The organism is Microbacterium sp. PRC9 (genome assembly GCF_031844125.1).
In the GTDB taxonomy this organism is placed as follows: domain Bacteria; phylum Actinomycetota; class Actinomycetes; order Actinomycetales; family Microbacteriaceae; genus Microbacterium.
Window position 1 is genome coordinate 277311 of the sequence record NZ_JAUZUR010000002.1, and the last position, 227683, is coordinate 504993.

208 protein-coding genes, 4 tRNA genes and 1 pseudogene (2 of these 213 only partly in view) are annotated in these 227683 nt (G+C 69.7%); 110 read left to right on the forward strand and 103 right to left on the reverse strand.

What is annotated here, in order from left to right:
• On the reverse strand, positions 1-1795 hold the 5' portion of the coding sequence (locus Q9R33_RS04895; RefSeq protein WP_311293042.1) for a transglycosylase domain-containing protein. Its footprint begins 1028 nt before the window's first position; only the first 1795 of its 2823 coding nucleotides appear in the window; its start codon is at positions 1793-1795; its stop codon lies off the left edge, out of view.
• 109 nt (positions 1796-1904) lie between these two features.
• Here Q9R33_RS04895 and Q9R33_RS04900 point away from each other — a divergent pair, with 109 nt between their 5' ends.
• Positions 1905-2120 (forward strand): hypothetical protein, encoded by a 216-nt coding sequence (locus Q9R33_RS04900; protein WP_045298026.1) that lies wholly within the window; start codon positions 1905-1907, stop codon positions 2118-2120.
• 2 nt (positions 2121-2122) lie between these two features.
• On the forward strand, positions 2123-2590 hold the full coding sequence (locus tag Q9R33_RS04905; protein WP_311293043.1) for a RidA family protein: 468 nt from the start codon (positions 2123-2125) through the stop codon (positions 2588-2590).
• A gap of 120 nt (positions 2591-2710) precedes the next feature.
• Here Q9R33_RS04905 and acs read toward each other — a convergent pair whose 3' ends face one another.
• Positions 2711-4702, reverse strand: coding sequence for an acetate--CoA ligase (acs, locus tag Q9R33_RS04910; RefSeq protein ID WP_311293044.1), 1992 nt, complete (start codon positions 4700-4702; stop codon positions 2711-2713).
• Between the two features lie 648 nt (positions 4703-5350).
• Between acs and Q9R33_RS04915 the strand changes: the two genes are divergently transcribed.
• The 9 genes and pseudogenes from Q9R33_RS04915 (at position 5351) to Q9R33_RS04955 (ending at position 14629) form a co-directional block, all read left to right on the forward strand.
• Complete coding sequence (locus tag Q9R33_RS04915; protein ID WP_311293045.1) at positions 5351-6325, forward strand: TadA family conjugal transfer-associated ATPase; 975 nt, start codon at positions 5351-5353, stop codon at positions 6323-6325.
• Positions 6310-7365: a type II secretion system F family protein gene (locus tag Q9R33_RS04920; RefSeq protein ID WP_311293046.1), complete on the forward strand. Its 1056-nt coding sequence runs from the start codon at positions 6310-6312 to the stop codon at positions 7363-7365. Before Q9R33_RS04915 ends, Q9R33_RS04920 begins: the two co-directional genes overlap by 16 nt.
• Positions 7366-7451: 86 nt before the next feature.
• A complete protein-coding gene (locus Q9R33_RS04925) occupies positions 7452-7694 on the forward strand; it encodes a DUF4244 domain-containing protein (protein ID WP_310245374.1) in 243 nt (80 codons plus the stop codon).
• Complete coding sequence (locus Q9R33_RS04930) at positions 7694-8026, forward strand: TadE family type IV pilus minor pilin (protein WP_056369393.1); 333 nt, start codon at positions 7694-7696, stop codon at positions 8024-8026. The genes Q9R33_RS04925 and Q9R33_RS04930 overlap by 1 nt, the downstream gene beginning before the upstream one ends.
• 46 nt (positions 8027-8072) lie before the next feature.
• Positions 8073-8390, forward strand: a complete 318-nt coding sequence (locus tag Q9R33_RS04935) for a hypothetical protein (protein WP_056369395.1) — start codon at positions 8073-8075, stop codon at positions 8388-8390.
• 67 nt (positions 8391-8457) lie between these two features.
• Positions 8458-11172, forward strand: a pseudogene (gene topA / locus Q9R33_RS04940) (type I DNA topoisomerase); the annotation flags it as partial.
• 38 nt (positions 11173-11210) lie between these two features.
• Positions 11211-11831, forward strand: coding sequence for a dTMP kinase (tmk, locus tag Q9R33_RS04945; protein ID WP_311293047.1), 621 nt, complete (start codon positions 11211-11213; stop codon positions 11829-11831).
• Positions 11832-11888: 57 nt separating this feature from the next.
• Positions 11889-13073: a DNA polymerase III subunit delta' gene (locus Q9R33_RS04950; protein ID WP_311293048.1), complete on the forward strand. Its 1185-nt coding sequence runs from the start codon at positions 11889-11891 to the stop codon at positions 13071-13073.
• Positions 13070-14629: an alpha/beta hydrolase gene (locus tag Q9R33_RS04955; protein ID WP_311293049.1), complete on the forward strand. Its 1560-nt coding sequence runs from the start codon at positions 13070-13072 to the stop codon at positions 14627-14629. The genes Q9R33_RS04950 and Q9R33_RS04955 overlap by 4 nt, the downstream gene beginning before the upstream one ends.
• Before the next feature lie 75 nt (positions 14630-14704).
• Here Q9R33_RS04955 and Q9R33_RS04960 read toward each other — a convergent pair whose 3' ends face one another.
• The 3 genes from Q9R33_RS04960 to Q9R33_RS04970 all read right to left on the reverse strand — a co-directional run bounded on the left by Q9R33_RS04960 (position 14705) and on the right by Q9R33_RS04970 (position 17385).
• Positions 14705-15364 carry a methionine ABC transporter permease gene (locus Q9R33_RS04960; RefSeq protein ID WP_082497028.1) on the reverse strand — a complete coding sequence of 220 codons (660 nt, stop codon included), beginning with the start codon at positions 15362-15364 and terminating at the stop codon, positions 14705-14707.
• Entirely contained in the window at positions 15357-16394 is a 1038-nt protein-coding gene (locus Q9R33_RS04965) for an ATP-binding cassette domain-containing protein (RefSeq protein WP_310245392.1), read from the reverse strand. Before Q9R33_RS04965 ends, Q9R33_RS04960 begins: the two co-directional genes overlap by 8 nt.
• An 88-nt stretch (positions 16395-16482) precedes the next feature.
• The gene (locus Q9R33_RS04970; RefSeq protein WP_311293050.1) at positions 16483-17385 is read right to left on the reverse strand and encodes a MetQ/NlpA family ABC transporter substrate-binding protein; all 903 of its coding nucleotides are present in this window, start codon (positions 17383-17385) and stop codon (positions 16483-16485) included.
• Between the two features lie 258 nt (positions 17386-17643).
• Between Q9R33_RS04970 and Q9R33_RS04975 the strand changes: the two genes are divergently transcribed.
• Positions 17644-17719: transfer RNA gene (locus Q9R33_RS04975), tRNA-Thr, on the forward strand.
• A 144-nt stretch (positions 17720-17863) separates the two neighbouring features.
• On the opposite strand, the gene Q9R33_RS04980 is transcribed toward Q9R33_RS04975, so the two are convergent.
• Positions 17864-18571, reverse strand: a complete 708-nt coding sequence (locus Q9R33_RS04980) for a hydroxyacid dehydrogenase (RefSeq protein WP_311293051.1) — start codon at positions 18569-18571, stop codon at positions 17864-17866.
• Between the two features lie 18 nt (positions 18572-18589).
• On the opposite strand from Q9R33_RS04980, the gene Q9R33_RS04985 reads away from it, so the two are divergent.
• Together Q9R33_RS04985 and Q9R33_RS04990 are read left to right on the forward strand one after the other, a co-directional pair.
• A complete protein-coding gene (locus Q9R33_RS04985; RefSeq protein WP_311293052.1) occupies positions 18590-18730 on the forward strand; it encodes a twin-arginine translocase TatA/TatE family subunit in 141 nt (46 codons plus the stop codon).
• A 102-nt stretch (positions 18731-18832) separates the two neighbouring features.
• Positions 18833-19228 carry a hypothetical protein gene (locus tag Q9R33_RS04990; protein WP_056369423.1) on the forward strand — a complete coding sequence of 132 codons (396 nt, stop codon included), beginning with the start codon at positions 18833-18835 and terminating at the stop codon, positions 19226-19228.
• 27 nt (positions 19229-19255) lie between these two features.
• Here the strand turns inward: Q9R33_RS04990 and Q9R33_RS04995 are convergent, their stop codons facing one another.
• Positions 19256-20212, reverse strand: coding sequence for an EamA family transporter (locus Q9R33_RS04995; protein ID WP_311293053.1), 957 nt, complete (start codon positions 20210-20212; stop codon positions 19256-19258).
• A gap of 94 nt (positions 20213-20306) precedes the next feature.
• Between Q9R33_RS04995 and Q9R33_RS05000 the strand changes: the two genes are divergently transcribed.
• The 5 genes from Q9R33_RS05000 to Q9R33_RS05020 are packed head-to-tail and all read left to right on the forward strand — an operon-like array spanning position 20307 to position 24670.
• The gene (locus Q9R33_RS05000) at positions 20307-22652 is read left to right on the forward strand and encodes an MMPL family transporter (RefSeq protein ID WP_311293054.1); all 2346 of its coding nucleotides are present in this window, start codon (positions 20307-20309) and stop codon (positions 22650-22652) included.
• On the forward strand, positions 22649-23239 hold the full coding sequence (locus tag Q9R33_RS05005) for an isochorismatase family protein (protein WP_310245410.1): 591 nt from the start codon (positions 22649-22651) through the stop codon (positions 23237-23239). Before Q9R33_RS05000 ends, Q9R33_RS05005 begins: the two co-directional genes overlap by 4 nt.
• Complete coding sequence (locus tag Q9R33_RS05010) at positions 23232-23897, forward strand: DNA alkylation repair protein (protein ID WP_200919485.1); 666 nt, start codon at positions 23232-23234, stop codon at positions 23895-23897. Before Q9R33_RS05005 ends, Q9R33_RS05010 begins: the two co-directional genes overlap by 8 nt.
• Positions 23898-23924: 27 nt before the next feature.
• Positions 23925-24371 carry a GNAT family N-acetyltransferase gene (locus Q9R33_RS05015; RefSeq protein WP_056369435.1) on the forward strand — a complete coding sequence of 149 codons (447 nt, stop codon included), beginning with the start codon at positions 23925-23927 and terminating at the stop codon, positions 24369-24371.
• Positions 24368-24670, forward strand: coding sequence for a hypothetical protein (locus tag Q9R33_RS05020; protein WP_056369437.1), 303 nt, complete (start codon positions 24368-24370; stop codon positions 24668-24670). The genes Q9R33_RS05015 and Q9R33_RS05020 overlap by 4 nt, the downstream gene beginning before the upstream one ends.
• A 22-nt stretch (positions 24671-24692) precedes the next feature.
• On the opposite strand, the gene Q9R33_RS05025 is transcribed toward Q9R33_RS05020, so the two are convergent.
• From Q9R33_RS05025 to Q9R33_RS05045, 5 genes are read right to left on the reverse strand one after another with little or no spacing between them, the layout of a single operon-like run.
• Entirely contained in the window at positions 24693-25919 is a 1227-nt protein-coding gene (locus Q9R33_RS05025; RefSeq protein WP_045298044.1) for a NarK/NasA family nitrate transporter, read from the reverse strand.
• Positions 25916-26704, reverse strand: coding sequence for a respiratory nitrate reductase subunit gamma (gene narI / locus Q9R33_RS05030; RefSeq protein WP_056369439.1), 789 nt, complete (start codon positions 26702-26704; stop codon positions 25916-25918). Before narI ends, Q9R33_RS05025 begins: the two co-directional genes overlap by 4 nt.
• Entirely contained in the window at positions 26704-27327 is a 624-nt protein-coding gene (narJ, locus tag Q9R33_RS05035) for a nitrate reductase molybdenum cofactor assembly chaperone (protein WP_045298048.1), read from the reverse strand. The genes narI and narJ overlap by 1 nt, the downstream gene beginning before the upstream one ends.
• A complete protein-coding gene (gene narH / locus Q9R33_RS05040) occupies positions 27324-29015 on the reverse strand; it encodes a nitrate reductase subunit beta (protein ID WP_056369443.1) in 1692 nt (563 codons plus the stop codon). Before narH ends, narJ begins: the two co-directional genes overlap by 4 nt.
• Positions 29015-32722: a nitrate reductase subunit alpha gene (locus tag Q9R33_RS05045; protein WP_311293055.1), complete on the reverse strand. Its 3708-nt coding sequence runs from the start codon at positions 32720-32722 to the stop codon at positions 29015-29017. The genes narH and Q9R33_RS05045 overlap by 1 nt, the downstream gene beginning before the upstream one ends.
• Positions 32723-33238: 516 nt before the next feature.
• Here Q9R33_RS05045 and Q9R33_RS05050 point away from each other — a divergent pair.
• Positions 33239-33703, forward strand: coding sequence for a hypothetical protein (locus Q9R33_RS05050; protein WP_311293056.1), 465 nt, complete (start codon positions 33239-33241; stop codon positions 33701-33703).
• Positions 33704-33708: 5 nt separating this feature from the next.
• Here Q9R33_RS05050 and Q9R33_RS05055 read toward each other — a convergent pair whose 3' ends face one another.
• Together Q9R33_RS05055 and Q9R33_RS05060 are read right to left on the reverse strand one after the other, a co-directional pair.
• Positions 33709-35139: a serine/threonine-protein kinase gene (locus tag Q9R33_RS05055; RefSeq protein ID WP_311293057.1), complete on the reverse strand. Its 1431-nt coding sequence runs from the start codon at positions 35137-35139 to the stop codon at positions 33709-33711.
• Positions 35140-35338: 199 nt separating this feature from the next.
• On the reverse strand, positions 35339-36007 hold the full coding sequence (locus Q9R33_RS05060; RefSeq protein ID WP_311293058.1) for a fasciclin domain-containing protein: 669 nt from the start codon (positions 36005-36007) through the stop codon (positions 35339-35341).
• Between the two features lie 347 nt (positions 36008-36354).
• Between Q9R33_RS05060 and sigK the strand changes: the two genes are divergently transcribed.
• From sigK to Q9R33_RS05095, 7 genes are all read left to right on the forward strand, one after another.
• Complete coding sequence (gene sigK, locus Q9R33_RS05065; protein ID WP_200919486.1) at positions 36355-36957, forward strand: ECF RNA polymerase sigma factor SigK; 603 nt, start codon at positions 36355-36357, stop codon at positions 36955-36957.
• Entirely contained in the window at positions 36957-37790 is an 834-nt protein-coding gene (locus Q9R33_RS05070; RefSeq protein ID WP_311293257.1) for an anti-sigma factor, read from the forward strand. The genes sigK and Q9R33_RS05070 overlap by 1 nt, the downstream gene beginning before the upstream one ends.
• A 153-nt stretch (positions 37791-37943) precedes the next feature.
• The gene (locus Q9R33_RS05075; RefSeq protein WP_310246216.1) at positions 37944-38291 is read left to right on the forward strand and encodes a helix-turn-helix transcriptional regulator; all 348 of its coding nucleotides are present in this window, start codon (positions 37944-37946) and stop codon (positions 38289-38291) included.
• Between the two features lie 59 nt (positions 38292-38350).
• A complete protein-coding gene (locus tag Q9R33_RS05080; protein WP_056369457.1) occupies positions 38351-38758 on the forward strand; it encodes a VOC family protein in 408 nt (135 codons plus the stop codon).
• An 82-nt stretch (positions 38759-38840) separates the two neighbouring features.
• Complete coding sequence (locus tag Q9R33_RS05085; protein WP_311293059.1) at positions 38841-39479, forward strand: DNA-directed RNA polymerase subunit beta; 639 nt, start codon at positions 38841-38843, stop codon at positions 39477-39479.
• A gap of 289 nt (positions 39480-39768) precedes the next feature.
• Positions 39769-40596, forward strand: coding sequence for a DUF559 domain-containing protein (locus tag Q9R33_RS05090; RefSeq protein ID WP_310245441.1), 828 nt, complete (start codon positions 39769-39771; stop codon positions 40594-40596).
• A gap of 446 nt (positions 40597-41042) precedes the next feature.
• Positions 41043-41930, forward strand: a complete 888-nt coding sequence (locus Q9R33_RS05095; RefSeq protein ID WP_311293061.1) for an aminodeoxychorismate lyase — start codon at positions 41043-41045, stop codon at positions 41928-41930.
• 9 nt (positions 41931-41939) lie between these two features.
• Here Q9R33_RS05095 and Q9R33_RS05100 read toward each other — a convergent pair whose 3' ends face one another.
• Positions 41940-42392: a hypothetical protein gene (locus Q9R33_RS05100; RefSeq protein WP_056369462.1), complete on the reverse strand. Its 453-nt coding sequence runs from the start codon at positions 42390-42392 to the stop codon at positions 41940-41942.
• A gap of 69 nt (positions 42393-42461) precedes the next feature.
• Between Q9R33_RS05100 and Q9R33_RS05105 the strand changes: the two genes are divergently transcribed.
• Entirely contained in the window at positions 42462-43010 is a 549-nt protein-coding gene (locus tag Q9R33_RS05105) for a TetR family transcriptional regulator (protein WP_311293062.1), read from the forward strand.
• Positions 43011-43064: 54 nt separating this feature from the next.
• Here the strand turns inward: Q9R33_RS05105 and pstB are convergent, their stop codons facing one another.
• The 4 genes from pstB to pstS all read right to left on the reverse strand — a co-directional run bounded on the left by pstB (position 43065) and on the right by pstS (position 47119).
• Positions 43065-43844 (reverse strand): phosphate ABC transporter ATP-binding protein PstB, encoded by a 780-nt coding sequence (pstB, locus tag Q9R33_RS05110; RefSeq protein ID WP_045298071.1) that lies wholly within the window; start codon positions 43842-43844, stop codon positions 43065-43067.
• Positions 43845-43876: 32 nt separating this feature from the next.
• Positions 43877-44986, reverse strand: coding sequence for a phosphate ABC transporter permease PstA (pstA, locus tag Q9R33_RS05115; RefSeq protein WP_082497030.1), 1110 nt, complete (start codon positions 44984-44986; stop codon positions 43877-43879).
• Between the two features lies 1 nt (position 44987).
• Positions 44988-45932, reverse strand: coding sequence for a phosphate ABC transporter permease subunit PstC (pstC, locus tag Q9R33_RS05120; RefSeq protein WP_056369466.1), 945 nt, complete (start codon positions 45930-45932; stop codon positions 44988-44990).
• 74 nt (positions 45933-46006) lie between these two features.
• A complete protein-coding gene (gene pstS, locus Q9R33_RS05125; RefSeq protein ID WP_056369469.1) occupies positions 46007-47119 on the reverse strand; it encodes a phosphate ABC transporter substrate-binding protein PstS in 1113 nt (370 codons plus the stop codon).
• 239 nt (positions 47120-47358) lie between these two features.
• On the opposite strand from pstS, the gene Q9R33_RS05130 reads away from it, so the two are divergent.
• From Q9R33_RS05130 to Q9R33_RS05140, 3 genes are read left to right on the forward strand one after another with little or no spacing between them, the layout of a single operon-like run.
• Positions 47359-48147 (forward strand): hypothetical protein, encoded by a 789-nt coding sequence (locus Q9R33_RS05130; RefSeq protein ID WP_311293063.1) that lies wholly within the window; start codon positions 47359-47361, stop codon positions 48145-48147.
• Position 48148: 1 nt separating this feature from the next.
• On the forward strand, positions 48149-52093 hold the full coding sequence (locus Q9R33_RS05135; RefSeq protein WP_311293064.1) for a Pls/PosA family non-ribosomal peptide synthetase: 3945 nt from the start codon (positions 48149-48151) through the stop codon (positions 52091-52093).
• Entirely contained in the window at positions 52090-53424 is a 1335-nt protein-coding gene (locus Q9R33_RS05140; protein ID WP_311293065.1) for a M1 family metallopeptidase, read from the forward strand. Before Q9R33_RS05135 ends, Q9R33_RS05140 begins: the two co-directional genes overlap by 4 nt.
• Here Q9R33_RS05140 and Q9R33_RS05145 read toward each other — a convergent pair.
• The 4 genes from Q9R33_RS05145 to Q9R33_RS05160 all read right to left on the reverse strand — a co-directional run bounded on the left by Q9R33_RS05145 (position 53399) and on the right by Q9R33_RS05160 (position 57813).
• On the reverse strand, positions 53399-53941 hold the full coding sequence (locus tag Q9R33_RS05145) for a hypothetical protein (RefSeq protein ID WP_056369475.1): 543 nt from the start codon (positions 53939-53941) through the stop codon (positions 53399-53401). The genes Q9R33_RS05140 and Q9R33_RS05145 overlap by 26 nt on opposite strands.
• On the reverse strand, positions 53941-54879 hold the full coding sequence (locus Q9R33_RS05150) for an NUDIX domain-containing protein (RefSeq protein ID WP_056369476.1): 939 nt from the start codon (positions 54877-54879) through the stop codon (positions 53941-53943). Before Q9R33_RS05150 ends, Q9R33_RS05145 begins: the two co-directional genes overlap by 1 nt.
• Complete coding sequence (locus tag Q9R33_RS05155) at positions 54876-57038, reverse strand: RNA degradosome polyphosphate kinase (protein ID WP_056369478.1); 2163 nt, start codon at positions 57036-57038, stop codon at positions 54876-54878. Before Q9R33_RS05155 ends, Q9R33_RS05150 begins: the two co-directional genes overlap by 4 nt.
• Before the next feature lie 76 nt (positions 57039-57114).
• Positions 57115-57813 carry a response regulator transcription factor gene (locus tag Q9R33_RS05160; protein ID WP_045298087.1) on the reverse strand — a complete coding sequence of 233 codons (699 nt, stop codon included), beginning with the start codon at positions 57811-57813 and terminating at the stop codon, positions 57115-57117.
• Between the two features lie 151 nt (positions 57814-57964).
• On the opposite strand from Q9R33_RS05160, the gene Q9R33_RS05165 reads away from it, so the two are divergent.
• The 4 genes from Q9R33_RS05165 (at position 57965) to Q9R33_RS05180 (ending at position 61223) form a co-directional block, all read left to right on the forward strand.
• Positions 57965-58255, forward strand: a complete 291-nt coding sequence (locus Q9R33_RS05165) for a hypothetical protein (RefSeq protein WP_310292522.1) — start codon at positions 57965-57967, stop codon at positions 58253-58255.
• Between the two features lie 135 nt (positions 58256-58390).
• A complete protein-coding gene (locus tag Q9R33_RS05170) occupies positions 58391-58993 on the forward strand; it encodes an FABP family protein (RefSeq protein ID WP_311293066.1) in 603 nt (200 codons plus the stop codon).
• On the forward strand, positions 58993-60099 hold the full coding sequence (locus Q9R33_RS05175; RefSeq protein WP_311293067.1) for a glycine cleavage T C-terminal barrel domain-containing protein: 1107 nt from the start codon (positions 58993-58995) through the stop codon (positions 60097-60099). Before Q9R33_RS05170 ends, Q9R33_RS05175 begins: the two co-directional genes overlap by 1 nt.
• A gap of 11 nt (positions 60100-60110) precedes the next feature.
• Positions 60111-61223, forward strand: a complete 1113-nt coding sequence (locus Q9R33_RS05180) for an aromatic acid exporter family protein (RefSeq protein WP_200919487.1) — start codon at positions 60111-60113, stop codon at positions 61221-61223.
• A gap of 18 nt (positions 61224-61241) precedes the next feature.
• On the opposite strand, the gene Q9R33_RS05185 is transcribed toward Q9R33_RS05180, so the two are convergent.
• The gene (locus Q9R33_RS05185) at positions 61242-62060 is read right to left on the reverse strand and encodes a class I SAM-dependent methyltransferase (protein ID WP_311293068.1); all 819 of its coding nucleotides are present in this window, start codon (positions 62058-62060) and stop codon (positions 61242-61244) included.
• A 70-nt stretch (positions 62061-62130) separates the two neighbouring features.
• Here Q9R33_RS05185 and Q9R33_RS05190 point away from each other — a divergent pair, with 70 nt between their 5' ends.
• On the forward strand, positions 62131-62880 hold the full coding sequence (locus tag Q9R33_RS05190; protein ID WP_056369484.1) for a phosphoglyceromutase: 750 nt from the start codon (positions 62131-62133) through the stop codon (positions 62878-62880).
• 106 nt (positions 62881-62986) lie between these two features.
• On the opposite strand, the gene phoU is transcribed toward Q9R33_RS05190, so the two are convergent.
• Entirely contained in the window at positions 62987-63667 is a 681-nt protein-coding gene (gene phoU, locus Q9R33_RS05195; RefSeq protein ID WP_045298109.1) for a phosphate signaling complex protein PhoU, read from the reverse strand.
• Between the two features lie 165 nt (positions 63668-63832).
• Here phoU and Q9R33_RS05200 point away from each other — a divergent pair, with 165 nt between their 5' ends.
• Positions 63833-65287 carry an ATP-binding protein gene (locus Q9R33_RS05200; protein WP_311293069.1) on the forward strand — a complete coding sequence of 485 codons (1455 nt, stop codon included), beginning with the start codon at positions 63833-63835 and terminating at the stop codon, positions 65285-65287.
• Positions 65284-65967 carry a response regulator transcription factor gene (locus tag Q9R33_RS05205; RefSeq protein WP_056369486.1) on the forward strand — a complete coding sequence of 228 codons (684 nt, stop codon included), beginning with the start codon at positions 65284-65286 and terminating at the stop codon, positions 65965-65967. The genes Q9R33_RS05200 and Q9R33_RS05205 overlap by 4 nt, the downstream gene beginning before the upstream one ends.
• Positions 65968-66030: 63 nt before the next feature.
• Here Q9R33_RS05205 and Q9R33_RS05210 read toward each other — a convergent pair whose 3' ends face one another.
• On the reverse strand, positions 66031-66498 hold the full coding sequence (locus Q9R33_RS05210; protein ID WP_157549650.1) for a DNA modification methylase: 468 nt from the start codon (positions 66496-66498) through the stop codon (positions 66031-66033).
• Positions 66499-66643: 145 nt separating this feature from the next.
• Between Q9R33_RS05210 and Q9R33_RS05215 the strand changes: the two genes are divergently transcribed.
• Together Q9R33_RS05215 and ispD are read left to right on the forward strand one after the other, a co-directional pair.
• Positions 66644-67126: a CarD family transcriptional regulator gene (locus Q9R33_RS05215; protein ID WP_045298114.1), complete on the forward strand. Its 483-nt coding sequence runs from the start codon at positions 66644-66646 to the stop codon at positions 67124-67126.
• Between the two features lie 106 nt (positions 67127-67232).
• Positions 67233-68435, forward strand: coding sequence for a 2-C-methyl-D-erythritol 4-phosphate cytidylyltransferase (gene ispD, locus Q9R33_RS05220; RefSeq protein WP_311293070.1), 1203 nt, complete (start codon positions 67233-67235; stop codon positions 68433-68435).
• Between the two features lie 21 nt (positions 68436-68456).
• Here ispD and Q9R33_RS05225 read toward each other — a convergent pair whose 3' ends face one another.
• On the reverse strand, positions 68457-68924 hold the full coding sequence (locus tag Q9R33_RS05225; RefSeq protein ID WP_311293071.1) for a GNAT family N-acetyltransferase: 468 nt from the start codon (positions 68922-68924) through the stop codon (positions 68457-68459).
• A gap of 58 nt (positions 68925-68982) precedes the next feature.
• The gene (locus tag Q9R33_RS05230) at positions 68983-69912 is read right to left on the reverse strand and encodes an EamA family transporter (RefSeq protein WP_310245488.1); all 930 of its coding nucleotides are present in this window, start codon (positions 69910-69912) and stop codon (positions 68983-68985) included.
• 96 nt (positions 69913-70008) lie between these two features.
• On the opposite strand from Q9R33_RS05230, the gene cysS reads away from it, so the two are divergent.
• The 3 genes from cysS (at position 70009) to Q9R33_RS05245 (ending at position 73215) form a co-directional block, all read left to right on the forward strand.
• Positions 70009-71454, forward strand: coding sequence for a cysteine--tRNA ligase (gene cysS / locus Q9R33_RS05235; RefSeq protein ID WP_311293072.1), 1446 nt, complete (start codon positions 70009-70011; stop codon positions 71452-71454).
• Between the two features lie 29 nt (positions 71455-71483).
• Positions 71484-72476, forward strand: a complete 993-nt coding sequence (gene rlmB, locus Q9R33_RS05240) for a 23S rRNA (guanosine(2251)-2'-O)-methyltransferase RlmB (RefSeq protein WP_056369500.1) — start codon at positions 71484-71486, stop codon at positions 72474-72476.
• 97 nt (positions 72477-72573) lie between these two features.
• Positions 72574-73215, forward strand: a complete 642-nt coding sequence (locus Q9R33_RS05245) for an NAD(P)H-binding protein (RefSeq protein ID WP_310245497.1) — start codon at positions 72574-72576, stop codon at positions 73213-73215.
• Between the two features lie 73 nt (positions 73216-73288).
• On the opposite strand, the gene Q9R33_RS05250 is transcribed toward Q9R33_RS05245, so the two are convergent.
• Both Q9R33_RS05250 and Q9R33_RS05255 read right to left on the reverse strand, forming a co-directional pair.
• A complete protein-coding gene (locus Q9R33_RS05250; protein WP_311293073.1) occupies positions 73289-74596 on the reverse strand; it encodes a DUF4032 domain-containing protein in 1308 nt (435 codons plus the stop codon).
• Positions 74597-74669: 73 nt separating this feature from the next.
• Positions 74670-75773, reverse strand: coding sequence for an ABC transporter ATP-binding protein (locus tag Q9R33_RS05255; RefSeq protein ID WP_056369505.1), 1104 nt, complete (start codon positions 75771-75773; stop codon positions 74670-74672).
• Between the two features lie 240 nt (positions 75774-76013).
• Between Q9R33_RS05255 and Q9R33_RS05260 the strand changes: the two genes are divergently transcribed.
• From Q9R33_RS05260 to pucL, 11 genes are all read left to right on the forward strand, one after another.
• Complete coding sequence (locus tag Q9R33_RS05260; RefSeq protein WP_056369507.1) at positions 76014-76955, forward strand: thioredoxin domain-containing protein; 942 nt, start codon at positions 76014-76016, stop codon at positions 76953-76955.
• A 38-nt stretch (positions 76956-76993) separates the two neighbouring features.
• Positions 76994-77069 (forward strand) — tRNA-Thr (locus Q9R33_RS05265).
• Positions 77070-77136: 67 nt separating this feature from the next.
• Positions 77137-78093 carry a DMT family transporter gene (locus Q9R33_RS05270; protein ID WP_396654066.1) on the forward strand — a complete coding sequence of 319 codons (957 nt, stop codon included), beginning with the start codon at positions 77137-77139 and terminating at the stop codon, positions 78091-78093.
• Between the two features lie 132 nt (positions 78094-78225).
• Positions 78226-79497, forward strand: a complete 1272-nt coding sequence (locus tag Q9R33_RS05275; RefSeq protein WP_311293258.1) for a DUF6986 family protein — start codon at positions 78226-78228, stop codon at positions 79495-79497.
• A complete protein-coding gene (locus Q9R33_RS05280; protein ID WP_311293075.1) occupies positions 79494-80306 on the forward strand; it encodes a bifunctional allantoicase/(S)-ureidoglycine aminohydrolase in 813 nt (270 codons plus the stop codon). The genes Q9R33_RS05275 and Q9R33_RS05280 overlap by 4 nt, the downstream gene beginning before the upstream one ends.
• Positions 80307-80318: 12 nt before the next feature.
• Positions 80319-81668, forward strand: a complete 1350-nt coding sequence (gene allB, locus Q9R33_RS05285; RefSeq protein WP_311293076.1) for an allantoinase AllB — start codon at positions 80319-80321, stop codon at positions 81666-81668.
• Positions 81669-81725: 57 nt separating this feature from the next.
• On the forward strand, positions 81726-82640 hold the full coding sequence (locus Q9R33_RS05290) for an aldolase/citrate lyase family protein (protein WP_310245507.1): 915 nt from the start codon (positions 81726-81728) through the stop codon (positions 82638-82640).
• Between the two features lie 41 nt (positions 82641-82681).
• Positions 82682-83152 carry a thioredoxin-dependent thiol peroxidase gene (gene bcp / locus Q9R33_RS05295; RefSeq protein ID WP_056369953.1) on the forward strand — a complete coding sequence of 157 codons (471 nt, stop codon included), beginning with the start codon at positions 82682-82684 and terminating at the stop codon, positions 83150-83152.
• Between the two features lie 29 nt (positions 83153-83181).
• Positions 83182-83679: a 2-oxo-4-hydroxy-4-carboxy-5-ureidoimidazoline decarboxylase gene (gene uraD, locus Q9R33_RS05300; RefSeq protein WP_311293077.1), complete on the forward strand. Its 498-nt coding sequence runs from the start codon at positions 83182-83184 to the stop codon at positions 83677-83679.
• Positions 83676-84002 carry a hydroxyisourate hydrolase gene (gene uraH / locus Q9R33_RS05305; protein WP_056369518.1) on the forward strand — a complete coding sequence of 109 codons (327 nt, stop codon included), beginning with the start codon at positions 83676-83678 and terminating at the stop codon, positions 84000-84002. The genes uraD and uraH overlap by 4 nt, the downstream gene beginning before the upstream one ends.
• Position 84003: 1 nt before the next feature.
• On the forward strand, positions 84004-84903 hold the full coding sequence (gene pucL / locus Q9R33_RS05310) for a factor-independent urate hydroxylase (protein WP_311293078.1): 900 nt from the start codon (positions 84004-84006) through the stop codon (positions 84901-84903).
• Positions 84904-84941: 38 nt separating this feature from the next.
• On the opposite strand, the gene Q9R33_RS05315 is transcribed toward pucL, so the two are convergent.
• Positions 84942-85487 carry a nitroreductase family protein gene (locus Q9R33_RS05315; RefSeq protein ID WP_310245519.1) on the reverse strand — a complete coding sequence of 182 codons (546 nt, stop codon included), beginning with the start codon at positions 85485-85487 and terminating at the stop codon, positions 84942-84944.
• Positions 85487-85897 carry a peptide-methionine (R)-S-oxide reductase MsrB gene (msrB, locus tag Q9R33_RS05320; protein ID WP_056369522.1) on the reverse strand — a complete coding sequence of 137 codons (411 nt, stop codon included), beginning with the start codon at positions 85895-85897 and terminating at the stop codon, positions 85487-85489. The genes Q9R33_RS05315 and msrB overlap by 1 nt, the downstream gene beginning before the upstream one ends.
• Positions 85898-86095: 198 nt before the next feature.
• Here msrB and Q9R33_RS05325 point away from each other — a divergent pair, with 198 nt between their 5' ends.
• The 5 genes from Q9R33_RS05325 (at position 86096) to groL (ending at position 90150) form a co-directional block, all read left to right on the forward strand.
• Positions 86096-87115: a DUF2332 domain-containing protein gene (locus Q9R33_RS05325; protein ID WP_311293079.1), complete on the forward strand. Its 1020-nt coding sequence runs from the start codon at positions 86096-86098 to the stop codon at positions 87113-87115.
• Between the two features lie 9 nt (positions 87116-87124).
• A complete protein-coding gene (locus Q9R33_RS05330) occupies positions 87125-87373 on the forward strand; it encodes a DUF3263 domain-containing protein (protein WP_056369526.1) in 249 nt (82 codons plus the stop codon).
• 68 nt (positions 87374-87441) lie between these two features.
• Entirely contained in the window at positions 87442-88011 is a 570-nt protein-coding gene (locus tag Q9R33_RS05335) for a LytR C-terminal domain-containing protein (RefSeq protein WP_056369528.1), read from the forward strand.
• A gap of 130 nt (positions 88012-88141) precedes the next feature.
• Positions 88142-88342, forward strand: coding sequence for a cold-shock protein (locus Q9R33_RS05340; protein ID WP_045298154.1), 201 nt, complete (start codon positions 88142-88144; stop codon positions 88340-88342).
• A gap of 188 nt (positions 88343-88530) precedes the next feature.
• Complete coding sequence (groL, locus tag Q9R33_RS05345; RefSeq protein WP_045298156.1) at positions 88531-90150, forward strand: chaperonin GroEL; 1620 nt, start codon at positions 88531-88533, stop codon at positions 90148-90150.
• A 79-nt stretch (positions 90151-90229) separates the two neighbouring features.
• Here groL and Q9R33_RS05350 read toward each other — a convergent pair whose 3' ends face one another.
• From Q9R33_RS05350 to Q9R33_RS05365, 4 genes are all read right to left on the reverse strand, one after another.
• On the reverse strand, positions 90230-90517 hold the full coding sequence (locus Q9R33_RS05350) for a WXG100 family type VII secretion target (RefSeq protein WP_056369530.1): 288 nt from the start codon (positions 90515-90517) through the stop codon (positions 90230-90232).
• Between the two features lie 138 nt (positions 90518-90655).
• Complete coding sequence (locus tag Q9R33_RS05355; RefSeq protein WP_396654069.1) at positions 90656-92320, reverse strand: sensor histidine kinase; 1665 nt, start codon at positions 92318-92320, stop codon at positions 90656-90658.
• 133 nt (positions 92321-92453) lie between these two features.
• Complete coding sequence (locus Q9R33_RS05360) at positions 92454-93146, reverse strand: response regulator transcription factor (protein ID WP_045298162.1); 693 nt, start codon at positions 93144-93146, stop codon at positions 92454-92456.
• A 64-nt stretch (positions 93147-93210) separates the two neighbouring features.
• Positions 93211-93903 (reverse strand): transcriptional regulator, encoded by a 693-nt coding sequence (locus Q9R33_RS05365; protein WP_311293080.1) that lies wholly within the window; start codon positions 93901-93903, stop codon positions 93211-93213.
• Between the two features lie 102 nt (positions 93904-94005).
• On the opposite strand from Q9R33_RS05365, the gene folE reads away from it, so the two are divergent.
• The 5 genes from folE (at position 94006) to Q9R33_RS05390 (ending at position 98021) form a co-directional block, all read left to right on the forward strand.
• Complete coding sequence (gene folE, locus Q9R33_RS05370) at positions 94006-94608, forward strand: GTP cyclohydrolase I (RefSeq protein WP_235560224.1); 603 nt, start codon at positions 94006-94008, stop codon at positions 94606-94608.
• Positions 94609-94636: 28 nt separating this feature from the next.
• Complete coding sequence (locus Q9R33_RS05375) at positions 94637-95857, forward strand: FAD-dependent oxidoreductase (RefSeq protein WP_311293081.1); 1221 nt, start codon at positions 94637-94639, stop codon at positions 95855-95857.
• A complete protein-coding gene (gene folP, locus Q9R33_RS05380; RefSeq protein ID WP_396654067.1) occupies positions 95854-96762 on the forward strand; it encodes a dihydropteroate synthase in 909 nt (302 codons plus the stop codon). The genes Q9R33_RS05375 and folP overlap by 4 nt, the downstream gene beginning before the upstream one ends.
• Entirely contained in the window at positions 96762-97469 is a 708-nt protein-coding gene (locus Q9R33_RS05385) for a pyrimidine reductase family protein (protein WP_311293082.1), read from the forward strand. Before folP ends, Q9R33_RS05385 begins: the two co-directional genes overlap by 1 nt.
• An 81-nt stretch (positions 97470-97550) precedes the next feature.
• Positions 97551-98021 (forward strand): SRPBCC domain-containing protein, encoded by a 471-nt coding sequence (locus Q9R33_RS05390; RefSeq protein ID WP_056369962.1) that lies wholly within the window; start codon positions 97551-97553, stop codon positions 98019-98021.
• Positions 98022-98037: 16 nt separating this feature from the next.
• Here Q9R33_RS05390 and Q9R33_RS05395 read toward each other — a convergent pair whose 3' ends face one another.
• Positions 98038-98586, reverse strand: coding sequence for a TetR/AcrR family transcriptional regulator (locus tag Q9R33_RS05395; protein ID WP_056369540.1), 549 nt, complete (start codon positions 98584-98586; stop codon positions 98038-98040).
• A 203-nt stretch (positions 98587-98789) separates the two neighbouring features.
• Here Q9R33_RS05395 and Q9R33_RS05400 point away from each other — a divergent pair, with 203 nt between their 5' ends.
• Positions 98790-100601 (forward strand): bifunctional metallophosphatase/5'-nucleotidase, encoded by a 1812-nt coding sequence (locus tag Q9R33_RS05400; RefSeq protein WP_311293083.1) that lies wholly within the window; start codon positions 98790-98792, stop codon positions 100599-100601.
• Between the two features lie 57 nt (positions 100602-100658).
• Here the strand turns inward: Q9R33_RS05400 and Q9R33_RS05405 are convergent, their stop codons facing one another.
• Genes Q9R33_RS05405 through Q9R33_RS05415 form a run of 3 tightly spaced genes read right to left on the reverse strand, consistent with a single transcriptional unit; the run spans position 100659 to position 104356 of the window.
• Positions 100659-102314: a DNA repair helicase XPB gene (locus Q9R33_RS05405; RefSeq protein ID WP_311293084.1), complete on the reverse strand. Its 1656-nt coding sequence runs from the start codon at positions 102312-102314 to the stop codon at positions 100659-100661.
• A gap of 45 nt (positions 102315-102359) precedes the next feature.
• Entirely contained in the window at positions 102360-104087 is a 1728-nt protein-coding gene (locus Q9R33_RS05410) for a helicase-associated domain-containing protein (RefSeq protein ID WP_311293085.1), read from the reverse strand.
• Between the two features lie 5 nt (positions 104088-104092).
• The gene (locus Q9R33_RS05415) at positions 104093-104356 is read right to left on the reverse strand and encodes a hypothetical protein (protein ID WP_056369548.1); all 264 of its coding nucleotides are present in this window, start codon (positions 104354-104356) and stop codon (positions 104093-104095) included.
• 196 nt (positions 104357-104552) lie between these two features.
• Here Q9R33_RS05415 and Q9R33_RS05420 point away from each other — a divergent pair, with 196 nt between their 5' ends.
• The 3 genes from Q9R33_RS05420 to Q9R33_RS05430 all read left to right on the forward strand — a co-directional run bounded on the left by Q9R33_RS05420 (position 104553) and on the right by Q9R33_RS05430 (position 106632).
• Positions 104553-104936: a cold-shock protein gene (locus Q9R33_RS05420; protein ID WP_056369550.1), complete on the forward strand. Its 384-nt coding sequence runs from the start codon at positions 104553-104555 to the stop codon at positions 104934-104936.
• Entirely contained in the window at positions 104920-105807 is an 888-nt protein-coding gene (locus tag Q9R33_RS05425; protein WP_310245546.1) for a DUF3027 domain-containing protein, read from the forward strand. Before Q9R33_RS05420 ends, Q9R33_RS05425 begins: the two co-directional genes overlap by 17 nt.
• Positions 105808-105957: 150 nt before the next feature.
• Positions 105958-106632, forward strand: a complete 675-nt coding sequence (locus tag Q9R33_RS05430) for a TetR/AcrR family transcriptional regulator (RefSeq protein WP_056369566.1) — start codon at positions 105958-105960, stop codon at positions 106630-106632.
• Here the strand turns inward: Q9R33_RS05430 and serC are convergent.
• Complete coding sequence (serC, locus tag Q9R33_RS05435; protein WP_311293086.1) at positions 106608-107723, reverse strand: phosphoserine transaminase; 1116 nt, start codon at positions 107721-107723, stop codon at positions 106608-106610. The two genes, Q9R33_RS05430 and serC, sit on opposite strands and share 25 nt — an antisense overlap.
• A gap of 268 nt (positions 107724-107991) precedes the next feature.
• Between serC and Q9R33_RS05440 the strand changes: the two genes are divergently transcribed.
• The 4 genes from Q9R33_RS05440 (at position 107992) to Q9R33_RS05455 (ending at position 111979) form a co-directional block, all read left to right on the forward strand.
• On the forward strand, positions 107992-108825 hold the full coding sequence (locus tag Q9R33_RS05440) for a DUF559 domain-containing protein (RefSeq protein WP_310245551.1): 834 nt from the start codon (positions 107992-107994) through the stop codon (positions 108823-108825).
• A gap of 358 nt (positions 108826-109183) precedes the next feature.
• Positions 109184-109885 (forward strand): metal-dependent transcriptional regulator, encoded by a 702-nt coding sequence (locus Q9R33_RS05445; protein ID WP_056369572.1) that lies wholly within the window; start codon positions 109184-109186, stop codon positions 109883-109885.
• Positions 109886-110198: 313 nt separating this feature from the next.
• Positions 110199-111116, forward strand: a complete 918-nt coding sequence (locus Q9R33_RS05450; RefSeq protein WP_311293087.1) for a M23 family metallopeptidase — start codon at positions 110199-110201, stop codon at positions 111114-111116.
• A 365-nt stretch (positions 111117-111481) separates the two neighbouring features.
• Complete coding sequence (locus Q9R33_RS05455) at positions 111482-111979, forward strand: HNH endonuclease (RefSeq protein ID WP_056369577.1); 498 nt, start codon at positions 111482-111484, stop codon at positions 111977-111979.
• A 12-nt stretch (positions 111980-111991) separates the two neighbouring features.
• On the opposite strand, the gene Q9R33_RS05460 is transcribed toward Q9R33_RS05455, so the two are convergent.
• Both Q9R33_RS05460 and Q9R33_RS05465 read right to left on the reverse strand, forming a co-directional pair.
• Positions 111992-112393 (reverse strand): hypothetical protein, encoded by a 402-nt coding sequence (locus Q9R33_RS05460; protein WP_311293088.1) that lies wholly within the window; start codon positions 112391-112393, stop codon positions 111992-111994.
• A gap of 102 nt (positions 112394-112495) precedes the next feature.
• Positions 112496-113020 carry a MarR family transcriptional regulator gene (locus Q9R33_RS05465; RefSeq protein WP_310245560.1) on the reverse strand — a complete coding sequence of 175 codons (525 nt, stop codon included), beginning with the start codon at positions 113018-113020 and terminating at the stop codon, positions 112496-112498.
• Between the two features lie 40 nt (positions 113021-113060).
• Here Q9R33_RS05465 and Q9R33_RS05470 point away from each other — a divergent pair, with 40 nt between their 5' ends.
• The 4 genes from Q9R33_RS05470 (at position 113061) to Q9R33_RS05485 (ending at position 120133) form a co-directional block, all read left to right on the forward strand.
• Positions 113061-113960 (forward strand): EamA family transporter, encoded by a 900-nt coding sequence (locus Q9R33_RS05470; protein ID WP_310245561.1) that lies wholly within the window; start codon positions 113061-113063, stop codon positions 113958-113960.
• 70 nt (positions 113961-114030) lie between these two features.
• Positions 114031-114852 carry a hypothetical protein gene (locus tag Q9R33_RS05475; protein WP_310245565.1) on the forward strand — a complete coding sequence of 274 codons (822 nt, stop codon included), beginning with the start codon at positions 114031-114033 and terminating at the stop codon, positions 114850-114852.
• Between the two features lies 1 nt (position 114853).
• Positions 114854-116560 carry a DNA polymerase Y family protein gene (locus tag Q9R33_RS05480; protein WP_310245568.1) on the forward strand — a complete coding sequence of 569 codons (1707 nt, stop codon included), beginning with the start codon at positions 114854-114856 and terminating at the stop codon, positions 116558-116560.
• A gap of 126 nt (positions 116561-116686) precedes the next feature.
• The gene (locus Q9R33_RS05485) at positions 116687-120133 is read left to right on the forward strand and encodes an error-prone DNA polymerase (RefSeq protein ID WP_310245570.1); all 3447 of its coding nucleotides are present in this window, start codon (positions 116687-116689) and stop codon (positions 120131-120133) included.
• A 55-nt stretch (positions 120134-120188) separates the two neighbouring features.
• Here the strand turns inward: Q9R33_RS05485 and Q9R33_RS05490 are convergent, their stop codons facing one another.
• On the reverse strand, positions 120189-120515 hold the full coding sequence (locus Q9R33_RS05490; protein WP_310245573.1) for a hypothetical protein: 327 nt from the start codon (positions 120513-120515) through the stop codon (positions 120189-120191).
• Between the two features lie 76 nt (positions 120516-120591).
• A complete protein-coding gene (locus Q9R33_RS05495) occupies positions 120592-122325 on the reverse strand; it encodes an FAD-dependent oxidoreductase (RefSeq protein WP_311293089.1) in 1734 nt (577 codons plus the stop codon).
• 77 nt (positions 122326-122402) lie between these two features.
• Here Q9R33_RS05495 and Q9R33_RS05500 point away from each other — a divergent pair, with 77 nt between their 5' ends.
• Positions 122403-123326, forward strand: coding sequence for a LysR substrate-binding domain-containing protein (locus Q9R33_RS05500; protein WP_311293090.1), 924 nt, complete (start codon positions 122403-122405; stop codon positions 123324-123326).
• Positions 123327-123342: 16 nt separating this feature from the next.
• Here Q9R33_RS05500 and Q9R33_RS05505 read toward each other — a convergent pair whose 3' ends face one another.
• Together Q9R33_RS05505 and Q9R33_RS05510 are read right to left on the reverse strand one after the other, a co-directional pair.
• On the reverse strand, positions 123343-123918 hold the full coding sequence (locus Q9R33_RS05505; RefSeq protein WP_056369591.1) for a hypothetical protein: 576 nt from the start codon (positions 123916-123918) through the stop codon (positions 123343-123345).
• 463 nt (positions 123919-124381) lie between these two features.
• A complete protein-coding gene (locus tag Q9R33_RS05510; RefSeq protein WP_311293091.1) occupies positions 124382-124708 on the reverse strand; it encodes a hypothetical protein in 327 nt (108 codons plus the stop codon).
• A 267-nt stretch (positions 124709-124975) separates the two neighbouring features.
• Here Q9R33_RS05510 and Q9R33_RS05515 point away from each other — a divergent pair, with 267 nt between their 5' ends.
• From Q9R33_RS05515 to Q9R33_RS05525, 3 genes are all read left to right on the forward strand, one after another.
• The gene (locus tag Q9R33_RS05515) at positions 124976-125716 is read left to right on the forward strand and encodes an EAL domain-containing protein (protein ID WP_056369595.1); all 741 of its coding nucleotides are present in this window, start codon (positions 124976-124978) and stop codon (positions 125714-125716) included.
• Positions 125717-126259: 543 nt separating this feature from the next.
• Positions 126260-126958 carry a GAF and ANTAR domain-containing protein gene (locus Q9R33_RS05520; protein ID WP_311293092.1) on the forward strand — a complete coding sequence of 233 codons (699 nt, stop codon included), beginning with the start codon at positions 126260-126262 and terminating at the stop codon, positions 126956-126958.
• Between the two features lie 22 nt (positions 126959-126980).
• The gene (locus Q9R33_RS05525) at positions 126981-127694 is read left to right on the forward strand and encodes a GAF and ANTAR domain-containing protein (protein ID WP_311293093.1); all 714 of its coding nucleotides are present in this window, start codon (positions 126981-126983) and stop codon (positions 127692-127694) included.
• Positions 127695-127715: 21 nt separating this feature from the next.
• On the opposite strand, the gene Q9R33_RS05530 is transcribed toward Q9R33_RS05525, so the two are convergent.
• From Q9R33_RS05530 to Q9R33_RS05550, 5 genes are all read right to left on the reverse strand, one after another.
• A complete protein-coding gene (locus Q9R33_RS05530) occupies positions 127716-128816 on the reverse strand; it encodes an acyl-CoA desaturase (RefSeq protein ID WP_311293094.1) in 1101 nt (366 codons plus the stop codon).
• A gap of 142 nt (positions 128817-128958) precedes the next feature.
• Positions 128959-130416, reverse strand: a complete 1458-nt coding sequence (locus tag Q9R33_RS05535; protein WP_311293095.1) for a glycosylase — start codon at positions 130414-130416, stop codon at positions 128959-128961.
• Positions 130413-131426 carry a glycosyltransferase gene (locus Q9R33_RS05540; protein WP_311293096.1) on the reverse strand — a complete coding sequence of 338 codons (1014 nt, stop codon included), beginning with the start codon at positions 131424-131426 and terminating at the stop codon, positions 130413-130415. Before Q9R33_RS05540 ends, Q9R33_RS05535 begins: the two co-directional genes overlap by 4 nt.
• Positions 131426-132556 (reverse strand): glycosyltransferase, encoded by a 1131-nt coding sequence (locus Q9R33_RS05545; protein WP_311293097.1) that lies wholly within the window; start codon positions 132554-132556, stop codon positions 131426-131428. The genes Q9R33_RS05540 and Q9R33_RS05545 overlap by 1 nt, the downstream gene beginning before the upstream one ends.
• Before the next feature lie 173 nt (positions 132557-132729).
• Positions 132730-133722 (reverse strand): glycosyltransferase family 4 protein, encoded by a 993-nt coding sequence (locus tag Q9R33_RS05550; RefSeq protein WP_311293098.1) that lies wholly within the window; start codon positions 133720-133722, stop codon positions 132730-132732.
• 246 nt (positions 133723-133968) lie between these two features.
• Here Q9R33_RS05550 and Q9R33_RS05555 point away from each other — a divergent pair, with 246 nt between their 5' ends.
• Both Q9R33_RS05555 and Q9R33_RS05560 read left to right on the forward strand, forming a co-directional pair.
• Complete coding sequence (locus Q9R33_RS05555; protein WP_310245619.1) at positions 133969-134247, forward strand: hypothetical protein; 279 nt, start codon at positions 133969-133971, stop codon at positions 134245-134247.
• A gap of 200 nt (positions 134248-134447) precedes the next feature.
• Complete coding sequence (locus Q9R33_RS05560) at positions 134448-135044, forward strand: TetR/AcrR family transcriptional regulator (RefSeq protein ID WP_310245622.1); 597 nt, start codon at positions 134448-134450, stop codon at positions 135042-135044.
• 49 nt (positions 135045-135093) lie between these two features.
• Here the strand turns inward: Q9R33_RS05560 and Q9R33_RS05565 are convergent, their stop codons facing one another.
• Positions 135094-135810 (reverse strand): SDR family oxidoreductase, encoded by a 717-nt coding sequence (locus Q9R33_RS05565; RefSeq protein ID WP_310245624.1) that lies wholly within the window; start codon positions 135808-135810, stop codon positions 135094-135096.
• Between the two features lie 51 nt (positions 135811-135861).
• The gene (locus Q9R33_RS05570) at positions 135862-136857 is read right to left on the reverse strand and encodes an NADP-dependent oxidoreductase (RefSeq protein ID WP_310245627.1); all 996 of its coding nucleotides are present in this window, start codon (positions 136855-136857) and stop codon (positions 135862-135864) included.
• Between the two features lie 166 nt (positions 136858-137023).
• Here Q9R33_RS05570 and Q9R33_RS05575 point away from each other — a divergent pair, with 166 nt between their 5' ends.
• From Q9R33_RS05575 to Q9R33_RS05585, 3 genes are all read left to right on the forward strand, one after another.
• A complete protein-coding gene (locus Q9R33_RS05575) occupies positions 137024-137875 on the forward strand; it encodes a histidine phosphatase family protein (protein ID WP_310245629.1) in 852 nt (283 codons plus the stop codon).
• The gene (locus tag Q9R33_RS05580) at positions 137859-138713 is read left to right on the forward strand and encodes an NAD(P)H-hydrate dehydratase (RefSeq protein WP_310245631.1); all 855 of its coding nucleotides are present in this window, start codon (positions 137859-137861) and stop codon (positions 138711-138713) included. The genes Q9R33_RS05575 and Q9R33_RS05580 overlap by 17 nt, the downstream gene beginning before the upstream one ends.
• A gap of 405 nt (positions 138714-139118) precedes the next feature.
• The gene (locus Q9R33_RS05585; protein WP_310245634.1) at positions 139119-140429 is read left to right on the forward strand and encodes a GGDEF domain-containing protein; all 1311 of its coding nucleotides are present in this window, start codon (positions 139119-139121) and stop codon (positions 140427-140429) included.
• Between the two features lie 189 nt (positions 140430-140618).
• On the opposite strand, the gene Q9R33_RS05590 is transcribed toward Q9R33_RS05585, so the two are convergent.
• The 5 genes from Q9R33_RS05590 to Q9R33_RS05610 all read right to left on the reverse strand — a co-directional run bounded on the left by Q9R33_RS05590 (position 140619) and on the right by Q9R33_RS05610 (position 146347).
• Positions 140619-141341: a glycosyltransferase gene (locus Q9R33_RS05590; protein ID WP_235560229.1), complete on the reverse strand. Its 723-nt coding sequence runs from the start codon at positions 141339-141341 to the stop codon at positions 140619-140621.
• Positions 141338-142720 carry a bifunctional PIG-L family deacetylase/class I SAM-dependent methyltransferase gene (locus Q9R33_RS05595; RefSeq protein ID WP_056369623.1) on the reverse strand — a complete coding sequence of 461 codons (1383 nt, stop codon included), beginning with the start codon at positions 142718-142720 and terminating at the stop codon, positions 141338-141340. The genes Q9R33_RS05590 and Q9R33_RS05595 overlap by 4 nt, the downstream gene beginning before the upstream one ends.
• Entirely contained in the window at positions 142717-143727 is a 1011-nt protein-coding gene (locus tag Q9R33_RS05600; protein WP_311293100.1) for an acyl-CoA dehydrogenase, read from the reverse strand. The genes Q9R33_RS05595 and Q9R33_RS05600 overlap by 4 nt, the downstream gene beginning before the upstream one ends.
• Before the next feature lie 303 nt (positions 143728-144030).
• The gene (locus tag Q9R33_RS05605) at positions 144031-144519 is read right to left on the reverse strand and encodes a GNAT family N-acetyltransferase (RefSeq protein WP_045298365.1); all 489 of its coding nucleotides are present in this window, start codon (positions 144517-144519) and stop codon (positions 144031-144033) included.
• 469 nt (positions 144520-144988) lie between these two features.
• On the reverse strand, positions 144989-146347 hold the full coding sequence (locus Q9R33_RS05610; RefSeq protein WP_311293101.1) for a cytochrome P450: 1359 nt from the start codon (positions 146345-146347) through the stop codon (positions 144989-144991).
• 162 nt (positions 146348-146509) lie between these two features.
• Between Q9R33_RS05610 and Q9R33_RS05615 the strand changes: the two genes are divergently transcribed.
• Positions 146510-146965 carry an SRPBCC family protein gene (locus Q9R33_RS05615; protein ID WP_311293262.1) on the forward strand — a complete coding sequence of 152 codons (456 nt, stop codon included), beginning with the start codon at positions 146510-146512 and terminating at the stop codon, positions 146963-146965.
• Between the two features lie 27 nt (positions 146966-146992).
• The gene (locus Q9R33_RS05620) at positions 146993-147721 is read left to right on the forward strand and encodes a DUF72 domain-containing protein (RefSeq protein ID WP_311293102.1); all 729 of its coding nucleotides are present in this window, start codon (positions 146993-146995) and stop codon (positions 147719-147721) included.
• A gap of 173 nt (positions 147722-147894) precedes the next feature.
• Here Q9R33_RS05620 and Q9R33_RS05625 read toward each other — a convergent pair whose 3' ends face one another.
• Positions 147895-148020, reverse strand: a complete 126-nt coding sequence (locus Q9R33_RS05625) for a hypothetical protein (RefSeq protein ID WP_268776129.1) — start codon at positions 148018-148020, stop codon at positions 147895-147897.
• Positions 148021-148473: 453 nt separating this feature from the next.
• Between Q9R33_RS05625 and Q9R33_RS05630 the strand changes: the two genes are divergently transcribed.
• Positions 148474-149052 carry a DUF998 domain-containing protein gene (locus tag Q9R33_RS05630; RefSeq protein WP_311293103.1) on the forward strand — a complete coding sequence of 193 codons (579 nt, stop codon included), beginning with the start codon at positions 148474-148476 and terminating at the stop codon, positions 149050-149052.
• A 763-nt stretch (positions 149053-149815) separates the two neighbouring features.
• Here Q9R33_RS05630 and Q9R33_RS05635 read toward each other — a convergent pair.
• Complete coding sequence (locus Q9R33_RS05635) at positions 149816-150355, reverse strand: hypothetical protein (protein ID WP_311293104.1); 540 nt, start codon at positions 150353-150355, stop codon at positions 149816-149818.
• Positions 150356-150579: 224 nt separating this feature from the next.
• On the opposite strand from Q9R33_RS05635, the gene Q9R33_RS05640 reads away from it, so the two are divergent.
• A complete protein-coding gene (locus Q9R33_RS05640) occupies positions 150580-150759 on the forward strand; it encodes a helix-turn-helix domain-containing protein (RefSeq protein WP_311293105.1) in 180 nt (59 codons plus the stop codon).
• 595 nt (positions 150760-151354) lie between these two features.
• On the opposite strand, the gene Q9R33_RS05645 is transcribed toward Q9R33_RS05640, so the two are convergent.
• The 11 genes from Q9R33_RS05645 to vsr form a co-directional block, all read right to left on the reverse strand.
• A complete protein-coding gene (locus tag Q9R33_RS05645) occupies positions 151355-153703 on the reverse strand; it encodes a hypothetical protein (protein WP_311293106.1) in 2349 nt (782 codons plus the stop codon).
• On the reverse strand, positions 153690-155759 hold the full coding sequence (locus Q9R33_RS05650; protein ID WP_311293107.1) for a hypothetical protein: 2070 nt from the start codon (positions 155757-155759) through the stop codon (positions 153690-153692). The genes Q9R33_RS05645 and Q9R33_RS05650 overlap by 14 nt, the downstream gene beginning before the upstream one ends.
• 157 nt (positions 155760-155916) lie before the next feature.
• Positions 155917-156231 (reverse strand): DUF5663 domain-containing protein, encoded by a 315-nt coding sequence (locus Q9R33_RS05655; RefSeq protein ID WP_311293108.1) that lies wholly within the window; start codon positions 156229-156231, stop codon positions 155917-155919.
• Positions 156232-156906: 675 nt separating this feature from the next.
• Positions 156907-160326, reverse strand: a complete 3420-nt coding sequence (locus Q9R33_RS05660; RefSeq protein WP_311293109.1) for a DEAD/DEAH box helicase — start codon at positions 160324-160326, stop codon at positions 156907-156909.
• Between the two features lie 71 nt (positions 160327-160397).
• On the reverse strand, positions 160398-161306 hold the full coding sequence (locus Q9R33_RS05665; protein ID WP_311293110.1) for a hypothetical protein: 909 nt from the start codon (positions 161304-161306) through the stop codon (positions 160398-160400).
• 221 nt (positions 161307-161527) lie between these two features.
• A complete protein-coding gene (locus Q9R33_RS05670; protein ID WP_311293111.1) occupies positions 161528-164269 on the reverse strand; it encodes an AAA family ATPase in 2742 nt (913 codons plus the stop codon).
• Positions 164270-164585: 316 nt separating this feature from the next.
• Complete coding sequence (locus tag Q9R33_RS05675; protein WP_311293112.1) at positions 164586-165308, reverse strand: hypothetical protein; 723 nt, start codon at positions 165306-165308, stop codon at positions 164586-164588.
• Complete coding sequence (locus Q9R33_RS05680) at positions 165305-166546, reverse strand: hypothetical protein (RefSeq protein WP_311293113.1); 1242 nt, start codon at positions 166544-166546, stop codon at positions 165305-165307. The genes Q9R33_RS05675 and Q9R33_RS05680 overlap by 4 nt, the downstream gene beginning before the upstream one ends.
• On the reverse strand, positions 166536-168824 hold the full coding sequence (locus tag Q9R33_RS05685; RefSeq protein WP_311293114.1) for an ATP-binding protein: 2289 nt from the start codon (positions 168822-168824) through the stop codon (positions 166536-166538). The genes Q9R33_RS05680 and Q9R33_RS05685 overlap by 11 nt, the downstream gene beginning before the upstream one ends.
• Before the next feature lie 111 nt (positions 168825-168935).
• A complete protein-coding gene (locus Q9R33_RS05690; RefSeq protein WP_311293115.1) occupies positions 168936-170483 on the reverse strand; it encodes an Eco57I restriction-modification methylase domain-containing protein in 1548 nt (515 codons plus the stop codon).
• A 58-nt stretch (positions 170484-170541) separates the two neighbouring features.
• Positions 170542-172239, reverse strand: coding sequence for a DNA mismatch endonuclease Vsr (gene vsr / locus Q9R33_RS05695; protein WP_311293116.1), 1698 nt, complete (start codon positions 172237-172239; stop codon positions 170542-170544).
• A gap of 83 nt (positions 172240-172322) precedes the next feature.
• Between vsr and Q9R33_RS05700 the strand changes: the two genes are divergently transcribed.
• Both Q9R33_RS05700 and Q9R33_RS05705 read left to right on the forward strand, forming a co-directional pair.
• Complete coding sequence (locus tag Q9R33_RS05700; RefSeq protein ID WP_311293117.1) at positions 172323-173375, forward strand: hypothetical protein; 1053 nt, start codon at positions 172323-172325, stop codon at positions 173373-173375.
• Between the two features lie 576 nt (positions 173376-173951).
• The gene (locus Q9R33_RS05705; RefSeq protein ID WP_311293118.1) at positions 173952-175082 is read left to right on the forward strand and encodes a tyrosine-type recombinase/integrase; all 1131 of its coding nucleotides are present in this window, start codon (positions 173952-173954) and stop codon (positions 175080-175082) included.
• A gap of 209 nt (positions 175083-175291) precedes the next feature.
• On the opposite strand, the gene Q9R33_RS05710 is transcribed toward Q9R33_RS05705, so the two are convergent.
• Positions 175292-175363 (reverse strand) — tRNA-Arg (locus Q9R33_RS05710).
• 135 nt (positions 175364-175498) lie between these two features.
• Here Q9R33_RS05710 and Q9R33_RS05715 point away from each other — a divergent pair.
• From Q9R33_RS05715 to Q9R33_RS05725, 3 genes are read left to right on the forward strand one after another with little or no spacing between them, the layout of a single operon-like run.
• A complete protein-coding gene (locus Q9R33_RS05715; protein WP_310245681.1) occupies positions 175499-176302 on the forward strand; it encodes an N-formylglutamate amidohydrolase in 804 nt (267 codons plus the stop codon).
• Positions 176299-177513, forward strand: coding sequence for a tyrosine/phenylalanine carboxypeptidase domain-containing protein (locus Q9R33_RS05720; protein ID WP_311293119.1), 1215 nt, complete (start codon positions 176299-176301; stop codon positions 177511-177513). The genes Q9R33_RS05715 and Q9R33_RS05720 overlap by 4 nt, the downstream gene beginning before the upstream one ends.
• A 23-nt stretch (positions 177514-177536) precedes the next feature.
• Positions 177537-178580, forward strand: a complete 1044-nt coding sequence (locus tag Q9R33_RS05725) for a glutathione synthetase (RefSeq protein ID WP_056369691.1) — start codon at positions 177537-177539, stop codon at positions 178578-178580.
• 68 nt (positions 178581-178648) lie between these two features.
• Here the strand turns inward: Q9R33_RS05725 and Q9R33_RS05730 are convergent, their stop codons facing one another.
• The 6 genes from Q9R33_RS05730 to Q9R33_RS05755 form a co-directional block, all read right to left on the reverse strand.
• Positions 178649-178930: a hypothetical protein gene (locus tag Q9R33_RS05730; protein WP_056369693.1), complete on the reverse strand. Its 282-nt coding sequence runs from the start codon at positions 178928-178930 to the stop codon at positions 178649-178651.
• A gap of 152 nt (positions 178931-179082) precedes the next feature.
• On the reverse strand, positions 179083-180837 hold the full coding sequence (locus Q9R33_RS05735; protein ID WP_311293120.1) for a carbohydrate-binding domain-containing protein: 1755 nt from the start codon (positions 180835-180837) through the stop codon (positions 179083-179085).
• Complete coding sequence (locus Q9R33_RS05740) at positions 180789-181646, reverse strand: polyphosphate polymerase domain-containing protein (RefSeq protein ID WP_311293121.1); 858 nt, start codon at positions 181644-181646, stop codon at positions 180789-180791. The genes Q9R33_RS05735 and Q9R33_RS05740 overlap by 49 nt, the downstream gene beginning before the upstream one ends.
• Positions 181643-182263 (reverse strand): DUF4956 domain-containing protein, encoded by a 621-nt coding sequence (locus tag Q9R33_RS05745; RefSeq protein ID WP_311293122.1) that lies wholly within the window; start codon positions 182261-182263, stop codon positions 181643-181645. The genes Q9R33_RS05740 and Q9R33_RS05745 overlap by 4 nt, the downstream gene beginning before the upstream one ends.
• A complete protein-coding gene (locus tag Q9R33_RS05750; RefSeq protein ID WP_311293123.1) occupies positions 182260-183414 on the reverse strand; it encodes a bifunctional glycosyltransferase family 2/GtrA family protein in 1155 nt (384 codons plus the stop codon). The genes Q9R33_RS05745 and Q9R33_RS05750 overlap by 4 nt, the downstream gene beginning before the upstream one ends.
• A 4-nt stretch (positions 183415-183418) precedes the next feature.
• On the reverse strand, positions 183419-184411 hold the full coding sequence (locus Q9R33_RS05755; protein ID WP_311293124.1) for a phosphodiester glycosidase family protein: 993 nt from the start codon (positions 184409-184411) through the stop codon (positions 183419-183421).
• Positions 184412-184697: 286 nt separating this feature from the next.
• On the opposite strand from Q9R33_RS05755, the gene Q9R33_RS05760 reads away from it, so the two are divergent.
• Entirely contained in the window at positions 184698-186245 is a 1548-nt protein-coding gene (locus Q9R33_RS05760; RefSeq protein ID WP_311293125.1) for a Re/Si-specific NAD(P)(+) transhydrogenase subunit alpha, read from the forward strand.
• Positions 186242-187657 carry a Re/Si-specific NAD(P)(+) transhydrogenase subunit beta gene (pntB, locus tag Q9R33_RS05765; protein WP_056369703.1) on the forward strand — a complete coding sequence of 472 codons (1416 nt, stop codon included), beginning with the start codon at positions 186242-186244 and terminating at the stop codon, positions 187655-187657. The genes Q9R33_RS05760 and pntB overlap by 4 nt, the downstream gene beginning before the upstream one ends.
• Positions 187658-187702: 45 nt before the next feature.
• On the opposite strand, the gene Q9R33_RS05770 is transcribed toward pntB, so the two are convergent.
• The 3 genes from Q9R33_RS05770 to Q9R33_RS05780 all read right to left on the reverse strand — a co-directional run bounded on the left by Q9R33_RS05770 (position 187703) and on the right by Q9R33_RS05780 (position 189943).
• Positions 187703-188056 carry an Lsr2 family protein gene (locus tag Q9R33_RS05770; protein WP_056369705.1) on the reverse strand — a complete coding sequence of 118 codons (354 nt, stop codon included), beginning with the start codon at positions 188054-188056 and terminating at the stop codon, positions 187703-187705.
• Positions 188057-188229: 173 nt separating this feature from the next.
• The gene (locus Q9R33_RS05775; protein ID WP_311293263.1) at positions 188230-189093 is read right to left on the reverse strand and encodes a LuxR C-terminal-related transcriptional regulator; all 864 of its coding nucleotides are present in this window, start codon (positions 189091-189093) and stop codon (positions 188230-188232) included.
• 253 nt (positions 189094-189346) lie between these two features.
• A complete protein-coding gene (locus Q9R33_RS05780; RefSeq protein ID WP_310245702.1) occupies positions 189347-189943 on the reverse strand; it encodes a methylated-DNA--[protein]-cysteine S-methyltransferase in 597 nt (198 codons plus the stop codon).
• Positions 189944-190154: 211 nt separating this feature from the next.
• On the opposite strand from Q9R33_RS05780, the gene Q9R33_RS05785 reads away from it, so the two are divergent.
• Together Q9R33_RS05785 and Q9R33_RS05790 are read left to right on the forward strand one after the other, a co-directional pair.
• On the forward strand, positions 190155-193901 hold the full coding sequence (locus Q9R33_RS05785) for an AAA family ATPase (protein WP_396654070.1): 3747 nt from the start codon (positions 190155-190157) through the stop codon (positions 193899-193901).
• Positions 193888-194103, forward strand: a complete 216-nt coding sequence (locus Q9R33_RS05790; RefSeq protein WP_056369710.1) for a hypothetical protein — start codon at positions 193888-193890, stop codon at positions 194101-194103. The genes Q9R33_RS05785 and Q9R33_RS05790 overlap by 14 nt, the downstream gene beginning before the upstream one ends.
• On the opposite strand, the gene mscL is transcribed toward Q9R33_RS05790, so the two are convergent.
• Genes mscL through Q9R33_RS05805 form a run of 3 tightly spaced genes read right to left on the reverse strand, consistent with a single transcriptional unit; the run spans position 194097 to position 195487 of the window.
• A complete protein-coding gene (gene mscL / locus Q9R33_RS05795; protein ID WP_056369712.1) occupies positions 194097-194522 on the reverse strand; it encodes a large conductance mechanosensitive channel protein MscL in 426 nt (141 codons plus the stop codon). The genes Q9R33_RS05790 and mscL overlap by 7 nt on opposite strands.
• Positions 194523-194565: 43 nt before the next feature.
• On the reverse strand, positions 194566-194871 hold the full coding sequence (locus Q9R33_RS05800) for an FmdB family zinc ribbon protein (RefSeq protein ID WP_056369715.1): 306 nt from the start codon (positions 194869-194871) through the stop codon (positions 194566-194568).
• Positions 194872-194890: 19 nt separating this feature from the next.
• A complete protein-coding gene (locus tag Q9R33_RS05805) occupies positions 194891-195487 on the reverse strand; it encodes a 5-formyltetrahydrofolate cyclo-ligase (protein ID WP_056369717.1) in 597 nt (198 codons plus the stop codon).
• Between the two features lie 80 nt (positions 195488-195567).
• Between Q9R33_RS05805 and galU the strand changes: the two genes are divergently transcribed.
• The 5 genes from galU to Q9R33_RS05830 all read left to right on the forward strand — a co-directional run bounded on the left by galU (position 195568) and on the right by Q9R33_RS05830 (position 199585).
• Complete coding sequence (gene galU / locus Q9R33_RS05810; RefSeq protein WP_056369719.1) at positions 195568-196455, forward strand: UTP--glucose-1-phosphate uridylyltransferase GalU; 888 nt, start codon at positions 195568-195570, stop codon at positions 196453-196455.
• A gap of 23 nt (positions 196456-196478) precedes the next feature.
• Positions 196479-197108 carry a GNAT family N-acetyltransferase gene (locus tag Q9R33_RS05815; RefSeq protein WP_056369721.1) on the forward strand — a complete coding sequence of 210 codons (630 nt, stop codon included), beginning with the start codon at positions 196479-196481 and terminating at the stop codon, positions 197106-197108.
• A 137-nt stretch (positions 197109-197245) separates the two neighbouring features.
• Positions 197246-198271, forward strand: a complete 1026-nt coding sequence (locus tag Q9R33_RS05820; RefSeq protein ID WP_311293127.1) for a large exoprotein — start codon at positions 197246-197248, stop codon at positions 198269-198271.
• Between the two features lie 66 nt (positions 198272-198337).
• Positions 198338-198410, forward strand: a tRNA-Ala gene (locus Q9R33_RS05825).
• Between the two features lie 83 nt (positions 198411-198493).
• The gene (locus tag Q9R33_RS05830; protein WP_268776131.1) at positions 198494-199585 is read left to right on the forward strand and encodes a serine hydrolase; all 1092 of its coding nucleotides are present in this window, start codon (positions 198494-198496) and stop codon (positions 199583-199585) included.
• Positions 199586-199651: 66 nt separating this feature from the next.
• On the opposite strand, the gene Q9R33_RS05835 is transcribed toward Q9R33_RS05830, so the two are convergent.
• The 6 genes from Q9R33_RS05835 to hemE form a co-directional block, all read right to left on the reverse strand.
• Positions 199652-200986 (reverse strand): glutamate-1-semialdehyde 2,1-aminomutase, encoded by a 1335-nt coding sequence (locus Q9R33_RS05835; RefSeq protein WP_311293128.1) that lies wholly within the window; start codon positions 200984-200986, stop codon positions 199652-199654.
• The gene (gene hemB / locus Q9R33_RS05840; RefSeq protein ID WP_311293129.1) at positions 200983-201960 is read right to left on the reverse strand and encodes a porphobilinogen synthase; all 978 of its coding nucleotides are present in this window, start codon (positions 201958-201960) and stop codon (positions 200983-200985) included. The genes Q9R33_RS05835 and hemB overlap by 4 nt, the downstream gene beginning before the upstream one ends.
• Entirely contained in the window at positions 201957-202874 is a 918-nt protein-coding gene (gene hemC / locus Q9R33_RS05845) for a hydroxymethylbilane synthase (RefSeq protein WP_310245727.1), read from the reverse strand. Before hemC ends, hemB begins: the two co-directional genes overlap by 4 nt.
• Positions 202871-203554 (reverse strand): hydrogen peroxide-dependent heme synthase, encoded by a 684-nt coding sequence (hemQ, locus tag Q9R33_RS05850; RefSeq protein ID WP_311293130.1) that lies wholly within the window; start codon positions 203552-203554, stop codon positions 202871-202873. The genes hemC and hemQ overlap by 4 nt, the downstream gene beginning before the upstream one ends.
• Before the next feature lie 340 nt (positions 203555-203894).
• Positions 203895-205097, reverse strand: coding sequence for an FAD-dependent oxidoreductase (locus tag Q9R33_RS05855; RefSeq protein WP_311293131.1), 1203 nt, complete (start codon positions 205095-205097; stop codon positions 203895-203897).
• Positions 205090-206148 (reverse strand): uroporphyrinogen decarboxylase, encoded by a 1059-nt coding sequence (gene hemE, locus Q9R33_RS05860; RefSeq protein WP_311293132.1) that lies wholly within the window; start codon positions 206146-206148, stop codon positions 205090-205092. The genes Q9R33_RS05855 and hemE overlap by 8 nt, the downstream gene beginning before the upstream one ends.
• 17 nt (positions 206149-206165) lie before the next feature.
• Here hemE and Q9R33_RS05865 point away from each other — a divergent pair, with 17 nt between their 5' ends.
• The gene (locus tag Q9R33_RS05865) at positions 206166-207410 is read left to right on the forward strand and encodes a glutamyl-tRNA reductase (protein WP_311293133.1); all 1245 of its coding nucleotides are present in this window, start codon (positions 206166-206168) and stop codon (positions 207408-207410) included.
• Between the two features lie 137 nt (positions 207411-207547).
• On the opposite strand, the gene Q9R33_RS05870 is transcribed toward Q9R33_RS05865, so the two are convergent.
• The 3 genes from Q9R33_RS05870 to Q9R33_RS05880 all read right to left on the reverse strand — a co-directional run bounded on the left by Q9R33_RS05870 (position 207548) and on the right by Q9R33_RS05880 (position 211286).
• Positions 207548-208360 (reverse strand): ZIP family zinc transporter, encoded by an 813-nt coding sequence (locus Q9R33_RS05870; protein ID WP_310245737.1) that lies wholly within the window; start codon positions 208358-208360, stop codon positions 207548-207550.
• Positions 208361-208439: 79 nt separating this feature from the next.
• Positions 208440-210032 carry an AMP-binding protein gene (locus tag Q9R33_RS05875; RefSeq protein ID WP_311293134.1) on the reverse strand — a complete coding sequence of 531 codons (1593 nt, stop codon included), beginning with the start codon at positions 210030-210032 and terminating at the stop codon, positions 208440-208442.
• 177 nt (positions 210033-210209) lie between these two features.
• Positions 210210-211286: a Glu/Leu/Phe/Val dehydrogenase dimerization domain-containing protein gene (locus Q9R33_RS05880; protein ID WP_311293135.1), complete on the reverse strand. Its 1077-nt coding sequence runs from the start codon at positions 211284-211286 to the stop codon at positions 210210-210212.
• A 192-nt stretch (positions 211287-211478) separates the two neighbouring features.
• Here Q9R33_RS05880 and Q9R33_RS05885 point away from each other — a divergent pair, with 192 nt between their 5' ends.
• Positions 211479-212276, forward strand: coding sequence for a methyltransferase domain-containing protein (locus tag Q9R33_RS05885; protein ID WP_311293136.1), 798 nt, complete (start codon positions 211479-211481; stop codon positions 212274-212276).
• 15 nt (positions 212277-212291) lie between these two features.
• Complete coding sequence (locus tag Q9R33_RS05890) at positions 212292-212768, forward strand: YbaK/EbsC family protein (RefSeq protein WP_311293264.1); 477 nt, start codon at positions 212292-212294, stop codon at positions 212766-212768.
• Positions 212769-212941: 173 nt separating this feature from the next.
• Here the strand turns inward: Q9R33_RS05890 and Q9R33_RS05895 are convergent, their stop codons facing one another.
• Entirely contained in the window at positions 212942-213694 is a 753-nt protein-coding gene (locus Q9R33_RS05895) for an IclR family transcriptional regulator (protein ID WP_311293137.1), read from the reverse strand.
• An 88-nt stretch (positions 213695-213782) separates the two neighbouring features.
• Here Q9R33_RS05895 and hutH point away from each other — a divergent pair, with 88 nt between their 5' ends.
• The 3 genes from hutH to hutI are packed head-to-tail and all read left to right on the forward strand — an operon-like array spanning position 213783 to position 218377.
• Positions 213783-215354 (forward strand): histidine ammonia-lyase, encoded by a 1572-nt coding sequence (gene hutH / locus Q9R33_RS05900; RefSeq protein ID WP_311293138.1) that lies wholly within the window; start codon positions 213783-213785, stop codon positions 215352-215354.
• A 2-nt stretch (positions 215355-215356) separates the two neighbouring features.
• Positions 215357-217090, forward strand: a complete 1734-nt coding sequence (locus Q9R33_RS05905; protein WP_311293139.1) for a urocanate hydratase — start codon at positions 215357-215359, stop codon at positions 217088-217090.
• A 12-nt stretch (positions 217091-217102) separates the two neighbouring features.
• Positions 217103-218377, forward strand: a complete 1275-nt coding sequence (gene hutI, locus Q9R33_RS05910; RefSeq protein ID WP_311293140.1) for an imidazolonepropionase — start codon at positions 217103-217105, stop codon at positions 218375-218377.
• Positions 218378-218426: 49 nt separating this feature from the next.
• Here hutI and Q9R33_RS05915 read toward each other — a convergent pair whose 3' ends face one another.
• From Q9R33_RS05915 to Q9R33_RS05945, 7 genes are all read right to left on the reverse strand, one after another.
• Positions 218427-220805 carry a LamG-like jellyroll fold domain-containing protein gene (locus Q9R33_RS05915; protein WP_311293141.1) on the reverse strand — a complete coding sequence of 793 codons (2379 nt, stop codon included), beginning with the start codon at positions 220803-220805 and terminating at the stop codon, positions 218427-218429.
• Between the two features lie 173 nt (positions 220806-220978).
• Positions 220979-221449, reverse strand: a complete 471-nt coding sequence (locus Q9R33_RS05920) for a histidine phosphatase family protein (RefSeq protein WP_310245762.1) — start codon at positions 221447-221449, stop codon at positions 220979-220981.
• The gene (locus Q9R33_RS05925; RefSeq protein WP_311293142.1) at positions 221446-222342 is read right to left on the reverse strand and encodes an agmatinase family protein; all 897 of its coding nucleotides are present in this window, start codon (positions 222340-222342) and stop codon (positions 221446-221448) included. Before Q9R33_RS05925 ends, Q9R33_RS05920 begins: the two co-directional genes overlap by 4 nt.
• Positions 222343-222362: 20 nt before the next feature.
• Positions 222363-222713, reverse strand: coding sequence for a gamma-glutamylcyclotransferase family protein (locus Q9R33_RS05930; protein WP_056369990.1), 351 nt, complete (start codon positions 222711-222713; stop codon positions 222363-222365).
• A 74-nt stretch (positions 222714-222787) separates the two neighbouring features.
• Complete coding sequence (locus tag Q9R33_RS05935; RefSeq protein WP_311293143.1) at positions 222788-224056, reverse strand: DUF445 domain-containing protein; 1269 nt, start codon at positions 224054-224056, stop codon at positions 222788-222790.
• Positions 224057-224059: 3 nt separating this feature from the next.
• Positions 224060-225232: an acyl-CoA dehydrogenase family protein gene (locus tag Q9R33_RS05940; protein WP_311293144.1), complete on the reverse strand. Its 1173-nt coding sequence runs from the start codon at positions 225230-225232 to the stop codon at positions 224060-224062.
• A gap of 42 nt (positions 225233-225274) precedes the next feature.
• Positions 225275-226033: an alpha/beta hydrolase gene (locus Q9R33_RS05945; protein ID WP_311293145.1), complete on the reverse strand. Its 759-nt coding sequence runs from the start codon at positions 226031-226033 to the stop codon at positions 225275-225277.
• Positions 226034-226100: 67 nt separating this feature from the next.
• On the opposite strand from Q9R33_RS05945, the gene Q9R33_RS05950 reads away from it, so the two are divergent.
• The gene (locus Q9R33_RS05950; protein WP_056369763.1) at positions 226101-226505 is read left to right on the forward strand and encodes a hypothetical protein; all 405 of its coding nucleotides are present in this window, start codon (positions 226101-226103) and stop codon (positions 226503-226505) included.
• A gap of 43 nt (positions 226506-226548) precedes the next feature.
• Here Q9R33_RS05950 and Q9R33_RS05955 read toward each other — a convergent pair whose 3' ends face one another.
• On the reverse strand, positions 226549-227683 hold the 3' portion of the coding sequence (locus Q9R33_RS05955) for an MFS transporter (RefSeq protein ID WP_056369765.1). Its footprint extends 74 nt past the window's final position; only the last 1135 of its 1209 coding nucleotides appear in the window; the start codon falls outside the window, past its right edge; the stop codon is at positions 226549-226551.

Sequence of the window (227683 nt, forward strand, 5' to 3'; positions counted from 1 at the left end):
CGATGTCGCAGTAGTCGAGCTTCTCTGCCATCGCCAGGTATCCAGTGTTCAGTGACGACGCCGTGAACTGCATCGGCGTGCCCATGCGGCCACGGTCGCCCCCGAAGTTGCCCGTGGGTTTGGTGGCGCCAGTCGCGGAGGTCTGGCCGCAGTAGGTCATCTTCTTGAAGACGCGGAGCGTGCCATTGAGCGTCTCGTTGACCGACTTGCCCTTCTCGAGCCAGTCGAGGAGTGTGAAGAGCTTGAATGTCGACCCGGCGCTGAAGCCCTTCGAGTTGCCGTAAGTCTGATCACCCGCGTAAACCTGCGCGGAATAGTTCCAGTCGTCGGAGTTTGCCGCGTCTTCGCTGAACTGGGTGTTCTGCGCCATCGAGAGCACGCGGCCACTGCCCGCCTCGATGCTCACGGTGGTCGATCCGAATCGTCCGGTGTTGGGAAGGGTGGTTCCCTGTCGCATCTCGATGTACGACGGCGCGTAGGTGGCCATCGCCTGCTCGGCCGGACCCTGCACACGCGGGTCGAGAGTCGTGTAGACGTTGAGCCCGCCGCGCTGGAGCGTGTCGCGGCGCGCGTCGGGGGTTTCGCCGAAGGCGGCGTCGTTGAGGATCACGTACTTGACGTACTGGCAGAAGTACGCCGCGCCGCCCGCATTGGCACAGCCGGTCTTCGGCTCGACGACGTCGGGGCTGATCGGCCACACGGCGGCCTCGACGTACTGCTCGCGTGTGATCTTGCCGTCGTCCAGCATGCGGCTCAGCACGTAGAGCTGGCGCACCTTGGTCGAGGTGTAGCCGTCCGCCGCGGCGAGCTTCTGCTCTTCGGTGATCTCACCGGACGCCACGAGGCTGTCGAGTACACCGAGCTTCGCGCCCTCGTCGATCACGCCGTCGGGGGCCTTGTTGAACGACGTGCCGTCGGAGGCGAAGATCGATCCGCCCGGCCTGTCGATGCGGTAGTTGTTCGGGTTCTGCACCATGCCGGCGAGCGTCGCCGCCTGCGCGACGGTGAGGTTCGCCGCGGTGGTGTTGAAGTAGTGGCGCGCCGCGGCCTCGATGCCGTAGGTGATGCCGCCGAAGTTCGCGATGTTCATGTACCCGAGCAGAATGTCGTTCTTCGAGTACTTCTGCTCGAGCGCGATGGCGTAGCGCATCTCCTGCAGCTTGCGGCTGTAGCCCTCGCTGCCCTCGGCCGTGGTCGCGTCGACCCAGCACTGGCGAAGCGCCTGCTCGCTGGTGAGCTTGACCTTGTCCTGGCCGGTCGCCTCGTCGAGAACGCGATTGCCGTCCTTGTCGGTCTCGTAGACCGTCTCGGCGTTCTGCTCGCACTTCTGGATCAGCACGTTCTTGACGTACTGCTGACTGACTGACGAGCCACCCTGGGTCTCGCCCCCGCCCTGGGCGTTCGACAGGAGCGCGCGTGTCGTTCCGATGAGGTCGATACCGCCGTGCTGGTAGTAGCGCGGGTCCTCGCTGGAGAGGAGCGCGTCGTACATGACCGGGTTGATCTGGTCGAAGTTGACCGGGGTGCGGTCCTGCTCCAGGAACTGGGTCATCAACTGCGGCTGCCCTGTGGCGGGGTCGGTGTAGTAGAAGTTGCTCGGAAGCATGAGCTTGTCGATCTCGAGGACGCTCGGGAGATTGTCGAACATCGTGATCGCGCGCTCGGCCGCGGTGCTCGTGAGCGCGACCGCGGGGGTGACGGTCGCCGCAATGAGGACACCGGCTGCGGCACTGAGGCCGACGAGCCCGGCGAGTCCGCCGAGCACACCGGTGGCCGTGCGTTTGGTATCAGGCATAGGGTTGATCGTAAGGGAGATACCTGGGCGATCCATCAAGGACGCACAGCTGACCGGGGTGTTTCCCAGCCTTCACCAGCCGTCCCTTCCCCCTACTCGAGGAGTCGCGATGACGACGTGGGAGTATCTCACCACGCCCCTTCTGATCCACAACACCGCCGCGATCCTCAACAACTGGGGCAAGCAGGGCTGGGAGCTCGTGCAGGTCGTGCAGGGCCCCGAAGGCGGTCTGGTGGCCTACTTCAAGCGCCCGTCCGGCGGCGGTCAGCAGAACGCGGGACTGGATGCTGCGGCCCAGGCCGCGAAGCAGTTCGAGGAGGCGTGAGCATGAGTGTGAGCGCCCGCCTCGCCGAGCTCGGCATCGACCTTCCCGACGTCGTGCCGCCGGTCGCCGCCTATGTGCCCGCGAAGGCGCACGGCGACCTCGTCTACACCGCCGGCCAGTTGCCGATGATCGCAGGCGCCCTGCCGGCGACCGGCAAGGTCGGCGAGGGCCAGGGCCTCGTGCCCGCCTCCGATGCGAAGGGCTACGCGCGCCAGAGCGCGCTCAATGCGATCGCCGCCGCCGCGGCCGCTGTTGGCGGGGTGGACCGACTCACCGGCGTCCTCAAGGTCACCGGATTCGTGGCATCCGTCCCCGAGTTCACCGGCCAGCCCGGCGTCATCAACGGCGCGAGCGAGCTGCTGGGCGAGGTCTTCGGCGACGCCGGCAAGCACGCCCGTTCGGCCGTCGGCGTGCCGGTGCTGCCGCTGGACGCCCCCGTCGAGGTCGAGGTCGTCTTCTCGTACGCCTGACGGTCTATTCGCTCGTTGAGCGAGCGAAGCGAGTCGAAACGCCCCTGACCTTGCGCAAGGTCAGGGGCGTTTCGACTTCGGGCGCCAGATCGCCCTTCGCTCAACGAGCGGGGGACTTCGCTACTTGACCTGCGCGGAGATCACCGACATCACGGCCGTGTCGGCGAGGGTGGTCGTATCGCCGACCTCTCGGCCCTCGGCGACGTCGCGCAGCAGGCGACGCATGATCTTGCCGGAGCGGGTCTTGGGCAGCTCGCCCACGATGTAGACGTCGCGGGGACGCGCGATCGGGCCGATCTGCTCGCCGACCCACAGGCGCAGGTTCTGCGCCAGCCCGTCGGGGGAGTGCGCGTCGAGGTACGACTGCTTGATGATGACGAACGCGACGACCGCCTGGCCGGTGGTCTCGTCGGAGGCGCCGACGACGGCCGCCTCGGCGACGGCCTCGTTTCCGACCAGGGCCGACTCGATCTCGGTGGTCGACAGGCGGTGACCCGATACGTTCATGACGTCGTCGACACGCCCCAGCAGCCACACGTCGCCGTCGTCGTCGAGGCGCGCGCCGTCGCCCGCGAAGTAGTAGCCCTGCTTCTGGAACTTCTCCCAGTAGGTCTCGACGAAGCGCTCCGGGTCGCCCCAGATGCCGCGGAGCATCGACGGCCACGGGTCCGTGACGACGAGGAGCCCGCCGTTGCCGTTGCCGACGTGCGTGCCGTCCTCGTCGACGACGTCGATCGAGATGCCGGGGAGGGGCACCTGCGCCGAGCCGGGCTTGGTCTCGGTGACGCCCGGCAGCGCCGACACCATGATCGAGCCGGTCTCGGTCTGCCACCACGTGTCGACGATCGGCGCGGTCTTGCCGCCGATGATCTTGCGGTACCACATCCACGCCTCGGGGTTGATGGGCTCGCCCACCGACCCGAGGAGGCGCAGCGATGACAGGTCGAACTGCTTCGGGATCGCACGGCCGAGCTTCATGAACGAGCGGATCGCGGTGGGCGCCGTGTAGAGCACTGTGACCCCGTACTTCTGCACGATCTCCCACCAGCGGCCGGGGTGGGGGGCATCCGGCGTGCCCTCGTAGAGCACCTGCGTCGCACCGTTCGCGAGCGGGCCGTATGTGACGTAGCTGTGCCCGGTGATCCACCCGATGTCGGCGGTGCACCAGTAGACGTCGGTCTCGGGGTGGAGGTCGTGCACGACCTTGTTGGTGAACGCGGACTGCGTGAGGTAGCCGCCGGAGGTGTGGAGGATGCCCTTGGGCTTGCCGGTCGTGCCCGACGTGTAGAGGATGAACAGCGGGTTCTCGGCGGGGAAGGCCTGCGCCTCGTGCTCGGCCGAGGCCTGCGGCACGACCTCGTGCCACCAGAGGTCGCGGCCGTCGTTCCAGTCCACCTCGTTCTCGCCGCGCTTGACGACGAGCACGTGCTCGACGGACTCCTGCACCCCTGCGCCGCGGTCGGCGAGGGCGAGGTCGACGGCGGGCTTCAGCGGCGAGACCTTGCCCTTCCGGTAGCCGCCGTCGGCGGTGATCACGAGTTTCGCGCCGGCATCGTCGATGCGGGAGCGCAGGCTGTCGGCCGAGAACCCGCCGAACACGACGGAGTGGATGGCGCCGATGCGTGCGACCGCGAGCATCGAGGCGACGGCCTCGGGGATCATCGGCAGGTAGATCGCCACGCGGTCCCCCTGGCCGATGCCGAGTCCCTCGAGAACGTTGGCGAGGCGCTTGACCTCGTCGGTGAGCTCGGCGTAGGTGACACGGCGCTCGTCGCCAGGCTCACCCTCCCAGAGCAGCGCCACCCGGTCGCCGTTGCCGGCCTCGACGTGACGGTCGAGGCAGTTGTAGGCGACGTTCAGCTCGCCGTCGGCGAACCACTGTGCGAACGGCGGGTTCGACCAGTCGAGCACTTCGGTGAACGGCTTGTGCCAGTGGAGGTCGCGGGCCTGGTCGGCCCAGAAGCCGAGGCGGTCCGCCTTCGCCGCTTCATACAGCTCCGCCGTCGCGATGGCGTTGTCGGCGAACTCGGCGGTGGGCGCGAAGCGCCGATCCTCGTTCAGCAGGTGATCGATCTGGCTGCTGGCTTGCGTGACAGGGGTCTGTTCGCTCATGGGAGCGCGCTCCTTTGCGGGCTGGGTCGAGGCCGAGGGGTGTCGGCGAGTCTGCCAGGAAATGTACCCACCACCGCCGGAACCGACTACCCCCGATAGTAGGTGGCCCCGCATACATCGATCCCGACCGATATATCAGTGAGAATCCTCTCCTTTTCGTTTTGTCAGGACCCCTACCTCGCCTATGCTGACCGTTGGCCGAACATCGATTCTGGCATTGCGGCTCCCGACGTCACCCCCCGAATTCGGGGCCGCGCTTGGCGGCATCCCATTCCCCCCATGGGATGCCGCCTCTCCTCATTGGGAGCGGTCTCTCGATTCGTCGGCTCCTCCCCAACCCGTGGCGTCGCGCGGCTCTCCACGGATGACCGGTTGTGTTCGCCGGGTGGGACACCGCATTCGTAGCGTCGGAGCATGTCCGCACCGTTCGTCGTCCGTCCCCGTTCCAGGGCTGCGGGTGCACCCGCTGCGAAGGACCGATGGGATGCTGCGGCCCGGCCCGTGTCGTCCGCCCCGACGACGTTGGTGGCCACGGCTGAGACAGCGCCACGCGCCGCGGCGCCTGCGCGTTCGCCGGCTCCGCCTGGCGCCGGCGGGGCATGGGTTCCGCGGCGTGCCGGTGCGGCCGAAGTTCCGCGTGGCGAACCGGTGCACGCCTCCAGGCCCCCGCGAGCGCCGGCCGAGCGGCACCCGGTCCTCGCACCCTTCACCGCCTATCTCGACGACCCGGGGGTCACGGACCTCTTCGTCAACGGAGCGGCAGGCCTGTTCGTCGATCGCGGAGCCGGGGTGGAGCCGGCACGCGAGTGGCGCGCCACGGAAGAAGAGGTGCGCGACCTCGCCGTCGCGCTCATCGGTCTGGGCGGGAGGCATATCGACGACGCGTCGCCGTGCGTCGATGTGCGCTTGGAGGACGGCATCCGCGTGCATGCCGTGCTGCCGCCGATCGCCCCCGAGGGCACGGTCCTGTCGATCCGCGTGCCGCGCCTGGGCGTCGCGACGCTCGAGGAGCTCCAGCAGACCGGGATGTTCGACGAGGCAGTCCGCGACCGCCTGCGGGAGTCGATCGCCGGGCGCACGAATCTCCTGGTCTCGGGCGCCGCCGGCGCCGGCAAGACCACGCTGCTCGCGGCGCTTCTCGCGGAGGCGCCTGCGCACGAGCGCATCGTGACGATCGAGGATGTCGCGGAGCTGCGGATCGCGCACCCGCACCATGTGCGCCTCGAGGCGCGTCAGCCCAACATCGAGGGCACCGGCGGAGTCGGGCTCGCTCGTCTGGTGCGTGAGGCCCTGCGGATGCGCCCCGACCGTCTCGTGGTCGGGGAGTGCCGCGGCGACGAGGTGCGGGAGCTGCTGTCGGCGCTGAACACCGGTCATGACGGCGGAGCCGGCACCGTGCACGCGAACGGACTCCACGACGTGCCGGCACGCCTCGAGGCTCTCGGTGCGCCCGCAGGGCTCGACGACCACGCGCTCGCGCGGCAGGCAGCCAGCGCGATCGGACTCGTCGTGCACGTGGAGCGAGACACGGACGGCTCGCGGCGCATCGCCGGAGTCGGTCGCCCCGTCGTCGGCGGCGACGGGCGTCTCGCCATCGAGGAGGAGCGATGGGGAGCGCGGTGATGCAGGTGACGGGTGCGAAGGGCGCACGGGCATCCGCCCCGGCAGCGGCGTCGCCTCGAGCCCTGGTGCTGTCCCGGGTTCGCTCGTCCCCCCGACCCCCCACGTCGTCAGCCGACATCGCGGAGACCGTGCTGCGGCTGGCAGTGCTGCTGCAGGCCGGGGTCGCGCCTGCCCGCGCCTGGGAGCATCTCGCCCGCGCCGGCGACCCGGGGGCCCGGCACGTCGCCTCGGCGGTCGACCGAGGGGTGCCGCTGCCCGAGGCGATCGCCACCGCGGGCACCGGCGCGTGGCGGGAGGTCGGCGTCGCGTGCCAGGTCGCGCTCGTCGTGGGTTCACCGCTCGCCGAGTGCCTGCGCGGACTCGCTGCCGCGCTGCGCGACGCGCAGGAGGCGGCCGACGAGGTGCGGGTCACGCTCGCCGAGCCTGCGGGCACGGCCCGGCTCATGAGCTGGCTTCCGCTCGTCGCCGTGGGGTTGGGTGCGGCGCTCGGCTTCGACACCTTCGGCACCCTGTTCGCGAACCCTCTGGGGCTGGCATGCCTCGGCGCCGGTGCGGTGCTCATCCTCGCCGCGCACCGATGGACGAAGCGGCTCGTGCGCATTGCCGCGAGCCCGGACCGCGCGCCCGGTCTCGACGCCGAGCTGATGGCGATCGCGCTGAGCGGCGGGGTGTCCATCGACCGCGCGCGGGCGGTCGTCCGGGACGCACGTCGAGCCGGAACCATGGAGGAGAGCACCGATCCGGGCGGCGAGTCCGGGGCCGCCGCGGCGAACCCGGAAGGAGACGCGCCGGGCGCATCCGATGACGTCGACGCCGTGCTCGCGCTCTCGCGGACCGCAGGCGTGCCCGCCGTCGAGCTGCTGCGGGCTTCCGCCGCGCACGCCCGGCATCGCGCCCGTGTCGAGGCCCGGCTTCGTGCCGCGCGGCTCTCCTCGCGGCTGCTCATCCCACTGGGCGTGTGCACACTGCCCGCATTCCTCCTCCTCGGGGTCGCGCCCATGCTGCTCAGCGTCATGTCGACGATGTCGGTCTCGCTGTGACGGCCCCTCCTCGCGACCGCGACGCCGCGCCGCGTCTTCGCGCCCAGACCGTGCCCGCACCCACGAATCCATCGAACGGAGAACCCATGTCCCTGTCCCGAACCGACCTCGTCGTGCCCCGTCTCACGCGTCGCCGCGCCGAACGCCTGTTCGCACCGCGCGACGTCGACCGCACGTGGGAGGACGAGACTGGCGCCGCGACCGCCGAGTACGCCATCGCGACGATGGCAGCGGTCGCCTTCGCCGGCCTGCTCGTCGTCATCATGCGGTCGGATGAGGTGCGCACCATCCTCACCGACCTCGTGCGACGCGCGCTCACGGTGGCGTGATGCGGCCGCGGCTGGGCGACGATCGCGGTGCGGTCGTCGCCGAGTTCGCGGTCGCGCTCCCCGCCGTCGCGCTCGTCCTGCTCGTCGGGGTCGGGATCCTCGCGGGCGCGTCGCGGCAGGTGCGGCTTCAGGACGCGGTGGCGGATGCCGCGCGCCTGAGCGCCCGCGGCGAGTCCGAGCAGCGCGTGCGCGACGCCGTCGCGACGACGGTGGCGGAGGCATCCGTCGACATCACCGCTCAGGGGGATCTCGTGTGCGTGGCGGCATCCGCTCCGGCGCTGTTCGGAGTGCGGGTGACGGCGGCTGGATGTGCGTTGGCAGGCGGCCTGTGAACGCGCCGGACGGCGCCCTCGCGCCGCCGGCGCGCGGGCCGGGCTGATGGCGGGGACGACAGCGGCGGTCGGGATCGTCGGTGCGGCAGCCATCCTCGCGGCGGCGCTCGCCGGTGCCGGCGCTGCGGCGGTCGCGAGTCAGCGACTGGCTTCAGCGGCCGACGCCGGTGCGCTCGCCGCGGCGGACGCGGCCTCCGGCGCGGTGCCCGGCGTCCCCTGCGAGCGTGCGGCCGAGGTCGCGGGCACGTTCGGCGGCGCCATCGAGGCCTGCGAGCTCGACGAGCTGATCGCGACGGTGACCGTCTCGATGCGCCTCGGGCCGGTCACCGCGCAGGCCTCCGCACGAGCTGGGCCGCCTCCCTGATCACGTCTCACAGCCCCTGCACCGAGAAGTGGCGTGTATGGTTTGCGTCGAAGAAAGGACGCCCCCGTTGGCAGAAGGCAAGAAGCTCGTCATCGTCGAGTCACCGACGAAGATGAAGTCGATCCAGGGGTACCTCGGCGATGGCTACGAGGTGCTCAGCTCGGTCGGGCACATCCGCGACCTGGCGGACAAGAAGAGCATCCCCGCCGACAAGAAGGAGGCGTACGGGAAGTATTCGATCGACATCGACAACGGCTTCGACCCGTACTACGTCGAGAGCGAGCGCGGCAAGAAGACCGTCGCCGAGCTCAAGCGTGCGCTGAAGGGGGCGGACGAGCTCCTGCTCGCCACCGATGAAGACCGCGAGGGCGAAGCCATCGCGTGGCACCTGCTGCAGACGCTCAAGCCCAAGGTCCCCGTCAAGCGCATGGTCTTCCACGAGATCACCAAGGACGCCATCCAGGCCGCCGTCGGCAACACCCGCGAGCTCGACCTCGCGCTCGTCGACGCGCAGGAGACCCGCCGCATCCTCGACCGCCTCTACGGCTGGGACGTCAGCCCCGTGCTCTGGTACAAGGTGCAGCAGGGCACGTCCGCCGGCCGTGTCCAGTCGGCCGCGACGCGCCTGGTCGTCGACCGCGAGCGCGAGCGCATGGCGTTCGTGTCTGCTTCGTACTGGGACATCGAGGCGCTGGCCGCGCCGAACCGCCCGCAGGGCATCGACGAGTCCTTCTCGACGCGCCTCGCCCGCGTCGACGGTGCGGTGCTCGCCCGCGGCACCGACTTCGACGACCGCGGTGAGCTGAAGAAGGCCGTCCTCGTCCTCGACGAGGCACAGGTGCGCGAACTCGCCGCCGCGATCGAGGCGGCGGCCGAGGCGTCCGTCACCGCCCTCGAGTCCAAGCCCGGAACCCGCAGCCCGAAGCCGCCCTTCACGACCTCGACCCTCCAGCAGGAGGCCGGTCGCAAGCTCTCGATGAGCGCCAAGCACGCCATGGGCGTCGCGCAGCGTCTCTACGAGAAGGGGTACATCACTTATATGCGCACCGACTCGACGGCGCTGTCGACGCAGGCCGTGCAGGCCGCGCGCGAGCAGGCGGTCAAGATGTACGGCGACAAGTCGGTGCCGCCGAACCCCCGCTCGTACCGCAACAACAGCAAGAACGCGCAGGAGGCGCACGAGGCGATCCGCCCGTCGGGCGAGACGTTCCGCACGCCGTCCGAGGTGTCCGGCCAGCTCGATCGCGACGAACTGCGCCTGTACGACCTCATCTGGAAGCGCACGATGGCCAGCCAGATGTCGGACGCGAAGTACGAGACCACCACCGTGACCCTCGAGGTCGCGGCGGCCGGCCGCCGCGCCGAGTTCACGGCATCCGGAACCGTGTACACCTTCAAGGGCTTCCTCGAGGCCTACGAGGAGGGCCGCGACGAGAAGCGCGGCGACAGCGACAAGTCCGACGACCAGTCGCTGCCGGCGATGGCGGTGGGCGACGTGCTCCGCATGCGCGACGTCGAGCCGAAGGGCCACGCCACCAGCCCGAAGCCGCGCTACACCGAGGCGAGCCTCGTCAAGGCGCTCGAGGAGAAGGGCATCGGCCGCCCCTCGACGTTCGCGAGCATCATCGACGTCATCCTCAACCGCGGCTACGTCACCAAGCGCGGCCAGGCGCTCATCCCGAGCTGGCTCGCGTTCAGTGTCGTGCGCCTGCTCGAGCAGCACTTCGCCGACCTCGTCGACTACGACTTCACGGCGGCGCTCGAGGACGACCTCGACGCGATCGCCCGCGGCGAGCAGAAGCGCCAGGACTGGCTGCAGGACTTCTACTTCGGGGGAACCGACCACGTCGGCCTCCGGAACATCGTCGACAACCTCGGAGAGATCGACGCGCGCGCCCTCAACTCGACGCCCATCGGCGACGTCGCGACGCTGCGGTTCGGCAAGTACGGCCCGTACCTGGAGGTGGCCGACGCCGAGAAGCCGGACGCCGAGCCCCGGCGGGTCAACATCCCCGAGGACCTCGCGCCCGACGAGCTCACGCCGGCGCGTGCGCAGGAGCTCATCGACGCCCCGGTCGCGGGTGACCGCGTGCTGGGAGAGAACCCCGCCAACGGCAAGCTCGTCGTCGTGAAGGACGGCCGCTTCGGCCCGTACGTGCAGGAGACCGATCCGCCGGCCGAGGAAGCTGTCGACGAAGAGACCGGCGAAGTCGTCGCCGTCGAGCCGGAACCCGCGCCGAAGAAGCGCGGGGCGAAGAAGGAGGCCGCGCCCAAGCCGCGCACGGCATCGCTCTTCAAGTCGATGTCGGTCGACACGATCGACCTCGACACCGCGCTGAAGCTGCTCGACCTCCCGCGCACCGTCGGCGTCGACCCCGAGACGGAAGCCCCGATCACCGCGCAGAACGGCCGGTACGGTCCGTACCTCAAGAAGGGCACCGACTCGCGCACCCTGCAGAGCGAGCAGCAGATCTTCGACATCACGCTCGAGGAGGCGCTCGCCGTCTACGCGCAGCCGAAGTACGGTGCGCGCGGCGCGTCGTCGGCGCTCAAGGAGTTCGAGGCCGACCCGACGAGCGGCAAGCCGATCAAGCTGAAGGACGGTCGCTTCGGCCCGTACGTCACCGACGGCGAGACGAACGCGACGATCCCGCGCGGTGAGGACGCGATGGAGGTCACGTTCGAGCGCGCGGTGCAGCTGCTCGCCGACAAGCGCGCGAAGGGACCGGCCAAGCGCCCCGCGCGCCGCACGACGACGACGCGCAAGCCCGCGGCGAAGAAGTGACGGGCGGCGGCGACACCCGTCCGGTCCGTGAGTCCGTGGAAGGGCTGTTCGTCACGTTCGAGGGCGGTGACGGCGTCGGCAAGACGACGCAGGCGGCGCTCCTCGACGCGTGGCTGACGAGTGTCGGACGCACGGTCGTGCGCACGCGGGAGCCCGGCGGCACCGAGGTGGGCGTTCTCATCCGCGACATCGTCCTGCACCACCGGGGAGAGGTCGCTCCGCGGGCGGAGGCGCTGCTGTACGCGGCGGACCGGGCGCATCACATCGAGACGCTGGTGCGGCCCGCACTCGAGCGAGGCGAGGTCGTGATCCAGGACCGCTACCTCGACTCGTCGGTCGCGTATCAGGGTGCGGGACGCGTCCTCGGGCGTGACGAGGTCCGAGAGCTCTCCCTGTGGGCGACCGGCGGCCTCCTTCCCGACGTCACGGTGCTGCTCGACCTCGACCCCGCGTCGGCGCGCGAGCGCCTCGACGCCGATGACAAGCCCTTCGACAGACTCGAGTCCGAGAAGGAGCACTTCCACGCTCGCGTGCGAGAGGAGTTTCTCTCCCTCGCCGCCGCCGAGCCGGTCCGCTTCCTCGTGCTCGACGCCGCGCTCCCGCCGGACGAACTCGCCGCCGCCGTGCGCGCACGCGTGGAGCCGCTCCTCGCATGAGGCGAACGCTCGGCGTACGCACAGCCGGTGTCCGGCGGGATGGTTAGGCTGGTCGGCATGGAGCCGGTCGCCGCTGTCGCTGGGGCGTCTCCCGCGACGGACGACCAGGCGTTCCCGTGGGGCGACGTGTGGGGGCAGCCCGATGCCGTCGCGGCGCTGCGGGAAGCAGCATCCGATCCCGCATCGATGACCCACGCATGGCTCATCACCGGTCCTCCCGGCTCCGGCCGGTCGACGCTCGCCCACGCCTTCGCGGCCGCGCTCATCGCCGAGCCGGGTGACGAGCGCACGATGCACCAGGTGCTCGCCGGCACCCACCCCGACCTCGCCGCGCTGCGCACCGAGGGCGTCATCATCTCCATCAAGGACGCGCGCGCCCTCGTCGAGCGCTCGTACTTCGCGCCCTCGCTCGGGCGGTACCGCGTCATCGTCATGGAAGACGCCGATCGCATGGCCGAGCGCACCTCGAACGTGCTGCTCAAGGCGCTCGAAGAGCCACCCGAGCGCACGGTCTGGGTGCTGTGCGCGCCGAGCGACGCCGACCTGCTGCCGACGATCCGCTCCCGCGTGCGCACGCTGCGTCTGCGCGAGCCCGACGTCGCCGACGTCGCCGACCTCATCGTGCGGCGCAGCGGCGTCGACCCTGCGATCGCCGAGCAGTCCGCCCGGCACGCGCAGCGCCACATCGGCATGGCGCAGCGGCTCGCGACGGATGCCGCTGCCCGTGCACGACGCGACGCCACGCTGCGCGGCGTGCTCGCGGTGCGGGGCGTGGGTGACGCAGTAGAGGTCGCCGGCGCGATCGTCGCCGCCGCGACCGACGACGCCAAGGCCCTCACCGCGGAGCGCGACGAGGCGGAGCGCGCAGGGCTGCTGCGCACCCTCGGCATCGCGGAAGGGGCCGCGGTCCCGCCCGCCGTGCGGTCGCAGCTGTCGGCGCTCGAGGACGAGCAGAAGCGCCGCGCCACGCGCAGCCTGCGCGACGGCATCGATCGTGTGCTCACCGACCTCGAGTCGATGTTCCGCGATGTGCTGCTGCTGCAGTTCGGCCGCGACACCGACCTCATCAACCGCGAGCTCGAGCCCGACCTGCGGGCCCTCGCCGCCGCGTGGACGCCCGAGCGCACGCTCACGGTCGTCGACCGCATCGGCGTCACCCGCGAGAACCTCGAACTGAACGCCGCGCCCGCCCTGGCGCTCGAGAGCATGCTCGTCACCGTCGCGAGCGGAAGGATCCCGTGAACCCGACCCGCCCCCGCCGACTTCGTCGCGCGCTTGCCGTCGTCGCCGGCCTGGTCGCAGCATCCGTCATCCTCAGCGGCTGCCTGTCGGCGATGATCCCCGACGCGTCGCCGCGTCCGAGCTCGAGCAAGGCGGCCGACACCGACGGCGTCGCCGAGAACCTGCTGCCGTACTACGAGCAGCCGCTCGACTGGTCCAGCTGCAACGAGACGTTCGACTGCGCGACAGTCACGGCGCCCCTCGACTGGTCCGACCCGACGAAGGGCGACATCGAGCTGTCGATCATCCGCAGCCGTGCCGAAGGCACCGACGACCCGATCGGGTCTCTGCTCACCAATCCCGGCGGACCCGGCGCCAGCGGTGTCGACCTGATCCGCGACTCGGTGTCTTTCGCGGTGAGCGAGCCGGTGCGCCGGCAGTTCGACGTCATCGGCTTCGACCCGCGCGGTGTCGGGGAGTCGACCGCGGTGACCTGCTACGACGCGGCCGACATGGACGCGTACCTGTTCGACATCCCCGAGGGTGCCCGCGGGACGGATGCCTGGGCCGACGAGCTCCTCGCACGGCACAAGAGCTTCGGCGAGGCCTGCGACGAGAACAGCGACGGCATCCTCCCGTACATCACCACTGAGAACTCCGCCCGCGACATGGACCTGCTGCGCGCGGTGCTCGGCGACACGGAGCTGAACTACCTCGGCTACTCGTACGGCACGTTCCTCGGCGCGACGTACGCGAAGCTGTTCCCCGAGAAGGTGGGACGACTCGTGCTCGACGGCGCCGTCGACCCGTCGGTGTCGAACCTCGACGTCAACGTGACCCAGGGCACGGGGTTCGAATCGGCCTTGCGCGCGTACATGGCGGACTGCCTGACCGATAAGGAGTGCCCGTTCCGCGGCACCGTCGACGAGGCGATGGCCGATCTCGGGACGCTGCTCGCGAGCGTCGACCGCGACCCGATCCCGAACGCCGACGGCCGCCTGCTCGGCTCCGATTCACTGATGACCGCGATCGTCGCCGCACTCTACTCGCAGGACAGCTGGGGGTACCTCACGATGGCGCTGACCGACGTGCTCCAGGGCAACGCCGACATCGCGTTCCAGCTGGCGGACTTCTACTACGACCGCGAGGGTGGCACGTACACCGGCAACCAGACCGAGGCGTTCCGCGCGTACAACTGCATGGACTACCCCACGGGTGCCACCGATGAGGACCTGGCGGCGGCCGAGGCGACCCTCGCCGCGAAGGCGCCCACGATCGCGCCCTACTGGTTCGGACCCGACCCCTGCGAGGTGTGGCCGTACCCGCCCACCGGCGTGCGCGAGCGCATCACCGCCGATGGTGCCGCGCCGATCGTCGTGGTCGGCACCACGAACGACCCGGCGACCCCGTACGAGTGGTCGGTGTCGCTGGCCGATCAGCTCTCGTCGGGTGTGCTGGTGACGCGCGTCGGCGAGGGCCACACCGGGTACAACAAGGGAAACTCGTGCGTCGACTCGGCGATCGAGACGTACCTGCTCGAGGGGACGCCCCCGCAGGACGGCCTGCGCTGCGAGTGAACTGACGAACGACAGAAGCGGATGCCGCGACCTCAGGGTCGCGGCATCCGCTTGCTGCTTGCGAGGTCGTGGTCGTCAGCGGCGCAGCACGCGGCGGGCGAGCGCGTTGCCGAGGAACTGCACCAGCTGCACGATCACGATGATCACGAGCACCGCGGCCCAGGTGACCGCCGGGTTGAACTGCTTGAAGCCGTAGACGATCGCGAATTCACCGAGTCCGCCCGCCGCGACGGCGCCCGCGATCGCCGTCATGTCGACGAGGGCGACGACGATGAACGTGTAGCCGAGGATGAGGGGGCCGAGCGCCTCGCGGGGGAGGAGGCGCAGGAGGATCCGCGAGCGGCTCGCCCCCGTGGCACGGGCGGCCTCGATCACGCCGGGACGCACCGTCAGCAGGTTCTGCTCGACGATGCGGCTGATCGCGAAGAGCGACGCGATGGTGATCGCGAAGATGCCGAACTCGGGACCGATGCCCGGGATGCCGAGGCTGCGGGCGATCGGCTGCACGGCCGCGAGCAGGATCACGAACGGGATCGGCCGGAAGAAGTTCACGATGACGTTGATCGTGCCGAACAGGAACCGGTTGGGGAACAGGCTGCCCGGCCTCGTCGCGTACAGCGCGAGTCCGACGAAGAGTCCCGCGATGCCGCCGAAGACGAGGCTCAGCGACACCACGTACAGCGTCTCGGCCGTCGCGGCCCAGAGCTCGGGAAGAAGGTCGATGAGCCTATCCACGAACGTCCTCCTCGATGAGCGGCGCGAACGCCGAGGCCGCGTCGATGGCCTGCTGCACGGCATCCGCCTCTCCGGTCAGTGCCAGAGTCAGATGCCCGAAGACGCGCCCGCCGATGTCGTTGATCCCGCCGTGCACGAGTTCGAAGCGCACGCCGCGCGACGACAGCGCCGCGAAGACGTCGGCCTGCGTGACGTCGCCGTCGCGGATCGTGAACGTCACGATGCGCCCCGGGTGGCGGTCGTGCAGCGTGCGCAGCTGGTCGCCGACCGGGACGTCCTCGATGATGCTCGCGACGAAGCGGCGCGTCGCCGCGTGCTGCGGCGACGAGAGCACGTCGAACACGGCGCCGCTCTCGATGATTGCGCCGTCCTCCATCACGACGACGCGATCGGCGAGGGTGCGGATGACGTCCATCTCGTGGGTGATCACGAGGACGGTCACACCGAGGTCCCGGTTGATGCGCTTCAGGAGCGCGAGCACTTCCTGCGTGGTGTCCGGGTCGAGAGCGCTCGTCGCCTCGTCGGCGAGCAGGATGCGCGGGTTCGTCGCGAGGGCGCGGGCGATGCCGACGCGCTGCTTCTGCCCGCCGGAGAGCTGCTCGGGGTAGTTCTTCGCCTTGTCGGCGAGGCCGACGAAGCGCAGCAGCTCGTCGACGCGCGCCGCGATCTCGGCGCGCGGGCGGCGCGCGACCTCGAGCGGGTAGGCGATGTTCTTCGCGACCGTGCGGGAGTCGAAGAGGTTGAACTGCTGGAAGATCATGCCGATGTCGCCGCGCAGCTCGCGCAGTTCGCGCTCGCGCAGGTGCGTGATGTCACGGCCGTCGATCTCGACGGTGCCGGAGGTCGGCGTCTCGAGCGCGTTCACGAGCCGCAGCACGGTGCTCTTGCCGGCACCGGAGTAGCCGATGATGCCGCACACCTCGCCGGCCGCGATGTCGAGCGAGATGTCGTCGACGGCGACGACAGGCGCGCCGTCTGTGGATGCCGGCGGGAAGGTCTTGGTCACGCCGGTGAGGCGGATCAGGGTCATGAATGCTCCTCGGCGGAACGCGCGTGTGCGGCCCGCGCGCACGAGGTGCACGCGGACCGCACAGGCGAGTGCCGCGAAATGGCGGCTGTTACGAGTTGGCGCGGATGTCGTCCTCGACGTCGGTGAGCGACGTCACGAGCTCGTCCACCGGGGTCTTCACGAGGACGGCGGTGCCGCCCGACGCCTCGACGACGCCATCGAGGACGTCCTGCGTGTTCTGGTAGATCTCGACGAGCTTGAGGTACGTCGGGTTGTCGGCGTCCTCGGCCTTCGCCGCGAAGATGTTGATGTACGGGAACGCGCTCGGGTCGGTCGGGTCGTCCGTGGCGATGGCGTCCTCGGGGGCGAGGTCGGCGTCCGCGAGGAAGTCGTTGTTCACGATCGCCGCCGCCACGTCGGGAAGCGACGTCGCGGTGAAGGCGGCGTCGAGCGCTTCGACCTTGACCTTCGACTCGGGCAGCACGTCGGCGACGGTCGAGAAGACCGAGCCGCCGTCCTTCAGCTCGATGAGGCCGGCTGACTGGAGAACGAGGAGGCCGCGCGCCTGGTTCGACTCGTCGTTGGGAACGGCGACCGTCGACCCCTCGGGGATGTCGTCGGTCGACTCGTACTGCGACGAGTACAGGCCGAGCGGGTAGATCGCCGTGGCGCCGATCGGCTGGAGGTCGTCGTCGCTCTGCACGTTGTAGGTCGCGAGGTAGATGATGTGCTGGAACTGGTTCAGGTCCAGCTCGCCCGCCGAGAGGGCGGGGTTCGGCTGCGTGTACTCGCTGAAGTTGACGAGCTCCACCTCGATGCCCTCGTCCGCGGCGGCCTCCTTGTAGGTCTCCCAGTACGGGTCGCCGGAGTCGACGACGCCGATGCGGACGACCTCGTTCTCGTCGGAGGCGCCGGCGGCGGCATCCGTTCCGGTACCGGCGCAGCCGGCGAGGAGAAGGGCGAGAGGAAGCGCGAGTGCTGCTGCGGCGGTGAGCTTCTTGGACGTGGACATGTGAGTGCTCCTGTGGATCGAGGCCCGTCTCGGGCTTGTGACCGCGCGCACGATCCACGGACCGCGCACGCTTCGTCGCGGACCGCCTTCGAACCTACGTGGGGGTGATGCGCCATCTCGAACCGGGGCGTAACACGTCGACACCGAGTCCGTCCGGAAGTGGGATCGAGTCCGGAACGGATGCCTCGGCCGCCGTGGTTCGCGAGCACCCGCGAGACCCTGTAAGATCGTTGCTTGTGCGTCGCGCAAGCGAGGCCCGCCACCTTAGCTCAGTCGGCAGAGCGAATCACTCGTAATGATTAGGTCAAGGGTTCGATTCCCTTAGGTGGCTCCACAGATCCCCTTCGACGGGAATCCCTCCTTGCGGCGTGCGAAGCGCGGCGTCGGACGACTCGATCGTACGGAGACTTCGTCGCCGCGTATCAGCCTCTGACGCCCCGACCGATGCAGAGGGGGCTGCCGCCCCCATGCGGCAGCATCACGCGATGCGCGCGAGGTCGGGCGAGGTCACCTCGTCGGCGAGGTCGCCCGTGCGCACGAAGCGCTCGACTTCCGCGACGACATGATGGCCGAGCCGACGCAGCTCGTTGCCGATCGAGCCCGCGATGTGAGGCGTCAGCGTGGCGCCCGGCAGAGAGAACAGCGGATGCCCCGGCGGCAGCGGCTCGGGGTCCGTGACGTCGAGCACCGCCCGCAGGCGATCGGTCGCGAGCTCGGCGACGAGGGCATCGGTGTCGACGAGCGACCCTCGCGCGGTGTTGATCAGTGTCGCGCCGTCGGCCATGAGCGCGAGTTCGTCGCGGCCGATCATGCGGAAGGTCTCCGGGAGCGCCGGCGCGTGGATGGTGACCACCTGCGAGCGCGTGAGCAGCTCGGGAAGGCTCACGAGCTCCGCGCCGAGGGCGGATGCACTCGCGGCGTCGAGCGAGGGATCGAAGACGACGCACCGGATGTCGAAGGGCTGCAGCAGCTCGATCACGCGCCGGCCGATACGGGACGCGCCCACCACGCCCACTGTGATGCCGAAGGCACCCACCCCGCCGCGCGGGCGGGCCGCGATCATGTCGTGGGTCCGGGTGAAGTCGCGCGCCGAGCGGAGCACATCTCCGGCGCTCAGCAGGATCGTCGCGAGGGTGTACTCCGCGACCGGGACCGCGTTCGCACCGGCGGCACTGGAGACAGGCACCTCATCCTCCTTCTCGTCGTGATCCTTCTCCTGTTCGGCGCGGCGCGCCTGCCCGCTCTGGCGAAGGGAGTCGGACAGTCGGTGAGGATCCTCAAGACCGAGACGCGCACCGAGACCGCTCTCTCGGAGGAAGGCGGCAAGGAGTCGTCATGGCGGTGAGACGTGGTGCCGAAGCCGGCCGGGTGATCCGTTAGGCTGGGCTCAGAACCGGAGACGGCCGCGCACAGCGGCCGTTTTCCGTATCCGAAGGACGGTGATGCGGTGTCTCAGGCGATCGACGCCCTCGCCGAGATCTTCTCGTGGATCGGGTTCGGCGTCGGCGCACTCCTCGCAGGTGTCGCACTCATCATGTATCTCCTCGACGGCACGTGGCTGCCGGTGCGCGCGGTCGTCGAGACCGGTCCGAACGGCCGGCTCGTGCGCTGGTTCGACGAGGACGGCGGCGTCGGCGAGGCACACCTCACTCACGAGCAGGACCACCACATCGGCGACGCCGACATGGCCGACATCTTCGTGCGCCGCGGATCGCGGAACCGTATGCGGCTGACCCACGGTTCCCCCGCGGTGCGGGCGGTCACACGACTCGCGATCGGGATGCTGGCGCTCGGCGTGGTGGCCCTGGTGACGTCGCTCGTCATGCTGTTCGTGCGCGGCTGATCCGCCGTTCCCGTCTGCGGCCGGGGTTCACGCGACGGCGAGCATGCCCCCGGCGGTCAGCGCGAGGCCGAGGCCGATCCACTGCACCGCGGCGACGCGCTCGCGCAGCACGATGGCCGCGAGCAGGATCGTGCCGGCGGGATACAGCGCGGTGAGCGCCGACACGACGGCCAGGTCGCCCGTGCGCAGCGCGAACAGGGCCAGGGCGTTGGCCGCGGCATCCGCGATCCCGCACGCGATCGCCAGCCACCACGCCTGACGCGTCGAGGCGACGATGCGCCCGACGCCCGTGGCCGCGTGCTCGAGGTCGGCGTGCCCACTCGGCGTCGCGCCCAGGGGGAGCCCGGCGACGGGGAGGACCGAGCGGGCACGCTCGCCGCGGCGCAGGGCGGCGAGGGCCAGCACGCCGACGATGGCACCCGTCACGACGGCGCTCGTCGCGCGGCTCGTCACGAGCGGTACAAGGCCGCTGTCGTCCGAGGTCTGATCGAGCACGATGAGGAATGCGCCGATGGCGAGGCCAGCGCCGACCGCCATCGCCAGGCCGCGGGCGCTCGGCCGGACGATCTTCTCGCCGGGGATGAAACCCACCAGCACGACGGCGACGAGTGCCACGCCGAGCCCGGCGTACCCGGTGGGTGCGAGCGCGTCGCCGTTCACGAGCAGCCCCCACAGCATCGGGGCGATGGCCGACACGACCGCGGTCAGCGGCGACAGGATGCTCATCGGCCCGATCGCGAGACACGCGTACAGGAGCGCGATCGCGACGACGCTGAAGATGCCGCCGAGCACCCCCCACGCCACGTCGGGTGCCGACCACACGCCGCCGAACAGTGGCTGGGCGACGAGCAGGGCCACGAGACCGGAGAGCGCGGCGACCGCCGTCACCACGATCGAGCGCAGGCGCCGGGCCGCGAGGCCGCCCAGGAAGTCCGCTGAGCCGTAGACGACGGCGCCCACGAGGGCGATGGCGGCGGAGATCATCGCGACCCAGCATAGGAGCGCGGCGAACGACATCGATCCGGCGACCTGATGTCAAGTGTCGAACTGATGCCAATTCGCTAGATAAGCTAGCGATATGACTTCGGCTCACCACGCGAACCGTCGCCCCTCGGGCTGGCTGCGGATCGGGATCCCCGCTCTCCTCGTGCTCATCTGGCTGACCGTGGGATCCATCGGCGGCCCGTACTTCGGCAAGGTCGACGAGGTGTCGAGCAACGACCGCTCGTCGTTCCTCCCCGAGAGCGCGGACGCGACGCAGGTGAACGAGCGGCTTGCCGGGTTCCTCGGCGGCGAGAGCATTCCCGCGGTGGTCGTGGTCACGGGCGACGGTGAGCTCTCGGACGACGACATCGCCGACGTGCAGGCGCTCACCGACGACATCGCCGAGGTCGAGGGGGTGCAGGAGGACGTGTCGCCGCCGATCCCGTCGGAGGACGGCGAGGCAGTGCAGATCTTCGTTCCCATCGACGCCTCGGGTGAAGTGGGGCCGACCGTCGAAGAGATCCGCTCGCTCGTGGCCGAGGACCTGCCGGCCGGGCTCGAGGGCTGGGTCACCGGTCCTGCCGGCTTCACCGCCGATCTCGTCGAGGGCTTCCTGGGGATCGACGGGCTCTTGCTCGGCGTCGCGCTGATCGCGGTGTTCCTGATCCTCGTGATCGTCTACCGCTCGCCGCTGCTGCCGGTGCTGGTGCTCCTGACGTCGGTGTTCGCGCTGTGCGTGGCGCTGCTGACGGTGTGGTGGCTCGCGTACGCCGGCATCGTCGTGCTCAACGGGCAGGTGCAGGGCATCCTGTTCATCCTCGTGATCGGCGCGGCGACCGACTACGCCCTCCTGTACGTCGCCCGGTTCCGCGAATCCATCGCGACCGGCATGTCGAAATGGGATGCCACGCTCTCGGCGTGGCGCGGAGCCTTCGAGCCGATCCTCGCCTCGGGCGGCACGGTGATCGCCGGCCTGCTGTGCCTGCTGCTCTCGGACCTCGCGACCAACCGTGCGCTCGGACCGATCGCGTCCATCGGGATCGCGTTCTCGATGCTGTCGGCGCTGACCTTCCTGCCGGCGCTCCTGGCGCTGTTCGGGCGATCGGCCTTCTGGCCCTTCATCCCGAAGAAGCCGATCGCGATGATCCCCGACGACCTCACGCAGCCGGTCAAGGGCCTCTGGCCGCGCCAGGCGCGGTTCGTCGCCCGTCACGCGCGCGTCGTGTGGATCGCCTGCACGATCGTGCTGCTCGCGGGCGCCGTCGGCATCACGCAGCTCAAGGCCGACGGTGTGCCGACGAGCGATCTCGTGCTGGGCTCCTCCGAGGCGCGCGACGGCCAGGAGGTTCTCGCCGAGCACTTCCCTGCAGGCTCCGGCTCGCCGGTGTACGTGATCGTGCCCGAAGAGGACCTCGCCGACGCGGTCGGCGTCGTCGAGGCATCGGACGGGATCGAGTCCGTGTCGGTCGCCTCGGACGACTCCCCGACGGGGCAGGCAGAGGTCACGGTCGAGGACGGCGAGCCGGTGTTCACCGCAGTGGGCCCGCCCGGCACACCCGCGCCCACGCCGACGGTGTCCGAGGGCGACGTGCTCGTGATCGGAACGCTGACGGACGCTGCCGACTCCGTCGCCGCGGAGGACACCGTCCGTGACCTCCGCGCCGACCTCGACGAGACGCTCGGCGCCGGCACCGCGGTCGTCGGCGGCGAGACGGCCACCGACATCGACACCAACGACACATCGACGCGCGACCGCACGGTGATCATCCCGGTGATCCTCGCGGTGATCCTCGTCATCCTGATGCTGCTGCTGCGCTCGATCCTGGCGCCCGTGCTGCTCATCGGCACCGTCATCCTCTCGTTCGCGACGGCGCTCGGCGTCAGCGCGCTGGTCTTCAACGAGGTGTTCGGCTTCCCGGGGGCGGATCCCGCCGTGCCGCTGTACGGCTTCGTGTTCCTCGTGGCGCTCGGCGTGGACTACAACATCTTCCTGATGTCGCGGGTGCGTGAGGAGTCGCTCGTCCACGGGACGAGACCCGGCATCCTCCGCGGCCTCGTCGCCACCGGCGGGGTGATCACCTCGGCGGGACTGGTCCTCGCGGCGACCTTCGCGGCGCTCGGTGTGATCCCGATCCTGTTCCTCGCGCAGATCGCGTTCATCGTCGCGTTCGGAGTGCTGCTCGACACGTTCATCGTGCGGTCGCTCCTGGTGCCGGCGCTCTCGTACGACATCGGCAAGGCGATCTGGTGGCCGTCGAAGCTGTGGCGGCGGGACATCGGCGGTTCGACAGGCTCAGGGACCGGCGCGAGCGTCGCCGAGCCCGAGAAGCCGGTCGCTGGGTCTGCCGACGCGCTGCCTGCCGAGATCGACCCCGAGCTCGTGGCGGGCGACGGGCACCCGCTCACGCGCGAGGAGTACAGGCGTACGCTCGAACCATGAGCAAGGCGCTGTTCATCGTCGACGTCCAGAACGACTTCACCGAGGGTGGTGCGCTGGGCGTCGAGGGCGGGGACGCTGTGGCGCAGCGCATCTCGGAGTTCCTCGTCACCCATGCCGAGGAGTACGCCGTGATCGTCGCCTCGCGCGATTGGCACCACGCCGAAGGTGACAACGGCGGGCACTTCCACCCGGAGCCGGACTTCGTCGACACGTGGCCGGTCCATTGCGTCAGCGGTACCGAGGGCGCGGAGTACGACCCCGGCCTCGACACGTCGGCGGTGACCCACCACGTCAAGAAGGGGCAGGGCAAGCCCGCGTACTCACTGTTCGAGGGCACGACCGATGACGGCGTGACCGTCGCGCACCTCCTCGAGGAGCACGGCGTGGTCGACGTCGACATCACCGGCATCGCCACCGACTACTGCGTGCGGGCCTCGGCGCTCGACGCCATCGAGCATGGCCGTCACGTCCGCGTCCTCACCGACCTCATCGCCGGCGTCGCGGCGGAATCCAGCGATGCGGCCCTCGCCGAGCTCGCGCACGCCGGCGCCGAACTGCGGCCGTCAGGGCTCGAGGGCGGTGACTGAGCCCGGGGCGCCGACCGCCGAGGGCGTCCGCGCGGCGCTCGAGGACGCAGCATCCGCCGACGAACGCGCCAAGATCGAGCGGCGCATGACCGACGCGCGCACCGAGGTGATCGGCGTGCGCATGGGGACCGTGTTCGACATCGCGAAGGCGAACTCGCGGATGCCGCTCACCGAGGTCGACCGGCTGCTCGACTCCGACGCATATGAGATGCGCATGGTGGCGGTGTCGATCCTCGACTTCCAGGCGCGAATGAAGGGCGTCGACCGCGCGGCACTCTACGAACTGTGGATGCGGCGTCTCGATCGCATCGACACCTGGGACTACATCGACCGGTCCGCGCCGCGCGTCGTGGGGCTCTACCTGCTCGACCACCCGCGCGACGTGCTGTTCGAGCTCGCCCGCTCCGACGACCGCTGGCATCGGCGCACGGCGATCACCGCCGCCTTCTCGATCATCCGCGCCCGGGACCTCGACGACCCGCTCGCGCTGTGCGAGATCCTCGCGGACGATCCGGAGCACCTGGTGCAGACGAACGTGGGCGTCGCTCTGCGCGAGATCGGCCGGGTCGACCCCGGCCGGCTGGAGGAGTTCCTCGCGCGGCGAGGCGACGACCTCAGCGCGCACGCGCGACGCACCGCCCGCACCGCGCTCATCTGAGGCGGGCGACCCGCTACTCTCGGGCTCGTGACCGAGATCCGCCCCCTCGCCCCTGCCGACCGCGACGCCTGGCTCCCGCTCTGGCGCGGCTACATCGAGTTCTACGAGTCCGAGGTGTCGGACGAGCAGACCGCGCTGACGTGGAACCGCCTCCTCGACCCGCAGTTCCCGATCCACGGGGCAGTCGCGACCGACGACGGGCGCGCTATCGGCTTCGTCCACTGGCTCACGCACGCGGCCACGTGGTCGGCGGCGCCCTACGTGTACCTCGAGGACCTCTTCGTCGCCCCCGGCACGCGCGGCAGCGGCGTGGGTCGCGCCCTCATCGCCCACGTGACCGAGTGGGCGCGCGCGCACGACGCGGCGAAGGTGTACTGGCTCACGCAGGAGACCAACACCACCGCGCGGGCCCTCTACGACCGTGTCGCGACGCACACCGGCTTCGTGCACTACGAGATCGGGCTCGGCCGATGAGCGCCTCGGCCCCGACGGAGCGGAGCATCGGCGACCTCGTCGCGACACTGCTCCTGATCGGGTTCTCGGTCGGCGCCGCGGTGGTGCTCTTCTTCGTCTCGCTCGTGTGGGCCATCGGCAACCACGACAACACGGTGGCGATCGTGCTGGGCGGCTACCTGCCGCTGGCCCTCGCCGTGATCGGCGCCGTCGCGGGCATCGTCGCGCTGTCGCGAAAGCATCGCGCGTTCTGGTACCCGTTGATCGCCCTCGTGCTCAGCATCGCCGCCTGGGTCGTCGCCGCCTCGATCGCCCGCTGACCAGGCGCCACCACCCCGTCGCTCATCTCGCCGCGCGCCGCTCCCGCCGGGCCAGGAAGATCACGAAGCCCAGCGCGACCAGGGCGGTGAGGCAGAGCAGGCTGAGCCCGATCGTGTAGCTGTGGGCCTCGGCGTTGTAGGTCGCGCCCATCACGAGCGGCGGGAAGTAGCCGCCGAGCCCGCCCGCGGCACCCACGATTCCGGTGACGGTGCCGACTCGTTCGGCCGGTGCGCGCTGCGCCACCCACGTGAACACCGCGCCGGTGCCGAGTCCGAGGAAGAGCGCCATCAGGACGAACGAGGCTCCCGCAGCGAGCTCGGGCGGCGGCTGCAGCGCGATCACCACCGCCATCACGGCCGCGCCGCTGAGCGAGATGCTGAGCACGGTCGCCGGCCCGATGCGGTCCGACAGCCAGCCGCCGACCGGTCGTGCGATGACCGCGGCGATCGCGAAGCCCGCGGTGCGGGCGCCGGCGTCGGCGAGGTCGTACCCGTAGACCTCCTTGAGGTAGGTCGGGAGGTACGTCGAGAAGGCGACGAAGCCGCCGAAGGTCACGGCGTACAGGAACGCCATCTGCCACGTGACGGCGAGCTTCGACGCCGCCTTGAGCTTGGGCATGACGGGGGCGGTGTTCGGCTTCCACAGCGGCGAATCCCGCATGAAGAGCCAGACGATGACCGCGACCACGAGCAGCGCGCCCGCGATGATGAGGTGCGTGGCGACGTAGCCGAACCACGCCACCATGCGGGGCGTGAAGAACGACGACAGCGCGGTGCCCCCCATGCCGGCGCCGAAGAGGCCGGTGGCGAAGCCGCGCTTGGCGGGCTCGTACCAGGCGTTCACGAAGGGGATGCCGATCGCGAAGGTCGTGCCGGCGATGCCGAGCAGGAACCCGAAGGCGATCATGAGCGCGTAGGACCCCCACACGCCGGCGAGGGCCACCAGTACCACGGGCACGGCAGACGCCGCCGTCAGGACCGTGAACATCAGGCGCCCGCCGAAGCGATCGGTGAACGCACCGGTGAGGATGCGGCCGAGCGATCCGACCAGCACCGGCGTAGCGATGAGCAGCGACGCCTCCGTCGAGGTCAGCCCCATCTCAGCCGTGTACTGCACCGCGAGCGGTGCGACCAGGTTCCACGCCCAGAACGTGATGGTGAAGGCCAGCAGTGCCAGCAGGAGGTTCTTCGTGCGGCCGGGCAGTTCCTGGGTCCCGGTCGCGGCCGTGGCCGCAGCATCCGTCGTCATCGTCGTGTGCCTCCCGTCTTGCCTGTGGTGGTCGCCTTGCGGTCGGGGGTGCGGTCGGTGGTGCCCACGGGCGCCCAGCCGCGGCGGATCCCGCGCGCCGTCGTCGGCCGCCCGTCGCGCGAGCGGTAGATGATGTACGGGCGGAACAGGTAGTGCACCGGCGCGGTGAACGCATGCACGAGCCGGGTGAACGGCCAGATCATGAACAGCACCATGCCGATCACGGTGTGGATCTGGTAGTCGAGCGACGCCTCGCTCATCGCGGCGATGTTCGGCTGGAAGACGAACAGCGACCGGAACCACGGCGAGACCGTGTCGCGGTAGGTGAGCTCCTGGTGGGGCCCGATGACCCCCAGCACCGTGGTCGCGAGGCCCGCGACGATGGCGGCCACCAGCACGACGTACATGGTCTTGTCGTTCTTCGTCGTGGCCATGAACACCGGTCCGGTGGTGCGGCGGCGGTAGATCAGGATGCCGACGCCGACGAGCGTCGCGATCCCCGCCACGGTGCCGAGACCCAGCGCGGCGAGGTGGTACATCTCATCCGAGATGCCGAAGAAGTCGGTCCACGCCTTGGGGATCACGAGGCCGATGACGTGGCCGATGATCACGACGAGGATGCCGAAGTGGAACAGCGGCGAGCCGATGCGCAGCAGCCGCGACTCGTAGAGCTGCGACGAGCGCGTGGTCCAGCCGAACTGGTCGTAGCGGTAGCGCCAGATCGTGCCGCCGACGAGCACCGCGACCATGATGTAGGGGAGGATTCCCCACAGGAACAGGTCCATCAGCGCCTCCCGACCGGCTCGAGCGGCAGCAGCCGTGGGTCGTGGGCGTCGAGGCCGACGGACTCGCGCGGCGGTCCGGCGGCTGCCATCGCCATCGCCTGCTGGCGGTCGGCGGGGGAGCGGCCGGGAAGCGTGTCGCACACCGCCGCGACGACGCCGGCGTACGGCGAGCCGCGCTCGGCGAGGGCGAGGCGGATGAGCTCGAGACTGGGCCGGTACTCCTGCAGCAGCGCCGCGCCCTCGCCCGGCGCGTGCCGTGCGAACTCGAGCACGAGCGGCAGGAAATCGGGCAGCTCGCCCGTGCCGTCGATCGTGAGCCCGGACTCGCGGTACCGCCGCTTCAGATCGGCGAGCACCGCGCCGCGCCGGCGCGTGTCGCCATCGGTCCAGTAGCTCAGGTACAGCGCGTGGCGCCGTGACATGTCGAACGTGTCGACGTACACGGTCTGCACCTCGGAGGCCGGCGTCTTCTCCCACCACTCGAGGAGAGGGGCGAAGGATGCTGCCGCCCGAGGCGCCGCCTCCGACACGGCGCGGCCGATCAGGGCGGCAGAGCCGAGCACGCCGTCATCCGGGTAGCTCAGGCACAGCGACGCTGCCTGGTAGACCACCCGGACGTTCACGACGAGCCCCCTGCCGAGGCATCCGGAGCCGCATCCTTCGGCGGGAAGAGACCGGGCGGTGCGCCGTTGCCGTCCCAGTTGAGGAGGTTGACGCGGCCGCGCAGCGACTCCCCGCCGGCGGCGGCGTCAGAGGTCTGGCGCTCCTTGAGGGCGTGGAAGGTCTCGACCGCGACGGGGACGGGCCGGCCGCTGGCCTCGCCGAACATGCCCGACTCGTTGCCGTACGGGCCGCCGTCGAAGTCGAGCGAGCAGCCGAGTTCTTCGAGCTCGTGCGCGCGCTCGTAGTGGGCGGTCGGGATGACATAGCGGTCCTCGTACTTGGCGATCGCGAGCAGCCGGTACATCGCGTAGATGGACTCGCCGGTCATGCCGACGGCCTCGGGGATCGACTCGTCGCGCTCGCGCTCGAGCGTGATGTCGCGCAGGTACGAGCGCATCGCGGCGAGGCGCCACAGCACGCCGGTGATGATGTCGGTGTCGCCCGCGGTGAAGAGCTCGGCGAGGTACTCGACGGGGATCCGCAGCGCCTCGATCGCGCCGAAGAGGGTGCCGGCGGCCTCCGAGTCGTGTCCCTGGTCGCGCAGCAGGTCGACGATCGGCGACAGCGGCGGGATGTACCAGACCATCGGCATGGTGCGGTACTCGGGGTGCAGCGGCAGCGCCACCCGGTACGTCTTCGCCAGGGCGTAGACGGGCGAGCGGCGCGCGGCATCCATCCAGTCGTCGGGGATGTCGCCCTGTGCGCGCACCGCCGCGATCACCTCGGGGTCGTTCGGGTCGAGCATGAGGTCGAGCTGCGCCTCGTACAGGTCCTTCTCATCGGGCGTCGATGCCGCCTCGGTGACGCGGTCGGCGTCGTAGAGGAAGAGGCCGAGGTAGCGCAGGCGCCCGACGCACGTCTCGGAGCAGACGGTGGGGATGCCGACCTCGAGGCGCGGATAGCACAGCGTGCATTTCTCGGCCTTGCCGGTCTTGTGGTTGAAGTAGATCTTCTTGTACGGGCAGCCGGTGATGCACTGGCGCCAGCCGCGGCAGCGGTCCTGGTCGACGAGCACGATGCCGTCCTCGGCCCGCTTGTAGATCGCGCCCGACGGGCACGACGCCATGCACGACGGGTTGAGGCAGTGCTCGCAGATCCGCGGCAGGTAGAACATGAACGTCTTCTCGAACTGCAGCTTGATCTTGTCTTCCGACTCGCGCCGCACGCGCTCGACGATCGGGTCGAGATGGCCCATCTCGCTCGCGCCGCCGAGGTCGTCGTCCCAGTTCGCCGACCACGTGATCTTCGTGTCCTCGCCGGTGATGAGCGACTTCGGCCGGGCGACTGGGAAGTCGTCGCCGAGGGGCGCGTCGATGAGCGTCTCGTAGTCGTAGGTCCAGGGCTCGTAGTAGTCCTCGAGCTTCGGCTGCACCGGCGACGAGAAGATCGAGAACAGGCGCTTCGCGCGGCTGCCCGTGCGCAGCGACAGTCGCCCGCGCTTGTTGAGCGTCCACCCGCCGCGCCACTGCTCCTGGTCCTCGTAGCGGCGCGGGTAGCCTTGGCCCGGCCGGGTCTCGACGTTGTTGAACCAGACGTATTCGGTGCCGGCCCGGTTCGTCCACGCCTGCTTGCATGTGACCGAGCAGGTGTGGCACCCGATGCACTTGTCGAGGTTCATGACCATGCCCATCTGGGCCATCACGCGCATCAGAACACCACCTCCTGCGAGCGACGGCGCACCGTCGCCACCATGTCGCGTTGATTGCCGGTCGGCCCCAGATAGTTGAACGTGTACGACAGCTGCGCGTACCCGCCGATGAGGTGCGTCGGTTTGACGAGCAGCCTCGTGACGGAGTTGTGGATGCCTCCGCGCCGGCCGGTCGCCTCGGACTTCGGCACGTCGATCGTGCGCTCCTGCGCGTGGTGCACGTAGACGACGCCGGTGGGCATGCGATGCGACACGATCGCCCGCGCCACGAGCACGCCGTTCGAGTTCACGCACTCGACCCAGTCGTTGTCGGCGGCGCCGATGGCCGCGGCGTCCGCCGGACTCATCCAGACCGTGGGGCCGCCGCGCGACAGCGACAGCATGAAGAGGTTGTCCTGGTACTCGGAGTGGATCGACCACTTCGAGTGGGGCGTGAGGTAGCGCACCACCACCTGCTGCTCGCCGTTCGGGCCGAGCTTGGGCTCGCCGAACAGGCGGTGCATATCGAGCGGCGGGCGGTAGATCGGCAGGGCCTCGCCGAGGTCGCGCATCCACGCGTGGTCGAGGTAGAAGTGCATGCGCCCGGTGAGGGTGTGGAAGGGCTTGAGCCGCTCGATGTTGACGGTGAACGGCGCGTACCGGCGCCCGCCCGTCTCGGAGCCGGACCACTCCGGCGACGTGATCACCGGCACCGGCGCCGCCTGCGTCATCGCGAACGTGATGCGCTTCTCCTCGGAACCCTCGGCGAGATCGGCGAGCGGCTTGCCCACGCGCTTCTCGAGGGTGCGGAAGCCCTGCGACGCGAGTTCGCCGTTCGTCGTGCCCGAGAAAGCCAGGATCGCCTCGGCCATCTTGACGTCGGTGTCCATCGCGGGCCTGCCATCGGCTGCGCCCCCGAGCATGACGCCGTTCTTCTGGGCGAGCCGCTCGACCTCGTGCGCCACGTCGTAGGTCACGTTCTTGATCGTGAACCCGAGCTGGTCGGCGAGAGGCCCGACGGCGGCGAGCTTGTCGGCGATCGCGGTGTAGTCGCGCTCCACGACCGTGAACTGCGGCATGGTCTTGCCCGGGATGCCGGCGGTGTCGCCGCGCGCCCAGTCCCGCACCTCGCCGCCGGGCTGCGACGTCTCGCCCGGGGTGTCGTGCTGCATGGGCACCGAGACGAGGTCTTTCCGCGTCCCCAGGTGGGTGCGCGCCTGCGCCGAGAATTCGACGGCGATCGCATGGAACAGGTCGAAGTCGCTCTTCGCCTCCCACGGCGGGTCGATCGCCGGGGTGAAGGCGTGCACGAACGGGTGCATGTCGGTCGACGACAGGTCGTGCTTCTCGTACCAGGTCGCGGCCGGGAAGACGACGTCCGACAGCAGCGTCGTCGAGGTCATGCGGAAGTCGGCCGACACGAGCAGGTCGAGCTTGCCCTCGGGGATCTCGTCGTGCCACTTCACGTCGTTCGGGCGCACGCTCGCCTCGTCCGTCGCCATCACGTTGTTGTGCGTGCCGAGCAGGTACTTGAGGAAGTACTCGTTGCCCTTCGCGCTCGATCCCATGAGGTTCGACCGCCACAGCGTGAGCAGGCGCGGCCAGTTCTCCGGCGCGTCGACGTCGGCGATCGCGGGCTGCAGCTCGCCGGACGAGAGCTGCGAGGCGACGAAGGATGCGGCATCCGCCGCCTCTCCGTTCGCCACCGCCGCGTCGGCCCGGTCGGCGAGGTCGAGCGGGTTGACGTCGAACTGGGGGTAGAACGGCATCCAGCCGAGGCGCGCGGACTGGGCGATCGTGTCAGCGGTGTGCATGCCGGCGAGGTTGCCCTCGGCGAGCGGCGACGCCAGTGCGTCGGCGGAGTAACCGTCGAAGCGCCACTGGTCGGTGTGCATGTACCAGTACGCGGTGCCGATCATCGTCCGCGGCGGGCGGCTCCAGTCGAGGGCGTTCGCCAGCGACAGCCAGCCGGTGATCGGGCGGCACTTCTCCTGCCCGACGTAGTGCGCCCAGCCGCCGCCGTTGCGCCCCATCGACCCGGTGAGGATCAGGAGCGCCAGGATGGCCCGGTACGTCGCATCGCCGTGGAACCACTGACAGATGCCGGCGCCCATGATGATCATCGAGCGGCCGTTCGACTCGATGGCGTTGGCCGCGAACTCGCGTGCGATGCGCGTGCACGCCTGCGCCGGCACGCCGGTGATCTCCTCCTGCCACGCGGGCGTGTACGGCGACTCGGCGTCGTCGAGCCCGGTCGGCCAGTCGCCGGGCAGCCCATCACGGGGGACGCCGTACTGGGCGAGCATCAGGTCGAGGACGGTCGTCACCAGGATGCCGCCCACCCGCGTCGCCGGGACGCCTCGGTGCAGCACGGCTCCCTCGCCGTCGGCGGAGTCGAAGCGGGGGAGCAGCACTTCCACGGCCTCAGGAGTTCCCGCTGCGTCGGGGAGGTCGGCGATGGACAGCGCCGGTTCCACGCCCTCGAGGTCGAGGTTCCAGCGACCCTCGCCGGACGCGGCGTACCGGAAGCCCATCGAGCCGTTGGGCACGCGCGCAGTGCCGGTCGCGGCATCCAGCACCACCGTCTTCCACTCGTCTTCGGGGGTGCCGCCGCCGAGGTCTTTCGAAGTGACGAACGTGCCGGGAACATACGCGCCGTCGCGCTCGGTGAGCCGCACGAGGTGGGGGAGGTCGGTGTACTGGCGCGCGAAGTCGGCGAAGAACGGCACGCGGCGGTCGACGTAGTTCTCCTTGAGCACCACGTGGCCCATCGCCATCGCGAGTGCCGCGTCGGTGCCGGCCTGGCACGGCAGCCATTCGTCGGCGAACTTCGTATTGTCGGCGTAGTCAGGGCTGACCGTGACCACCTTCGTGCCGCGGTAGCGCACCTCGGCCATCCAATGCGCGTCGGGCGTGCGGGTGACCGGCACGTTCGAGCCCCACATCATCAGGTACGTGGCGTCCCACCAGTCACCGGACTCGGGAACATCGGTCTGATCGCCGAACACCTGCGGGCTCGCGACCGGGAGGTCGGCGTACCAGTCGTAGAACGACGTCATCACGCCGCCGACGAGCTGCGTGAAGCGCGTGCCGATGCAGTGCGACACCATCGACATCGCCGGGATCGGCGAGAAGCCCGCCACCCGGTCGGGGCCGTACTCCTTGATCGTGTGCACGTACCCGGCGGCGACGAGCTCGACCGCCTCGCGCCATGACGCGCGCACGAGACCCCCCTTGCCGCGCGCCTGCTGGTAGCGGCGGCGCGTCTCGGGGTTCTTCGTGATCTCGCCGAAAGCGAGCACCGGGTCACCGGTGCGGGCCTTCGCCGCGCGGTATTCCTCGAGCAGCACGCCCCGGATGTACGGGTAGCGCACGCGGGTGGGGGAGTAGGTGTACCACGAAAAAGCAGCCCCGCGGGGACACCCGCGGGGCTCGTACTCGGGACGGTCGGGGCCGACGCTCGGATAGTCGGTCTCCTGGGCCTCCCACGTGATGATGCCGTCCTTGACGTACACCTTCCACGAACAGGAGCCCGTACAGTTCACGCCGTGCGTCGACCGGACGACCTTGTCGTGGCTCCACCGATCGCGGTAGAACGCGTCGCCCTCGCGCCCGCCTTCGAGGAAGGCGGCACGATGATCGGCGGTTTCGTCCCACCTCGTGAAGAACCGCCCTGCGCGCAGCAAGGCGTCGGAAGCCGGACCGTCCACACCGATCTGGGGCGTCATGACTCGGACCCTAGCGAAACGTCCGGATGTTGCACCAGGGGGGCGCGCCGGAGAACCGACGGCTGGACGGCCGCTCGATCGAGTGGAAGTGGTGCCCCCACAGGGACTCGAACCCTGGACCCACGGATTAACCTGCTGCACTGGGCTTTCCCCAGCCACCGTCTCCGGCTTGCAGTCTGGACTATATCTTCACCTTCGGCCGGACCGGTCAGGTGCGCCGCGTGTAGTCTCTGAGGTTCCCTTGCGGTTACCTGCTGATTACCCAATCCCTCGGATTGTCACTGCCGTCTCCGGCGAGTACCTCGGGCTCTCAGGGCGTCCCAGCATATAGCGGCGGTCATCCGACGCATTTCTGCGCCGGCGCTCCATTTTGTTCTGTTGAAGTCCGTTGCTCTAACCAACTGAGCTATAGGGGCCTGTCCACCCTAGCAATCCGAGAGCGATGCTCGGAGCGTCGGTGCCCGGCTCTACGATCGGCGCTGCTGATGTTCGATCCACGCGAGGAGGCCGACCAACGTGCTGAAACGCTGCGGGACGTGCCGTGAGTTCAAGCCCCTCACGGAGTTCAACCGGAAGTCCGCGCGTGCCGATGGTCTGCAGGAGGTCTGCCGACACTGCAATCGCGAGTCTTCCCGCGCCTACTACGCCCGCAATCGCGAGCGGCATGTGCAGGTCATCGTGGAACGCACGGCGATGCGTCGCGCGGCGGCGAAAGCCTTCCTCGCCGTATATCTCCGCGAGCACCCGTGCGTCGACTGCGGGATCGGTGACTTGCGCGTGCTCGATTTCGATCATCGACCCGGCGACGGGAAACGCAAGGACGTCATGGCAATGGTGCGGGAAGGCTTCAGCATCGCCAAGCTCGAAGAGGAGATCGCCAAGTGCGATGTCCGGTGTCGCAACTGCCACGCGATCGTGACGCTCGAGCGGGGCGGCGTGAACTGGCGGTCTGAGGCGATGCGCCGAGCGATGGACCGATAGCTCGGTCAGCGGTTCCCGTTGCCGTTTCCGTTCCCGCTGTTGCTGCCGGGGCCGCTGCCGTTCCCGTTCCCATTGCCGTTGCCGTTGTTGTTGCCGGGTCCGCTGTTGTCGCTCCCGCCTCCACCGGTGTCCGCCGGCGGCGCCTCGTCGGGAGTGACCTCCTCGGCGGGCGCGTTCACCGGTGCTTCCTCGACCGGAGCGTCCTCCGTCGGTGCCGGGGAAACCTGCTCGACGGGGGAAGTCGGCGCGGGCTCGGGTTCCGCACCCCAACTGTTCGCCAGCCAGAGCGTTCCGAGAGCGATCGCGATCGCAAGGAGCGCCGCGAGCACTGCGCCGATCAGCAGCGTCCGACGCGAGGGACGACGCTCGTCGTCCGGCACAGTGGGGAGGACCGGTGCCGGTGCGGCAGCATCCGTCTCCTCGGCAATCCTCAGACCGGCCACCGACATACGGGCATCGCGGCGCAGCGCTCCGGGCGCGACGGGAGGCGATGCGGGTGCCGGCGGGGGAAAGACCTGAGTGGGGCCCGTGGCGATCGTGGCGATCGGCGCGGTCGACGGGTCGGCGTTCTCGCGGGCGATGGTGTTCTCCATCGCTGCCAGGCGCGACGCCGTGGCGACGATCTCGAGCGCCGTCGGCCGGTCGTCGGGGCGGATCGCGGTCATCCCGCGCAGCAGACCCTGCCATGCCGGATGGAGGGACTCCGGGATCCTCGGCGCCGCCGACAGTCGCGCCATGACCGTGCCGATGCCCTCGGCCTCCCCGAACGGGCGTTCGCCCGTCAGCGCCTCGATGAGCAGCAGACCGAAGGCATAGATGTCGGCGGGTGGCGCCGGCGCGACACCTCGAGCCTGCTCCGGCGCGACGTACGCCATCGTGCCCACGATGACGCCCGGGGTGGTCACCCGGGCCGAGTCCATCAGGTAGGCGATGCCGAAATCGGCCAGCTTCGCGCGCCACTCCCACCCGGGCCGCGGCGAGGACCACAGGAGCACGTTGGAAGGCTTGATGTCGCGGTGCACGACCCCGTGGTCGTGTGCCACGTGGAGCCCTTCCGCGATGTCGATCGCGATCGAGGCGACCACGCGGGGATCGACGGGTCCTCGTGCGATCAGGTCGCGCAGCGTGATGCCGTCGACGAGTTCCATGACCAGATAGCTGCTCTCATCCGTGCCGACCCGGGCATCGAACACGGTGACGAGCGAATGATGGCTGAGGGAGGCGAGCAGCGTCGTCTCGGACAGGGCGCGCTCGACGGAGCCGATGGCGTCGGTCGGCTCACGGAACACCTTCACGGCGACGGCACGCTGCAGATGGGTGTCGTCGGCGCGATACACGCGCGCCATGCCGCCCTCTCCGATGCGTTCCCGCAGCAGGTAGCGCCCGTCCAAGAGCTCGCCGGTGGCGATCTCTCCGGACGCGAGCAGGTCAGTCACATGTCCTCCCACCCGTTGCGCGCACCCCTCCGGCGCCGCATCGGGCCTTGTTCCACGGTACGGACTGCCCTCCTCGCCGACTGAGGGGTTGACGAGGCTCCCCCCGACGTGCAAGCGCGTGCAGCGCGGCCGCCGGCGCACCTCGCAGGCGCCGGCGGCCGCGCCGCCCCCACATGGCCGGCGTGACGCCGGCGTTCGGTCACTGAGCCGGAGGCATCAGGACCGCGTCGATGAGGTACACGGTGGCGTTGGCGGTCTGCACGCCGCCGCAGATCACGTTGGCGTCATTGACCTTCCACATGTCGCCCTCGCCCGTGACCTCGAGGTCGGACCCCTGCACCGTGGTGTGGGTGCCCGCGATGTCGGCCGGCTCGATCCGGCCCGGAACCACGTGGTAGGTGAGGATCGACGTCAGCGTCGCGCTGTCGGTCTTCAGCGACTCGATGGTGGCGGGGTCGATCATCGCGAAGGCGTCGTCCACCGGCGCGAACACCGTGAACTCGTCTCCGTTCAGCGTGTCGACGAGGTTCACGTCGGGATTGAGCTGCCCGCTCACGGCGGCGGTCAGCGTCGTCAGCATCGGATTGTTGGATGCCGCGACCGCGACCGGATCCGCCGACATGCCTTCGATCGATCCGTCTCCGTCCGGCACGGCTTCGGCGTACGCCGCGCAGCCGGGGCCGACGAGGTCGGCGGCGGGATCGGCCGTCATCGGCTCCTCGCTGGCCTCCATCGAGGGTGTCGACGTCGAAGGTTCGGTCGTGGATTCTGCGGTCGATCCGCCCATCGAACAGGCGGACAGCGCGAAGGTCGCGGCGACGGCGAGCATCAGTCCTGCCGACACGCGCTTCCGGGTGATGCGAGACATCTTTTCCTCCTCTGTGCGGTCCTCGGACCGCGGTCTGCGTGTCCCCGGTGCGGGGAGTGTGCCGCGAAAGCGGCTACACGGACTGTTCGGAGGGGTCGTCGCATCGGATTGCAGATCGGGTGAAACGGATGCTGCCGCCCGGGGTCGCAGCATCCGTCTCGGGTCCCCGCAATCCGAACGCGGGGCCGGCGCGAACAACCCATGACGCATGACGTATCGCCCGAGACCAGGGCGGAGAGCAAGGCGGTCACCGCCGCGCTCTCGACGTCGGGGTGCCGCCGGGCGTGGAAGTGTACTCGTTCACCTCCGGGCGAGGCCACGGCGGGTCGGAGGGAAGCGCGTAAGGCATGCTGGAACACATGGTGATCGACGGGATCGACGTGCCGGAGGACGGCACGGAGCCCGTCGATCGCGTCGCACAGCTCCTCGTACGCGCCGCGGGCGGCGACCAGGCGGCGTTCGCCCGCCTCTACGATCTGCTGTCTCCCCGGGTGTTCGGTCTGATCCTTCGCGTGCTGGTCGACCGTGCACAGAGCGAGGAGGTGCTGCAGGAGGTCTTCCTCGAGGTGTGGCAATCCGCTGCGCGATTCGCTCCGAACAGAGGTCAGGGAAGATCGTGGGTGCTGACGATCGCGCATCGCCGAGCCGTCGACCGCGTGAGGTCGTCGCAGGCGAGCACGGATCGCGACGTGCGCGCGGGATTCCGAGACCTCGACGTCGCCCACGACGGGGTCGCGGAGCAGGTCGAGCTCCGCATCGAGGGGCAGAAGGTGGCGGTGGCGCTGTCGGGGCTTCCCGATGCCCAGCGGGAGGCGCTGACCCTCGCGTATTACGGGGGTTACAGTCAGAGCGAGATCGCGGCCCTGGTGGGGGCGCCACTGGGGACGATCAAGACGAGGATGCGGGACGGCCTGTCGCGCCTCCGGGCCGAGATGGGGGTGACGGCGTGATGGACGAGCAGGAGTTCGCCGAGCTCGCCGCAGGCGCTGCGCTGAACGCGCTGTCGCCCGCCGACCGCGCGGCCTTCGAGGCGGTGCGCCGCGAGCACCCCGAATGGGAGCACTGGATCGAGACGGATGCCGCCACCGCCGTGGCGCTCGCCGATACCGTCTCGGACGCCGTGCCTCCGCTGACGCTGCGCTCTACGCTGCTCTCGCGGATCGCGACGACTCCGCAGCTGCCCGCGATGGACGCGGCGGTGGCCGCGACTGCCGAGCCCGTGGATCGGTGGACGCCCGCCCCGCCACCCGCACCGGAACGGCACCGAGACGAACCGCCGGTCGAGCCGCCCCCGCCGACGGCGGTGATCCAGGCGGTCTCGCGACGTCGCTGGACGCGGGGCATCCTGGCGCTCGCCGCCTCCATGGTGCTGCTCGTCGCGCTCGGCCTCGGGGCCGTGCAGATCAACGAGTACATGAACCGGCCGCCGGAGGTCGTGGCGCTGCAGCAGATCGAGGACGCCCCTGACGCCCGGTCGGCGACGGTCGAGGTCGCGGACGGCGGGACGTCCACGGCGCACTGGTCGGAGTCGGTGGGCAAAGTCGTCCTGGTGTCGCATGGACTGCCGCAGATCGCGGACGACGAGAGCTTCGAGCTCTGGTTCGTGCGCGACGGCGGCGCGGTGCCCGCGGGGGTGTTCGAGCCGACCGACGGGACGACGACCGCGCTGCTCGAGGGCGCGATGGAACCCGGCGACGTGATCGCGGTGACGATCGAGCCCCAGGGCGGCTCGCCGACGGGGGAGCCGTCGTCCGATCCGATCGTGACGATCCCGACGGCCTGACGTCGGCCACGTACGCCCGGTCGCCGAGCACGTCGAAGCGCACCGGGACGCCTCCGATCCGGGTAGCGTGAGGCCGTGGCATCCGTCCCCCAGAGAACACAGACGGCACAGTCGACCCAGACCCTCGCGCACCTGCGCCGCGCGCGCGATCTCATGGATCGCGACTACGCGCAGCCGCTCGATGTGCCCACGATGGCGACGAGGGCGCTCATGTCCCCCGCGCACTTCTCGCGCGAGTTCAAGGCCGCGTACGGTGAGACGCCTTATGCGTACCTGATGACCCGGCGCATCGAGCGCGCCATGGCCCTGCTCCGCGAAGGCATGTCGGTGACGGATGCCTGCACCGCCGTCGGCGCGACCTCGCTCGGCTCGTTCAGTTCGACGTTCACCGAGATCGTGGGCGAGACGCCGAGCTCGTACCGGTCACGCCCGCACGACGCCGCCGAGGCGATGCCGCTCTGCGTCGCGAAGATCCTCACGCGCCCGACCCGCTACGCCTGAATCGGAACCGAGCAGGATCGGAGAAGCGCGCGGGGCGCCGCCGCCGTAGCGTGGCAGCCATGACGAACATCGCCCTGGCGTACAGCCCCATCACCGTCGACGACGTCGACGCCGCCATCCCCTTCTACCGCGACGGACTCGGCCTCGAGGTCGTGAACGACGTCGCCTACGACGGCCACCGCTGGGTGAGCTTCGGGTTCCCCGGCCAGCCCGGCCTGTCGCTCGTGGTCTCCGACCCGACCGCGGGCCGCTCGCCCGAAGACGGCGACGCGCTGCAGCGCCTCGTCGTGAAGGGCTCCGGCCCCGGACCCTACGTGTTCACCACGTCCGACCTCGACGCCACCTTCGAGAAGCTGCGCGCCTTCGGCGCCGAGGTGCTTCAGGAGCCCAAGGAGCAGGGCTGGGGTCCGCGCGACGCCGCCTTCCGCGACCCGGCGGGCAACCACATCCGCCTCAACCAGGTCTGAGACGGCGCGCGACGTGTGCCTGCCGTGGGTCGCCGCGATGCAGCGCGAGCCCGTGCTCGCGGCGGCGAGTAGCCTGGACGGAATGAGCGACTCGTCCAGGGAGTTCCACAAGCCCGTCCGCCGACCGGCCGAACTCTTCGACCGGGTGTTTCCCGCCGAGGACCCGGCCGAGGTCTCCCGCGTCGCGCACACGACCGCCCATGCCCTGCTCGCACGCGTGAGGGCCGACCCCGACGGCACCGTCGTCGACCGGCTCGTCGCCTTCACCGACGAGCACGGCATCGACGACCTCGCCGAGCTGTGGTCTCGGTCGCCCGCGAAGACGCTTCCCGGCGCCCTGTGGCGGCTGTACCTCGTGCAGCTCATGATCCACGACGACCCGCGCACGGCCGCGCTCCTCTACGAGCGCGGCCGTGCCGAGCTCCGCTCTGCCGACGACGTGGTGGCCGGCGCTCCGTCCCCGGCAGGGCCGGAGGAACTCGTCTCCCTCGTCGACACCATCCTGCGAGGGCTCTTCGAGGGGGACTTCGCCGTGGCGCTCGACAGGGCGGCCGCGTTCTGCCGGGTGCAGGCCGCCGGCGCGACCCACGTCGCCGATGACTACGAAGCGACCGAGCCCGACCGCGCGTCGGCGTTCACCACCCGCGCCCTGCGTCTGTCGGACTACGCCGCCGACCTCACCGCCTGCGCGGCCCTCTGGCGCCGCGACGCCCTGACCTGACCTGACCCGGCTCGGCCCGCCCACCGCCTGGCTGCGCGTGGGCCCCTGCGCGCAGCATCGGATCCGCAGGTACGGACGCGCTGGATGAAACGCCGGCCGAGAGTCACCGCGAAGCGGCGTGTTTCGGGGCATGTCCGCATGTGCGGATCCGATTCTGGGCCGGTGTTCGGGCTGGTGCCGTGTCGTTCCGCGCGCCGGGCTTCCTCCCCAGACCGGATGACGATCGGCATATCCACAGATTGAAGGTGAGCAGCGCGCAGCCGAATGCCGAGGGGCTGAGCATCAGGGAATGTGCACTGTCGACGCGCCTGCCGTGATGTCATTTCGTGAGTTGAGCGCGAAGGGTTACACGCCCCGCCGCATCCGCGCCGAAGTAGCCGGCGGTTCATGGCGCGTGCTCCGTCGGGGTGTCTATGCGCGCTCGGGCGCGTGCAACGCAGTGGCTGAAGCCGCCACTCACGGTGGCTCGCTCGCATGCGTGACGGCGGCGCGGCACCTCGGGCTGTGGGTCCTGGACACGGACCAGCGGACCCACGTATGGCTCCGTGCCCACGGGCGTTCGTATGCGCACGCGGACTGCACCTGCGCGCCACATTGGGATGACGGCACGACCTCCGAGACCTTCGGGCTGCCGACGGTGGCTCGCGTGTTGAGGCAGATCTTGCTGTGCCGCGGGATCGAAGAGTTCTTCGTGACCCTCGAGTCGGCTCGCCGGCTCGGTCAGCTGACGGCTGCGGGGCTCCGGTGGCTGCGCAAGCGTGTCGGACCTGCGGGCCGCGATGCGATCGACTACTCGCGCAGTGACGCCGACAGCGGGTTGGAGTCACTGTTGCGGTGGCGGCTTCGACCGCACGGCCTCACCGTGACCACGCAGGTCTCCATCGTCTCGGTCGGGCGGGTCGACTTCGTCATCGGGGAACGCCTCATCGTCGAGGTGGACGGGGCGCCGAATCACGAGGGAGAGTCTCATCGGCATCGAGATCTGCTCCGCGACGCGAACGCCGCCGCATGGGGATACTCGTCACTCAGGTTCGACTACACGATGGTCGTGCATGACTGGCCGACGGTGGAGTTGGCCATCCTCGCGCATATCGACCGAGGCTTGCACCTTCGATAGGTCGCCGAGGCCGGGGATGGGGCTCGTCGTGCGGTGCGCACAGAATCGGATCCGCAGCCGCGGACCGCGTGGGGGACACGCCGGCGGATGCGCCGATCAACCGGCGTGTTACCGCGAGCGTCCGCACCCGCGGATCCGCGGGTGCGGACGGGAGTCCGATGCCATCAGGGCGTCCTCGGTGGGGGCGCCGAACCGGCGCGGGCCCGCCCGGGCCGGAACGTGCCGGCTGTGGAGCGCCAGGGGGCCGATGCGCTTCGCGGGAGAGAAGCTCGTCCTCGAAGAGCGGGTGCGGACTGCCCGGGCATGAAAGTGCCGGGCCGCAGAACGCCTCTCGGCGCGGCGCCGCTCGAAGCGGCAAATTTTGGAGCCCGGGGTTACTGCGGCCCGGCCGATCCAGTGTAACCGAGTCCGCGGTCGCGGCATTCCCGAACGCCTAAGCTCGGGGCATGGCCCTGCGTTTCGCGCTGGTGATCGAGCCCGCGGCATCCGATGATCCTCGTCCCGATTTCGCCGACTCGTTCCGCGTGATCGACCCGTCCGCCCCGGCGCTCAGCGTCGGCGAGCTGAGCACGCAGCGCGGCGACGGCATCTTCGAGTCGATCGGCGTCGTGGACGGTCACGCGCAGGAGACCCAGGCGCACCTCGAACGACTCGCGCACTCCGCGCAGATCTGCGAACTCCCCGCCCCGAACCTCGAGCAATGGCGCCAGGCCGTCGCCGTCGCCGCACAGCACTCGCCGAGGGAGGGGGAGGGCGTCATCAAGCTCATCCTGAGCCGCGGCGTCGAGCACGGTCCGGCGCCCACAGCCTGGGTGACCGCGACGGCCGCCGCCGACAACTCGATCGCCCGCGAGAGGGGCATCCGGGTCGTCACGATGGACCGCGGCTACGGCATCGACACCCCCGCCCGGGCGCCGTGGCTCCTCCTGGGCGCCAAGACCCTGTCGTACGCCGTGAACATGGCCGCCATCCGCGAGGCGAAGCGGCGCGGCGCCGACGATGCCGTGTTCGTCACGTCCGACGGCTTCGTGCTCGAGGCGCCCACGGCGTCGCTCATCCTCCGCCTTGACGGGCGCTTCGTCACCCCGGCGCCCAACGGCGGCATCCTGCATGGGACGACGCAGCTGAGCCTGTTCGCCCACCTCGAAGCGCAGGGGCATGAGACGGGCTACGAGGTGCTTCCGACCAGCGCGCTCGGCGAAGCGGATGCTGCGTGGCTGGTGTCCAGCGTGCGGCTCGCAGCGCCGATCACGGCGATCGACGGCATCGAGGTCCCGCTGGACGCCGAGCTGACCGCGTCCTTCAACCGGTATCTGCTGAGTCCACGCGACTGAGCGCTGAGCTCACCTCGTCACGCCCGACATGTCGCGCCGCGCGCGGGCGATCATGCCGCGCGCGAGCAGCGCGAGAGCGGCGCGCACGGGCAGCGACGCGAGGCGTCCGCCGGCGCCTTTGAAGCGCATCGCGGCAACCACGCGCACGAGCGAATTCTGCTCGTCGACACCCACCCCGACGCGCACGTCGAGGCGACGGGCGTTCACGGCGACGAGCGCTTCGTCGCCCTCGACACGGCTCACGCGGAGGCGGTCGCAGCGCGCGGGGCGGCGGCGCAGGGCGGCGAGACCGGCCAGCGCGAGCGCGATCCAGCGGGGGAGGGCCGACGTCGACAGCAGGTTGCGCGCCCACGCCGACGGATCGGCTGAGGCGTGGGCGGGCAGCACGTCGACCCACACCTGGGTGTAGTCGGGATCCGCGATGTCGACCAGGGCGAGCGACCAGAAGGCGGGTTCTCTCATGCGAAGCTCCTCCGCGACCATACGCCGACGTATGGCCCTGCGGAGAAAACTATACGGTACCGTACGGACATGGCAAGGTTCACCCGGGCGGACTGGGTCGACGCGGCGTACCGGCGTTTCAGCGACGACGGGATCCGCGCGGTCGCCGTCGAGCCGACGGCGCGGGAGCTCGGCACGACGAAAGGGTCGTTCTACTGGCACTTCGCCGACCGGCAGGCGCTCGTCGATGCGGTGCTCGAGACGTGGCGCGACCGCGAGACCGAGGCGCTGATCGCCGAGGTCGAGACGATCTCCGATCCGCAATCACGCCTCTCCGCGCTGCTCGAGATCATCGCGCACCGCACGGGCGAGCGTTCGGGCGAGCGGACGCTCTACGCCGACGCCGCCGCGGCGGACGTGCGCGGCATCGTCGAAGCCGTCACCGAGCGGCGCGTGTCGTACCTGACCGGTCTGCTCGAGGCATCCGGCGTTCCTGGTCACGAAGCCCGGCGGCGCGCGGTCATCGTCGTCTCGGCGGTGATCGGCTATCAGCAGCTCATGTCGAGCGGGTGGGATGCTGCGGCGGATCCGCGTCCGCTGGTCGAGACGCTCTTCGCTCTGGCAACCGCCCCCGCATGACGACGAAGCCCCTCGCCATGCGGCGAAGGGCTTCGTTCGTGGAGTCGGACGGGCTTATCCGAAGCGGCCCGAGACGTAGTCCTCGGTCGCCTGGACCGAAGGCGTGGTGAAGATCGTCTTGGTCTCGTCGTACTCGATGAGCTTGCCCGGCTTCCCGGTGCCGGCGATGTTGAAGAACGCCGTCTTGTCGCTCACGCGCGAGGCCTGCTGCATGTTGTGCGTGACGATGACGACCGTGTAGTCGTTCTTCAGCTCGCCGATCAGCTCTTCGATGGCGTAGGTCGAGATCGGGTCGAGCGCCGAGCACGGCTCGTCCATGAGGATGACCTCCGGCGAGACCGCGATCGCGCGGGCGATGCACAGACGCTGCTGCTGGCCGCCCGACAGGCCCGAGCCCGGCTTGTCGAGACGGTCCTTGACCTCGTTCCAGAGGTTGGCGCCCTGGAGCGACTTCTCGACGAGCGCCTCGGAGTCGGACTTCGACATCTTCTTGTTGTTGAGCTTCACGCCCGCGAGCACGTTCTCCTTGATGGACATCGTGGGGAACGGGTTGGGGCGCTGGAACACCATGCCGACCTGACGGCGCACGAGCACCGGGTCGACGTTGGCGCCGTACAGGTTGTCGCCGTCGAGCAGCACCTCACCCTCGACGCGGGCGCCGGGGATCACTTCGTGCATGCGGTTCAGGGTGCGCAGGAACGTCGACTTGCCGCAGCCCGAGGGCCCGATGAAAGCGGTGACGCTGCGCGGCTCGATGTCGAGCGAGACGCCCTCGACGGCCAGGAAGTCGCTGTAGTAGACGTTGAGGTCGTTGACTTCGATGCTCTTGGACATGGTTCCTGTCGATTTCTTTCGGGTCAGAATGCTCAGCGGCCGAGCTTCGGCGAGAAGACCTTCGCGACGATGCGCGCGATGAGGTTGAGGAGCATCACGAGGACGATGAGGATGAACGCGGCGGCCCATGCGCGGTCGATGTAGGCCTGCGCCGGGATGCCCTGATTCATGTACTGCGAGTACGCGAACACGGGGAGCGTCATCATGCGGCCCTCGAAGAGGTTGTAGTTCATCGAGGTCGCGACGCCGGCCGTCAGCAGCAGCGGCGCGGTCTCGCCGATGACGCGCGAGATCGAGAGCATGACGCCCGTCGTGATGCCGGCGATCGAGGTGGGCAGCACGACCTTCGAGATCGTGCGCCACTTCGGCACGCCGAGCGCGTACGACGCCTCGCGCAGCTCGTTCGGGACCAGTCGCAGCATCTCCTCGGTCGAGCGGACGACGACCGGGATCATCAGCACCGACAGGGCGATGGAGCCCATGATGCCCATGCGGACGCCGGGACCGAAGATCAGCGCGAAGACCGCGTAGGCGAACAGACCGGCGACGATCGACGGGATACCCGTCATGACGTCGACGAGGAAGGTGATGCCGCGGCTCAGACGCCCGCCACGCCCGTACTCGACGAGGTAGATGGCGGTGAAGATGCCGATCGGGATCGAGATCACGGCCGCCGCGAGCGTGATGAGCACCGTGCCGACGATCGCGTGCAGCGCACCGCCGCCTTCGCCGACCACGTTGCGCATGGACGACGTGAAGAACTCGGCCGACAGGCCCGCGACGCCGTTGACGACGACGGTGATGGCCACAGAAACGAGGGGGACCATCGCGATGAGGAACGCGATCGTGACCACGCCGGTCACGAGGCGGTCGACGCCCTTGCGGCGGCCCTCGACCAGCGACGAGATGATCGTGATGAGCGCCAGGTACAGCAGGCCCGCCACGACGGCCCAGCCGGCCAGATTGAAGCCCTCGCCGGATCCCATCGCGATGATCGCGAACAGCATGGCACTCGCCACGAGGCTGCCGACGAGGATGGCCCACGGCGCCCAGACGGGCAGGTGGCCGCTGGTCAGGCGGGGCGTCTCGCGCACCGGTGCAGCAGCCTTCGGAGGCTGAGGAGGAGCGGTCGTCACGGTCATGTCAGTTCGCTCCCGAGAATTCCTTGCGCCGGCTGACGATCCATCGGGCGATGGCGTTGACGGCGAAGGTGACGATGAAGAGGATGAGGCCCGTCGCGATGAGGACGTTGATGTTGAGGCCGTACGCCTCGGGGAACGTCAGCGCGATGTTGGCGGGGATCGTGCCCGGGTTCTCCGAGGTGAAGAGCTGGAAGGTGATGACATTTGCCACCGAGAGCACCATGGCGACCGCCATCGTCTCTCCGAGTGCACGGCCGAGGCCGAGCATGGAGGCCGACACGATGCCGCTGCGGCCGAAGGGGAACACCGCCATGCGGACCATCTCCCAGCGCGTCGCACCGAGGGCGAGGGCGGCCTCCTCGTGGAGGACCGGCGTCTGCAGGAAGATCTCGCGGCAGATGGCCGTGATGATCGGCACCACCATGACCGCGAGGACGATCGCGGCGGTGAAGATGGTGCGGCCCGTGCTCGAGACGGTGCCGCTGAAGAGGGGGAACCACCCCATGTTCGCGTTGAGCCAGGCGTAGACCGGCTGGACGGCGGGGGCGAGCACCAGGATGCCCCAGAGGCCGAACACGACGGAGGGGACCGCCGCGAGCAGGTCGACGATGTAGCCGAGGCCCTGCGCGAGGCGGCGCGGTGCGTAGTGCGAGATGAAGAGGGCGACCGCCACCGCGAGGGGGACGGCCATCAGCAGGGCCAGGAACGACGCCCACACGGTGCCGAACGCGAGCGGCCAGACGTACTCCCAGAAGTTGCCGGTCAGGATGCTGGCGGTCTCGCTGGTCGCGGTGAGACCTGGGATCGACTGGATGATGAGGAAGATCGCGACGGCGGCGAGCGTGACGAGGATCATCACACCGGCGCCGAGCGCGGTTCCCGAGAACCAGCGGTCGCCTGGCCGCTGCTTGACCTTGCCCGCGGCGGGGGCGGTCGTCGTGGTCATGGTGTCCTTCTGGATTCGGGTGCTCTCAGGGTGATACCCGGCCCGGTCGTTCGACCGGGCCGGGTATCGGGGGCTTACTCGACGACGATCAGCTCGATCGCCGCGTTGACCTGCTCGCGCAGGGCGTCCGAGATCGGCGCGTTGCCGGCGGCGGCAGCAGCCGCGTCCTGGCCCTCCGCGCTCGCGACGTACTCGAGGTAGCCCTTGACGATCGGGGCGACCGCCGCGTCGGCGTACTCCTGGCACGCGATCATGTAGCTGACCAGGACGATCGGGTAGACGCCGGCCTCCTCCGAGGTGCGCTGCAGCTCGATCGCGAGGTCGCCCTCGCCACGACCCTCCTCGAGGGGCGACGCGTCGACGATCGCCGCGGCGGCCTCGGGCGAGTACTCGACGAACTCGTCGCCGACCTGGATGGCCGCGGTCGACAGGCCCTCCTCGGCGGCGCGCGACGCGTCGGCGTAGCCGATGGTGCCGTTGCCGCCGGCGACGGCCGAGACGACTCCCGAGGTGCCCTGCGCGGCCTCGCCGCTGGAGAGCGGCCACACGCCGTCAGGCTCGGAGGTCCACACGTCGCCGGCGGTCTGGAAGAGGTAGTCGGTGAAGTTCTCGGTGGTGCCCGAGTCGTCGGCGCGGTGCACCGGCGTCACGGCCAGGTCGGGAAGCGTCGCGTCAGGGTTGAGCGCGGCGATCGCCGGGTCGTTCCAGTTGGTGATCGTGCCGGCGAACAGGCCCGCAGCGGTCGCGGCGTCGAGGTTGAGCGAGTCCACGCCCTCGACGTTGAAGATGATCGCGATCGGCGAGATGTAGGTCGGGAGCTCGATGATGCCCGAGCCGTCGACGCAAGAGTCGAACGGGCCGGCCTCGATCTCCTCGACCTTGAACGCGCGGTCCGAGCCTGCGAACGGGAAGGCGCCCGCCTGGAACGACTCGCGGCCCGCGCCGGAGCCGGACGGGTCGTAGTTGATGGTGACGTCGGGGTTCGCCGTCTGGAAGCCGGCGGTCCAGGCCTGGACCGCGACCTCCTGCGACGACGCGCCGCCGCCCGAGATCTCGCCGGAGAGGTCCGACGCGGCCGTGGTCTCGTCGGTGGTGCCGCCGGGGGTCTCGTTCGAGGCGCAGCCGGCGAGAGCGAGAGCCGCGACTGCGGCGACAGCGCCCACCTGGGCGATGCGAGAGATCTTCACTGTGTGAATCCTTCACGTGTCAGGGAAACAGGCCGAAACGGCCTTCGGGTTCGAACCCGGTGCGGGGTTCGTTCTGAAACGTAGGCTCGGACTCTTAAGAGACTGCGCTGTGCGGGTGAACGGAAGGTGAACGGGATGCCGACATCCATGCATCGGCATTGACACGCAGAGGCGCGCCCCCGCGGAATTCCGCGACGCGAAGCTCCGGCCGTTCACCGGCGCCCGCTAAGGTTCCTCGCATGAGCAAGACCACCAGAGCACAGCGCCAGGCCCTCGACGCGATCGACGATGCGGAGTCCGCCGCGAAGAAGGCCCGCCGGGTCGCCAAGACCCTCCCGGCGAAGAGCGCGAGGCAGCTGCGCGAGGTCGCGGCCGAGACCGTCGACGAGGTCGACGTGTCGAAGAAGGCCATCCGCAAGAACCCGCGCAAGGTGGCGAAGAAGGCGCACCGCGCCGAGGATCGCGTCCGCAAGGCCACCCGCGCCGCGGTCGTGAAGGCCGAGAAGAAGGCGCGCCTGCGGGCGGAGGCCGAGCGCGCCGCCGCCGAGGCGGCGAAGGCGGCCGAAGAGGCGAAGTCGCGCGCCGCACAGGCCAAGGCGCTGAAGAAGGCGGCCGCGAAGGCCGAGCGCGTGGCCGCCAAGGCTGAGCAGGAGGCGCTCGAGGCCGACCGTGTCCTCGAGGCGGAGCTCACCTCCGGTGAGGCGGAGACGGATGCTGCCGCCACCGCGGCGCCGGAGCCCACGACCGCAGTGGCCGTGGTCGCGGTTGCTCCCGCAGACGAGGCACCCGCTGCCGCCCCGAAGGCACCCGCTGCCGCTCCGAAGGCACCCGCGAAGCGCTCCACGACCCGCACTCGCGCCCCGCGTGCGCAGAAGCCCGCGAGCACGCCGACCGCTGCCGCCGCAGCATCCGACTCCTCCGAGCTCGACACGCTCACCGTCGCGCAGCTGCGCGAGCGCGCCCGTGCAGCGGGCCGCGCCGGCTACTCGCGGCTCACCAAGGCCGAGCTGATCACCCTGCTGTCCTGACGTGAGCTCGATCGATTCGCCCCCGGCCGTGCCGGCACCGCTGGATCGCATCGACGCGGCACCGGAGCCGCGCACGCTGCTCGACATCCTCCGCGCCACCGTGCAGCGCACGCCGGAGGCCTCCGCTCTCGACGACGGCTCGGGAGCGCTCAGTTATCGCGAGCTCATGGCGCGGGTGGCTCGCACCGCCGCGCTGCTGCATGAGGCGGGCGTCCGCCGAGGCGACCGGGTCGGGGTGCGGATGCCCTCCGGCTCCAAGGAGCTGTACATCTCGATCCTCGGCGTGATCGCCGCCGGAGCGGCCTACGTCCCGGTGGATGCCGACGACTCCGACGAGCGGGCCCGGCTCGTGTTCGGGGAGGCGCACGTCCACGGCGTGATCGGCGAGGGCGGCGCCTACGTGCCTGCCGGCGCGGCCGGCGAGGAGCCCGCCGCCCTGTTCGGGGGCGCCGCGCCGCATCCGAGCACGCACGCGATCGTCACGGTGCCGCCGCCGACGATCGACGACGACGCCTGGATCATCTTCACCTCGGGGTCGACGGGGGTGCCGAAGGGGGTCGCGGTCTCCCACCGCTCCGCCGCCGCGTTCGTCGACGCCGAGGCGCGTCTCTTCCTCCAGGACGCACCGCTCGGCCCGGGCGACCGCGTCCTGGCTGGGCTCTCCGTCGCCTTCGACGCCTCGTGCGAGGAGATGTGGCTCGCGTGGCGCCACGGCGCGTGCCTCGTGCCCGCGCCGCGCTCGCTGGTGCGCTCGGGCGAGGACCTGGCGCCCTGGCTCATCAGGCAGGCGATCACGGTGGTCTCGACCGTGCCGACGCTCGCCGCGATGTGGCCGGCCGACGCGATCGAGAACGTGCGCCTGCTCATCTTCGGCGGCGAGGCCTGCCCGCCGGAGCTCGTCGCGCGGCTCGTCGCCGACGGCCGCGAAGTCTGGAATACGTACGGCCCGACCGAGGCCACCGTGGTCGCGTGCGCGGCGCTCCTCGACGGAGAAGGCCCGGTGCGCATCGGTCTCCCGCTCGACGGCTGGGCGCTGGCCGTCGTCGACGGTGACGACCGTCAGGTCGAGCCGGGTGGCGTGGGCGAGCTCATCATCGGCGGAGTGGGGCTCGCCCGGTACCTCGACCCGGTCAAGGACCTCGAGAAGTACGCACCCATGCCGACGCTCGGGTGGGAGCGGGCGTACCGCTCGGGCGACCTCGTGCGCTACGAGCCGGAGGGCCTCCTCTTCCAGGGTCGTGCCGACGACCAGGTCAAGGTCGGCGGCCGGCGCATCGAGCTCGGCGAGGTCGAGAACGCGCTGCAGGAGCTTGCGGGGGTGACGGCCGCGAGCGCCGCCGTGCGCACGAGCGATGCGGGCGTCCCGGTGCTCGTGGGATACCTCGTCGTCGACGGTGAGCTCGACCGCGCCGCTGCGCGCGGCCACCTCGCCGAGCGCCTCGCCGCCGGCGTCATGCCGCTGCTCGCCATCGTGCCCGACCTGCCGGTGCGCACCTCCGGCAAGGTCGACCGTGCCGCCCTGCCGTGGCCGCTGCCCGACCTCGACATCCCCCGCGCCGACCTGAGCCCCGACGAGGCATGGCTGGCCGACCAGTGGCAGGCGGTGCTCGGCCTTGCGGTCCCGGATCGCAAAGCCGACTTCTTCGACCTCGGCGGCGGTTCGCTCGCCGCGGCGCAGCTGGTCTCCCGGATCCGTGGGCGTGTCCCCGACTTCTCCGTCGCCGACATCTACGACGTGCCGCGCCTCGGGGCGATGGCCAAGGCGCTGCAGCCGTTCCTCTTGCGAGAAGAGGCGGGGGATTTCCGGATGCCGGAGCCCACGCCCCGTGCCACGCAGTGGGTGCAGTCGCTCCTGGGCGCGCCGCTGTTCATCCTCTCGGGTGTCCGCTGGCTCCTCTACCTGCTGACGGCCGGGGCGATCCTCCAGCTGTTCCCCGGATTCGAGGCGCTGCCCGCGGCGCCGTGGTGGCTGCTCATCATCGGCCTCGTGCTCTTCGCCACGCCGTTCGGCCGCATGGCGATCGCCGCAGCATCCGCTCGCCTTCTCCTGGCGGGACTGCGTCCCGGGGACTATCCGCGCGGCGGCTCGGTGCACCTGAGACTGTGGCTCGCCGAGCAGATCTCGGATCAGGTCGACGCCGTGGGGCTGGCCGGCGCGCCCTGGGTCTCGTACTACGCGCGCGCCCTCGGCGCCCGCATCGGCACGGACGTCGACATGCACACGCTGCCGCCGATCACCGGGATGCTGAAGGTCGGCGATCGCGCCTCGATCGAGCCGGAGGTCGACCTCAGCGGCTACTGGATCGACGGCGACCTCGTGCGCATCGGCGAGGTGCGCATCGGCGCCGACGCGACCGTGGGCACGCGCAGCACCCTCGCGCCCGGCACGCGGATCGGCCAGCGCGCCGAGATCGCGCCGGGATCCGCCGTCTTCGGCCGCGTGCGCGCGAACCAATCCTGGGCCGGCTCGCCGGCCGTGCGCGTCGGCGGCACGAGCGAGGGCTGGCCCACCGAGCGTCCTCGGGCCGCGCGCCGGTGGCTGTGGGCGTACGCGGTGTCGGCCGTGGCCTTGGGGCTCCTCCCCCTCGTGAGCTTCGCCGTCGGGGCCGTGGTCCTCGCGTTGGGCATGCGCGGCGCTCCCGACCTCGGCAGCGCCCTCGGCGCGGCGCTCGTGTGGCTCGTGCCCGCGGTGCTCGTGACAGGGGTCGTCTATGCCGGCGCTGTCGTGCTGGGCGTCCGCCTCGCCTCGATCGGGCTCCATGAGGGCACGCACGCCGTGCGCAGCCGCGTCGGGTGGCAGGCCTGGACCACCGAGCGCCTGCTCGACTCCGCGCGGACGGTCCTCTTCCCGCTCTACTCGAGCCTGTTCACCCCGGTCTGGCTGCGCCTGCTCGGGGCGCGGGTCGGACACGACGTCGAGGCATCCACCGTCCTCCTCATCCCGGCGATGACCCGCATCGAAGACGGTGCGTTCCTCGCCGACGACACGATGGTCGCGTCCTACGAGATGCGCGGCGGATGGCTGCGGCTCGGTGAGGTGCGCATCGGCAAGCGTGCGTTCCTCGGCAACTCCGGCATGGCCTCGCCCGGCCACACGGTGCCGAAGGACGGCCTCGTCGCCGTGCTGTCGGCGGCGCCCGTGAAGGCGAAGGCCGGCTCGTCGTGGCTCGGCTCGCCCGCGACGCGCCTGCGCCGCCAGCCGAACGAGAGCGACGCGAGCCGCACCTACAACCCTCCGGCCTCGCTGCGGGTCGCGAGGTCGCTGTGGGAGATCTGCCGGTTCATCCCCGTCGTCGTCACGTGCGGCCTCGGCCTGCTCGTGCTGTTCGCGCTCGCCGCGCTCGTCGACACCGTCGGCCCCTGGATCACGCTCCTGCTGTCGGGCTTCGTGCTCCTCGGCGCGGGCGCGGTCGCCGCAGGCATCTCGACAGCGGCGAAGTGGCTGTTCGTCGGCCCGATCCATGCGGGGGAGCAGCCGCTGTGGTCGAGCTTCGTGTGGCGCACCGAGGTGTCGGACACCTTCACCGAGATGCTCGCCGCGCCGTGGTTCGCGCGCGCCGCCGCCGGCACGCCCGCGCTCGCCGTGTGGCTGCGCAGCCTCGGCGCCCGCATCGGGCGCGGCGTGTGGTGCGAGAGCTACTGGCTGCCCGAGCCCGACCTCGTGACGCTGGGGGAGGCATCCACGGTGAACCGCGGGTGCGTCGTGCAGACGCACCTGTTCCATGATCGAATCATGAGCATGGACACCGTCGAACTCGAACCCGGTGCGACGCTCGGACCGCACAGTGTGATCCTTCCGGCCGCCTCGATCGGGGCCCACGCGACCGTCGGCCCCGCGTCGCTCGTGATGCGCGGCGAGAGCGTGCCCGTCGGCTCCCGCTGGAGCGGCAACCCGATCGGACCGTGGCGCGCGGTCAAGGTGCGCGCGTACCAGTCGACGTCGTGACCGGCCCCGATCCGTACACGCCGCAGAGCGGCGACGCGTCGTTCGACGTCGTCTCGTACGACCTCGACCTGCGTTATCGCGTCCACACGAACCGCCTCGAGGGCACCGCGCTCATCAACGCGGTCGCGACCCAGCGGACCCGCTCGGTGCGGCTCGATCTGATCGGCCTGCGTGCGTCGCGGGTGCGGGTGGACGGCGACGCACGGACGAAGTTCACTCAGGATGCTGCGGGCCTGCGCATCACGCCGCCCCAAGCGCTGGAGGTGGGCGAGGAGTTCTCCATCGAGGTGCGCTACGCCGGTGCGCCGCGGCCCCGGCGCTCGCGGTGGGGCACGATCGGGTGGGAGGAGCTGGAGGACGGCGTGCTGGTCGCGTCGCAGCCGGTCGGCGCGCCGACCTGGTTCCCCTGCAACGACCGCCCCGACGACCGTGCGAAGTTCCGCATGGCGATCGCGACCGATCCGGAGTACACGGTCGCGGCGACCGGGGTCCCGCAGCCGCCTGCCCGCATCGGCGGGCTCACCCGCTGGGAGTTCGTGTCGGAGGTGCCGACGGCGACCTACCTTGCGGCCGTCCACATCGGCCCGTACCGCGAGAGCGCGATCGGACCCGTGCGGCTGATGGCGCCGGCGCCGCTCGTCACCGCCGCCCGGCGATGGTTCTCCGACGTGCCGCGCATCCTCGACTGCTTCGAGGAGGCGTTCGGGCCGTACCCGCAGGAAGGCTGCACGGTCGTCGTCACCGCAGACCCCCTCGAGATCCCGCTCGAGGCGCAGGGACTCGTCGTGTTCGGCGCGAACCACTTCGAACCCGAGGCCGCACGCCTGGTGCCCCACGAGATCGCCCACCAGTGGTTCGGCAACAGCGTGGGCGTCGAGCGGTGGCGCGACATCTGGCTCAACGAGGGATTCGCGTGCTACGCCGAGTGGCTGTGGTCGGAGGCCTCCGGTGGCGACGACATCGCGACGCTCGCCGACCGGCACCACGCGCGTCTCCGGGCGCTGCCGCAGGACCTCGTCATCTCGGACCCCGGCCCCGCGCTCATGTTCGACGACCGCGTCTACAAGCGCGGCGCGCTCACGCTGGAGGCGCTGCGCCGCACGGTCGGGGCGGAGGTGTTCGCCGACCTGCTGCACACATGGGTGCGCGAGCACCGGCACGCGCTCGCCACCACCGAGGCGTTCCGCGACTGCGTCGCCCGCATCGCGGGCCCGGCGGCGGCCGAGCTCCTCGCCGCATGGCTCGACTCCGCGCCCCTCCCGCCGCTGCCGCCCCGCCCGCCGGCACCCGCGGTGCGACGGTGGCTCAGACTCCCGGGCTCCCGGGACTGAGGATCGCGACGCTCACGAGGATGCCCGGCGGCCCGGCCGTGTCCCATCCCGTGTAGGCCGCTCCGTCGGGGACGGTCGCCGTCCAGCCGTCCGCGGCCTGGGCCACGACAACCGTCGAGGGCTCCACGCGGAGTCCCCGGCCGTCGGCCTTCAGCGCGGCCTCGACGCGGATCCACTCCCGCGCGCTCGCCTCGCCGTCGCCGAGCACGCCGGACATGCCGGCCGCGTCGCGGCGCGCGTCGTGCTCAGGCTCGGCGTCGATGCCGAGGGCCGCAGCATCTCGTGCCGCAGCCACGGCCGCGATCGCATACCCGCCCGCGTACGTGACCCCTGCCAGGAACGGGGCGTGCGAGACGGCCACCGGGCCGTGCGGTCCGCCGCAGCGGGGGCACGGATTGCTCAGTTCGGCGCCGGCGGGCAGCATCGCCCGCAACAGTCGCCACGCGTGCTCGCGCCGTGGCTCACCGGGCGGCACCTCGACCCACGCGATGTCGACGATCGACCTCGCGGGCGCCATCACACCTTCGGCTCGTGTGTCTCGATCGTCACGATGCCGGAGCCCGGGTTCTCGACCGACAGGTGCACGACGGAGAACGCGGCGGGCTCGAGGGCCGAGGCGCTGCCGAGGTACGACCCCCGGAGGGTGCCGGTCGCGAGGGCGAGCTCGCTGAGGATGTCGGGGAGCACCGGCCCGTGACTGCACAGCACGGCGGGCTTGCGCGAGCGCACGCGCTCGCCGATCACCGTGCGGGCGTCGGACTTGCCGTCCTCCCAGGCGTCCTGGCTGATCAGCTTGGTGGTGTCGATCTCACGCCCGATGGCCGCCGAGAGCGGTGCGACGGTCTTGACGCATCGGGCAGCGGGGCTCGACACGATCCTGCGAACGCCGAACGCGACCAGGGGACCTACGATCGAGGCCGCCTGCTTGCGGCCGCGGGCAGCGAGCGGCCGCGCGGCATCCTTCCCGTCCCATTCCTCGCGCCCGAGCGCCTTGGCGTGCCGGAGGGCGACGATCGGGAACGTGCGCAGCACGCGCTCGTCGACGAGCCGCAGGAAATGCTCCATGATCTCGGCGTCGACGGGGTAGCTGAGCCGCTTCAGCGCCTTCTTCGGCGAGACCCATTCGATCGCCGCGATCTCTTTGTTCGGGACGAAGGCGGACGCGCGGATGGCGGCATCCGTCGCCTCGGCCGCCCAGTAATGGACGATCTTGGTGCGCTTGCTCGGCAGCCGGTAGCGCGACACACCGACGGGCACGCCGAGGGCGACACGGATGCCGGTCTCTTCGTGGATCTCGCGCACCGCGGTCTCGGCGAGCATCTCGCCGGGGTCGACCTTGCCCTTGGGCAGCGTGACGTCGCGGTACTTCGTGCGGTGGATCAGGAGCACCCGGAGCTTGTCGTCGACGACACGCCAGACGACGCCCCCGGCCGCGTAGACGGCCGTCTCGGTCATCGCACCGCGCGTGCACGCCGGCGGCGCTGCACGTTGGTCATGGTCCGGTCCTGGAGATCGAGGAGCGGCTTTCCCTCCTCGCTCTGGTTGTGCCGCACCCACTCGCCGTCGGGACCGAGGTGCCACGAGCTCGTCGTATCGCTCATCGAGAGCGTGAAGAGGTCGTTGATCTCCTTGACGTGCGCCGGCGCCGACACGCGGACGAGCGCCTCGACTCGGCGGTCGAGGTTGCGGTGCATCATGTCGGCGCTGCCGATGTACACGATGGGGTCGCCGTCGTTGTGGAAGACGAAGATGCGCGAGTGCTCCAGGTAGCGGCCGAGGATCGAGCGCACCGTGATGTTCTCGCTCATCCCTGCGACGCCCGGCTTCAGCGAGCAGATGCCGCGGACGCACACCTCCACCTTCACGCCGGCCTGGCTCGCCCGGTAGAGGGAGTCGATGATCTGCTCGTCGACCATCGAGTTGACCTTGATGCGGATGCCGGCGGGCTTGCCGGCCAGCGCGTTGCGCCGCTCCTTGTCGATGAGCCGCAGGAGGCCCTTGCGCAGGTGCAGCGGTGCGACGAGCAGGCGTTTGAACTTCTTCTCGATCGCGTAGCCGCTCAGCTCGTTGAACAGACGTGTGAGATCGCGACCGACCTGGTCGTCGGCGGTGAAGAGGCCGAAGTCCTCGTAGATGCGGCTCGTCTTGGGGTTGTAGTTGCCCGTGCCGACGTGGCTGTAGCTGCGCAGCACCCCGTTCTCCTCGCGGATGACGAGAGCGAGCTTGCAGTGGGTCTTGAGGCCGACCAGCCCGTAGACGACGTGGACACCGGCCTTCTCGAGCTTGCGCGCCCACACGATGTTGTTCGCCTCGTCGAAGCGGGCCTTGATCTCGACGAGTGCGAGCACCTGCTTGCCGGCCTCGGCGGCGTCGATCAGCGCCTCGACGATGGGGCTGTCGCCCGACGTCCGGTACAGGGTCTGCTTGATCGCGAGCACGTGCGGGTCCTTCGCCGCCTGCTCGAGGAACGCCTGCACGCTCGTCGCGAACGACTCGTAGGGGTGGTGCACGAGCACGTCGCCCTTGCGGATCGAGGCGAAGATGTCGGGTCGCTCGTTGTTGTCGCCCGGCTGGAACGCCAGCGCGGTCGTCGGCAGATGGGGCTTGAAGCGCAGGTCGGGACGGTCTATGCGCAGGTCGAACAGGCCGCGCAGATCCAGCGGACCGGGGAGGCGGTAGACCTCCTGCTCGGTGATGTCGAGCTCCTTGAGGAGGAGGTCGAGCGTCACGTCGTCCATGTCGTCGGTGATCTCGAGGCGGATCGGCGGGCCGAAGCGGCGGCGCAGCAGCTCGGCCTCGAGCGCCTGGATGAGGTTCTCGGTCTCGTCCTCCTCGATCACGACGTCCTCGTTGCGCGTGAGGCGGAAGGCGTGGTGGTCGAGCACCTCCATCCCGGGGAAGAGGTCGTCGAGGTGGCTCGAGATGAGGTCCTCGAGCGGCAGGTAGCGCACGGCGCCTTCGACGGGCGGCAGCTCCACGAAGCGCGGGAGCATCGGCGGCACCTTGAGGCGCGCGAACTCCTGACGCCCGGTGCGGGCGCTGCGGATCCGGATCGCGAGGTTGAGCGACAACCCCGAGATGTACGGGAACGGGTGGGCCGGGTCGACCGCGAGCGGCATGAGGACCGGGAACACCTGCGCCTGGAAGTAGTCGTAGAGGGCCTCGCGCTCGGACCGGTCGAGCGACTCGTACGAGACGACCTCGAGCCCGGCATCCGCCATCGCGGGCTTCACGAGGGACGTCCATGCCTCGGCGTGGCGCAGCTGCAGCCGGTGCGCCTCGGCCGAGATGTCGGCGAGCACGTCCGCGGGGGAACGCCCCACGTTCGTGGGGAGGGCGAGGCCCGTGACGATGCGCCGCTTGAGGCCGGCCACGCGCACCATGAAGAACTCGTCGAGGTTGCTGGCGAAGATCGCCAGGAAGTTCGCCCGCTCCAGCGTCGGCAGGTGGGGATCCTCCGCGAGCTCCAGCACGCGCTGGTTGAACGCGAGCCAGCTCAGCTCGCGATCCAGGTAGCGGTGGTCGGGAAGCTGCGAGTCGAAGACCTCGGAAAGGTCGAAGTCGTCGTCGTCCGCATCGCCCAGGCCGGCGTCGAGCACCTCGGGTTCGATCATCCCTTCATCATTGCAGGGTGACGTGACGAGAGTGTGAACGAAGTCCCGGGCCCGTGGACAGGTTCGCGCCGCCCGGTCAGGCGTCTGTGCGCTCGCGGGGGGCGGGTTCGGGCTCGTCCTCGTAGACGTTGAACCGGTAGCCCACGTTGCGCACGGTGCCGATCAGCTGCTCCATGTCGCCGAGCTTGGCGCGCAGACGTCGCACGTGCACGTCGACCGTGCGGGTGCCGCCGAAGTAGTCGTAGCCCCACACCTCGCTCAGCAGCTGCTCGCGGGTGAAGACGCGCGAGGGGTGCGTCGCGAAGAAGTGGAGGAGCTGGAACTCCTTGTACGTGAGGTCGAGCGGACGACCGTGCACCTTGGCCGAGTACGACGACTCGTCGATCGTGATCCCCGAGGTCTGGATGCGCGTCGAGACCTGCTCGGCCGACTGACGGCCGACGGCGAGGCGGATGCGGGCGTCCACCTCGGCGGGACCTGCGGTGAAGAGGATGACGTCGTCGACGCCCCAGTCGGGGGAGACGGCGGTCAGGCCGCCTTCGGTCACGATCAGCAGGAGAGGGGCGTCCAGGCCCGTCGTGTTGAGGATCTTGCACAGCGACTTGGCGCCGACGAGGTCGACGCGGGCGTCGACGAAGATGATGTCGGCGCTGGGCGCGTTGACGAGCTGGGCGGGCTCAGCGGGGATCAGGCGCACGCGGTGGCTCAGCAGTTCGAGCGAGGGCAGGACGGGGCCGCCTCCGTGTGTGGAACTGAGAACCAGGAGCTGTGCCAATGGATCGCCTTCCCGGCGCAGGGGGGTGCGCCGCGAACCCCAGTGTAGGGCGTGGGGGAGGAGCGTTCGGCCCGCATGTCCTTCGCGGACACGCCCATCACCCGAGCCGCAGCGCGTGCGCCGCGTGGATTGTTGCGCGATGATGGGACGCGTGGCCGTGCCTGAACTCGCCCCTCGTCGCACATTCGGCGGCATCGTCGCCGTGTGGGTGCTCGCGGCCGTGATCGCGATCGTCGTCGGCATCTTCGCCACGCCGGACTGGCGTGCGGCGTGGCTGGGCGTCGGATTGGGCGGATGCCTCATCGCGGGGTTCGCGATCCAGCTCTGGTCGGGCCGGTCCCAGGGGTTCACCGAGCGCGTCGCGGCGAGCGTCCTCGGCGCCGCCCTCGTGATGGGCGTCATCAGCCTGGGGTTCGGACTTGCCGCTCTCGTTCCCGGCTAGACTCCCTCGTATGGATACCGTCGCGCTCGAACTGTTCTTCGTGGGCCTGCTCGGTCTGGCGTCTCTGGCGATCGTCTTCGTCTCCGCCGTCGTCGTCAAGAACCTCTACCGCGGCCAGCGCTGACGGGTCCGGTCGTGCTCGACATCCCGACCGACCTTCCGGCGGAGCTCGTCCCGCTGTCCTGGCTCATCGGAGTGTGGGAGGGCACCGGCGTCATCGACTACGGTGACCACGCCTACACCGGCGAGTTCACGCACCGCGTGAGCTTCAGCCACGACGGCGGCGACTATCTCAACTACTCCGCCGACGCATGGCTGCATGATGCGCAAGACCCCGAGAAGCGCACGCGCCTCGTGGCAGAGCTCGGCTACTGGCGTCTCGCACTCACGGCGACCGACGCCGACGCCGGCCCTGGCCTCCTTCCCGCGCTCGCCGCGCCGGTCGTCCGCACCGCCGACGACATCGAGCAGCTGCGCAACGCCGACGGCGGGTTCGACCTCGAGGCGGCCCTCGTGCACGCCGACGGCGTGAGCGAGCTCTACCTCGGCCAGATCAAGGGTCCGCGCATCGACATCGCGACCGACGCCGTCGTGCGGCCCGCCGGCGCGAAGTCGTACGCGGCCGCGACCCGCATGTACGGGCTCGTCGACGGCCACCTGCTGTGGGCATGGGACATCGCCGCCCTCGGCTTCGAGCTCGGCGCGCACGCGTCGGCACGACTCGCGCGGGCCGAGTGATGACCGGCCCGTTCTCCGCTGTTCCCGGCGCCGTCGTCGACGACACCGGGCTGCAGCACGTCGGCAGCCCGCTCGTCGAGCAGCGTCGGCTCGCCGCCGGAGCCGCGCTCGCGCCCCGCGCCGACCGCGCCGTCATCGCCGTCCCCGGTGAGGACCGCTTGACCTGGCTCGACTCGCTGTCGTCGCAGGCGCTGACCCGCCTCGCCCCCGGCGTGGGCACCGAGCTCTTGATCCTCGACCCGCAAGGACACGTCGAGCACGCGGCATCCGTCGTCGACGACGGAGAGACCACCTGGCTCATCGCCGATCGCGCCGACGTCGAGGGACTGTACGACTGGCTCCGCAAGATGCGGTTCCGTCTGCGCGTCGACCCGCGCATCGCCGACGACGAGTACGCCGTGATCGGCGGCACCGCCGCAGCGCTCGAGCGCATCTCGCCGGCGGCGCCGGCAGGGCTGCCCCTCGTGTGGCGCGACCCGTGGCCGTCGGTCACCCCGGGCGGTCACGCCTACGCGCCGGTCGAGCCGCACCCCGGCGCCGATCGCGATTGGGCCGAGGCGATCGTGACCCGCGACGAGGAGACGCGGATCGCGGATGCCGCGGCCCGTGGCGAGGTCGAGCTCGCAGGCCTGACCGCAGTCGATGCGCTGCGCGTCGCGGCATGGCGACCGCGCTGGACGACGGACGTCGACGAGCGCGCCCTGCCGCACGAGCTGGACTGGCTGCGCACCGCGGTGCACCTCGACAAGGGCTGCTACCGCGGGCAGGAGACCATCGCCAAGGTGCACAACCTCGGGCACCCGCCGCGGCGTCTCGTCGCGCTGCAGCTGGACGGCTCTGGCAGCGTGCTGCCCGAGCACGGCGCGGCCGTGCGGCTCGGCGACGACGCCGTCGGCATCGTGACGTCGGCGGCGCTGCACTACGAGGAAGGGCCGATCGCGCTCGCGGTCGTGCGGCGCACCACGCCCGTCGACGCCCCGCTGACGGTGGACACCGCCGACGGCCCGGTCGCCGCGGCGCAGGAAGTGGTCGTTCCGCCGGACGCCGGCGCCACAGCGAACGTGCCTCGGATCACCCGGCTGTCGCGCCGCGCGGCGGCCCAGTAAGGGACTCGGCGGTGAGCGGCGACGGCGAGACCGCCGCGATCACCCAGGTCGTCCCCACGGGCTGGCGCGCCCGGCTCGATCTGCGCCCGCAGCTGTCGCGCGTGCGCGGGTCGGCGCTGGCCATCGTGCAGATCACGGTCGCCGCGGCCGCGGCGTGGGCCTTCGCGCACTACGTCGTGGGGCATCCGGCGCCGCTGCTCGCCGCGACGGTCACCATCACCAGTCTCGGCCTGGTGCGCGACGCCCGCCCGCGGCGCGTGCTCGAGACGGTGGTCGGGATGCTCGTCGGCATCCTCGTCGCGGAGGGCTTCGTCGTGCTCGTCGGACCCGGCTGGTGGCAGCTCGCGCTCGCCCTCGGGGTGACGCTGCTGGTCGCCCGCTTCCTCTCGCCCTATCCGCCGTTCGCGATCATGGCGGGCGTGCAGGCGTGCATCGTGATGTCCCTGCCGGCGACGGAGCCGTTCTCCCGGCTCATCGACGGCGCGGTGGGCGGCGTCGCCGCCCTGGCCGTGACCGCGCTCATCCCGCGCAACCCCCGCAGGGAGGAGGCGCGCGACGGGCACGCGGTCTTCGCGGCCGCGGACGCCGCGGCGCGCACCATCGTGCAGGCGCTGCGGCGGGGCGATGCGCTCCGGGCCGCCCGCGGCCTCGAGAAGGCGCGGGCGATCGCCCCGCGCATCGACGAGTGGCGGGCCTCACTGGATTCCGGACTCGCCGTCGCCGGGTTCTCACCGTGGCTGCGCCCGCAGCGGGCCGAGCTGCGCCGGCACCACGCGGTGCTGCAGGCGATGGACTTCGCCACCCGCAACCTCCGGGTCGTCGCCCGGCGGGCGGTGTACCTCTGCGATGACGGTCGGCGACGTCCGGTGCCCGCCGAGGTGCTCGCCGAGCTCATGCGCGCCGCGGAGCTGGTGGGCGAGAGCCTCGACGACATCGCGCTGCAGCCGGCAGCACGTGAGGCGGTGCGCGCGGTCGCCGTGCGCCTCGACCCGGCGCAGATCCTCCCCGACGGTTCGCAGGGCGAGCAGAACCTCATCACCGCGATGCGGCCGTTCGCGGTCGACCTCCTCACCGCGACCGGCATGTCCTCCACCGAGGCGCGTGCGGTGCTGCCCCGCGTGTGACGGACCGCGCGCCGCGGCTCAGCGCGGGGCCACGGCATCCCACGGCACGGTGACCTCGCCGAGGCGCCACCGCGACCGCTCGAGGACCGGCCAGCCGCCGTCGACCAGCGCCGACAGCGCCGTGCGCCAGCGATGCACCGGGCCGAAGGGGGACACGCTCGCCGCGCGCTCCCACTCCGCGTCGAGGGCCGCGAGGAACGCGTGCACGGGCTCGCCGGGGACGTTGCGGTGGATGAGGGCCTTCGGGAGCCGCTCCGCGGCGATGGACGGATGCTGCAGCCCGGCCAGCCGCAGCGACACCGTCAGCGTGCGCGGCACGGCGTCGGGGCCGAGCGCGACCCAGGTCGCGATGCGGCCGATCTCGTCGCACGTGCCCTCGACGAGGAGTCCGTCCCGCGCGAGGCGCGCGCACATCGTCGCCCACGCTGCCGCGACCTCCGACTCGTCGTACTGCCGCAGCACGTTGAACGCCCGCACGACGGCCGGGCGTCGTCCGCCGGGGACGGGCACCTCGAAGCCGCCGCGCCCGAAGGACACGTGCGCGTCGGGGGCGAACGACGTGCCGCCCGCGCGCACCTGCTCGAGCTGGGCGCGCGCCCGCGCGACGCGCGCGGGGTCGATCTCCAGTCCCAGGACCTCGACGTCCGCCCGGGCACGGACGAGGCGCGCGTACAGCTCCAGCGCCGTCACGCCGCTCGCGCCGTAACCCAGGTCGACCACGAGCGGATCGGCGGCGCGGCGCAGCGCGGGATGCCGCGCGATCCAGCGGTCCACGCGTCGCAGCCGATTGGTGCCGGTGGTGCCGCGCGTGATCTGCCCGACCGGTCCCCGCGCCATGCCTCCATGATGCCAGCCGCACCCGTCACAGCAGCGGGAGGCGGCACGCGGCGCGGATATCATGGGGCGCATGACCGCGCCCTACACGCTGATCCTCCTCCGACACGGCCAGAGCGAGTGGAACAAGACCAACCAGTTCACGGGCTGGGTCGACGTCCGCCTCACCGACCAGGGCAAGGCCGAAGCCCAGCGCGGCGGCGAGCTGCTCGCCGAGTCCGGCATCCTTCCCGACGTGCTGCACACCTCCGTGCTCAGCCGCGCCATCCAGACCGCCGACATCGCCCTCGACGCCGCAGACCGCCTCTGGATCCCCGTCAAGCGCTCGTGGCGCCTCAACGAGCGCCACTACGGCGCTCTGCAGGGCAAGGACAAGGCGCAGACCCTCGAAGAGTTCGGCAACGACCAGTTCATGCTGTGGCGTCGCTCCTTCGACGTCCCGCCGCCGCCTCTGGCCGCCGACGACCAGTACAGCCAGGTGGGCGACCCGCGCTACGTGGGCATCGACGGCGAGGTGCCCGACACCGAGTCGCTCAAGATCGTCATCGACCGCATGCTGCCGTACTGGCACAGCGACATCGTTCCCGACCTCAAGGCCGGCAAGACGGTGCTCGTGACGGCGCACGGCAACTCCCTGCGCGGCCTCGTGAAGCACCTCGACGGCATCAGCGACGCCGACATCGCCGAGCTCAACATCCCCACGGGCATCCCGCTGGTGTACCGCCTCGACGAGAACCTCGAGCCCCTCGGACCGGGCGAGTACCTCGACCCCGAGGCCGCGGCCGCCGGCGCTGCCGCAGTCGCGAACCAGGGCAAGGCCTGATCTCAGAGACCGACGGAAGAGCGGATGCCTCCCCACGAGGCATCCGCTCTTCCTTTTCTTCGCCTTCGCAGCGGCAGCCCCCCAGCTGCAGGCCGCGTGACGGGCTCTAGAGGGACGGGGCGACGACGTCGATCGTGTCGGTGCTCGACGTCCAGTCCCCGGTCGACAGGTAGGCGACCTTCTTCGCGACCGAGACCGCGTGGTCGCCGAAGCGCTCGTGGTAGCGGCTGGCCAGTGTGGCATCGACGGTGGCGGACGGATCGCCCTGCCAGCTGTCGCTCAGCACCTTCTCGAACACCGAGACGTGCAGCTCGTCGAGCTTGTCGTCGGCGTTGCGGATCTCGTCGATGAGGTCGCCGTCCTGCGTGCGCAGCAGCTCGGTGAGCTGGCGTGCCGCCTCGACGTCGAGTTCGCCCATCTTGAGGAACGTGGACTTGAGGCCCTTGGGGATGGCCCGCTCGGGGAAGCGCATGCGGGTGAGCTGGGCGATGTGCTCGGCGATGTCGCCCATGCGCTCGAGCGACGCGCTCATTCGCAGCGCGCTGACGACGATGCGCAGGTCGCGGGCGACCGGCTGCTGGCGGGCGAGGATCTCGATGGCGAGCTCGTCGAGCTCGACGGCCTTCTCGTCGATGACCGCGTCGGCCTCGATGACCTCCTCCGCGAGCGCGACGTCGCTCGTTCCGAACGCCCGCGTCGCCTTGTCGATGGCGATCGTGACGAGCTCGGCGATCTCGACGAGACGCCCCTGCACGTCCTCGAGGGACTGGTGGAAGACTTCGCGCATTCCGACGCACCTTTCATGGATGGGGGAGCTTTCGCCCGCGCCCCGGCCGATTGTCGTCAGCGAAGGTTAACGGACGGTGCCCCCGTGGTGAACAGTACCGGGCGCGGGTGCCCGGGTCCCCGTCGCGGTCCATTGTCCCGCGCGACGTGCCCCTACGCTGGAGGCATGGACACGACGCAGCTCGCGCTGCTCGCCCTCCTCGCGGGGATCATCATCGGCGGTTCGATCTCCGCCGTCGTCGTCGCGTCGATGCGGGCGCGTGACCGCGCGCATGCCGAGGGTTCGATCGAGATCCCCGACGGCGTGCGCGGCGTCCTTCATGGCATGGACGATGCCGCCGTCGTGGTGGACGCGTCGTTCACCGTGCTGGCCGCGTCCGCTCCGGCCGCGGCGTTCGAGCTGCTCGAAGGCGGCACGCTCCCCACCGACGAGCTGCGGACCCTCGCGCGCCGCGTGCGGACCACCGACGCCGAGGTCACCGAGGCGAGCGCGACGGAGACGATGCGGCTGCGCCGTGGCGCCCCGCCGGCCGAGCCTCGCCTCGTGGCCGTGCGCGCGTCGCGCATCTCGCCCCGGCTCACCCTCCTCGTGCTGCGCGACATCTCAGAGCGCGAACGCGTCGAGGAGATGCGTCGCGACTTCGTGGCGAACACGAGCCACGAGCTCAAGACACCCGTCGGCGCGGTGAGCCTGCTCGCCGAGGCGATCGAGTCGGCGGCAGACGATCCGCCGCAGGTGCGGATCTTCGCGACGCGGCTGCAGGCGGAGGCCAACCGGCTGGCGCTGCTGACCTCGCGCATCATGAACCTGTCCCGGCTGCAGGCTGCGGACGAGCTGACGCAGCAGGACGTCTCCATCGATGAGGTCGTGGCGTCGGCCCTCGACGCGCACGCGATCCAGGCGGACTCCGCCGGCGTCGAGGTGATGCGCGGCGGCGCGCGCGGTCTCTACGTGCATGGCGATGCACAGGTGCTGAGCGAGGCGGTCGGCAACCTCATCGCCAACGCCATCGCGTACTCGCCGCGGGGCTCGAGCGTCGGCGTCGGCATCAAGGCCGTCGACCGCGTCGTCGAGATCGCCGTGACGGACCGCGGCATCGGCATCGCCGAGGGCGAGCAGGACCGCGTCTTCGAGCGCTTCTACCGGTCCGATCCCGCGCGCGCCCGCCGCACCGGCGGCAGCGGGCTCGGCCTCTCCATCGTCAAGCACGCGGTGCAGCGGCACGGCGGCGAGGTGCGCCTGTGGTCGCGCCCGGGCCGTGGGTCCACGTTCACGATCCGCCTGCCCCAGATCGACGCGCCCGACCTCGAACCGGTGCCCAAGCGCGGGCGCAAGAAGAAGCGGCCCGCCGCTGAGGTGACCGCCGCCGAGGCTGCGTCAGTCGACGCGGAGGTGGCGCCTGCCGCCGTCGCGGCAGCGCCTGCCGCCGCTCCGGCCGCGAAGAGCGCTCCGGTCGCGAAGAGCGCTCCGGCCGCGCCCGCGGTGAAGCGGGCCGCTTCCGCCCGCGCGGCCAAGCCTGCGGCACCTGCCCGCGCGGCCACGTCCGCTGCGCCCCAGACTCCCGTCGGTCCTGCCGGCGGTCACAATGCCGCATCCGTCGCGAATGGAGACCCCGCATGACCCGCGTCCTGATCGTCGAGGACGAGCCAGACCTCGCCGACCCGCTCGCCTACCTCCTTCGTCGCGAAGGCTACGAGGTCGAGATCGCCGAAGACGGCCCGACTGCGCTGACCGCGTTCCGCGAGCGCGGCGCCGACATCGTGCTCCTCGACCTCATGCTGCCCGGAATGCCGGGCACCGAGGTGTGCCGCCAGATCCGGGTCAACTCGGCCGTGCCGATCATCATGCTGACCGCCAAGGACTCCGAGGTCGACATCGTGGTGGGCCTCGAGCTCGGCGCCGACGACTACGTCACCAAGCCGTACTCCGCCCGCGAGCTGCTCGCCCGTATGCGCGCCGTGCTGCGACGGTTCTCGCAGATCGACGCCGACCTCGAGGACCGCGTGCTCGAAGGCGGTCGCGTCGTGCTCGACATCGACCGTCACACCGTCGCCGTCGAGGGCGGCGAGATCAACATGCCGCTCAAGGAATTCGAGCTGCTCGAGGTGCTCATGCGCAACGCGGGCCGCGTGCTCACGCGGGGCCAGCTCATCGACCGCGTGTGGGGAAGCGACTACTTCGGCGACACGAAGACCCTGGATGTGCACATCAAGCGGATCCGCTCCCGCATCGAGAAGAACCCCGGCTCGCCGGAGATGCTGGTGACCGTGCGCGGCCTCGGCTACCGCTTCGAGGGCTGAGGCACCGCAGACGAAAGAGGGCGCCCCGGGTGGGGCGCCCTCTTTCGTCTGCGCGAGCGTCGCTCAGGGAGCGAGCGGTGCGAGGTAGTCGAGAGTCCCGTCCAGCACGGGCACCGAGACGAGCGCGCCCTCGGAGTCGCCGGACTGGAAGAACGTGGTGATGTCGGTGCCGGGAAGGGCGTCGAGGTCCTCGACGAGCAGCGGCTCGTCCTCCTCGGAGCCGAGGCTCACGGTCGTGTTCGCGGGCACCCGCACGGTGAGCGTCGGGCCGCCCTCGCCGAACTCGATGTTGAGGGTCTGCGAGTCCTCGGTCTGGTTGATCAGGGCGGCGACGAAGTTGCCCTCGGACCCGTCCTCATTGGCGACGATCTGGGCGTTGCGCACTTCGACGGGCCCGGCCTCGTGGACGTTCGTGCCCTCCGCCGCGGAATACGGGATCGTGGTCGCCTGCGGCGAGATCATGCTGCAGCCGGTCGTCGTGAGGACGAGTGCGCCCCCGATGGCCAGCGACGCGATGAGGCGGCGGTTCACGGATCCTCCATAAGACGGCTGACGGTTCTCCAGCATTCTAGGGGCTCGCGATGCACCGCGCGGAGCACCGCCTCGGCCGGAGGGCGGAGAACCTTAGCGTATTTCGCCTGTGGTATCCTGGAGGTTGCCGAAAGGACATAACTCCATGCTTTTTGAGGTTGGCGAGACGGTCGTCTACCCCCACCACGGGGCGGCTACGATCATCGAGGTCAAAGACCGGATCATCAAGGGCGAGACGAAGAAGTACCTGAAGCTCAACGTCACGCAGGGTGATCTCATCATCGAAGTCCCCGCAGAGAACGTCGACCTGGTCGGCGTCCGAGACGTCATCGGCAAGGAGGGCCTCGACAAGGTCTTCGAGGTGTTGCGCGCTCCGTTCACGGAGGAGCCGACCAACTGGTCGCGCCGCTACAAGGCGAACCTCGAGAAGCTCGCCTCCGGTGACGTCATCAAGGTCAGTGAGGTCGTGCGAGACCTCTGGCGCCGCGATCAGGACCGCGGCCTGTCGGCCGGAGAGAAGCGCATGCTCGCCAAGGCGAAGCAGATTCTGATCTCCGAGCTGGCCCTGGCGGAGAAGACCGACGAGGAGAAGGCGAGCGTTCTCCTCGACGAGGTCCTCGCGAGCTGAGACTCCTGGAACGGCGCCCCGATGGGGCGCCGTTCTGCTGTGCGCACCCGATTCCGGCCGGCCGGACGCGCACGGCGCCGCCCGCCGATCGCGATAGCGTGAACGGGTGAGCATCACTCCCGTGCCGCGCGTCGGCGTCATCGTCGTGGCCGCCGGATCCGGCACCCGACTGGGCGCCGGAGCGCCGAAAGCGTTCGTCGGCATCGACGGGAGCAGCATCCTGCGTCACGCCCTCGAGGGCGTCTTCGCCGCCCCGCTCGCGCAGGTCGTGATCGTCGCCCCCGCCGGGCGCGAGGGCGACGCGCTGAGCGAGGCACTGGCCACCGCGGGGGACCGGCGCGAGCTGGTGTCGGTGGTCGCGGGCGGCGACACCCGCCAGGCCTCCGTGGCCGCCGGTCTCGCAGCCCTGTGGGCCGACGTCGAGGTCGTGCTGGTCCACGACGCGGCACGCGCCCTCACCCCGGCCGAGGTCTTCGAGCGCGTCATCACCGCGATCGGCGGCGGCGCGGTCGGCGCGATCCCCGTGCTCCCGGTCATCGACACGATCAAGCGCGTCGCGGGTGACGAGATCGTCGCCGCGGTCGACCGCGCCGAGCTCGCCGCGGCGCAGACGCCGCAGGCCTTCCGGCGAGACGTGCTCGACGCGGCATACGCGGCCGCCACGACGGAGTTCACCGACGACGCCGCTCTGGTCGCCGAGGCCGGGCATGCCGTCGCGGCCGTGCCGGGGCATCCGCTCGCCTTCAAGATCACCACCGCGGCGGACCTCGATCGCGCGCGCCACCTGATCGCCGGGCCCGCACCGCACGCCGCGGCACACCTCGGCGGTGCGCCGGCGCTTCCGCGCGTCGGCGTCGGCACGGATGTGCACGCGTTCGGCGGCGAGGGGACGCTGTGGCTCGCGGGACTCGAGTGGCCGGGTGAAGCGCCGCTGTCAGGGCACTCCGACGGCGACGCCGTCGCGCACGCGATCGTCGACGCCCTGCTGGCGGCCGCGGGCCTCGGTGACATCGGCACGCACTTCGGCACCGATCATCCCGAGTACGCCGGCGCGCACGCGGGCGCGTTCCTGACGCGCACCGTTGCGCTCCTCGGGGAAGCGGGCTGGCGCGTCGGCAACGTCTCGGTGCAGGTGCAGGCGAACCGGCCGCGATTCTCCGCACGCCGCGCCGAGGCCGAGCGCGCCCTGTCGGCCGCACTCGGCGGCGCGCCCGTGTCGGTCTCTGCGACGACGACCGACGGTCTCGGGTTCACCGGGCAGGGCGAGGGGGTCTCCGCGTTCGCCGTCGCCCTCGTCGTCCCGGCCTGATCGCTCCGCGGTCGCCGGGCGTCAGAGCGTGCGCGTCATGAACACCGAGAACGGGTCGAGCGCGTAGTCCTCGAAGGGACCGCAGACGACGAAGCCCTCGCTCTCGTAGAGGCGCTGAGCGGCGGCGAAGTCCTCGGTGGTCCCCGTCTCGAGCCACAGACTCGACATGCCGCGCCGGCGGGCGTCGTCGACGATGTGGCGCAGCAGCGCGCGGCCGACGCCGGTGCCGCGGAACCTGTCATCCGTGCGCATCGACTTGATCTCGCCGCGGTCGGCGTCGAGCGCCTTCAGCGCGCCGACGCCCGCGAGCTCGCCGTCGGTCCACGCCGTCCAGACCGAGAGGGACGGATGCCGCAGCGCATCGATGCCGAGCGCATGCACGCTCTCGGGGGGAGAGGTGTCGTGCATCCCCGCCAGGTGCAGGGCGATGAGGCGCCGGGTGGCGTCGCCGCTCAGGTCGTCGGTGCGGATCTCGATGGTGCGCTGCATGTCGCGCCCAGTGTGCCACGCGCCGGTTTCGGCCGTGTTTCCCGTCGTCGGCCCGGCTTCACGCCTCGACGGCGTAGGGAGCGGGGTCGCGCGGCGACCGGGATCCCCACGCCAGGAGGGCGAGCCCGGCGGCGAGCACCACGAGCCCCACGATCGCGAGTGCCGACAGCCGCTCGCCGAGCACGACGATGCCGAGCACGCTCGCGGTCAGGGGCTCGCCGAGCGTCAGCGTCGCGGCGGTGGCCGCAGTGAGGCCGCTCAGGCCCCACGTGAACAGCACGTACGCGATGGAGATGGTCGCGAGGCCCAGCCACAGGGCCATCACCACACCTGACGTCGTGCCGAGCCACGAGAGGTCGACGAAGGGGAGCGCGAAGGCGCAGATGATCGCCGAGCTGGCGCCCATGGCGCCGACGACCGTGAAGGGATCCCAGCCATCGTCGAGCAGGCGCCGCTGCGCGTTGGCGATGACCGCGAACGAGGCGCCCGCGCCGATGGATCCGAGCAGTCCCAGGGGATCCGTGCCGCCGGCCGCTCCGGCCTCGCCGCCGAAGCCGAGCAGCACGACGCCGATCGTCGCGAGCGCCGTCGCGCCCATCCACGTCGGTGTCGGCATCCGTCGCGTCAGCGCCCACTCCAGAAGGCCGGCGAGGATCGGGGCCGAACCGAGGGCGACGACCGTGCCCACCGCGACGCCGTTGCGTGCGGTGCCGAGGAAGAACAGGGGCTGGTACAGCGCCAGGCACGCGCCTGTCAGCACCATGAGCAGGACGGGCCGGACGCCCCAGCGGGGCCGCACCGCATCCGCCGGCAGACGTCGGGAGTGCCGCGCGGCGAGCGAGAACGCGATGATCGCGAGTCCGGTGCCGCCGATCACCATGCGCATGACACCGATCGACAGGGGAGTGGTGCCTGCGGGACCGAGCGCCTGCGAGGTGCCGGTCGTGCCGAACAGGAGCGCGGCGGCGAGGACGGCGAGCACATGCACCTCCCGTTTATATCCGAATCGGCGCCCTCCGCCGGAATTCCCCCCCCAGGCTCACTCACTCAGGGTCGGTGGGGTACCCGCCGGTAGGCTGGTGCGGTGACGGTTCAGCTGTACGACACCAAGGCGCAGACCCTGCGCGATTTCGTGCCCCTCGACCCCGGAAACGTCACCATCTACGTCTGCGGTCCGACGGTGCAGTCCGGGCCGCACATCGGGCATCTGCGCGGCGCGCTGAGCTTCGACATCCTGCGCCGCTGGCTCACCCACCGCTACGGCCGTGTCACCTTCGTCCGCAACGTCACCGACATCGACGACAAGGTGCTCGCGAACGCGTCGGACGGCGAGCCGTGGTGGGCGCTCGCGTACCGCATGGAGCTCGAGTTCACGCGCGCGTACACCGCGATCGGCATTCTCCCGCCGACCTACGAGCCGCGCGCGACGGCATCGATCCCGCAGATGCAGGAGCTCATCCAGCGTCTCATCGAGGCCGGGCACGCCTACGCCGCGGCGGCGGACACGGATGCTGCGGGCGACGTCTACTTCGACGTCCGGTCGTGGGTGGACTACGGGTCGCTCACGAACCAGTCGATCGACGCGATGGAGCCGGCGGCCGACGCCGATCCGCGGGGCAAGCGCGACCCGCGCGACTTCGCCCTCTGGAAGGGCGCCAAGGCCGACGAACCGGCATCGGCGACCTGGGGCTCGCCCTGGGGACCCGGGAGGCCCGGCTGGCACATCGAGTGCTCCGCGATGGCGCGCCGCTACCTCGGCCCCGAGTTCGACATCCACGGCGGCGGGCTCGACCTGCGCTTCCCCCACCACGAGAACGAGCTCGCGCAGTCGACGGCGGCCGGCGACGGCTTCGCGCGGTACTGGGTGCACAACGGCCTCGTGACGGTCGGCGCGCAGAAGATGTCGAAGTCGCTGTTCAACTTCGTCCTCGCAGACGACCTGCTGCGCGAGCGCGACCCGCTCGTGGTGCGCTACGCGCTCGCGGCGGCGCACTACCGGTCGAGCCTCGACATCACGACCTCGACGTTCGACGAGGCCGAGGCGGCGCTCGAGCGCATCCGCACCTTCCTCGAGCGCGCACTGCGCACGCTGCGGGGAACCGAGGACGTGCGAGTGGATGCTGCGGTCCCGGCCGCGTTCGCGACGGCCCTCGATGACGACCTCGGTGTGCCCCAGGCGCTCGCCGTGCTGCACGAGACGGTGCGTGACGGCAACTCCGCGCTGGATGCGGGTGACCGCGACGCGGCGCTCCGCGCGTTCGCCGACGTCGCCGTGATGGCGGGCGTGCTCGGCATCGACCCCCTCGACCCGCACTGGCGGTCGACGAACGCCTCGGCCGAGGCATCCGCTCTCGACGCCCTTGTCGAGACGATGATCGCCCAGCGCGCCGACGCGCGCGCGGCGAAGGACTGGGCGGCCGCCGACCGCATCCGCGACGCGATCGCGGCGGCCGGCATCGCCCTCGAAGACGGTCCCGACGGGACGCATTGGAGTGTCGCCGACGCTCCTCGTCCGGCGGAGAGCAACTGACGGGCTGCGGCCCGCACGAAGGAGAACTGATGGCAAAGCCAGGACGCCCCGGCGCCAGCAAGGGCAACAAGAAGGGCCCCACCAAGGGCACCGGCGGCAAGAACAAGCGGTCCCTCGAGGGCCGCGGGCCGACCCCCAAGGCCGAGGACCGCGCATGGCACCCGGCCGGCAAGCGCAAGGCCGCCGCTGAGCGGTACGCCGCTGCGGGCGGCACGGGCAGGCCCGGGCAGTCCGCGCCGCGGTCGTCGCGCCCCGCGAAGAAGGACGACGACACCGAGACGGTGACCGGCCGCAACTCCGTGCTCGAGGCGCTGCGCGCGAAGATCCCCGCCACCGCGTTCTACATCGCACAGCGCGTGGAGATGGACGACCGGGTCAAGGAGATGCTCGCGATCGCCACGCACCGCGACATCCCGGTGCTCGAGGTCACCCGCCCCGAGCTCGACCGCATGGCGGGCTTCGACGGCGTGCACCAAGGCGTCGCGCTCAAGGTGCCGCCGTACGAGTACGCCCACCCGCAGGATCTGCTCGAGAAGGTGATCGACGCGGGGCAGACGCCGCTGTTCGTCGCGCTCGACGGCATCACCGACCCGCGCAACCTCGGCGCGATCCTTCGCTCGACCGCGGCCTTCGGCGGGCAGGCGGTCATCGTCCCGCAGCGCCGCTCGGCCAGCGTCAACTCGGCCGCGTGGAAGACGAGCGCCGGCGCCGCGGCTCGTGTGCCGGTCGCCCTCGCCGCGAACCTCACCGCGATGCTCAAGGACTTCAAGAAGCAGGGCGTGTTCGTGCTCGGCCTCGACGGCGGAGGAGACGTCTCCCTTCCGGCCCTCGAGCTCGCCGACCGGCCGGTCGTGATCGTGGTGGGTTCCGAGGGCAAGGGCCTCTCGCGCCTGGTCACGGAGACCTGCGACCAGATCGTGTCGATCCCGATCTCGTCGAGCACCGAGTCGCTCAACGCCGGGATCGCGGCATCCGTCGCGCTGTACCAGGTCTCGACGCTCCGGGGCTCCACTCCCGCCTGAGTCCGCGTGTGACGCGCGCGGGAAGAACCGCACGCAGCGCACGTTCCCCTCTGCAGAGCCGGCGATGGCCGGCACACCACTCGTCGAAAGGCAGCACATGGCACGCATCGCCGTCATCGGAGGCTCGGGATACGCCGGCCGTCACATCGTCGCCGAGGCGGTGAGCCGGGGCCACAGCGTCCTCTCGATCGCGCGCCGCATCCCCGCCGAGCGCCACGCGGGGGCGATCTACATCGAGGGCTCGCTGACGGACGTCCCCGACCTGCTCGCGCAGATCGAGGGCGTCGATGTGGTCGTGTCGGCGGTCGCGCCGCGCGGCGACATGCAGGGGCTCGTGCGCCCGAACATCGCGGCCCTCGCCTCCCTCCTGCCCGAGGGCGTTCGCCTCGGCGTGATCGGCGGCGCCGGCGGCAGCCTCGTCACCGCGGGCGGCGAGCGGGTGGTCGACCTTCCCTCGTTCTCCGAGGACTACAAGGCGGAGGCGCTCGAGGCGATCGGCATCCTCGACGATCTCAAGGAGGGGCCGGAGTCGGTGGACTGGTTCTACATCCACCCGGCGGGCGGCTTCGGCGCGTACAACCCGGGGGAGCGGACCGGTGAGTACCGCACCGGCGGTGACGTCATCGTCACCGACGCCGAGGGCGAGTCGTACATCTCGGGCGAGGATCTCGCCGTCGCGATCGTCGACGAGATCGAGCACCCGCAGCACCCCCGCAAGCGGTTCACCGTCGGGTACTGACAGCGGCAATCGCGAAAGGGTGCATCTCCGCCGGCGGAGATGCACCCTTTCGTCGTCGGGCGAGGCGACGGGCTCAGACCAGGTCGCGCCAGTCGATGTCGTCCTCGTCGTCGTCGATCACCGGGTTGGACGATGTGATGACGGACAGCGACATGGTCTCGGTGGGCGGACCCATGAGGGTCGCCTCGTCGCGGCGGTGGCGCAGCACGTTGTCGATGTAGCTCGTCAGTGACTCGGCGAGCGGCACCGACTTGCCCTTGGCCTGGGACAGGTACCAGCGGTGCTCGAGCAGCTGGTGGAACACTTCGGCGGGCTCGAGCTTCGAGCGCAGGTCCCAGGGGATCGCCTTGACGACCGGCTCGAACACCCGGGTGAGCCACTCGTGGGCGACCATCTCCTCGTCGTCGCCGAGGCGTGAGATCCGCACGCGGAACTCGTCGAGGTCGTTGAGCAGGCGCCGGGCCTGGTTCTCCTCGACGTCGAGGCCGGTCAGACGCAGCAGACGCCGCTGGTGGTGGCCGGCGTCGACGACCTTCGGCTGGATCGACACGCGGGTGCCGTCGGTCGTGGCCTGGATCGACATCTCGCCGATGTCGAATCCGAGGTCGTTCAGCCGCTGCACGCGCTCCGTGAGCCGGTACGCCTCGTCGGCCCGGAACGTCTCCTCGTCGGTGAGTGCGGCCCACAGCGAGTGATACGCCGACACGATGCCGTCGGCGATCGCGATCGCGTCGACGCCGCCCTCGAGGCGCCCACCGGCCTCGAGGTCCATGATCTCGCCGGCGATGTTCGTGCGGGCGACGTCGAGGTCGTGCGCGCGCTGGCCCGGGGTCAGGCCGCTCTCGTGCAGCTCGCCGGTCTCGGCGTCGACGAGGTACGCGGCGAACGCGCCCGCGTCGCGGCGGAACAGCGTGTTCGACAGCGACACGTCGCCCCAGAAGAAGCCGACGTTGTGGAGGCGGACCAGCAGCAGCGCGAGCGCATCGACGAGGCGCGTCGCGGTGTCGGGGCGCAGCACCTGCGTGAACAGGGCGCGGTAGGGGAGCGAGAACTTCAGGTGCGCCGTCACCAGAGCCGCGGGAAGCGGCTCGCCCGCGGCATCCTTTCGTCCCGCGATCACGGCGACGCGCTCGACGCACGGCACGTCCAGGCGGGCGAGGTTGCCGAGCATGTCGTACTCGCGCTGCGCCATGGCCTGGGTGGTCTCCTTGATGGCGACCACCCGGCCCGAGAGGTTGGCGAACCGCACCAGGTGGCGCGAGATGCCCTTGGGCAGGAACACGATGTGGCTCGACGGCCAGTCTCCGAGCGGGGTCGACCACGGCAGCGTCAGCAGCCCCGGATCGACGCTCGAGGCGGTGATGCTCAGGGCGTCAGGCACATACCCTCCTGGAAAAGTGCGACGGCGCGGGGGGAAGAAGCTCCCACCCGCGCCGTCGCGAACGAATCAGCGGTTACGCCGCGGCGATCGCCTTGTCGGTGAGGCGCTCGCCCGACTCGATGTCGAACACGTGGACGTGTCCGGGGACCGGAGCCAGCGTGACCTTGTCGCCCGCGATCGGGTGACGGCGGCCGTCGACGCGCGCGACGATGTCGGTGCGCTTGCCGGCGACGTCGGCGTGACCGTAGAGGTAGCCGTCGGCGCCGAGCTCCTCGACGAGGTCGACCGTGACCGTGAGGCCCTTGCCGTCCTCGGGCGCGACCTGGATGTCCTCGGGACGCACACCGATGGTGACCTCGGTGCCGTGCGCCTTGCCGAGCGTGTCGGCCTCGACGCCCACGACCTTGTCGCCGAACTGCACGCCGCCCTCGGCGATGTGCGCCGGGAACAGGTTCATGGCGGGCGAGCCGATGAAGCCGGCGACGAACACGTTGTTCGGCTTCTCGTACAGGTCGCGCGGGGTGCCGACCTGCTGGAGGAGGCCGTCCTTGAGGACCGCGATGCGGTCGCCCATGGTGAGCGCCTCGGTCTGGTCGTGCGTCACGTAGACCGTGGTGACGCCGAGGCGGCGCTGCAGCGACGCGATCTGCGTACGGGTCTGGACGCGGAGCTTCGCGTCGAGGTTCGACAGCGGCTCGTCCATGAGGAACACCTGGGGCTGGCGGACGATCGCGCGGCCCATGGCGACGCGCTGACGCTGACCACCCGAGAGGGCCTTCGGCTTGCGGGTCAGGTACTCCTCGAGGTCGAGGAGCTTCGCAGCCTCGAGCACGCGAGCGGCACGCTCCTCCTTGCCGACGCCGGCGATCTTGAGCGCGAAGCCCATGTTCTCGGCGACGGTCATGTGCGGGTACAGCGCGTAGTTCTGGAAGACCATCGCGATGTCGCGGTCCTTCGGGGGGACGTCGGTGACGTCGCGGTCGCCGATCAGGATGCGGCCCGAGTTGACCTCTTCGAGGCCGGCCAGCATGCGCAGCGACGTGGACTTGCCGCAGCCCGACGGGCCGACGAGAACCAGGAACTCGCCATCGGCGACCTCGAGGTTGAGCTTGTCCACAGCGGGGCGAGTGCCCCCGGGGTACAGACGAGTTGCGTTGTCAAACGTGACGGACGCCATGTTCTCTTCTCCTTCACCGGCAGGTACGTGCCGGACGATCCGTAGTGAGGAATGAGCGGGGGCTTACCCGCACGCCCGCCATCGGGCGCAAGGAACAGTATGACACGGCGCGCGCGGAGCTTGCGTCTGGGCATTTCCCAGGGTGGCTGACTAGCATCGTGGACGGCCGCTTTCCCGCCTGGCCAGTGCGAATCCATGGTCACGCCGGATCGCCGCCCCCCTTCCGCCCCGAGAGGTTCCATGTCGAGCGACGAGTCACAGAACGCCGCGCCCAGCGAGCGCCGCGACGCCGTGCGCGAGAAGGCGCAGCAGGTGAAGGCGCGCCAGTCGCGAGCGCGTCTGATCCGACGGACGTCGCTGATCGCCGTCGCCCTCGCGTTCGTGGCCGTCATCGCCGTCGTGGTGACGTGGACCGTCTCGTCGAGCGCATCGAAGCCGACCATGAGCCCCGCCAAGGGCGTGGACGGCGGCTTCGTCGTCACCGACGTCACCGGAGCGGGCGTCGCCGACGACTCCAGCGCCGGCGGCCTCGTCGAGGGCGAGGCGAGCACGACGCCCGAGACCGAGCCGACTCCCACCGCGACCCCGACGGACGCGCCGGCGGTCGACATCCGCGTGTACGTCGACTACCTCTCGACGGGGTCGCGCGATTTCCAGCTCGCGAACATGAAGCAGCTCTCGCAGTGGATCGATGACGGCGCCGCCACCCTGACCTACTACCCGGTGGCCATGCTCACCGCGAAGTCGAACGGCACGAAGTACTCGCTGCGCGCCGCCGGCGCCGCGGCCTGCGTCGCCCAGAACTCGCCGGATTACTTCTTCGCGTTCAACGACGCCCTGCTGCGCCAGCAGCCGGAGGTCGACTCCGACGGCCTCAGCGACGACGAGCTCGCGACGCTCGCACAGGCGACCGGGCTCGACGGCGGCAAGGTCGTCCGCGCATGCATCGAGGAGCAGTCCTACGCGTCGTGGGCGAAGTCGGCGACCGAGCAGGCGCTGAAGGAGCTCCCCGGCACGGACGGCGTCGCCCTCACCGGCACTCCGATGGTGCTGGTCAACGGCACGCAGTACGTGGGCAAGCTCGACGACCCCAAGGAGTTCGCGCAGTTCGTGCTGACGGTCGCGAGCGACGCGTACTACAAGGCGACGCCGACCCCCACGCCCACCCCGACGGCTCCATGACCGGGTGCTCGCGCGGGCGCCGCTAGACTGGGCGCTCTGCCGACTTGGCGCAATTGGTAGCGCACCGTACTTGTAATACGGGGGTTACGGGTTCAAGTCCCGTAGTCGGCTCCAGTTTCCGGCGACTCGTCGCCGCGGGTCCGCGCCCCGTGGCCGGTTCCGGTCCCGCGGGCAGGAGAGGATGGATCGGGTGACCGCACGCCGCCTGCCCGTATGGATCGGGCTCGGCGGCGCCGCACTCATCGGCATCCTCACCGCCGTGCAGGCGCGCATCAACGGCCAGCTCGGCGTCCGCATCGGCGACGGGTTCGCCGCCGCCGTGATCTCGTTCGGCTCGGGGCTGATCGTCCTCGTCGTGCTGTCGGCCGCCCTGCCGCAGGGGCGGCGCGGATTCGGCGCCTTGGTGACGGGGCTGCGCGAGCGGAGGATCCCGATCTGGATGCTGTGCGGCGGCGTCGCCGGCGCGCTCTCGGTCGCCACGCAATCGCTGGCGGTGGGCATCATCGGCGTGGCCCTGTTCACCGTGGGGGTCGTCGCCGGGCAGACGGTGAGCGGGCTGCTGCTGGACCGCGCCGGCGTCGGGCCGGCCGGTGTCGTCGCGGTGACGCCGGCGCGCCTCGTCGGCGGCGCGCTCGCGGTGCTGGCCGCGGCGGTGTCGCTCGCCGGAGGCGTGCACGCGCCGTTGGTGCTCCTGGTGCTGCCGTTCCTCGTCGGCGCGGGGATCGCGTGGCAGTCTGCGGTCAACGGCCGGCTGCGGCAGCGCGTCGGCACGCCGCTGACGGCGACCCTCGTCAACTTCATCGGCGGCACGGCGGTCCTCGGCGTCGCCGAGCTCATCCACACCGCGATCGCGGGGCCCCCGACCTCGTTCCCGGCGGATCCGTGGCTGTACCTCGGCGGGGTCATCGGCGTGACCTACATCTTCCTCGCGGCGGCCCTCGTGCCGTACACCGGTGTCCTGCTGCTCGGCCTCGGCACCGTCGTCGGGCAGGTCGTGACCTCGGTCCTCATCGACGCGCTCTGGCCGACGGCGGCCGCGCCGACGGTCGGCGCCTCCCTCCTCATGTCGACGCTGGCGATCCTGTCGGTGGTCGTGGCCGCCGTGCCGTGGAGACGGATGCCGCGCCGCGGCCACTGACGCCGCGCACGTCGTCGCCTCACCCCGCGCCGCGCCGCGGGGTGGCATGCTGAGACCGTGCCGAAGGGGTCGCAGCCGCACCGCACCCTCCCGTCGCGCGCCGATGACGGCGCACGACCGCCCGATCGTGCGGTGCCCGCGCTGACGCCCGAGGAGCTCCTCGGCATCGATCGACTCCTCGCGCCCACCGACCGGCTCCTCGCGGACGCCTACCCGGGCGACGACGACACGCGCCAGCCCGTGCACACCGTCTACGTCGCCGCCGATCGATACGCGCCGGCACTGCCTCGAGAGTGGGGCGCCGCGGCACGCGATGCCGTCGAGGCTCACGGCGGCATGGAGGTCGTCGCCCTCGACCTGGGAGTGCCGGAGGGGTTCGCCGCCGAGGTCGCGACGCTCGTCACGGCGAAGCTCGCGTCCGAGCCGATCGAGGACCTGCGCCTCGACCTCGAAGACGGGTACGGCGACCGGGACGACGAGACCGAGGACGCCGACGTCCGCCGCGCCGCGGAGCTGCTGCTCGAGGCGATCGCCGGCGGCGAGGCGCCGCCCTTCTTCGGGATCCGCATCAAGGGTCTCGAGCGGGCCACGCGGGGACGCGGCATCCGTTCTCTCGATCTGTTCCTGGCGACTCTGCTCGCCGCCGGCGATCTGCCGGACGGCCTCCGGCTGACCCTGCCGAAGGTGACCGCCGTCGCTCAGGTCGAGGCGATGGTGCGGCTCTGCGACCGCCTCGAGCAGCACCACGGCCTCGCAGCCGGGCGCCTGCGATTCGAGGTGCAGGTCGAGACCCCGCAGATCGTGCTCGCCGCGGACGGGACCTCGCCGCTGGCCGCGGCCATCCACGCGGCGCAAGGCCGGGTGAGCGGGCTGCACTACGGCACGTACGACTACAGCGCCGCCCTCGGCATCGCCCCGGCATGCCAATCGATGGATCACCCGGCGGCCGACCACGCCAAGAACGTGATGCAGGTCGCCGCGGCGCAGACCGGGGTGCGGCTGTCGGACGGGTCGACGAACATCCTCCCGGTCGGCGATGCGGACGCCGTGCGCGCGGCCTGGCGCCTGAGCGCACGGCTCACCCGCCGTTCGCTCGAGCGGGGCTTCTTCCAGGGCTGGGACCTGCACCCCGCGCAGCTCGTCCCGCGGTTCGTCGCCAACGCCCTCTTCTACCGGGAGGGCTTCGGGCCGGCCGTCGCGCGCCTGCGCGCCTACGTCGACCGGGTCGAGGGCGCGATCCTCGACGAACCGGCGACCGCCCGCGCGCTGGCGGCGTTCGTGTCCCGCGGCGTCGCCTGCGGGGCCATCACCGAGGACGAGCTGACGGATGCCGCGGGCCTCGATCTCGCCGCACTCGCCGCGCTCGCGCATCCGCCGCACACCACGACCGAGGGGCACGCATGAGCTACTACTCGCCGCAGGGGGGCCTGCCGCCGCAGACCGCTCTCCTCACCGATCGCGCCGTGGTGAAGCCCGCGTACACCTTCATCCCGAAGGGCGTGCTGCGCGACATCGTCACCAGCAACCTCCCGGGGTTCAGGAACACGCGGTCGTGGATCCTGGCGCGGCCCGTCGCGGGTTCGGCGACGACGTTCGCGCAGCTGATCGTCGAGATCGCACCCGGCGGGGGAGCCGACAGGCCCGAGCCCGAGAGCGGGGTCGAGGGCGTCGTGTTCGTCACCGCAGGCGCGCTCACGCTCGTCCTCGAGGGGGAGCGGCATGTGCTCGACCCGGGCGGCTACGCGTTCCTCGCGCCGGGTGCGGCGTGGTCGCTGTCCAACGAGGGTGAGGAGCCGGCGACCTTCCACTGGATCCGCAAGGCCTACGAGCCGGTCGAGCCGGTCCCGGTGCCCGCGTCGTTCATCGCGCGCGACCAGGACGTCGAGCCGCGCGCCATGCCCGACACCGACGGCGCATGGGCGACGACCCGCTTCGTCGATCCCGACGATCTCTCGCACGACATGCACGTCAACATCGTCACGTTCCGGCCCGGTGGCACGATCCCGTTCGCCGAGACCCACGTCATGGAGCACGGGCTCTACGTCCTGCAGGGCAAGGCGGTGTACCGGCTCAACGACGACTGGGTCGAGTGCGAGGCCGGCGATTACATGCTGCTCAGGGCCTTCTGTCCCCAGGCCTGCTACGCCGGCGGCCCCGAGCCCTTCCGGTACCTGCTGTACAAGGACGTCAACCGCCAGATCCGGCTCACCTGACAGCGGGGATCCATGAGCGAACGGATGCTGCCGCACGATCTGGTCGTGCGCGGCCGGCGCGTGCTCACCGACGGCGGATTCCGGTCGTGCGAGGTCGCGGTCGCGGACGGACTCATCGTCGCGATCGAGCCGCTCGGCACCGGATTGCGTGGACAGGACGAGGTCGAGCTGCAGGACGACGAGGCGCTGCTGCCGGGCCTCGTCGACACGCACGTGCACGTCGACGAGCCGGGGCGCACCGAGTGGGAGGGGTTTGCCTCGGCCACGAAGGCCGCGGCGGCCGGCGGCGTCACCACGATCATCGACATGCCCCTCAACAGCATCCCGCCCACCGTCTCGGTGGAGGCCCTGGAGGTCAAGCGCCTGACCGCGCGCGACCAGGTGTTCGTCGACGTCGGGTTCTGGGGCGGCGCGATCCCCGGCAACACGCGGGAGCTGCGGCCTCTGCATGAGGCCGGGGTGTTCGGGTTCAAGTGCTTCCTGCTGCCCTCGGGCGTGGACGAGTTCCCTCCGCTCGATGCCGCGGAGATGGAGCGAGACATGACAGAACTCGCCGGGTTCGGCGGCCTGCTCATCGTGCACGCGGAGGACGCGGCGACGATCGAGCACGCCCCGCACGCGAACGGGGCCCGTTACGACCGATTCCTCGCGTCGCGCCCGCACTCCGCCGAGGACGTAGCGATCGCCGAGGTCATCGACCGCGCCCGCCGCACCGGAGCCCGCGCACACATCCTGCACCTGTCATCCTCGGACGCGCTCCCTCTCATCGCTGCCGCCAAGCGCGACGGCGTGCGCCTCACCGTCGAGACGTGCCCGCACTATCTGACCCTGACCGCGGAGGACGTGACGGACGGGGCGACCGCCTTCAAGTGCTGTCCGCCGATCCGCGAGGCGGCCAACCGCGACCGGCTCTGGGAGGGGCTCGTCGACGGGACGATCGACAGCATCGTCAGCGACCATTCACCCGCCACGCTCGAGCTCAAAGCCCCGGGCGACGGCGACTTCGCCGTCGCCTGGGGCGGCGTCGCGTCACTGCAACTGGGGCTGCCCGTCGTGTGGACCGAGGCCCGCCGGCGACGCATCCCGCTCGAGAAGGTGGTGGAATGGATGTCGGCGCGTCCGGCGGCCCTGGCGGGCCTCGCCCGCAAGGGCAGGATCGCGCTCGGCTTCGACGCCGACCTGTCGGTGTTCGCACCCGACGACGGGTTCGTCGTCGACGTCGCCCGCCTGCACCACAAGAATCCCGTCTCGCCGTACGACGGCCACGCCCTGTCGGGCGTCGTGCGCGAGACCTTCCTGCGGGGCGAGCATGTCGACTTCGCCGAGCCCCGCGGTCGCCTGCTGCGTCGCGACGCGGCCTGAGCGCCGACACCGGCCGCTCCGGCCGGGTGAGACGTGACGATACGGAAGAAGAGCGAGATGTCGGCAGATCCCTATGGCAGCGGTGCAGAAGTCCTCGAGGCGGAGGACGACCTGCGGTCGCTGATCACCGCGCGTCCTGCGCGGCACCGCGCCGTGGACCCGGCGATCGCGCGCTCGTGGCTGCTCGTCCCGGGCACCCGCCCCGACTCGTTCGACGACATGGCGGCGTCGCGCGCCGACGCGGTCGTGCTCGACATCGAGGACGCGGTCGACCCGAGCAACAAGCCGCAGGCCCGGCAGGACGTCGCCGACTGGCTCCGTGGCGGCGGTCGCGCCTGGGTGCGCGTCAACGACGCGCTGAGCCCGTTCTGGGCAGACGACCTCGCGACCCTTGCGGGCCTCCCCGGCCTCCTGGGCATCATGCTCGCCAAGACCGAGTCGGCCGACCAGGTGACGAGCTCGTTCGACCGCCTCGGCGGCACCGTGCCCGTCGTGGCCCTCGTCGAGTCGGCTCTGGGCATGGAGGACGCCGCGCACATCGCGCGCGCCCGCGGCGCCTTCCGCCTCGCGTTCGGCAGCGGCGACTTCCGCCGCGACACCGGCATGAGCGCGGACGCCGAGGCGATGGCGTACCCGCGGGCGCGCCTGGTCGTCGCCAGCCGCGTGGGCAACCTGCCCGGGCCGATCGACGGTCCGACGGTGGGCAACAGTATGCCGACGCTGCGCGAGCACTCCGCGATCACGGTGTCGATGGGCATGACCGGCAAGCTCTGCCTCGCGGCCGAGCAGGCTCCCGTCATCAACGAGGTCATCTGCCCCACGCCGAGCGAGGTGCTGTGGGCACTGGACTTCCTCGCCGACTTCGAAGGCCGCGGTCGTGTGATCCGCGACGGCAGCGACTTGCCCAGGCTCGGCCGGGCGCAGAAGATCGAGAAGCTGGCTCTCGCGTTCGGGGTGCACCCGACCTCGTGACCGGCGACGCCGAGCGACGAACCATCGAAGGGACCGACGACATGGCCGACATCCGCCTGAACGAGGGCGACGCGAACCCCGGGTTCGCGCTGCCCGACTCCACCGGCACGATGGTGCGTCCGGAGGACTTCGCCGGCCGCCGCCTCGTCGTCTACTTCTACCCGGCCGCGTTCACGCCCGGCTGCACGACCGAGGCGTGCGACTTCCGCGACAACCTCGCCTCGCTGCAGGCGGCGGGGGTCGCCGTCGTCGGGGTCTCGCCCGACTCGGTCGAAAGGCTCGCGGAGTGGGCCGAGGCCGAGCAGCTGCAGTTCCCGCTCCTCTCCGACGAGGACCACGCCGTCGCCGAGGCGTGGGGCGCATGGGGGACCAAGGTCGTCAACGGTGAGGAGCGCGTCGGCCTCATCCGATCGACGTTCGTGCTGGATGCCGATGGCACGGTGCAGTCCGCCGAGTACCGGGTCGATCCCCACGGCCACGTGGACCGCCTCCGCGCCCAGCTGGCCGCCTGAGCCCACCCCCACCCAGGCCCGCCGCAGCGATGGAGCTGGACGCGTTCAACCGCCTCGACGCCGAAGCCGCGCGAGCCGTGGTGCGCCCGTGCGTCGACATCGACCGGTGGGTCGATGCCGTCGTCACAGGGCGGCCCTATGCGACGACGGCGGAGCTCCTCGCGGCGGCCCGCACGAGCGCCCCGCGGTGGACGCCGGCCGAGATCGACGGGGCCCTCGCCCGCCACCCCCGCATCGGCGAGCGTGCGAGCGGAGGCGGAGCCGAGGCATCCCTCTCGCGATCCGAGCAGGCGGGGATCGGGGAGCCGACCGCCGACGTGGCCGCCGCGCTCGCCGCCGGCAACCGCGCCTACGAGGAAAAGTTCTCGCGGGTCTTCCTCATCCGGGCGGCCGGGCGCCGTGCCGACGAGATCCTCGATGCGCTGAGCGACCGGCTGGCCCACACTGAGGAGGAGGAGATCCCGGTCGTGGCGGAGCAGCTGCGGCAGATCGCCGTCCTCCGACTCGAAGGGATCATCGGTTCATGAGCCAGATCACGACGCACGTGCTGGATGCTGCGCTCGGAGGCCCTGCGCGCGGCGTCGGCGTCGTGCTGACCGCGGCCGACGGGGCCGAGATCGCGTCCGGCGTGACCGACGAGGCCGGCCGGATCTCGGATCTCGGACCGGAGCGCCTCGACGCCGGCACGTACCGGCTCACGTTCGCGACCGGCGACTTCTTCGCCGCGACGGGGCGTGCGACGCTCTACCCGGTCGTGTCGATCGACTTCGCGGTCGCCGACTCCGCGCAGCACTACCACGTGCCCTTGCTGCTCAGCCCGTTCGCGTACTCGACCTATCGGGGGAACTGACATGTCCGAGCCCACGATCGTCCTCGGCGCGAATCAGTACGGCAAGGCCGAGGTGCGGCTCGTCCGGGTCGACCGGGACGGTCGGCGGCACACGATCACCGACCTCGACGTGACGTCGCAGCTGCGCGGCGACTTCACCGCCGCCCACATCGCGGGGGACAACGCGCGCATCGTCGCCACCGAGACGCAGAAGAACACGGTGTTCGCCTTCGCCCGCGACGGCGTCGGCACGCCCGAGGAGTTCCTGCTCCGGCTGGGACGCCATTTCACCGGGGAGTTCGACGGGGTCACCGGCGGACGCTGGGAGGCCGAGCAGTACACCTGGACCCGCATCCCCGTCGACGGCGAGGGGCACGACCACTCGTTCGTGCGAGGCGGCACCGAGACCCGTACGGCCGTGGTCACGTTCGCCGGAGCCGAGGCGACCGTCATCTCGGGGCTGCGCGACCTCGCGGTGCTGAAGTCCGCCGGGTCGGAGTTCCACGGTTTCGTGCGCGACCGGTACACGACCCTCGCCGAGACCGACGACCGCATCCTCGCGACGTCGGTCACCGCGAGGTGGCGCTACAACCGCCTCGACGTCGGGTTCGACGAGTCGTTCGCCGAGGTGCGCCGGCTGCTGCTCGAGGCGTTCGCCGGGACGCACTCGCTCGCGCTCCAGCACACCCTGTACGAGATGGGCCGGCGGGTGCTCGAGGCCCGCACCGAGATCGACGAGATCCGCTTCTCGATGCCGAACCTGCACCACATCGCGGTGGATCTGACGCCGTTCGGGCTCGACAACCCCAACGAGGTCTTCTATGCCGCCGACCGCCCGTACGGGCTGATCGAGGCGGCGGTGCTCCGCGACGGCGTGCCGGGGAACCACCCCGCATGGCACGGGATCGCCGGCTTCTGCTGACTCCGGATCCACGCGCGCGCCACGGTCGTGGCGCCGTGTCAGCCCTTCGGCATGCGGCTCACGAAGCGGGTGGCGTCGACGCCCTTGCGGCGGGTCGGACGCGAGCGCTTGGGCTTCCCGCCGACGTACAGCCAGCCGAGGAGCTCCTCGCTCTTCTTGAGGCCGTGGGCCTTCGCGACGACCTTCGACCGGGTGTGCTCTCCGGCGGTCCGCCAGAAGACGCCCCAGCCGGCCTCGTCGAGCACCAGGCTCAGGACGTGCGCGACGCCGGAGGCGACAGCCTCCTGCTCCCACCGCGGCACCTTGTGCGTCTTGCTGTAGCTCGCCACCACCGCGATGATCAGCGGCGCGCGCATCGGCTTCGACGACGAGCCCTTGTGGCCCTCGGCCTTGTTGAGCGCCTTGCCCAGACGCTGTCGATCGGCGCCGCGCAGCTCGATGAGCCGCCACGGGTGCAGTGACTTGTGGTCGGCGACGCGCCCGGCAGCGGCGACGAAGTCGAGGAGCTCCTCGTGCGAGGGCGCCTCATCCGTCACCTTCGACCACGACCGCCGTGCGAGCGCGGCGTCGAGCGCGCCGGACATCACGCCGCGCCCTCGCCGGGCGTGAACTGCAGCGAGATCGAGTTCATGCAGTAGCGGTCGCCGGTCGGGGTGCCGAATCCGTCGGGGAACACATGGCCCAGGTGCGAGCCGCAGTTCGCGCAGCGCACCTCGGTGCGCACCATGCCGTGGCTGTTGTCCTCGATGAGCTCGACCGCCTCGGGGCGGATGGACTCGTAGAAGCTCGGCCAGCCGCAGTGCGAGTCGAACTTCGTGCCGCTCTGGAACAGCTCGGCGCCGCAGGCCGCGCACGTGTAGAGGCCGGCGCGGCTCTCGTCGAGCAGCTCCCCGGTCCAGGGCCGCTCGGTGCCCGCCTCGCGCAGCACGGCGTACTGATCGGCGGTCAGGTCTGCGCGCCACTGGGCGTCGCTCTTGTCGACGGCGTAGGTCATCGTTCCTCCTCGGCCGCGCACAACGGCCACCCTCCATTCAACCCCAGCGACCGATGGGGTGGGGCGGCTCCGCGCCGCCCCTGCGCCGTGAAACCCCACCGGGCGGACGAGACCTCGGGGTTCCCCCACGGTCTCGTCCCGGGCTGTCGTCTCACGGAGGACACGATGCGACAGGACAGCGTGGGGGAGGATGAGGGCATGGGCGGGGCGGACGCGGACGAGCAGGCGGCGGTCGTCGAGCGGTACGCGCGCTTCGCGCACGACGAGGCTCCCGGCCGGTCGGCGCTGTACGCCGAGTGGGCGGGCGGCGTCGCCTCCGATCCGGACGTCGTGGCCATCCTCGCGCGCATTCCCGCCACGCGACGGCAGCCGCCACTCGTGTTCGCGGTGACCCGCATGCTCGGCGCGCCCGAGAGCGCGTTCCCGGCGTGGGCGGCGTGGCTCGTCGAGCACGGCGACGAGGTCGTGGCCGAGGCATCCGTCCGCCGTCTGCAGACCAACGAGCCGCAGCGGTGCGCGGCCCTCCTCCCGGCCCTCGCGACGATCGACGGGCCGATCGCGCTGCTCGAAGTCGGCGCGAGCGGCGGGCTGTGCCTGTACCCCGACCGCTATTCGTACCGCTACCGGGGGAGCGGTGGCGTCCTCGCGCTCGATCCCGACGCCGGGCCCTCGGGTGTGGTGCTGGAGTGCGACGTCACCGGCGAACCGCCGCTGCGGCTGCCGCGGGTCGTGTGGCGCGCCGGGATCGACCTCGAGCCGCTCGACGCCTCCGACGAGGGCGACCGGCGATTCCTCACGAGCCTGGTGTGGCCGGGGGAGAGCGGAAGAACGGAGCGGATCGCCGCCGCCCTCGACATCGCCGCCACGGACCCGCCGCATGTGATCGCCGGCGACGCCTCCGACCCGGAGGTGCTGCGCGCGGCCGCCGCGCTCGCGCCCGCCGGCGCGACGCTCGTCGTCACGACGCCGGGGGTCCTGCCGCACATCCCGCGTGCCGGACGCGAACGCCTCCTCGACGCCGTGCGCACCCTCGACGCCGTCTGGATCACGATCGACCCGCCCGCGCTGCACGACCGGTGGCAGCCTCCCGTCGACGCCGCGTCCTGGGACGGCTTCGTGCTCGGCCGCGACGGCGAAGCGCTCGCCGCGGTCGACCCGCTCGGCTCGTTCGTGCATTGGCGCGCGTGGCGCACGGGGCCAACGGATGCTGCGGGCTAGCGTGGACGCGTGCCTCTGACCGACCGCGACCGCGCCATCCTCGACTTCGAGGCCGAGTGGCGCCGGCACGCGGGGGCCAAGGAGGAGGCGATCCGCTCCGACCTCGGCCTGTCGCCGGCGCGGTACTACCAGCTGCTCGGCCGCCTCATCGACACGACCGGCGCGCAGGAGCACGACCCCATGCTCGTCAAGCGGCTCCGCCGGCTGCGCGAGGCGCGCCTGCACGAGCGCGCCGGCCGCGCCGCCGACGCGCGCTGACCCGCCGCTGCGCGCCACGCGGACCGTCGCAGACCGGACGCCCGGCCTCCGGCGGGTAACATCGACGGGTGCCGACCACCAGCTTCCCCCGGGATCGTTTCGACGATGTGCCGGAGACGGATCGCGTCGGCGCCCACCGGGCCGAGAACCCGCGCATGCGCGGATGGGTCGTCCTGCTGTGGGCCGCGCTGGCCACCGTCGTGCTCATCGTCGTGGGCATCTTCGGCACGCTGCTGGCGTCCGGACGCATCGAGCTGATCCCCACTCCCACCCCGACCGTCGAGCCGGTCCCCGAGGTCACGCCGGTCGTCGACGTGAACTACGACGTCATGATCCTCAACGCGACCCCCGAGCAAGGGCTCGCGACGCAGATGAAGGACGTCGTCGTCGGTGCGGGCTGGGCGGATGACAAGGTGACCGCGGGCGAGGCGGGGTCGCAGGACTTCCCGACGACCACCGTGTTCTACGTCGACCCCGCTGACGAAGCCGCGGCAGCAGGTCTCGCCGGCGTCATCGGAGGCGCCGAGATCGAGCAGAGCGAGGCGTACCCCGCGACCACGGAGGGCGTGCCGCAGCTCACCGTCGTGATCGGTCTCGACCGCACCGCTGCGGGGCAGACCCCGGCCCCTACGCCCTGACCCGTCGAGTGCGTGTTTCGCGCCGGTAAACACTTGTGTGCCTGCATGTCAACAAGTGACGAAACGCGCGGATGCCGCGATTTCGCCTGCATACGATGAAGCCCTGCACCGCCGGCAACAGGAGAAACGCATGACCCAGGGCACCGTCAAATGGTTCAACGCCGAGAAGGGATTCGGCTTCATCACCGTCGCCGACGGCCAGGACGTCTTCGTCCACTACTCGAACATCGACATGTCGGGCTTCCGCGTTCTGGAGGAGGGGCAGACCGTGGAGTTCACGGTCGGCTCCGGCCAGAAGGGGCCGCAGGCCGAGTCCGTGCGCGTCGTCTGACGCCCGGCTCAGCGCCCGACGCTGAACCGACACCGGAGACGGGATGCCGAGAGGCGTCCCGTCTCCTTGCGTTTCAGCATCCGTCCCCGCGGCTTGCACTCGATAGGGTCGAGTGCCAGAATGATTTAGCACTCGTCTTCATTGAGTGCTAATACCCAAAGCCAACGTTCCGGAGGGACGACACACACATGGCAAAGATCATCGCTTTCGACGAGGAGGCCCGTCGCGGCCTCGAGCGCGGCCTCAACATCCTGGCCGACGCCGTCAAGGTGACGCTCGGCCCGCGCGGTCGCAACGTCGTGCTCGAGAAGAAGTGGGGCGCCCCCACGATCACGAACGACGGTGTCTCCATCGCCAAGGAGATCGAGCTGGACGACCCGTACGAGAAGATCGGCGCGGAGCTCGTCAAGGAGGTCGCCAAGAAGACCGACGACGTCGCAGGTGACGGCACCACGACCGCCACGGTCCTCGCCCAGGCGCTCGTCCGCGAGGGCCTGCGCAACGTCGCGGCCGGCGCCGACCCCATCTCGCTCAAGAAGGGCATCGAGAAGGCTGTCGCGGCCATCACCGCTGAGCTGCTCGAGTCGGCCAAGGAGGTCGAGTCCAAGGACCAGATCGCCGCGACCGCGTCCATCTCGGCCGCTGACCCGGAGATCGGCCAGCTCATCGCCGAGGCGATCGACAAGGTCGGCAAGGAAGGCGTCGTCACCGTCGAGGAGTCGCAGACCTTCGGCACCGAGCTCGAGCTCACCGAGGGCATGCGCTTCGACAAGGGTTACATCAACCCCTACTTCGTCACGGACCCGGAGCGCCAGGAGGCGGTCTTCGAGGACCCGTACATCCTCATCGCGAACCAGAAGATCTCGAACATCAAGGACCTTCTGCCCGTCGTCGACAAGGTGATCCAGGACGGCAAGGAGCTCGTCATCATCGCCGAGGACGTCGAGGGTGAGGCTCTCGCGACCCTCGTGCTCAACAAGATCCGCGGCATCTTCAAGTCGGTCGCCGTCAAGGCTCCCGGCTTCGGCGACCGTCGCAAGGCGCAGCTGCAGGACATCGCGATCCTCACCGGCGGCCAGGTCATCACCGAGGAGGTCGGTCTCAAGCTCGAGAACGCCACCCTCGACCTGCTCGGCCGTGCGCGCAAGGTCATCGTCACCAAGGACGAGACCACGATCGTCGAGGGTGCCGGCGAGGCGGGCCAGATCGAGGGTCGCGTGACCCAGATCCGCCGCGAGATCGACAACACCGACAGCGACTACGACCGCGAGAAGCTCCAGGAGCGCCTCGCCAAGCTCGCCGGCGGCGTGGCCGTCATCAAGGCGGGCGCAGCCACCGAGGTCGAGCTCAAGGAGCGCAAGCACCGCATCGAGGACGCCGTCCGCAACGCGAAGGCTGCCGTCGAGGAGGGCATCGTCGCCGGTGGTGGCGTCGCGCTCATCCAGTCGGGCCGCAAGGCTCTCGACTCGCTCGAGCTCACCGGTGACGAGGCGACCGGTGCCAACATCGTGCGCGTCGCGATCGAGGCTCCGCTCAAGCAGATCGCCCTCAACGCGGGTCTCGAGCCCGGTGTCGTGGCGAACAAGGTGTCGGAGCTCCCGCTCGGCCACGGCCTCAACGCCGCGACGGGCGAGTACGGTGACCTGTTCGCACAGGGCATCATCGACCCCGCCAAGGTGACCCGTTCGGCGCTGCAGAACGCCGCGTCGATCGCCGGCCTGTTCCTCACGACCGAGGCCGTCGTCGCCGACAAGCCCGAGAAGGCCGCCGCTCCCGTCGGCGACCCGACCGGTGGCATGGACTTCTGATCCAGAGTTCCACGACCGCGTAACGCGTTCACAGAACGGCCCCTCCTCGCGGAGGGGCCGTTCTGCGTTCCGGTGGGGGTCAGCGGAACAGGCTCGTGGTGGCGAGCTCGGTGTCGGCGTACTGGCGGCCGGCCGCCGCGAGCGCGGCGTTGATGCTCGTCAGCGACTCCTCGACCTGACGCTGCGTGGCGCGCCACTGCTCGACCACTCCGGCGAAGGCGGCCGAGGCCGATCCGGTCCACGACGACTGCAGCTGCGTGAGTTGCGCGAGCATCGCGTTCGACTCCGCCTGCAGCCGGTCGATCGTGCCGCGCACCGTGGCGGTCGAGGTGAGGATGCTGTCGCTGTCGACGGTGAAGACGGCCATTCGGGGCTCCTGATCAACGTGCGGCGGCCGGATGCCGAACCGCGGTGAAGCCACGTTAGGCGTCCCGCGAGGCGGGGCAGAGGCATCCGTCGTCAGCTGTGCACGATGCGTCGCGGGCCGCGGCTGGGGAGGAGACGCTCATTCTGAAGCGTCGGTGAGCCTCGCCATGGGCTGGGTCGCGAGATCGACGTGCTCGGCCGCGTCGCGGGCGTCGGCGAGCGGGAACGCCACGCGGAACGTCGCACCGCCGCCCGGCGTGTCGAAGACTCCGACCGAACCGTGCAGCGCCTCGACGATCGAGGCGACGATCGACAGGCCCAGACCGGACCCGCCGGTCTCGCGCGTGCGGGACGTGTCGGCGCGCCAGAAGCGCTGGAAGATCTTGTCCTTGATCTGGTCGGGCACGCCCTCGCCGTGGTCGATCACCTCGATCCACCCCATGCGGTCGCGCACGTCGACGCCGATGCGCAGCTCGACGGGGGACTCGTCCGACGAGTACCGCCGGGCGTTCCCCAGCAGGTTCGTCACGACCTGACGGATGCGATTCTCGTCGCCGAGCACCACCGGCAGGAGTCCGTCGGCGGACGGCTCCGGTTCGGCGTCGGGAAGGATGGTCGGCAGCGCCGCGCTCGCCGCGGCGCCCGCCGCGGGCACCGGTTTCGGGCGGCGGCGCAGCAGCGACAGCGTCGCACCTGCGCGCGACATGGCGGACGGCCCGCCGGCACGGCGCTTCGTCTCGGGCGGGACGGATGCCTCGTCCTCGGGCGGCAGCGCGGGCTCGCCGATCGTGGTGTCGATGACGGTGACCGGACGCATCGGCGAGGCGGCGCGCACGTCGAGGGCGGCGTCCCGGGCGATGGGGCGCAGGTCGACGGGGCCGATCACGACGTCGCGGCGCTCGTCGAGCCGGGCGAGTGCGAGCAGGTCCTCGACGAGGACGCCCATGCGGATCGCCTCCTTCTCGATGCGCTCCATCGACTGGGCGACGTCTTCGTCGCCGCGGATTGCCCCCATGCGGTACAGCTCGGCGTAGCCGCGCACCGTGACCAGCGGGGTGCGCAGCTCGTGGCTCGCGTCGCCGACGAACCGTCGCATCTGCCGCACTGTCGAGTCGCGCTGCGAGAGCGCGGCGTCGACGCGGTCGAGCATCGCGTTGATCGCGGTCTTGAGGCGGCCGACCTCGGTCGTCGTCGGCTCTATGTCGGTCATGCGCAGGCTGAAGTCGCCGCCCGCGATGGCGTCGGCGGTCGACTCGACCTGGCCGAGGCTGCGGAAGGTCAGGGTGACGAGGAAGCGCGTCGCCACCGCACCGGCGATGAGGACCACGAGCGCGAGGATCGAGTAGATGCCGATGTACTGCGCGATCGTGCGGTTGACCGAGCCCAACGGGAGCGCGACCAGCTGCGGGTAGAGGATGCCGGTGTCCTCGGACTGCTGGATCGACACGGTCGACAGGAACTCGACTTCGCCGTCGCTCGACGTGAGCGGTTCGATCTTGCCGTCGTCCGTGACCGCGGTCTCGGGCGTCAGCGTGCTGGGCACGTCCGGAGACGGACCGCCCCGCCCGCCGACGAGGGCGAGGAGGTTGTCCTCCGGTTGCTTCGGCTCGTAGACGGCGACGAAGTAGTCCGAGCCCGTGTTGTCCTTCTCCTCCACGACCAGCAGGCCGTCCACCGAGGAGAACTCGAGCAGCGGGGCCGCCGCCTCGCTGCCTCCGAGTGTGAGGAGCTGGGCCTCGACGCCGTCGATCAGCGAATTGCGGAGGAAGAGCGCGGTGCCGACGCCGGCGGCGATGAGTCCGATCCCGAGGAGCGCGACGGTGACCCCGGTGACCTTCGCGCGCAGACTCGTGCCGCGCCACCACCGGGTGATCGCGTCGGGCTTGTGCGCCAGATCGTCCCCCTCGCTCGCTGCCGCGCCGGGCGGCGCTTCCAGGCTAAGCGGTCTTGCCGGCCTTCAGCATGTAGCCGAAGCCGCGCTTGGTCTGGATGAGCGGCTCGGACGAGTGCGGGTCGATCTTGCGGCGCAGGTACGAGATGTAGCTCTCGACGATGCCGGCGTCACCGTTGAAGTCGTACTCCCAGACGTGGTCGAGGATCTGGGCCTTCGACAGCACGCGGTTGGGGTTGAGCATGAGGTAGCGCAGCAGCTTGAACTCGGTGGGACTGAGGTCGATGGACGCGTCGCCCACCTGCACGTCGTGGGTGTCCTGGTCCATCGTGATCTCGCCGGCGCGGATCACGGACTCCTCGTCGGCCTGCATCGTGCGGCGCAGGATCGCCTGGATGCGGGCGACGATCTCGTCGAGGCTGAAGGGCTTGGTGACGTAGTCGTCGCCTCCGGCGTTGAGGCCGGTGATCTTGTCTTCGGTCTCATCCTTGGCAGTGAGGAAGAGGATCGGCGCGGTGTAGCCGGCGCCGCGGAGGCGCTTGGTGACGCTGAACCCGTTCATGTCGGGCAGCATCACGTCGAGGATGATGAGATCGGGCTCCTCCTCGAGCACCGCCGAGATCGTCTGGGCGCCGTTCGAGACGGCCCGTACCTGGAATCCGGCGAATCGCAGGCTCGTGATCAGCAGGTCGCGGATGTTCGGTTCGTCGTCCACGACGAGGATGCGCGGTGCGGTCATGCCCTCATTATGTCGGCGGAACCCATGCGGCGTCTGGATATCCGGCGACGCGGCCGAGAATCCGTCAGCCGGCGCTCTGCCGGATCTCGACGCAGCAACGGCCCGCCGCGGGTACCAGTGCAGGCGTCCGTTGATCGCCGGTGGCGGTCGCGAGGCCCCGGACGAGCTCGAGGTTCGCTCCGCAGATGAGGGCGGTGTGCCGGGTCGCGAGGGCGTGGAAGGGGCAGTTCTCGAGGACGAGATCGGCGGCGGATGCTGCGTCCTCTGAGCCATCCGCAGAGACTGTGCCTTTCGCGCGCGGCGCGTAGCCGCACAGGGTGAGCGCCGCCTCGAGGTCGGCGCATCCGGCGCCGATCGCAGCGCCTGCGGCGAATGCCTCGGCGTCGAGCGCATCGCGCACCGGCACACCTCGTTCGTCGGCCTCCGCGGCCGCGGCGGCGAGCAGCTCCCCGGCGAGCTCGTAGTGGCGTTCCGGGACGGTGGCGGCGAGCTCGGCGTCGGCGGCGCGGTAGAGCTTCGCCGGGCGCCCCGCGCCCGGGCCCGTGCGACCCGAACGCCGCTCGTACGACACCGTCAGGAGGCCGGCCTCCGCCAGTCGATCGAGGTTCACCGCCGCCGTGCTCCGCGGCATGCCCAACGCGGCCGCGGCCTCGTCGCGGCCGATCGGACGCTCGGTCGCGAGCCGGTACAGCTCGCGACGCTGCGGATCGGCGAGTGCCGCGACCGCCTCGGCGCGGTTGGGGGTGAGGATGCTCACGGCGTGAGTCTACCTCTAAAACCAGGAATCTTGACAAAAGAATCGGAGAGTTCTACCGTCGGGATCAGACGAGCCGACCGTGCTCAACACGAAGGAGTGGGGATGATGTCGACTCCGGCGCACGCGACGGCGCTGCACGCCCTGCCCGACGAGGCTCCGATCGATCGCGACGCGGCGATGATCGCCGTCGGCGATCTGCTCGCGGCGCTGGGCTTCGATCCGGACGAGGGCGACCTGGCCGAGACGCCGCGGCGCGTCGCCGACGCGTTCATCGAGATGACCACGCCCGAGCCGTTCGAGATGACCACGTTCGCGAACGAGGATGCGTACGACGAGCCGGTCGTCGTACGCGGCATCCCGTTCGTGTCGCTCTGCCGGCACCATCTGCTGCCGTTCCGCGGCACCGCCACGGTGGGCTACGTGCCCGGCGATCGCCTGGTAGGCCTCTCGAAGCTCGCGCGCGTCGTCGCGCACCACGCACGCGGGCTTCAGGTGCAGGAGTCGCTGACGGTGCAGATCGCGCGCACGCTCGAGACCGCACTGGACCCGCGCGGGGTCGGCGTCGTCGTCGAGGCGGAGCACCTGTGCATGTCCGCGCGCGGAGTCCGGACGGACACCGCCCTCACCACGACCACGGCGTTCCGCGGCGCGCTCGCCGCCGACCCGGCGCTGCAGGCACGATTCATCGGAGCGCGCCCCGTCTGACGCGTCGACACGGGCGAGAGGAGTCGTCATGAGCCACATGCTGATCATCGGGGGAGGCCTTGCCGGCGGAACGGCCGCCGAGGCGCTGCGCAACGAGGGGTTCGACGGCGACATCACCGTCGTCACCGCCGAGGCGCATCCGCCGTACCAGCGCCCTCCGCTGTCGAAGGGGTATCTCGCGGGGACCGAGGACCTGGATGCCGTCGTCCTGCATCCCGCCGAGTGGTACGAGGAGCGCGGGATCCGCCTGATCACCGCCGTCGCGGTCACCTCCCTCGAGCCCGCCGCGCACGCGGTGGAACTCGAGGACGGTGAGCGGCTGACATACGATGCCGTTCTGCTCGCGACGGGCGCGACACCGCGGATGATCCCGCTGCCCGGCCACGACCTGCCCGGGGTCATGACGCTGCGGCGTCTGGACGACTCCGACGAGCTCAGGGCGCAGCTGCGCGACGGCGGCAAGCGACTCGTGGTGATCGGCGCGGGCTGGATCGGCATGGAGGTCGCAGCGACGGCGCGCGGATTCGGCAACGAGGTCGCGATCCTCGAGCGCGACGCGGTGCCGCTTGCGATGGCGCTCGGCGCCGAGATGGGGGAGGTCTTCCGCACGCTCCACCTCGAGCACGGTGTCGACCTGCGCACGTCGGTCGACGTGGATCGCATCGTCGGCGACGGGCGTGCCGAAGGTGTCGTCGTCGACGGCGAGACCCTTCCCGCAGACCTCGTGCTCGTCGGAGTCGGTGCCTCCCCGAACACGGTGCTCGCCGAGGAGGCGGGGCTCGACATCCTGAACGGGGTCCTGACCGACGAGGCGCTGCGCACCAGCGCGGCCGACGTGTACGCCGCGGGAGACATCGCCAACGCCTTCCACCCCGTGCTGCAGCGGCATCTGCGCAGCGAGCACTGGGCGAATGCGCTGAACGCCGGCAAGGTCGCGGCGCGGTCGATGCTCGGGCAGCCGGCATCCTTGGACGACATCCCGTACTTCTACACGGACCAGTACGACCTCGGCATGGAGCTGTCGGGGTACGCGCCCCTGATGACGGATGCCGAGATCGTGGTGCGCGGCGATCTCGACGCGCGCGAGTTCATCGCCTTCTGGGTGGATGACGGCCGTATCGTCGCGGGCATGAACGTCAACGTGTGGGACGTGAACGACAAGGTGCAGGACCTCATCCGCTCCGGCGCGAGGGTCGCCCCCGACCGGCTGCGTGACCCCGAGGTTCCGCTGGAGGACCTGATCCCGTGACACTCGCGCCCGACACCGCCTCGGCCCTGCTCGCTCCGGTGCTCGACCTGCCGGGCGGTGCGCTCGACCTGTCGCGGCACATCGCGGTGATGGCGATCGTGAATCGCACGCCGGACTCCTTCTACGACCGCGGAGCGACGTTCGCGCTCGATGCCGCGGTGTCGGCGGGCGTCGCCGCCGTGGAGGCCGGCGCCGAGATCGTGGACGTCGGAGGCGTGAAGTTCGCGCCCGGCCCGCCGGTGCCGGTCGACGAGGAGATCGCTCGCGTCGTTCCCGTCGTGCGCGAGCTGGCGCCGATCGCACGCGTGAGCGTCGACACGTTCCACCCCGAGGTCGCGCGGGCGGTGATCGACGCCGGCGCCGCGATCATCAACGACACGACCGGACTGCATGATCCGGCGATGGCCGATGTGGTCGCGACGGGCGGCGCCGGGGTGGTGATCGCCCACAGTCTCGCTGCGCCGCGCACGCAGCATCCGCTCCCGCACTACGACGACGTGATCGGCGACATCGCCGAGTTCCTCGTCGCACGCCGCGAGCTGGCGAGAGAGCGCGGCGTCCCTGATTCGCGCATCGTGCTCGATCCGGGCCACGACCTCAACAAGAACACGCGGCAGACCCTCGAGCTCACCCGGCGCCTGGGCGAGCTCGCCGGGCTCGGCGCGCCGCTCCTCGTGGCGCTGTCGAACAAGGACTTCGTCGGCGAAGCCCTCGATCGGGAGAAGGGCGACCGCCTTCCCGGGTCCCTGGCCGCGGCCGTGTTCTGCGCGCTGAGCGGCGCGCGCATCGTGCGTGCCCACAACGTGCCGGAGACCGTCGACGCGATGCGCATGGTGGAAGCGATCCTCGGCTGGCGCCGGCCGGCATACGAGCTGCACAACACCCGACCCGAGGGGAACGACTGATGCCCGCCCGCTCAGAGCTCTTCGACGCCTATGCACTCCACGGCCGCGACGGCACGCGTGTGCGCATGAACTTCGTCTCGAGTGCCGACGGCGCGGTCACCCTCGGCGGTCGCAGCGGCGCGCTCGGCGGCGGCACCGACCGCGAGCTCATGCAGGTGCTGCGCGCGATGGCCGACGTCGTGCTCGTCGGTGCCGGCACCGTGCGTGCCGAAGGCTACGGCGGGCTGAAGGTCGATCACGACGACGTCGAGTGGCGCCGTGCCCGCAGGCTCGACGACCAGCCCGCGCTCGCCGTGGTGAGCGGCGGCCTGCATCTCGATCCGGGCGATACGGTCTTCACGGAGGCGGTGCGGCGCCCGGTGATCGTGACGACGGATGCTGCCGCCGCCGCGGACGGCGAGCGCTTCGAGTCGGTGGCATCGGTGATGGCGTGCGGGGAGGCCGGCGTCGATCTCGCCGCGATGCTGGACGCGTTCGCGCGTCGCGGCTGGACGCAGGTGCTGTGCGAGGGCGGTCCGCACCTCTTCGGCGCGCTGCTGGATGCCGACCTCGTCGACGAGGTGTGCGTCACGCTCGCGCCGCGGTTCGTCGGCGGACGGGCCGGGCGCATCGTGCAGGCCGCCGCCGAGGCGGACCGGCGGTTCACCCTCGAGAGCGTCGTGACCGACGACGAGGGTTTCGTCTTTCTGCGCTACGCGCACGACTGATTTCCCGTTTTACTACCTACCTAGTGCCGAGGGCACTATAAGCGTAGTATGACGCTCACTCCGGAGGAGAGGGGAGTCATCATGAGCCTCACGGAATCGCGCGAAGAGCTGCGCCTTCAGCTGCGACGTGAACTGCACGCCACGGAAGAGGCCGTCTTCGACGCGCTCGTGAATCCCGAGAAGCAGAAGGTCTGGCTGTCGCCGCCGGGTGCCGGTGCCGTCCAGACGACCGTCGACCTGCGCGTCGGCGGTGCCTGGGAGGCGCGCTTCCATCCGGATCACCTGACCGCCGTGCACGACGTGCAGACGTACCTCGTGATCGATCGCCCGCATCGCCTCGTCACCGATCTGGTCTCCGAGTCGGCGAGGGGCGGACAGCCGATGCCGGCACTGCACTCGCGGGTGGACATCACGCTCGAGCCCACGGTGTGGGGCACGCTCATGACGGTCGAGCAGACCGGCTTCCCGAGCGTCGACGTGCGCGACTTCTTCGAGGCCGTCGTGTGGCCGGGCGGGTTCGACCGCATCGAGTCGTTCCTCACCGGGCGCTGAAGGCCGGCACCGGCGATCAGTCCAGGGCCGCGCGGACCGCGCGCTCGATGACGGGCCGGATCTCGGCATCCGGGTCCACGGTCACACGATGCAGCACCAGCCCATCGCCCGCCGCCATGAGCGTGCGGACGGACTCATCGGGCGAGCGAGCCCCGATCCGCGCCAGAAGCGCGGTGGTCCACTCGACGAAGATCCGTCGCTGGGTGAGAAGCGGTTCCAGCAGGTCGGGGTCGCCGGCGCCCTCGAGGAAGAGCGCATAGCGGGCTCTCGTGCGCGAAGCGCGTGGTCCGGTCTGAAATGCGATCATGCTGCTGAGCGCCTCGACGAACTGCTCGCGCGTCTCGACCGGAGGCGCTTCGGCCGCCGCGAACTCGGCCCGCTCGGTTTCGGCGAGCCAGGCCACGACGCCGGCGACGAGCGCGTCCCGGGTGCGGAACCAGTTCGAGGTCGATCCCTTCGGCAGGCCGGCGCGCTCGTCGACCCTGGCGTGGGTGAGCGCCCGGATGCCCTGCTCGCCCACGAGCTCGAGCGCGGCTTCGAGCGCGCGATCGCGGGTGGATGCCATGTCCACGACACTAGGCGGAACAACTCCTACTCCAAAAGTAGTAACACTCGGCGTCGCCTCCTCGTTCCGGTTTCGTGAAGTTCGCCGATCGCCCCTGTCGCATCCGCAGGGCCTGTATTAGGTTTCTCGTGATCGCGCCCACGAGGACGCGTGCATCTCGGCGGGCAGAGCCGCTCGCCAGAAAACGGGAGGGTTCTGTGCACATGCGCAAGACATCGACGGCCCGGCTTGCGGGAGGCGCGGTCATCGCCGCCACCGCGGTCGCGCTCGCCCTGGTCGGATCGGGAACCGCGTCGGCGGCCCCGCCGAAGGGGCCCAACAACGGCGGCAACACGCCGAACGGCCCGACGCTCGACATCCAGTTGCTGTCGTTCAACGACTTCCACGGCAATCTGGAGCCGCCCACCGGTTCCAGCGGCCGCCTCAACCTTCCGGGGGGTGGCACGACCGACAGTCTCACTCCTCCCGGAGTCGGCGGTGTCGAATACCTGGCGACCCACCTCGCGCAGGCGCGCGAGGGTCACCGGTACTCGCTCACCGTCGCGGCCGGCGACCTGATCGGCGCATCCCCCCTGCTGTCTGGCGCCTTCCACGACGAGCCGTCCATCGAGGCGCTGAACGCGCTCCACCTCGACGTCTCGGCTGTCGGCAACCACGAGTTCGACGAGGGCTATGTCGAGCTGCAGCGCATGGCGGACGGCGGATGCCTCGACGACGGCGACGGCGAGAACAACCAGAACTCGTGCCCGACCGGCAGCTTCGCCGGCGCCGACTTCGACTACCTCGCCGCGAACGTCGTCTACGAAGGCACGAACGACACGATCCTGCCCGCCTACTCGATCGAGAACATCAAGGGCGCCAAGATCGGCTTCATCGGCATGACGCTCGAGGACACCCCCGAGATCGTGACCGCCTCCGGGATCGCGGGCCTCGACTTCAAGGACGAGGTCGAGACGGCGAACGCGCTCGTCCCCGTGCTCAAGGCGAAGGGCGTGAACGCGATCGTGGTGCTGATCCACCAGGGCGGCACACCTCCGTCGAGCGCGGCGTACAACGCGGCGTGCGGCAACGGTGCCGAGATCGCGGCCGACAGCCCGATCATCCCGATCGCGCAGAACCTCGACCCCGCGATCGACCTCATCGTCTCGGGGCACACCCACCAGCCGTACGTCTGCAACATCCCTGACCCCGCGGGCAACGACCGCCTGGTCACGTCGGCGTCCTCGTTCGGCCGGCTGTACACCGAGACCAACCTGACGTACGACAAGCGGACCCAGGACATCGTGCGCACGTCGATCACGAGCGCGAACATGCTGGTGACGCGCAACGTGCCCAAGGATCCGACGGAGACGGCGCTGATCGCCAAGTACCAGGCGCTCGTGGCGCCGATCGCGAGCAAGGTGGTCGGCCAGATCTCGACGACCGTGACGAGGACGGCCAACGTGGCCGGCGAGTCTCCGCTGGGTGATCTGATCGCCGACGCGCAGCTGGCCGATCCGAGCGTCATCGGACCTTACTCCGCCCCCGTCATCGCGCTGATGAACCCGGGCGGGATCCGGGCGGATCTGCCGTTCTCGTCGCCGACGTCGCCGTACGGCGAGCCGGATGGCTCGATCACCTTCGCGGAGGCGTTCACGGTCCAGCCGTTCAACAACTACCTGGTCTCGCTCGACCTCACCGGCGCGCAGATCAAGGAGATCCTGAACGAGCAGTGGACGGCCCCGAACACGGGATCCAACAGGAAGATCCTCCAGGTGAGCGAGGGCTTCTCGTACACCTACTCGGGCACCACGCTCGGGACGGTCACGCTCAACGGGCAGCCGCTCGTCGACACGACGACCTACCGCGTCGTGACGAACAACTTCCTCGCCGGCGGCGGGGATGGCTTCCCGACGTTCCTCGAGGCGGGGAACGTGTACTACGGCGGGCTCGACATCGACGCGTTCTCCGCGTACCTGACGGCGAACAGCCCGTACACGCCGGGACCGCTCGACCGCATCATCGGGGCTCCGTAACCCCGACCACAGGGGAGCCCGGCGCTGACTCAGCGCCGGGCTCTCCTCATGTGCCGGTCAGGCCGCGAGCGAGTGCGCGTCGAGGATCGTGTACGCGTAGCCCTGCTCGGCGAGGAAGCGCTGGCGGTTCTGCGCGAAGTCCTGGTCGACGGTGTCGCGCGCGATGAGCGTGTAGAAGCTCGCGGTGTGGTTGGACTGCTTCGGCCGCAGCAGGCGTCCGAGGCGCTGGGCCTCCTCCTGTCGCGAGCCGAACGACCCCGACACCTGGATGGCGACGGATGCCTCGGGCAGGTCGATCGAGAAGTTCGCGACCTTCGACACCACCAGCACGGAGATCTCGCCGACGCGGAACGCCTGGTACAGCTCTTCCCGTTCGTCGATCGGGGTCTGCCCGGTGATCTTCGGCGCGTTGAGCGCTTCGGCGAGGACGTCGATCTGGTCGAGGTACTGGCCGATGATCAGGATGCGCTCGCCCTCGTGCCGCGCGACCAGGTCGCGGACGACCCCGATCTTCGCGGGTGCGGTCGCGGCGAGGCGGTAGCGCTCATCATCGGCCGCCGCCGCGTACTCGAGGCGGTCGCCGGCGGGCAGGTCGACGCGCACCTCGTAGCAGACGGCCGGCGAGATGAAGCCCTGGGCCTCGATCTCCTTCCACGGAGCGTCGAACCGCTTGGGGCCGATGAGGCTGAACACGTCGCCCTCGCGGCCGTCCTCGCGCACGAGGGTGGCGGTGAGGCCGAGGCGCCGCCGCGCCTGCAGGTCGGCCGTCAGCTTGAAGACGGGCGCGGGGAGGAGGTGGACCTCGTCGTACACGATGAGGCCCCAGTCGAGGGCGTCGAGCAGGGCGAGGTGGGCGTACTCTCCCTTCCGCTTCGCGGTGAGGATCTGGTACGTCGCGATCGTGACCGGCTTGATCTCCTTGGTCTGGCCGGAGTACTCGCCGATCTCCTCGGGGGTGAGCGACGTGCGCTTGAGGAGCTCGTCGCGCCACTGGCGGGCGCTGACGGTGTTGGTCACGAGGATGAGCGTCGTGGTCTTGGTGTCGGCCATCGCGGCGGCGCCGACGAGCGTCTTTCCTGCGCCACAGGGGAGCACGACGACACCGGACCCGCCCTGCGTGAAGATGTCGACGGCCTGTCGCTGGTACGGCCGCAGGTGCCACCCGTCCTCAGCGAGGTCGATCGGGTGCGGGGTTCCCGGCGTGTAGCCGGCGAGGTCCTCGGCGGGCCAGCCGATCTTCAGCAGCTCCTGCTTGATCTGGCCACGCGCCCACGCGTCGATGACGTACGTGTCGGGGGAGGGGTGCCCGAGCAGCAGCGGCTGGATGCGCTTGTTCTTCGACACCTCGGCGAGGACCGCAGCATCCGTGGATCTGAGGACCAACTCGCCGTCGCCGCCCTCATCGACGCTGTTGCGCTCGATGACGAGGCGGCCGTACCGGCCCACGGTCTCGGCGATGTCGATCGACACCGACGGGGGCACGGGGAAGCGCGACCAGCGGTCGAGGGTCGCCAGCATGTCGTCGGCGTCGTGGCCGGCGGCGCGTGCGTTCCACAGCCCGAGCCGCGTGATGCGGTAGGTGTGGATGTGCTCGGGCGCGCGCTCGAGCTCGGCGAAGATCGCGAGTTCGTGCCGCGCGCTCTCGGCATCGGGGTGCGCGACCTCGAGGAGCACGGTGCGGTCGCTCTGGACGATGAGGGGGCCGTCAGCCATAACGGACCAGTCTACCGGGGCGGACGGTGGTCGGATGCTGCACGCTCAGGCCGCGTGGACGCTCACGATGCTCGACACGGGGAGCGTCCGTTCGATGTCGGCGGCGCGGTCGCGGCCGCGCAGGCGTCCGCCGCCGAGGCCGGCCGCCTCGAGGGTGAAGGAGCGCTCGGAGCCGTCGGGCATGCGCACGACCACCACGATCTCGGCGCGGGCGCGCACCGCCTGCTCCAGTTCGCGTTCGAGCCACCCGGAATCGCCCTGGGTGCCGTGCCCGCCGCGGAGCGTGGCGATGAGGCGCGCGTACGTCTCCTGCGGAGTCCCGGCCGGCGTGGACGCGGTCGCCGTGGTGCGCCGGTGGAGCGACTCGGGAACCCCGCGCGCGTCGAGGGCGACGACGGGGTAACGGGCATCGGCGAGGGTCCAGTAGACGGCGTCGCGCGCGACGCGGGACGAGAGCGCGTCGTCGCCCTCGAGCACGAGCAGCCCCAAGGGCCGCAGCGCCTGGTCGACGGTGATCGCGTCGAGCAGGCCCGCGTCGAGGCTCTCGACGCGGGTGCGCCCGGTGGCGCCGTCGGCGCGCACCCGCACCAGGCCGTGCCGGCTGGCCGTGCTCTCGATGAGGTAGGCCAGCGGCTGCGGGATGCCGGTGAGCGACAGGCCCGCGAGGAAGTCGCGCATCGACTCTGCCGTCTCGCCCTCGGTCATGCCGGCGCCGATCGACTCCGCGGTGAAGCGGTACGTCGACGCCTGTGCACGCGACTCCCGCAGCGCGATCGACCGCAAGCGCAGATCGAGGGCGGGCGCGAGGGGACCCGGCGCGATCGCGGTGAGGTCGGCCTGCAGGTAGACCCGGTCGATCTCGGTGGGGAGGTACGGCGCCATGGTGGCGGCATCCGCTCGCTCGCCCGCCCGAAGGGCAGCCGTCCAGGGGAACTCGGCAGGGGAGCGGTCCGAGGGGAACAGCCCCCAGCGCACGCCGATGCGGTGCAGCCGCTCCGCCCGGGCCGGCCACTCGTGGTCGAGCGGGTACATGCCGAGCCATGCATCCGGTGTCAGGAAGCCGTGCGATGAGGTGCGCAGCCCCCGCGGAAGGCTGGTGCGGAAGCCCTCGGCGATCGCCTCCCAGCGATCCGCGGTCGCGGCCTTCAGCCAGCGTTCGCCGGCTTCGGTGACGGTCCACTCGCGTTCGTACGCCGTCGCAAGGCCGGAAGCCGCCGCCGAGGCGAGCAGATCTTCGAGGTCGTCGGCGGACTCGAGGGCGCCGGCATCCAACAGCCGGCGCCGGTCCACGGCGCTCACCGGTCCCGCGCCGGTGCGCGCGAGCGGCGTATGCGAGCACAGGAGGAGGACGTCGGCGAGCGAGCCCGCGGTGGTGAACGCGCGCTCCGCGGCGGCGGCCGCGGCGCGCGCGTCGGCGGGGCCCGGCGCGAGGGGCGCCGGCGTGGGGGTGAAGGCGTGCGGTGCGGCTGCGGCGGCGGCCGCCACGCGTTCCGAGACGGCGGCGTAGGGCGAGCCGTCGGCATCGGTGAGGGCGAGCCGCGCGGGTTCGCCGTCGACGCCAGCTTCGCCGAGGTCGAGGGCGAGAAGGTCGTGGCGGTCGAGGCGGGTCAGCGCCCGGTCGACGGACGCGGGGTCGAGGAGGCCCTCGGCGGCATCGAAGAAGTCGTGCCAGGCCGCCTGCGGCGAAACCCCGCGCGCGGCGAGCGTCGTGGCGAGCGCGGCGTCACCGAGCTCGGCGAGCCGCGTCGCGAGGGCGCGCGCGTCGGAGGCCAACCGGGTCAGCCCCCTCGATTCGCCCGGGCCCTCCGCACGAAGCTCATGATGAGGACTGCGAGCAGCAGCGCGAACGCGACGATGGGGGCGATGTACACCAGCACTCCGACGATCGGCCAGATGCCTGTACTCATGTCGGCCCCGGAGGCCGACGCGATCATGATCGCGAAGAAGCTCACGATCGAGAGCACGAGCAGGCCCAGCGACATGAAGGCCAGGACGCGGTCGATGCGGCGGACGGGGACGTCGCCGGAGGAGTTCGTGCTCATCCGCACCAGCCTACTCGCTGACGTCCGCGCCGCGGTCCGACGGGACGCCTCTGAGATCGCTCGGGATGGATGCTTCACCGTGGGGTCTGGGCGGACGTCATGCCGTTAGGCTGGGAGGCGGGGTTGTACGACCCCGCTTTCGTCATGCTCTTTATCGCCCGCGACGCGTCGCGGGCGCCGATCCAGCGAGGTCTCGATGCCCACCGGCAAGGTCAGGTTCTACGACGAGGAGAAGGGTTTCGGCTTCATCTCCTCCGAAGACGGTCAGGACGTCTTCCTGCACGCCACTGCCCTTCCGCCCGGCACGCCCGCGCCCAAGGCGGGGACCCGCCTCGAGTACGGCATCGCCGACGGCAAGCGCGGGCCGCAGGCCCTGTCGGTGCGCGTCCTCGAGGCTCCGGTGAGCCTCGCCAAGCGCTCCCGCAAGCCCGCCGACGACATGGCGATCATCATCGAGGACCTCGTGAAGCTCCTGGACGGCATCGGCGGAGACCTCCGCCACGGCCGTTACCCGAGCGGCGCGCACGCCAAGAAGGTCGCCGCGGTCCTGCGCAAGGTCGCCGATGAACTCGACGCCTGACCCGACGGACCCCGTCGTCGACGTCGTCCTCGACGCCGACCCGGCTTCGGACGAAGCGGTGACGGATGCTGCACCCGCCGTCGCGGATGAAGCACCGGCCGGCGAGGTCGAGTCTGTCGAGGTCGAGGCCATCGACGGTGCGCCGGCCGACGACGCGGCGGAGACCGCTGAAGTCGTCGAGGCGGTCGAGGTCGTCGTGCCCGTCGACCCCGACCCGCAGCTGCTGGCCGCGCACGACCTGGCGCTCGCCGCGCTCCGCGAGATCACGCCCGAGGCCACGATCGGCGACCCCGCGGGCTACCGCGTCGAAGCCGACGGCGTCGTCTCGCTGCGCTTCGCGAATCGCCTCGCGGGCTACCCCGGCTGGTTCTGGACCGTCAGCCTCGCGCGCGTGGACGACGCCGATCCCACCGTGCTCGAGGTCGAGCTGCTCCCCGGCGACGGTGCGCTGCTGGCTCCGGACTGGGTGCCGTGGGCCGTGCGCCTCGCCGACTACCACGCCGCCCAGGCCGCGCTTGCGGAGGCCGCGCACGCGGACGACGACGAGGACGACGACCACGAGGAGCTCGAAGACATCGACGACCTCGACGCGTCCGACTTCGACGAGGACGGCTCGCCCATCCTCCACGCCGGCGACGTCGACGGGGTCGACATCGACGAGCTCGCCGAGGCCTCGGCCCAGGGTGAGGATGACGCGGACGAGGACGACGAGTCGGACGAGTCGGACGACGACTTCGACGATGACTCGGACGTCGATGGCTCGGGCCATGACGATTTCGACGACGATGAGTCGGATGACGAGGACGACTTCGACGAAGACGGCTTCGACGACGACGAGTCCGACGAGGATTTCGACCCCGAAGGCGCCTGACCTCCTCCGGACACGACGAAAGGGTGGATTCCCGCCGCCCGCAGCCGGGGCAAGCTGGGTGTTCCGGTGCGTGCGGCCAGGTCGTGCGTAGACTCACAGGCGCCGGCGAAGACCTATCCGATCCGCCGACGAAGAAGGGGGCGCCGACCGATGACGGCACAGCGTCGGCAGCCGCGTTCGCGGCCCGAGACACTCGCCCGCAGGCGTGACATCCTCGACGCCGCGGTCGAGATCTTCGGCAGCAAGGGATTCGCGGGGGGCACGCTGCAGGACATCGCCGACCAGGTGGGCATGACCCACGCGGGGATCCTGCATCACTTCGGCTCGAAGGACCAACTGCTCATCGAAGTCCTCCAGCACCGCGACGAGACCGACGTGGCTGATTTGGAGGAACAGCACATCCCCGACGGGATGCCCCTGTTCCGTCACCTCGTTCGCACGGCGTTCGTCAACGAGCATCGTGCGGGGATCGTCCAGGCGTACGCGGTGCTCTCGGCCGAGTCCGTCACCGACGACCACCCGGGCCGCGACTTCTTCGAGAAGCGCTACCGGACGCTGCGGTCCGAGGTCGCCCACGCGTTCGAAGTCGTGTGCGCCGAGCGTGGCATCACGGCCCCCGACACCATCGCGGACGCGTCGACGAGCATCCTCGCCGTCATGGACGGCCTGCAGGTGCAGTGGCTGCTCGACCCGACCGCGGTCGAGCTCGCGCGCGCGTCGGAGTTCGCCATCGAGGCGATCGTGTCGGCCGTGCTGTCGCCGACCCCGTCACCGCTTGCGGACGGGGTCGACGAACAAGCTCAGCCCAGTCGCTCGACCGTGTAGTCGATGCAGCGGATGAGCTGACGCACGTCGTCCGGGTCGATCGACACGAACGTCGCGATGCGCAGCTGGTTGCGTCCGAGCTTGCGGTACGGCTCGGTGTCGACGATGCCGTTGGCGCGGAGGCTCTTCGCCACGGCCGCAGCATCCACCGACTCGTCGAAGTCGATCGTGACGACCACCGGGGAGCGGTCGGCCGCATCGGCGACGAAGGGAGTCGCGAAAGCGGATGCCTCGGCCCAGTCGTAGAGCGCCTGCGACGACTCGCGCGTGCGGGCGTCGGCCCACTGGAGGCCGCCCGACGAGAGGATCCAGTCGAGCTGCTTGTCGAGGAGGAACAGCGTCGCGAGCGCGGGGGTGTTGAGGGTCTGGTTGAGTCGCGAGTTGTCGAGCGCGTTCTTGAGGCTCAGGAACTCGGGGATGTAGCGGCCTGACGCCGCGATGCGCTCGATGCGCTCGATCGCGGCCGGCGACACCAGAGCGAACCACAGGCCGCCGTCCGAGCCGAGGTTCTTCTGCGGGGCGAAGTAGTAGACGTCGGCCTGGTGCACCGAGAAGTCGATGCCGCCCGCCGCGCTGGTCGCGTCGATGACGGTGAGCGCGCCCTCGTCGCCGTTCACGCGCGAGATCGAGGTCGACACGCCGGTCGAGGTCTCGTTGTGCGGCCACGCGTACACATCGATGCCGTCGACGGCCTCGGCGACGGTGCTCGTGCCCGCGTCGACCGTGCGGACGTCGGGGGCGTCGAGCCAGGGTGTCTTCGCGGCAGCGGCGAACTTGCCGCCGAACTCGCCGAACACGAGGTTCTGGCTGCGCTTCTCGATGAGGCCGAAGGCTGCAGCATCCCAGAACGCCGTCGACCCTCCGTTGCCGAGGATGACCTCATACCCGTGCGGCAGGCGGAACAGCTGGCTCAGCTCGGCGCGCACCTGGCCGACGAGCTCCTTGACCGGGGCCTGGCGGTGGGAGGTGCCCAAGAGCGCCGACCCGGGGCCCGCGAGCGCTTCGATGTGCGCGGGCGCGATCTTCGACGGGCCGCAGCCGAAGCGTCCGTCGGCGGGCAGGATCTCACGGGGCAGGAGGACGTGTGCCATGCGTCGATTCTAGAGAGGCCCGCACCGCCGCCCCGCCCGCGTGACAGGTCGTGACGCTCCGGCGTGCTGGCGGCGCAGCATCCGTCCTCCTCTTCGACAGGTCAACCGGGCATGCGCAGGATGCGATCCGGGGATCGGCTCATGCAGAACCCCGGTTGACCTGTCGAGCCTCCTCCACAGGGGAGGGGACGGATGCTGCGCACGCGAGTTGTTCTGATCGTGCCCGGTACGGCGGTGTGGGGCGTGGCGGAGCCGTGAGCATGCAGGGATGGCGGATCTCATGGTGGAGCTGCACGCACGTGGCGGCGTCGCGCTCAGAGCGGCGCTCATGAAGGCAGGGGTCAGCGGCTACACGATCGAGTGCGCGATGGCCGCGGGCCTCGTGACCAGGCCGCGGCGGGGATGGGTGGCAGTTCCGGACGCTGATCCCCACCTCATGGCGGCGGCGCGGGCGGGCGTGGTGCTCACGTGCATCACGCGGGCGAAGCGCTTAGGGCTGTGGGTCCTCGCCGAGGACGGCCCGCACGTCGGTGCGCCACCGAGCGCGTCGAGGCTGAAGCTGCAGAACCAGAAGGCGACCGTGCACTGGGCTCGGCCGGTCGAGCCGCGCGCGCCGGGAACGCTGGAGGACAGCATCCTGAACACGCTGCTCATTGTCGCGCGGTGTCAGCCGCATGAGAGCGCGCTCGCCGTGTGGGAGTCCGCGCTCAACCTTCAACTCGTCGACAAGGCCGAACTCGCCCGCCTGCCTTTGGCGGAATCCGTTCGAGGACTCCTCGAGGAGGCGACCCCCTTCGCGGACTCGGGGCTGGAGACGATCTTCCGCACGCGGCTGCGTTGGCTCCGGCTTCCTCTCCGATCGCAGATCTGGATTCACGGGCATCGGGCGGACTTCCTCATCGGCGACCGGCTGGTCGTGCAGATCGACGGTGGGCACCACGTCGGGATGCAGCGCGCCGAGGATGTCGCGCACGATGCCGCTCTCATGCTGCTCGGCTACCGCGTGATTCGGGTGACGTACGTGCAGGTGATCGAGCGCTGGCACGAGGTGCAGGACCTGATCATGCGGGCTGTGGCCCAGGGACTGCATCGCGCTCATTGATGTCGCGCGCCGCGGGCGAGGTCTCCTCCGTCTTCCCTTCAACAGGTCAACCGGGTCTTTGCAGGGCCATCCAGTGCCGGATGGTCCTGTGAAAGCCTGGTTGACCTGTTGGGGCCTGGCGCACCACGGGGCGGGGATGGGCGTGGGTATGGGCGTGGGCATGGGCATCGGCATCGGCGCGGGGATGGGCACGGGCACGGGCACGGGCACGGGCGCGGGTACGGCAGGAGCGCAGACGCACGCGGGCGCGAGTGCAGTGGCGCTGGGTCGAGCTGCAGCGGCAGGCGAAGGCAGGCCTCGGCGTCGGGAGCAGAGGATAGGCTGTCCTCAGCCCCTTGAGACACCTGAGGACACCGCGATGACCGATCTGATCGACACCACTGAGATGTACCTGCGCACGATCCTCGAGCTCGAGGAAGAGAACATCGTGCCGCTGCGGGCGCGCATCTCGGAGCGCCTCGGGCACTCGGGCCCGACGGTGTCGCAGACGATCGGCCGCATGGAGCGCGACGGACTCGTCGTCGTCTCCGAGGACCGCACCCTCGAGCTGACCGACGCCGGGCGGCAGAAGGCCGTCGACGTCATGCGCAAGCACCGGCTCGCCGAGCGCCTGCTGTCCGATGTCATCGGGCTGGACTGGGCCTACGTGCACGAAGAGGCTTGCCGCTGGGAGCACGTGATGAGCGAGCAGGTCGAGCGTCGCCTCGTCGAGCTGCTGGGCCACCCGACCGAGTCCCCGTACGGCAACCCGATCCCCGGTCTCGACCAGCTCGGCGACGTGCCGACCAACGGCTTCGAGCAGGGCGTCGTGGGTCTCGTGCGCCGCCTCAATGACGCCGGCGAGCCCATCACCGGCACCGTCCGCCGGCTGGCAGAGCCCGCGCAGGTCGACCCCGAACTGCTGCAGCAGCTGAAGGGCGCCGGTGTCGTGCCGGGTGCCGTCGGTGACTATCGCTACAACGAGGGCTACGTGCTCGTGCAGATGCAGGGCAGCGACGAGGGCCTGGAGCTCCCGGTCGAGATCGCGTCGCACATCTTCCTCGTCGACGACGTCCGCTGAGGTGGGCGCAGTCCACTGAATGGGACGATCCTGACCGCCTTTCCGGGCCTCGAACGCTGCGCCACGACGCCGGATGCCGCATTCCGCGGGCGTCGATGATGCACTGTGCGGAGATTGCCAGGCGCGGAGCGTGACATAACCGTGACCTTCGGGTAGCCTCGAAAAGTCCAACAGGCGAGAAGCCCGCCGTCCGGACCCCGCGTGGATTGCCTCACCGGCTCGTCGTCCACATGTGGTGAAGCCCGCACATCGTGCCCCGACACCGAGTGCTGACGAGCCAGGCGCCCTGGCGCAGAGGCGCCGGAGGACAAGTTTGGCTGAAGAGATCGAGTCGCACGCGAACGTGCCCGAGCACGCCGCGGCGGACCAGAACCGTCGTGCGCGCATTCGGAAGAACCCGGTGCGACGATCCCGCGACGTCGCGCCTGCGAAGCCGGCCGCGGCCAAGGCGCAAGCCCGCCCCGCCGCGTCGTCCAAGAAGGGGCGAGTCGTCAAGCCGCTGCGCAGCCTCGTCGTGCTGACTATGGTGGGCGGTCTCGTCGCCACGGTCGCGATCCCGGCGTTCGCCGCCGGGGCCACCGCCGTGGCCGAGGACTCCAAGACGATCCAGCAGATGGCCGTCGACAACGCGCAGACGTTCGTCGCCGCCTCCGACGCGAACGCCAGTGAGCTGTCGCGCGAGAGCTACGCGGCCACCACCGCGGAAGAGATCGAGAAGAAGAAGGCCGAAGAGGCCGCCGCGGAGCGTGCGCGCCAGGTCGCGGCCGCTGCCGCCTCGGCGGCGAAGTCGCGCGGCACCACGGTCCCCACGAACATCGCCCTCACGTCGCCGGGCACCGGCGAGGTGCGCTGGCCCCTCCTCAACTTCACCAAGGGCCGCGGCCTCTGGGACTCCGGTTACCACCAGGGCGTCGACCTGCTCACCTCGTGCGGTACGCCGATCTACGCGGCAGCGGCGGGCGTGGTCAAGGTCTCGCAGGAGAGCTACGGCGGCTACGGCGTCGGTATCTCGATCGACCACGTGATCGGCGGCCAGCAGGTCAACACGCTCTACGGCCACATGACGTACGGCAGCCGCCAGGTGTCGGTCGGCCAGAGCGTCTCGGCGGGCCAGCTCATCGGCCTCGTCGGCAGCACCGGCAGCTCGACCGCGTGCCACGTGCACTTCGAAGTCCACATCAACGGCTCGGTCGTCGACCCGTGGGCATGGCTGCAGGCCAACGCGGGCTGATCACAGACCTTCTGCAATCACATCAGAGAACGGATGCCTCGAGCCGAGGCATCCGTTCTCTTCTTCGTTACCCGACACGCCATCCGCCGTTCAGTCGCCGCGCGCCCCGGGCGTGTCGCGGTGGGTTACCCTGGGACTCGACGCTGAGAGAGCGGAGGGAGCCGATGGGCTGCACACCACGCATCCGAACCATGGATGCGCTTGGACGCCTCGTCCTTCGGCATTGCACGAGCGGATGCCGCGGCATTGCCGTGGCGCCAGGGCGCTGTCTGTAAGACAGCGCCTTTTTTCATGCCCCTGCGCCCTTGATCGTCGCGCAAGTCGAATAACCGAGAAGCCGTCCCGGCCATTCGAGAGGATGATCAATGCGCACTCTGGTGCTGAACGCGGGCTACGAGCCCCTCGCGGTCGTGTCGTTCAAGCGGGCGCTCGTGCTCGTGATGAACGAGAAGGCCACCGTGGTGGAACACACCGAGACCGATCCGGTGTGGGGCACCCGACGATCGTACGAACGCCCGGCCGTGATCATCCTCACCCGCTACGTGCGGGTGCCGGGCGGTCGCCACGTGCCGGTGACCCGTCGGGGCGTGCTCCGTCGCGACAATCACCACTGCGCGTACTGCGGGAAGGCGGCGTCGACGATCGACCACGTGCTGCCGCGCTCGCGCGGCGGCGCCGATTCGTGGGAGAACCTCGTCGCGTGCTGCCTGCGCTGCAACAACATCAAGAGCGATCGCACGCCGCAGGAGATGCACTGGGAGCTGCGGTTCACGCCGCGCCCGCCCCGGGGCGGGCAGTGGACCGTGCGCGGCACCGAGCGCACCGATCCGCGGTGGGAGCCGTACCTCGCCCTCGCGGCGTGATCGCCTGCCGCGTCAGGAGAGCGTGAGGCCCGCGACTTCGAGGGCGAGCAGCGTCGCGGTCACGAAAGCGAGCCCGGTGTAGACGAGGTCCTCGAACCAGTCGAACAGCCCGGGTTTGCGCGCGGGCATCATCTTCGGGTTGTAGTAGAAGATCGACACCAGGATCACGAGCACGGAGAAGACGAGCCCGATCCAGGCTGCGAAGGGCACGCCGACGAAGAGCAGCACGATCACGATGGCGGCGAGCACGTACAGCCACAGCCCCTGGACGAGGGCCCGCATCGAGTCGTACTGAGATGTGCCCGCTTTGGCGGTCGCCCGCCAGAACTCGTAGATCAGCGACAGCGCGAACGACACGATCAGCACCCACGCCGACACTGATTCGAGCAGGCTGGGGTGAACGGCACCGTCCATGGGCTGGGCTCCTCGCAGGTCTCGTGGAGCGAGCCCACGGTCGGCCTCACGCTAGCGGGTCGGAGGCCGTGACGGGAAGGTGTGTCCGTCGATGCGGGTGCGTCAGCTCCCGTCGAGGATGCGCAGCCAGCGGGTGAGGATCGGCTCGAGGGACGCAGCATCCGTCGTCCCGAGCTCGTCGAGGATGCGGCGCTCGTTCGCGAGGTGGGCGGCGATGGCGTGATCGATGAGGTCCCGCCCCTCGGGCGTGAGTCGCACCAGGCGCTTTCGGGCATCGGATGCCTCGGCCCGCCGCTCGACGAGCCCTCGCGCTTCGAGGCGGTCGACCCGCTTGGTGAGGCCGCCTGTGGTGACGAGGGTGTGGTCGGCGAGCTCGCCGGCGGCGCGCTCGAACGGCGCACCGGCGCGGCGGAGCGTGGCCAGCACGTCGAACTCGCCCTCGCTGAGTCCGAACTCGCTGTAGACCGCGACGAGGCGCTCCGTGAGTTCGAGCGCGACGAGGTGCAGGCGCCCGATCACGCCCTGCGGCGACGGGTCGAGGTCGGGGCGCTCGCGGCGCCACTCCCGCTGGATCTCACCGACGCGGTCGAGTGGTTCGTCGTGAGGGGAGCGGTCGGCGGCGGCCATGCGACCCATCTTATCTTCCCGGTAAGATAAAGTATCTTCCATGGAAGATAAGCGATGGATGTGGATCCTCGTGACGGCGATCGCCCCGATCGCGTGGGGGAGCGGGTATGTCGTCACGCACAGCCTGCTGCCGGCGGAATCCCCGCTGTGGGGTGGTGTGCTGCGGGCGCTTCCGGCCGGGCTCATCGTGCTGCTGCTCGCGCGCCGACTCCCGCGCGGATCGTGGTGGTGGCGCTCGCTCGTGCTCGGCACCTTGAATGTCGGCGGCTTCTTCGTGCTCGTGTACGTCGCCGGACAGCGGCTGCCGTCGAGTCTGGCCGCGACGCTGATGTCGGCATCCGCCGCGTGCATGCTGCTGTTCGCGTGGCTGCTGCTGCGTCGCCGACCGCGGCTCGCCGCCGTCGTGGGCGCGACCGTGGGTCTCGTCGGCGTGGGGGTGATGCTGGGCTTCGACGCGGAAGGCGCCGATCCCTGGGGCGTCGCCGCGTCGCTCGGTGCGATGGTCGCCTCGTCGATCGGGTTCGTGCTCACGGCGCGATGGGGCTCCGACATTCCCGCGCTGCCGATGACGGCGTGGCAGCTCGTCGCCGGCTCGATCGTGCTGCTGCCGGCCGCGGTGCTCGTCGAGGGTGCGCCGCCGACGCTCACTGTGCCGTCGGCGCTCGGCTTCGCGTATCTCACGCTCGTCGCGACCGCGCTCGCGTACGTCGCGTGGTTCGCGGGGCTGCGACGCCTGTCTCCGGGGGTGGTCGGCGTGGTCGGACTCCTCAATCCGGTCACCGGCGTCGTGCTGGGGGTGGCGGTCGCGGGGGAGGCGTTCGGGGTGCCGCAGGCTGTCGGGGTCGGTCTCGTGCTCGTCGGGATCGTGCTGGGTGCGGCGCCTGCCCGGCGGGCTTCGCGTGTGGGTCCGGCGCGACTGGTCTTGCAGTCTCGAACATAACTGTCGGAACCTGGTACTACGCTCGTTCCCAGCGGTTGAAGGACTAGAACATCCGTTCTAGAATGTGGGAATGAGGGCGATCGTGCAACTCACGGCACAGTACGTGCACGAGACCGTCGGCCAGACGCCGACGGGCACCCCACCCACTGCCCTCGGTGCGGTGGGCACACCGCCCGCGGGCACGTCCTCTTCCGGCACCGTCGCGCAGCTGCGCGCCCAGGTCGAGCGGGTGCAGGGCCGCCGACTCGACGCGCCGGTGCTGCCGGTGCATCCCGCGCTCGCCTCGCTGCTTCCCGGGGGCGGTCTTCGCCCGGGGTCTGCATACTCCCTGCCGCGTTCGACGTCGGTGCTGCTGGCGCTGCTGGCTCAGCCGTCGCAGGCCGGGTCGTGGTGCGCGGTGTTGGGCATGCCGCGGCTCGGCGCCGAGGCGGCCGAAGGGCTCGGGGTCGACCTGTCGCGGCTCGTGCTCATCCCCGACCCGGGCGCGCGCTGGCTCGCGGTGACCTCGACCGTCGCCGAGGTGGTGCCGGTGGTCGCGGTACGTCCGTCGGGGCGGGCGGCCGACGGCGAGATCGCCCGTCTGGCGGCGCGGCTGCGCGATCGCGGTGCGGTCCTGCTCGTGCAGGGGCCCTGGCCGCAGGCCGAGGCCGTGATCGAGGTGGGCGAGCCGGCGTGGGAGGGCGTCGGCCGCGGGCACGGGTACCTCGCGGGCCGGGCGGTGACGCTGATGTCGTCCAGTCGGCGCTGGCCGCGTTCGCGACGGGCGCGCGTGATGCTCCCGGATGCTGCGGGGCACGTCTCCGCCGCGCCCGAGCGCATGCGCCCCGTCGAGACGCTGCCCTCGGCCGGGTCCGCGGACTCCTTCCCGCAGCCGATCAGGGCGGTGGGGTGACATGACCACGGGTGCGCCGGTGCGGAGTCTCGTGCTGTGGTTCCCCGACTGGCCGGTCACGGCTCTCGAGCGGGAAGCTGGTACGGCCGCGGCTGCCGAGGACGCGGTCGGACCGCGGCCGGGTACTCGCACGGATGCGGCGCAGGAGGAGTTCGAGGCGAAGCCCCCGGTCGCCGTCGTGGAGCGCAACCTCGTGGTCGCGTGCTCGGCGTCCGCGCGTGCGGAGGGCGTGCGCCGCGGGCAGCGCCGGCGCGATGCCCAGGCGCGGTGTCCCGGGCTGACGCTGGTCACCGCGGACGCCGCCCGCGATCACCGCGCATTCGCCCCGGTCGTGTCGCTGATCGAAGAGAGGGCGCCCGGCGTGCAGCTGGTGCGTCCGGGGCTGTGCGCGCTGCGCGCGCGGGGTCCGGCGCGGTACTACGGCGGCGAGGTCGAGGCCGCCCGCATGCTGATCGGCACCCTCCACGAGTCAGGGCTCGACGGGGTGCGGGTGGGCATCGCCGACGGGCCGTTCACTGCGGAGCAGGCGGCGCGCGGCGGCACGAACGCCGCAGATCCGGTCTTCGTCGTGCCCGCCGGTGGTGCGGCAGGCTTCCTCGCCCCGCTGCCGGTGTCGGTGCTCGACGCCTCCGCGCTGCTCGGCGCCGGCGCGGCGGGGGCGAAGGAGGCGACGGACCTCGTCGGCCTGCTCGCCCGGCTCGGCGTGCAGACCCTCGGCGGGTTCGCCGAGATGCCGACCGATCGCGTGCGCGAGCGGTTCGGCGAGCGGGGCGTCCGGCTTCACGCGCTCGCCGCAGGGCACGACTCGCGACCGGTTCAGCCGCGCACACCGCCGCCCGAGCTGCAGCGGGAGATCGCGTTCGAGCCGCCCCTCGAGATCGCCGATCAGGTGGCGTTCGCCATGCGCGTCACCGCCGACGACTTCGTCGCGGGTCTCGGCGCCGTCGACCTCGTCTGCACCGAACTGCGGGTCGAACTCGTCGGAGACCGGGGGGAGCGCAGCGAGAGGGTGTGGCTGCATCCCGGATCCTTCGACGCCGCGGCGGTCATCGACCGCGTGCGCTGGCAGCTCGCGGAGGACGTCGGGACGGGCGACGCGGCCGGAGGCGGGCTGCGCAGCGGGGTGACGCTCGTGCGGATCTCGCCGGAAGCGGTGGATGCGGCATCCCATCACGCTCCGGCGTTGTTCGGCGGCGGACCCGAGGAGCGGGTGCACCACGCGCTGTCGCGTGTGCAGGCGATGCTCGGGCACCGCGGCGTGCTGACCCCCGCGATCGGCGGCGGGAGGTGGCTGGCCGAGCGCCAGGTGCTCGTGCCCTGGGGAGACAAGGACGAACGCGACCGGAAGGCGATCGGCGCCGGGGGTCTCGCGGCGCAGCGCGCGCGACCTTGGCCGGGGAGCCTGCCCGACCCGCTGCCCACGACGGTGTTCGCCGACCCGGTGCCGGTCGACGTGCGGGCGCTCGGCGGCGAGCTGGTCGACGTCGACGAGCGGGGGAACGTCTCGGCCGTGCCTGCGCTCTTCATCGAAAGCGGTCGCCGTCGCGCGATCGAGGCGTGGGCGGGACCCTGGCCGGTGGTGGAGCGCGGATGGGATGCCGCGCGCTCGCGCCGTGCGCACCGGTTCCAGGTCGTCGACGCCGACGGGTCCGCGTGGCTGCTGGTGTGCGACGGCGACGCCTGGACGGCGGAGGCCACCTATGACTGACGCCTGCCACCGGTCGTTGAGCGAGCGAGGAACGAGCGAGACGAAACGCCCCGGATCGAGGAACGACGTCGGAGCGTCGCGCTTCGTCTCGCACGCTCGCTCAACGACCGGAACCAGGGGCGCCTGATGGGCTTCAACAACCCGGGCGTGCCATGGTCCGAGATGGAGCGCGTACTGAGCGGCCGTCGCAGACCCGACGCGCCACCGGTCGGCGCGGACGGCGGCGACAGCCCCGCGTGGTCGCACAAGCGCGGGCCGTACGTCGCGCCCGAGATCGAGCGTCCGGCCGATGCGATCCCGTACGCCGAGCTGCACGCGCACTCGTCGTACTCGTTCCTCGACGGGGCCTCCTCGCCCGAGGAGCTCGCCGAGGAGGCGGAGCGTCTGGGGCTGCATGCCCTCGCGGTCACCGACCACGACGGGTTCTACGGCATCGTCCGGTTCGCGGAGGCTGCGGAGTCGCTGCAGCTCAAGACCGTGTTCGGCGCCGAGCTGTCGCTCGAGCTGCCGAAGCCGCAGAACGGCGAGGCCGATCCGGTCGGCGCGCACCTGCTGGTGCTCGCCCGTGGTGAGCAGGGGTACCACCGGCTGGCGGGTGCGATCACGCACGCGCAGCTGCAGGGGGCGGAGAAGGGCCGGCCGGTCTACGACCTCGAGGAGCTCGCCGCGCAGGCGGCGGGGGAGTGGGCGGTGCTCACCGGGTGCCGCAAGGGCGCCGTGCGCCGCGGGCTCGCCGAGAGTCCCGACGCGGCAGCCGGCGAGCTCGACCGCCTCGTGACGCTGTTCGGGAAGGACAACGTGCACGTCGAGCTCATCGACCACGGCAACCCGCTCGACACCCGTGACAACGACGTGCTCGTCGGGCTCGCGCGGGAGCGGGGCCTCCCGATCCTTGCGACCAACAACGTCCACTACGCCGTGCCGAAGCGGCAGCTGCTCGCCGCGGCGGTCGCCGCCGTGCGCGCGAACCGCGGTCTCGACGAGCTCGACGGCTGGCTGCCCGCGCACGCCGGTGCCCATCTGCGGTCGGGGGCCGAGATGGCGGAGCGCTTCGTGCGATTTCCCGACGCTGTCGCCCGCACCGTGACGCTCGCCGACGAGCTCGCCTTCCCGCTGCGCAAGGCCAAGCCCGCGCTCCCGAAGCAGAAGGTGCCCGAAGGGCACACGCCGATGTCGTGGCTGCGGCACCTGGTGTGGGAGGCGGTGCCGCGCAAGTACCCCGACCTGACGGAGGAGAACCGGGCGCGCATCGAGAAGGAGCTCGGGGTCATCGAGATGAAGGACTTCCCGGGCTACTTCCTGATCGTCCACGGCATCGTGCAGTTCGCGCGGAGCCAGGGCATCCTCTGTCAGGGGCGCGGGTCCGCCGCCAACAGCGCCATCTGCTACCTGCTCGACATCACCGCCGTCGACGCGATCGCGTACGACCTGCCGTTCGAGCGGTTCCTGTCGAGCCTGCGTGAGGAGGAGCCCGACATCGACGTCGACTTCGACTCCGACCGTCGGGAAGAGGTCATCCAGTGGGTGTACCGGGAGTACGGGCGCGACCGCGCGGCGCAGGTCGCGAACGTCATCCAGTACCGCCCCAAGAACGCCGTGCGCGACATGGCCAAGGCGCTGGGGCATTCACCGGGGCAGCAGGACGCCTGGTCGAAGCAGATCGAGGGATGGGGAGCCCTCCTCGAGACCGGCGCCGGCCACGACATCCCCGATCAGGTGCTGGAGTTCGCGTCCGAGCTGCTCAAGGCGCCGCGGCACCTCGGCATCCACTCCGGCGGAATGGTGCTCACCGACCGCCCGGTGGGCGAGGTCGTGCCGATCGAGCACGCGCGCATGGAGAACCGCACGGTGATCCAGTGGGACAAGGACGACGCGGCATGGATGGGTCTCGTGAAGTTCGACCTGCTGGGCCTCGGGATGCTGGCCGCCCTGCAGTACTGCTTCGACATGATCCGCGTCTCGACGGGGGAGGACTGGGAGCTGTCGACGATCCCGAAGGAGGAGAAGGCGGTCTACGACATGCTGTGCCGCGCCGACTCGATCGGGGTGTTCCAGGTCGAGTCGCGCGCGCAGATGGGGCTTCTCCCGCGCCTGCAGCCGCGCCGGTTCTACGACCTCGTGATCGAGATCGCGCTCATCCGCCCCGGCCCCATCCAGGGCGGCGCGGTGCACCCGTTCGTCAAGCGCAAGCTCGGACAGGAGAAGGTGACCTACCCGCACCCCAAGCTCGTGCCGGTGCTCGAGCGCACGCTCGGCATCCCGGTGTTCCAGGAGCAGCTCATGCAGATGGGCATGGCCGTCGGCGGGCTCACCGGCGAGGACGCCGACCTGTTGCGCCGCGCCATGGGCTCTAAGCGCGGGATCGAGCGCATCGACTCGCTGAAGAAGAAGCTGTATGCCGGCATGGCCGAGAACGACCTCGTGGGCGAGGAGGCCGACGCGATCTACGCCAAGATCCAGGCGTTCGCGAACTTCGGCTTCGCGGAATCGCACTCCCTGTCGTTCGCGCTGCTCGTGTACGCCAGCTCGTGGATCAAGCTGCACTATCCGGCCGCGTTCCTCGCGGGGCTGCTGCGGGCGCAGCCGATGGGCTTCTACTCACCGGCGACCCTCGTGGGGGACGCGCGCCACCACGGCGTCGAGGTGCGCCGTCCCGACCTGCACCTCTCGGGCAGCGAGGCGGTGCTCGAACCCTCCTCCCGGTGGTTGAGCGAGCGAGGAACGGGGTCGTTGCGCCCCGAACCCGGCGAAGACATCTCATCGCGACCGACCGGCCTCGACTCGTGCGCCGAGCGGAAGCAGCCGCCGGTCGGGCTCTTCGACCTCGACGCGCCCGACGAGTCCGCAGCGCACCGCCGCGACGGGAGGTTCGCGGTGCGGCTGGGCCTGGCCGGAGTGAAGGGGATCGGGGCGACGGTCGCGCAGCGCATCGTCACCGCGCGCGAGACGGGCGGGCTGTTCCGCGATCTCCGCGATCTCGTGCGGCGCACCAGCATCACCGCGGTGCAGGTCGAGGCGCTCGCCACAGCGGGCGCGTTCGAATGCCTCGGTCTCAGTCGTCGAGAGGCGATCTGGCTCGCCGGGTCGGCCGCGCAGGACCGCCCCGAGTTCCTGCCGGACTCGCTCATCGCGGTGCAGCCGCCGCTGTTCGCCGACCCCACCAGCTACGAGCGCCTCGCCGCCGACTTGTGGGCGACGGGCATCTCGACCGACGACCATCCGATCACCCACTACCGCTCCGGGCTCGATGCGCGGGGTGTCCTGACTTCCCGCGAGCTGCGCAGTCACGAGGTCGGCCGCCGCGTCGAGGTCGCGGGGCTCGTGACCCACCGGCAACGGCCGGCGACAGCATCCGGGATCACGTTCCTGAATCTCGAGGACGAGCACGGCCTCGTCAACATCGTGTGCTCGCTCGGCGTCTGGAACCGCTACCGCCGCATCGTGCGCGACTCCCCGGCGCTCATCGCGCGCGGCATTCTCGAGCGCTCGTCCGAGGGCGTGACGAACCTCATCGCCGATGCCTTCGAGGATCTCCGCGTCGGCGTGCAGCACCGCGCGAGGGACTTCCGCTGACGGATGCCGCCACGCCGGCATTCTCCATTCGGCAGTGGATGATCGAGTGAGTCGGTCAGATCTCGTCGTCCCAGTCGTCGTGCGAAGGGGGGAGATCGATCACCGCGACCGGGCGCAGGCGTCGCTGGATCGAGTTCAGGCGGGCGACAGCGCCATCGTCGACGAGTTCGTCGTCGTCGCTGTCGGCATCGCGCGCGACCATCTGGCTCGCCGGGCCGATGAGCACCGTCACCTCGCCCACGGATCCGTCCAACTCCCTGATCGGAACCGTCACTGCCTCCGCCTCACCGGCTTCGGCCAGCGCCTGGCCGCAGCCGAGGAGGGCGCCCGCGATGTCGTCCCCCGTCACGAATTCGCTTCCCGCGTAGATGACCCTCTTCACGAGGCCTTTCTACCTCGCGCACCCGCGTTCGCCCTCGGGGTTGCAGCCCGCGGCCGAACGGGGTAGACCCTGCGGCCTACTCGACGAGCTTCCCGACGACCGACACCTCGCGCATGAGCGCCCTGATGTCGGCAGGGATGGGCGGGATCTGTTCCCGCACGACGCCGGTCGAGGGGGACCACACCAGGTTGACCTGCAGCTCGGGATCGATGTCGGGGTAGTCGCTCCGGTTGTGGCAGCCGCGCGTCTCTCGGCGCTCGAGCGCGGCTTCGAGCGTCGCGCGGGCTGCGAGCGCCGCCGACTTCAGGTCGAACGCGTGCGCGAGGTCGTGGTAGCCCGCGATATCGGGGTGAACCCCGATATCGGCCATCCGCGCCTCGATCGCGTCGAGCTCCGCGAGGCCGGTGAGCAGCCCTTGTTCGTCGCGCACCACTCCCGCGTGCTCGGTCATGGTGTCGCGGATCGCCCGCTGGAGCGCCCGGACGTTCTCGGTTCCGGATGCGGCGAGCAGATCGTCGATCTCCGCGCGAGCGGTCGCTACCGCCGCGGCCGAGCGCGTCTGGGCGGGCAGCGCCGCGGAGTACGCAGCGGCCGCCTGTCCGACGATGCGGCCGAACACCAGGAGCTCGATCAGTGAGTTGCCGCCGAGGCGGTTGGCGCCGTGGAGTCCCGAGGACGCCTCGCCGATCGCGTAGAGGCCGGGGACATCGGTGGAGTGGTCCGACGATCGCACCCAGACGCCGCCCATCGAGTAGTGCGCCGTCGGCGCGATCTCGATCGGCTCCTTGGTGATGTCGAGCATCTGCAGCTCGAGCATCGTCTGGTAGACGCGGGGGAGGCGGGTCATGATCGTCTCACGCGGGAGGTGGGAGACATCCAGCCAGACGCCCCCGTTCGGCGTGCCACGGCCCTCCTTGATCTCGGTGTAGCACGCGAGGGCGACGCGGTCGCGCGTGGACAGCTCGAGGCGCTCGGGGTCGTACTTGTGCATGAACCGCTCGCCGAGACCGTTGCGCAGGATGCCGCCCTCGCCGCGAGCCGCCTCCGAGATGAGCGTCCCGGCCGCGTTCTCGGGCTCGATGATGCCGCTGGGGTGGAACTGCACGAGCTCGGGGTCGCGAAGGCGGCCGCCCGCCTCGACCGCGAGGCGGAAGGAGTCGCCGGTGTTCTCATCGCGTCGCGACGACGTGCGCCGCCAGATGCGGTTGTGCCCGCCTGCGGCGAGGATCACCGCGTCGGCGTGGATCAGATAGCGCGTGCCGTCCTCGATGTCGAACCCGTATGCGCCGAAGACCGCGCCGTCGTCGTTCACGAGGATGCGCGTCACATACACGGTGTCGAGGACGGGCACCTGCAGCTGTGCGGCGCGGTTGATCAGCGTGCGCTGGATCTCGAGGCCGGTGTAGTCGCCGGCGAACGCGGTGCGACGGTAGGTGTGCGCACCGAAGAATCGCTGTGAGATGCGGCCGTCGTCCTCGCGGGCGAACGGCATGCCGTACCGTTCGAGGTCTTCGATGCCGCGGGCGGCGCCCGACGTGACGATCTCGACGGTGTGCGGGTTGGCGAGGAGGTAACTCTCCTTCAGCGTGTCGGCGGCATGCTGCTGCCAGCTGTCGTCGGCATCCATGGTGCCGAGCGCAGCGTTGATGCCGCCGGCGGCAAGGGAGGTGTGGGCGTCCGACTTCGGTCGCTTGCCCAGGGCGACCACGTCGACGCCGGATTCGGCGAGCTCGATGGCCGCGCGAAGACCGGAACCTCCGGTGCCGATCACGAGGACGGTGGTGGAAAGCTGGCGCTCTGCAGGGATCACGTCAGACACGCTAGGCAGTTCTCTTCGATCACTCCAATGCATATTCATGGTCATATCCATAGCGATAAGCTATATACATGAATCTTGAGCAGCTCCGCGCGTTCGTCACGGTTGCTCAGCTCGGCAACTTCACGCGCGCGGCCGAGCAGCTGCACCTCGCGCAGCCGTCGCTCAGTCGTCAGATCTCGACGCTCGAGCAGAGCCTGGGCGCCGAGCTGTTCCACCGTGCACGAGCGGGCAGCACGCTGACGGTCGCGGGGGAGTCCCTGCTGCCCCTCGCGCGGCGGATGCTGGCGGACGCGGCATCCGTCCGCCGTGAACTCGACGAGCTGGCCGGCCTCCAGCGCGGGCGGGTGCGCCTGGGCGCGACCCCGACTCTGTGCATCAGCCTGGTCGCCGAGGTGCTGAGCGCGTTCCACGCCGCGCATCCCGGGATCGAGCTGCACATCACCGAGAGCGGTTCGCGCGGTCTGCTGGATCACCTCGCCGGCGGTGAGCTGGACCTCGCGTTGATCACGACGTCGGGTCCGGCATCCCCGGAGCGATTCAGCGTCGCGCCGCTTCTCGTCGAGGAGCTGGTCGTCATCTCGTCGGCCGGCGCACCACCGCTCACCGCGCGAGAGAGCATCGGTCTCGGCGCGATGGCCGGTCTGCCGCAGGTGGCGTTCAGCTCGACGTACGACCTTCGGGCGACGACCGACGCGGCGTTCGCGGCCGCGGGGCTGTCCCCGTACACGGTGATCGAGGGCGCGGAGATGGACGCCGTGCTGCGCTTCGTCGAGCGGGGGATCGGTGTCGCGATCGTGCCCGCGATGGTGCTCATCGAGCGCTCGGGGCTCCGGTCGGTGCGCCTTTCCGATCCGACGCTGACGCGCACCATCAGCATCGCCCGCGTCGCCGACATCTCGCCGACGGCGGCCGTCGAGGTGATGGAGCAGACGATCGTCCGCACCGCCGCCGCGCTCGCCGCGGGACCCCAGGCCACGATGCGGCTCGCCTAGCCGCAGGACGTGAACGTCAGGCGGTGGGGGAGTCGTCGGCGTGCACGCAGCCGGGCGGCTCGGAGTTGCCGCTGAGGGTGAAGTCCTCGCACGTGAGGAACCGGCTCTGGTTGAGACCCAGGACGAACGATGCGACGGCGATGGCGGCGACGATGGCGAAGATGCTGAGCCGGACTCGCGGCGAGTAGTCGGCGATCACGTCAGGCCACACGGTGCGCACGACCACCCACAGCGTGAACGGGATCCCGACGAGTCCGACGACGACCGCGAGCACATCGAACAGGTTGCCCCAGAGATCGTCCGCAGCGGGGGCGCTCGTGAACGACAACACGAGCCACAGCGAAGGGATGACGAGTGCGATGGCGCGGCCGACCTTCACCCGTGGCCGCGCCGGCTGGATCAGCACCACGACGAAGCCGGCCGTCGCGACCACCCACACCGTCAGAAGCTGGTCGAAGAACGGGGTGTGCCACGCCCCGAGCGTGAACGCCGGCCACCAGATCGCGCCACTCATCCCGATGAGGACGATACCGATGCCGCGATAGCGGGACGGCCTGTTCCGTGCGGCGTCGGGCGCGGGTGTCGCTGTCATCCCGGTCCTCTCCGGCGTGGGTCCGTGTGACGTGCACAGTAGTGCATCCGGGGGGAACGGCGGCGGACCGCGGGCGTGAACGCACGATGCGAAATGGGGTCGCCCGATCCTGTTCCCCGCAGCGCGTACGCGATATGGTGAGGCGACGGGCGGCTCGCCGTGATCCTGGGAACCGATCACAGCGCGGGCGTCCGGACTGGGGATCTCTGGGGCTGGGCCGCTGATTTCCCCTGCGCTCCCCCCGCGCAAGGACGGTCCCTCGGACGTTGCAGCTAGAGCCTGTAGCGTCCGAGGGACCTCAGCCTGTCCCGCGCGCGTCGCGCGCCCTTTGGGGGAGGGCTCGGCACTGGGGATACCTGTGCGACACGGCCGAAAGGTGCGGAACCCGGCCTGCAGCCACCCTAGCGCGTCACCTCGGAGGCTCCCCGAGCCACACGCAGGACTCTGCGTGATAGGGCGAGCGTCAGCGGAACTCGCCGTCGGCGGACTGGATGATCTGCCGCATGACGTCGATAGAGATCTGCTCGCGCGCGCCGTCGGCCCACTCGTGGACCATGTATGTGATCCCCAGGCTGTCGAGGTAGTCGGCGGTCTTCTCGAGCCGAGGAACGACCTGGATGTGGTCGTTGCCGAACAGCCCTGCCGCATAGACGGGCTCGCCGGCGCGGATCGCACGTCGCAGCTCTCCGGTGGAGCGTCCCGTGATGCGGTACAGCGACTTCAGCACCTCACTGCCGAAGTCGGGGGTTCCGTCGATGGTGAGTGAAAGTGCGTTCTCGGGCGTCGTCACCCGTCCATCACAACACGTCGAATCGCGACCGCGGTGCGTCGGTCGTCGCCGTGATCCGGCGACAGCGCACCACATCGCGACCGTGCTCTGGCGGCCCGCGCCGGAGGTCGCCCACGGCGCTGCCCGCGCGTGTGGGAGCCACAGATCGGATACCCGACACGTCGGCGGGCGTCAAGACGCCGTTTCGAACGGCGCCCGGTGCGAGAATTGCCGACGGGGAGCAGGGGTCGGGGGGACCGACCAGCATCGAAGCGAGAAGCCGTGGCTGTGAGAAGTGAGATATCGAGAGCGCTGACGCATGCGCTCGAGCGCTCGGAGATCACCGCATGGTTCCAGCCGCAGATCGACCTGGTGAGCAATCGGGTGGTCGCCGTCGAGGCGCTCTGCCGGTGGAATCATGCGGAGTGGGGGCTCGTGGGACCCAACGAGTTCATCCCGGTCGCCGAAGAAGACGGGATGATCGCGGAGATCGGCCGCTTCATGGCTACGCAGGCGATCGCCGTGATGGCCAAATGGGGCATCGACGTCTCGGTCAATGTGTCACCCGCACAGCTGCAGGATTCGGTCTTCGCCACGTGGCTCGGGCAGCTCGTCGAGAGGATCAGCCGTCCCGCGCGGCGACTCACGCTCGAGATCACCGAGGGGCGCCAGATCGGCAACGTGTCGGCGGTCGTCGCGCGGCTCGATGGGCTGCGAGCGTTGGGGCTGGGCATCGCGATCGATGACTACGGCGCCGGCCAAGCATCCCTCACGCAGCTGAAGCGGCTTCACGCCACCGAGCTGAAGATCGACCGCGCTCTCGTGATCGACGATTCCCCGTCGGCCGAACGCACGATGGGTGCCGCGATCGCGGTCGCCCACGAGGCCGGCATCCGCGTCGTCGCGGAGGGCATCGAGACTCCGCAGCAACTCGAGAAGGTCAAGACGATGGGATGCGATCGCGGCCAGGGCTACCTGTTCGCACGCCCCATGCCGCGGGCCGAGATGGCGGCGCTCTTGGCGGGGTAGTCAGATTCGGAGCGTGTCGGGCGTGACGCAAGCCTTGGACCCGCCGGGGCGTTTGCGAGGGGGCCGGTGACCGCGGGCCCGGGGCTGATCAGGCCGGGAGTTGGTCGCCGTGGCCTCCGGGGGGTTGCGACGGAATGACGTTCGGTTTCGCGTTTCGCGCCCGCTCGAAGGCGCGGCTGTGGGTGTCGGCGGAGGGCACGTAGGGGAGCCAGTGCATGCTGGTGACTCTCGCCCACTTCTTGTCCCGCGCAGCGCGCTGCTGGTCGGGCGTCGGATCGTTGGGTGGGTGATGTCTGTCCATCATCGGACCTTACGCCTGTCACATGTGTGCCTTCCCAGGTGCACGACCACCAAGCCGCACTCCGGATCGGCGGCGCAATCTCCTCATCCGACCGGGGATCCGCCGAGCGCGGTCTCAATGAACCCGAGTTGCCGATGCTCGGCGTCGCAGCACCGCCGTCGCGCCGGCGGCGCGTGTACGCTCGCAGGAAGGGCACCGAGACCCCGCGCCTGGTCATTCTGAGATGAACGGTGGCGCACGTGATGCCCACGACTCCCGACGATCAGCCGGGCGATGCCTTCGCGATCGCCGCGGCCGCACTCACCGCCGGCGACGACGATCTGTGCTCCCCCCTGCGTGCCGCTGTCTCAATGCCCGGTGCCGTGGTGTCTACGCTCGGCTCGCCGTTGGGCTCCGAAACGGTGTGCGCCAGCACGAAGCTCGGCGCACGGATCGACGAGATCCAGATCGACCTCGGCGAGGGGCCGTCTTGGGAAGCCCTGCGCACAAGGCTCCCCGTCACGGCATCCGACCTCCAGGTCGACGGCGGGGCGCTCTGGCCCGGCACGTGGGCCGCCCTGCGAGAGCTCGACGTGGGAGCGCTCTTCGCCTTCCCCCTGTTCGTCAGCACGCTCGGAATCGGATCCATCGCTCTCTATTCGCCGACCGCCCGCGAATTGTCCGACGCGGACATCGAGCGGATGAGCCGCCTGGCCGCCATCGTGTCCGGCACTCTGCTCCGAAGGGCGCTGAGCCGACTCGACAGGCCGAACGACGGCGGCGAGGACGAGCCGTACTCCCGCCGTGAGGTGCACCAGGCCACCGGAATGGTCGCAGCGAGGAACAGGATCGGCGTGGACGATGCCCTCCTGATCCTGCGCGGCCACGCGTACGCCGCGGGGCGTTCGGTGCGCGATGTCGCGGCGGATGTCATCGCACGGCGGCTCGACCTGAGCCTGTGACCCCAAGGCTTAGGATGACGGCATGACGGCGCTCACCCGCGAGCATCAGCTGCTGGGAACCTTCGTCACGCTGGCGGACTCCCTGGTCGACGACTTCGACGTCGTCGATGTGCTCCAGCGACTCGTCGACGACTGCATTTCGCTCTTCGACGCGTCGGCTGCCGGCATCCTGCTCCTGAGTCCTTCGAAGCGGCTCGAGGTGATCGCCTCCACAAGCGAGCGAAGCGAACTCGTCGAGCTGATGCAGTTGCGCGTCGGTGCCGGCCCCTGTGTAGAGGCTGCAACGGCGGGTGAGGTCGTCTCTGTCGACGACATCGACCAGATCGCCCATCGCTGGCCTGCGTTCGCCGCCGATGCGCGCGCCTCCGGTTTCTCGTCGATCCATGCGATTCCGCTGCGGCTGCGCGACTCGACACTGGGATCGCTGAACCTCTTCCGGGATGAGGCCGGGGCGCTGAACACGGCCGATGCCGCCGCCGCGCAGGCGCTGGCGGATATCGCCACCATCAGCATTCTGCAGCAGCGGTTGGTCGAGGAGTCCGAGCTCGCACAGGCTCAGCTTCAGCGCGCGCTGGACAGCCGTGTGGTGATCGAGCAGGCCAAGGGATACCTCGCCCAGATGCTGGGCATCGACATGGATGAGGCGTTCGCGAGGATTCGGAGCCACGCTCGCTCCACGCAGACGCGTATCGGCGTCGTCGCGCGCGATGTCATCGCCGGGCGTCTGTCGCTCTGACTCGGTGTCCGGTGCGGAGAGCTAGACGGCCTGCCGTTGCTGGAGCAATGGACACTCGAAGGGATCGCGCTCGCCGAGTCCGACCTTGTTGATGTAGCGGACGACGATTCCGTAAGACTGCCAGAGGCCGGTCTCGGTGTACGGCACGCCGTGTTCCACGCAGAATGCGCGAATCATCCCCGACGCCTGGCGGAGGTGCGGTCGGGGCATCGACGGGAACAGGTGATGCTCGATCTGGTAGTTGAGCCCTCCCATGATGGTGTCGAGCAGCCGGCTGCCATGGATGTTGCGGCTCATCAGCACCTGGCGGTGGAGGAAGTCGACCTTCACATCAGCCGGCACGAGCGGCATCCCCTTGTGATTCGGGGCGAATGCCATCCCCATGTATACGCCGAACAGCCCCAGCTGGACGCCGAGGAAGGCGAATGCGATCCCCGGAGACAGCACGACGAAGACGAGCGCGACGAAACCGATGATCCGCACCGCGAGGAAGGCGATCTCGATCGGACGGCGTCGCAGCTGCTCACGTGAGAAGACGCGCCGCACGCTCGATGCGTGCAGAGAGAGCCCTTCGAGCAGCAGGATCGGGAAGAACAGCACCCCCTGATGTGCGATCAGCCAGCGCAGCGGCCCGCTTCGGCTCGCGCGTCGGCGGTCCGCCTGTTCCGGGGTGAACGCGATGACCGGGAGCTCGATATCGGGGTCGCTGCCGATCTTGTTGGGGTTGGCATGATGCCGCGTGTGCTTGTGCTGCCACCATCCGTAGCTCATCCCCACGAGAAGGTTTCCGAGGAGCATGCTGGTCCAGTCGTTCCACCGACCGGAGCGGAAGATCTGGCGATGCGCGGCGTCATGGCCGAGCATCGCGACCTGGGTGAGCACGACGGCGAGGACCGCGCCGGTGACCAGCTGCCACCACGAGTCGCCGACGAGGACGAAGACGGTGAGCACGCTCGCGATCACGACCGGCGCCGCGATGAGCTTGGTCCAGTAGTACCCGTAGCGGCGCCGCATGAGGCCGCTCCCGGTCACCCGCTGTGAAAGCTCGGTGTAGAGATTCGGCGCCTTCGGCGTCGTGGATCGCACGCTCGAGGCGATCGACCCGGCAGCGGTGACGGCCATCTTGTGCTCCTGTCAGAGGAAGCGCACGGAGCGTGCGCCAATGACAGGGTCCGGGCCATCTGGTCTCAGGCTACGCCTGTTATCAGGTGTGCGTGTCTGCATGCAGGAAACACGGAGGCTGTCTCCTCAACCCGCAGTCAGGCTAGGGAACCAAGTGCGCGAGCAGCTCGTCGACCTCCATCGAGCACACGCCGATGCGCGAGTCCCCGATGCCGATCGGGATCCAGATCACGTCGTCCACGATGAGCCCGCCGCACGAGTACACGACGTTCGGCACGTAACCGTCGCGGCGGTCGTCGACCGGCTGCAGGATCGGGGTCGCCGTTCGCCCGAGAACGATCGTCGGGTCGTCGAGGTCGAGGAGCAACGCTCCCAGAGAGTATCTGCGCATCGGGCCGACGCCGTGAACGAGCACGATCCAGCCGTGTGGCGTCTCGAGCGGCGGGCCGCAGTTGCCGGTCTGAACGATCTCCCAGGCCTCCGCCGGTGAGTGGACGATCCCGGCCTGGTTCCAGATCACGCCGTCGTGGGATTCCGCCAGCGAGATGTTCTCGCCTCCGGTGCGGCTCAGTGCGAGATACCTGCCGTTCACGGGCCGAGGGAACAGTGCCATCCCCTTGTCCTGAGCGGCATCGCCGGTCAGTCGATGGATGTCGAACTCGCGCAGATCCGACGTGATGATCAGACGTGGTGCGATGTTGCGACCGTCGTACGCCGTGTAGGTCCCGCGGTAGTGGGTGGTACCGGCGAGGTCGGTGAACCGTACGAATCGCGCGTCCTCCATTCCGTGGCGTTCCTCCGCCGCCACCGGGGTGAGCACACGCTGGCTGAGAGAGGTCTCGGGGGAGAACACGGCGCGGTAGACGGAGTTCGTCAGCTCGCGCAGCGCCTCGATGTGCCGAGCGCTGTCTGCGCGTCGCGACAGCGCACCCGGCAGCCCGGTCACCGACGCCTCGACGTCCGACGCGGTGAACCGGTCGGGAAGTCCCTGCAGCACGTTGTGCGAGATCTCATTGACGATCCCCTCCTCTTCGAGCGCTGCGCGGAAGTGGACGATGCTCCAGTCCCCTTCGTCGATCCGCGCCCGCCACAGCGGATGCGTGCGTTCCACGAAGGTCCACCGCCGGCCGGGACCGATGATGGCCTCGGCGAACTCGATGCAGGAGCGGTGACCTTCCCCGATGGAGCGGAGAGCGACAGCGACGCGATGCTGCCCGGGCGCCAATCCTGTCTGGTCAGGATGCTCGATCGCGCTGGGGTTGCACAGCGCTGCCCCTTCGACGGCGTACTCCGCCGTGAAACTCGCGCCGAGCACCAGACGACGCGCGACGCTGATGTCGACCGGATCGGCCAGACGAGAGCTCACCACGTCGGCGTTCTCCAGGAAGAGAGAGCGGACATCGGGATGCCGCGAGCCGAAGTCGCGGGTCAGCTCGGCCGCGAGCTCGTCGGCCCGATCGGCGGGGATCGCCATGACGCGCGCGATGATCTCGCCCGCGCGCGAATGCTCGGCGGACCATTCTTCGCCCGGCAGGAACAACTGGGCGATCACGCGGTCCGGCTGCGCGCTCAGTTCCGCCGTGTGGATGCGTGCCGTCATGTCGCGGTCAGCACACGGTGTCGGAGTGCTTGCTGGTACGTGCTCAGGGCGGCCAGGGTCGATTCGGCGCCACGGTTCTCGTTTCTGCCGTCGCGTTCGAGTCCGTCGAAGCCGGCGCCGGTCTGGTCGTCGAACATGACGGTCCCGCTGTCGTTGAGACCGGTGAACCACTGCCAGGCGAGCGAGATCGGGGGGAGCCACACCGGGTCGCCGGTGACGGCGTACGCCGTGGCGCACGCGTCCGCGAGTGCCGCGAGCTCCAGTGGCTGCTGGTCGAACGACGGCTCCTTCTCGCCAGGTCCGCGCCCTGCCGTCCCCGTCACGGAGAATCGCTCGTCCGATGTCTCCACGGAGAGGAGGAACTCGAGCATCCGCAGACCCTTTGCCGAGGCATCCGCATCCTCCACAGCATTCCCTGCGGCGATCAGCGCTTCTGCGATGGAGGCGTTCCCGTAGGAGAGGCGGCGCTCCGGCCACACCCAGGTCGGATCCGGCAGTGCGGGCATCGCCGCGATGTACTCCCGGAGCAGCGTCCGGGCGATGTGGTCGTCCGCACGCACGCGCACGATCTCAGCGGCGCCGAGCGCCGCAAAGGCCAGAGTCCGCAGACTCGTCGACCGCTCGCGCGCGGCGATGCGGAAGGTGCGCAGCGCGCGAGCGCGGGTCCACGGGTCGCCCCGCCGCGCGGCGATCGTGCCGAGTGCCCACAGAAGCCGGCCCCACCAGTCGCCCATCGCCGGGTCGTCGGACCATTCGCCGTCGGCGCTCATCCGATTGTGCGCGAGCCCGTCTGCGCGCACCGCCGACTCCAGGAAGCGCAGATAGATCGCGCCCAGCTTCCGGAGTTCGACGGTCTGCTGCCGCTCGCGCGCGACCACGATCAGCGCCCGCGCCACGTCGTCGACACAGTATCCGTGTTCGCGGCGCGGCGTGGCGAGCAGAGCGTGTTCGAAGATGCCGTTGTGATCCGTCAGCGCGCGCAGGTGTTCGTACGGCGGAGAGGGGTCCATCATGCCGCCCTGTCGGCGGCGAGCCTCGCCGTGACTGCGCGGTAGCGGTCGGCGACCGCGGACCACGTCGTCTCGTTCGCCTCGCGGAGCGCGGCTTCGCGCATGCGATCGGCGACGGACGTGCCGGTGATGATCTCGCGCAGCGCCTGCGCCGTGGCGTCCGGGTTCTGGTGCGGGACGACGATCCCGGCCCCGGTCGACAGCAGCTCCACCGCGTGGGGGAACGCCGTGGCGACGACGGGGACGCCGGCCGCCACCGCTTCGGCGAGGACGCCGGAGGTCGCCTGGTCGACGGAGTCGTACGGCAGGAGGACGACGTCCGCCGACGCGATGAGCGCGGCGAGCTGCGGCGGTTCGAGATAGCGTCCGTCCATGCGAACGGAGGACTCGATGCCGAGGTCGCCGGCGAGACCGGCGAGCATGGTGCGGTAGCTCTCCCCGGCATGCGCGAGCACCTTGGGGTGCGTCTGCCCGGCGACGATGTACTCGACGTTCGGAGTGAGGTCCGCGAGCTGCGCCATGGCGCGGATGCCCCATTCGATGCCCTTGCCGGGCGAGAGGAGGCCCCACGTGACGACGCGGCGGCCATTGTGCGGCTTCGTGTCGCGGAGAGCCACGTGCTGCACGCCGTGCGGCACGACGTGAACGCGAGCGAGATCGACTGCGTAGATCGCGGCGAGGTTGTCGCGGGCATGGGTCGTCATCACGACGACCACGGACGCGAGTCGACACACTTCGGTGAGGACCTCCCGCTGATGCGGAGTAGGCGCCACGAGAACGGTGTGGAGCACGACGATCGCGGGGATGCTCAGCGCGGCGAGCACGTCGAGAACCTGGTCTCCGTCGCGTCCGCCGTAGATCCCGTATTCGTGCTGCACGATCGCGACATCGCACGCATCGAGCGCCATGGTCGCGCGCAAGGTGCTGAGGCTGTCGCCGGCGATCAGATCGGTGCGCACGCGCGACCGCGCACGGGGATCGGGCCGACCGCGATCCTCGGGCTGATCGAGCGCGCGTACGACGGTGCCTTCGTCGTCGTGACCGACGAGAGCATCGGAGAGCGACTTGGTGAATGTGGCCAGCCCGCAGCGAGTCGGCGGAAAGGTGCTGAGGAATCCGTAGTGGGTCACGGTGACGCTCTCTGATGATGCCCGTGCGGATTCGCTCCGGACGATGGCGAGACGTCTGCCGGCGGCATCCCTCGTGGAACCGCGCCTTCATCGCCGTGGTCCGGTCCACGTCCGGGTACGAGCCGGACGCTGTGGTTGCACGCTACACGTCCGGCCTGGACGTCGTCACAGGATCAGCGAGCCAGCACGGTCTCGTAGACGCTCAGGTACTGGTCGACCATCCGCTCCACGCCGAATCGCGCGACGGCGCGATCGTGGACGCGACGCCGGTCCAGCGCCACGACGGCGGGGAGCGCCGCGACCGCCTCGTCGATCGAGGCCACGGTGCTGCCGGTCACACCCTCGTCGATCACCTCCGACATCGAGCCGCGGCGGAACGCGAGAGCCGGAGTGCCGCACATCATCGATTCGACCACCGAGAGCCCGAATGGCTCGTCGAAGTCGATCGGGTGCAGCAGCGCGACGGCGTGGGCGAGGACACGAGCGCGTTCCTCTGCGCCCACGGCGCCGAGGAAGACGACGCGTTCCCCGTCGATGTGGGGCTCCACTTGGTCGTGGAAGTAGTCGGCGTCCTGGACGAGGCCGCAGATGACCAGCCGGCGACCGGCGCGCCGCGCGATCTCGATCGCCGTCGCGGTGCCCTTGTCGGGGTGGATGCGTCCGAACGACACCAGGTAGTCGTCCGGCTCGGATACGTACGGGAGTTCCTCGGGATCGATCCCGTGGTAGATCGTGGCGAGGTACTCCAGGCCGGGGGAGCGATCTGCGTCGGAGATCGAGACGTACGTCGAAGCCGAGGCGAGGTAGGCGGGCAGGATCGCGGGACCGGAGAAGCCGTGGATCGTCGTGATCATCGGCGCGCCCCATTGGGCGGTGAAGGCGAGCGGCAGCCAGTCGAGCTGGTTGTGCACGAGATCGTATTCGCTCGACCGTTCCAGTGCGTGTGCGACGTGGAGCGCCTCCCACACCCGGCCGTCCATCGTCGGATCCTCCGCGTAGCCGTGCGGCGCGACGGCATCGAGGTCGCCGCCCGTGATCGAGTCGGCGGTCGCGAACAGGGTCACGTCCACCCCGCGGCGCACCAGCCCTTCGGTGAGCAGGCTCGTCACGCGCTCCCACGGTCCATAACTGATCGGCGGCGTCCGCCAGGCGATGGGACCGAGCATCGCGACCTTCACTCGAGCACTCGTCGGTTCGTCGCGGTCGCAGGCACGTCACTGCCGTTCGTCGGTGGCTGTGCGCTCATGGTCGGACGTTACGCCCCCATCCTGGACGGTTCACAGCGCGGGTCGGCTCGCGCGCTCACTGCCGGCTCCGCGAGTACTCCGGTCTGCTCGCGCCAGGGCCCCACTCGCGACCGCCGCGTGGGACGATGAGGCATGGAACAGTCATCACGCGCCCGATCGTGCGCCGTGGGAGATCTCGACGACTTCGACATCAACCACCGCGTTTCGTTCGCGCGTCCTCCGAACCACGGCAGTTCGCGACCTCGTGTGAGCGGTCGTCTCAAACGCATCCGCGGCGTGGACTATCTGATCGGCAACATGCGCCGCCCAGGCATCGAACTCGTGGTCGCCTTTCCGCGACAGCTCGGCGGCGAGGTCGCGGACGTGTTCGGTCCGCTGCCCCTGACATATCTGATCGAGGTAGGGCAGCCGATGCAGGACCTTCGGCAACCGTTCACACACTGAACGGCATGCCGAGATTGCTCGCACCGACGTCGCGATCCTGACGGCGAGCGCACACTGCCCCGGGAGGAGGTCCGGGATCCCCGCCAGGGTGGACGTGTCGAACGCGGCCGCGCTCACTCGCTGTGCTCCGCCCGCCTCGTGGGAGAATCGATCGGCGCGCACCGCATTCGTCCGGGGCCCGCGAAGTGAAGGGGGTCGTGATGTCGACGGTGTCTCCGGCACTCGGCCGGCGTGAGCGCAACAAGCAAGACAAGCTCGACCGCATCGTCCGCGCCGCGAGCACTCTGTTCGCGAGTCACGGCATCGACGAGGTCACGACGCAGCAGATCGCCGAGGCGGCCGACATCGGCGCCGGCACGCTGTTCTTGTACGCCAAGAGCAAGAGTGAGCTGCTGCTCATGGTGCAGAACGCCCACTACGCCACCGCGCTGGAGCGCGGACGCCAGGCCGCGGCATCCACCGATGGTGTCGTCGATGGCATCATCGCGCAGATGGAGCCGATCGTGGCCTGCAATCGGGTGCACGTCGACAATGGACGCATCTACCTGCGGGAGATCCTGTTCGGGGATGCCTCGGAGCCGCACCACGCCGAGGCGCTCGAGATCGTGGAGCAGAACGAGCAGGACATCGCCGGGATTCTGATCGCGCGTGCCGGCGCGACGCAGACCGACGCGCTCGTCCTCGCGCGGGTGATCTCTTCCGCGCTGCTGGTCACGATGGCCGCGGCGGATCGTGCGTGGTCGGTCGCCGAGGTCATGACCGCCGTGCGGACGCAAATCGCAGCAGTTATACGCTGACGGGGCACTCGAGCGTGAGCCCGGATGCCCCGTCGCGTTCGGAACGAGGTCAGGCGGCGGGCGCCGGCGTGAGCTCGGAGTACAGCGCCGCGAGCGGCTCGGACAGCTTCGCTCGCACGCCCCTGGTGAGGTCGTCGGCGAGCACTTCGTACTCGCCCGCTTCAAGACCGGCGAGCACTTGGGCGACGAGGTCCTCCGTGGTCAGCTTGGGGCCGGAGGCGTGCGCCGCCATCGCGGTGTCGACGTACCCCATGTGCACGCCCATGACATGGACGCCGCGCGGTGCGAGCTCGAGGCGGAACGAGTTGGTCGCGGACCACAGCGCAGCCTTGGCCGCCGAGTAGATCCCCCCGAACGCGTACCACGACGCGACCGAGTGCACGTCGATGAGCGCAGCGCCGGGCCGGCCTGCGATCACGGGGGCGAATGCTCGGGCGACGCGCACGGGCCCGAGGAAATTGACGTCGACGTTGGCCGTGAGGGCCGCGTCGTCGATATCGATGAGGCTCGCGGTGGGCGGATTCGCTCCGGCATTGTTGAACACGACGGTCGCGTCGGCGGCGGCGTCGACGGCCGCGGACACCGAGGCGGGATCGGTGACATCCAGCACCAGCGGCACCACCCGCGGGTCATCCCAGCGCTGCGGTACGCGGGCGCTCGCGTAGACCTTGGTCGCACCGCGCGCCAGCGTCTGCGAGACCAGCTCTCGGCCGATCCCGCCATTGGCTCCGGTGACGACAACGACGGCATCCTGCAATGAAGGCATGTGCTTCATCCTTTCGATCGGGTGAGGGGAGGTGGTGTGTGTCTGGCGCAGTCACGCGCCGACGATGACGGCCTTGCCGCGGATCCCACCGCGCTCGAGGCTCGCCAAGGCGGCGGCTGTCTGGTCGAAGGGGAAGGTGGCTCCGACGACCGGTCGCAGCACGCCCTCGTCGACCAGCGCGGCGATCTCGCGCAGCTGTGCGCCGTCGGATCTCATGAAGAGGAACTCGTAGGTCACGCCGAGGGACGCCGCCTGCGTGCGCACCTTGCGGCTGAGTGCCCCCATCACCAGTCTCAGCAGCGGGTTCAGTCCCAGTGTTTTCGCGAAAGCGGGAGTCGGTGGGCCCGCGATGCCGATTGCTTTGCCTCCTGGCCGCAGCACCCGCAACGACTTGGACAGGTTGTCGCCGCCCAGGCTGTCGAGCACGACGTCGTAGCCCGACAGCTCGTCTGCGAAGTCTTGGGTTCGGTAATCGATCACCACGTCGGCGCCGAGTTCGCGCACGAACTCGGCGTTCTTTCCCGACACCGTGGTCGCGACGTGCGCGCCCAGGTGCTTGGCGAGCTGGATGGCGATCGTGCCCACGCCGCCGGCGCCGGCGTGGATGAGCACCTTCTGGCCGGTCGAGACGCTGCCGAGTTCGACGAGCGCCTGCCACGCCGTCAATGCCACAAGAGGCAGGGAGGCCGCCTCGATCTCGGTGATGGTCCGCGGCGCACGTGCGACGTCGGTTTCATCGATCGCGACGCGCTCCGCGAACGTGCCGATCCTCCCGTCGCGTGCACGGGAGTACACAGCGTCGCCCGGCGCGAAGCGGGTGACCTTCTCGCCGACCTGCAGCACGACGCCGGCGACATCGTGACCGAGGACGAGGGGCATCTTGTAGGGCAGGAAGGCCTTGAACTCGCCGATCCGCACCTTCTCGTCCAGCTGGTTGAGTCCCGCCGCGGCGACACGGACGAGGACGTCCGTGTCGCCCACGACGGGTTCGGGCGCATCGACCTCTCGAAGCGGGTGTTTGTAGCGGTCGATGGCGAATGCGCGCATGTTGGTTCTCCTGTGAGCGGCGTGTCTCGGGGTTTCGCGGGCGGGCCATGCGGTCGCCGTCGCCGGGGAAGATCACCCCTGCACCCCGTCGCCGATCCCAAATCCGGGCGTCCACCCGTTCCGGAGTGCACTCAAGTATGAGTGAACTCAGTAAAGATGTCAATTCGTGCTACGTGCGGCCGGCGAGGCGAGTGCAGGGCGCGCGTATGCCTCGCGGTCGGCCGCGGCGCGATCGCGAAAGTCAAGCCGCTTTCTACGCCTTGCTCGAGCCCTTACCGTGAACCGGATGGCGCCCAAAGAACTGTGGCTCGTGCGGCATGGCGAGAGCGTGGCGAACATCGCGGCTACACGAGCGGAGGTCGAAGGCCTCGATGTGATTCCGATCGACACCCGCGACGCCGATGTTCCGCTGTCTCCGACGGGCGAGGAGCAGGCGCTGGCTCTACGGACATGGATGGACGGTCGCCGCGGATCCATCGACAGGTTCTATGCGTCGCCCTACCTGCGGGCCAGACAGACGCTCACCGTCGCATTGGACTCCGTGGAACAGGCGGCACCGCGAATCCTCATCGACGAGCGGCTACGCGATCGCGAGCTCGGCGTGCTGGATCTGCTCACGCGTGCGGGGGTGGCCCGGCTGCAGCCGGCGGAAGCACAGCGACGCCGTCATCTCGGCAAGTTCTATCACCGTCCTCCCGGGGGTGAGTCATGGGCAGACGTCGCCCTGCGGCTGCGGTCGTTCCTCCGCGACCTCGACGCGGATCCTCGTGCCGGGTCGGTCCTGATCGTCGCGCACGACGCCGTCGTCATGGTTCTGCTCTACCTGCTGCTGCCCCTGGACGAGGCTGGACTTCTCCAGTTCGCGGCATCCCGAACCGTACTCAACGCCTCGGTCACCCACCTGACTCGTTCGGGGGACTCATGGCAGCTCGACGCGTTCGCTGATGTGACTCATCTGCACATCGATGGTGCGCCGGTCACCGTGCACCCGGGGAGCCCGGATGTCCAGCCCACGTAGCGATGTCACGGTCGAGCTCCTCCGCGAGTGGGGGCTGCCCGACCCGGGCGATTCGAAGAAGACCCGGGGGCAGGTCGTTGTCGTCGGCGGTTCGATGCGCACGCCGGGTGCGGTCGCCCTGGCAGGCGAGGCGTCGCTGCGCGTCGGCGCCGGCCGACTCGCCCTCATCGTTCCCGAACCAGTGCAGAGCGCCCTCGGCGTCGCTGTGCCTGAGGCAGCTGTGCTGGCGCTGCCGCCCTCCTCCCGAGCTGGCCTTCCCGACGGGCTGCGCGAGCCTCTGGAGACAGCTGATGCCGTGCTGTTCGGTCCCGGATTCGACGATCCCGAGCAGGCACGTGACACGCTCCGAGCTGTCGCAGCATGCCGCATCCGGTGCCTCGTGCTCGATGCCTTCGCCCTCGGCGTGCTCAACCAGGTGCCACGCGAAGAACTGCCCAAGAATCTCGTGCTGACGCCGAACACGGAGGAGGCAGCCATCCTGCTCGGCCGTGATCTCGGCGACGAGCCCATTGCCGGCCTGCTCGAGATCAGCCGACGCTACGACGCAGCCGTGAGCTGCTACGGCGACATCGCCACACCTACCGGGGAATTCTGGAGGATGACGGCAGGAGGGTCGGGCCTGGGCACGTCCGGCAGCGGCGACGTGCTCGCGGGCGCCATCGCCGGCATCGCGGCCCGCGGCGTCCAACCGGCGCGAGCCGCCGTGTGGGGGAGTTGGGCGCATGCACGTGCGGGTGACCGGCTCACCGAGCGGGTCGGGCTCGGATTCCTGGCCCGTGATATCGGAACGGAACTCACCGCAGCGATCAGGGAAGTGGTCGGCTCACGAGCGGTCTGAACGTCAGCCACAGCGGACTTCAAGGCCGGCGCCGCGCCCGGGGTGTGCACCCACCACCCTCCGGTTGAGTTCAGGATGGGCGCGTCTCATAGCGTGGTGTCACTTCCCACGGGGTCCTCGACGTCGTTGACGTAGGAGGGCCATCGTGGGAGACCAGAAGCGCGCATGAGCCCGACACCACCAGCGCCTGGCCCCAGCTGCTGGGATCAAATTCGGAGCTTCCAGAACAGGATGCGCGGGTAATGGGTGGACAGAGCCGCTGGATAGAGATCACATAGGGCGCGCATACAGGTGTGTTAGACTCCCCACAGACTTCATGGACTGCGATAGTCGGGCTGATTGAGTTGCCGTCCGATCGCCTGAACGGGGAGAGTGGTGGCTGGAGCGGACGCGCTTCCTGTGGGTGTGGTGCGCACCGATGAGCGTGGACTGATCGCGCACGCGAACACGTGGTTCATCGAGTGGGTGGGGCAGGCGCTCGACGCGATTGTGGGTCGGCCGATAGCCGACCTCCTCTTGCCAGCCTCGCAAGATCTCATGCCCTCCGCGGTCGGAGCGGGCCCCTGGGTGATGCTGCAGGCAGGCGCCCCAGATCGGGCGGCGATGGTGAGTCGACATCGCGATGGCCGCGGCGAACTGCTGGTGATCTCAGAGGCCTCGGAGCGCTACCGTGCGTTGGCAGATCTGCGTCGCCGCTACGCGCTCGCTGATCGCACCCGAGTGCGGCTCGAGCTGCTGATGGATTCATCGGTAGCTTTCGCGACGGCGGTGAGCGAGATCCGCCTTGCTGAGGTGCTCTCCGACGCATCCGCGCGTGCCTACGGTGCCGCCCAGTCAACCGTGCTGCTCGCCAGGCCCGACGGTGGCAGCGTGGTGGCAGCCGGGCAGTATCCGCTCGCGGGTCGCGTGGCCCCCGAATCGCTGGTACAGCTGGTGACCGCACCACGGCGAGTCGTCAAGGCGGTCGGTGTGGAGCAGGCCGACCAGGAGATGGCTGGGTTGGGTGCCGCCATGCAGGGCGCTGGTGTTCGTGGGTTCATTGCCGCGCCCCTTCATCACGAGGAGATGGACTTCGGTGCCTTCGTGGACTGGTTTCACCACGAGCGCTCGTTCGACGACGAAGCCGCTCCGTTGGCAGAAGCGCTCGCGGGACAAGCCGCCCAGGCGCTCGCCACGCTGCGCCTGCAGCAGCGACTTGCCCATGCGGCCATGCACGACGATGTGACCCGCTTGCCGAACCGGCGATTGCTGGAAGCCGAGGCCTCCAGGCTCGTGGAATCGTCGCGTTGCGCGGCGCTGTTCATCGACCTTGATCGCTTCAAGGAGGTGAACGATCAGCTCGGGCATCAGGCCGGGGACCGCATGCTTCGAGACGCGGCGAACCGGCTGATCGCCGGCGCTCGCGTGGACGACCTGGTCGCCCGCTACGGGGGCGACGAGTTCGTGATCATCTGTCCGGTCACCGGGCCACGAGATGCCGAGGACATCGCCGAACGAGTTCTGCGCGCTCTCAGCGACGACATCGACTGGCCGCCCGCCCTGCCGCCACTCCGAGCCAGCATCGGAGTCGCGATCGCGCCGGCCAGAGGCACCGTCTCCGCCGACCAGCTCATGCGCGACGCCGATCTGGCCATGTACCGAGCCAAGAGCGCGGGTGGAAACCGAGTCGAGCTCACCACGTCGACTCCGCACGGCGACCGCGACTGCTCCACGTAGCAACGTCCCTGGACATCACAACTGGCGAGTCATGGAGGAAAGACCCGCCCGCCTCCGGGGCCCGTCGCCTGACTCGAGATGCACTCACTAGACCAAGGACGGGCTACCTGTGACCGACCATCGGCCGGGCCAGCCCGATCGAATTCGGAACCTTGCCCGTTGAGGAGTCGCTTGCGTGCCTCGTCAGTTTCACAACTGGTCCGTCGCCCCGGCGGCAAGGTCGGAGGCCTGGCGTCGCAAGAACCCCGCGTAGCCCCCGGCGGTGCGTCCGATGAGGCGGCCTGACGTGATGACCTCGGCGTCGTCGCTGGCGGCGACGACAGCGCCGTTGCTCCGGCATCGTGCGATCAGGTCGACGTCCTCGTGTTCGCCGATGGGCGCAAATCCGCCTGCGGCAAGGTACGTGGTGGCTCTCACACCGAGGTTGGCGCCGTGGATGTTGCCGTTCGGTCGGCCGCGGATATGCGTGCGCAGCCAGAGCGACCGCTGAGCGATCGACAAGTCATCGAAGTCCGGCCGCACCGTACCGGCACACACGTCCGCGATGCGGGAGATTGCGCGGAAGTTGGTGAGCCATCCCGGAGGGACGCGGGAGTCGGCGTCGGTGTTCGCGATCCAGAGGCGCCCGACGGGTACCTCTGCGAGTGCGTCGATGGCGTGGGAGACGCCCACCGCACGCGCCGCTCCGACACGCCCCGCGGTCGAGGTGAGACTCGTGAAGCCGAACCGGGATGCGACCTCAGCGGACGCATCCGTGCACGCGTCGAGCACGATGCGCACCTCGGAGCGGATGCCCGCACGCGACGCCGTCTCGACGGCCGCCCTCAACGCGGACAACGACGCGTGGAGTAGCAGTTCTTCGTCGCGGACGGGAACGACGACGACCATGACGTCCGTCTGCTCGCGTCTCATGCGAGCCCTTCCCTTTCGGCGACGGATCTCGCGGGGCGACGCGCGAACACCTCGAGCAAGAAGTCCTTCTCGACGTGCAGACTGACGGTCTCCCACCCTGGGACGGATCGGAGAGCCTCATGCACCTGATCGCCGGTCTGCGGGTACTCCGCGACGGAGTGACGCCAATGGCAGGCAACGACGTGGCCGTCGTCTCCGAGCGAGGCTTCGATCCGGAGAAGCGTGTGCTGCAGGTCGGTCGGTGAGAGGTAGTAGCCGATTTCGGAGAAGATGATGGTGTCGAATCGGCCGGTCGGCCAGTCTTCGGGGACGCGGCCCTGCCGGACCGATACCCGAGCCTCGGGGGCGAGGCGGGCCCGGGCTGTTTCGACAGCGGCGGTCGCGGCATCCATCGCGATCACTTCGCGCGCGCGGGGGGCCAGCTGGGCGGTGAGCAGTCCCGTCGCGCAGCCGATCTCGAACACGTCGCCGAGCTCGCGTGCGGGCAGCGTCGCGAGCAGGAGTGCGCGTTTGCGCTGCTCGTACCACCGCGACTCGAATCCCCACGGGTCGTCGCTGTTGCGACGGTAGAACTCATCGAACCAGTCGGCTTCCATGCTCTGTGCCTGCGCGTCGTCCGGTTCTGCGGTGAGGAAGACCTCGATGTCGCGGTGGAAGTGGTCTTGCATGCCGAGGTGCAGCAGCGCTTCGTCTCCCGGCTGATCCGACAGCGGCGAGATCTGGCTGACGTGGCGGGCGAGGGCGTCCCGTTTCGCGTGCAGTTCGTCGTCTGTGAGAGGGAGGGCGACGACGCGGTCCCAGGGAAGGTCGTCAGGGGTTCCCCAGTGCCAGGCCCACACCGGGTACTCGAGGAAGATGAATCGCCGGTGGCGTGCGATGGTGTTCGTGACTTCCGCGATGATGCGGTGGTCGCGGTGCCGGTCCTGGGACCACGGTGCGGCGACGAGCACACGTCTCGGGTTGGCGGTGCGGTGGACGTCGAAGATCGCGCAGAGTCGCTCCCGCAGGTGGCCCTTGCGTTCGGCGAGGAGTCCGTCGGGAAGACCGAGGAAGTGCACCTCGGCGTCCGGTGCGAGGATCGCGATGGCCCGGGCGACTTCGTTGCGGCGCAGCCGGGCGAGCGTCTCCCGGTCGTGCGTCGGAGAGGCAGGGTGGGAGGCTTCACCGTCGGTGGCGATCACGACCACCACACGCGCCCCGATGCGAGCAGCCCGGTGAAGCAGCCCGCCGGCGCCGAGGGTCTCATCGTCAGGGTGCGCCGCGACGACGACGAGCACCTCGAACTGGGCGTCCAGCGGCCGAAGCGAACGCCCGGCGAACTCGTCGCGCCACGCCGATTCCGGCGTGCCCGCATCGAGGTGACTGAATGCGGCACTCATCTCGATGTCTCGCTTTCGACCGCAAGCCGGCCGAGCCGGGCAGCGTCGCGGAGACCGTGGTGCTGTCGCAGATAGAGGTGAAGATCGGCGACTCGGCGTGCGTACGACAAGTCCGTGGCCAGCTGCGCGGGACCGAGGGCGGCGTCCGCTTCGGCCAGAGTCGTGGTCGCGGCGCCGACCGTGACGGCACGCACACGTTCGGCGAGCAGCCTCGAGTCGACTTTCGCCTGCGTGTCCACGAGCTGCGCGGCCTCGCGCAACGCTGCGCGCGCCGCCCAGAGCGCAGCATCCGCCCGACCGAAGTGCACGAACGCGAGCTGATCGGCGCGCTCCGAAGATGCCGAGGCGAGGAGCGCGTCTCGAACCCCGAGCGCGCCACCCCACCAGCAGGCAGCGACCGACATGGCGCCCCAGGCGAACCCCGGACGTGAGAGATACCACCCGACCTCACCGACCGGGACAGCCGGCGCGCTGTCGAAATCGACGGGGGCACTGACGATATCGGCGAGGCCCCGCGCCACCCACGGTCCGTCATGCGGGCGCACCCCTGGTTCATCCAAAGCGACCGCGAAGAGCCGGCGCTGGTCGCCGACGAAGGCCGTCACCAGGGCGTGGGAAAGATGGGCAGCGAGAGAGCACCACGGTTTCCTGCCGGAGAGGGTCCAGCCTGAAGCGCTCTGGTGCGCGTCCACCCGCAGACCCGGCCCTTCCGCCGCGAAGACGCCCCACGACGAGTCCTCGTCGACCCCGATCGCTGACAGATTCCACGGATCGGCGCCGGATGCGAGGTTCGTGCCCGCCTGCTCGAGGATGCCGAGTGCATCCAGATGCGGCTCGAGCACACGCGCAGCGGCGACATCGCGGAACGCGGTCGCGGCGAGACTATCCCACAGCTCCACCGTGTCGCCGGTGCCGACGGTGGGGAGCGAGTTCCCAATGGCGACGGACCATCCGATGGTGGCGGGAATGTCGTGGCCGAGCGACACCCCCGACTCGGCATCGGCCATAGCGCCAGTGGAGGCAGGCTCGCCCGGGATTCCAGGAGAAAGCAGTGAAGGCTGCTGCGTCCGTCGGGCACTCGTGATCATGATCCGACCTCCAGCGGGCGAGGGGCTGAGGCCCGTCTTGTCACTCGTGCCACGCGGGTTCCTCCTGATCATCGATGACGCTCTGCTCTCGGGCGAGCGTAGGTGGCCATCACGGCGGCGTCGCCGGCCTTGACACCGAGGGGCGCTGCATGCCAGGTTCATCGACCGCGGGGGACCGGGGAACCGCCCTGCCTCACCTGCGGATCGGCCGGGAAAGGGGGCCTAAGCCCCCGACGAGCCGGGGGAGGGGTCGTTGCGCAGCTGCTTGCGGAGGAAGATCTGAGCCGTACCGTCGCCCTGGTCGACCCGCTCCGTTTCGCGATACCCCCGCCTGGTGTAGAGCCGCACGTTGGCGTCGCTGTGCGAACCGGTGAAGAGCTCTGCCTCGCGGCATCCGACCGACCAGCCGCGCTCTTCGACCGCGTCGAGCAGCATCCCGCCGATTCCTTCGCCCTGCTGGTCGGGAGCGATCGCAATCCGCCCGATCAGCAGGAGGTCGCCGTCCGCGACAGCCCGAATGGCGCCGACGATCCGCTGTCGCCTTCCCGCCACGAATCCGAGGTTGTCAGCGAGCTCCGCTTCGAGTTCCTCGAGTGTCTGGGTGAGTGCGGGCATGTCAGGGTCGCGGTAGATCAGCGCCTCCTGGACGAACGCTGCTCGCTGCACGGTGAGCACTTCGCCCGCGTCGTCGGGGTGAATGGGACGGACCATCACCTCGTCCACGTCTCGGACCGGTTTCCCGGATCCCGCATTGCTCCGCAACGCGTCAGGAGCGTCAGTCATGATGACCGCCTTCCATACTCCGGCCACGGGCTGCACGGCATCTCCGACGGCCCGACGCGGAAGCATCATCGAAGCACGCTGGGGAAGGTTGTGGGCGGTGCTTGACAAACGGGCTCGACCCCATGCGCCGGTTGTCACCGGACATCTGGAGGACGGCGACGAGTGCGCCGGGCGCGAGGAAGATGGAGCAACTCCTCGTGGCTCACCTTCAGGACGTCGAACACGCCAGAGCCCGGAACGGATGCCGCCTACCTCGCGGACGGGTGGGTCGCTGTCATCGGCCTCGATCCGGTCTCCTCCGTGAAACTGGACTTCCTCGGCACCCGCGCCGCACTCCACCCGCGGTGAGCGCTGACACCCGACGAGGCGGGCGACGCCGGCGGCATGACGTTCCAGGCTAGTGAAAGGGACACCGCGACGCTGACGGCGCTGCACGGACGAGCCCTCCGGACCGCGGCTTGGTGGGCAGGCGTCGACGGTTCACACCCAGTCCGACTCCCGAGATCGAGATACGAGGGTCGCTGAGCGTTGCGATGGCGGTGGAGAGTCCGACGATCGCGAGCTTCTCGCCTGGGCACCGATGGCCGGTGCGGACCTCGGCTCCGCCGTGCGGAATGAACGCGGTGAGCGCTTCGTAATCGTCGACGCCGCGGAATCGCTCCGGATCGAACCGCTCCGCGCTCTCCCAAGACCGGTCATCCAGGTTCGTGCCGAGGATGTCCAGGACCACTCGGTCGCCCTTGGACAGCGTGACACCGTCCAGCTCGACGTCCTTCAGAGTCCAGCCGGGCAGCATCGGCACGAACGGTGCGGTGCGGCGCACTTCTTGCGCGAACATCGTGGCGGCCGGTCCCCCTTGCAATCGAGTTCGCTCGGACACCTCGGCCGCGATGCGCTCTCTCCACGCAGGGCGATCGTGCAGCTCCTTCGCCGCGAACGCCACGAACCTCGCAACGGCGATCATCGGTCGCATGGTGTTCTGCAGTTCCACCCCCGCGACGCGCGGCGGCAAGAGGTCGCCGTTCTCGTCGCGATGCCAAGCCCACAGGAACAGAGCCGTCTCTGCCCCAGGCGTAAGATCCCCCGCTCGCGTGGCCTCGACCAACTGCTGAGCGTGTCGATCCGACCACCAGCGGTTCACCATCGCCCTCGGAAACGCCGGCGAGTACGGCGCTCCGAATCCGTCGACGATCTGGGCGAGCCGTCGCGCCCACCGGGTCTGCGCATCCCGCGTTCCCGGCAGTGCCGCCCACCGCATGATGGCTCGTCCGAAGGCACCCACCGCAGCGTCGTATGCGCTGCGTCGTCCCCCTTCGAGCCAGTCGCCGAGCTCGCCCTCCCACTCGTGCTCGAGCAACGGCACGAGGCGTTCCACTTGCTCGTCCTCGTATGCGGCCTCGACGAACGTGCTCTTGCGGTGGAAGTGCGCCTCGCCATCGAGACTGTGCACGGAACCGTTGCCGAACAGCGTCTCCTGCACGATGGCCGGCATGGCGCCGTGGCGTGCGATCCGGTCCTGGTCGTAGAAAAGGTTCACCCCCTCCACCCCACGGACGAGCATCGCGTCCCCACCCAGCAGTCGCATGGGTGCGGCGCGCGCTCCACGCGCGACGCGACGCCAGACGTGAGCGCCAAAGCCGTAGCCGCGAAGAAGGACACCGGCCGCGTCATCCACCAGCCTCCCTTGCGTTTCGGCACGTGGCCGGCCTTCGGTGCGCGGGCTGTCGGACTGCGGTTCGGGCTCGGAGATCGCCATGCTTCACCCTCGCAACCGCCACCCAAAATGTGCAGGGGGAAGCGGTAGAGACGCGAGTGTGATAGCTGTCGCTCCACGACGTCCTTGTCAACCCCTGAGCACGGCCGAGCACGGTCCTGCCTAATAGGAGAACAGGATCCGACATCCAGCGAGGAGTACCCCATCGTGCAGATCATCGAGACGATCGACGTGGACGTTCCCGTCCGCACCGCCTATAACCAGTGGACCCAGTTCGAGACCTTCCCGAAGTTCCTCGACGAGGTCGAATCGATCACACAGACCAATGACACTCTGACCCACTGGACAGTGAAGGTGGGCGGCTTCACGCGCGAGTTCGATGCAGCGATCACGGAGCAGCACCCGGATGAGCGGGTCGCATGGACCAGCAAGGGCGGAGACACCGAACACGCCGGAGTGGTCACATTCCACAAGCTCACGGACACGACCAGTCGTGTCACCGTGCAGCTGGACTGGGCGCCCGAGGGCCTGGTCGAGAAACTGGGCGCCCTGGTGGGCGCGGGGGGCCATGCGGTGAAGAAGGATCTGAAGAACTTCAAGGAATTCATCGAGGCGCAGGGCAGCGCGAGCGGTGCGTGGCGCGGCGACGTCGACGCTTAGGCGACGACGCCCTTCAGCGGGCGTGCGATGACCATCCGGATCGGGACGTCCGGCTGGAGTTACGACCACTGGGAGGGCGTGCTCGATCCGGTCGGTCTTGCTTCCGGAGCGCGGCTCTCCACGTACGCGTCCGCGTTCGACACCGTGGAGCTCAACGCGAGTTTCTACCGCTGGCCGCCAGTCGGCGGCTTCCGCAGCTGGCGGCAACGGCTTCCTGACGGTTTCGCGATGTCGGTCAAGGCGCCCCGCGGCCTCACCCACGCGAAGAAGCTCTATTCCCCCGAGGTGTGGGTGCAGCGGATGTCGGAGGGCTGGCATGAGCTCGGCGACAAGCGGGCTGTGGTGCTGGTCCAGCTGCCGCCGACGCTGCCGCGCGACGACGCACGGTTGCGCCACTTCCTCGAACGAGTGCCCGACTGGATGCGGATCGCGGTGGAGCTGCGTCATCCGACCTGGGAGGTGGAGGAAGTGCTCCGGCTGCTCGAGGATCACGGCGCCGCGTACTGCGTGATGAGCGGTGCGGGCCTGTCGTGCATCCTGCGGGCGACGGCCGACTTCGTCTACATCCGGCTGCACGGCCCGCACCATGACCATCTCTACCGTGGCTATTACTCCGACCAGGATCTGCAGTGGTGGGCGGAGCGCATCCGCGAATGGGATCGTTCGGGTCGGGACGTGTTCGCTTACTTCAACAACGACGGAGAGGGTAACGCCGTCCGCAACGCCCTCACCCTCAAACGCTTGCTCGGCGTCTAGAGGTCCGGGTTAGACGCTCGCGGGCCTATGAGGGAAGGCGAGGGATGGAGACCAGCCAGGTGGTGCCGGAGCTTAGGATCGGGCAATGCTCGTATCGCGAATGATCGATGCGAAGTTGACCACCGACTGGAGTCGGAAGTGCCGCCCGGCGAGGCGAATGCTGGGTTCGAGAATCACCAATCTTCGATCACCCCGGCATCGATCATCTCGGCGCGCAGTGCGTCCTCGAAGTCGTCGGCTTGATCACGCAGTTCGTCCTTGTCGAAGCCGTATCGGACGATGGGTCTGATCGTTCTCATCTTCTTGTGCCTCCACGCTGATCCAGCGAATAGATTCTGCTTCTGCGCGTGAGACCGACGATGGGGCTTGACAGCGGCCGGCCCTTCCGCCCCGAGCGCATCGCGTCACGCTCGGCCGTCACGCTGCCCCGGCGACGATGCGATCACCGACACGAAGGCGACCGCCGCCGTCACAGTCGATGACGAGTCCCGCGTTGGAGTTGGCCGCCAGCGCGAGCATCCCCTTCGGCGCGATATTCGTCGGCCTCGCCTTCTGGTCCTGACACCGACTCGAGGGCGCCGCCTTCTTTCGGACCGCCGGGGGATCGGGCGACCACTCACCCTAACGGGGGTGGTCCAGGCGGCTCAGCCGCGGATGGCGAGCTACGGTGGGGATAGAAAGCCGCGCAGGAGGATGCCCGTGGCCGCTACAGGTATGGCTGTCCGATGTTGAGCGCCACGGCCATCGCAGCCATGACTGCGCTCGTCGCCGGCGGCATCACGGCTGGGCTGATCGCGATCCTTCATGTCCTCAAGCCCGAATATGAGCCGTCTTGGCGGATGATCAGCGAGTACTCCGTCGGGCGATACGGGTGGGTCATGCGCCTCGCCTTCGTCACGATGGCCATCAGCCCTGCCGCGACGTGCGTCGCCTTGTGGCCGTTCGGCGGCGCGTGGACGATCGGACTTGCCGCCGTCGCGCTCGGCGCGCTCGGTGCAGCGTTCATCGACGCCGATCCGATCATGACTCCGCGTCCACAGGCCACGCCCGTGGGCAGGGCGCACACGGTCCTGGGCGGTGTGCTGCTGGCCGGCTTTCCGCCCGCGGCGCTGTTCGCGGGGGTTGGGGTGGCGAGCGCGCTCGGATGGGTGCTGGCAGTCGCTTCCGTTGTTCCGTTCGCCGGCCTGGTGTGGTTCCTCGTCGCCGCCGCCCCCGCGCACGGGAGGGGCGGCTCGCCTGGGATCCGAATCGGATGGCCGGACAGGTTCTGCTTTCTCGCCTACCTGGGATGGGTGGTGGTCGCCGCTATCGGTGTTCTGTCCGTCGTGTGATGCAGCAGCGCCGTCGCGAACGCGGGGGCGGCGTCAAGTGCTGCCTCGGCCGACACCTCCGCCGAACCTTCAGTGCCCTGTATGACGACGCACTCGAAGAAGGACTCGCCTCGGGCTTCACCCTCTCCGTCGCGGGGAGGGGATGACCTCGGCGCCACTCGGCCCGTTGTATAGATGGAAATCGAAGCTTCGAAAGCCGGAACGTGACCGGTTGCAATCGCGACGGGCTCGAGGGCTTGAACTACGCGGTCGGCCAGCAGACGGAGGCGGGGCCGCGGGCCATGGGCAGCGTGAACCCGTACGAGACGGCGAATGGCCGGCGCTACTGTGTCCGGCGAATGCCCGGGTCAGGCCTCCTAGCTCCGAAATAAACCCCTGGTCAAGAAGGCAAAGAATGGTGTTGCCCCTGGAGGGACTCGAACACGACTGAGCATAATGCTCAATTCGACCGAAACCTGCATAAACCGCGTAATCACGCGGATCTGGGCAATCGCCGGCGACACCGCGCGACGGTCAAAGACACGTTGTGGGAAACGGTTTGCGGGCAAAATGCGGGCAGAAAACCCCGAAAAATCAGGGCTGATCGACGCCCCGTGGCGCAGGGCATCCCGGCCTCGGGACTCGCTCAGCGACAAGAAGAGTCAAATGAGCACATTGCTAAGTCGAGAACTGCAAGCGGTCGCCATGCTGAGCAATCTGCTCAAACCGCGCCATTGGCCGCTCGCCCCGATCGGGTCTCCCTGCGGTAACACCGACTGGCTGCTCATCGTCCGATCGACGGTCCGCCGGGCTGAGCTAGCCCGCGGTGTGGCGCCGCAGGGTCGAAGGCCTGACCCGGGTTGTATGGGTCGACCGCCGGGGCCCGCCGCGGCTCCTGGATCCGGACTTCCGGCGCCAGGCCCGAGTCGCGCGCGCGACTCATGAGGCGCGTCGCGGTGCTCTGGCTGATCTGCAGGGTGTCGGCGACAAGCTTGAGCGGCGGATAGCTGATTGCCGTGGCGACGCGATAGACAGAGATCGCCGCGTGGAGGGATTCCAAAGGCTCGCGCTCCTCATGCGCCCGCACACGACTGAGAAACTCGCGCACCGGAATGCGGTCGCGTTCGCCGCCATCCTCAGAGCCGACGTCGACGGTGACGACATCGAGAGCGGACCTAGTCATGATCCAGTGCGTTCGCACCTCGCGGAGCACCTGGCTGGTGATGTCGACGCCTTCCGCTTCGCGCTCGAGCGCAGCGAAGGAGACGGCCGTGCGTCTCAGCACGTCATCCCACTCCACGCGGACGGTGATCGTGCCGGGCACGTCCTGCTCACCCGACACGCGTGCGCGCCAGGACTTCGGAAGCGTCACCCCGCTGCCGAGATCTATGCGTTCGTCGCTGAAGTCGTACGTCTCGACGTCTGCCATGGAGCCCACTATTCCAGGTCATCGACGAATCTCGAAGAAGACTGTCGATCTTGGCTCACGCGTGTGGTACTTTGCCACGAAGGGAGACTGACACTGCTGGCTCACAGGAAGGAAGGGCGATGAACCGGTCACAGGATTGCCTGGCTCTGACGATGAAGGATGCCGCGAAGCTCGTCGGCGTCGACTACCGCACGATCAAGCTCGGCATCGAGAGCGGGACCATTCCCACGGTCCAACTCGGCCCGCGCCTGATGATCCCTCGCCTGCCCCTGCTGCGCGCCTTCGGCGTCGACGCCTGAGAGCGGCTCGACGGGCGGTGCGGCCCGACGTCCAAGCAGCCGCCCGGCACGGCGTTATTCCGAAGCGAACGGGGGTGCTACCTCGTCGTGTTGCGCGGGGGCCGACGACTAGGGCATCAACGCCCGGCGTGGCGGCGCCGGCAAGAAGAACCTCCTTGAAATGCAGTATGAGGGCTTTCCGCGCATCCCCGGCCGCAAGAGTAGCGCCAGACGCGCTGACTTAAGGCCGGTTTAGGCGCTATGCGCTCGGGAAGGCGCGGGCGAGTTGCGTGTGAGTAAGCCATCGACGTCGATGCCCTGCGGCGGCGGGTCCGTCATGCGCTGGACCAGCAGGCGCGCTTCGTCGTGCGTCCCCTCCTTCATCATCGCGGCGCTGGCGTATGGCGCGTCCTGTGTATGCGCTGTCGCGGACGCTCATCTCGATCTCGGAATACCGAACCTGTGGCAAAGCGGACCGCCTATCTTCACCAGCCAATGGACTGTGGAATAGCGAACGACCGCCAGAGACTTGCGCCTCACGCGCTTCGCGCTTGCTTGCTCGTCAAGGCCGCCATCACAAGGGACGCTGATCCCGGAGCAACACGGTGCTGATACATCAGGTCGTGAGAGCATACGAAACTCGTTCGTATGTGTCCGCGCCGGCCGACATCGCCCCGATTGCCGTCGACGCCGTTCCGACACTCAAGACGGACGACAATTGCGAACCGCTCAGCGTGGAGGACCGGACAAGTCGTGTTAGCTCGTCATGCACGGTAACGCCGAACACGCCGGGATCATCGGTGTTGACGGTACACACGAGCCCTTCGTTCATCCACCTGCCGATCGGCAGATCCGCGTACGTCGAGTAGCCTCCGATCGCAACGTTCGACGAGGGGCAACACTCGATGACTACGTCCGCATCTCTGATGCGCCGTCCAATGATCGGTCTCAGTGCGTCGTAGGCTTTCTGCGCAAGCTGCGTCGCCTCGGGCAACTCCAGACTCTCGTCACTGCGGCTCACTCTGCCCTGCCTCGAAGTCCGTTGGTCGTGGTAGGCCACGTCGGCCACGAACAAGTCCGCGAGGATCATGGCGTCTGCGAGGCTAGTCGTGGTCAGGCGGCGAGAAGACGCCGTCCGCCACACCACCTCCAGATCGAATGCCCCAACGTCAAGTAGGTCGACGCCCAGCGCTGCGATGTGGAGACGATCGGTGCGGCCCACCGACCAATCAACGAGGTCGCCTATCGAAGCGTCGACCCCGAAGACCGTGGGGGACAGCTGCTCGGCCTGCGCGATAAGCGACCGGCGCAGGTGCCGATGCACATAGTCGCCCTCAAGCCGTCGGACCGCCCAAACGAGGTCTTCCAACACGCCGTGTGCGCTCTGCACGGGCTGGGGTGTCCTTCCAGCGACCCGACGCTCATCGAGCGCGAGCGCATGGCCAATGCGCTTGGGACGGGGTTCCATCTCGAGCACCTCGTCGATGTGACGTAGACCTTGTAGCGGTCTGTCGAAGTGCTCACCTGCATGTACGACGAGATCGAGTACGGGAGCATTCCGCATGGCGCTCACACCCGCATACGAGGAGAAGACCAGGGCAAAGACCCAGTTCGGAGTAGTCGTTTCCCTCCCGGCGACGTCGATTGAACCGATGTACTTGTGCAGCTCCGGGTCGCTCTGCAGAACATCGCTGACGACTTGCACCACTCTCAGGAAACGAGGCAACGGATACCGGAACGCCCATTCATCCGACGACGGGTGCACTCCGACATCGTGCTGCCCGTCGCGCAGAAGGCCAACCGGCATCTGGAAAGCGATCTGATCCCGTCGATCGCGCGCGAACTGTGAGGCGCCCCGCATGTGCGCGCGGAAGGCGTCAACGATCTCGACGCGAACGTCGGAGTCATAAGTCGTGTTCGGGTGAAAGGATTTGCGCATCTCGACTCGGTCTAACCCGTGCGCGCCTGAGATGGCGCGGAGCGCGCGAGAGACTCGCTCGCTTTCCACGTCGATAATCTCGGCCCGGCTAAGCCCGGCATTGGTGAACGACCACCGCAAGCCGGACTGGAGACCGAAACACTGCGCGAATGCGTCGAGCGATGTGCGCAAGTGCGCTCGAAGAGCGTGCGTGGCAAGTCCAACGCATGTCACGATGCCGTCGACGAGGTGCGCGCTTGGCGCCGACGGATCGGCCAAAGCGCTCAGGAGCGCCGCACGCACTCCGGGCGACCCCGCCTCGTTTGGTAGCGTCATCAGGGCTTCCCGGATGCGTTGATGATCTCCATGCGCATCCGAAGGATCGGTCACGTAGCGTTGAAACAGCGACCATACTGTCATTTCGCCATCCCGGGGCGCCGCCGCAGCGGCAGTGTCCCTCTCTTTCGCTGGCACGACCGCCCTGGCGGTTAGGTAGTGCAGAACCACCATGAGCCGACCAAGATCGAATACACTGCCCCTCGCGTCCTCAGTCGGGAACGAAGGCACCACCCACCCAGCACGTGTCAACTTCGCCCGGAGTCCCGAAAGAACTAGGTCGATCGTGTCCAGAGTGCTGGTCGCGCCGCCGGAGTGCACGTGCGCATCTGTGAACCCCGTTTCGCCAGGGTCGCCCATGTCGGCCCATCCATCGATGAGCGCGGTGGCGCCGAGCTTGAGATCCGACCATAGCTCCGTCGGGATCAGCCGCGTGGCCTCACGCTCGCGCTTCTCACTGAGGTCAAGATTCTCAACATCGATTAGTGAGTACGCCGTGCGCAGGCTGGCAAGCCTCGTGCCTTCTCCTACCAGAACGTCTAGTCGGCGCTCGAGATCGGGATCGTAGGTGAGGGCGGACGCGAGCAGGCGCCGCACACGCTCTTTCCACTCAGTGCTCGACGAGGCCACCCCCGCGAGTGAGTCGAGGGTTGCAACCGAGAAGCGAATATATCCGACCGCAACCTCTCGATCGATTTCAGCGGCCGTCATCGACTTGTCGCCGCGTAGCCGCCTCGATCTCGTCGAGCCTACGCATCGCTGCACGATAACGAACATCACGCGACTGGGACAGCGTTCGAGACACCTTGTTTCCGCGGGCGCGATCGGCACGCTCGATCAATTCCGCGAGTTCGGACGAGCCTAGACGCCTGTTCACGTTCGTCAGGTAGTCCCTCAGCCAGAACTCATCGATGGCCGCTTCGGCACGCTTAGTCAAGGCCCGGGTGACGGCTCCTCGGGCGATGTTTGCCCGATGATATCTGGCAGTCAGTTCGGCGCGCCAGTCGACGACCCGGTCAGTCAGCCCAGGCGCAAGAACGAGCGGATGGCACGCAAACAACAGTAAGCGATCAATCCATGACACGTAATCGCGAGCACGCACTGTGCTGCTTGCCAGCTCCCGCTTGTACATCACACCGAGCTGCTCAAGCGTCTGGTCGAGCAATCGCAAGACTTGGCCGTCCCGCGCGGGTGGAGGCGCGTCAGCTACGGAATCAATCATGAGGGACAGATCGTGGGCCGACGCGCGGCGGCCCTGCACTGCCACGATCTGACGCCACCATGCGATCACCGCGAGCGCGCCGAGGTGCATGGACTTGATCTCGGCCTGGCGATGTTCAAGTACCGGCAAGAACGAGTTCCAGCCGTCGTACAGCAGAACGTAATCGAGCAGGCCCTCCCACAACGGGGGCACCAAGAAACGACCATCGGCGCTGGTCTCGTGGTTTCCGATGTCCAGCGCTCCATACTCGCGCACGCCGAGAAGAGGCGCCCGACCCATCGCCGACACCGAGAACGTATCGTGCGCCAGAGACAAGTCCTGAAGCAGCATCATGGCGTTGAATGTGGCGCTATCGACCGACTTTGCTGGCGCCGACTCTCCAGTCTGATGGGTCGCACGAATAGAGCCGCGTGGCGTGAGGAAGAGCTCGAAGTCCACTTGCCCATTGGATACGGGTATGCGCATCCCTGATGTGCCATGGAAGGTCGTCGCCTTGACCCCTCCCCAATCGATCTCAACGCGTCCGCCGTCGTGACTGTCCGTGGGATCGAAACGCACGCCGGCCGCAAGATTGCGCGCTGGCCGCGACCTCGCGGCGCCCAGTCGAAGCCCGTGCGTGACTAGTTGCTCGGCGGCGATCCGTGTTGCGACGGGACCGTGCGGCACGTGGGTTGCGGCTAGCGCGTAATACAGACCCCTAAGTGCGCGAGGATTCGGTGGCAGCATCGCGGCGTATGGCGTGGGCGAGCCACCAGGCCCCATGAAGTAATCGCCCAACGTCTCCGCACCGAACTCAGCCTCGCCCGCTGCGCGTGCGCGCAACACCTCAATCAACGTCTGCGCACCAGGCTCGTCGATCGGACGGAAGTTGAGCCGTTGCGAAAGGGTCAGCTCGGTAATCGATACGGAGTATCTCGGCGGCAGCGCCTTGGCGAGCTGACTCTCAACCGTGGCGTCGAGTCCGTTTGCATCGAGCAGCTCACTGTCGCGATCCCACTTCGCTACGTGGCGATACAGTGCCAAGTACTTCTCAGCTATTGCGCGACGCGCCTCGGCCCTGCTCAATCCGACCACTACGACAATGTTCGGCGCCAGCCCGACGATGCGCAGATCAAGGAGGATGCGCGGCAGGTGCTCGGGAGCGAGATCAGGGTCATCGACCGAGATGATCACATCCGGTCCCACGTTGAGCTCGGCTAGGGCACTGGCGATGAGATCGGTGACCTCCTCCCACTCCGAAAGAAACGACGCGCCGATGCTCGCCGAGCGGGCGAACTCTTCGCTTTGATCGGCAGGGGCGAGCCCCCGTTCGTCATAGGCGCGCGCGCCCACTACGAATGCTTTTCGCAGGAGCCTGTTCAGCACGGCGTACACCGTTGACTCGCCGACACTGATCTGGAGCACCGAGGGAGCGCGTTGCTCGAGCACCCGAATGATCGCGGCGATGGCATGACCTAATACGGAATCAGAGTCAGAGAACAATTCGGGTCGGATCGGCTCAAGCACGATTGCATCGGCCGACAGCGAGCGACGAAGGTCAGACAAGATTGTTGTCTTTCCAGATCCGCGCGGGCCGTCGAGCACGACTACACGAGGGGCGTCATCGACTGAGACTCGCGCCTGACCGCGGATCTCTCTGACGAATTCCAGTGCTTGCCGTAGATGTCCAGCGTGCGGCTCGGGGAGCCCGGTCAAAGCAGGCTCACTCCCCATCCGCACCGCTCGCTTCCTCAACTGCTACGTGCAGCTCGTCAATGACGAAATCGAGCTCTTCTTGCACCACCCGACGGTTGTCCGGCGCGAGCGACAAGAACCGGTCGTCGATCTGCGCCGCGTCGTCAGCCTCAAATAGCCGACCGAACTCCATGACCTGGCGATCATTCATTCGGGCCGCGAGTCGATGTCCGATCCGTAACTGAAGCAACTCAGTGATGCGCTCCGCCAGGCGTGTTCTCTGTCCATCAGGCAGATCTGCGAGTCCCATGCGCGCGAAAGCGCGATCGTCTACGAGTTCCATGAAGTTTTCCCCTTGCCATGCCGCCGTGGGAATCGTAGCGCAGCCCGCGATACATACCGCCATGCATCCTCGATGTCTGTGACGATGCCGCCTCGTCCGCGCTACCAATGCCTCCACGGGTGCCTCGGCGACGTCCCGCCTGCCGAGTTCGAGAACGCGTTTCATGCTGTCCATGCCGACCGCGAACACCTGATCAGAATCAAATGCCCGAACCTCCATCGGACGAGGCCGCCTCGATTCTGGTCTCCGATCGGCCCTCATGGAGATGCTGGAATTTCGCCAGAGGTTCTCGGCGGGGCCGGACTCAGCGTCGCTCGCACCGGTGCGCATGCGGGTCCTTTAAGGCAGCAGGCGAGGAGATCTGCGCACGATGGTTAGGCCCCGCTTCGATCGACTGTGGAGCCCGCCGGGACGCCCTCTTTCTAACGCCCGCCACGCGGGCGCGCCCCTACATCCCCGTCCGGCACCCGCATCGGCAAGCCGACCATCAGCGTGCGCGGCGCGGTTGGGATTGCGCCGTGCACCGTGTCGAGCTCGACCGCAGCGATCACGTGGCGGATCGTAGAACCCATCGCGCCGGCGTGCCCGACCGGCAACGCCTACGACGTGTCACCCACGAAGGCCAGCCCGACACGGTGCGCCGCGGACGCGGCCTGTAGGTGTGGCGCCGTTGGCTCAAATCAACTTGCCCGCAGTCGGATCCAAAGCCAACCGCAGCGTGAGTTCAGGTTGCTGATCATTCATATCTATCGACACCTCGATAGCGAAGCCCGTGTTCAGGATCGCCTGGACATCGGATTGATCCTGCGATCCAACCGTCCCAATGCGCCGAGCACCCTCGAACACCGCGAGCGATCCAGGCGTTTCCCCAGTCGCACTCGCCTCGATGCGCAGTTCACCACGCCCATGCGGATCGCTCACGAGAAGCAGCGGCAACGAAACCGCCCCCGAGTCGAGGAGCACCTTTAGGAGACTCCGCCTCCGTTGACGAGTGAAATCGAGAAGATCCGCTACCTCAGATGCGGTCGCGGCGAACTCGCGCCGCCAATCCTCGACCGATAGCGAGCCGAGCCCGCTTCGGAGGTCGTCGATCCCTATGCTCGCGTCGGCTGGGAGCGATGCGGCGATCAGGTTCGAGATCCGGCGCGAGTGCAGTCCTTCAGACATGAGGCGCAATGCTACTTGGGACTGGACTCCGTAGCGGACGTATCCCGCCAGTTCCGGACACACGCGCGCCTCTGATCCATGCGACTCCAGGAGCGAGTTCGTTAGTTCGACCACTGCCCCGAGAGTCCACGACAGGTAGTGCTCGAACTGGGTGGTCGTGACATTGACCATCTGCTCGATCCGCCATGCGGGGTCTGCTGCTGCGGCAAGGTACCGATCAGCCAGCGCGGGCAGAGAGCCGCCTTCGAGCCACCCCATCAATAGGGTTGCCGGATCAACCTCGATCGGCTGCCCCCTCACGCTCGTACGGAACGCCCATTCAGGCGCCTCGTCGAGTTGCAGCAGTGAGCCCATGGAATCCGCCAGCAGATCTACCGCTCCGGCAGCGGTGTCAATCGGCCCGCCGAAGTCGTCTTGCAGTACAGCGGCGGCAACCTGGCGAGCGAGCGAGTCGATCTTTCGTGCCGAGCCGACTGAAGTCCCGACGCGCGCCCAGCGGCGACGGGCATCTGGATCGGTGCCTTGGTATGCCGAGCGGGTTACCTCTGCGATGGCGAGGTATTGCCGCCGCACGGCGGCCGAGTGGCGCGCCGCCAAGGTCGAGTCGACGACCCTGGCGGGCTCCGCAATGGTCAGATCGTCCAATTGCTCCGCCGTTGCGAGCATCGACCAAACGAACGAGATAAAGTCCGCGGCTGCGCCTTGCGCGGTGAATACTGCGTCGTAGCCAGCGCGCGCAGTCAGCTCGAACTCCGCTACTGCGGCCAACGCGTTGTCGGTGGTGAGCGTTGAGGTGACCTCGAGATCGTCGGCATCCGGGTTCAGGTCAGCGAAGTCTTGTTCGGCGGGCTCAGCAGCCCTGACAAGCACTATCCACCCCTCGGTCTCGCGGCCAGCTCGCCCTGCCCGTCCCATCGCGTTGACGAGACGCGCTCCTTTGAGTCTGCTGTCCTCCGGTTGATTGGGGTATGGAGTGTCATACAACACCACCGTCCGCACGGGCAGGTTCACTCCGTCGGTGAGCGTCGAGGTACAGGTCAAGTACGGCAGAGCGTCGTCCCGAACTGCGCCCTCGAGCGCTTCCAGAACTTCCACGGGCAGACCGGCATGATGAAAGCCAACCCCTTTCCTCAGTGTCGCCACAAGTGGGTGGGCGTCGCCCAACTGACCGCGGACGAAGTCCACAAGCGGTGCAAGCTGCTGCGCATCATCGAGCGACGCAGCAATGCCTTGAGCAAGCTGCTGCGCTTGGAGTTTCGTTGATGCGACCACGAGCACCGATCCCGCGTGGCCCAGCGCAATGATCATCTGACTGGCGATCACGTAGCGCTTTGTGCTTCGTGTCGTGTCGGTTATGACCGGGTTCGGGTACTTCGCGCCGTCCTTCGACTTCCTGACGAGCCTCCACCCGGTGTCACCCTGCGTCGGTATCGACTCCGTGGCCCCAGTCGCCAAGCGAACCCGGATTTCGCCGGATAGGACCGTCGTGTGCCGATAGGGCCAGTCTCTCCCTGCTCCGCCCTTAACGACCGTGCTTTCCCAGTCTGCTTGAGTGTTGAACACTGCATGGAGCCGCCGCGGTCCGCGCCATTCGCTCTGTTGCACCAACGCGGCCTGTTCGGGGCTAAGCCATTGGCTGATGGCACCAGCGTTTCCCAGCGCTGCAGAGATCAGCACAATGCGAAGGTCGCGTTCAGCCGTCAGTAAGTTCAGCGAGGCGATCAGCGACTCCAGGACGAAGCCACGTCCCTGTTCCTTTAGCAACTGAGCTTCATCGAAGATGAACATGCCAAATCGCTCCAACACGGCGCTCGGCTCCTGCCGCAAGAGGTGACTAAGCCGCTCTGGGGTCATCACCTCGACATCAGCCGGTTCTTGCTCTGGGAGCGGGAGATCCAGGGTCTCCCACCAGGTCGGGAAGTCCGGCTTCTCTGCCGCAACGTCCTTCTCGAGGATTCGTACTCGCGCGGACATCGCACGTCGCACCTCACGACCAAGGCTCCGTGTCGGAACGACAAAGCAAACACTCTTGTCGCTGCGAGCGAGCTCCGCAACTGCAATGACCTGGGCGATCAGTGTCTTGCCGCCGCTTGTCGGCACGGCCAGCACCATCCGCCTTACCGCCGGATCAAGTGGAGAGATCGTCCCGGTCAGCAACTCCCGCTGCGGTTCCCAGAAGGTCAGCACCGCGGGTGAGCCGATGGCGAACGCTTGACGAACGGACGCCGGCACCTCGGGCGGGAGGATTCCTGGATTCCAGGGCGAACCGGACTCGGCCTCAGCAGCAAACGCAAGGAGATGCGATGCGACCCATCGCTCATTTAGCGGTGCGCTCTCATCGACGACTACCGCGCGCAGCCGGTCTTGCCCCCGCTCAAAGAGGTCGTAGCTTCCTCGCGTGAGGAACGAGAGCACATCTTCCGATCCCCGCACCAGCAACTCGGTCGGTCCCAAAGCTGTTGTGCGCAAGTCATCCAACTCCGCTTGGCCGGCTAAGTCGGAAAAGTAGCGCCTCCAAGCTGCTAACCAGCGGAACGCGACCTTTGTGTCAAACCCGAGAAATACCAGGCCAGCGCGCAACGCCAGTGCCTCGAGCCCGCCAACCCCTAGCGTTGCGGGGCTCAGGCCGATGTACTCGCCCAGCCGCGTAACGATGGCGGCGGCGTTGGGGTCCCGTCCTCCGCGTCGGTAGCCGATCGCAGCCGCGAACCCGATCGCTAGCCGTTCTTCCAAGTCAATGTCATCTCTTGCCAGCGCGAGGTCGAAGATGTGAGCACTCACGAGAAAGGCCTGGCGCTGCCGAGCGACCGTGTACCGCTCACGTGCCGTGCTCACCGACGCAATGCCGTGCAAGTACCACGCCGTCCTGATGAGCTTTCGGTCGACATTCGTGCGGCGGAGTATCAGCGCAATTTCTGCTTTCGCCATCCGTTCCTGAAGTTGCTCGGCGCTTGGCAGGCGGGTGCGATTCGCGAGAGCGCCCCGAAGGAGCTGCAGATCTAGAGCCCGCTCCACACGATCTCCTGTACTCGGTTAACGAATCCGGGAAAGTCTGGCACCGCGAAAACCAGCGACTCCGTCTGGCCGGTCTCTGTGAACGCCGGAAAGTGCGTACGCAGGGACTTGAATGCACGTCGGCCTGTCGGCGCGTGCTCATCTGATGCGCTGACGGCCACTCCGACGCCAGCCCGAGAACTGCGGTCAAACCAGAGGTCGAGCATCGAATCGTAGAGTTCTGCCAGGTCGCCTGTCGCAGTGAGTGTCGACGGTCCGGCAATCTTTGCCAAATACTCGTGCCCACGAGTCTTCAACTGCTTCCCAGCCCGATTGATGGTCTGGGACACTCGCGCGGAGGAGTCGTGCTTCTTGATCTCCCACAAGCGGAATACGAGGGTCCCCGCATCGCTCTTGTAGACAACGAGGCCGTCCCCACCTGGCTCGAGTGGATCTGCCTTTATTGGCTCAGATGTCACAAATGCGCGACCGTCACGGCAAGTTCGCCTCTCGCCGATGACTCGACTCCACAGAAGCTCTGCCACGTGACCCTGGACGTGATCGGGATTCTTTTGTCGATCAGGAAGCCCAAACCCGATGTTCATGAACGTCCGCAGAGCCTCGAGGCGCGCGCCTTCTTGAGCAACCCCTCCGTCTCGCCGATCTCGCCACCTCATCAGTACGGATGAGGCGCCACACGCCACCACCATTCCGTCATCGGCGATCATCTGAGCCGCTGCTTCCCTGTCGTCGCCGATGAGCCCAATGCCGCCAATCTCGTACTCAACAAGAGATCGTTCGTCGCTGGGTTCGAAGGCCAGCAGGGCGGAGAGTGGGGATTGAGGCATGGCCGTGCGAGGGTGCTCAGGACTCGGATTGGAGGGGACAATGCGGCACTTGTTGATGCTATCCACGGACGCTCTCCTGTGTCGTCGTGAAACACCATCCTTGAGGAGACGCATGGGGGCGATCGTGATCACTCAACTGATGTCAAGCGCAGGGAGGCCATATTCCGAGCTTCTCCACTATCTACGAGTGCCCGGTGGTCGCGCGGGCTCAGGCCGGCACCCGGATGTAGTCGGAGAAGCAGCGTGCGGCTGGACGATCGAGGACCCTCCATCGCAGTAGGTGGGCTCTACATCCCCAGTCCCCGCCCCGCACTCGGCGCCTCGCCAGCCGGACCCGTAGCCATCGCCGCCTCCCGGTTACGCGCCGCGCGCCACACCTCGGCCTGCGCCGCGCGCACAGCATCCTGCATCGTCAACTCCGGAGTGCCGCGCTGCATCGACTCGGCGAGACATTCGCGGGCCGCGGCATCCGTCCGCGCCACAACGACCGCGGCGTTATGCACCCGCCCTCGTGTGAGGCCAACGTAGAGCCCCGCGGCATCCACATCGGGCCCGACCACTGACGCGTCGGCGGTGTCGCCCTGCACGCCATGCACGGTGGACGCGTACGCAAGCTGCAGGTGCTCGCGCGCGTACTCGGTGGACACACGCGCCACCTCTCCGCTGTCGCTCACGGAGACAAGAGACAGGTACTCGTCGCGTATGCCGCGCACGATCCACTGCGCGCGATTCTCCACTCCCGTGAGCCGGTCGTTGCGACGAGTCTGGACGGTGTCACCGACGAGGATGCGCTGCTGCGCCATTCCCGACGCGGCGACGCGGACGTCAAGCTCGCCCTGATCGACTCGCCGCTGCTGGATGGCGTCGTTGATCGCATCCGCCTCAGCATTCGTGCCAGATACGAGCGTCACCCGCTTGCCGCGCGCGTGCCAGTCGAAGTACGCGTCGATCATCCGCTCACGCGCCGCGTCGTGATGTTCGACCCGGTCGACGTGGCCGTGTTCGGCAAGCTCGCCCGCAACCACCAGCGCACGCTCGCGATCGCCCGCATCCCGGAGCCGCAGCGTGAGCGCCGCGTAGTCGGGATCGCGGAACCGGTGCACCGTGTCGAGCTCGACCGCAGCGTTCGCGTGCCGGATCGCAGAACCCATCGCACCCGCATGCCCGACCGGCAACGCCTGATGCGTGTCACCCACGAACGCCAGCCCGACACCCTGCCCGATCGCGAGCTCGACCAGGACGTTCGCCGTCTGCAGGTCGACCATGCCGGCTTCGTCGACGACGATCCGATCGCGAGAACGCAACGCGTACTGGGTCGGTCCGCCGTGCACGGCGCCCGTGATTGGATCGAGTTCTCCCACCCGCAGCCTGGTCCACACCTTCGCGCCGGCCTCGTCGGTGCCCCATCGGTAGCCATGGTCCGAAAGCAAGGCATGAATACTGGATGCCGCGGCCCCGACCTCGCGAGACGCCACCGATGCCGCCTTTCGCGTGGGAGCAACAACGAGCATCCGGCGCCGTTGCGACGTGAGCGCCGCGAACGCAGCGCGCAGCATCGTCGTCTTGCCCGCGCCGGCGGGGCCGGTCACCGTCACGAGCCCGTCCGTGCCGGCGATGGCGCACGCGGCAACGCTTTGCGACGCATCCAGCGCCGATAGATCATCGTTCGGTGCGAGCCGGTGCAACTCGCCCGGCAGCAGGGAGCGCCCCGGTTGGGCGAGCACGTCCAAGCGGCCGGCGAGGCGTACCTTGGCGCGTACGGTTTCGGTCGCCATGAACGCCTTGACGTGCGCCGGCGGAATACCCGGGACGAGGCGGTAGACGGAATGCGTGGCGCGCTCCGTGATCTCGGCGATCACGCCGTCCAGCAGGTCGCGCTCCGCAACGACGCCCGTGCGCGAGAGTGCGCGTATTGCGCCGGCGCGGATGTCGAAGATGCTGAACCTCCCGCCGCATGAGGTGGAACGTTCGTCCGCGTCGACGACCGCCTGTGCCGCGAGCAGATCCAGGTCGACGGCATGCGGGTCTGTCGAAGCGACGGGAACGGGCACGCGCGGGGTGGTCAGGTTCGCATCGATTGCGGCGATTTCCTCGCGGGCGCGCGCCTCCCACGACGCCTCGTCGAGATCTGCCGGCTTGTTCGGACGCGACACCGCCCACGCGCGCCGATCGATCTGCTGCAGCACCTCGACGCTCGGCACAGATCCTCCGTGCGCCGCCGACCACTCCGCGATCAGGCGCGCGCGGTTGCCTTCGATTTGCGCCGACCGACGCGAGAAGGGTCGGACGGCGCCCGCGAGTTCGGCGATCTCGCCCGTCTCGCCGAGCGTGTAACCGTGCCGTGCGAGCGCGGCGATCCAGGCGGGATCCGTGCGGGCGGCGAGCTCGCCCTCCGCGTTGACGACGGTGTGCAGTTTCATCGCGACGCGCGAGTCGAGGTTCGACCACTTGCCGTCCGCGCCCAGCACCTTGATGTTCAGCCAGAGGTGACGGTGGATGTGCGGGTCGAGCGCGCGCGAGCGCCGATGCTGCAACTCGACGACCTCGATGCGGGTGATCTCCTCGCGGATGAGTCCTCCGTGCCCGCGCCGCGCGTTGAGCTCGGTCTGCCACGTGAGCAGGATGCGGTCACGCAGCCGGTCCTGGAGCGCCTCGAACTCGACGGCGAGTTCGGGATGCAGCAGCGCGGCGATGCTGTACGACTTCGGGTGGTTGAGCGTTCCGTCGAGCAGCAGATCGGCGTCGGGGCTCAGCCGCTGATGGCCGCGCTCTTCCCCGGTGACCGGGTCGTGTCCGGTGAGCCAGACACGAAGGCCGCCGGCGGTCAGCTCGTCGGAGGTGATGACGCCGTTCTCGACGATGAACCGTGAGACGGTCGAACCGGATGCGCCACTGTACGCTTCGAGCGCGTCAACGCCGGGGGAGTGCTGCCGGTGAGCATCGCACGTGCCCTCGAGCGCGTAGGAGATCGCCTGCCGAACCCCTCTGGATTCGACACCTCGCTTCCATCTTTCGAGGCCTCCGCGCATGCCGTCAGAATAGGACGCGGTTTGCCTATTATCCAGGGATTTTTCCGGCGTGCAGGTACGTGTAGGGGAGTGCTTCTAAACGGTGTCACTCACCCAGGGTGCCTGCGTGCATCGTCCTTCTTGATCGCTCCATTCATCGTCCTTCTTGATCGCTCCGTTGATGAGGCGTTGTTCTTCTCTGAGCGGTGTTGGACCTCTCGATCTCAGTCGTATTTCGCCACGACGTACTTCAGCGGCCAGTCACGCAAGGAATGTCCCGCGTGCGCGCGGGATATCGAACGGCTGGTGCCAGGCAGCACACCGCGTGCGTGCGCGACTAGTCTCCTAAGAACTCGAGCTTGTCGCGTCCGCAGAGCAAGTAGAACTGTGGATCAGCCTGCGCAACGTTCTTGAGCATTTGTGCAGTGCGAGTCGCACCGTATATCGACAGCATGACTGCCACGGCGAGCCCCCCGGCATCGTTGCAGGCGAGCGGCACAGCAGGCTTGGTCTCTGGGGTCGTCTTACGAATCTCTACCGGGTGGGCGTCCTCGTCTTCCGTCAGGGGCGCGAGCCGCGGCCAGCGAAAACCTTGCGACCCAGGTTCCCAGTTCGTGATGTGCTGGACGTGTGCGTAGGGGTGGGAGTTGTCCCCCGAGTCATGGTCTGCAGAGTCGAAACGCCAGCCCCATCCATCTACGCGACCGTCGGGACCTACGGCGCACAGCACAACGCGAATCATGAGTTGAAGGGCACCGCTGTGCTCACGAAGCTGAAAGCTGACGAGGGGCCACATAGTCTGATCGTCGGCGCCGTCCCTGCCGGGAGTCGTAACTGGGTGCGCACTAAAGTAGCCCTCTAGAGGGAACCAAGCTTTCTTGTTGCCGTGGCGACCCCACGCCTTCAGGTCTGACGATGGATCGCCGTTGCCGATCGCCGGAAACAGCGTGCGGAACTCTGCTGCCGCGTCTGACTTCGTCGTGTCACCGAGTCCAGCTTGATACCACGCGCCGACGACAGCTTGCAGCTTGGCTAGCTCCTTCACCTCCGTCTTGCTCACAGAAGCAGCCTGTTCGCGGGCTCATAGCCAATCCCCTCAACTTCCTCCAACCAGCGTTGCTTGAAGTCGCCCGGAAGGTCAGAGGGGAACTGTGTCAGCTCGTCGAGTGCTACGAATCGCGATGTGTCCTCGGCGAACGCTGCCTCAAGCGAGCCAGGTCCCAGGAGTTTCGACCGAATCTGTTCGGCCGCTATCCGACGCGCGATCGCCTCATCGAACACGGGCCGCGTCGCGAAGGGGCGGATCGATTCCTGAACCGCAGGTCCGAGAGCACCAAAGTCATCACCCCAAGTGAGGTTGGCGAAACGGTCGAGCGCCTGAAGGTCGTCGGGCCCCGACATCAGCACCCGCCAGTATCGCTCCGCGAGGTGTGGAGCGTCCAAGAGTACGGTCTGGCTGGGGACTAAGAACCTTTGGACCCATCGACGAACGGCTGAAAGTCCCATGGCGCGGACAAACTGATCGCTGTGGTGCGCTCCGTCCTTCGTATGCGTGTACTTGAAGCCGAGAGCGCTCTCGGCAAAGTTTCGCAGAGTGAGCGACTCCGCGGACTCTGTGAATGGGTCGAGCTGGCTCGGCGTGAGTCTCGACGGTGCAATTCCAAGGGTGTCGAGAACGTTCTCGTCCAGCTCCATCTGGGCGGCCGCTGAGCGCTGAAATGTATCTACAACTTCCGGAATAGATGGGCGGTACCAGGGACGGTAACCGGAATCGGCATCGTCGGGCTGCTGTCCCCATACGACCGGGTCGGATAGCTCCCCCGCGGTGATGTGAAGGTCGGCCACGGCGCCGGCGTTTTGGTTTAGGGTCAGATCGAATACCTTTGAGCGGGCATGGCGGCCCCAGAACATATTCACCACAACGATCGCCGGCGCGTGGGAGTAGCTGCGAAGTTGCCGTGCTACGTCGTCTCCATAGCCATTTCTCAACGTTGAGGAGACCGTCCGTCGATCCTGTGCGCCGAGCCGAGCAAGGTCATCGGGCGCGGGAGACAAGTCGGAGTCTAAGATTACGAGGTCCGCTTCCTCCGCACGACGAGTTCTCGGTCGGTCTGCACCGGAGAGAGGATTCCCGCTTCGGGCTTCGTCTTCGGCGTCAGAGAGCTCTGTCAGCAAAGCGGCCAGCTCTGTGCCAGTGATCGTGTCGACTCGTGCCTCTGGCAGGTACTGCTCTACCGTGTCCTTCCAGCGAGTTGCGCGATCGCTGTTGTCGTCACAAATCAGCACGTTAGAGATCATCGCTAGGCTCTCTCCATTCCAGTTGCAGGGCAGTCTTGAAGTGAGTTGGGGGCGTGACGAAGTTAGCTCGCACACCAATTTCGTCGCTGATCATTCGAACGATCGTCAGCCCCAATCCCATACCGCCCAAACCTGCGGCCTCCTTTTCGGGCGACAGCAGTAGTTCGCGGTGGAATGGCTGCCACAATCGCTCCGAGCCCTCGGCAGGCACTCCCACTCCGTTATCGAGCACTTGGATTCTGGACGTAGTCTTCCCTCGGGTTCCCACGACACTGATGGCGGGTTCAGCTGCGTCCGATAGTGCATTGTAAGAATTCAACAAGACATTCTGCAGAATGGACGTCCATGCAGGGAGCGTCGCGGGAGGAAACATCAGATCGTTGGGAATTCCAGTGACGTCGACTTTGATCCCGCTCGCGAGGGGCTCCAAGTCACGTACGACTTTGCGGACCGTCGAGCGCGCTCGATATCTCTCGACCGTGTCCCGCGATTCCTTACTAAGGAGCGGACCGAATACAGCGCGGATGCCCGCGACGCGTTCTTGCCATACCCGCATACGCTCGACGGCGCTCAGGACTTGGGCTGACTTGCTCTGCGGCAACCCCTGGGCCACCTCGGTGAGATCTTCAGAAAGATCCTGGAGAGCGGCGACCTGTTTGCTGATTTCATGCTCGTATGCGAGTGAAGTGCTTCCAGCCGTCGCGAGCGCTCCCAGAAGGCTTGCATAAGCACTCGAGGACGCCTCGGCCAACCTTGCCGCTTCGGTAGCATCCTGCACCGCGTAGCGCAGTTCCGCGTAGGTGTCGCTGGCGAGCTCGTCCCGCGCCCTCTCAACGGTCGCCGAAAGGATCCCGAGCGCCTCAGTAGGAGTCCGCTGCCTCTTTTCGCGAAGGCGCGTGACGTCGAGCAATTTGATGCGTGCTGTCTCCATGGCGTACAGGTCGAGCCCAGCCCGGACCAGCACTCGGAGCTGTTGATAAGCCGGGTTGTCCGTGAGTCGGTCACGACTTACTTGGATCGACAACGGATCGTTCCCACCTCCGCGGCGAGCAGCCGCCTTGGCTTCCTCGGCAGTGGAGATCTGGACGACGCCATACATGCGCGAATTCGGTGGAAGATCCAGCAGTCCCTTCTTCACTTGAAGAGCTTCTGGCACGAGCCGGCTTCGATCGAGACGGCGGGCGTGGTCACGCTCCGCTTCGAGCCAGTCCTGATCCACTCCGTAGTACGGCAAGCGAAACCCGCCGTCGAACAGATTCACGCCTCCGTACCGCCGGAGGTATTCACGGGCGTCAGTGACGGACACATTCTTGGGTTGACGATTCTGAAGCGAAAAAACGCGGATATCGAAGCGCAGCCGACCGATCGGGGACGACGGTACCAAGTAATGCACGGTGCGTTTCGCGGCACCCTTTACTTCCACGTCGATCCGAAGTATCAGATCTTGCAGCTTCTTGGCCTCAGGTCGTCGAAGAGCCTGGTCATCATCATCCATCGAGGGGAGACGGGGTGGGAGCACACCGTCGGGCGTGGCGAGCCACTTATCGCGCGGCATTAAGCGTCCTGTGATTCTTGCCGACCAGATGTCGAGAATCGCCTCCATCTGATCATTGAAAGACTCATCGATGATCTGAGAATCGCTACGAAGCGAAATCCTCATGCCGGAACCGCTGTCGTCCTCGAATGGGGGCCGAAGCGCCCATATCTCGCGTGCGAGTTTGGTGAAATCCTGGGCGCCCCATACGTCGGCCAGTTCTGAGATCGTCACGACCGTGCCGTGTGCCTTGTCGCCTGGGAAGGTGGGGGCGGTCGCCGGGTTCTCAAGATCGACAGTGACGGATGTGAGTTCACCACGCCGCACCGCTGCGTCCCAGTTTATTTTCGCTTGAATGGGGCGGGCCAGTTCGCTGCTCGACCCATCAGCCTTCACGAGCGCGCGCGACGTCACCTCTGTGGCTCGGCCAAGGATCTGAACCGCTAGACGCCCTACCCCCTTCGAACCAGTCAATCCCCGCTTGAACTTGGGCGACAGAGCCTGTTTTGCCTTGCGGGTCGTTCCGATGCGCATCCACCGCTCAGCGAAGTCCGTCTCCGACATCCCGTGGCCGTTGTCGGCGACGGATATCGACTTCCCGGCGAAGTTGATCTCGACGTCGGTCGCATCGGCGTCGTAGCTGTTCTTGATCAACTCAGCAAGCGCCATGTAGGGGCGCCCGACGAGCCGCTCGCCAAGCTCCCTGAGAAGTGCCGCATCGACGGTGAAGTTGTACGTAGTCAAGGTGGCCCAATCTCGATGCGAATCAGACTATACGGCCGGCTCAAGGCATCCCTACCCTGGCGACGCCAGCATTTCAGGTTTCGATCTCCCGATCAGTCGCTGCCCAGCAAATCACACGCGCTGAGCGACCAGCGCTGCAACCGCCGCGCTAGCTGCCGCGCGGTCGCGCATACGGAAGGCGGCCGTGAGCTGCTCACGTGTCGAATCATCGACATCACTGAACACAGGCAACCTAATCTTTTTCAGGTACTGCCCACTCACCCGCAAATGCCCGTTGGCCATCTTCACCGAGTACGCCTCCACGAAAGCTCCTGCGACATCCGACAAGAGGTATCCACCGAGCGCCTCAAGGTTCCATTCAGTGCTGGTGATGTAGTAAGCACTGTGGAGTGGCCAACGGCCCTCTACATCGAGAACGGGCTCGACGCGATCATGGATGTCTGCCACGACCAGCTTGTCGCCTCGATACGCGTCTGCCGGCGGACGATCGATGGTTCGCCACCACGCATCAGGGTTACGCCTAGCTACGTAACGACGTTCGAGCGCCTGACGATGACTCTCGAAGTGCGCTGCCAGCCCCGGAAACTGACTCAGGTCTGCCAGCGAATTGCCGTCCCAAGGGCTGATGATGTAGCGACCCGACCACTGCACCGAGCCGTCCTTCAAATCTGAAGGACCTATCGCCTTCTTCACGAACCGCGGCTCAACCTCGCCCGGTTCCGTGACCACGTAAACCTTGTCGGCACCCGTGGCCATTCCGACCCCGACCGAGACTCCCACCTCCTCCAAGGAAGGGAACCGGTCCTCAAGGTCTGCGATGAGCCGCAATCTCTCCGGAGGGCCTGAGGGCCAGCTTGCGTTCGAGCGAAACTGCCCCTTCAGAATCGAAGCGCTGAAGGCGGCCTCTGTTCGGTCCGGCTGATCCTTCGAGTTCCACCAATCCATGAGCCGGCGAGCTCCATCTGCATCAAACTGTGAGCTCGCAGTGGCCAGCGCGGTCGACGTGTGCGATGCGCGTTCAATAAGAGTGATGGCTGGGTACGCAGCCACGGGCACATCAAATACATCGGACTCGTGCATTTCGATAACGGCCCGCATCGCGAAGTTCTCGATGATGTGAGAGCGCAAACCGGCGCCATATTGGTTATGCATCCAACGGTCTGCGCAGATGAAACACAGACGCCCGCCAGCGCTTAGGAGGGACAGTCCAGCTTCGAAGAACCCGATGTAGATGTCAGCACGCCCGGACATTGTGGTCCACTTCTGGCGATACTTCACATATTCTTTCGCGGAACTCTCCTCGATGCGGACGTACGGCGGATTACCGACGACCCATCGCACCTTCGGACCGAGCCGACGGAGCAGGAAGTCGCCTTCAATTATCCATTCCTGAGCGAGCTTGTTCGCCGCAGCACCGCCTACCCCGAGTGACGTAAGGGTGTCTACGACCGTCCCCCGTGCAAGATTCGCGACCCGGGGATCCAGTTCGTACGCTCGAATTGCTTTGGAGAGTGATTCTGGCTCACGCCCATGAGTAACCGCCGAATGGATGAGCCGAGGGATGATCACTCGCAGGTAAGCGCCGTCGCCGCAACCTGGCTCGACAATCGTGTCTGCGCCGAGATCCGCGCTTGATTCGTAACCGACGAGGTCGAGCATTAGCTCGACTACCCACTGCTGGGTGTATACGACGCCAGCTCCTCGTTCGGCTAGGGGTCTAGCCATTGGCCGCCACCTCTAACGCGCGAGAGCGCGTTCGCGTTGGGCGCCGAGACCGTACGATCGCAGCAATCCGACCAGCCGCCTCCGCTGGGTCTTCGTGCTCCCAAACCGTCACAACGATCCAGCCTCGTTGGTGCAACTCTGTTTCCATGCGATCGTCGCGCTCCTGATTGCCCCGAAGCTTTGCTTCCCAACGCTCACTGTTCGCCTTCGGGTGCGACTGATGGATGGGGCATACGTGCCAAAAGCAGCCCCGAACATCTACAACGACCTTCGGTCCTTTGAACACAATGTCGGATCGCCAACGCAGATCAGGTTCGGGCCGGATCTGGAGGCGGTAACGGAGGCCCAGATCACTCAAGGCGCGACGCAGATGAACCTCGGGCGTGGTGTTTCTCTGCTTCGTCGCCTGCATGCGCCGACGCACAGCATCAGTCGACGCCCACGACGCGATACCGGACACGTCGGCCCGCATGAAGGACATGTGCCCCTCAAGGTCGCCGAGGAACGAGGATTCGAGCTTGATTCCCGACTCCTCGATACGCGAAAGGAATCCCTTTGTGGCGCGGTAGGACAACGGACGCAAGCCTTCGGGGCGGAGTACCTCATCGAGCGGCAACGCGTCTATCCTCAGTGGCCAGCGGGACGCCGGCACGACGGTGACATCCAGACCCGGCCCCCCAAACGCCGCATTCGGCCAAGGACGCCGCTCATCACGTGCGGATCCGACAACGATGCTCGGTGCATCGCCGTTCGCAGCAGCGATTCGCTCGCCCAGCCACTTTCCGAGACCCACGGTGACGGCGTTGCCGACTAGCTTCCAGCGAGCACTTGGTTCACCGATTGCTTCTGCCGGGGTTGTCCATCCGCGCGTGAATCCCTGTAGCTCTTCGGCGTCCTCGACGGAAGGCAACACGATACGCTCGCCCAGATTCGCCAATGGCCGCCAGACTGCTGGTGCCGAAGGCGCCCCGACCGTCGATCCGCCTTTGAGGGTGGGCAGTGCGCCCCTAACCAACCCAACTCCGCGACGCCCCTCAGTCCAGTAGAAGCCAGACGCTCGGGCATCAGCGGGCTCGACGAACTCCGCATCAAGATTCGTATCATCGCCCAGTAGCGCACCGGCGGCTGCCCCTGGCGTCCTGGCGGCAAGGATCACTACTCTGTTGCGCCGCTGCGCTACTCCGAACGCGCGCGAGTCGACGACTCGGTACGCCCAGTGGTAGCCGAGTGCCTCCAGCTCAGCAACAACGAAACGGATGCCGGCACCCCTGGCGAGCCGGAGCAAGTTAGGAACGTTCTCCAGCAGGAGCCACTCAGGCTTCGTTGCTTTCGCGATGCGGAAGACTTCAGTTACGAGCCCCGACTGCGCGCCGAAGATTCCCGTCTGGCGTCCCGCGTGGGACAAGTCAACGCAGGGAAAGCCCGCTGTCAGCAAGAAGTGATCCACCGTCGGAGTGAAGTCTCGGACGTCACCAGCTAGAGGAACGTCGGGCAACCGTGATCGAAGCACTCGACGCGCGGGTTCCCAATACTCGCATAGGGCGACGGCGGTTGCACCGGCAGCAGTCAGTCCAAGGTCGAGCCCAGCTACACCACTGAAGAGACTGACGAACGGCATCTCCGTACGGGTAGGTAACTCGGATGCCTTCCCCAGCTCACGCGGGGGTGGTTGTGGTGCGGAGGTGGCCATCGAATCGATGGTACTCGAGCGGTCACCGCAGCGGGCTTCGGGCAGCCCGATAGCCTGTGAGTTCGGCGTGAGCGAGGGGCAGCGTGGCGAAGAGTAAGAGTTCAGTCAAGTCCGACGGGTGGGCGTTGTTCGACCGTGTCGTCACGAATGCTCAACTGCGCACCGTGTCGCCGTGGCGCATCGTTGCGGGAAACGTGGTCTTCGCCCCGGACTACGACACCCTCAGAATGTTGCTTCGGGTCCCACACCTGCTGGGATCGACCTCGACGTCCGGGCTGCCGGCGCTCGCGCTGGACGTTTGGACCGCATACGAACTGCGGCGCGCAGGGTTTCTGCCGGACGCAGTCTGGCCGCGTGAGGACGTGCCCAGGATCTTGCCTGGCCCAATCGCGGGACTTCTGGAAAATATGGGCAGAGCCGACGCAGATCGTTTGCGCGAGCTCTTGAGTTCAGGGAAAACCTTTGGCGGCACCGTAAGCGCAAGCGCGAAGGTCCTCGGTAAGAACTACATGAAGCAGGTCGACGTAGTCATGTCGGACTGGGACACCGGTCCCGAGCTCCTCATCTCTACGAAGCGGATGGACGACTCCTTCGGCAACAACGCACCGAACAGGATAGAAGAGAGTTACGGAGACGCGAAGAACCTCCGCAGTCGTCATCCTCGGGCAGCGTTGGGATTCGTTTTCTCGTTGAGATCGAACGCCTTCGAGCAGGCACCGCGGGTGGCCGCCTGGATCCTTGACCTCCTTGCAAAGCTCGGCCGCGAGGACGACGCGTACGACGCAGTCGCGCTCATCGTGCCCATGTACCCGCAGCCCGAGGCCTCTCCAGGGCCTGTCGATATCTATACCGACCTCGAAGCGGGCCTGGTCGAGATTGAACTTCTCTCACCGCCAGAGACGGAGCCACTGCCCGGGACAGGGGAGTCAACCGATCGTCTGTTTCGTGCGCTCCAAGCGAGCCCGGCGATTGAGCTCGATCTGTCGCGAGTGCCTGCGGAGTTGTCTGCTGAACGCTTCTTTGAGCACATGGTCCGTCATGTGCTTGATAATTCACCGATCACTCGGCACGAGGCCGCTCGCCATCGTCTCCAGAGCGCGACTGATGCACTCGAGCAAGGCCTTCGCGATAGATGAGACCCGTCCGCCAACTGGGAGCCATCGACCCCCACGGTTGAGCGAGGGCGGCTGCTGTCGTCCAGGGTACGACGAGTCGGTTGGGACGATTCGAAAGAGACGGGCCCGCCACGCGCGCTCGTAGTGCGGCGAGCTGTGTCCCGTACCGCACTCGCACGCCCCACTGCGGCGGCGGCGCAATCAACCTGCTAGTGGCACCGAGAGTCCTCGCTCGTATGCGGATCGAAGCGGGCGGCCCGAGCGCGGTAGGGTCTGACGAAACGGCGCCCGGCCAGGATCAGCCTTGCTCCGGCATCCAGCGAAATCAGCGCTCGAGCGGGACGAAGTGCTCGTCGTCAAACGGCTGCTAGGGGGCGCGCGCGAGCGCGGAGTCTGCAAGGAGTGAGCGGCGAGAACGGAGACGCGCACGATCGCTACACTGTCGGCGTCGGGGCGAGGCGCCCCTCCGACCCAACGCCAGTTGAAGGCGTCTTCCGCCATCTCTCCACATCTCTGATCGGCCGCGTTGACGAGCCGCGACTAGTGTTCGACACTGGCCCGATACCGGCCGTCGAGCCGGCGCGAGCGGAGGTCGAGATGGGCAGCATCACCCCGTACGAATCGGCGAAGGGCCGCCGCTATCGCGTGCGCTACCGCAAGCCCGATCGCACCGAGGCGGAGAAGCGCGGCTTCACGACGATGCGCGAAGCGAAGCTCTACCTCTCGATGGTCACCGTGTCTAAGTCGAAGGGCGAGTACATCGACCCGTCCTCGTCGCGGGTTCCGGTCCGGATGTTTGCCGACAGCTGGCTGCGATCCAAGCAGCCGCCGATGTCGAAACCCTCGTACTACATGACCCTCGAGCGGGCGTGGAAGAACCATGTCGCGCCAGTCTGGGCCGACCGCGAGATCTGGTCCATCCGGCGCTCGGAAGTCCAGGACTGGGTGTCGGACCTTGCGACGCAGAAGTCGCGCACGGTGGTTCTTCGCGCGCTGGGAGTCCTCGCCGGCATCCTCGACGTCGCCGTCGACGATCGCCGCCTCGCGAGCAATCCGGCGCGGCACGTGCGCAGTCTTCCCCGACGCGGGCCCGGCAAACGGCGCGTCTACCTCACGCACGACCAGGTCGCGACGCTGGCGGCGTGCTCCGCGTATCCAACGCTCGTGCTGACGCTCGCCTACACGGGACTCCGCTGGGGCGAGGTGACAGGGCTGCGGGTGCGCAGCGTGAACCGGCTCCGACGGCGCTTCGTCATCGAGGAGAACGCGGTGATGATCGCGTACGAGATCCATGTCGGCACGCCCAAGACCCACGAGAAGCGCTCGGTGCCCTACCCCGAGCGTCTCGCGCCGATGATCGAGCAGGCGTGCGCCGGCAAGGGGCCCGAGGGACTGCTGTTCGGCGACGGCGTCAATCACATGCGCAATTCGGGCAGCAAGGGATGGTTTGCGAACGCGGTGCGGCGTGCGCAGGAGTTCGATCCATCCATCCCGCGGCTCACTCCGCACGACCTCCGCCACACCGCCGCGTCGCTTGCGATCAGCTCGGGCGCGAACGTGAAGGCAGTCCAGCGGATGCTCGGCCACGCGTCGGCGGCGATGACGCTGGACACCTACGCCGATCTCTTCGACGACGATCTGGATGCCGTGGCGACGCGACTGAACGACCAGATGCCGCTCGTGGCGCTGCCCTCGGGTCCGCAGACCCGCTACGCCCGACCGCAGTGACGGCGGAGAGCAGATTGCTCAGTTTTTCGACGAGGCAGATTTCACCCGAAACGCTCGATTTCGGCGCTCTCAGACGTCGCGAGCAGCCCGTTGAAGGCGCTCATTTTCGGCTCACCGAATTTTCAGAATGCGGGCAAAAAGCGGGCAAAAACGCATTCTGAGTGGTCTGACCACAGAAGAAATGCCTGGTCAGAGGCAAAAAGAGACTGTGCCCCTGGAGGGACTCGAACCCCCAACCGTTTCCTTAGGACGGAACTGCTCTTCCATTGAGCTACAGAGGCTGGCCCGACGAGTCTACCCAGCCACGAGGGCTGTGACGTCTACCTGCCACGACTCCGATGGCGCGCGGGATACGGGGGCTCGCGGACCCTGTCAAGCCCTTGAGGCCCGTCTCCGCCCGGGAAAACAATGGGGTGATGGTCACTACGGAGCGCTCCGCGTTCGAATTCCTGGGCGACTGGAGCGGGCAGTTCATCGCCACGGCGATCCACAACGGGCACGACGTCCGGCCGGAGGTCGCGGCCGAGCTGGTCCTGCCCGACGAGGATCGGCTGCGGGAGGAAGACCCCCACACCGACGTGATCGGCGCACTCGTGCCGGCCCGCGTCGTGGTGCATCGGTCGCGCTTCGAGGTCGACCTGAACCGCTCGCGCGAGAAGGCCGTCTACCGGTCGGCGGAGGAGGCGTGGGGGCTGGAGGTCGTCCGCGATCCACCGCTTGAACCGGCCATCGTCGGGGGATCTCTCGAGGTGTACGACGGGTTCTACGCGGAGCTCGGCCGGCGACTGGACGTGGTCGCCGAGCGCGGCCCGTTCGTGGTGTTCGACATCCACTCCTACAACCACCGCCGCGACGGGGCGGAGGCGCCCGAGGCCCCATGGGCCGAGAACCCCGAGGTGAACGTCGGTACGGGGTCCCTCGACCGGGGCCGCTTCGGATCCGTCGCGGACGCCTTCATCGAGTCGCTCACGCAGGCTGGAACGTCCGCGGGGCCGCTCGATGTGCGCGAGAACATCCGCTTCCGCGGGCAGCAGCTCGCCGCCTGGACTCACGCGCGCTATCCCGGCAGGGCTGCCGTGCTCGCGCTGGAGTTCAAGAAGACGTTCATGGACGAGTGGACCGGCGAGGCGGATCACGCTCGCCTCGACGAGCTCGCACGCGCCGTGGCGTCGACGATCCCTGCGCTTCAGGAAGCGCTCGTCGAGGTGGCGACACCGTGACGACGGACCCGGCGAATGCCCCCGGCGCCGGCGGACCCGAGACCGACGTCATCGAGAAGGGCGCGTTCTCGGCCGCCGACCTCGCCGCGGACCATGCGATGGCGTCGCTCGCCGGGACGGTGCGATTCCTGCTCGAGATGACACCGGTGAACGCGGACGACGTCCGTGCGCAGTTCCTTGCCGACCCCGAGGTCGACCCCGTGTTCGAGTATCGCGCCCTGGATGTCGACCCCGCGGTGCTCGATGCCCAGGTGGCTGCACTGCCGCTCGACGCCGTCAGCGACACCACGCTTGCGGCGCTGCTGCGCAACCGGCAGCGCGAGATGACGCTGCGGGTGGAGATGCTGCGCGCGCGGAACACACCCGACTTCCTGCAGCTGTCGATCGCGCAGTACGGGCCGGTGCTGCCGGCGCTCGTGGACATCGCCGACGATCTGCTCAGTCGGCTCCCGTACGGGAAACTCGAACAGGAATCCGTGGGCGCGGAGACGTTCCTCGCGGCTGCGAAGGCCGAGATCGCCCGCTACCGGTCGATCGACCCCGATGCGGAGCTGCACGCCGAAATCCGCGACGACGTCTCGGGTGTGCTGGTCGAGGGCGACACGCTCCTGATCTCGCGCAACGCCGCGGTGGCCGGTCCGCGCGTCAACGCCCTGCTGCAGCACGAAGTGGGCACGCACCTCGTGACACAGGTCAACGGCCTGGCGCAGCCCATCCGCATGCTCGGCGCCGGGCTCGCTCACTACGACGAGACGCAGGAGGGCCTCGCGGTGCTCGCAGAGATCGCGTGCGGCGGGCTCACGGCTTCTCGGCTGCGTCAGCTCGCGGCGCGGGTGGTGGCCGTGCACGCGTTGGTGGGCGGCGCGAGCTTCGTCGAGACGCACCGTCTGCTCACCGGCCACGGCCTGCCTGCGAGCAGCGCCTACAGCGTCGCCATGCGGGTGTACCGCGCCGGCGGATTCACCAAGGACGCCATCTATCTGCGCGGGCTGCTGGCGCTGCTGGAGCACGTGGCGCACGGCGGGGCGCTCGACCTCCTCTTCCTCGGCAAGTTCTCGCTCGAGGACCTGCCCCTCGTGCAGGACCTCGCGGACCGCGGGCTCCTCGCACCGGCGCGCCTCATCCCGCGCTACCTGTCGGAGGCGGAGTCCGCCGACAGGATCCACCATGCCGCCCGCACCAGCGACCTGGTGTCGCTGGTCAACGCCTAGCAATCCAAGCTTGAGGAGTCCCGATGAGAATCGGTTTCGTCGTAAACGACATCGCCACGGAACAGCCCATCTACTCGACGACCCGCCTCGCCATGAGTGCTGCCGCGCGAGGGCACGACGTGCACCTCATGGGTCTTCGGGACTTCGGCTACGAACCCGACGGATCGCTCTCGGCGATCACTGCGACCTCGACCGCGGGCAAGCGGTACCGGTCCCTCGAGCGCTATCTCGAGGACGTGCAGTCCGCGACCCGGGCGCGCACCGAGCTCGACGGCTTCGATGTGCTCATGCTCCGCGCCGACCCGGCGGCCGAAGCCGCAGACTCGGCGTGGGCGAGCACGGCCGAACTGGCGTTCGGGCGGATGGTCGCCGAGACCGGCGTCCTCGTCGTCAACGACCCCCGCTCCCTGGCGGACGCCATGTCGAAGGCGTACTTCCAGCACTTCCCCGAGGTGGTGCGTCCGCGCACACTGATCACCCGCGACGAGGACAGGGTCCGCGAGTTCATCGACGAGCTCGGGGGCCGTGCGGTGCTCAAGCCCCTGCAGGGCTCGGGCGGTTCGGGGGTGTTCCTGGTCGATCTGAAGCGGGAGCGGAACATCGCCCAGATCGTCGAGGCGATCGCCCGTGACGGCTATGTGGTGGCTCAGGAGTACCTTCCCGCCGCCAAGAACGGCGACGTGCGGATGTTCGTCATGAACGGCCGAGCACTCGAGATCGATGGTGTGCACGCCGCATTCCGCCGGCGGCCGGGGGAGAAGGATGTGCGCTCGAACATGTCGGTCGGCGGCAAGGCCGAGGCCGTGAAGGTGACCGAGGAGATGCTGCAGCTGGTGGATGCCGTCCGCCCGAAGCTCCTGTCCGACGGCATGTTCCTCGTCGGGCTGGACATCGCGGGCGACAAGCTGATGGAGGTCAACGTGTTCTCGCCCGGCGGCCTCGGGTCGTGTGCCGCGCTGTACGGCATCGACTTCGCCGCGGCCGTCATCGACGACCTCGAGCGCAAGACGGGGATGCGGGCGCACTACGGCAGCGAATTCCCCAACGTCCAGCTCGCGACCGCGTGACGGTCGGAAGCGTAGACGACGAGGGCCCCGGCATCCGATGACGGATGCCGGGGCCCGAAGCGCTGCGATCAGCCCTGGGTCCCGAGGGCGAAGCGAACCGCGCCGTCGTTCGACAGCTCGGCGTCCAGCACCCGGTCGTCGAGGGCGGCCGCAGCCCTCTCGTCGAGGAAGACGCGGGCGCCTCCTTCGGTGACGACCGTGTCGGCGGGCGCCGGGGCAGGAGCGACACTCAGCTCGAATCCTTCCGAGCCTCCGGTGTCGCGGATTCGCACACCGCCCTCTTCAGCAAGGGGCACCCGGGCGACGAGTTCTTCGACGGCCTCGGCGGCGGTCTGGGTCAGCGTAAGCATGCTTTTCCTTTCCGTTTGCGGTTCCGGACCGGCCACGATTCCGAGATCGACGGCGGGATGCAACCTCTACGCGCCGTGCGGCCCGCATTCGGAGGGACTTCCCACGTTCGGTCGCCGCCCGCAACAGGAGCGTGCGGCGACCGAGCCGAGGATCAGGGACGGCGACCGCCGCCACCGCCCATGCCTCCACCTGACACGTTGACCCCTTCCGACACCGTCGCAGCCGTCACGCCGTTCACCGCGATCGTGAACGACCCGCCGTCGGCGACCCCCGGCCCGCTGTAGAACACGGCGCCGAAGCTCTGGTCGGCCTCGAAGCTCGCGATCACGGTGCCCGAGGCATCCGTCACCGTGACGGTGTCGCCGGCCGAACCGCTGGCGGTCGCGGCGACCCACTGCTGCGAACCCGTCGGCGCCACCAGGACGGACCCTGCGACGAACACCTCGCCGCCGTCGATCGTGGTCGCGCCGTTGGAGTCGAGCGCGCCCTGGCCGCCGGCCGAGCTCGGACCGCTGACGACCGTGGTGCCACCGGTGATCGAGATCGTTCCGTTGGAGTCGAGGCCGTCGCCGACCGCGGTCACGCGCACGCTGCCGCCGGAGATCGTGACGGTCTCGCCGGTGTCCTGCTCGCCTCCGCCGCCCATGCCGCCGCCCTGCGTGTCGGAGGCGGTCCCGCCGGCTGCGTTCACGCCGTCGTCGCTCGACGTGATGTCGACCGTGCCGCCCGAGATCGCGACATCCGTCGCCTCGAGGCCTTCGTACGACTCCGTGATCGTCACGACGCCGTCACGGATCTCGAGGCGCTGTTCGGCGTGGATGCCGTCGTCGCCCGCAGAGACGGTGACGGTGCCGCCGCCGATGCCGACCGAACCGTCGGAGTGGACGGCGTCGTCCGCCGCCTCGATCGCGATGTCGCCGCCGTCGATCGCGACGACGACGCCCGCGGTCACGCCCTTGGGGGAGTCGTCCGAGGCCGAGGCGCTCGAGCCCGCGGCCAGCGATACGGTGCCGCCCGTGACGACGGCATCCGTCGCCGCGGCGATGCCGTCGTCACCGCTCGTCGCCGTCACCGTGCCGCCGGTGATCGCCACGAAGCCCTGCGTGGCGTCGTCGGCCTGGTCGCTCTTGAGGGCGTCGCCGCCGGCGGTGAGTTCGAGCGTGCCGCCTTCGACGGTGAGCGAGCCCTTGCCGCGCAGCGCGTCGTCAGCCGCGTCGACGGCGATCTCGCCCGACAGGATCACCAGGTCGTCGGTGCTCGTGATGCCGTCGTTCCCGTTGCCCGAGACCGAGAGCGCGCCGGTGCCCGAGATCGTCAGGTCGGTGTCGGCGTAGATCGCGGCGTTCGCGTCCGCGCCATCGGCGTACGACGACGCGTCCGAGACACTGTTGTCGCTCCCGGCCGCCAGCGAGATGGCGACGTCGTCCGCACTCGTCACGGTGATGGCGGGGGAGTCGGATGCTGCGATCTCGGCGTCGTCGAGGATCAGCACGACCTGCGCATCCTCGGGTGCGGCGACCACCACCTGGCCGTCGAGCGACCCGGAGAGCCGGAACACACCCGCCTCCGTGATGGTGACCGTGGAGCCGTCGACGGTCACGGCGTCGGAGTCGCTCGACGCGGTGCTGCCCGAGAGCGTGATGTCCGCAGCATCCGTCTCGCTCCACTCGTCGTCCTTCACGACCGTGATATCGGCGTTCGCGGCGAGCACGGCCGCCGCGCTGAGGTCGGAGTCGACGACGGCCGCGGTCTCGGTGGTCGTGTCGTCGGTGGTCGCGGTGTTCGTCGATGCGGCGGTCTGCGTCGCGCACCCGGCGAGCACCAGCGCGGCGACGGCCAGAGGCGCGGCCGCGAGGATCAGGCGGCTACGGCGCTCGAGAGGGCGGTGGTGGGGGTGTCGGCGCATGATGCGTCCTCCTTGGGGGTGGCGATGGTCGGGTGGGTCGTGGGCGCGGCGCGCTGCGAGGAATCGAACGGGCCGCGCAGCAGCCGCGCCCACCGGTTGCGGGGGAGGGCGGGGTGAAGCGCCGCGAGCCCGGTGGCGTACTTGCTCACCGTCGCGGGCCGATGGCCGGCCCGCCACAGCGCACGGTCGACGTCGGACGGCCGGGCGCCCGACTTCGTCTCGACGATGGTGAGCCCCGGAAGGGCGAAGCCCCCTCCGTCGGGCTCGATCCACTCGAGCGCGATGTCGACGGTGGCGCGGCCGGTGCTGTCAGCGGCGAGCAAGGTGGCCCGCCGGTACCGGGTCAGCAGCGTCGCGTCGAGTTCATCGGCCCGGTCGGAGGCGACCCCGATGGTCGCGAGCGCGTTCGCCACATCGTCGCGGGCGTCGTCGGTGAGCCGGTCGCGGTGCCTTGGGTCGTACTCGTCGCGGTCTTTGACGGTCGTGCCGCGCGCCCCGCGCGTCTTGATCTCGAGGTACGACGTGCCCGTATCGAGGTAGCTGCGCGTGCGCAGCTTGAAGCGTCGTCGCCGGGGCTGCGCGGCCATGCGGAAGCTCAGCAGGTCGGGGGTGTCGAAGTACACGGACTCGTAGGCGAAGTCGCGCGCGCCGTCGATCTCGAGCACGCGAGTGCCGGGGTCGAGTGCGGCGAGCACCGGGTCGAGGCCCGCGCGCGGCACGACGTACTTCCTGTCGACGCGAGTGAGGAGGGATGCCTCGGCCACGAGCGCGTCGAGTGAGACCGGGTCGAAGCGGTCGAAGGCGGTCATCGCGCCGCCCCCTGCATCGCGGGCGCGCTCGACGCGGTGGTCCGGCTCGTGGTGGGTCGCGTGGCTGCCCGCGGGACCCGGTAGCGGACGTCGACCAGCGTCGTGTCGTTCACGAGGTCGAGCTCCTGGACGGTGGTCGAGGCGACTGTGCCGCCGAGGCGCTCTTCGAGTTCGGCGCGCAGCTCGCGCTCGTCGGCGACGGCGCGGTCGAGGCGGACGACCTGGTGGCGCGCGCGCGAGAGCAGCAGCGGGTGGTCGGCCCCCCACAGCACCGCGAGGATCAGGGCGACGAGCGCCGCGACCGGCCACGGGTCGGTCTGGGGGAGTCCGGTGACGAGACCGATCGCGAGCGCAGCGAAGTAGTACGCCACCTCGCGCTGCGAGATCTCGGACGAGCGCAGCCGGATGATCGACAGCACGCCGAACAGGCCGAGCCCGAGTCCCAGCGCGACCTCTGCGGTGCCGAGGACTGCGGCGACGACCATCACCCCGACGTTCACACCCAGGAAGGCGACCACGAGGTCGCGGCGGTGGTGCCGGCGGTAGTACAGGCCGAGGCTCAGCACGAGGGCGGCAGCCAGGTCGATGCCGATCAGGATCAGCGCGCTGGTGGTCATGGGTTCCTCCCGATGGGGTGTTCGCTCTGATCCATTCGAGCCGCGGCCGCTATGGGGTTCCTATGGCGGGCATCAGACCGGCTTACGAGTTCGGCACGGGGCTGCTGAGTGCCGAACACGAAGGTGCGCTGCACGCCGTAGCTCGTCACGAACAGCACCGCCTCGGTCGCGACCTTGGCCACGATGAGGGGCACCCCGTAGCGCGTGAGCGCATCGAGCCACACGATGTTCGACGCCAGGAGCGCGATGGCCAGCACGGCGTAGCGGGCGGCCTGCCGCAGCATCCGTCCCCGTTCGGAGAGCGAGCCGGTCGAACCGGCGCGGAAGACCACGCGTCGGTTGACGGCGAAGTTCACGGATGCGCTCACGACGCGCGCCGCCACGATGGACGGCACGAGCAGGCCGGTGAGCGCGTGGAGAACCAGCAGCATCACGGTGTCGACGGCGAACGCCAGCAGCGACGACCCCGCGAAGAGCAGCAGCGGAAGCATGATGCGCAGCGAATCGACGATCGGGCGGAAGTGACTCGACGCGTTGCCGTCGAGGTACACCGTCTCGATCGGCACCTCGCGCGTCGCGACGCCGTCGCGCCGGCAGCGCAGCAGCACGTTCTGCTCGTACGCGAAGCGCTCGCCCGGCTGGTCGCGCACCCACGCGAGCAGTTCCGAGGGGATGCCGCGCAGCCCTGTCTGCGTGTCGCTCAGCGTCCACCCGGCAGCGAGCCGGAACACGCCGCGGGCCACCGCGTTACCCGCACGGGATCTCAGCGGAACCCGCCCGGTGAACGCCCGGCAGCCGAGGATCAGCGTCGGGGCGCCGTCGGCGGCGTCCGCGCGGAGGGCGACGGAGATCCGGTGGATGTCGTGCACCGTGTGCTGCCCGTCCGCATCGGCGGTGACGACGTCGTCACCAGGATGCGCGGCCATCACGTGGTCGAACCCGGTACGCAGCGCGGCCGCCTTGCCACGGTTCGTGTCGTGGTGCAGCACCGTTGCTCCCTGTGCCTCGACGCCGGCGAAGATCGGCGCGAACGCCGCACCGCTTCCGTCGTCGACGACGACCACCTCGACGTCGGGGTCGGCGGCGAACAGGCCCGCGACGACCGGTTCGAGGCGCGAACCCGGCTCGTAGGCCGGGATGAGGACGATCACGGCGTCACTCCGCGTCGGCCGCGGACGCGTCGGCGATGTAGAGGATGTCGCTCGTGCCGCGCTCGCCGCCGTTGGAGGGTGAGTTGACCACCTCGCCGTTGAAGTACATCGTCGACGAGCCGCCGCCGTCGAGGTTGTACGCGGTGGTGGCGCCGAGGTCGATCATGATGTCGGCGAGCTCGGTGAGGGTGACGCCGGCGCTGTACCCGGATTGGCGTCCGTCGACGACGACGAAGACGAGGTGGTTCTCGTCGATGACGCCGACGGCCGTGCGCGGCTGGTCGCCCTGAATGGAATGGTTGCCGAAGTTCGTGTCGATCTCCGTCGTCTCGATGCCGTCGACGACGGTGCCGTCCTCGACGATCGCGGGGCCGAAGCTCAGGGTGTTCCACGCGCCGTCGGCCAGCAGCTCATCGGCGGTCGTCGTCGTCTCGTCGTACACCTCGACGCGGCCGTCCGTGTAGAACACGAGCCCCTCGCGGGCGGGCTCGTCGCGGAAGGCCACCCCGTTGCGGATCACGATGCCGGTGTCGCGGAATCCGTAGTAGTCGCCGTTGATCGCGAAGATCGCGCCGTTGTCGGCGGCGATGCTGCTGGTGAGTTCGGTGATGTTCTCGCCGAACTGGTCCTTCGCGAAGGCGCTCTGCAGCGTGGTCGCGTCCGACAGGGTCACGTCGGCGACGTAGTAGGTCACGGTGTCGGAGCCCGAACCTTCGGTGACGGTCGAGATCGTGATCGATGTGGCGCCGTCCGCGTACGACGTGCCGGTGACGGTGGCCGCGGCATCCGTCGTCGATTCCGCCGTGGAGTCGACCGCGGAGTTCTGCGCCTCGTACTCCGACACGTCGGCGATCTCGACGTGCTCGACGAGGAAGCGGTCGGTCGCCCACACGGCCCCTGCGCCGCCCGACAGGGCGACGACGAGGCCGGAGGCGATGACGGCGTTTCGGACCCGACGCTTGCGGGTGCCCTTGTTCGGGCTGCTCTTGTTGTCCATGCCTCCATGGATATGAGTCCGACTTACGACGACCTTCGCCGTGCGCTATGAACCGCCTGGCGCGAGCATGTGCGTTCGGCCAGATCGGAGCGCGCGACACAAGAAGGGGGAAAGTGGTGCGCGGTGAGCAAATTCTGTGATTCTTGTCATCGTGTCGGGGCGCAATGCACGGCGTATCTGCATCGCGGTCTGACATGGTGGAGGCGTCGCCGCGAGCACCGAAGAGGGTCTCGCGGACCTCCCCGTCGCCGCAGCCGACGCTGTCGCACCCGACCCAGAGGAACGCATGACCCGCATTGGCATCGTCGCCGAGGCGCCCGGAGAGACCCGGGTTGCCGCGACTCCGACCACCGTCCCGAAACTCATCGCCCTGGGCTACGACGTCGTCGTCGAAGCCGGGGCCGGGTCCGCCTCGTCGTTCCCGGACGCCGCGTTCGTGAAGGCCGGTGCGGCTGTCGTCGACGGTGCCACGGCGTGGTCGGCGCCGGTGGTGCTGAAGGTCAACGCGCCGATGCCTGGCGAGATCGATCGGCTCGCCGACGGGGCGACGATCGTCGCGACGCTGAGTCCGGCGCTGCGGCCGGATCTCGTCGAGTCGCTCGCGACGCGGGGGATCACCGCGATCGCACTGGACGCGGTGCCGCGCATCTCTCGCGCGCAGTCGATGGATGTGCTGAGCTCGATGGCGAACATCGCCGGCTACCGCGCGGTGGTGGAGGCCGCGCACGAGTTCGGGCGGTTCTTCACGGGGCAGGTGACGGCGGCGGGCAAGGTGCCGCCGGCGAAGGTGCTGGTCGCGGGCGCGGGCGTGGCGGGGCTTGCGGCGATCGGTGCGGCCTCCAGCCTCGGTGCGATCGTGCGGGCCACCGACCCGCGGCCGGAGGTGGCCGACCAGGTCGCGTCGATCGGTGGCGAGTACCTCGAGGTCGTCGTGCCGGAGGAGGCGAAGCAGGTCTCGTCCGACGGGTACGCGAAGGCGACCAGCGAGGCGTACGACAAACGCGCGGCCGAGATCTACTCGGAGCAGGCGGCCGACGTCGACATCATCATCACGACCGCGCTCATTCCCGGGCGCCCGGCGCCCCGGCTGATCACGGCGGCGGACGTGGCCTCGATGCGCGCGGGCAGCGTCATCGTCGACATGGCGGCGGGGCAGGGCGGCAACGTCGAGGGCTCGGTCGCCGGCGAGAAGGTCGTGACCGAGAACGGCGTCGTGATCCTCGGCTACACCGACCTGCCCGGTCGGCTTCCCCAGCAGGCGTCGCAGCTGTTCGCGACCAACCTCGTCAATCTGCTGAAGCTCCTCACCCCGGGCAAGGACGGTGAGCTCACCCTGGACTTCGACGACGTCGTGCAGCGCACGGTCACCGTCGTGCAGGACGGCGCGGTCACGTGGCCGCCGCCGCCCGTGCAGGTGTCGGCCGCGCCGGCGAAGGCAGCGGCCGCCGCCCCGGCGGTGGTCACCCCGAAGAAGACCATGTCGGCGGGCGCCCGCACCGGCCTCATCGTCGCCGGGATCGCCGCCCTGTTCGCGATCTGCGCGTTCGCGCCGCCGCCGCTGCCGCAGCACTTCCTGGTGCTGACGCTCGCGATCGTCGTCGGCTTCTACGTCATCGGCCACGTCGCGCACGCGCTGCACACGCCGCTGATGAGTGTCACGAACGCGATCTCGGGCATCATCGTGGTCGGCGCCATGGTGCAGATCACGGTTCCCGACCTCACCGTGCAGATCCTCTCCGCGGTCGCGGTGCTGCTCGCGTCCATCAACATCTTCGGCGGCTTCGCCGTGACGCGGCGCATGCTCGCGATGTTCCAGAAGGGTGAAACGCGATGATCGCGGTCGCCGGCCAGGTCGCAGGCGCCGCGTACATCGTCGCGGCGCTGCTGTTCATCCTGAGTCTCGCGGGGCTCAGCAAGCACGAGACCAGCCGTCGTGGGGTCGTGTTCGGGATCGTCGGCATGGCGATCGCGCTCATCGCGACGGTCGTCCTGGTGGCGGCGGGCGCCTGGGGCGAGTCGTCGGGTGCGCTCGGGTTGACGCTGCTCGTCGTCGCCGTGCTCGTCGGCGCCGCGATCGGGCTCTGGCGCGCGCGGATCGTCCAGATGACCGGGATGCCGGAGCTCATCGCGCTGCTGCACTCCTTCGTCGGCCTCGCCGCGGTGCTGGTCGGCTGGAACGGCGCCCTGTATGACACCGGACTCACCGGGGCGCTCGCCGACATCCACCACGCCGAGGTCTTCATCGGGGTCTTCATCGGCGGTGTGACCTTCACCGGGTCGATCGTCGCGTTCCTCAAGCTGTCGGCGCGCATCTCGTCCAAGCCGCTCATGCTGCCGGGCAAGAACGCCCTCAACATCGGCGCGCTCGCCGCGTTCCTCGTCCTCACGGTCTGGTACGTCATCACGCCGGAGTTGTGGCTCCTGATCGCGGTGACCCTGCTCGCTCTGGCCCTCGGCTGGCACCTGGTCGCCTCGATCGGCGGCGGTGACATGCCTGTCGTCGTGTCGATGCTCAACAGCTACTCGGGGTGGGCGGCCGCCGCGGCGGGCTTCCTGCTGAACAACGACCTGCTCATCGTCACCGGTGCGCTCGTCGGCTCGTCGGGTGCGTACCTGAGTTACATCATGTGCAAGGCGATGAACCGGTCGTTCTTGTCGGTGATCGCCGGCGGCTTCGGCATCGAGGCGCCGAAGGGCGGCGACGAGGAGTACGGCGAACATCGCGAGATCGACGCCGAGGCCGCCGCCGACCTGCTCGCCGGCGCCTCCACCGTCGTGATCACGCCCGGCTACGGGATGGCCGTCGCGCAGGCCCAGCACGGCGTCGCCGACCTCGTGCAGAAGCTGCGCGAGCGCGGGGTCGACGTGCGGTTCGGCATCCATCCCGTCGCGGGACGCCTTCCCGGCCACATGAACGTGCTCCTCGCCGAGGCGAAGGTGCCCTACGACATCGTGCTCGAGATGGACGAGATCAACGACGACCTGTCGGGCGTCGACGTCGTGCTGGTGATCGGCGCGAACGACACCGTCAATCCCGCCGCCGCGGAGGATCCGTCCAGCCCGATCGCCGGAATGCCGGTGCTGCGTGTGTGGGAGGCCGGCAACGTCATCGTGTTCAAGCGCTCGATGGCATCCGGGTACGCGGGCGTGCAGAATCCGCTGTTCTACCGCGACAACGCGCAGATGCTCTTCGGCGACGCCAAAGAGAAAGTCGACGAGATTCTCTTCCAGCTCTCACGCTCGTGAGAGCGGGAAGAGAATCGTCGATGAAGGGCCGCGAGGCGGCGTGCGTCAGTGCGCCGCCTCGTAGGCTTCGAGGACGGATGCCGGAACCCGGCCCCGCTCGGACACCTGATAGCCGTTCTGCTTCGCCCATTCGCGGACGCCGCTGTAGTCCTGCTGTCCGCTGCGGCGACGCTTGCGGCCGGCAGCGGCGGCGCTCGAGGTCGCGCGGGCGGACGAGACGGCGCGGGCTGCCTTCGTGTAGCGCTCGAGAGCGCCGCGCAGTGCGGCGGCATTCTCGTCGGTGAGGTCGATCTCGTATGCGACGCCGTCGAGCGAGAACAGCACGGTCTCGCCTTCGCCGGCTTCCAAAAGGGTTCCGTCGATGTCGTCGACGAGCTGGTGAACGATTCTGCGGGCCATGAGGGAACAATACGCTGAATTGTCGCCGTAGCCTATTGATGAATTCCCTGGCGGTGGATAACCGTCATCCCACGAGGAGAATTCGGAATCGCGAGAATTCGGACGCCACTGTCCGGAAATGGTCGCGGGAGGCGATACGGCGGGTCCCCTGCCCGCAGCGTCCGGCGGCGGAGTCAGGGAAGGATGCCGGCGCGACGCGCGGTGACGACCGCGGCGTGCCGGGTCGAGGCATCCAGCTTCGCCATCGCGGACTGCAGATACGACTTGACCGTGCCTTCTTTGAGGTCGAGGGTCGCCGCGATCTCGGCATTCGTCGAGCCGAGAGCAGCGCACGCGAGCACGTCGACCTCGCGCGGCGACAGCCGGACGTCGAGGTCGACCGACGGCTCCGATGCGTCGTGCGAGAGCGCGGCCAATCGCTGCTCGAGGCGGTCCAGGCGCGCACGCAGCGCGGGGTCGTCGATGATCGCCGCGATGCTTCGCAGCTCGGCGTACGTCTCGCGCAACTCCTCGCGCGTGGTCGCAGGCATGGCGGCCGGCGCGGTGCGCGTGGGAGAGAGGGTCAGTCGCCGTTGCACCTCTTCGCGGATGCGCAGCTCGCTCGACAGCTCCTCCGCGACCGCGAAGGCCGGGCGGGCGACGACGTCTCCGACGGGGGATTCGGCCCACGATCCGCAGTAGATGACGCCGCGCGCGCGCCCGCCCACCATGACGGGGACGGCGAACAGCGTCGCGATGCCCTCACCGAGGACGGCGCGGTCGTAGTCGTGCGTGATGCTGCGTGACGAGCCGTAGTCCAGCGCAAGCCGCGGTCGCTTCTCGACGAGCGCCCGCCCACCGAGACCACGGGAGGCCTCCACGACGAGCCCCTGGAGGTTGCGGGTGCGGGCACCGTGGATGGACGTGACGTGGATCGCGTCGCCGAGCGCGAGTCCGCCGAAGGCGACCGGGAAGCGAGTGCGACGGACGAGTTCGGCCACCGCGTGATCGAGCGCCTGTGCGTCGCCGGGGTCCCCGTCGAGCGCGTCCACGACGATGCGGACCCCCGCGCCTGTGCGCTCGGGGGTCGGTGCGCGATGCGGGACAGACGCGCCCACGGCTACCTGCTTCCGGCGTGACGGCGTCCTCGCCGCCTCTTTCGTAGCGTCGACTTTACCAGTCAGGGCGATCGCCCCCGGGCGGGCGGGCCTCTCGTCGAGGCGGATCGCGAGACCCGCGGGCAGCGCCGTGCCGCGCGGGCCTCGCGGCATGCGGGCGGCCTACACGCCCGCAGCCTCGACCGGCTCGGCCTCAGTGCGGAGCCGGAGTCTCGGCGGCACCGGCGGCGGTCGGCGCGGCCGGAATGCTGGGCCCCTGTTCGAGGTCGACGAGGAACCGCTTCACCTCGGGTCGCCCACCGTATTCGCCGAGCGAGCCGTCGGCGCGGACGACGCGATGCACCGGCACGACGACGGAGAACGGCGTAGTGGCGCACGCCGTCCCGACAGCGCGCGCCGCGCGGGGGATGCCGGCCGCGATCGCGACCTCTCCGTAGCTGGCGGTCTCGCCGTAGGGGATGTCGCACACGGCCTCCAGCGCGGCGCGTGTGAAGCCGCGGACGAGCCGCCAGTCCAGCGGCAGATCGAACTCTTCGCGGTCGCCGTCGAAGTATTCGTCGAGCTGCGTCACCGCGCTCTCGAACGCGGCGGCGGCTCCAGGCGCGGCGGCGTCCGTGTCGTCATCGGGCACGGGGAGGGCGCGCAGCTGCAGGGCGACGCGCTCGATCTCGGCGTGCAGGGGGCCTTCGAACGGGTGCAGGGTCACGATGCCGTCGTCGGTCGTGACGATCAGGATGTCGCCGATGGGCGACGGGTGGACGCGGTAGCGGGGCGGATCCTCAGCGGTCATGCGACCATCCTGGCGCGGGTCGCGGACGCCGTCGCGGGTCGTCGGCGGGATCTGTGGGAACGACGCGCGGAACGTCCGCGGGGGAGGAGGGGGCGTTGGCCGGGGCTGTCCCGTGGCGGTCCGATACCGCGAAACTCAGGTCCATTGCAAGAGCCGGGCACACGTCGCCTTTAGGGTGGCACGTGTGTGGCGAGCAGAACGCAGCGCCGTGTTGGGCTCAGGAGATGCCGAGCGCGGGTACGACGTGACCCCGGGTGATCTGGGTCTCGCCGAACCCGACGTCACCGTCGTGCACGTCGCCGAGACCGAGCGCGACCGGCTCCGGCTGCAGTCCGCCGCCCTGGGCGGCCGATCGACTCTGCTGCACTTCGTCGACGGGCAGGATGCCGCGATCGAGATCACGAAGGCGCACCCCGGAAGCCTGCCCCAGTTCATCACCGGGCGGTCGACGCTGCTGTCGAACCTGTTCCGCGACGAGGTCGCGCTGCGCAACGCCCGGCTTGCGGCGCAGAGCATCACCGCGAAGGACCAGGAGTTGCGCACGACCCGCGGTCTCGACACCGTGCGGCTCGCGGTCGGTCTGGCGACCTGGCGCGTCGCCGGGATCACGTGGAGCGCACCCGTGCTGCTCCGCCCGCTCGCGATCCGGCGCCACCACGGCGATTTCGAGCTCAAGCTGCACGGCACGTTCGAGGTCAACCCCGAGCTGATCCGCGCGATGCGCACGCACTTCGGCATCATGATCGACGCCGGCGGCCTCGCCGCGCTGGCGTATGAGGGCGGCGTCTTCAAGCCGCAGCCGGTCATCGACCACATCCGTGCGCTCACTGCGTCGATCGACAGCTACGCGGTGAAGCCCCGTCTGCTCGTGTCGACTTTCGCCGATGTCGGCGGCGACATGGCGCTCGACGCGTCGGATCTCGACCACCGCGTGCTCAACGCGCTCGCCGGCCACGTCGCCGACCGCGAATCGCTCACGGTCCGCCGAGACGGACCCGTGCCGACGAGCCCCGACGACCGTGCCCCCGCCGCCGACATGCTCCTCCTCGATGCCGACTCCGAGCAGGAGCGCGTGCTCGCCCGGATCGCCGACGGCCAGTCCCTCGTCATCCACACGCTGCCCGGCACCGGCGGCACGCAGACCGTCATCAACGCCGTGGGCGCGCTCGTGCGAGACGGCAAGCGCGTCCTCGTGGTGAGCGCGCGCCGTTCGACGCTCGATGGAGTGCGGCACCGCCTCGCGGGCATCGGGCTCCCCGGCCTGGCGGTCTCGCCCGACCGACTGCAGCGCGATCTCATCCGTGCGATCGGCCGGAACGAGAAGGCCGAGACGCCGAAGGTCTCCGACATCGACGACGCGCTGGTGCGGCTGCGGGGCGTGCTCCGGGACTACCGCTCGGCCGTGACCGCCAAGCACCCCGATTTCGACGTGTCGGTGCTCGACATCCTCCGCGAGCTCGCCGAGCTCGCCGAGCGGGGCGTCGCCCCGGCGACCGAGGCCCGCTTCGATGCGGACGCCCTCGCGAGCCTCGCTTCGACACGGCAGGAGGCGGCGGCGAAACTCTCCGCCGCCGCGCGACTGGGCGAGTTCCGCTTCGGCCCCGACGACTCGCCCTGGTACGGCGTCACGTTCGCGACCGTGGAGGAGGCCCGTGGGGCGCACGCGCTCGCCGGCAAGCTGCACCGCAGCGACGTGCCGACGCTGCTGGAGCGCGGCTACGAGCTCATCGCGCAGACGCGCATGCGGCCGTTCCAGACCGTCGCCGAGCTCGGCGTGTACCTGCGCCTGCTGCGCGGCATCCGCGACTCGCTCGACAAGTTCAGCCTCACCGTGTTCGAGCGGCCGCTGGCCGAGCTCATCCAGGCGCACGCGCCGCGTCGCGACGCGCCGGAGATGAACGGCGCGAACCGGCGCCGCCTGCGCCGCCTCTCCCGTGAGTATCTGCGCCCCGGCGTGCACGTGCCCGACATGTACGAGGCGCTGGTGCGGATCCAGCAGCAGCGCACGGAGTGGCAGCGCTACGTCGACGCGGGCGTGACCCCAGAGGTGCCGCTGGGTCTCGGCGACGTCCAGGTCGCCTGGCAGCGCGTCGACGCCGAACTCGGCGAGGTCGACGCCGTGCTCGGCCGCACCGGCGCCGACCGGCTCTCGACCCTCCCCGTGAAGCAGCTCGTGCGCACGCTCGCCGGCCTCGCCGCGGACTCCGACGTGTTCGACAACCTCAAGGAGCGCGCGACGCTGCGCTCCGAGCTCGCCGCGATGGGCCTCGAACCGCTCCTCCTCGAGCTGTCGGTGCGGCACGTGCCCGAAGACGAGGTGGCCGCCGAACTGGAGTACGCGTGGTGGCAGTCCGCGCTCGAGCTGCTGCTGCGCACCGACCGTGCCGTACTCGGCGCGAACACCGCCGTCGTCGACCGGCTGGAGCGCGACTTCCGGCTCGTCGACGAGGCCCATGCCGCAGCATCCGGTCCGCTCCTCGCCGCCCATCTCGCCACGCAGTGGCGGATCGGGATCGTCGACCACCGCTCCGAGGCCGACGGGCTGAAGCAGGCGCTGAAGCGCGGCGCCATCACGCCCGCCGAGCTCGCGACGGTGGCGCCCACGCTCTCGCGCACGGTGGCGCCCGTCTGGCTGGCTTCGCCCTACGAGGTGCCCCGCATCCCCGAGACGGTCGAGTTCGACGTGGTGGTGCTGGCGGATGCCGGGGCCCTGTGTCTCGCCGAGGCCTCCCCGGCGCTCCGCCGCGCGGGCCAGGTGGTGGCGTTCGGCGACCCCGTGACGCAGAAGCCCACGCCGTTCCGCGTCTCGGCAGGCTCCGCGATGTCGGCCGCCGTGCCGCCGCCCTCGATCGACGGCGATGGCGCGCCGGCCGACGCCGATGACGACGAGGTGCCGTTCGATGGGACGAGCGTCTTCGAGCGTCTTGCCGAGCTGCTGCCCGTCGAGACGCTCACCCGCAGCTACCGGGCCGGTGGAGAGGACCTCGCGGCGCTCGTGAACGACGCGTTCTACGGCGGCGAGCTCGTGTCGCTGCCGTGGGCGGGGTCGTACCTGGGCCGTGGGAGCCTCGCGGTCGATTACGTCGAAGGCGGCCACGGCACCCCCGACCCGATCACCGGGGCCGTCGAGAGCCCTGCCTCCGAGGTCGCCCGCGTCGTGACCCTGGTCGTCGAGCACGCGGTCAACCGGGGCACCGAATCGCTCATGGTCGTGACCGCGAGCGTGCGGCACGCCGAGCGCATCCGCGCGGCCGTCGAGGCGGCGTTCGCCGGACGCTCCGACGTGGCTGACTTCGTCTCGCGCGACACCGCGGAGCCGTTCGCGGTGCTGACGCTCGAAGAGTCCGTGGCCGAGAGTCGTGACCGTGTGATCTTCTCGCTGGGCTTCGGCCTCACCAAGCACGGCCGCGTGCTGAGCGACTTCGGCGACCTGTCGTCGCCCGACGGCGAGCGGCTGCTCACGGTCGGCATGACGCGCGCGCGGCGGTCGATGGTCATCGTGTCGTCGATCCGTCCGTCGGCCTTCGACGACGGGCGCCTCGAGTACGGAGCCGCCACGCTGATGTCGATCCTGGGCGGCATCGCCGCCCGATCCCGCGAAGCGCGTCTGGAGGATCTCGCCGACCCGCTCACACGTGCGCTCGCCCGGGAGCTCCGCCGCGCGGGCCTCTCCGTCGACGTGCACTACCGCGGCCTGCTGCCGCTCGTCGCGCAGTACGACGGCAAGGCGGTCGTGGTCGAGAGCGACCCCGAGACGATCGGCGAGTCGCTGCGCGAGTCGCTGCGGTTGCGCCCGCAGATCCTGCGGCGCCTCGGCTGGCACTACGTGCGCGTGCACTCGTTCGACCTGTATCGCGACCCCGCCGATGTCGCGCAGCGCATCGCGGCCATGCTGGGCGTGCCGCCGGACGCGCCCCGGGTCGACAACGAGACCCAGCCCATCGATGTCATCGAGTGACCGCCAGCGGATCGAACGCGTCAAGGGCTCCCGCCGCGCCAAGCTGACGCCCGCGCCGGGGACCACGGCTGAGCCGGTCCCGGCCGATGAGACGACGGATGCCGCGCCCCCGACCGGCCGCAAGGGCCAGGGGAACGCGGCATCCGATTCAGCCGGTCCGAACGATGAGCGCCTGCGGCGCGACGTCCCGCCGCACTACTGAGCGCGAGGCGCGGTGCCCTGCTTCTCGAGGATGTCGCGGATCTGCACCAGGATCTCCTGCTCGGTCGGGAGCTTCGGCTCCTCGTCGGCGGGGGTGATGCCGGCCTTCGCGGCGGCGCGCTCCTTGAGCACGTTCATCGGGTGCACGAAGACGAAGTAGACGACGATCGCGACGGCGAGGAAAGCGATCACTGCGTTGATGAGGTCGTTGATCGGGAAGGTCACCGGACCCCACAGACCCTGCACGGTGATGCCGATCGTGCCGTCCTCAGCCGGCTTCCACACGAGCTCGATGAGCGGGTTGATGATGCTCGCGACGATCGCGTTGACGACCGCCGTGAACGCGGCGCCGATGACGACCGCGACCGCCAGGTCGATGACGTTGCCGCGGAGAATGAATTCCTTGAAGCCCTTGATCACGTGTACCCCCTGGGTGTCGTTCCGCGTCTGGGGCGCCGGAGGATCAGGCTCCGGACGACGCGGGCGAGGCCTTCGCCTCGGTCTTCGATGATGTCGAAGTCGACGAGGACGCGCCACCCGAGGCATCCGATCCACCGCTCGAGCCCGAGCCCGAGCCCGAGGGCTTGGCGCCCGCGCGGGAATCGGTGCGGTAGAAACCCGAACCGTTGAAGGTGACGCCGATCGAGCCGTACTCCTTGCGGAGCGCTCCGCCGCACTCCGGGCACTCGGTCAGGGTCGGATCGGCGAAGGACTGCACGGCGTCGAAGCGGTGGCCGCACTGCTTGCAGGCGTAGGCGTAGGTGGGCATGGTTCTCTCGGTTCGGCTGTCAGCGCCGCGTGGGCGCGAGGGTGATGGTGCGCGTGGGGGTGACGACGCCCGTCACGCGCTCGTCGAGTTCGTCGCTCGGCAGTTCGTCCACGAACTCGGAGTCGAAGACGACCGCGTAGACGGGAGGGCATCGCTCCATCGACCCGAGCGTCTTGTCGTAGAAGCCGCGTCCCCAGCCGAGCCGCATCCCGGTGCGGTCGACGGAGGCGGCGGGGATGACGAGGAGGTCGACGTCGTTGACCGCGATCGGGCCGAGCAGTTCGCCGACGGGCTCGGGGAGTCCGTACATGCCCTCGGCGATGTCGTCCTCGCCGGTGGCGACCGCCCAGTCCAGCAGGCCGTCCGCCCGCGTCACGGGGAGGAGGACACGGATGCCGCGGCTCACGGCATCCGCCACGAAAGAGCGGGTGCCCGGCTCGGCCGTGGTCGACAGGAAGCACGAGATGGAGCGGGCGCCGTGCTCGGCGACGAGGGAGTCGAGCTGCGCGTGGATGCCCGCCTCGGCGGTCTCGCGCGCCTGCGGCGAGAGGCACTGGCGTCGCTCGCGAAGCTCGGCGCGGAGGGCGCGCTTGGCATCGGCGATGGCGTCGGACATGGTGTCGATTGTACGGCGCGGAGTATCGCACACCGTCCGTTCGGGCGAGAGGGTCTCATCGTCGCACCTAGACTCTCACCATGGCGCACACCTCCATCAAGGCAGTCATCCCCGCTGCGGGCCTGGGCACCCGCTTCCTCCCCGCGACGAAGGCGATGCCGAAAGAGATGCTTCCCGTCGTCGACAAGCCGGCGATCCAATACGTCGTCGAAGAGGCGGCGCAGGCGGGCATCGACGACATCCTGGTGATCATCGGGCGCAACAAGAACGCGATCTCGAACCACTTCGACTCGGTTCCCGAGCTCGAGGAGAAGCTGAAGGACAAGGGAGACACCGACCGCCTGCATCGCGTGCTGGAGTCGAGCGATCTCGCCGACATCCACTTCGTGCGCCAGGGCGAGCCCAAGGGTCTCGGCCACGCGGTGCTGCGGGCCAAGGCCCACGTCGGCGGCTCGTCGTTCGCCGTCATGCTCGGTGACGACCTCATCGACGAGCGCGACGAGCTGCTGACCACCATGATCGAGGAGCACGAGCGCACCGGAGCGGCGATCATCGCCCTCATGGAGGTCGACCCCGAGCACATCCACCTGTACGGCGTCGCATCGGTGGAGTCGACCGACGGCAACGGCATCGTGAAGGTCAACGGTCTCGTCGAGAAGCCCAAGGCGGAGGACGCGCCGTCGAACCTGGCCGTGATCGGCCGTTACGTGCTGTCGCCGAACGTGTTCGAGATCCTCGAGCGCACCGAGCCCGGCAAGGGGGGCGAGATCCAGCTCACCGACGCGCTCCAGGAGCTCGCGAGCGACCCCGATGGCCCCGGCGTCTACGGCGTGGTTTTCCGTGGCCGCCGCTACGACACCGGCGATAGGGTGGATTACATCAAGGCCATCGTGCAGTTGGCGGCTGATCGCGAAGATCTCGGTCCCGCACTGCGTCCCTGGTTCAAGGATTTCGCGGCGAACCTCTGACGCCGCCCGTTCGAGGGGGTCTCGTGGATCTGTCGGCTCCCCGCAGGCACGGGTCGGTGGCGATCCGCCTCGTCCGCCAGCGCGACGCGCGCGTGCTGCAGAACGAGCTGCTCTCGAACCGCGGCTGGCTGCGCCCCTGGGAGGCGACCAGTCCCGATGGGCCGGTGTCGTTCGACATGCGCGTCGGCATCCGCCGGCTGCTGCAGCAGTACCGTGACGGCGCCGGCGTGCCGTTCGTCATGGAGTCCGACGGCGAGGTCGCGGGCCAGCTGAACGTGTGGGGGGTCGCCCGCGGCTCGCTCGCGTCCGCGACGATCGGGTACTGGGTGAGCGAGCGGTTCGCCGGGCGGGGCATCACCCCGACGGCGGTGGCTCTCGCGACCGACATCTGCTTCTCGGAACTGCGGCTGCACCGCATGGAGATCTGCATCCGTCCCGAGAACCGGGCCAGCCTGCGCGTGGTCGAGAAGCTCGGCTTCCGCTACGAAGGGCTGCGCCGCCGCTTCATCCACATCGACGGCGACTGGCGCGACCACTACGCGTTCGCCCTGGTCCGTGAGGACGTCCCCGAGGGCGTGCTCCAGCGCTGGGTGTCGGGTCGTGTGCCCCAGGACGCGGCCACGGTTCCGCCCGCGGACCGGCTGCACGCATAGGTCGTCCGGTTGCCGTTTTCCACCACCGCCGGTGGGCCGCCGCGCATCACCGTGCCTGACCACGCGAGAAATCCGTCTTGCGTGACACGCGCGCGGATGTTCGGGACACCGCCGTCCGGTCGCTTACCGTGGTGACCATGGGCGGGCAGGTGTGGGGTGGGGGAGTCATCGTTCTCGTCGCGGTCGCCCTGTGGCTGGTGTATCTGTTGCCCTCGTGGCACAGTCGTCGCCAGTTCGACGCGGCCGAGCGCAACGCCGTCCGCCTGAATCAGGCTCTCCGCGTGCTCGCTGAGACGAGCGAGACACCCGAAGAGGTGCGGCTCGAGCTCAACGCCCGCACCGCCGCCGCGCAGCAGAAGCTCGCGAAGCGGGCCCTGGCCGAGCGCGAGCACGCGGCTCTCGAGGGTGCCCGCGTCGAACTCGAGATCGCCAAGGGCGAGCGCGAGGCCGCCGAGGCCGCCGCCCGCCTCGGCGTGGAACGTGCACGCACCGACCGGGTCGCCGCCGAGGCTGCCGCGCGCGTCGATCTGGAGCGGGCCCGTGCCGAACGTGCGCAGGCTGCTGCAGCCGCACGTACCGACCTCGCCTCGGTCCGTTCCCTCCCGGCGGCGCGCCGCGCGCGCGCACGGCGCCGGTTCCGACTCGCAGCGACGTTCGCGGCTGTCATCGGCATGGGGATCGCCGTGTGGGGCGTGTACGAGACGATCACCGCCGGTGCGCAGACCCTGATGTGGGCCGGAGTCGGCCTGGTGGCAGCATCGGGTCTGATCCTTCACCGTCTGTCCCGCGTCGCCGCGCGCGCCGTGTCGCGGGCGACGGATGCCGCGCCCCGCCGCACCGCGGAACTGCAGGATGTGGCCCTCGAGCGCGAGCAGCGCGAGTGGGCGCCGCGCGATCTTCCCCGCCCTCTCACGGCGTCGGCGGGCTCGCGGGCCGCCGCGGTGCTGGATGGCGAAGCCGCTCGGGCAGCGTTGCGTCAGGCCGCCCTCGAAGAGGCCATGGCGGCGCGTGCGGCGGCGCAGCAGCCGCCCTCGATCGACGTCGCGCGGACCGCGCGGACGGCCTCCGCCGAGTCCGAATACGCCCGCATGGGGTATGTCGACGACGCCGAGATCGAGGCGCACGTGCGGCAGTTGCTGACCCGCCGTGCGGTCGGCGAATAGGGGCCCCGCGGGGGCTCCGCCGATTCGGAGCGCCTCTCGAACCGTGATAGTGTTTTCGAGGTTCACGGGCCTGTAGCGCAGTTGGTAGCGCGCCTCGTTCGCATCGAGGAGGTCAGGGGTTCGATTCCCCTCAGGTCCACCGAAAGAAGGCCCCCACAGTGTGGGGGCCTTCGGCTTTTCCATCCTCTCCGGGCAGCCTGCGGGCAGTGCGAGCGCCGAGACATCCGGCGACCCGAGTCCTGCGCTCCGGGCGCCGTCATGGCGATCCGCACCCCCGAGGGCACGTGGGCGGCGACGATCGGCTACCAGGACTGGGACAAGACGATCCCGATGACCGCAGACGTCAACCAGCGGGTCGGCAGCGTCACCAAGACCTTCACGATCACCGCGTTGCTGCAGCTCGCCGAGCAGGGCGAGCTCTCGCTCGACGACCCCATCGAGATGTACATCCCCGGCATGCCCAACGGCGACGCGACGCTGTACGACCTCGCCTCCATGCGCAGCGGCATCCCGTCGTACACCTTCGACCAGTCGTTCCAAGACACGCTGTTCAGCGACCCGAACCACGTGTGGACGCCGCAGGAACTGGTCGACCTCGTCAAGGGGACCGAGCCGATGTACCCGCCGGGGACGATGACGTTCTACTCGAACACGAACACCGTGCTCCTGGGCATGGTCATCGAGCAGGTCGCCGGCAAGCCCATCCAGGACGTCATGCGCGAGCAGATCACCGAGCCGCTCGGGCTGTCGGCCACCTTCTTCCCGACGGACGCCTCGTTCCCCGACCCGCACGCGCACGGGTACACGACCCAGGGGACCGACGACAACCTGCCGGTCGAGGCCACGGACTGGAACCCCTCGTGGGGCTGGTCGGCGGGCGCGATGATCTCCGATCTCGACGACCTCCTGACGTGGGGCGAAGCGCTGGCCACGGGGGAGGGCATCCTGTCGCCGCAGTGGCAGGCGACGCGCCTCGACTCGTTCGACTTCGACATCCCGGTCTACCTCGGGCCCGACAAGGACGCTCCGCAGTCCGAGGCGCGGGCCTACGGGCTCGGGCTCGGACTCGCGCTCGGCTGGTACGGCCACACCGGGGAGCTGATGGGATACAACACCGTCGTGCAGCACCACGCCGAGTCGGGGACCACACTGATCGTCATGGTCGACAGCGACATCAAGTCGGGAGAGTGCCCGGCTGACGCGCCGACCACGCCCGGTGGCCGCACGACCGGTCCCTGCGAAGACCCCGCCGTCCACATCGCCAACGCGCTCGCCGACGCCGCGGGCCACCCACTGGTCGCGTCCGGCAGCTGAAGCCGGCACGGCGTCGGCGGGTGGACCGCCGGCGCCGTGACCGCGACGTCTCGAGGCCCGGAAGCCTCAGTCGGGAGTGGCCTCGGCAGCGGCGCGCGCGGCGGCCGGGAGGGCCTCGACGATGCGCGACACGGCGGTGTCGTCGTGCGCGGCCGACACGAACCACGCCTCGAACACCGACGGCGGCAGCGAGACGCCCTGCGCGAGCATCGCGCGGAAGAACGGCGGGTAGCGGAACGCCTCCTGCGCCTTCACCGTGTCGTAGTCCGTCGGCGCCTCCGCCGCGAACTGGATCGAGAACAGGTTGCCCGAGCGCTGCACGACGTGCGTGACGCCGGCTTCGGAGAGGGCGGATGCTGCGGCATCGGCGATCGTCGTCGCCGCGCCGTCGATGCGGGCGTACGCGGCGGCGTCGAGGTGGTCGAGCGTCGTGCGCCCCGCGGCGACGGCGAGCGGGTTCCCGCTCAGCGTGCCGGCCTGGTACACGGGTCCGAGCGGTGCGAGCAGCTCCATGAGCGCGGCGGAGCCGCCGATCGCGGCGAGCGGGAGCCCGCCGCCCACGACCTTGCCGAACGTGATGAGGTCGGGCGAGAACGGCACCGGGTCGATGCCGTACCACCCGGCGGGCCCGACGCGGAAGCCGGTGAGCACCTCGTCGAGGATGAGCAGCGCCCCGTGCGCGTGCGCGGTCTCCGCGAGCGCGGCGTTGAAGCCGTGCGCGGGCGGGACGATGCCCATGTTCGCGGGCGCCGCCTCCACGATGACGGCGGCGATGTCGTCGCCGCGCGCCTCGAACACCTCGCGGACGGCGTCGAGGTCGTTGTATGCGATGACCAGCGTCTGCGCGGCGATCGGGGCGGGAACGCCCGCGGAGCCCGGCATCGCGAGCGTCGCGACGCCCGACCCCGCCTCGGCCAGCAGGCCGTCGGAGTGCCCGTGGTAGTGCCCGGCGAACTTCACGATGAGGTCGCGCCCGGTCGCCCCGCGCGCGAGGCGGATCGCGGTCATCGTCGCCTCGGTGCCCGTGGAGACGAGGCGCACCCGCTCCACCGGATGCGTTTCGACGGGCTCAACGACCGAAGAGGGGCGCGAAACGCGAGCGGCGATCAGCTCGGCCAGCTCCGTCTCGCCCGGCGTGCTCGCACCGAAGCCGAGGCCGTGGGCCGCGGCATCCTGAACCGCCTTCACGACCGCGGGGTGGGCGTGCCCGAGGATCGCGGGACCCCACGAGCCGACGAGGTCGACGTATTCGCGCCCCTCGACGTCGGTGACGTACGGGCCGGACGCCGACACGAAGAAGCGCGGCGTCTCGTGGACCGAGCCGAAGGCGCGCACGGGCGAGTTCACGCCGCCCGGCATGGCGCCGCGGGCGCGGGCGAATTCCTGTGCGTTCGTCGTCATCGGATCCACTCCGCAAGCTCCAGGGCCCAGTAGGTCAGCACGGCGTCGGCGCCGGCGCGGCGGATGCCGACCACCGACTCCTCGATCGCACGGCGGCGGTCGATCCACCCGTGGGCGGCGGCCGCCTCGATCATGGCGTACTCGCCCGACACCTGGTAGGCCCAGACGGGGACGGGGCTGGTCGCCGCGGCGTCCGCCAGCACGTCGAGGTAGCTCATCGCGGGCTTGACCATCACGATGTCGGCGCCCTCCGCGATGTCGAGATCGAGCTCTCGGGCTCCCTCGCGGCGGTTCGCCGGGTCCTGCTGGTAGGTGCGGCGGTCGCCCTCGAGCGAGGACTGCACGGCCTCGCGGAACGGTCCGTAGAACGCCGAGGCGTACTTCGCCGCGTAGGCGAGGATCGGGGTGTTGCCGTAGCCGGAGTCGTCGAGCGCGTCGCGTACGGCGGCGACCTGGCCGTCCATCATGCCCGACAGTCCCAGCAGCTGCGAGCCCGCTTCTGCCTGGGCCACACCCATGTCGCGGTAGCGCTCCAGGGTCGCGTCGTTGTCGACGTACCCCTTCGCGTCGAGGACGCCGCAGTGACCGTGGTCGGTGAACTCGTCGAGGCACAGGTCGGTCTGCACGACGAGCGCGTCGCCCGCCTCGGCGACGGCGATGCGCGTCGCGACGTTGAGGATGCCGTCGGGATCCGTCGCGCCGGAGCCCACCGCGTCCTTGTGCTCGGGCACGCCGAACAGCATGATGCCGCCGATGCCGGCGGCCGCGGCATCCGCCACCACACGCTTCAGGCTCTCGGTCGAGTGCTGCACGACACCCGGCATGGACGAGATCGGCACCGGCTCGCCCGCGCCCTCGCGGACGAAGAGCGGCAGGATCAACTCGGCCGGGTGCAGGCGCGTCTCGGCGACGAGGCGCCGCATCGCCGGCGTCGCGCGCAGCCGGCGGGGCCGGTCTGCTGGGGCGTAACTCATGGGCGTTCTCCCGTCAGGCCGGCGGCGCCGGCATCGAGCAGTTCACGGGCGACGGATGCTGCGACCTCGCGCGACGGATCGCCCTCGTCTTCGGGCCACACGGTGGCGTGCGACGAGGTGAGGGTCGTCGTGCCGTCGAGGCTGTACACGCTCGCCGAGAGGAGGAGCAGCCCGGCGTCGACGACGGCGCGCGCGCCGACCGGAGCCGAGCAGCCGGCCTCGAGGAGGGCGAGCACTTCGCGCTCTGCTTCGACGGCTGCGCGGGTCTCAGCGTGGTCGAGCCGGTCGACGAGGTGCTCCTCGCCACGGCGCACCTCGATCGCGAGTGCGCCCTGGCCCGGGGCCGTCGGCCAGCGGTCGGCGTCGAGGAACTCGGTCACGACGTCGGTGCGGCCGATGCGCGTGAGGCCGGCGGCGGCCAGGATGACGGCATCCAGCTCTCCGCTGGTCACCTTGCCGAGGCGCGTGTCGACGTTGCCGCGGATGTCGACGACCTCGAGGTCGGGACGACGGGAGCGCAGCTGCGCCATACGGCGAGGGGAGCCGGTGCCGACGCGCGCGCCGGCGGGAAGCTCGTCGAGCGTGAGGCCGTCGCGGGCGATGAGCGCGTCGCGCGGGTCTTCGCGCGCGGGCGTGGCTGCGACGACGAGGTGCTCGTGGGGAGCGGTCGGGAGGTCCTTGAGCGAGTGGACGATGACGTCGCACTCGCCGGCGAGCAGTGCATCGCGAAGCGCCCCGGTGAAGAGCCCGGTGCCGCCGGCGCGCGACAGCGGCTCGTTGGAGCGGTCGCCGTCGGTCGTGATGGTGACGAGCTCGGTCGTGACGCCGTACGCGTCGGCGAGATCGTCGGCGACCATGCCGGTCTGCGTCAGCGCGAGCGTGCTGCCGCGTGTGCCGATGCGCAGCGTGGTCACGCCAGCACCTCGGCGATCTCGTCGAGGCCGATGCGGCGTCCGGTGTAGAACGGCACTTCCTCGCGCACGTGGCGACGTGCCTCGGTCTGTCGGAGGTCGCGCATGAGGTCCACCAGTTCGACGAGTTCGGGTGCCTCGAGGGCGAGGATCCACTCGTAGTCGCCGAGCGCGAACGACGCGACGGTGTTACTCAGCACGCTGCGGTGCGCGGCGCCCTTGCGACCGTGGTCGGCGAGCATCTGGCGGCGCTCGTCGTCGGGGAGGATGTACCAGTCGTACGACCGCACGAACGGGTAGACCGTGAGCCACGTCTCGGGATCCTTGTCGCGCATGAACGCGGGCAGGTGGCTGGCGGTGAACTCGGCGTCGCGGTGCACGCCCATCGCGTTCCAGACCGGCACGAGCGAGGCGAGCGGCTCGGTGCGGCGGAGCGTACGGAGCGCCGACTGCAGCACCTCGGGCGCGATGCCCACGCCGGTGAGCCAGATCATGAGGTCGGCGTCGGCGCGCAGGCCCGACACGTCGTAGAACCCGCGGACGGTGACCCCGGATGCCTCGACCTCGGCGACCGCCGCAGTCAGGTCGCCGGCGGGGGCGGGCGCAGAGGCGTCGCGACGGAAGACGGCCCACAGGGTGTAGCCGAGGGTTTCAGTGGGGGAGTTCGCCGCGGGGTCGGTCATGCGTCCATCTTTCCATCCCCGGCATGGGCGGTTTCCGGGAGCGCCGTGTCAATCCGCGCCGCCCGCAGGCCGGGGTCCATCCTCAGCCCCCTCCCGCGCGAAGTCCGGACTTCGCAGGATTCGGCGGCGGAGGTCCCGCGTTGTCCGGACCGTGCGGGTGGGTCCCCGTCGTGCTCCTCCGCGCGAAGTCCGGAGTTCGCAGGGTGGGGGCCAGTAGAGGATGCGAAGTCCGGACTTCGCGGGTTTGGGTCCGGGACGGATACGAAGTCCGGACTTCGCAGGGTGGGGGGCCCGGAGAGGATGCGAAGTCCGGACCGAGTAAGTTCAGCGGGAACGCCGGTCAGCGCGCCAGCAGCTCCGTCGCCGTGCGCTCCGCGTGGGCGACGATGCCGGCGAGGCCGGATCCCGCCACTGTCTCGCCGACGACGACCCTGTCGGAGGGGACGGATGCTGCGGCCGGCCGCACCCAGAACACCTGGGCTGCGTCGACCAGGACCGGCAGGCGCACGCCCAGCAGCGTCTCCGCGTCGGCACGTGCGGCGGCGACGGGGTCGGCGGGCGTCTCGTCGTACGAGAGCCGCAACACGTGACGCCCGGCGGCGGCTTCGCGGAGCCACTCCCACTTGGCCGTGGCGTGCGTGAGCGCGCGGGCGCCCACCGGTGCTCCGGCGGCGACGAGCAGTCCGGTGCCGCGGGGTGCGGCATCCAACTCGCCCTGCTCCACCACGAGCGTCACGAGGTCGATGCGACGACCCGGTGGGGCAGGGGCGGCCACGCCCGGGGCGGCCACGACCACGGTGCCATCGAGAGCGCCGAGGTCGCCGACCCGCGTTCCGAGGCGGATGTCGCCCCCGCGCCGCGCGAGGTCGTCGGCGAGGGCGGGGACGAGCCGGTTGATGCCGCCGCGGATCCCCGCGACCGCCGCGCCCGGGGGAGCGGCAGCACGCAGCCGCGCGACGGCTCCGCCGAGCGAACCCGCATTCGCGACGGCGTCGGCGAGCCCGGGGTGGGCGCGTGCGACCGGGAGCTGGTCGGGGTGCTGAGAGTGCACGCCGTGCACGACGGGTGCGACGAGTCGATCGAGCACCTCGGCTCCGAGACGCTCCCGCACGAGCGGACCGAGCATCGCGGGCACCTCGACGACCGGCCGGGCGTCGAGCGCGACGGCTCGTTCCGCCGCCGCGAGTCCGACCACGCGCACGACATCGTCGGCGAGGGGGTCCGCCGGAATGCCGAGCAGTGCGGTCGCGGGCAGGGGGACGGCATCGCCCGTGGCGGGCTGCAGCCACGCCGGTCCCGGAGCGGGAGCGACGATGTCGCCGGCGAGGCCCAGGTCCACGAGCAGTGCCTGGACCGCGCCGCCGCGGACCGCGAAGCTCTCGGCCCCGGCGTCGAGCGCGAGTCCTCCGACCTCGTGCCGCGCGACCGTGCCGCCGAGATGATCGGATGCCTCCCACACCGTCACCGAGGCGCCCGAGGCAGCCAGCCGCCGGGCGACGACGAGCCCTGCGACGCCGCCGCCGACGACGCTGAAGTCAGCCATTCGCGTGGACGAACTCCACGATGCGCGTGAGCACGGTCGGGTCGGTGTCGGGCGGGACGCCGTGCCCGAGGTTCACGACATGCGCCCGGGCGGCGCGGCCGCGCTCGAGCACGTCGAGGATGTGCGCCTCGAGCACCGGCCACGGTGCGCGCAGCAGCGCCGGGTCGATGTTGCCCTGCACCGAGACGTCGGGACCGAGCCGGCGTACGGCCTCGTCGAGCGGGAGACGCCAGTCGACGCCCACGGTGTCGACGCCGACGTCGCGCATCGCGGCGAGCAGTTCGCCGGTGCCGACGCCGAAGTGCACCAGGGGCACGTCGAGGTGCCGCACGGCGTCGAGTGCCAGAGCGGAGAACGGCGCGACGTGCTGCGTGTAGTCGGCGAGACTGAGCGAGCCCGCCCACGAGTCGAAGAGCTGCCCGGCCGACGCGCCCGCCTCGATCTGCGCGGCGAGGAACTGCCCGGTGATCGCGGCGCACCACGTCAGCAGCGCCGCCCAGGTGTCGGGGTCGGAGTGCATGAGCGCCCGCGTCTTCAGCTGCTCCTTCGACGGGCCGCCCTCGACGAGATACGACGCGAGCGTGTACGGCGCACCCGCGAAGCCGATGAGCGGAGTCGTGCCGAGTTCTGCGACGGTGAGCGCGACCGCGTCGCGGACCGGGGCGAGCGCCGCAGGGTCGAGCGGAGGGAGGGACGCGACATCCGCCGCCGTCCGCACCGGGTTCTCGAGCACCGGGCCGCGCCCCGCGACGATGCGCACGTCGACGCCCGACAGGCGCACCGGGATCACGATGTCGCTGAAGAAGATTCCCGCGTCGACGCCGTGCCGGCGCACCGGCTGCAGCGTGATCTCGCTGGCGAGCTCGGGATTCAGGCAGGCGTCGAGCATGTCGGTGCCCACCCGCAGCTCGCGGTACTCGGGCAGCGAGCGCCCCGCCTGGCGCATGAACCACACCGGCGTCCGCGGCGGACGATCACCTCGATACGCGCGTATCAGCGCAGGGGGATCGTTTCTCTGAAGGACGGAAGGGTGAGAGTCATGCAACGACACACGTTAAGATTAGGTCTGTGCTCCTCTGTCTGACCGCGAACCATCGGAACGCGAGCCTCGACATCCTGGAGCGTCTCTCTGTGGGGGCGCCCACGGCGACGCGCGCCCTCGTGGACGACGAGATCTTCGTCTCCGGCGCCGTCGTGCTCGCGACGTGCAACCGCTTCGAGGCCTATCTCGACATCGACGAGCCGCTCACGGGCGGCGAGGCCGTCGCGGCCGAGTCCGTCATCGAGGCGATGGCCGACGCATCCGGCGTCTCCGTCGATCTGCTGCGCGCGTCGGTCGCGGTCCATCAGGGGGCGGATGCTGCGGCCCACCTCTTCGCCGTCACCAGCGGCCTCGAATCGATGTCGGTCGGCGAAGACGAGATCTCGGGTCAGGTGCGTCGCGCGCTCGACGCCGCCCGCGCCGACGGCATGACCTCGAGCGAGCTGGAGCGCCTGTTCCAGAAGGCCACCCACACCAGCCGCGGCGTGCGCAACCGCACCCAGCTGCGCGGAGCGCACCGTTCGCTCGTGCGCCTCGCCCTCGAACTGGCGTCGAGCCGCGTCGCCGAGTGGGCCGCTGCGAAGATCGTGCTGGTGGGCACCGGAAAGTACGCCGTCCGCACGGTCGAGGCGCTGCGCGCCCGCGGTGCCGGCGACATCCACGTCTTCTCCCCGTCGGGCCGCGCCGAGGCGTTCGCCGCGCAGCACGGGCTGATCCCCGTGTCGGACTTCGCGGCCGCCGTCGCCCAGGCCGACGTCGTCATCACCTGCACGGCAGACGCCGTCGTGCACGCGGACGCGTTCACCCCCGGACGACGCGTGCTCGTGATCGACCTCGGGCTCCCGCGCAACGTCGACCCCGCCGTCGGCGCGGTCGAGGCGGTCGAACTGCTCGATCTCGAGACCATCCGCCTGCACGCGCCGCTCGCCGAGTTCAGCGCGCACGCCGACGCGCGCGCGATCGTGGGCGACGCGGCCACCGAGTTCCACGCCGACCGCGAGGCCGGCCCCGCGATCACGGCTCTCCGCGGCGACGTGCTGCGGATCGTCGACGCCGAGATCGCACGAGCGCGCTCGCGCGGCGCGGGCGACGACGTCGAGGCGGCGCTGCGCCACCTCGCGGGCGTGCTTCTGCACCAGCCGTCGGTGCGCATCCGCGAGCTGGCCGTCGAAGGCCGCATCGACGAGGCGCGTGCCGCCCTCGAACTGCTGCACGGCCTCTCTGTCGAGGCGCCCGGCGCCGCAGACGACGACCTCTGGGCGACCGCGTAAGGGCGTCATTCGACCACGCGCCGCCCATCGGTCCGGGGCGTTTCGTCTCGCTCGTTCCTCGCTCGCTCAACGACCGGTGGTCAGGGGCGGTGCCGTTGCCCGGCCCGAAGACGAAACGCCTCGAGTGTCCGGGGTACTCAGGCGAGCTCGTGCAGGAGGAACGCGGCGAGGAAGCCGATCGTCGCCCACAGGCCGGTGAGCGCGTGCTGCTCGTCGAACGCCTCCGGGATCATCGTGTTGCACACCATCGCGAGCAGGCCACCCGCGGCGATCGTCGTGATGAGCGCGATGAGGTTCGGCGACGCCGACTGGAACGCGACGTAGCCGAGCACCGACGCGACGACGGTGATCAGCGCGATCCCGCTCCACAGCAGGGCGACGTACCTCCCGCTCGAGCCGCCGCGCTTGAGGGCGGCGGTCGAGCCGAGTCCCTCGGGGAAGTTGCTGATCGCGATCGCCGCGACGATCGGGATGCTGATCCCGCCCTGCAGCACCGACAGGCCCATGACGATGGACTCCGGGATGCCGTCGATCAGCGCGCCGACAGCGATCACCAGACCCGCTCCGCTCACCGCCTGCGCTCCGGCGCGGCGGGCGACGATGCTCGCGGAGACCTCGGAGCCGTCGGAGTACCCGGTCACCGAGGAGGCATCGATCTGAGGCGGAGCGGCGGCCGCCCGCTTGCTGCGTCGAGAGATCAGCTGGTCCGCCACGATGTAGAGGATCGCGCCGCCCAGGAACCCGACGGTCGTCGGCACGAGACCGCCGTCTGCCGCGGCTTCTTCGACGAGCTCGAATGCCAGCGTCGAGATGAGCACGCCCGCGCCGACGGCCATGATCCCGGCGACGATGCGCTGCGGGATGTCGACGTACCACGCGACCGCGGCCCCGACGAGCAGCGCTCCGCCGCCGATGAGTCCGCTCAGGGCAGCGAGCCAGAGTCCTTCCATGGCGCCAAACTAGTGGCCGCGCGCACGGATGCCGCGGCGAAACGCGTTCGCCGCGGCATCCGTGCGTCCGCGGAGGAGCTCAGACCGGGGCGGCCTCACGGGCGCGCAGGTCCTTGCGGAGGATCTTGCCGGCGCTGGACTTAGGGATCGCCTCGATGAACTCCACGCGGCGCACCTTCTTGTGCGGGGCGACGTGCTCGGCGACGAAGGCCATGACCTCGTCCTCGGTGAGGCCGGAGTCGGGGGCGGCGACGATGAAGGCCTTGGGGATCTCCTGCTTGTCGTCGTCGAGCACGCCGATGACCGCGGCATCCATCACCTTCGGATGGCCGAGCAGCAGCGCCTCGAGCTCGGCGGGAGCGATCTGGTAGCCCTTGTACTTGATGAGCTCCTTGACCCGGTCGACGATCGAGAAGTAGCCGCCCTCGTGGTAGACGGCGATGTCGCCGGTGTGGAGGAATCCGTCGGCATCGAGCGTCTCGGACGTCGCCTGCGGCTGGTTCAGGTAGCCGAGCATGACGTTGGGTCCCTTGACCCAGAGCTCGCCCGCCTTCGTGACGCCGTCCGGGCCGAGCTCGGTGATCTCCTCGCCCGTCTCGGTGTCGATGAGCTTGTTGAGCGTGTTGGGCAGCATCACGCCGACCGAGCTGACCGGGATGTCGTAGCGGTCCACCGGCATCGCGTGCGAGACGGGGCTCAGCTCGCTCATGCCGTATCCCTGCATCATGCGCGCGTTGATGCGGCGCCCCGCCGTCTCGGCGGTCTCGCCGTCGAGCGGGGCCGCTCCCGAGAACACCGTGCGGACGCTCGAGATGTCGAACTGGTCGACGATCGGGTGCTTGGCCAGCGCGACCGCGATCGGCGGCGCGATGTACAGGTAGGTGCACTGGAACTTCTGGATGTTCGTGAGGAACTCGACGAGGTCGAACTTCGGCATCGTCACGAGGCTCGCACGCTGACGCAGCGCGAGGTTGAGCAGCACCGTCATGCCGTAGATGTGGAAGAAGGGCAGCACCGCCAGCACGCGGTCGGTCTCGGCGAGGTCGAGCGCGACGCGGCACTGTGCGACGTTCGCGACGAGGTTCTGGTGCGTGAGCATCACGCCCTTGGGGATGCCGGTCGTGCCCGATGAGTAGGGGAGCACCGCGATGTGCGTCGCCGGGTCGAACGAGACGTCGGGTGCGGGCGCGCCCTCGGTGAGCAGCTCCCGGAGGTTCGGGTGACCCGAGGCGCCGTCGAGTACGATGACGCGTTCGTGGGGGATGCCGACGGCCTCGGCGGCGGCCTGGGCCTGGGGGAGGAGCGGGCTCACGGTGACGAGCCAGGTGGCCCCGGCATCGCGCAGCTGCTTCTCGATCTCGCCCGCCGTGTACAGCGAGTTGACGGTCGTCACGGTGGCGCCCGCGCGCAGGATGCCGTGGAACACCGTCGCGAAGGCGGGAACGTTCGGGCAGAGGAGGCCCAGCACGGTCCCGACGCCGACGCCGCGAGCGGCGAGCGCGCCCGCGAAGAGGTCGATCTGCCCGCGCAGCGCGCCGTACGTGGTCTCGGCCCCGGTCGCGGGATCGATGAGCGCGATGCGCCCCAGCTCCTCGTCGGTCAGGCTCGCGAAGAGGTAGTCGTAGACGTCGAGTTCGGGAATCTCGATATCGGGTTCGGGACTGGTGAACACCGGATCTCCTTCGATCGGGCGGCATGACGGTCGTCGTCGGCGGGCCCAGGCCCGGCCGTGCGACCATCATGCCACCCGCATCGAGGATTGTGGAACGCGATTCCGCGATGGGTGGGACGCAGTCTCACCCCTGCACCGCGCCCGGCCATCCCCTCCGGTGGCCGGGCGCGTGCCGGTTCAGTGCGCGAGTGCGGGCTGGCGGCCGCCGGCGGCCAGGCGCTCCGCGGCGAGGCCCTCGGCGGCCTCGAGCGGCGTGACGCCGCGCGAGGAGGCCTCGTCGAAGATGCGGCGCACGGTGTCGCCGATCTGGCCCACGCGCTCCATGATCTCGGTGCGCGTGCCCAGGTGCTTCGCCTCGAGGTCGAGGTAGATCACGCCGCCCGCGTTGACGACGAAGTCGGGGGCGTACAGGATGCCGCGACCGGCGAGGCGGGCCGCGCCGCTGTGGTCGGCGAGCGGGTTGTTCGCGGGGCCGCACACGGCCTTCGCGTCGAGGGCGTCGATGACCTCGTCGGTGAGGAGTCCGCCGATGCCGGCCGGCACGAACACGTCGGCGGGGACGAGGTGCTCCTCGCCCGGGGCGATCCACTCCGCACCGAGTTCGGTGGCGAGGTCGCGCTTGGCGGGGTTCACGTCGGTCACCGTGAGGCGCGCGCCCTCGGCCGAGAGGCGCACCGCGAGACGGCTGCCGACCTGGCCGAGGCCGGAGATCGTGATGCGGCGTCCCTCGACGTCGGCGGTGCCTGCGACGCGCTCGAGCGTCGCGCGCAGCGACTCGTACACGCCGAGGCTCGTGGGGCCGGCGGGCTCGCCCGAGCCGCCCACGGCGTCGGGCAGGCCCACGACGTGCTCCGTGCGCTCGCTGACGACGAGCATGTCCTCGGTTGTCGAGCCGACGTCCTCGGCGGTGCGGTACAGCCCGTGCAGCGACTCGACCGCGTCGCCGAGGTCGAGGAACGCGGCGCGGCGCCGGTCGGTGTCGAGCGTGGTGCCGGGAGGCAGGGCGATGACGGACTTGCCGCCGCCGGCGTCGAGGCCGGCCGCGGCGTTCTTGAGGGTCATGGCGGCCGACAGACGCAGTGCGTCGCCGAGGGCGTCGCTCCAGTGAGGGTACGTCCACAGGCGCGCGCCGCCGAGGGCGGAGCCGAGCACGGACGAGTGGAGCGCGACGGCGATGAACAGGCCGCTGCGGCGGCCGGTGATCACCTCCACCCGCTCGTGTGCGAAATCGGGCAGGGGCAGGGTGTGCGTCATCGCGGTTCTTCCTTCGGCGGGCCTCGTGGGCAGTGCGCTGCGGACGCCGCGGCGTTGCGGCATCCATTCTCATTGGACACCGATTCTGCGAATTGTTCAACCGTGTCGACGGCGAGTGGGCACATTGCGTGGTCATCGGCGTGAGTTCTGCACACGCGTCAGCAGTGTGTGCGCCGTCGGTAGCATCGACGGATGCCAGACGCCTACACCCACGGCCACCACGAGAGCGTTCTGCGGTCGCACCGCTGGCGCACCGCCGAGAACTCCGCGGCATATCTGCTGCCGCACCTCGGGCCAGGCGTCTCGGTCCTCGATGTGGGCAGCGGGCCCGGCACGATCACCGCGGACCTCGCGGCCCGCGTCGCACCGGCTCGCGTGGTCGGGACGGATGCCTCGGCCGGCGTCGTCGCGCAGGCCGCGGCCGACCACGCGGCGCCGAACCTGTCGTTCGAGGTGGGTGACGCGTACGCGCTGCCCTTCGACGACGGCGGCTTCGACGTCGTGCACGCGCACCAGGTGCTGCAGCACGTGGATCGACCGGTCGATATGCTGCGCGAGCTCGGGCGCGTCGCCGGCCCCGACGGCGTGGTCGCCGCGCGCGACGTCGACTACGAAGGCGTGATCTGGTACCCGCTGATCCCCGCGCTCGACGAGTGGCTCGCGCTGTACCTGGCGACGCACCGCAGCGTCGCGGGCGAGCCGGCGGCCGGACGCCGGCTGAAGGCGTGGGCGCAGGAGGCCGGTCTCGGCGACATCCGTGCCACGGCCTCGCTGTGGCTCTTCGAGGACGAGGCCGACCGCGCGTGGTGGGGCGGGATGTGGGCGGACCGCGTGCTGCAGTCGGCGTTCGCCGATTCGGCGCGCGCGACCGGCGCCGACGACGCGCTGCTGCACCGCATCTCGGACGGCTGGCGCGAATGGGCGGCATCCGACGACGGCTGGCTCCTCATGCCCCACGGCGAGATCCTCGCGCGCGGACCGCGTCGTTAGGCTGAGCCGGTGACCATCCCCGACTCGCTCCCCGCCCGCAGTCGCCTCGTCCACGATGCGATCCGCGCCGCCGGCATTCCCGGCGACATCGTGGTGCTTCCGGATGCCGCCTCCACCGCGGTCCTCGCCGCCCAGGCGCTCGGGGTCGAGGTCGGTGCGATCGCCAACAGCCTGGTGTTCTACAGCGATGGCGCACCACTGCTCGTGATGACGAGCGGCGCGCACCGCGTCGACACGGCGGCGCTCGCCGAGCGCCTCGGCCACGGGAAGATCCAGCGCGCGACGCCCGAGCAGGTGCGAGACGCCACCGGCCAGGCCATCGGCGGTGTCGCGCCGACGGGGCATCCGTCGGCGCTCCGCACGATCGTCGACGAGGACCTCGCGGGCTACCCCGAGATCTGGGCCGCCGGCGGTACGCCGCACACCGTCTTCCCGATGACCTACGACGAACTGGTGCGCCTGACGGGCGGCACCGTCATGAAGGTCGACTGACACCCGCACCCGACCGCTCTACCCCTGCGCGCTACGCTCTGTGCGATGCGCGCTGCGCCGTGCGCCGTCGGGGGCGCCGCAATCGTGGCGAGACCTCACAACAGCACCGGACCAGCGGGGATGCCGGTGCTATCGTGCGGTCTCATCGCGAAAGGCCCCACCCAGATCCCGGGTCAGCGCACGCGGGCGCGGCCAATGCGGCGCTCGAGTTCGGCGGCGGCCGTGGTGGCTGCGGCAGCGAGGTCGTCGGGCGCACGGTCGCTCTCCTCGGGCCAGGTCACCGCGATGGCCGCGGCCGGCCAGCCGGCGTGGTCGCGCACGACCACGCCGATCGAGCGCAGTCCGAGGGTGACCTCGCCGTCCTCGGTCGCATAGCCCCGCTCCCGCACGCCGCGGAGCAGCTCCCGCAACTCTCCCGGCCGCTGGGGGCCCCGGCCCGTGCGGTCCGCGAAGGCCGCGGCATCCGGGAACAGCGCCCGCACCTGCTCGCGCGGCAGCGCCGCGAGCATCGCCCGGCCCGTCGCGGTGAGGTGTGACGGCAGGCGGACGCCGACATCCGTCACCAGCGCGGGCCGGCGCGGCGCGCGCTCCTCGACGATGTACAGCACGTCGCGCCCGTGCATGATCGCGAGGTGCGCGCTCTCGCCGGCGCGATCGACGAGGTCGGCGAGCACGGGGCGGCCGAGCCGCGCGAGCGGCTCCTGGCGCGAGTACCCGCCGGCGAGCTCGAACGCGGCGATGCCGAGCCCCCAGCGTCGCTCCTCGGGCAGGTGCACGACGAACTGGTGCTCCTGCAGCGCCGCGAGCAGGTGGTACACGGTGGAGCGCGGGAGCTCCAGCGCGGTCGCGATCGTGCGCGCCGGGACCGGCCCGCGCTGGCGTGCGAGGTACGACAGGATCCGCAGCGTCTGGTCCGCGGCGGGCACCTGGGGTCTCGTGCCGCTGTCTGGAATCACAGACAGAGGATGCCACGACCCGCTGTCGCGCGCCACCGCACGGGTGTGGAATCGGAGCATGACCATCGTCACGCCCACCTCCGCCACCGACGTCGCCGCCGTCACCGTCGGCGCGGCGCCGCTGCGTCCCGACGAGGTCGTCGCCGTCGCCCGTCACGGTGCCCCCGTCGAGCTCGCCCCCGAAGCCCTCGCCCGCGTCGCGGCGACCCGCGCCCTCGTGGAGGGCCTCGCCGACGACCCCGAGCCGCACTACGGCATCTCGACCGGCTTCGGCGCCCTCGCCACCACGTTCATCGCCCCCGAGCGGCGCATGCAGCTGCAGGCCAGCCTGATCCGCTCGCACGCGGCGGGCACCGGCCCCGAGGTCGAGCGCGAGGTCGTGCGCGCCCTCATGCTGCTGCGCCTGCAGACGCTGGCGACGGGTCACACGGGTGTCCGCCCCGTCGTCGTGGAGACCTACGCGGCGTTGCTCAACGCCGGCATCACGCCGATCGTGCGCGAGTACGGCTCGCTCGGCTGCTCGGGCGACCTCGCGCCGCTGTCGCATGTCGCGCTCGCCGCGATGGGCGAGGGGCGTGTGCGCACCGCGACCGGCCAAGAGGTCGACGCGGCCGAGGCGCTGGCGGCAGCATCCGTGACCCCGCTCGTGCTGCGAGAGAAGGAGGGACTCGCGCTCATCAACGGCACCGACGGCATGCTCGGGATGCTGCTGCTCGCCCTCCACGATCTCTCGGTGCTGCTCGACACGGCCGATGTCGCCGCGGGCATGTCGGTGGAGTCGCAGCTCGGCACGGATGCCGTGTTCGCCGCCGACCTGCAGGCGCTGCGTCCGCAGGTGGGGCAGGCCGTCTCGGCCTCGAACCTTCGGGCCGTGCTCGCGGGCTCGGGGATCATGGCGTCGCACCGCGACCCCGCCGTCTGCACCCGCGTGCAGGACGCGTACTCGCTGCGCTGCTCGCCGCAGGTGCACGGCGCCGCCCGCGACACCGCCGACCACGCGCTGCTCATCGCCTCGCGCGAGCTCGCCGCGGCCGTCGACAACCCCGTGATCACCGACGACGGGCGCGTCGAGTCGAACGGCAACTTCCACGGCGCGCCGGTCGCATATGTGCTGGACTTCCTCGCGATCGCGGTGGCCGACGTGGCCTCGATCTCGGAGCGCCGCACCGACCGCGCCCTCGACCGCGCGCGCAGCAACGGCCTGCCTCCCTTCCTCGCCGACGAGGTCGGCGTCGACTCGGGCTTGATGATCGCCCAGTACGCCGCGGCGGGGATCGTCTCGGAGCTGAAGCGGCTGGCGGTTCCGGCATCCGTCGACTCGATCCCGTCGTCCGCGATGCAGGAGGATCACGTGTCGATGGGGTGGGCCGCCGCGCGCAAGCTGCGTCGGGCGATCGACGGGCTCTCGCGCGTGCTCGCGATCGAGGTGCTCACCGCCTCGCGCGCCCTCGACCTGCGGGCGCCGCTCGAGCCGGCAGCTGCCACGGGCGCCGTGCGCGATCTCGTGCGCACCGTCGCCGGGGGGCCCGGCCCCGACCGCTACCTGTCGCCCGAGATGGAGGCCGTGACCGTGCTCGTCGCGTCGGGCGCCGTCGCGGCGGCCGCCTACCAGACCACCACGAAGGAGTGACGATGTCCGTTCCGACAAGCTCAACGACCGCGCCGGCCGCGCGCGGGCTCGGCGAAGGGGCGGTGCGCGCGCCCCGTGGCCCCGAGCGCACCGCCAAGAGCTGGGGCGCCGAAGCCGCCAAGCGCATGCTCATGAACAACCTCGACCCCGAGGTCGCCGAGCACCCCGAGGACCTCGTCGTCTACGGCGGCACCGGGCGCGCGGCCCGTTCATGGGAGGCGTTCGACGCCATCGTCCGCACGCTCGACGAGCTCGAGCCCGACGAGACGCTGCTCGTGCAGTCGGGAAAGCCGGTCGGCGTCTTCCGCACGCACGAGTGGGCACCGCGCGTGCTGATCGCCAACTCGAACCTCGTGGGGGACTGGGCGACGTGGCCCGAGTTCCGCCGCCTCGAGGAACTCGGCCTCACGATGTACGGCCAGATGACCGCGGGGTCGTGGATCTACATCGGCACGCAGGGGATCCTCCAGGGCACGTACGAGACGTTCGCCGCCGTCGCGCGCTCCCTCGCCGAGAGGAACGGAACGGATGCCGCGACCGCGAGCCTCGCCGGAACCCTCACGCTCACCGGCGGCGCCGGGGGCATGGGCGGCGCGCAGCCGCTCGCCGTGACCCTCAACGGGGGAGCGGTGCTCATCGTCGACGTCGACGAGTCGCGCTTGGCCCGCCGCGTCCAGCACGGCTACCTCGACGAGTACACGACCGACCTCGACGCCGCTCTCGCGCGCGTCGTCGCGGCGAAGGAGGCCGGCGAGGCGCTGTCGGTCGGTGTCGTGGGCAACGCCGCCGAGGTGTTCGGCGATGTGCTGCTGCGCCACCGCGCGGGGGAGGTCGCCGTCGACATCGTCACCGACCAGACCAGCGCCCACGACCCGCTGGCGTACCTGCCCGTGGGCATCGCGTTCGAGGACTGGAAGGCCGAGGCGGCCCGTGACCCCGAGGGCTTCACCGCCCGGGCGCGCGGCTCGATGGCCAAGCATGTCGCGGCGATGGTGGGATTCCAGGACGCCGGTGCGGAGGTCTTCGACTACGGCAACTCGATCCGCGCCGAGGCGCAGCTCGGCGGCTTCGACCGGGCGTTCGCCTTCCCGGGTTTCGTTCCCGCCTACATCCGCCCGCAGTTCGCCGAGGGACGCGGACCGTTCCGCTGGGTCGCGCTCTCGGGAGACCCCGAGGACATCCGCAAGACCGACGAGGCCGTCAAGGCGCTTTTCCCCGACAATGCGGGGCTGGTGCGCTGGCTCGACAAGGCCGGCGACGCGGTCCACTTCGAGGGCCTCCCGGCGCGCATCTGCTGGCTCGGCTACAAGGAGCGCCACCTCGCGGGACTGAAGTTCAACGAGATGGTCGCCTCGGGCGAGCTGTCGGGACCGATCGTGATCGGCCGCGACCACCTCGACGCCGGCTCGGTCGCGAGCCCGTACCGCGAGACCGAGGCCATGGCCGACGGATCCGACGCGATCGCCGACTGGCCGCTCCTCAACGCGCTTCTCAACACGGCGTCGGGTGCGGCCTGGGTGTCGATCCACCACGGCGGCGGCGTCGGCATCGGCCGCAGCATCCATGCCGGTCAGGTGACCGTGGCCGACGGCACCCCGCTCGCCGCGGAGAAGCTCGAGCGCGTCCTCACGAACGACCCCGGCACCGGCGTCATGCGCCACGTCGACGCGGGGTACGACCGCGCGAAGGAGGTCGCGCGCGAGCGCGGCCTGAACGTGCCCATGCTCGGTGACTGACGGACGGATGCTGTGACCACGACGCTCATCACGAACATCGGCGAGCTGACCACCAACGTCGCCGCCGACGGCGATGCGCTCGGCACGCTCCACGACGCCGCCGTGCTGCTCGTGGGTGACCGCATCGCCTGGATCGGCCCCGCGTCCGCCGCCCCCGCCGCCCACGCCGCCCCCGCCGCTCTCGACCGTGAGACGACAGTCGGAGGACGAGACCGTGGGGTTCACCCCGGGTCTCGTCCCGACCCTGTCGCCTCACTGGGCGGGGAGCGGGTTCACATCGTCGACGCCGGGGGCCGTGCGGTCATCCCCGGATTCGTCGACAGTCACACGCACCTGGTGTTCGGGGGCGACCGCGCCGACGAGTTCGAGGCGCGCATGACCGGTACGCCGTATGCCGCAGGGGGCATACGGCGTACCGTCGCGGCGACGCGCTCCGCGAGCGACGAGGAGCTGCGGGCGCGCCTCGCGGGCTTGGTGGCCGAGCTCCACCGTCAGGGGACGACGACGTTCGAGATCAAGACGGGCTACGGACTCACCGTCGCCGACGAGGAGCGGCTCGCTCGCCTCGCCGCAGAAGTCACACCCGAGGTCACGTTCCTCGGTGCGCACGTCGTGCCCGCCGAGTACAGCGAGCGACGCGAGGAGTACGTCGCGCTCGTGTGCGACGCGATGCTCCGCTCCTGTGCTCCTCACAGCCGGTGGATCGACGTGTTCTGCGAGCGCGGCGCCTTCACGCCTGACGAGTCGCGGCGCATCCTCGCCGCGGGCGTCGCGCACGGCCTCGAGCCCCGTGTGCACGGCAACCAGCTCGGACCGGGCGAGGGGGTGGGTCTCGCCGTCGAGGTGGGCGCAGCATCCGTCGATCACTGCACGTATCTGTCCGACGACGATGTCACCGCGCTCGCGGGATCGACCACGGTCGCGACGCTGCTGCCGGGCGTCGAGTTCTCGACCCGCCAGCCGTACCCCGACGCGCGGCGCCTGATCGACGCGGGCGCGACCGTCGCCCTCGCGAGCGACTGCAACCCGGGGTCGAGTTTCACGAGCTCGATGCCCCTCATGATCGCGCTCGCGGTGCGCGAGATGGGGATGACGCCCGCCGAGGCGGTGTGGGCCGCGACCGCCGGCGGCGCGAAGGCGCTGCGCCGCGACGACGTGGGCGCACTCGCCCCGCGGATGCGCGCCGACCTCGTGATGCTCGACGCGCCGACCCGCGTGCATCTCGCGTACCGCCCCGGTGTGCCGCTCGTGCACACCGTGTGGATCGGCGGCGCCGCGTCCGCATGAAGAGGAGCCGCCCGGCACGAGGCCGGGCGGCTCCTTGTCGACGGCCGCGTCAGGGCGCGGCGAGCTGGGCGACGTCGTCGGGCGCGAGCGCCGAGCTCCACACGCTCAGCTCGTCGACGTCGCCGCGGAACGGGGTGTCCCACCAGTTGACGCCGAGGGCGAAGACGTTGCCCGGTCCCGAGAGCGCATCGGGGAAGCCGGTGCCCTGGAAGCGCAGCTCTCCGTCGATGTACACGGAGACTGCGCCCGAGTCGACGACGAACGCGACGTGCGACCACTCGCCGAGAGGCAGGCTGCGTCCGGTGCCCGCGTCGTACCACTGCGCTCCCGACCACAGCATGGTCGAACCGCCGACGCCGTCGTGGCCGCGCGGGACGAGGCTCACCCACGACGTCGGGCTCGCCGCCCCGAGGAACGCGGTCGTGTAGGGCGTGAGCGCCTCGGGCCGCAGCCAGAGGCTCACCGAGTACGAGGAGCCTTGTACGAGGCCATCGGGCAGCCGCACACCCGCGGTGCCGTCGAGGTGCAGCGCGCCGCCGTCGATGCCGTCGGCGACGAACGTCGCCGGGCCCGCCGCGGGCGCGTCGATGCGCGCTCCGGTGGGCACCGCGTCGGAGAAGGCCCCTGCCGCGTCGGCCAGCGAGCCGTCGAGCGCCCAGGCGCCCGCGAGCACACCGGGAGTGCGCGCGAGGACGACGACGTCGAAGGCGACGGATGCCTCGGCCCCGCCGTTCTCGATGGTCGCAGTGAGCGTGGCGTGTGCGTCGGGCTCGCCGATGCCCGGCCGCGTCACCGTCCCGTCGACATCGACGGTGCCCGCGTCGGAGGTCGCCCACGTGATGGTCGTGCCGCCCGTGCCCGACGTCGGCAGCACCAGGTCGACCGTCACCCCCGACGTGTCGCCGAGCGAGAGGTCGGCGGCGACGGCGTCCACCGCTGCGGCACCGGCCGGCTCGACGGACTTGCGTCCCCACAGTGTGACGCCTCCCTCCGAGACCGCGGTGAAGCCCGTCGACCATGCCTCAAGGTCGGGATCCCAGACGGGCGCGAACACGCCCCGGTAGACCACGCCGTCGACGGTGAGGGTCGCGCTGTGCTGCCCGGTGAGCTTCCAGTCTCCGTCCACGGAACCCGTGATGCGCCCGGTCTTGCCGAAGGAGACGTCGGATGCCTCGGCCGCCGCCGCCGTGATGTCCTTGCCCATGTCGACCAGTTGCCACGTGCCGACCACGTCGTCGCGCTTCACCTTGCCCGCTGTCTCACCCGCGTAGCGCATCGGTGAGACCACCGGCCAGCCGTCGGCGTTCATCCACATCTGGTGCACGCGCACCTCGTGCAGCTCCCCCGTGCCGGGGAAGCGTGCGTGGAAGACCATGAACATGCGTCCTGTGCCGGGGTCGCGGTACCACGACGTGTGACCGGGGGAGACGTAACCGGTGCCGGCGCCGGTGCCCGGGTCGCCGAGCTCGCGGCCGAAGAGGTGGCCGCCCATCAGCTTGACGCCGTACGGCTCGATCGTTACGTCGTCGAACAGCGGCAGGGACGGGTCCGCCTTCACCTCGCGCATGTCGTTGCCCTGCGCATCGAGATACGGACCGGTCACGGACTTCGAGCGCGCCACGCGCACGTCGTACCCGCCGGTCACCCCCAGGCCGCCGAACGACAGGTACAGGTAGTAGTAGGCGGTCTCGGCGTCGTACTGGATGGTGGGGGCCTCGATGCGGCTGTGGTTCCCGCCGACGAGGTGCGTGCCGTAACCCTGTCCAGGCAGGGGCGCGCCGGTCGCGGCATCCATCTCGAGCAGGAAGATTCCGCCCGAGTACGAGCCGTAGACCATCCACAGCTTGCCGTCGGCGTCGTAGAACGCGTCCGGGTCGACCGTGTTGGGGTGCCGGCGCGCGTCGTACACCTCGCCGGGGTTCTCGGACTCTCCCTCCATGCCGCTCTTGAGCAGGATGCCGTGGTTCTCGTACGGACCGTCGACGGTGTCGGAGGTGGCGAGCCCCAGTGCCGACCGCGGAGACGACCCCTCGCACGCGTTGTAGTACATCGCATAGCGGCCATCGGGCAGCTGGATGACGTCCGCGGCCCACAGGGTGGAGGTCCGCGCCCACTCGAAGGTCTCGGCGAGCTCGGTGTAGATGTCGTCGAAGAGCGCGTTGTCGGGCTCTTGCGACAGATCGGTCGTGTGCTGCTGCCACGACATGAGGTCGGACGTGTGCGCCGAAGCGCCGTGCGAGCCGAACGCCCAGATGTCCTCGCCGGAGGTGACGATCGACGGATCGTGCACGGTGACGTCGTCGAACACAGGGGCGGGCAGCGGAGCCGGCGGTTGCGCCCAGGCGGGCCCCGCGCTCAGCGCGCCCGCGACGAGCAATCCGGCAGTGGTCAGGGCGAGCGCGGTGCGAGGGCGTGCGCGGCGCGTCATGGGGTCTCCAGTTCGACAGTGGACGGGATGGACGGATGCCTCGACTCGGCGCCGAGTCGGAGGACCGTCGAAACGCAATCTACAACGATGTAGAGTCCGAGTACAACGATGTAGACGGAGATTTCGCCACATGCGCGGAATGCACGCGCCGACGGCTCGCGGCTGCGGGCGCGTCAGCGAGGCGCGTCGAACGTCCAGTTGTCGGGGTCTGTGGCGCTGGCGACGTCCCAGTCGTCCTGCGCCCAGATGAACGTCGCGACGGCGCACGTCGGCATGTGGTCGATGTCGCCGTCCGACAGGCTCGCCGCGAGGGCGCTCATTCCGGGATCGTGCGCGACCACCATGACCGTCGGTGCGCGCGTGGCCGCGGCCGCGGCGATCAGGGTGCGCGCCGGGGCGCCGTACAGCTCGGGGTCGAGCGAGACGGCCACCCCGAGCTCGGCGGCGAAGGCTTCGGCGGTCGTCCGCGCACGCACGGCGGTGCTCGAGAGGATGACGTCCGGGCGGAGTCCGGTCGCCGCGAGCCGCGCGGCCATGCGCGGCGCATCGCGCATGCCCCGGTCGTTCAGCGGGCGGTCGTGGTCGTCGAGGCCGGGATTGCCCCATTCGGACTTGGCGTGCCGCACCAGTGCGAGACGGATCATGACGTCACCTTTCCTGAGGCCTTGGCGGCGAGAAGCTCGAGTACGCAGAGCGCCGCGAGGCGCACCGTGCGCCCGTCGGGGGCATCCGCCGTGGCATCGACCTCGGCGATGTCGGCGCTGTGCAGGCGGGAGTCGGCGGCGAGCGCGCGCACGAGCGCCCGCAGCTCCCAGGCGGCGAGTCCGCCCGGGACGGAAGCCGGGCACCCGGGCGCCACGGACCGGTCGCACACGTCCACATCGATGTCGAGGTGCACCGGGCCGCCGCCGGCGCCGGCGATCTCGAGCGCCTCGGCGGCGACGTCGGCGGCGCCGCGGCGGCGCAGGTCGTCCATCGTCACGACGGTGATGCCGTAGTCCGCCGCGCGCTCGGCGTAGGCGACGGAGTTGGCGAAATCGGCGATGCCGAGCTGGACGATCCGCCGCCCGTCGAGGCCGTCCTCGACCAGCCGCCGCACCGGAGAGCCGTTCGATACGCCGTCGCGCAGATCGAAGTGCGCGTCGATGGTGATGAGCCCCGTCGCCCGGGCACCCTGCGCCACCGCGTAGGTCAGCGAGTTGTCGCCGCCGAGCGCGACGACGAGATCCGCGCGCTCGCGCAGCTCCGACACCCTGGAGCGGACGGATGCCTCGCCCTCCGGTCCGTCAGGCTCGGCCACGTCGCCCGCATCCGCGATGCGCAGCACGTCGTTCAGGTCGACCGGCGCGGGGCCCAGGAGCGTCGGGCTGTAGCGTCGCAGCGCCTCGCGGATCGCCGCGGGCGTCGCGTGCGCACCGGTGGGGGACAGGGAGGTGCGGAATGCGGGAACGCCGAGGATCGCGGCATCCCAGCTCCCGTCTTCGAGAGGGGGCCACGCACCTGCGCGTGGCCACGAGGGATCGTGGGAAAGCGTCACGTGACGACGCTACCGGGCGCTCACGCCGCGACGTAGACCCACGCGGAGCGACCGCTCGCGAGCACCACGGCGCAGCGTCGATACAGCGCCACTTCGTACTCGTCGGCCGCGTCGAGCTCGTCCTCGGTCACGAGGAGCGCCTTGCCCACGACCTTGTCGAGGGGGTTCCCCGTCTCGCGCACGATCGGGTGCACGGTCAGACCCGACAGGTCGACGACGCGTGTGTCTTCGATCTCGGCGTAGTCGACCGTGTACCCGGGCAGCGCGTCGGGCTCGCTCTCGACCAGGCGGCCGAACGTGTCGAGTTGCACGTCGGCGTTCTGCAGCGTGCCGTAGCTGAAGAGGTAGTGGGTGGGCTCGTCCGCGGACACGGCATCAGGGTAACCCTCGGCGGCCTCGATCGACCCGGACTTCACGCACTCTTAACACGGCTCGCCGCGGCGCGTCACCCGAGCAGGGCGTGGGCGATCGAGAAGATCGCGAGTCCTGCGAGCGCGCCGACGATCGTGCCGTTGAGGCGGATGTACTGCAGATCGCGCCCGACCATGAGCTCGATCTTCTCCGTCGTCTCGACGGGGTCCCACCGCTCGACCGTGTCGGTGATGATCGACGCGATGTCGTGGCGGTAGCGGTCGACGAGGAAGACGGCGGCGTCCGTCACCCAGGTGTCCACGCGGCGCTGGAGCGCAGCATCCGTCGTCAATCGCTCGCCGATCTCGACCAGCGCCTCCACGCCCCGTCGCCGCAGTCCGCTGTCGGGGTCGGCGAGCGAGCGCAGCAGACCGGCCTTGGCCGTCGCCCAGGCTTCGCCCGCCAGCTCGCGCACGCGGGGGCTGTCGAACACGGCGAGCTTCGCGTCTTCGAAGCGTCCGATCGTCGCAGGGTCGTGCTGCAGGTTGCCGGCGAGACGCGCGAGGTAGCCGTCGATCGCGACGCGGGCCGGATGCCGCGGGTCGGCCTGCACGGCGGCGACGAACTTGACCGCCTCGTTGTAGACCGTGTCGTCGACGAAGCGGTGGGCGACCGACGGCACCCACGACGGCAGCCGGCGTGAGATGACGCCGGTGAAGGCGACTTTGTTGGCGGCGAGCCACGCTGCGATGGTGTCGGCGGCGAGGTCGACGGCGCCGTGGTGCGCGCCGGCGTCGATGATGCGCTCGAGCCATTCGCCCAGCGGCGGACCCCACTCCGGTGCGATGAGGTGCTCGCGGGCGAGCTCCTCGATCACGTCGCGGACGTCGTCGTCGCTGAGCGCCCGCAGCACACTTCCCGCCATCACGGATGCCTCGGCGGCGACCCGCTCCGCATGCACCGGCGCGCTCAGCCATTCGCCGAGCCGGGCGGCGATCGCGGTCTGGTCGAGCTTCGTGCGCACGACGTCGGCGCGCAGGAACTCGGTCTCGACGAACTCGCCGAGGTTGCGCCCGATCTCGTCCTTGCGGCTCGGGATGATCGCGGTGTGCGGGATCGGGATCCCCAGCGGATGGCGGAACAGCGCGGTGACCGCGAACCAGTCGGCGAGCGCACCGACCATGCCTCCCTCGGCTGCCGCCCGCAGGTAGGCGAGCGCAGGGATCTCCTGCTGGAACGCGAACGAGAAGGCGAACAGCATCGCCATGAAGATCAGCGCGCCGAGGGCGACGCCCTTCATCGTGCGGAGCCCTCGGCGGCGCTCCTGGTCGGCGGGGCTGAGGAGGCGTGTCGGCGTGGACATGTCTCAGTCCTCGATCGGCCCGAGCCAGGCGGTCGCGACCGTCGAGTGCGCCGATTCCGGGTCGGACGGGTGGAACAGGCCGGCCAGCACGTCACGGTAGAGGCGGCTCAGCTCGCTGGACGAGAAGTACGAGGATCCGCCGGCGACGAGCACGGCCTCGTCGACGATCTGCTTCGCAGCCGTCACAGCCCGGTGCTTGAGTCCTGCGAGCAGCGAGAACCACCTCGCGCCGTGGTCGGCGAGGTCGTCGACGTCGCGGGCGAGCGTGTCGATCTGCGGCGGAAGGGCATCGTAGGCGAGCGCCATGCCGGCGATGCGCCAGCGGATGTCGGGATCCTGGCTGTATGCCTTGCCGGTGCGCTTCGACGTTCGCCTGCCGGCGGCCGCGACCGCGAGGTCGAGCGCTCGCCGGGCGATGCCGGTGTACACGGACGCCAAGAGGATCTCGAACACGCTGAAGATGCCGAACACCAGCGGGTCGGGGTTGGGGCCCGGGGCGAGTCGCCGCACGATCCGGTCGGCGGGCGCCACGGCGCCCTGAAGCTCCGTCGTGCGCGATTGCGTGCCCCGCATGCCGAGGGTGTCCCAGTCGTCGCGGACGACGACGCGGCCCGCCTGCACCTCCGAGCGCGGCACGAACGCGTAGACCATCCGCGGGGCGTCCTCTGACGAGGTGTCGAGCCCGTGCAGGCCGAGCTGCGTCCACACCGGCGCGAGCGACGTGAAGATCTTGGTGCCGGCGAACGAGTACCCGCCGTCGGGGAGGGGTGCAGCATCCGTTCCGCTCCCGAACAGCACGAGGTCGTTACCGGCCTCGCTGATCCCGAACGCGAAGACCTCGCCGGCGACCGCGCCCTCCTGTACGAACCGCAGCGCGTCGATCCCGCGGTCGGCGAGCACCTTCGCGACGCCCGTCCACACCAGGTGCATGTTGATCGCGAGGGCCGTCGCAGGGGCCGCGCCCGCGAGCCTCTGCTGGAGGACGGATGCCTCGGCCAGCCCCAGACCGGATCCGCCGAGCTCTTCCGGCACGAGGATCGCGAGGTACCCGGCAGCTTTCAGGTCGGCGAGGTCGTCGTCGGGGAAGGTGTTCTCCCGGTCGTGCACGGCCGCCCGCGCGCGGAAGCGCTCCAGCAATTCGTCGTTCAGGATCTCGCTCGGTTCGAAGGACGCCACCCCGCCATTCTCACCCCGGCCCGACCGAACGGCGCGGCATCGTCAGGCGAGTGCGGCGAACAGCGCCTCGATCGTCGCCTCCGGCTCATCGCGGTGCGGGGAGTGGCCGGCATCGGCGACGACCGACACCGTGAAGTTCGGGTTGGGCGCCACCGCAGCCTCCGCCGGCTTGCCGCGGAAGATGGAGTACACGCCCGGATCGGACGCGATCACGTGGGTCGGCACCGCGATGCGCAGCGCAGCATCCGTGACGTCCCATTCCGGGTTCTGAGCGCTCGTCTGCTCGACCGCCCATCGGCTCGCCTGCTGCGCCGACAGCGCCTTCAGCTCGATGTCCTGCGGGTGCCAGTGCGGGTGCTCCGCGCGCACGGCCGCCTGCGAAGGGTCCTCGAACGAGCGGGTCTGGCTGTCGCGCACGATGTCGCGGTCATGGTCGGTGAGCAGGAGCGCGGGGTCGACGAGGACGAGACGGCGCGTCCACGAGGAGTCGGCCGCGGCGGCGAGGACGGATGCTGCGCCCCCGAGCGAGTGGCCGATCACGAGGTCCCACGGGCCGGCGCCGACCGGACGGGTCGCCGCGACGTCCGCGGCATAGGCCGCCAGCGTGTAGTCGAGCGTACGCGGGGCCGTGCCGTGCCCGCGGAGGTCGACAGCATCCGTCCGCCATCCGGCATCCGCGAGGGCCGAGCCGTAGCGCCACATCAGCGCACCGTTGGACCCGAGGCCGTGGATGAGGAGGGCACGACGATCGGCCGAGGCCGAACCCCACGACAGGCGGGGGAGGGTGACGGCAGTGGGCATACGCTCAAGCCTAGGAGAGCCGCCCGGTGCGCCCAGGCGCACCGGCAGGATGGGAGCGGAGGTTGGCATGATCTCGACGGAACTGGCGCTCGCGCTGCGGGAGGCGGGGCTGGTGTGGCACCCGCACTCGGGCGACCGCTTCCAGCTGGACGAGCCGGAGTTCGAGGCCGACATCTTCACCGTCAGCGAGATGACCATCGAGCCGCGCGAGTACCCGACCGGGCGCATCCTGGCCTTCAACGGCACGACCGAGTGGGCGCTGGATTCCGTCGCCCTCGAGGACGCGCTGTGGCTGCCGTACGAGCACCAGCTGCGCGAGATGCTGCGCGGTGCCTTCCGGTCGCTGCGGCGGCTGCCCGACAACCACGAGGTCGAGATCGTGCTCGGCGGCGAGCGGCGGGTGTTCGAGCACCCCGAGCCCGCCGACGCCTACGCGCTCGCCCTGCTGGAGATGCTCCGGCGTCTGGCGTGACGGCGGGAAGCCGGTGCTCCGACCTCCGCAACCGCCTCCCCGCTCAGCCGATCGTCGTGACCGGCTCGGTGTCGGGGATCGGGCTCGCACCGCGCACGCGCAGGTCGGGAAGACCCCGCGCGAAGACGATCGCGACGAGGAGCCCGAGTGCGCAGAACACGGCGGCGGAGGTGTACGCGGCCGTCACGCCGCCCGGGCCGTCGATGAGGATGCCGGCGACGGCCGAGCCCGCTGCGGCGCCGATGAGCTGACCCGTGCCGACCCATCCGAACGCCTCGGCCGTGTCGCTGAACTTGACGCTCGCGGTGGTCACGGCCGACAGCACGGCCAGTGCCGGCGCGATGCCGATGCCGGCGACGAACAGCGTGGCGCCGATCCACCACACGTTGACCCACAGCGCGGTGAGCGCGAGCCCGACGGCCACGACCGTCAGGCGGCGCGCCATGGCCCAGCGGCCCATCGGCAGGTGCCCGAAGGTGAGCCCGCCGGCGAGGCTGCCGATCGAGAAGACGGCGAGCACGAGGCCCGCTTCGAGTCCGCCGTGGTCGAAGGTCGCCACGACGCTCGCCTCGACGGCCGCGAACGAGCCGATGAGGAGGAAGCCGATCACGGTCGCGAGGAGGATCGGCGGGCGGGTGAGCACGGTGCCGAAGGAGCGCTTGCTGCGCGGGATGCGCACGCGCCCGACCTCGGGGGAGAGGATGAACCAGGCGCCACCGGCCACCAGGATCACCACGACCAGCATGAGACCGACGACGGTGCCGGCCTGCGTCGCCACGAAGGTGATGAGCACCGGCGCGAGGATCCAGATGAACTCCTGCAGCGAGGCATCCAGGGAGTAGAGCGCCGTCAGCTGTGTGGAGTTGACCATCTTGGCGTAGATCGTGCGCACCGCCGCGACGATCGGCGGGGTCGCGGCGCCCGCGATGAACCCGAGGACGATGTAGACCGGCACCGGGACGACGAGGAGTGCGATCGCGGTGAGGGATGCCGCGGCCACGACGGTCGTGAGGGTCAGCACGCGGCGCATGCCCCAGCGGCCCATCCAGCGGCTCGTGACCGGACCGGCGAGCGCCTGGCCGATCGACACCGCCGCGAGCACGATGCCGGCGGCGCCGTACGAGCCGGTGATCCCCTCGATGTGCAGGAGGATCACGAGGCTGATCATCCCGTTGGGG

Coding starts and splice junctions, on each gene's coding strand:
- Q9R33_RS04900 (WP_045298026.1), top strand. CDS start 1,905: ATGACGACGTGGGAGTATCTCACCACGCCCCTTCTGATCCACAACACC.
- Q9R33_RS04905 (WP_311293043.1), top strand. CDS start 2,123: ATGAGTGTGAGCGCCCGCCTCGCCGAGCTCGGCATCGACCTTCCCGAC.
- acs (WP_311293044.1), bottom strand. CDS start 4,702: ATGAGCGAACAGACCCCTGTCACGCAAGCCAGCAGCCAGATCGATCAC.
- Q9R33_RS04920 (WP_311293046.1), top strand. CDS start 6,310: ATGGGGAGCGCGGTGATGCAGGTGACGGGTGCGAAGGGCGCACGGGCA.
- Q9R33_RS04925 (WP_310245374.1), top strand. CDS start 7,452: ATGTCCCTGTCCCGAACCGACCTCGTCGTGCCCCGTCTCACGCGTCGC.
- Q9R33_RS04930 (WP_056369393.1), top strand. CDS start 7,694: ATGCGGCCGCGGCTGGGCGACGATCGCGGTGCGGTCGTCGCCGAGTTC.
- Q9R33_RS04935 (WP_056369395.1), top strand. CDS start 8,073: ATGGCGGGGACGACAGCGGCGGTCGGGATCGTCGGTGCGGCAGCCATC.
- Q9R33_RS04950 (WP_311293048.1), top strand. CDS start 11,889: ATGGAGCCGGTCGCCGCTGTCGCTGGGGCGTCTCCCGCGACGGACGAC.
- Q9R33_RS04965 (WP_310245392.1), bottom strand. CDS start 16,394: ATGACCCTGATCCGCCTCACCGGCGTGACCAAGACCTTCCCGCCGGCA.
- Q9R33_RS04970 (WP_311293050.1), bottom strand. CDS start 17,385: ATGTCCACGTCCAAGAAGCTCACCGCCGCAGCAGCACTCGCGCTTCCT.
- Q9R33_RS04995 (WP_311293053.1), bottom strand. CDS start 20,212: ATGATCTCCGCCGCCATCGCCCTCGTGGGCGCCGTCGTCTACGGCTCA.
- Q9R33_RS05000 (WP_311293054.1), top strand. CDS start 20,307: ATGACTTCGGCTCACCACGCGAACCGTCGCCCCTCGGGCTGGCTGCGG.
- Q9R33_RS05005 (WP_310245410.1), top strand. CDS start 22,649: ATGAGCAAGGCGCTGTTCATCGTCGACGTCCAGAACGACTTCACCGAG.
- Q9R33_RS05020 (WP_056369437.1), top strand. CDS start 24,368: ATGAGCGCCTCGGCCCCGACGGAGCGGAGCATCGGCGACCTCGTCGCG.
- Q9R33_RS05025 (WP_045298044.1), bottom strand. CDS start 25,919: ATGACGACGGATGCTGCGGCCACGGCCGCGACCGGGACCCAGGAACTG.
- narI (WP_056369439.1), bottom strand. CDS start 26,704: ATGGACCTGTTCCTGTGGGGAATCCTCCCCTACATCATGGTCGCGGTG.
- narH (WP_056369443.1), bottom strand. CDS start 29,015: ATGCGCGTGATGGCCCAGATGGGCATGGTCATGAACCTCGACAAGTGC.
- Q9R33_RS05045 (WP_311293055.1), bottom strand. CDS start 32,722: ATGACGCCCCAGATCGGTGTGGACGGTCCGGCTTCCGACGCCTTGCTG.
- Q9R33_RS05060 (WP_311293058.1), bottom strand. CDS start 36,007: ATGTCTCGCATCACCCGGAAGCGCGTGTCGGCAGGACTGATGCTCGCC.
- sigK (WP_200919486.1), top strand. CDS start 36,355: ATGCTGGAACACATGGTGATCGACGGGATCGACGTGCCGGAGGACGGC.
- Q9R33_RS05070 (WP_311293257.1), top strand. CDS start 36,957: ATGGACGAGCAGGAGTTCGCCGAGCTCGCCGCAGGCGCTGCGCTGAAC.
- Q9R33_RS05075 (WP_310246216.1), top strand. CDS start 37,944: ATGGATCGCGACTACGCGCAGCCGCTCGATGTGCCCACGATGGCGACG.
- Q9R33_RS05080 (WP_056369457.1), top strand. CDS start 38,351: ATGACGAACATCGCCCTGGCGTACAGCCCCATCACCGTCGACGACGTC.
- Q9R33_RS05085 (WP_311293059.1), top strand. CDS start 38,841: ATGAGCGACTCGTCCAGGGAGTTCCACAAGCCCGTCCGCCGACCGGCC.
- Q9R33_RS05090 (WP_310245441.1), top strand. CDS start 39,769: ATGTGCACTGTCGACGCGCCTGCCGTGATGTCATTTCGTGAGTTGAGC.
- Q9R33_RS05095 (WP_311293061.1), top strand. CDS start 41,043: ATGGCCCTGCGTTTCGCGCTGGTGATCGAGCCCGCGGCATCCGATGAT.
- Q9R33_RS05100 (WP_056369462.1), bottom strand. CDS start 42,392: ATGAGAGAACCCGCCTTCTGGTCGCTCGCCCTGGTCGACATCGCGGAT.
- Q9R33_RS05105 (WP_311293062.1), top strand. CDS start 42,462: ATGGCAAGGTTCACCCGGGCGGACTGGGTCGACGCGGCGTACCGGCGT.
- pstB (WP_045298071.1), bottom strand. CDS start 43,844: ATGTCCAAGAGCATCGAAGTCAACGACCTCAACGTCTACTACAGCGAC.
- pstA (WP_082497030.1), bottom strand. CDS start 44,986: ATGACCGTGACGACCGCTCCTCCTCAGCCTCCGAAGGCTGCTGCACCG.
- pstC (WP_056369466.1), bottom strand. CDS start 45,932: ATGACCACGACGACCGCCCCCGCCGCGGGCAAGGTCAAGCAGCGGCCA.
- Q9R33_RS05130 (WP_311293063.1), top strand. CDS start 47,359: ATGAGCAAGACCACCAGAGCACAGCGCCAGGCCCTCGACGCGATCGAC.
- Q9R33_RS05145 (WP_056369475.1), bottom strand. CDS start 53,941: ATGGCGCCCGCGAGGTCGATCGTCGACATCGCGTGGGTCGAGGTGCCG.
- Q9R33_RS05150 (WP_056369476.1), bottom strand. CDS start 54,879: ATGACCGAGACGGCCGTCTACGCGGCCGGGGGCGTCGTCTGGCGTGTC.
- Q9R33_RS05155 (WP_056369478.1), bottom strand. CDS start 57,038: ATGATCGAACCCGAGGTGCTCGACGCCGGCCTGGGCGATGCGGACGAC.
- Q9R33_RS05175 (WP_311293067.1), top strand. CDS start 58,993: ATGACCGGCCCGTTCTCCGCTGTTCCCGGCGCCGTCGTCGACGACACC.
- Q9R33_RS05185 (WP_311293068.1), bottom strand. CDS start 62,060: ATGGCGCGGGGACCGGTCGGGCAGATCACGCGCGGCACCACCGGCACC.
- Q9R33_RS05190 (WP_056369484.1), top strand. CDS start 62,131: ATGACCGCGCCCTACACGCTGATCCTCCTCCGACACGGCCAGAGCGAG.
- phoU (WP_045298109.1), bottom strand. CDS start 63,667: ATGCGCGAAGTCTTCCACCAGTCCCTCGAGGACGTGCAGGGGCGTCTC.
- Q9R33_RS05200 (WP_311293069.1), top strand. CDS start 63,833: ATGGACACGACGCAGCTCGCGCTGCTCGCCCTCCTCGCGGGGATCATC.
- Q9R33_RS05205 (WP_056369486.1), top strand. CDS start 65,284: ATGACCCGCGTCCTGATCGTCGAGGACGAGCCAGACCTCGCCGACCCG.
- Q9R33_RS05215 (WP_045298114.1), top strand. CDS start 66,644: ATGCTTTTTGAGGTTGGCGAGACGGTCGTCTACCCCCACCACGGGGCG.
- Q9R33_RS05225 (WP_311293071.1), bottom strand. CDS start 68,924: ATGCAGCGCACCATCGAGATCCGCACCGACGACCTGAGCGGCGACGCC.
- rlmB (WP_056369500.1), top strand. CDS start 71,484: ATGGCAAAGCCAGGACGCCCCGGCGCCAGCAAGGGCAACAAGAAGGGC.
- Q9R33_RS05245 (WP_310245497.1), top strand. CDS start 72,574: ATGGCACGCATCGCCGTCATCGGAGGCTCGGGATACGCCGGCCGTCAC.
- Q9R33_RS05255 (WP_056369505.1), bottom strand. CDS start 75,773: ATGGCGTCCGTCACGTTTGACAACGCAACTCGTCTGTACCCCGGGGGC.
- Q9R33_RS05260 (WP_056369507.1), top strand. CDS start 76,014: ATGTCGAGCGACGAGTCACAGAACGCCGCGCCCAGCGAGCGCCGCGAC.
- Q9R33_RS05270 (WP_396654066.1), top strand. CDS start 77,137: ATGGATCGGGTGACCGCACGCCGCCTGCCCGTATGGATCGGGCTCGGC.
- Q9R33_RS05280 (WP_311293075.1), top strand. CDS start 79,494: ATGAGCTACTACTCGCCGCAGGGGGGCCTGCCGCCGCAGACCGCTCTC.
- allB (WP_311293076.1), top strand. CDS start 80,319: ATGAGCGAACGGATGCTGCCGCACGATCTGGTCGTGCGCGGCCGGCGC.
- Q9R33_RS05290 (WP_310245507.1), top strand. CDS start 81,726: ATGTCGGCAGATCCCTATGGCAGCGGTGCAGAAGTCCTCGAGGCGGAG.
- bcp (WP_056369953.1), top strand. CDS start 82,682: ATGGCCGACATCCGCCTGAACGAGGGCGACGCGAACCCCGGGTTCGCG.
- uraD (WP_311293077.1), top strand. CDS start 83,182: ATGGAGCTGGACGCGTTCAACCGCCTCGACGCCGAAGCCGCGCGAGCC.
- uraH (WP_056369518.1), top strand. CDS start 83,676: ATGAGCCAGATCACGACGCACGTGCTGGATGCTGCGCTCGGAGGCCCT.
- pucL (WP_311293078.1), top strand. CDS start 84,004: ATGTCCGAGCCCACGATCGTCCTCGGCGCGAATCAGTACGGCAAGGCC.
- Q9R33_RS05315 (WP_310245519.1), bottom strand. CDS start 85,487: ATGTCCGGCGCGCTCGACGCCGCGCTCGCACGGCGGTCGTGGTCGAAG.
- msrB (WP_056369522.1), bottom strand. CDS start 85,897: ATGACCTACGCCGTCGACAAGAGCGACGCCCAGTGGCGCGCAGACCTG.
- Q9R33_RS05325 (WP_311293079.1), top strand. CDS start 86,096: ATGGGCGGGGCGGACGCGGACGAGCAGGCGGCGGTCGTCGAGCGGTAC.
- Q9R33_RS05340 (WP_045298154.1), top strand. CDS start 88,142: ATGACCCAGGGCACCGTCAAATGGTTCAACGCCGAGAAGGGATTCGGC.
- groL (WP_045298156.1), top strand. CDS start 88,531: ATGGCAAAGATCATCGCTTTCGACGAGGAGGCCCGTCGCGGCCTCGAG.
- Q9R33_RS05350 (WP_056369530.1), bottom strand. CDS start 90,517: ATGGCCGTCTTCACCGTCGACAGCGACAGCATCCTCACCTCGACCGCC.
- Q9R33_RS05360 (WP_045298162.1), bottom strand. CDS start 93,146: ATGACCGCACCGCGCATCCTCGTCGTGGACGACGAACCGAACATCCGC.
- folE (WP_235560224.1), top strand. CDS start 94,006: ATGATGTCGACTCCGGCGCACGCGACGGCGCTGCACGCCCTGCCCGAC.
- Q9R33_RS05375 (WP_311293081.1), top strand. CDS start 94,637: ATGAGCCACATGCTGATCATCGGGGGAGGCCTTGCCGGCGGAACGGCC.
- Q9R33_RS05385 (WP_311293082.1), top strand. CDS start 96,762: ATGCCCGCCCGCTCAGAGCTCTTCGACGCCTATGCACTCCACGGCCGC.
- Q9R33_RS05390 (WP_056369962.1), top strand. CDS start 97,551: ATGAGCCTCACGGAATCGCGCGAAGAGCTGCGCCTTCAGCTGCGACGT.
- Q9R33_RS05395 (WP_056369540.1), bottom strand. CDS start 98,586: ATGGCATCCACCCGCGATCGCGCGCTCGAAGCCGCGCTCGAGCTCGTG.
- Q9R33_RS05400 (WP_311293083.1), top strand. CDS start 98,790: ATGCGCAAGACATCGACGGCCCGGCTTGCGGGAGGCGCGGTCATCGCC.
- Q9R33_RS05405 (WP_311293084.1), bottom strand. CDS start 102,314: ATGGCTGACGGCCCCCTCATCGTCCAGAGCGACCGCACCGTGCTCCTC.
- Q9R33_RS05415 (WP_056369548.1), bottom strand. CDS start 104,356: ATGAGCACGAACTCCTCCGGCGACGTCCCCGTCCGCCGCATCGACCGC.
- Q9R33_RS05420 (WP_056369550.1), top strand. CDS start 104,553: ATGCCCACCGGCAAGGTCAGGTTCTACGACGAGGAGAAGGGTTTCGGC.
- Q9R33_RS05425 (WP_310245546.1), top strand. CDS start 104,920: ATGAACTCGACGCCTGACCCGACGGACCCCGTCGTCGACGTCGTCCTC.
- Q9R33_RS05430 (WP_056369566.1), top strand. CDS start 105,958: ATGACGGCACAGCGTCGGCAGCCGCGTTCGCGGCCCGAGACACTCGCC.
- serC (WP_311293086.1), bottom strand. CDS start 107,723: ATGGCACACGTCCTCCTGCCCCGTGAGATCCTGCCCGCCGACGGACGC.
- Q9R33_RS05440 (WP_310245551.1), top strand. CDS start 107,992: ATGGCGGATCTCATGGTGGAGCTGCACGCACGTGGCGGCGTCGCGCTC.
- Q9R33_RS05445 (WP_056369572.1), top strand. CDS start 109,184: ATGACCGATCTGATCGACACCACTGAGATGTACCTGCGCACGATCCTC.
- Q9R33_RS05455 (WP_056369577.1), top strand. CDS start 111,482: ATGCGCACTCTGGTGCTGAACGCGGGCTACGAGCCCCTCGCGGTCGTG.
- Q9R33_RS05460 (WP_311293088.1), bottom strand. CDS start 112,393: ATGGACGGTGCCGTTCACCCCAGCCTGCTCGAATCAGTGTCGGCGTGG.
- Q9R33_RS05465 (WP_310245560.1), bottom strand. CDS start 113,020: ATGGCCGCCGCCGACCGCTCCCCTCACGACGAACCACTCGACCGCGTC.
- Q9R33_RS05470 (WP_310245561.1), top strand. CDS start 113,061: ATGGAAGATAAGCGATGGATGTGGATCCTCGTGACGGCGATCGCCCCG.
- Q9R33_RS05475 (WP_310245565.1), top strand. CDS start 114,031: ATGAGGGCGATCGTGCAACTCACGGCACAGTACGTGCACGAGACCGTC.
- Q9R33_RS05480 (WP_310245568.1), top strand. CDS start 114,854: ATGACCACGGGTGCGCCGGTGCGGAGTCTCGTGCTGTGGTTCCCCGAC.
- Q9R33_RS05485 (WP_310245570.1), top strand. CDS start 116,687: ATGGGCTTCAACAACCCGGGCGTGCCATGGTCCGAGATGGAGCGCGTA.
- Q9R33_RS05500 (WP_311293090.1), top strand. CDS start 122,403: ATGAATCTTGAGCAGCTCCGCGCGTTCGTCACGGTTGCTCAGCTCGGC.
- Q9R33_RS05505 (WP_056369591.1), bottom strand. CDS start 123,918: ATGACAGCGACACCCGCGCCCGACGCCGCACGGAACAGGCCGTCCCGC.
- Q9R33_RS05520 (WP_311293092.1), top strand. CDS start 126,260: ATGCCCACGACTCCCGACGATCAGCCGGGCGATGCCTTCGCGATCGCC.
- Q9R33_RS05525 (WP_311293093.1), top strand. CDS start 126,981: ATGACGGCGCTCACCCGCGAGCATCAGCTGCTGGGAACCTTCGTCACG.
- Q9R33_RS05530 (WP_311293094.1), bottom strand. CDS start 128,816: ATGGCCGTCACCGCTGCCGGGTCGATCGCCTCGAGCGTGCGATCCACG.
- Q9R33_RS05535 (WP_311293095.1), bottom strand. CDS start 130,416: ATGACGGCACGCATCCACACGGCGGAACTGAGCGCGCAGCCGGACCGC.
- Q9R33_RS05540 (WP_311293096.1), bottom strand. CDS start 131,426: ATGGACCCCTCTCCGCCGTACGAACACCTGCGCGCGCTGACGGATCAC.
- Q9R33_RS05550 (WP_311293098.1), bottom strand. CDS start 133,722: ATGCTCGGTCCCATCGCCTGGCGGACGCCGCCGATCAGTTATGGACCG.
- Q9R33_RS05560 (WP_310245622.1), top strand. CDS start 134,448: ATGTCGACGGTGTCTCCGGCACTCGGCCGGCGTGAGCGCAACAAGCAA.
- Q9R33_RS05565 (WP_310245624.1), bottom strand. CDS start 135,810: ATGCCTTCATTGCAGGATGCCGTCGTTGTCGTCACCGGAGCCAATGGC.
- Q9R33_RS05570 (WP_310245627.1), bottom strand. CDS start 136,857: ATGCGCGCATTCGCCATCGACCGCTACAAACACCCGCTTCGAGAGGTC.
- Q9R33_RS05580 (WP_310245631.1), top strand. CDS start 137,859: ATGTCCAGCCCACGTAGCGATGTCACGGTCGAGCTCCTCCGCGAGTGG.
- Q9R33_RS05590 (WP_235560229.1), bottom strand. CDS start 141,341: ATGAGACGCGAGCAGACGGACGTCATGGTCGTCGTCGTTCCCGTCCGC.
- Q9R33_RS05595 (WP_056369623.1), bottom strand. CDS start 142,720: ATGAGTGCCGCATTCAGTCACCTCGATGCGGGCACGCCGGAATCGGCG.
- Q9R33_RS05600 (WP_311293100.1), bottom strand. CDS start 143,727: ATGGCCGATGCCGAGTCGGGGGTGTCGCTCGGCCACGACATTCCCGCC.
- Q9R33_RS05605 (WP_045298365.1), bottom strand. CDS start 144,519: ATGGTCCGTCCCATTCACCCCGACGACGCGGGCGAAGTGCTCACCGTG.
- Q9R33_RS05610 (WP_311293101.1), bottom strand. CDS start 146,347: ATGGCGATCTCCGAGCCCGAACCGCAGTCCGACAGCCCGCGCACCGAA.
- Q9R33_RS05620 (WP_311293102.1), top strand. CDS start 146,993: ATGACCATCCGGATCGGGACGTCCGGCTGGAGTTACGACCACTGGGAG.
- Q9R33_RS05625 (WP_268776129.1), bottom strand. CDS start 148,020: ATGAGAACGATCAGACCCATCGTCCGATACGGCTTCGACAAGGACGAA.
- Q9R33_RS05630 (WP_311293103.1), top strand. CDS start 148,474: ATGACTGCGCTCGTCGCCGGCGGCATCACGGCTGGGCTGATCGCGATC.
- Q9R33_RS05640 (WP_311293105.1), top strand. CDS start 150,580: ATGAACCGGTCACAGGATTGCCTGGCTCTGACGATGAAGGATGCCGCG.
- Q9R33_RS05645 (WP_311293106.1), bottom strand. CDS start 153,703: ATGACGGCCGCTGAAATCGATCGAGAGGTTGCGGTCGGATATATTCGC.
- Q9R33_RS05655 (WP_311293108.1), bottom strand. CDS start 156,231: ATGGAACTCGTAGACGATCGCGCTTTCGCGCGCATGGGACTCGCAGAT.
- Q9R33_RS05660 (WP_311293109.1), bottom strand. CDS start 160,326: ATGGCGAAAGCAGAAATTGCGCTGATACTCCGCCGCACGAATGTCGAC.
- Q9R33_RS05670 (WP_311293111.1), bottom strand. CDS start 164,269: ATGCGCGGAGGCCTCGAAAGATGGAAGCGAGGTGTCGAATCCAGAGGG.
- Q9R33_RS05680 (WP_311293113.1), bottom strand. CDS start 166,546: ATGATCTCTAACGTGCTGATTTGTGACGACAACAGCGATCGCGCAACT.
- Q9R33_RS05690 (WP_311293115.1), bottom strand. CDS start 170,483: ATGCTCGACCTCGTCGGTTACGAATCAAGCGCGGATCTCGGCGCAGAC.
- vsr (WP_311293116.1), bottom strand. CDS start 172,239: ATGGCCACCTCCGCACCACAACCACCCCCGCGTGAGCTGGGGAAGGCA.
- Q9R33_RS05705 (WP_311293118.1), top strand. CDS start 173,952: ATGGGCAGCATCACCCCGTACGAATCGGCGAAGGGCCGCCGCTATCGC.
- Q9R33_RS05715 (WP_310245681.1), top strand. CDS start 175,499: ATGGTCACTACGGAGCGCTCCGCGTTCGAATTCCTGGGCGACTGGAGC.
- Q9R33_RS05725 (WP_056369691.1), top strand. CDS start 177,537: ATGAGAATCGGTTTCGTCGTAAACGACATCGCCACGGAACAGCCCATC.
- Q9R33_RS05730 (WP_056369693.1), bottom strand. CDS start 178,930: ATGCTTACGCTGACCCAGACCGCCGCCGAGGCCGTCGAAGAACTCGTC.
- Q9R33_RS05735 (WP_311293120.1), bottom strand. CDS start 180,837: ATGCGCCGACACCCCCACCACCGCCCTCTCGAGCGCCGTAGCCGCCTG.
- Q9R33_RS05740 (WP_311293121.1), bottom strand. CDS start 181,646: ATGACCGCCTTCGACCGCTTCGACCCGGTCTCACTCGACGCGCTCGTG.
- Q9R33_RS05745 (WP_311293122.1), bottom strand. CDS start 182,263: ATGACCACCAGCGCGCTGATCCTGATCGGCATCGACCTGGCTGCCGCC.
- Q9R33_RS05755 (WP_311293124.1), bottom strand. CDS start 184,411: ATGGACAACAAGAGCAGCCCGAACAAGGGCACCCGCAAGCGTCGGGTC.
- Q9R33_RS05760 (WP_311293125.1), top strand. CDS start 184,698: ATGACCCGCATTGGCATCGTCGCCGAGGCGCCCGGAGAGACCCGGGTT.
- pntB (WP_056369703.1), top strand. CDS start 186,242: ATGATCGCGGTCGCCGGCCAGGTCGCAGGCGCCGCGTACATCGTCGCG.
- Q9R33_RS05770 (WP_056369705.1), bottom strand. CDS start 188,056: ATGGCCCGCAGAATCGTTCACCAGCTCGTCGACGACATCGACGGAACC.
- Q9R33_RS05780 (WP_310245702.1), bottom strand. CDS start 189,943: ATGACCGCTGAGGATCCGCCCCGCTACCGCGTCCACCCGTCGCCCATC.
- Q9R33_RS05790 (WP_056369710.1), top strand. CDS start 193,888: ATGTCATCGAGTGACCGCCAGCGGATCGAACGCGTCAAGGGCTCCCGC.
- Q9R33_RS05800 (WP_056369715.1), bottom strand. CDS start 194,871: ATGCCCACCTACGCCTACGCCTGCAAGCAGTGCGGCCACCGCTTCGAC.
- Q9R33_RS05805 (WP_056369717.1), bottom strand. CDS start 195,487: ATGTCCGACGCCATCGCCGATGCCAAGCGCGCCCTCCGCGCCGAGCTT.
- galU (WP_056369719.1), top strand. CDS start 195,568: ATGGCGCACACCTCCATCAAGGCAGTCATCCCCGCTGCGGGCCTGGGC.
- Q9R33_RS05820 (WP_311293127.1), top strand. CDS start 197,246: ATGGGCGGGCAGGTGTGGGGTGGGGGAGTCATCGTTCTCGTCGCGGTC.
- Q9R33_RS05835 (WP_311293128.1), bottom strand. CDS start 200,986: ATGACGACGAACGCACAGGAATTCGCCCGCGCCCGCGGCGCCATGCCG.
- hemB (WP_311293129.1), bottom strand. CDS start 201,960: ATGAGTTACGCCCCAGCAGACCGGCCCCGCCGGCTGCGCGCGACGCCG.
- hemQ (WP_311293130.1), bottom strand. CDS start 203,554: ATGACCGACCCCGCGGCGAACTCCCCCACTGAAACCCTCGGCTACACC.
- Q9R33_RS05855 (WP_311293131.1), bottom strand. CDS start 205,097: ATGGCTGACTTCAGCGTCGTCGGCGGCGGCGTCGCAGGGCTCGTCGTC.
- Q9R33_RS05870 (WP_310245737.1), bottom strand. CDS start 208,360: ATGGAAGGACTCTGGCTCGCTGCCCTGAGCGGACTCATCGGCGGCGGA.
- Q9R33_RS05880 (WP_311293135.1), bottom strand. CDS start 211,286: ATGACGCACACCCTGCCCCTGCCCGATTTCGCACACGAGCGGGTGGAG.
- Q9R33_RS05885 (WP_311293136.1), top strand. CDS start 211,479: ATGCCAGACGCCTACACCCACGGCCACCACGAGAGCGTTCTGCGGTCG.
- hutH (WP_311293138.1), top strand. CDS start 213,783: ATGACCATCGTCACGCCCACCTCCGCCACCGACGTCGCCGCCGTCACC.
- Q9R33_RS05905 (WP_311293139.1), top strand. CDS start 215,357: ATGTCCGTTCCGACAAGCTCAACGACCGCGCCGGCCGCGCGCGGGCTC.
- Q9R33_RS05915 (WP_311293141.1), bottom strand. CDS start 220,805: ATGACGCGCCGCGCACGCCCTCGCACCGCGCTCGCCCTGACCACTGCC.
- Q9R33_RS05920 (WP_310245762.1), bottom strand. CDS start 221,449: ATGATCCGTCTCGCACTGGTGCGGCACGCCAAGTCCGAATGGGGCAAT.
- Q9R33_RS05935 (WP_311293143.1), bottom strand. CDS start 224,056: ATGTCCACGCCGACACGCCTCCTCAGCCCCGCCGACCAGGAGCGCCGC.
- Q9R33_RS05945 (WP_311293145.1), bottom strand. CDS start 226,033: ATGCCCACTGCCGTCACCCTCCCCCGCCTGTCGTGGGGTTCGGCCTCG.
- Q9R33_RS05950 (WP_056369763.1), top strand. CDS start 226,101: ATGATCTCGACGGAACTGGCGCTCGCGCTGCGGGAGGCGGGGCTGGTG.